173 protein-coding genes, 1 tRNA gene and 1 pseudogene are annotated in these 174,099 nt (G+C 69.4%); 72 read left to right on the top strand and 103 right to left on the bottom strand.

Going from position 1 to position 174,099, the window contains the following annotated elements:
- Positions 1-162: 162 nt before the first annotated feature.
- Entirely contained in the window at positions 163-1,191 is a 1,029-nt protein-coding gene (locus ACAG26_RS05645) for an oxygenase MpaB family protein (RefSeq protein WP_370480380.1), read from the bottom strand.
- A 70-nt stretch (positions 1,192-1,261) separates the two neighbouring features.
- Between ACAG26_RS05645 and ACAG26_RS05640 the strand changes: the two genes are divergently transcribed.
- The 5 genes from ACAG26_RS05640 (at position 1,262) to phoU (ending at position 7,174) form a co-directional block, all read left to right on the top strand.
- Positions 1,262-1,846 (top strand): TetR/AcrR family transcriptional regulator, encoded by a 585-nt coding sequence (locus ACAG26_RS05640; RefSeq protein ID WP_370480379.1) that lies wholly within the window; start codon positions 1,262-1,264, stop codon positions 1,844-1,846.
- A gap of 94 nt (positions 1,847-1,940) precedes the next feature.
- Positions 1,941-2,951 carry an acyl-ACP desaturase gene (locus ACAG26_RS05635; protein ID WP_370480378.1) on the top strand — a complete coding sequence of 337 codons (1,011 nt, stop codon included), beginning with the start codon at positions 1,941-1,943 and terminating at the stop codon, positions 2,949-2,951.
- Positions 2,939-4,102, top strand: a complete 1,164-nt coding sequence (gene dusB / locus ACAG26_RS05630) for a tRNA dihydrouridine synthase DusB (RefSeq protein ID WP_370480400.1) — start codon at positions 2,939-2,941, stop codon at positions 4,100-4,102. Before ACAG26_RS05635 ends, dusB begins: the two co-directional genes overlap by 13 nt.
- A 253-nt stretch (positions 4,103-4,355) precedes the next feature.
- Complete coding sequence (locus tag ACAG26_RS05625) at positions 4,356-6,467, top strand: LCP family protein (protein ID WP_370480377.1); 2,112 nt, start codon at positions 4,356-4,358, stop codon at positions 6,465-6,467.
- Between the two features lie 41 nt (positions 6,468-6,508).
- Entirely contained in the window at positions 6,509-7,174 is a 666-nt protein-coding gene (gene phoU / locus ACAG26_RS05620; RefSeq protein ID WP_370480376.1) for a phosphate signaling complex protein PhoU, read from the top strand.
- Here the strand turns inward: phoU and ACAG26_RS05615 are convergent.
- From ACAG26_RS05615 to ACAG26_RS05585, 7 genes are all read right to left on the bottom strand, one after another.
- On the bottom strand, positions 7,171-8,097 hold the full coding sequence (locus ACAG26_RS05615) for an NADP-dependent oxidoreductase (RefSeq protein WP_370480375.1): 927 nt from the start codon (positions 8,095-8,097) through the stop codon (positions 7,171-7,173). The genes phoU and ACAG26_RS05615 overlap by 4 nt on opposite strands.
- Positions 8,098-8,138: 41 nt before the next feature.
- Positions 8,139-8,915, bottom strand: coding sequence for a phosphate ABC transporter ATP-binding protein PstB (gene pstB, locus ACAG26_RS05610; protein ID WP_370480374.1), 777 nt, complete (start codon positions 8,913-8,915; stop codon positions 8,139-8,141).
- 9 nt (positions 8,916-8,924) lie between these two features.
- Positions 8,925-9,839 carry a phosphate ABC transporter permease PstA gene (pstA, locus tag ACAG26_RS05605; protein ID WP_370480373.1) on the bottom strand — a complete coding sequence of 305 codons (915 nt, stop codon included), beginning with the start codon at positions 9,837-9,839 and terminating at the stop codon, positions 8,925-8,927.
- Positions 9,836-10,759, bottom strand: coding sequence for a phosphate ABC transporter permease subunit PstC (pstC, locus tag ACAG26_RS05600; protein WP_370480399.1), 924 nt, complete (start codon positions 10,757-10,759; stop codon positions 9,836-9,838). Before pstC ends, pstA begins: the two co-directional genes overlap by 4 nt.
- A 115-nt stretch (positions 10,760-10,874) precedes the next feature.
- A complete protein-coding gene (pstS, locus tag ACAG26_RS05595; RefSeq protein ID WP_370480370.1) occupies positions 10,875-11,981 on the bottom strand; it encodes a phosphate ABC transporter substrate-binding protein PstS in 1,107 nt (368 codons plus the stop codon).
- Between the two features lie 91 nt (positions 11,982-12,072).
- Entirely contained in the window at positions 12,073-12,972 is a 900-nt protein-coding gene (gene mshD, locus ACAG26_RS05590; protein ID WP_370480367.1) for a mycothiol synthase, read from the bottom strand.
- Entirely contained in the window at positions 12,969-13,754 is a 786-nt protein-coding gene (locus tag ACAG26_RS05585; protein ID WP_370480364.1) for a winged-helix domain-containing protein, read from the bottom strand. Before ACAG26_RS05585 ends, mshD begins: the two co-directional genes overlap by 4 nt.
- A 134-nt stretch (positions 13,755-13,888) precedes the next feature.
- Between ACAG26_RS05585 and lmeA the strand changes: the two genes are divergently transcribed.
- The 7 genes from lmeA to ACAG26_RS05550 all read left to right on the top strand — a co-directional run bounded on the left by lmeA (position 13,889) and on the right by ACAG26_RS05550 (position 17,744).
- Entirely contained in the window at positions 13,889-14,692 is an 804-nt protein-coding gene (gene lmeA / locus ACAG26_RS05580) for a mannan chain length control protein LmeA (protein ID WP_370480362.1), read from the top strand.
- Between the two features lie 10 nt (positions 14,693-14,702).
- The gene (locus ACAG26_RS05575) at positions 14,703-15,101 is read left to right on the top strand and encodes a thioredoxin family protein (protein WP_370480398.1); all 399 of its coding nucleotides are present in this window, start codon (positions 14,703-14,705) and stop codon (positions 15,099-15,101) included.
- A 5-nt stretch (positions 15,102-15,106) separates the two neighbouring features.
- Positions 15,107-15,220 (top strand): Ms5788A family Cys-rich leader peptide, encoded by a 114-nt coding sequence (locus tag ACAG26_RS05570; protein WP_370480397.1) that lies wholly within the window; start codon positions 15,107-15,109, stop codon positions 15,218-15,220.
- A 99-nt stretch (positions 15,221-15,319) separates the two neighbouring features.
- On the top strand, positions 15,320-15,784 hold the full coding sequence (locus ACAG26_RS05565; RefSeq protein WP_370480359.1) for a DUF4395 domain-containing protein: 465 nt from the start codon (positions 15,320-15,322) through the stop codon (positions 15,782-15,784).
- A 21-nt stretch (positions 15,785-15,805) separates the two neighbouring features.
- The gene (locus ACAG26_RS05560; RefSeq protein ID WP_370480357.1) at positions 15,806-16,639 is read left to right on the top strand and encodes a sulfurtransferase; all 834 of its coding nucleotides are present in this window, start codon (positions 15,806-15,808) and stop codon (positions 16,637-16,639) included.
- Between the two features lie 2 nt (positions 16,640-16,641).
- Positions 16,642-16,944, top strand: coding sequence for a DUF1416 domain-containing protein (locus ACAG26_RS05555; protein WP_071028157.1), 303 nt, complete (start codon positions 16,642-16,644; stop codon positions 16,942-16,944).
- A gap of 191 nt (positions 16,945-17,135) precedes the next feature.
- Positions 17,136-17,744, top strand: a complete 609-nt coding sequence (locus ACAG26_RS05550) for an FABP family protein (protein WP_370480353.1) — start codon at positions 17,136-17,138, stop codon at positions 17,742-17,744.
- A 340-nt stretch (positions 17,745-18,084) separates the two neighbouring features.
- Here ACAG26_RS05550 and ACAG26_RS05545 read toward each other — a convergent pair whose 3' ends face one another.
- Positions 18,085-18,945 carry an aminodeoxychorismate lyase gene (locus tag ACAG26_RS05545; RefSeq protein WP_370480396.1) on the bottom strand — a complete coding sequence of 287 codons (861 nt, stop codon included), beginning with the start codon at positions 18,943-18,945 and terminating at the stop codon, positions 18,085-18,087.
- Between the two features lie 57 nt (positions 18,946-19,002).
- Here ACAG26_RS05545 and ACAG26_RS05540 point away from each other — a divergent pair, with 57 nt between their 5' ends.
- The gene (locus ACAG26_RS05540; protein ID WP_370480351.1) at positions 19,003-20,094 is read left to right on the top strand and encodes a folate-binding protein YgfZ; all 1,092 of its coding nucleotides are present in this window, start codon (positions 19,003-19,005) and stop codon (positions 20,092-20,094) included.
- Positions 20,095-20,240: 146 nt separating this feature from the next.
- Complete coding sequence (locus ACAG26_RS05535) at positions 20,241-20,423, top strand: DUF3073 domain-containing protein (protein WP_370480348.1); 183 nt, start codon at positions 20,241-20,243, stop codon at positions 20,421-20,423.
- 12 nt (positions 20,424-20,435) lie between these two features.
- Here the strand turns inward: ACAG26_RS05535 and purM are convergent, their stop codons facing one another.
- The 10 genes from purM to ACAG26_RS05485 all read right to left on the bottom strand — a co-directional run bounded on the left by purM (position 20,436) and on the right by ACAG26_RS05485 (position 29,464).
- On the bottom strand, positions 20,436-21,524 hold the full coding sequence (purM, locus tag ACAG26_RS05530) for a phosphoribosylformylglycinamidine cyclo-ligase (RefSeq protein WP_370480346.1): 1,089 nt from the start codon (positions 21,522-21,524) through the stop codon (positions 20,436-20,438).
- Between the two features lie 111 nt (positions 21,525-21,635).
- Complete coding sequence (locus tag ACAG26_RS05525; RefSeq protein ID WP_370480344.1) at positions 21,636-22,865, bottom strand: acyl-CoA dehydrogenase family protein; 1,230 nt, start codon at positions 22,863-22,865, stop codon at positions 21,636-21,638.
- Entirely contained in the window at positions 22,862-23,998 is a 1,137-nt protein-coding gene (locus ACAG26_RS05520) for an acyl-CoA dehydrogenase family protein (protein WP_370480395.1), read from the bottom strand. Before ACAG26_RS05520 ends, ACAG26_RS05525 begins: the two co-directional genes overlap by 4 nt.
- Positions 23,998-24,543: a carboxymuconolactone decarboxylase family protein gene (locus tag ACAG26_RS05515; protein WP_370480342.1), complete on the bottom strand. Its 546-nt coding sequence runs from the start codon at positions 24,541-24,543 to the stop codon at positions 23,998-24,000. The genes ACAG26_RS05520 and ACAG26_RS05515 overlap by 1 nt, the downstream gene beginning before the upstream one ends.
- Positions 24,540-25,385 (bottom strand): TauD/TfdA dioxygenase family protein, encoded by an 846-nt coding sequence (locus ACAG26_RS05510; protein WP_370480340.1) that lies wholly within the window; start codon positions 25,383-25,385, stop codon positions 24,540-24,542. Before ACAG26_RS05510 ends, ACAG26_RS05515 begins: the two co-directional genes overlap by 4 nt.
- Positions 25,386-25,401: 16 nt before the next feature.
- Complete coding sequence (locus tag ACAG26_RS05505) at positions 25,402-25,740, bottom strand: hypothetical protein (protein ID WP_370480338.1); 339 nt, start codon at positions 25,738-25,740, stop codon at positions 25,402-25,404.
- Positions 25,740-26,951, bottom strand: a complete 1,212-nt coding sequence (locus tag ACAG26_RS05500; protein ID WP_370480336.1) for an SRPBCC family protein — start codon at positions 26,949-26,951, stop codon at positions 25,740-25,742. Before ACAG26_RS05500 ends, ACAG26_RS05505 begins: the two co-directional genes overlap by 1 nt.
- Positions 26,952-26,964: 13 nt before the next feature.
- Positions 26,965-27,714 carry an SDR family NAD(P)-dependent oxidoreductase gene (locus tag ACAG26_RS05495; protein ID WP_370480333.1) on the bottom strand — a complete coding sequence of 250 codons (750 nt, stop codon included), beginning with the start codon at positions 27,712-27,714 and terminating at the stop codon, positions 26,965-26,967.
- A gap of 17 nt (positions 27,715-27,731) precedes the next feature.
- Entirely contained in the window at positions 27,732-28,793 is a 1,062-nt protein-coding gene (locus tag ACAG26_RS05490; RefSeq protein ID WP_370480331.1) for a 2Fe-2S iron-sulfur cluster-binding protein, read from the bottom strand.
- 68 nt (positions 28,794-28,861) lie between these two features.
- Complete coding sequence (locus ACAG26_RS05485; protein WP_370480329.1) at positions 28,862-29,464, bottom strand: TetR/AcrR family transcriptional regulator; 603 nt, start codon at positions 29,462-29,464, stop codon at positions 28,862-28,864.
- Between the two features lie 141 nt (positions 29,465-29,605).
- Here ACAG26_RS05485 and ACAG26_RS05480 point away from each other — a divergent pair, with 141 nt between their 5' ends.
- Genes ACAG26_RS05480 through ACAG26_RS05470 form a run of 3 tightly spaced genes read left to right on the top strand, consistent with a single transcriptional unit; the run spans position 29,606 to position 33,289 of the window.
- Complete coding sequence (locus tag ACAG26_RS05480) at positions 29,606-30,793, top strand: spirocyclase AveC family protein (protein ID WP_370480327.1); 1,188 nt, start codon at positions 29,606-29,608, stop codon at positions 30,791-30,793.
- Positions 30,780-31,595, top strand: a complete 816-nt coding sequence (locus tag ACAG26_RS05475; RefSeq protein WP_370480325.1) for a CbbQ/NirQ/NorQ/GpvN family protein — start codon at positions 30,780-30,782, stop codon at positions 31,593-31,595. Before ACAG26_RS05480 ends, ACAG26_RS05475 begins: the two co-directional genes overlap by 14 nt.
- On the top strand, positions 31,592-33,289 hold the full coding sequence (locus ACAG26_RS05470) for a nitric oxide reductase activation protein NorD (protein ID WP_370480323.1): 1,698 nt from the start codon (positions 31,592-31,594) through the stop codon (positions 33,287-33,289). The genes ACAG26_RS05475 and ACAG26_RS05470 overlap by 4 nt, the downstream gene beginning before the upstream one ends.
- On the opposite strand, the gene ACAG26_RS05465 is transcribed toward ACAG26_RS05470, so the two are convergent.
- The 4 genes from ACAG26_RS05465 to ACAG26_RS05450 all read right to left on the bottom strand — a co-directional run bounded on the left by ACAG26_RS05465 (position 33,286) and on the right by ACAG26_RS05450 (position 36,643).
- A complete protein-coding gene (locus ACAG26_RS05465; RefSeq protein ID WP_370480321.1) occupies positions 33,286-33,738 on the bottom strand; it encodes a MarR family winged helix-turn-helix transcriptional regulator in 453 nt (150 codons plus the stop codon). The two genes, ACAG26_RS05470 and ACAG26_RS05465, sit on opposite strands and share 4 nt — an antisense overlap.
- 65 nt (positions 33,739-33,803) lie before the next feature.
- On the bottom strand, positions 33,804-35,045 hold the full coding sequence (locus ACAG26_RS05460; RefSeq protein ID WP_370480319.1) for an amidohydrolase family protein: 1,242 nt from the start codon (positions 35,043-35,045) through the stop codon (positions 33,804-33,806).
- On the bottom strand, positions 35,042-35,371 hold the full coding sequence (locus tag ACAG26_RS05455) for a hypothetical protein (RefSeq protein ID WP_370480317.1): 330 nt from the start codon (positions 35,369-35,371) through the stop codon (positions 35,042-35,044). The genes ACAG26_RS05460 and ACAG26_RS05455 overlap by 4 nt, the downstream gene beginning before the upstream one ends.
- Positions 35,372-35,377: 6 nt before the next feature.
- On the bottom strand, positions 35,378-36,643 hold the full coding sequence (locus ACAG26_RS05450; protein WP_370480315.1) for an aromatic ring-hydroxylating dioxygenase subunit alpha: 1,266 nt from the start codon (positions 36,641-36,643) through the stop codon (positions 35,378-35,380).
- 91 nt (positions 36,644-36,734) lie between these two features.
- On the opposite strand from ACAG26_RS05450, the gene ACAG26_RS05445 reads away from it, so the two are divergent.
- Positions 36,735-38,132: an aldehyde dehydrogenase gene (locus ACAG26_RS05445; RefSeq protein WP_370480313.1), complete on the top strand. Its 1,398-nt coding sequence runs from the start codon at positions 36,735-36,737 to the stop codon at positions 38,130-38,132.
- Positions 38,133-38,188: 56 nt separating this feature from the next.
- Here the strand turns inward: ACAG26_RS05445 and purF are convergent, their stop codons facing one another.
- The 6 genes from purF to ACAG26_RS05415 form a co-directional block, all read right to left on the bottom strand.
- The gene (gene purF, locus ACAG26_RS05440) at positions 38,189-39,694 is read right to left on the bottom strand and encodes an amidophosphoribosyltransferase (protein WP_370480311.1); all 1,506 of its coding nucleotides are present in this window, start codon (positions 39,692-39,694) and stop codon (positions 38,189-38,191) included.
- Positions 39,695-39,787: 93 nt separating this feature from the next.
- Positions 39,788-40,180: a sterol carrier family protein gene (locus tag ACAG26_RS05435; protein WP_370480309.1), complete on the bottom strand. Its 393-nt coding sequence runs from the start codon at positions 40,178-40,180 to the stop codon at positions 39,788-39,790.
- Between the two features lies 1 nt (position 40,181).
- Complete coding sequence (locus ACAG26_RS05430; RefSeq protein WP_370480394.1) at positions 40,182-40,799, bottom strand: CPBP family intramembrane glutamic endopeptidase; 618 nt, start codon at positions 40,797-40,799, stop codon at positions 40,182-40,184.
- A 14-nt stretch (positions 40,800-40,813) separates the two neighbouring features.
- Positions 40,814-42,562: an alpha/beta hydrolase gene (locus tag ACAG26_RS05425; protein WP_370480307.1), complete on the bottom strand. Its 1,749-nt coding sequence runs from the start codon at positions 42,560-42,562 to the stop codon at positions 40,814-40,816.
- Positions 42,559-44,853: a phosphoribosylformylglycinamidine synthase subunit PurL gene (gene purL / locus ACAG26_RS05420; protein ID WP_370480305.1), complete on the bottom strand. Its 2,295-nt coding sequence runs from the start codon at positions 44,851-44,853 to the stop codon at positions 42,559-42,561. The genes ACAG26_RS05425 and purL overlap by 4 nt, the downstream gene beginning before the upstream one ends.
- Positions 44,854-44,977: 124 nt before the next feature.
- Positions 44,978-46,231, bottom strand: coding sequence for a M18 family aminopeptidase (locus tag ACAG26_RS05415; protein ID WP_370480303.1), 1,254 nt, complete (start codon positions 46,229-46,231; stop codon positions 44,978-44,980).
- A gap of 49 nt (positions 46,232-46,280) precedes the next feature.
- Here ACAG26_RS05415 and ACAG26_RS05410 point away from each other — a divergent pair, with 49 nt between their 5' ends.
- Both ACAG26_RS05410 and ACAG26_RS05405 read left to right on the top strand, forming a co-directional pair.
- Positions 46,281-47,297 (top strand): Dyp-type peroxidase, encoded by a 1,017-nt coding sequence (locus ACAG26_RS05410; RefSeq protein ID WP_370480301.1) that lies wholly within the window; start codon positions 46,281-46,283, stop codon positions 47,295-47,297.
- Positions 47,294-48,091, top strand: a complete 798-nt coding sequence (locus ACAG26_RS05405; RefSeq protein ID WP_370480298.1) for a family 1 encapsulin nanocompartment shell protein — start codon at positions 47,294-47,296, stop codon at positions 48,089-48,091. The genes ACAG26_RS05410 and ACAG26_RS05405 overlap by 4 nt, the downstream gene beginning before the upstream one ends.
- A gap of 79 nt (positions 48,092-48,170) precedes the next feature.
- On the opposite strand, the gene ACAG26_RS05400 is transcribed toward ACAG26_RS05405, so the two are convergent.
- From ACAG26_RS05400 to ACAG26_RS05385, 4 genes are read right to left on the bottom strand one after another with little or no spacing between them, the layout of a single operon-like run.
- A complete protein-coding gene (locus ACAG26_RS05400) occupies positions 48,171-48,899 on the bottom strand; it encodes a hypothetical protein (RefSeq protein WP_370480296.1) in 729 nt (242 codons plus the stop codon).
- 9 nt (positions 48,900-48,908) lie between these two features.
- Positions 48,909-49,586: a phosphoribosylformylglycinamidine synthase subunit PurQ gene (purQ, locus tag ACAG26_RS05395; protein ID WP_370480294.1), complete on the bottom strand. Its 678-nt coding sequence runs from the start codon at positions 49,584-49,586 to the stop codon at positions 48,909-48,911.
- Complete coding sequence (gene purS, locus ACAG26_RS05390) at positions 49,583-49,822, bottom strand: phosphoribosylformylglycinamidine synthase subunit PurS (protein ID WP_370480292.1); 240 nt, start codon at positions 49,820-49,822, stop codon at positions 49,583-49,585. Before purS ends, purQ begins: the two co-directional genes overlap by 4 nt.
- 59 nt (positions 49,823-49,881) lie before the next feature.
- Positions 49,882-50,547: an ATPase gene (locus ACAG26_RS05385; RefSeq protein WP_370480290.1), complete on the bottom strand. Its 666-nt coding sequence runs from the start codon at positions 50,545-50,547 to the stop codon at positions 49,882-49,884.
- A 29-nt stretch (positions 50,548-50,576) separates the two neighbouring features.
- Here ACAG26_RS05385 and ACAG26_RS05380 point away from each other — a divergent pair, with 29 nt between their 5' ends.
- Complete coding sequence (locus ACAG26_RS05380) at positions 50,577-51,215, top strand: MBL fold metallo-hydrolase (protein WP_370480288.1); 639 nt, start codon at positions 50,577-50,579, stop codon at positions 51,213-51,215.
- A gap of 75 nt (positions 51,216-51,290) precedes the next feature.
- On the opposite strand, the gene ACAG26_RS05375 is transcribed toward ACAG26_RS05380, so the two are convergent.
- Genes ACAG26_RS05375 through ACAG26_RS05355 form a run of 5 tightly spaced genes read right to left on the bottom strand, consistent with a single transcriptional unit; the run spans position 51,291 to position 57,241 of the window.
- Positions 51,291-52,934 (bottom strand): FAD-binding dehydrogenase, encoded by a 1,644-nt coding sequence (locus ACAG26_RS05375; RefSeq protein WP_370480286.1) that lies wholly within the window; start codon positions 52,932-52,934, stop codon positions 51,291-51,293.
- Between the two features lie 25 nt (positions 52,935-52,959).
- Positions 52,960-53,664 carry a DUF2334 domain-containing protein gene (locus ACAG26_RS05370; protein ID WP_370480284.1) on the bottom strand — a complete coding sequence of 235 codons (705 nt, stop codon included), beginning with the start codon at positions 53,662-53,664 and terminating at the stop codon, positions 52,960-52,962.
- A 56-nt stretch (positions 53,665-53,720) separates the two neighbouring features.
- A complete protein-coding gene (locus tag ACAG26_RS05365; RefSeq protein WP_370480282.1) occupies positions 53,721-54,212 on the bottom strand; it encodes a glutathione peroxidase in 492 nt (163 codons plus the stop codon).
- A gap of 9 nt (positions 54,213-54,221) precedes the next feature.
- A complete protein-coding gene (locus tag ACAG26_RS05360) occupies positions 54,222-56,348 on the bottom strand; it encodes a S9 family peptidase (protein ID WP_370480280.1) in 2,127 nt (708 codons plus the stop codon).
- Positions 56,345-57,241, bottom strand: coding sequence for a phosphoribosylaminoimidazolesuccinocarboxamide synthase (locus tag ACAG26_RS05355; protein WP_370480278.1), 897 nt, complete (start codon positions 57,239-57,241; stop codon positions 56,345-56,347). The genes ACAG26_RS05360 and ACAG26_RS05355 overlap by 4 nt, the downstream gene beginning before the upstream one ends.
- 41 nt (positions 57,242-57,282) lie before the next feature.
- Here ACAG26_RS05355 and ACAG26_RS05350 point away from each other — a divergent pair, with 41 nt between their 5' ends.
- Positions 57,283-57,903 (top strand): hypothetical protein, encoded by a 621-nt coding sequence (locus tag ACAG26_RS05350; RefSeq protein WP_370480276.1) that lies wholly within the window; start codon positions 57,283-57,285, stop codon positions 57,901-57,903.
- On the opposite strand, the gene ACAG26_RS05345 is transcribed toward ACAG26_RS05350, so the two are convergent.
- Genes ACAG26_RS05345 through purB form a run of 3 tightly spaced genes read right to left on the bottom strand, consistent with a single transcriptional unit; the run spans position 57,868 to position 61,572 of the window.
- The gene (locus ACAG26_RS05345; RefSeq protein ID WP_370480274.1) at positions 57,868-58,896 is read right to left on the bottom strand and encodes a tellurite resistance/C4-dicarboxylate transporter family protein; all 1,029 of its coding nucleotides are present in this window, start codon (positions 58,894-58,896) and stop codon (positions 57,868-57,870) included. The genes ACAG26_RS05350 and ACAG26_RS05345 overlap by 36 nt on opposite strands.
- On the bottom strand, positions 58,893-60,152 hold the full coding sequence (locus tag ACAG26_RS05340) for a cytochrome P450 (protein WP_370480272.1): 1,260 nt from the start codon (positions 60,150-60,152) through the stop codon (positions 58,893-58,895). The genes ACAG26_RS05345 and ACAG26_RS05340 overlap by 4 nt, the downstream gene beginning before the upstream one ends.
- A gap of 4 nt (positions 60,153-60,156) precedes the next feature.
- Positions 60,157-61,572, bottom strand: coding sequence for an adenylosuccinate lyase (purB, locus tag ACAG26_RS05335; protein WP_370480270.1), 1,416 nt, complete (start codon positions 61,570-61,572; stop codon positions 60,157-60,159).
- A 41-nt stretch (positions 61,573-61,613) separates the two neighbouring features.
- Here purB and ACAG26_RS05330 point away from each other — a divergent pair, with 41 nt between their 5' ends.
- Positions 61,614-62,477 (top strand): DUF429 domain-containing protein, encoded by an 864-nt coding sequence (locus ACAG26_RS05330; RefSeq protein WP_370480268.1) that lies wholly within the window; start codon positions 61,614-61,616, stop codon positions 62,475-62,477.
- Positions 62,478-62,514: 37 nt separating this feature from the next.
- Here ACAG26_RS05330 and ACAG26_RS05325 read toward each other — a convergent pair whose 3' ends face one another.
- A complete protein-coding gene (locus ACAG26_RS05325) occupies positions 62,515-63,135 on the bottom strand; it encodes a TetR/AcrR family transcriptional regulator (RefSeq protein ID WP_370480266.1) in 621 nt (206 codons plus the stop codon).
- 72 nt (positions 63,136-63,207) lie between these two features.
- On the opposite strand from ACAG26_RS05325, the gene ACAG26_RS05320 reads away from it, so the two are divergent.
- Positions 63,208-64,125 (top strand): alpha/beta hydrolase-fold protein, encoded by a 918-nt coding sequence (locus tag ACAG26_RS05320; protein ID WP_370480263.1) that lies wholly within the window; start codon positions 63,208-63,210, stop codon positions 64,123-64,125.
- Positions 64,126-64,217: 92 nt separating this feature from the next.
- Here the strand turns inward: ACAG26_RS05320 and purD are convergent, their stop codons facing one another.
- Entirely contained in the window at positions 64,218-65,486 is a 1,269-nt protein-coding gene (gene purD, locus ACAG26_RS05315; RefSeq protein WP_370480261.1) for a phosphoribosylamine--glycine ligase, read from the bottom strand.
- A 122-nt stretch (positions 65,487-65,608) separates the two neighbouring features.
- On the opposite strand from purD, the gene ACAG26_RS05310 reads away from it, so the two are divergent.
- Positions 65,609-66,844, top strand: a complete 1,236-nt coding sequence (locus ACAG26_RS05310) for a cytochrome P450 (protein WP_370480258.1) — start codon at positions 65,609-65,611, stop codon at positions 66,842-66,844.
- Between the two features lie 3 nt (positions 66,845-66,847).
- Positions 66,848-67,462, top strand: a complete 615-nt coding sequence (locus ACAG26_RS05305) for a TetR/AcrR family transcriptional regulator (protein ID WP_370480255.1) — start codon at positions 66,848-66,850, stop codon at positions 67,460-67,462.
- Here ACAG26_RS05305 and ACAG26_RS05300 read toward each other — a convergent pair.
- From ACAG26_RS05300 to ACAG26_RS05285, 4 genes are all read right to left on the bottom strand, one after another.
- Complete coding sequence (locus ACAG26_RS05300) at positions 67,431-67,868, bottom strand: carboxymuconolactone decarboxylase family protein (protein WP_370480252.1); 438 nt, start codon at positions 67,866-67,868, stop codon at positions 67,431-67,433. The two genes, ACAG26_RS05305 and ACAG26_RS05300, sit on opposite strands and share 32 nt — an antisense overlap.
- A gap of 12 nt (positions 67,869-67,880) precedes the next feature.
- Positions 67,881-68,732: an NAD(P)-dependent oxidoreductase gene (locus ACAG26_RS05295; RefSeq protein ID WP_370480250.1), complete on the bottom strand. Its 852-nt coding sequence runs from the start codon at positions 68,730-68,732 to the stop codon at positions 67,881-67,883.
- Positions 68,729-69,478: an SDR family oxidoreductase gene (locus ACAG26_RS05290; RefSeq protein WP_370480248.1), complete on the bottom strand. Its 750-nt coding sequence runs from the start codon at positions 69,476-69,478 to the stop codon at positions 68,729-68,731. The genes ACAG26_RS05295 and ACAG26_RS05290 overlap by 4 nt, the downstream gene beginning before the upstream one ends.
- Positions 69,479-69,557: 79 nt before the next feature.
- The gene (locus ACAG26_RS05285) at positions 69,558-71,024 is read right to left on the bottom strand and encodes an aldehyde dehydrogenase (protein ID WP_370480246.1); all 1,467 of its coding nucleotides are present in this window, start codon (positions 71,022-71,024) and stop codon (positions 69,558-69,560) included.
- Positions 71,025-71,199: 175 nt separating this feature from the next.
- On the opposite strand from ACAG26_RS05285, the gene ACAG26_RS05280 reads away from it, so the two are divergent.
- The 10 genes from ACAG26_RS05280 (at position 71,200) to ACAG26_RS05235 (ending at position 80,563) form a co-directional block, all read left to right on the top strand.
- A complete protein-coding gene (locus tag ACAG26_RS05280; protein ID WP_370480243.1) occupies positions 71,200-71,802 on the top strand; it encodes a TetR/AcrR family transcriptional regulator in 603 nt (200 codons plus the stop codon).
- The gene (locus ACAG26_RS05275) at positions 71,799-72,995 is read left to right on the top strand and encodes a cytochrome P450 (RefSeq protein ID WP_370480239.1); all 1,197 of its coding nucleotides are present in this window, start codon (positions 71,799-71,801) and stop codon (positions 72,993-72,995) included. Before ACAG26_RS05280 ends, ACAG26_RS05275 begins: the two co-directional genes overlap by 4 nt.
- Entirely contained in the window at positions 72,996-73,814 is an 819-nt protein-coding gene (locus ACAG26_RS05270) for an SDR family oxidoreductase (RefSeq protein WP_370480237.1), read from the top strand.
- A gap of 8 nt (positions 73,815-73,822) precedes the next feature.
- Positions 73,823-75,169, top strand: a complete 1,347-nt coding sequence (locus ACAG26_RS05265; protein ID WP_370480393.1) for a cytochrome P450 — start codon at positions 73,823-73,825, stop codon at positions 75,167-75,169.
- Between the two features lie 14 nt (positions 75,170-75,183).
- Positions 75,184-75,387 (top strand): ferredoxin, encoded by a 204-nt coding sequence (locus ACAG26_RS05260; protein WP_370480234.1) that lies wholly within the window; start codon positions 75,184-75,186, stop codon positions 75,385-75,387.
- Position 75,388: 1 nt separating this feature from the next.
- On the top strand, positions 75,389-75,934 hold the full coding sequence (locus ACAG26_RS05255) for a nuclear transport factor 2 family protein (protein ID WP_370480232.1): 546 nt from the start codon (positions 75,389-75,391) through the stop codon (positions 75,932-75,934).
- A gap of 145 nt (positions 75,935-76,079) precedes the next feature.
- Positions 76,080-77,207: an NDMA-dependent alcohol dehydrogenase gene (locus ACAG26_RS05250; protein ID WP_370480229.1), complete on the top strand. Its 1,128-nt coding sequence runs from the start codon at positions 76,080-76,082 to the stop codon at positions 77,205-77,207.
- Between the two features lie 58 nt (positions 77,208-77,265).
- Positions 77,266-79,275, top strand: coding sequence for an FAD-dependent oxidoreductase (locus tag ACAG26_RS05245; RefSeq protein ID WP_370480227.1), 2,010 nt, complete (start codon positions 77,266-77,268; stop codon positions 79,273-79,275).
- A 20-nt stretch (positions 79,276-79,295) separates the two neighbouring features.
- The gene (locus ACAG26_RS05240; protein ID WP_370480225.1) at positions 79,296-79,709 is read left to right on the top strand and encodes a ketosteroid isomerase family protein; all 414 of its coding nucleotides are present in this window, start codon (positions 79,296-79,298) and stop codon (positions 79,707-79,709) included.
- 26 nt (positions 79,710-79,735) lie between these two features.
- Positions 79,736-80,563 (top strand): SDR family NAD(P)-dependent oxidoreductase, encoded by an 828-nt coding sequence (locus ACAG26_RS05235; RefSeq protein ID WP_370480392.1) that lies wholly within the window; start codon positions 79,736-79,738, stop codon positions 80,561-80,563.
- Positions 80,564-80,577: 14 nt separating this feature from the next.
- Here the strand turns inward: ACAG26_RS05235 and ACAG26_RS05230 are convergent.
- Positions 80,578-82,176 (bottom strand): annotated as a pseudogene (locus ACAG26_RS05230) (FAD-dependent oxidoreductase).
- A 168-nt stretch (positions 82,177-82,344) separates the two neighbouring features.
- Between ACAG26_RS05230 and ACAG26_RS05225 the strand changes: the two are divergent.
- Positions 82,345-82,749, top strand: coding sequence for an HIT family protein (locus ACAG26_RS05225; RefSeq protein WP_370480222.1), 405 nt, complete (start codon positions 82,345-82,347; stop codon positions 82,747-82,749).
- Between the two features lie 9 nt (positions 82,750-82,758).
- Here ACAG26_RS05225 and ACAG26_RS05220 read toward each other — a convergent pair whose 3' ends face one another.
- Both ACAG26_RS05220 and phoP read right to left on the bottom strand, forming a co-directional pair.
- On the bottom strand, positions 82,759-84,192 hold the full coding sequence (locus tag ACAG26_RS05220) for a sensor histidine kinase (protein ID WP_370480220.1): 1,434 nt from the start codon (positions 84,190-84,192) through the stop codon (positions 82,759-82,761).
- Between the two features lie 28 nt (positions 84,193-84,220).
- Positions 84,221-84,940 (bottom strand): two-component system response regulator PhoP, encoded by a 720-nt coding sequence (phoP, locus tag ACAG26_RS05215; RefSeq protein WP_370480218.1) that lies wholly within the window; start codon positions 84,938-84,940, stop codon positions 84,221-84,223.
- A 148-nt stretch (positions 84,941-85,088) separates the two neighbouring features.
- Between phoP and ACAG26_RS05210 the strand changes: the two genes are divergently transcribed.
- Both ACAG26_RS05210 and ACAG26_RS05205 read left to right on the top strand, forming a co-directional pair.
- A complete protein-coding gene (locus ACAG26_RS05210) occupies positions 85,089-85,829 on the top strand; it encodes a hypothetical protein (protein ID WP_370480215.1) in 741 nt (246 codons plus the stop codon).
- Positions 85,830-85,855: 26 nt separating this feature from the next.
- Positions 85,856-85,930: transfer RNA gene (locus tag ACAG26_RS05205), tRNA-Thr, on the top strand.
- 533 nt (positions 85,931-86,463) lie between these two features.
- Here ACAG26_RS05205 and ACAG26_RS05200 read toward each other — a convergent pair.
- From ACAG26_RS05200 to ACAG26_RS05180, 5 genes are all read right to left on the bottom strand, one after another.
- Positions 86,464-87,339 carry a hypothetical protein gene (locus tag ACAG26_RS05200; protein ID WP_370480213.1) on the bottom strand — a complete coding sequence of 292 codons (876 nt, stop codon included), beginning with the start codon at positions 87,337-87,339 and terminating at the stop codon, positions 86,464-86,466.
- Positions 87,336-87,851 (bottom strand): hypothetical protein, encoded by a 516-nt coding sequence (locus tag ACAG26_RS05195; protein ID WP_370480211.1) that lies wholly within the window; start codon positions 87,849-87,851, stop codon positions 87,336-87,338. The genes ACAG26_RS05200 and ACAG26_RS05195 overlap by 4 nt, the downstream gene beginning before the upstream one ends.
- Positions 87,852-88,950: 1,099 nt before the next feature.
- Positions 88,951-89,604 carry a hypothetical protein gene (locus ACAG26_RS05190; RefSeq protein WP_370480208.1) on the bottom strand — a complete coding sequence of 218 codons (654 nt, stop codon included), beginning with the start codon at positions 89,602-89,604 and terminating at the stop codon, positions 88,951-88,953.
- A gap of 11 nt (positions 89,605-89,615) precedes the next feature.
- Complete coding sequence (locus ACAG26_RS05185) at positions 89,616-91,550, bottom strand: protein kinase (RefSeq protein ID WP_370480206.1); 1,935 nt, start codon at positions 91,548-91,550, stop codon at positions 89,616-89,618.
- A 124-nt stretch (positions 91,551-91,674) separates the two neighbouring features.
- Positions 91,675-93,063, bottom strand: a complete 1,389-nt coding sequence (locus ACAG26_RS05180; RefSeq protein WP_370480203.1) for an FAD-binding oxidoreductase — start codon at positions 93,061-93,063, stop codon at positions 91,675-91,677.
- Positions 93,064-93,204: 141 nt separating this feature from the next.
- On the opposite strand from ACAG26_RS05180, the gene ACAG26_RS05175 reads away from it, so the two are divergent.
- Both ACAG26_RS05175 and ACAG26_RS05170 read left to right on the top strand, forming a co-directional pair.
- Complete coding sequence (locus tag ACAG26_RS05175; RefSeq protein WP_370480201.1) at positions 93,205-94,752, top strand: LCP family protein; 1,548 nt, start codon at positions 93,205-93,207, stop codon at positions 94,750-94,752.
- A gap of 59 nt (positions 94,753-94,811) precedes the next feature.
- A complete protein-coding gene (locus tag ACAG26_RS05170; RefSeq protein WP_370480391.1) occupies positions 94,812-95,861 on the top strand; it encodes a sulfite oxidase in 1,050 nt (349 codons plus the stop codon).
- 88 nt (positions 95,862-95,949) lie between these two features.
- Here ACAG26_RS05170 and ACAG26_RS05165 read toward each other — a convergent pair whose 3' ends face one another.
- The 5 genes from ACAG26_RS05165 to ACAG26_RS05145 all read right to left on the bottom strand — a co-directional run bounded on the left by ACAG26_RS05165 (position 95,950) and on the right by ACAG26_RS05145 (position 101,036).
- Complete coding sequence (locus ACAG26_RS05165) at positions 95,950-96,810, bottom strand: alpha/beta fold hydrolase (protein ID WP_370480199.1); 861 nt, start codon at positions 96,808-96,810, stop codon at positions 95,950-95,952.
- Between the two features lie 123 nt (positions 96,811-96,933).
- Positions 96,934-97,692: a glucose 1-dehydrogenase gene (locus ACAG26_RS05160; RefSeq protein WP_370480196.1), complete on the bottom strand. Its 759-nt coding sequence runs from the start codon at positions 97,690-97,692 to the stop codon at positions 96,934-96,936.
- Between the two features lie 4 nt (positions 97,693-97,696).
- On the bottom strand, positions 97,697-98,494 hold the full coding sequence (locus ACAG26_RS05155; protein WP_370480193.1) for an SDR family NAD(P)-dependent oxidoreductase: 798 nt from the start codon (positions 98,492-98,494) through the stop codon (positions 97,697-97,699).
- A complete protein-coding gene (locus ACAG26_RS05150) occupies positions 98,485-99,438 on the bottom strand; it encodes an alpha/beta hydrolase (RefSeq protein ID WP_370480191.1) in 954 nt (317 codons plus the stop codon). The genes ACAG26_RS05155 and ACAG26_RS05150 overlap by 10 nt, the downstream gene beginning before the upstream one ends.
- Positions 99,435-101,036: an AMP-binding protein gene (locus ACAG26_RS05145; RefSeq protein WP_370480189.1), complete on the bottom strand. Its 1,602-nt coding sequence runs from the start codon at positions 101,034-101,036 to the stop codon at positions 99,435-99,437. The genes ACAG26_RS05150 and ACAG26_RS05145 overlap by 4 nt, the downstream gene beginning before the upstream one ends.
- A 124-nt stretch (positions 101,037-101,160) precedes the next feature.
- Here ACAG26_RS05145 and ACAG26_RS05140 point away from each other — a divergent pair, with 124 nt between their 5' ends.
- Positions 101,161-102,573: a wax ester/triacylglycerol synthase family O-acyltransferase gene (locus ACAG26_RS05140; RefSeq protein WP_370480186.1), complete on the top strand. Its 1,413-nt coding sequence runs from the start codon at positions 101,161-101,163 to the stop codon at positions 102,571-102,573.
- Here the strand turns inward: ACAG26_RS05140 and ACAG26_RS05135 are convergent.
- Positions 102,502-103,371, bottom strand: coding sequence for a hypothetical protein (locus ACAG26_RS05135; protein WP_370480183.1), 870 nt, complete (start codon positions 103,369-103,371; stop codon positions 102,502-102,504). The two genes, ACAG26_RS05140 and ACAG26_RS05135, sit on opposite strands and share 72 nt — an antisense overlap.
- A 34-nt stretch (positions 103,372-103,405) precedes the next feature.
- Here ACAG26_RS05135 and ACAG26_RS05130 point away from each other — a divergent pair, with 34 nt between their 5' ends.
- Entirely contained in the window at positions 103,406-104,488 is a 1,083-nt protein-coding gene (locus ACAG26_RS05130) for an acyl-CoA dehydrogenase family protein (protein WP_370480181.1), read from the top strand.
- A 4-nt stretch (positions 104,489-104,492) separates the two neighbouring features.
- Here the strand turns inward: ACAG26_RS05130 and ACAG26_RS05125 are convergent, their stop codons facing one another.
- Positions 104,493-105,326 (bottom strand): IclR family transcriptional regulator, encoded by an 834-nt coding sequence (locus tag ACAG26_RS05125; protein WP_370480178.1) that lies wholly within the window; start codon positions 105,324-105,326, stop codon positions 104,493-104,495.
- Positions 105,327-105,426: 100 nt separating this feature from the next.
- Between ACAG26_RS05125 and ACAG26_RS05120 the strand changes: the two genes are divergently transcribed.
- Complete coding sequence (locus ACAG26_RS05120) at positions 105,427-106,254, top strand: hypothetical protein (protein ID WP_370480176.1); 828 nt, start codon at positions 105,427-105,429, stop codon at positions 106,252-106,254.
- A 19-nt stretch (positions 106,255-106,273) separates the two neighbouring features.
- Here the strand turns inward: ACAG26_RS05120 and ACAG26_RS05115 are convergent, their stop codons facing one another.
- Both ACAG26_RS05115 and ACAG26_RS05110 read right to left on the bottom strand, forming a co-directional pair.
- Complete coding sequence (locus ACAG26_RS05115) at positions 106,274-107,059, bottom strand: SDR family NAD(P)-dependent oxidoreductase (RefSeq protein ID WP_370480173.1); 786 nt, start codon at positions 107,057-107,059, stop codon at positions 106,274-106,276.
- A 22-nt stretch (positions 107,060-107,081) separates the two neighbouring features.
- Positions 107,082-107,852 (bottom strand): glucose 1-dehydrogenase, encoded by a 771-nt coding sequence (locus ACAG26_RS05110; protein WP_370480171.1) that lies wholly within the window; start codon positions 107,850-107,852, stop codon positions 107,082-107,084.
- Between the two features lie 99 nt (positions 107,853-107,951).
- On the opposite strand from ACAG26_RS05110, the gene ACAG26_RS05105 reads away from it, so the two are divergent.
- Positions 107,952-109,568, top strand: a complete 1,617-nt coding sequence (locus tag ACAG26_RS05105) for a flavin-containing monooxygenase (protein WP_370480169.1) — start codon at positions 107,952-107,954, stop codon at positions 109,566-109,568.
- Here ACAG26_RS05105 and ACAG26_RS05100 read toward each other — a convergent pair.
- Positions 109,520-110,383 carry an SDR family oxidoreductase gene (locus ACAG26_RS05100; protein ID WP_370480166.1) on the bottom strand — a complete coding sequence of 288 codons (864 nt, stop codon included), beginning with the start codon at positions 110,381-110,383 and terminating at the stop codon, positions 109,520-109,522. The two genes, ACAG26_RS05105 and ACAG26_RS05100, sit on opposite strands and share 49 nt — an antisense overlap.
- 122 nt (positions 110,384-110,505) lie before the next feature.
- On the opposite strand from ACAG26_RS05100, the gene ACAG26_RS05095 reads away from it, so the two are divergent.
- Positions 110,506-111,690 (top strand): acyl-CoA dehydrogenase family protein, encoded by a 1,185-nt coding sequence (locus tag ACAG26_RS05095; RefSeq protein ID WP_370480164.1) that lies wholly within the window; start codon positions 110,506-110,508, stop codon positions 111,688-111,690.
- 43 nt (positions 111,691-111,733) lie between these two features.
- On the top strand, positions 111,734-112,627 hold the full coding sequence (locus tag ACAG26_RS05090; RefSeq protein WP_370480162.1) for an NAD(P)-dependent oxidoreductase: 894 nt from the start codon (positions 111,734-111,736) through the stop codon (positions 112,625-112,627).
- On the opposite strand, the gene ACAG26_RS05085 is transcribed toward ACAG26_RS05090, so the two are convergent.
- Together ACAG26_RS05085 and ACAG26_RS05080 are read right to left on the bottom strand one after the other, a co-directional pair.
- Positions 112,604-113,437 (bottom strand): SDR family oxidoreductase, encoded by an 834-nt coding sequence (locus ACAG26_RS05085; RefSeq protein ID WP_370480159.1) that lies wholly within the window; start codon positions 113,435-113,437, stop codon positions 112,604-112,606. The genes ACAG26_RS05090 and ACAG26_RS05085 overlap by 24 nt on opposite strands.
- 88 nt (positions 113,438-113,525) lie before the next feature.
- Complete coding sequence (locus ACAG26_RS05080; RefSeq protein ID WP_370480156.1) at positions 113,526-114,446, bottom strand: enoyl-CoA hydratase; 921 nt, start codon at positions 114,444-114,446, stop codon at positions 113,526-113,528.
- 126 nt (positions 114,447-114,572) lie between these two features.
- Between ACAG26_RS05080 and ACAG26_RS05075 the strand changes: the two genes are divergently transcribed.
- Together ACAG26_RS05075 and ACAG26_RS05070 are read left to right on the top strand one after the other, a co-directional pair.
- Complete coding sequence (locus ACAG26_RS05075; protein ID WP_095407126.1) at positions 114,573-114,737, top strand: hypothetical protein; 165 nt, start codon at positions 114,573-114,575, stop codon at positions 114,735-114,737.
- Positions 114,738-116,198, top strand: a complete 1,461-nt coding sequence (locus ACAG26_RS05070; protein ID WP_370480152.1) for a trehalose-6-phosphate synthase — start codon at positions 114,738-114,740, stop codon at positions 116,196-116,198.
- Here the strand turns inward: ACAG26_RS05070 and ACAG26_RS05065 are convergent.
- The 13 genes from ACAG26_RS05065 to ACAG26_RS05005 form a co-directional block, all read right to left on the bottom strand.
- The gene (locus tag ACAG26_RS05065) at positions 116,146-116,661 is read right to left on the bottom strand and encodes a hypothetical protein (protein WP_370480149.1); all 516 of its coding nucleotides are present in this window, start codon (positions 116,659-116,661) and stop codon (positions 116,146-116,148) included. The two genes, ACAG26_RS05070 and ACAG26_RS05065, sit on opposite strands and share 53 nt — an antisense overlap.
- Positions 116,662-116,689: 28 nt before the next feature.
- Positions 116,690-117,184, bottom strand: coding sequence for a mammalian cell entry protein (locus ACAG26_RS05060; RefSeq protein WP_370480147.1), 495 nt, complete (start codon positions 117,182-117,184; stop codon positions 116,690-116,692).
- On the bottom strand, positions 117,184-117,855 hold the full coding sequence (locus tag ACAG26_RS05055; protein WP_370480145.1) for a mammalian cell entry protein: 672 nt from the start codon (positions 117,853-117,855) through the stop codon (positions 117,184-117,186). The genes ACAG26_RS05060 and ACAG26_RS05055 overlap by 1 nt, the downstream gene beginning before the upstream one ends.
- Positions 117,855-119,591, bottom strand: a complete 1,737-nt coding sequence (locus ACAG26_RS05050; protein WP_370480143.1) for an MlaD family protein — start codon at positions 119,589-119,591, stop codon at positions 117,855-117,857. The genes ACAG26_RS05055 and ACAG26_RS05050 overlap by 1 nt, the downstream gene beginning before the upstream one ends.
- Before the next feature lie 5 nt (positions 119,592-119,596).
- Complete coding sequence (locus tag ACAG26_RS05045; RefSeq protein ID WP_370480140.1) at positions 119,597-120,757, bottom strand: MCE family protein; 1,161 nt, start codon at positions 120,755-120,757, stop codon at positions 119,597-119,599.
- Positions 120,754-122,103: an MCE family protein gene (locus ACAG26_RS05040; RefSeq protein WP_370480138.1), complete on the bottom strand. Its 1,350-nt coding sequence runs from the start codon at positions 122,101-122,103 to the stop codon at positions 120,754-120,756. The genes ACAG26_RS05045 and ACAG26_RS05040 overlap by 4 nt, the downstream gene beginning before the upstream one ends.
- A complete protein-coding gene (locus tag ACAG26_RS05035; RefSeq protein ID WP_370480390.1) occupies positions 122,100-123,170 on the bottom strand; it encodes a virulence factor Mce family protein in 1,071 nt (356 codons plus the stop codon). The genes ACAG26_RS05040 and ACAG26_RS05035 overlap by 4 nt, the downstream gene beginning before the upstream one ends.
- Complete coding sequence (locus ACAG26_RS05030; protein ID WP_370480135.1) at positions 123,157-124,194, bottom strand: MCE family protein; 1,038 nt, start codon at positions 124,192-124,194, stop codon at positions 123,157-123,159. Before ACAG26_RS05030 ends, ACAG26_RS05035 begins: the two co-directional genes overlap by 14 nt.
- Positions 124,194-125,393 carry an MCE family protein gene (locus ACAG26_RS05025; protein ID WP_370480133.1) on the bottom strand — a complete coding sequence of 400 codons (1,200 nt, stop codon included), beginning with the start codon at positions 125,391-125,393 and terminating at the stop codon, positions 124,194-124,196. The genes ACAG26_RS05030 and ACAG26_RS05025 overlap by 1 nt, the downstream gene beginning before the upstream one ends.
- A 14-nt stretch (positions 125,394-125,407) precedes the next feature.
- Entirely contained in the window at positions 125,408-126,250 is an 843-nt protein-coding gene (locus ACAG26_RS05020; RefSeq protein WP_370480130.1) for an MlaE family ABC transporter permease, read from the bottom strand.
- Between the two features lie 7 nt (positions 126,251-126,257).
- Complete coding sequence (locus tag ACAG26_RS05015) at positions 126,258-127,022, bottom strand: ABC transporter permease (RefSeq protein WP_071021275.1); 765 nt, start codon at positions 127,020-127,022, stop codon at positions 126,258-126,260.
- A gap of 208 nt (positions 127,023-127,230) precedes the next feature.
- Positions 127,231-128,139, bottom strand: coding sequence for a 3-oxoacyl-ACP reductase (locus ACAG26_RS05010; RefSeq protein WP_370480127.1), 909 nt, complete (start codon positions 128,137-128,139; stop codon positions 127,231-127,233).
- A gap of 15 nt (positions 128,140-128,154) precedes the next feature.
- On the bottom strand, positions 128,155-128,346 hold the full coding sequence (locus tag ACAG26_RS05005) for a ferredoxin (RefSeq protein ID WP_071021281.1): 192 nt from the start codon (positions 128,344-128,346) through the stop codon (positions 128,155-128,157).
- Between the two features lie 149 nt (positions 128,347-128,495).
- On the opposite strand from ACAG26_RS05005, the gene ACAG26_RS05000 reads away from it, so the two are divergent.
- The 6 genes from ACAG26_RS05000 (at position 128,496) to ACAG26_RS04975 (ending at position 134,404) form a co-directional block, all read left to right on the top strand.
- Positions 128,496-129,674, top strand: a complete 1,179-nt coding sequence (locus ACAG26_RS05000; RefSeq protein WP_370480124.1) for an acyl-CoA dehydrogenase family protein — start codon at positions 128,496-128,498, stop codon at positions 129,672-129,674.
- Between the two features lie 21 nt (positions 129,675-129,695).
- Positions 129,696-130,793 (top strand): acyl-CoA dehydrogenase family protein, encoded by a 1,098-nt coding sequence (locus ACAG26_RS04995; protein WP_370480121.1) that lies wholly within the window; start codon positions 129,696-129,698, stop codon positions 130,791-130,793.
- Positions 130,790-132,307, top strand: coding sequence for a long-chain-fatty-acid--CoA ligase FadD17 (gene fadD17 / locus ACAG26_RS04990; RefSeq protein WP_370480119.1), 1,518 nt, complete (start codon positions 130,790-130,792; stop codon positions 132,305-132,307). The genes ACAG26_RS04995 and fadD17 overlap by 4 nt, the downstream gene beginning before the upstream one ends.
- A gap of 205 nt (positions 132,308-132,512) precedes the next feature.
- On the top strand, positions 132,513-132,998 hold the full coding sequence (locus tag ACAG26_RS04985; protein WP_370480117.1) for a hypothetical protein: 486 nt from the start codon (positions 132,513-132,515) through the stop codon (positions 132,996-132,998).
- A 123-nt stretch (positions 132,999-133,121) separates the two neighbouring features.
- Entirely contained in the window at positions 133,122-133,568 is a 447-nt protein-coding gene (locus tag ACAG26_RS04980; RefSeq protein WP_370480114.1) for a 4-oxalocrotonate tautomerase family protein, read from the top strand.
- Between the two features lie 47 nt (positions 133,569-133,615).
- On the top strand, positions 133,616-134,404 hold the full coding sequence (locus tag ACAG26_RS04975; protein WP_370480112.1) for a hypothetical protein: 789 nt from the start codon (positions 133,616-133,618) through the stop codon (positions 134,402-134,404).
- Here the strand turns inward: ACAG26_RS04975 and ACAG26_RS04970 are convergent.
- A complete protein-coding gene (locus tag ACAG26_RS04970) occupies positions 134,401-135,957 on the bottom strand; it encodes an acetolactate synthase large subunit (RefSeq protein WP_370480110.1) in 1,557 nt (518 codons plus the stop codon). The two genes, ACAG26_RS04975 and ACAG26_RS04970, sit on opposite strands and share 4 nt — an antisense overlap.
- Positions 135,958-136,073: 116 nt before the next feature.
- Between ACAG26_RS04970 and ACAG26_RS04965 the strand changes: the two genes are divergently transcribed.
- The 3 genes from ACAG26_RS04965 to ACAG26_RS04955 are packed head-to-tail and all read left to right on the top strand — an operon-like array spanning position 136,074 to position 138,155.
- Positions 136,074-137,627, top strand: a complete 1,554-nt coding sequence (locus ACAG26_RS04965; protein WP_370480107.1) for a succinic semialdehyde dehydrogenase — start codon at positions 136,074-136,076, stop codon at positions 137,625-137,627.
- A 37-nt stretch (positions 137,628-137,664) separates the two neighbouring features.
- Positions 137,665-137,892 (top strand): hypothetical protein, encoded by a 228-nt coding sequence (locus ACAG26_RS04960; protein WP_370480105.1) that lies wholly within the window; start codon positions 137,665-137,667, stop codon positions 137,890-137,892.
- Positions 137,892-138,155 carry a hypothetical protein gene (locus tag ACAG26_RS04955; RefSeq protein ID WP_370480103.1) on the top strand — a complete coding sequence of 88 codons (264 nt, stop codon included), beginning with the start codon at positions 137,892-137,894 and terminating at the stop codon, positions 138,153-138,155. Before ACAG26_RS04960 ends, ACAG26_RS04955 begins: the two co-directional genes overlap by 1 nt.
- Positions 138,156-138,162: 7 nt before the next feature.
- Here the strand turns inward: ACAG26_RS04955 and ACAG26_RS04950 are convergent, their stop codons facing one another.
- The gene (locus ACAG26_RS04950; protein ID WP_370480100.1) at positions 138,163-139,281 is read right to left on the bottom strand and encodes an NAD(P)H-dependent flavin oxidoreductase; all 1,119 of its coding nucleotides are present in this window, start codon (positions 139,279-139,281) and stop codon (positions 138,163-138,165) included.
- On the bottom strand, positions 139,281-140,933 hold the full coding sequence (locus ACAG26_RS04945) for an acyl-CoA synthetase (protein WP_370480097.1): 1,653 nt from the start codon (positions 140,931-140,933) through the stop codon (positions 139,281-139,283). Before ACAG26_RS04945 ends, ACAG26_RS04950 begins: the two co-directional genes overlap by 1 nt.
- Positions 140,934-141,002: 69 nt before the next feature.
- On the opposite strand from ACAG26_RS04945, the gene ACAG26_RS04940 reads away from it, so the two are divergent.
- Positions 141,003-141,791: a crotonase/enoyl-CoA hydratase family protein gene (locus ACAG26_RS04940; RefSeq protein ID WP_370480095.1), complete on the top strand. Its 789-nt coding sequence runs from the start codon at positions 141,003-141,005 to the stop codon at positions 141,789-141,791.
- A 4-nt stretch (positions 141,792-141,795) separates the two neighbouring features.
- Complete coding sequence (locus tag ACAG26_RS04935; protein ID WP_370480093.1) at positions 141,796-142,767, top strand: NAD-dependent epimerase/dehydratase family protein; 972 nt, start codon at positions 141,796-141,798, stop codon at positions 142,765-142,767.
- A gap of 70 nt (positions 142,768-142,837) precedes the next feature.
- On the opposite strand, the gene ACAG26_RS04930 is transcribed toward ACAG26_RS04935, so the two are convergent.
- Genes ACAG26_RS04930 through ACAG26_RS04920 form a run of 3 tightly spaced genes read right to left on the bottom strand, consistent with a single transcriptional unit; the run spans position 142,838 to position 145,856 of the window.
- A complete protein-coding gene (locus ACAG26_RS04930; protein ID WP_370480090.1) occupies positions 142,838-144,043 on the bottom strand; it encodes a cytochrome P450 in 1,206 nt (401 codons plus the stop codon).
- Positions 144,040-144,780, bottom strand: coding sequence for an acetoacetate decarboxylase family protein (locus tag ACAG26_RS04925; protein ID WP_370480088.1), 741 nt, complete (start codon positions 144,778-144,780; stop codon positions 144,040-144,042). Before ACAG26_RS04925 ends, ACAG26_RS04930 begins: the two co-directional genes overlap by 4 nt.
- Positions 144,781-144,824: 44 nt before the next feature.
- A complete protein-coding gene (locus ACAG26_RS04920) occupies positions 144,825-145,856 on the bottom strand; it encodes an LLM class F420-dependent oxidoreductase (protein WP_370480086.1) in 1,032 nt (343 codons plus the stop codon).
- Between the two features lie 58 nt (positions 145,857-145,914).
- Between ACAG26_RS04920 and ACAG26_RS04915 the strand changes: the two genes are divergently transcribed.
- From ACAG26_RS04915 to ACAG26_RS04895, 5 genes are read left to right on the top strand one after another with little or no spacing between them, the layout of a single operon-like run.
- On the top strand, positions 145,915-146,907 hold the full coding sequence (locus tag ACAG26_RS04915; RefSeq protein WP_370480084.1) for a Zn-ribbon domain-containing OB-fold protein: 993 nt from the start codon (positions 145,915-145,917) through the stop codon (positions 146,905-146,907).
- A gap of 8 nt (positions 146,908-146,915) precedes the next feature.
- Positions 146,916-147,983, top strand: coding sequence for a thiolase domain-containing protein (locus ACAG26_RS04910; protein WP_370480082.1), 1,068 nt, complete (start codon positions 146,916-146,918; stop codon positions 147,981-147,983).
- Positions 147,980-149,161 carry a thiolase domain-containing protein gene (locus ACAG26_RS04905; protein ID WP_370480080.1) on the top strand — a complete coding sequence of 394 codons (1,182 nt, stop codon included), beginning with the start codon at positions 147,980-147,982 and terminating at the stop codon, positions 149,159-149,161. Before ACAG26_RS04910 ends, ACAG26_RS04905 begins: the two co-directional genes overlap by 4 nt.
- Positions 149,158-150,042: a TIGR03619 family F420-dependent LLM class oxidoreductase gene (locus ACAG26_RS04900; RefSeq protein WP_370480078.1), complete on the top strand. Its 885-nt coding sequence runs from the start codon at positions 149,158-149,160 to the stop codon at positions 150,040-150,042. Before ACAG26_RS04905 ends, ACAG26_RS04900 begins: the two co-directional genes overlap by 4 nt.
- The gene (locus ACAG26_RS04895; protein WP_370480075.1) at positions 150,039-150,446 is read left to right on the top strand and encodes a nuclear transport factor 2 family protein; all 408 of its coding nucleotides are present in this window, start codon (positions 150,039-150,041) and stop codon (positions 150,444-150,446) included. Before ACAG26_RS04900 ends, ACAG26_RS04895 begins: the two co-directional genes overlap by 4 nt.
- Positions 150,447-150,574: 128 nt before the next feature.
- Here the strand turns inward: ACAG26_RS04895 and ACAG26_RS04890 are convergent, their stop codons facing one another.
- Positions 150,575-151,099 (bottom strand): gamma carbonic anhydrase family protein, encoded by a 525-nt coding sequence (locus tag ACAG26_RS04890; RefSeq protein WP_370480073.1) that lies wholly within the window; start codon positions 151,097-151,099, stop codon positions 150,575-150,577.
- Between the two features lie 113 nt (positions 151,100-151,212).
- Here ACAG26_RS04890 and ACAG26_RS04885 point away from each other — a divergent pair, with 113 nt between their 5' ends.
- Together ACAG26_RS04885 and ACAG26_RS04880 are read left to right on the top strand one after the other, a co-directional pair.
- The gene (locus ACAG26_RS04885) at positions 151,213-152,367 is read left to right on the top strand and encodes a Rieske 2Fe-2S domain-containing protein (RefSeq protein WP_370480070.1); all 1,155 of its coding nucleotides are present in this window, start codon (positions 151,213-151,215) and stop codon (positions 152,365-152,367) included.
- Complete coding sequence (locus ACAG26_RS04880; RefSeq protein WP_370480068.1) at positions 152,364-152,831, top strand: hypothetical protein; 468 nt, start codon at positions 152,364-152,366, stop codon at positions 152,829-152,831. The genes ACAG26_RS04885 and ACAG26_RS04880 overlap by 4 nt, the downstream gene beginning before the upstream one ends.
- 12 nt (positions 152,832-152,843) lie before the next feature.
- On the opposite strand, the gene ACAG26_RS04875 is transcribed toward ACAG26_RS04880, so the two are convergent.
- Genes ACAG26_RS04875 through ACAG26_RS04865 form a run of 3 tightly spaced genes read right to left on the bottom strand, consistent with a single transcriptional unit; the run spans position 152,844 to position 155,904 of the window.
- Entirely contained in the window at positions 152,844-153,992 is a 1,149-nt protein-coding gene (locus ACAG26_RS04875) for a sulfotransferase (protein WP_370480066.1), read from the bottom strand.
- Positions 153,992-154,774 carry an SDR family oxidoreductase gene (locus tag ACAG26_RS04870; RefSeq protein WP_370480063.1) on the bottom strand — a complete coding sequence of 261 codons (783 nt, stop codon included), beginning with the start codon at positions 154,772-154,774 and terminating at the stop codon, positions 153,992-153,994. The genes ACAG26_RS04875 and ACAG26_RS04870 overlap by 1 nt, the downstream gene beginning before the upstream one ends.
- Positions 154,775-154,776: 2 nt before the next feature.
- Positions 154,777-155,904: a hypothetical protein gene (locus ACAG26_RS04865; protein ID WP_370480060.1), complete on the bottom strand. Its 1,128-nt coding sequence runs from the start codon at positions 155,902-155,904 to the stop codon at positions 154,777-154,779.
- A 127-nt stretch (positions 155,905-156,031) separates the two neighbouring features.
- Between ACAG26_RS04865 and ACAG26_RS04860 the strand changes: the two genes are divergently transcribed.
- Positions 156,032-156,946 carry an IclR family transcriptional regulator gene (locus ACAG26_RS04860; protein ID WP_370480057.1) on the top strand — a complete coding sequence of 305 codons (915 nt, stop codon included), beginning with the start codon at positions 156,032-156,034 and terminating at the stop codon, positions 156,944-156,946.
- A gap of 11 nt (positions 156,947-156,957) precedes the next feature.
- On the top strand, positions 156,958-157,893 hold the full coding sequence (locus ACAG26_RS04855; RefSeq protein ID WP_370480054.1) for a TIGR03619 family F420-dependent LLM class oxidoreductase: 936 nt from the start codon (positions 156,958-156,960) through the stop codon (positions 157,891-157,893).
- Here the strand turns inward: ACAG26_RS04855 and ACAG26_RS04850 are convergent, their stop codons facing one another.
- The 4 genes from ACAG26_RS04850 to ACAG26_RS04835 are packed head-to-tail and all read right to left on the bottom strand — an operon-like array spanning position 157,894 to position 161,026.
- Positions 157,894-158,205 (bottom strand): hypothetical protein, encoded by a 312-nt coding sequence (locus ACAG26_RS04850; RefSeq protein WP_370480050.1) that lies wholly within the window; start codon positions 158,203-158,205, stop codon positions 157,894-157,896.
- 58 nt (positions 158,206-158,263) lie between these two features.
- Positions 158,264-159,316 carry a 4-hydroxy-2-oxovalerate aldolase gene (gene dmpG, locus ACAG26_RS04845; RefSeq protein ID WP_370480047.1) on the bottom strand — a complete coding sequence of 351 codons (1,053 nt, stop codon included), beginning with the start codon at positions 159,314-159,316 and terminating at the stop codon, positions 158,264-158,266.
- Complete coding sequence (locus ACAG26_RS04840; RefSeq protein ID WP_370480044.1) at positions 159,313-160,230, bottom strand: acetaldehyde dehydrogenase (acetylating); 918 nt, start codon at positions 160,228-160,230, stop codon at positions 159,313-159,315. Before ACAG26_RS04840 ends, dmpG begins: the two co-directional genes overlap by 4 nt.
- A gap of 10 nt (positions 160,231-160,240) precedes the next feature.
- Positions 160,241-161,026: a 2-keto-4-pentenoate hydratase gene (locus ACAG26_RS04835; RefSeq protein ID WP_370480041.1), complete on the bottom strand. Its 786-nt coding sequence runs from the start codon at positions 161,024-161,026 to the stop codon at positions 160,241-160,243.
- Between the two features lie 72 nt (positions 161,027-161,098).
- Between ACAG26_RS04835 and kstD the strand changes: the two genes are divergently transcribed.
- Complete coding sequence (kstD, locus tag ACAG26_RS04830; RefSeq protein ID WP_370480038.1) at positions 161,099-162,781, top strand: 3-oxosteroid 1-dehydrogenase; 1,683 nt, start codon at positions 161,099-161,101, stop codon at positions 162,779-162,781.
- Between the two features lies 1 nt (position 162,782).
- Positions 162,783-163,643, top strand: a complete 861-nt coding sequence (locus ACAG26_RS04825) for a MaoC/PaaZ C-terminal domain-containing protein (RefSeq protein WP_370480035.1) — start codon at positions 162,783-162,785, stop codon at positions 163,641-163,643.
- On the opposite strand, the gene ACAG26_RS04820 is transcribed toward ACAG26_RS04825, so the two are convergent.
- The 3 genes from ACAG26_RS04820 to ACAG26_RS04810 form a co-directional block, all read right to left on the bottom strand.
- The gene (locus ACAG26_RS04820) at positions 163,640-165,046 is read right to left on the bottom strand and encodes an LLM class flavin-dependent oxidoreductase (protein WP_370480033.1); all 1,407 of its coding nucleotides are present in this window, start codon (positions 165,044-165,046) and stop codon (positions 163,640-163,642) included. The two genes, ACAG26_RS04825 and ACAG26_RS04820, sit on opposite strands and share 4 nt — an antisense overlap.
- Before the next feature lie 70 nt (positions 165,047-165,116).
- Entirely contained in the window at positions 165,117-166,310 is a 1,194-nt protein-coding gene (locus ACAG26_RS04815; RefSeq protein WP_370480030.1) for an acyl-CoA dehydrogenase family protein, read from the bottom strand.
- Positions 166,307-167,527, bottom strand: a complete 1,221-nt coding sequence (locus ACAG26_RS04810; RefSeq protein WP_370480026.1) for an acyl-CoA dehydrogenase family protein — start codon at positions 167,525-167,527, stop codon at positions 166,307-166,309. The genes ACAG26_RS04815 and ACAG26_RS04810 overlap by 4 nt, the downstream gene beginning before the upstream one ends.
- A gap of 243 nt (positions 167,528-167,770) precedes the next feature.
- Between ACAG26_RS04810 and ACAG26_RS04805 the strand changes: the two genes are divergently transcribed.
- The gene (locus ACAG26_RS04805) at positions 167,771-168,091 is read left to right on the top strand and encodes a DUF732 domain-containing protein (protein WP_370480024.1); all 321 of its coding nucleotides are present in this window, start codon (positions 167,771-167,773) and stop codon (positions 168,089-168,091) included.
- Here ACAG26_RS04805 and ACAG26_RS04800 read toward each other — a convergent pair.
- From ACAG26_RS04800 to ACAG26_RS04775, 6 genes are read right to left on the bottom strand one after another with little or no spacing between them, the layout of a single operon-like run.
- Positions 168,088-169,245, bottom strand: coding sequence for a lipid-transfer protein (locus ACAG26_RS04800; protein ID WP_370480022.1), 1,158 nt, complete (start codon positions 169,243-169,245; stop codon positions 168,088-168,090). The two genes, ACAG26_RS04805 and ACAG26_RS04800, sit on opposite strands and share 4 nt — an antisense overlap.
- Positions 169,245-169,646, bottom strand: coding sequence for a MaoC family dehydratase (locus tag ACAG26_RS04795; RefSeq protein WP_370480020.1), 402 nt, complete (start codon positions 169,644-169,646; stop codon positions 169,245-169,247). Before ACAG26_RS04795 ends, ACAG26_RS04800 begins: the two co-directional genes overlap by 1 nt.
- Positions 169,643-170,596, bottom strand: a complete 954-nt coding sequence (locus ACAG26_RS04790; RefSeq protein WP_370480017.1) for a bifunctional MaoC family dehydratase N-terminal/OB-fold nucleic acid binding domain-containing protein — start codon at positions 170,594-170,596, stop codon at positions 169,643-169,645. Before ACAG26_RS04790 ends, ACAG26_RS04795 begins: the two co-directional genes overlap by 4 nt.
- A complete protein-coding gene (fadE29, locus tag ACAG26_RS04785) occupies positions 170,593-171,756 on the bottom strand; it encodes an acyl-CoA dehydrogenase FadE29 (RefSeq protein ID WP_370480015.1) in 1,164 nt (387 codons plus the stop codon). The genes ACAG26_RS04790 and fadE29 overlap by 4 nt, the downstream gene beginning before the upstream one ends.
- The gene (locus tag ACAG26_RS04780; protein ID WP_370480012.1) at positions 171,741-172,754 is read right to left on the bottom strand and encodes an acyl-CoA dehydrogenase family protein; all 1,014 of its coding nucleotides are present in this window, start codon (positions 172,752-172,754) and stop codon (positions 171,741-171,743) included. The genes fadE29 and ACAG26_RS04780 overlap by 16 nt, the downstream gene beginning before the upstream one ends.
- 28 nt (positions 172,755-172,782) lie before the next feature.
- Positions 172,783-174,036, bottom strand: a complete 1,254-nt coding sequence (locus ACAG26_RS04775; RefSeq protein WP_370480010.1) for a cytochrome P450 — start codon at positions 174,034-174,036, stop codon at positions 172,783-172,785.
- Positions 174,037-174,099 lie beyond the last annotated feature (63 nt).

The following is a 174,099-nucleotide window of genomic DNA, read 5'->3' as shown; positions in this document are numbered from 1 at the left end:
CCGAACCCACAACCGGATAACCACGCGGCACAGCAACCTCCAAAACCACTAGACGTTGCACTGACCGTATGAATCCGCCCGAGTGAACCCCTACCTCAGCGCAATCTCGCGGGGATTACCGGCGCAATCTTGCGGGACCGCGAGCCAACCGCGAGCCGGCCGTCACACCTTGGGGCAGTAGTGCTTGGGGCTGTCCCGCTCATCCAGCGGCGGCAGGTTGCGCGCCGGGGTGTGCACCAGTGGGGTGTCGGCGGGGATGCGGCCGGTGGCCCGATCCCATCCGGCGCGGGCCCGCGGATGCTTGCGATACCGCCACGGCACCACGGTGAAGACCAGCCGGACCAGGTCCCCGAACCGGCGATGCAGCCATTCGTCGCGGCGTGACCAGCGGTAGCCCAACAGCTCCCGCACCGGCTGGTCGTAGAGCCCGACGGTGAACCACAAGAAGAACGGCGCCACCAGTTTGCGCTGGGCGGCCCACAGCCGGTCCGGCATCCATTGCGCGAACGGCGGTTTCGGCAAGGTGGACAGATCCAGCACGTCGCGGGTGGCCTGGTTGTCCTCCAGCACCTCCCGGCACATGTGGTCCCAGTAGACCCAGAAGTCCTCCCAGCTCTTGGGCACCGGACGCATGCTCATGCCGTACATCGCATACCAGGTGATGTGTTCGTCGAACAGCTGACGCTTTTGCGCCTCGGTGATCCCGCCGCAGAACCGTTCGGCCACGATCAGCGTGCCGACGAAAAACGTGGCGTGCGCCCAGTAGAAGACGTCGGGGTTCAGCGCGTGGTAGCGCCGGCCCCGGGCGTCGACCCCCTTGATGTCGATGTGGTAGTCGCGCACCTCGGCGCCGGTGGTCGGGGCGCGATCGCCGTCGAAGACCACGCCGCCGATCGGGTACAGCGAGCGCATCAGCCGCGGCCAGCGCTCCCGGAAGAACGTCGAATGCTCCTCGACCGCCGCGCCCAACTGGGGGTGCATGTTCTGCATCGATCCCGCCCACGGGCCCTGCAGCATGCCGCGCCAGTCACCGAAGTACTGCCAGGTCAACGAATCCGGGCCGAGCGGGGCCGGCGGCGCGTCATAGCCGAGCGACGAGACCGGACAGCCCGCCGCCGCCCCGAAAGCAACTGGGTCGGTGACGGTGTCGCGGCTGGTCACCGGGCACGCCTCAGACGTATCTTGAGTCACTGGTGAGGTTTCCTGTCAGTGTCAGATGACTTTGACTACATGCGTTGTCATCACGCAGCCTAGGAGGGATGTGCCGTCCGGTCAACGACGGGGCCGCTGGGCCGGTGTCCCGCTGGAGGATCGTCAGGCGCTACGTCGTGACGAGTTGATCGCCGCCGGCGTCCGGCTGCTCGGCGACGAGCACGGGCCGGCCTTGACCGTTCGGGCGGTGTGCCGCCAGGCCGGGCTCACCGAGCGCTACTTCTACGAAAGCTTCACCGACCGGGACGAGTTCGTCCGCGCCGTCTACGACGACGTGTGCGGTCGCGCGATGTCCACGCTGATGTCGGCGGGCACCCCGCGCGACGCCGTCGAACAATTCGTGGCGCTGATGGTCGACGACCCGGTGCGGGGCCGGGTGCTGCTGCTGGCGCCGGAGGTGGAGCCGGTGCTGACCCGCTCCGGCGCGGAATGGATGCCGAACTTCATCGAGTTGCTGCAGCGCAAGCTGACCCGCATCGGGGACCCGGTGCTGCAAGCCATGGTCGCCACCAGCTTGATCGGCGGGTTGACCGCGCTGTTCACCGCCTACCTCAACGGGCGGCTGACGGCCACCCGGGCGCAGTTCATCGACTACTGCGTGAACATGCTGTTGAGCCGCGTCACAACTTACTAACGGGCGGCGCCAGCGCCGGGCGATAAACTTGATGCTACTGACGTACACAGATATATTGCGTGCAACCGACGGATACAGATAACTGGGAGGGGCCATGTCGGAGAAATTGTCCGACCTGCAGCTGCTGCACGAGCTTGAACCGGTCGTCGAGAAGGGCCTGAACCGCCATTTCTCCGTCTGCAAGGACTGGAACCCGCACGACTACATCCCGTGGTCGGACGGCAAGAACTACTACGCGCTCGGTGGCCAGGACTGGGATCCCGAACAGTCCCAGCTGTCCGAGGTCGCCCAGATCGCGATGCTGCAGAACCTGCTGACCGAGGACAACCTGCCGTCGTATCACCGCGAGATCGCGATGAACTTCCACATGGACGGCCCGTGGGGCACCTGGGTCAACCGCTGGACCGCCGAGGAGAACCGGCACGGCATCGCGCTGCGCGACTACCTGGTCGTCACCCGCGCCATCGACCCGGTGGAGTTGGAGACGCTGCGGCTGGAGACGGTCAACCGCGGCTTCAGCCCGGGCCAAAACCACCAGGTGAAGGACGAGCTGTTCGCCGAAAGCCTGTTTGACTCGGTGATCTACGTCACCTTCCAGGAGCTGGCCACCCGGATCTCGCACCGCAACACCGGCAAGGCCTGCAACGAGACGGTCGCCGACAAGCTGCTGGCCCGGGTCTCCGGCGACGAGAACCTGCACATGATCTTCTACCGCGACATCAGCGAGGCCGGGTTCGAGATCGCCCCCAACCAGGCGATGAACTCGCTGCACCGGGTGCTGCGCAACTTCCAGATGCCCGGATTCGTGGTGCCCGAGTTCCGGCGCAAGGCGGTGACCATCGCCGTCGGCGGCGTCTACGACCCGCGCATCCACCTCGACGACGTGGTGATGCCGGTGCTGAAGAAGTGGCGCATCTTCGAGCGGGAGGACTTCACCGGCAAGGCCGCCGAGCAGCGCGACGACCTGGCCCTGCTGGTGCAGGAACTCGAGGAGGCCTGCGACAAGTTCGCGGTGTCCAAGCAGCGCTATCTGGAGCGCGAGGCCCGCAAGGCCGAGAAGCTGGCCGCCCGCAACAAGAAGGTGCTGGCGTCATCGGCGTCCTAGCCGACCGCTCGCCAGCGTTACGGATCGGCCCCATCCCGCTCGCCAGCCCGGTCGTGCTGGCCCCGATGGCGGGGGTGACCAACGTCGCATTCCGCACGCTGTGCCGTGAGCTGGAACAGGCCCGGGCCGGGACGGTCAGCGGGCTGTACGTCTGCGAGATGGTCACCGCCCGCGCGCTGGTGGAGCGGCATCCGGCCACGCTGCATATGACGACGTTCGCGCCCGAGGAGTCGCCGCGGTCGCTGCAGCTGTACACCGTGGACCCGGACACCACCTACGCCGCGGCGAAGATGATCGCCGACGAGGGCCTGGCCGACCACCTCGACATGAACTTCGGCTGCCCGGTGCCCAAGGTGACCCGGCGCGGCGGCGGGGCGGCGCTGCCCTACAAGCGGCGGCTGTTCGGCCAGATCGTCGCGGCCGCGGTCCGGGCCACCGAGGGCACCGGTATTCCGGTGACGGTCAAGTTCCGGGTCGGCATCGACGACGACCACCACACCCACCTCGACGCCGGGCGCATCGCGGAAGCCGAAGGCGCCGCGGCCGTCGCCCTACACGCCCGCACCGCCGCGCAACGCTACTCCGGCACCGCGGACTGGGAGCAGATCGCCGCACTTAAAGCCCAGGTCACGACGATCCCGGTGTTGGGCAACGGCGATATCTTCGACGCCAGCGACGCGCTGACCATGATGGCGGCCACCGGCTGCGACGGCGTGGTCATCGGCCGCGGCTGCCTGGGCCGGCCCTGGCTGTTCGCCGAGCTGTCGGCCGCGTTCGCCGGCACCGCGCCGCCCACGCCGCCCACCCTCGGCGAGGTCGCCGACATCATCCGCCGGCACGGCGCGCTGCTGGCCGCGCATTTCGGCGAGGACAAGGGCATGCGGGATATCCGCAAACACATCGCCTGGTACCTGCACGGTTTCCCGGCCGGCCCCGAGCTGCGCCGCTCGCTGGCGCTGGTCAAAACGCTCGACGAGCTCGACGCCCTGCTGGGCGGCCTCGACCCGGCGGTGCCGTTCCCGGCGGCGGCGACCGGGCCGCGCGGCCGGCAGGGCTCCCCCGCCGCGGTGACCCTGCCCGAGGGTTGGCTGACCGACCCGGACGACTGCACCGTGCCGGCCGGCGCGGACGTTATGCACTCTGGTGGCTGAACCGAGACAAACTCGGCATCGCGCTGACGGGGGTGGGTTCAGTACGATAGGGAACTTGTTGCATCGGACGGCCGCGGTCCCGCTGTCGGCGCCGCGCGACGAGGATGCACCACCGGCTACATCACATCTTGAATACGAGTACAGCGCGACCCCCACCGGGTAGCGCCAGAAAAGCAGTGCTTGCACCGTTTGCACTGCGGTGACGCACGGGCACCGGCACGTCGGGCACCTTGATTTCGGAGGCCGCGAGGACATGAGTGACGGCGATAACGCCACTCCTGGCCATCCGCGCGCGGGCGACGCCGACGGTGACCACGACCGGCATACCGGAATGCTGTCCGCGTCGCCAGGCGCCGCGCCGTGGGAACGCTGGCAGACCCCGTCCCGCTACACCGTCACCGCCGGGTCCCGCCCCGCGTCGCATCCGCGCACCCGGCGCCCGGCCCGCTCCCCGGTGCGGGCCGCCGCCCGCCCGGCCGCGCCGGAGCCCGCGGCGGGGGCCGGATGTCACGCCACCGGCGGGGTCACCGTCGCCGACCTGATCGCCAAGGTCGGTGACGCCCCCCGAACCGGGCACCACCGCGCCGCCCCGGAAATCGAGCCGCCCGATCCGTGGGCATACCCCGAGCCCGTCGATGCCGCCTACGCCTCGGAGTTGCCGGACCTCGACGGGCTGGCCCACCGCCGGCCGCTGATCCGCGACGAGGCCGACGCCGAACAAACCACGGTGCTGCCGCCGGTATCGAGCCGGGTGCCGCCGGCCCGGGTCGGTGACCTGGCGCCGGTATCGCCGCCCGACGAGAAACCCGCCCCCGGCCGTCGGTCGCTGCTGGTGGCCGGGCGGGTGGCGGCGGCACTGGTCGCGGTGCTCGCGTTGGCGCTGACCGGCGGGGGCTGGCAGTGGAGCACCTCAAAGAACAACCGGCTCAACACGGTCAGCGCGCTGGACCCCGATTCCCGCGACATCGTCGACCCCAACGGCCAGTACGGCGACGAGAATTTCCTCATCGTCGGCGCCGACACCCGCGCCGGCGCGAACAGCGAAATGGGGGCCGGCGACACCGAGGACGCCGGCGGCGCCCGGTCGGACACCATCATGCTGGTCAACATCCCGGCCAACCGGAAACGCGTGGTGGTGGTGTCCTTCCCCCGCGACCTGGCGATCACGCCGCTGAACTGCGATACCTGGGATCCGGAGACGGGCACCTACGGCGCCCTCTACGACGAGGAGACCGGGACCTACCACGACACGGCGTACACCACCACCAAACTGAACTCCACCTACGCATTCGGCGGGCCGAAGTGCCTGGTGAAGGAGATCCAGAAACTGTCCGGGCTGTCCATCAACCGGTTCATGGCCGTCGATTTCGTCGGCTTCACCAAGATGGTGGACACCCTCGGCGGGGTGGAGGTATGCAGCACCACCCCGCTCTACGACGACGAGTTGGGCACCGTGCTCGCCCAGTCCGGGCGCCAGGTCATCGACTCGAGCACCGCCCTCAACTACGTGCGGGCCCGCAACGTGCAAACCGAGTTCAACGGCGACTACGGCCGCATCAAACGCCAGCAGCGGTTCCTGTCGTCGCTGCTGCGGGCGCTGATCTCCAAGGAGACGTTCTTTTCGCTGAGCAAGCTGAACAGCGTCGTCAACATGTTCATTAACGACACCACGGTGGACCACGTCACCACCAAGGATCTGGTCAACCTCGGGCAGTCGCTGCAGGGGCTGTCCGCCGGACACATCACCTTCGTAACGGTGCCGACCGGCGAAACCGACGAGAACGGGGACGAGCCGCCGCGGACCGCCGATATGCGGGCCCTGTTCGACGCCATCATCAACGACGATCCGCTGCCCGGCGAAAACGATCTGAACGCCACCACCACCCCGACGGCCAAGTCCACCACCGCGACCACCGCACCCAGCCCGCCGGCCCAGAGCCAAAGCGAGCAGGTCGACACGGTGACCACCGCCGCGTCCGATGTCACCGTCCAGGTGTCCAATTCCACCGGCCAATCCGGTCTGGCCGCCGACGCCACCTCCGCGCTGCACAAACGCGGCTTCAACGTGATGAGCCCCGACGACTACCCCAACACGGTCAAGACCACCACGGTGTTGTTCTCGCCCGGCAACGAGCAGGCCGCCGCCACCGTGGCCTCGGCGTTAGGCGACGCCCCGATCCAGCGGATCACCGGTAAGGGCCAGGTGGTGCAGGTGGTGCTGGGTCCGGACTTTCGCGCGGTCAGCAGCCCCGCGCCGGAGGGCTCCTCGGTCACCGTGCACCTGACCCGCGCCACCAGCGTCGCCCCCACCGAGCTGCCCGATGACCTGACCGTCACCAACGCCGCCGACACCACCTGCGAGTAGCGTCATCCCGCTTCCGGCGGGGAGAACGTAGTCTTTAAGGCATGCGAACCGCCTATCACGAGCAGCTTTCCGGGCTAACCGAGCAGCTCGGCGAAATGTGTGGCCTGGCCGGGGCCGCCATGGAACGTGCGACTCAGGCCCTGCTGCAGGCCGATCTGGTGCTGGCTGAGCAGGTGATCACCGACCACGAACAGATCGCGGCGATGAGCGCCCGCGCCGAGGAAAGCGCCTTCGTGCTGCTGGCGCTGCAGGCGCCGGTCGCCGGGGACCTGCGGGCGATCGTGGCCGCCATCCAGATGGTGGCCGACATCGACCGGATGGGCGCGTTGGCGCTGCACGTCGCCAAGATCGCCCGGCGGCGGCATCCCCAGCATGTGCTGCCCGAGGAGGTCAACGGGTACTTCGCCGAAATGGGCCGGCTCGCGGTCGAATTGGGCAACAGTGCGCAAGAGGTGCTGTTGTCCCGCGACCCGGAGAAGGCGGCCCGGATCCGCGAGGAAGACGACGCGATGGATGACCTGCACCGGCATCTGTTCAGCGTGCTGATGGACCGGGAGTGGAAGCACGGGGTGGCGGCCGCCGTCGATGTGACGCTGCTGGGCCGGTTCTACGAGCGCTTCGCCGACCACGCCGTCGAGGTGGCGCGCCGCGTCATCTTCCAGGCCACCGGGAAGTTCCCCGAAGAGAACACGCTGCCCGCGCCCTAGGGCCACAGCACGATTTTGCCGCGGGTGTGCCGCTGTTCGAGGACTTGGTAGGCGCGCCGCACGTCGTCGAGTGAGAACGTGTCGGCGATCGGCACCTCCAGGTCGCCGGCGGCGACCAGGTCGGCCAGCTCGGCCAGCACCCGCGCGTCGGCCCCCTCGGCGTTGCCGGCGGTGTTGACCCCGAAGCGTTGTGCCGCCGCGAAATCGATGATGGTGTCGACGCGTTCGGGCGCGACCCCCAGCTCGGTCACCGCCAACTCCACGTAGCCGCCGCCGAAGAAGTCCAAAAACGCGTCGATGCGGCCGTGCGGGGCGGCCGCGGTGAGGCGCTGGGCCAGCCGGTCGCCGTGGTTGACCGGGATGACGCCGTGCCCGGTCAGCCAGTCGTCGTTGCCGGCGCCGGCGACCCCGAGGACGGTGGCCCCGGCCCGGCGGGCCAGCTGCACCGCGATGCTGCCGACACCGCCGGCGGCCGCGGTGACGGCCACGGTGTCGGCCCGGGTCAACGCCACCGCCCGCACCGCGGCGTAGGCGGTGCTGCCGGCCACGAACAGCGATCCGGCGACCTCCCAGGGCACCGCGGCGGGTTTGGCGGTCAGCTGATCGGCGGGCACCGCGACGAATTCGGCGTGGCTGGCCCGGGCGTCGGTGAACCCGAGCACTTCGTCGCCGACCGCGAACTTCTCGACACCGGCACCGAGTTCGGCGACCACCCCGGCCAGGTCGCTGCCCTGCCCGGACGGGAAGGTGGCCGGAAACCGGTCGTGCAGCGCGCCCTTGCGGATCATCGCCTCGCCCGGGTTGATGCCGGCGGCCTTGACCTGCACCACCACCTGCCCGGTACCCGGTGCGGGGCGGGGAACGTCGCGGACCTCGAGCACGTCGATGTCGCCGTAGTGATCGAACTGCACTGCTTTGGTCACGGGGTCTAGGACAACCCCGGCCGCCGCGCTATTCCCCGGTTCTAGCCGAACCGCCCGGAGATGTAGTCCTCGGTTTCCTTGCGGCTCGGGTTGGAGAAGATCTTCTCGGTGCCGTCGATTTCGATCAACCGGCCGGGTTTGCCGACCGACTCCAGGTTGAAGAACGCGGTCTGGTCGCTCACCCGGGCGGCCTGCTGCATGTTGTGGGTGACGATGACGATGGTGTAGTCCTGCTTGAGTTCGGCGATCAGCTCCTCGATGGCCATCGTCGAGATCGGGTCCAGCGCCGAACACGGCTCATCCATCAACAGCACATCGGGCTGCACGGCGATGGCCCGGGCGATGCACAGCCGCTGCTGCTGGCCGCCGGACAGCCCGCCGCCGGGTTTGTCCAGCCGGTCTTTGACCTCGTTCCACAGGTTTGCGCCCTTCAGCGCGTACTCGGCGGTCTCGTCGAGCAGCCGCCGGTTGCGCACCCCCTGCAACTTCAGCCCGGCGACCACGTTGTCGCGAATCGTCATGGTGGGAAACGGGTTCGGCCGCTGGAACACCATCCCGATGGCGCGCCGCACCCCGACCGGGTCGATTCCGGAGGCGTAGATGTCCTCGTCGTCGAGCAGCACCGAGCCGGACACCCGGGCGCCGGGGATCACCTCGTGCATCCGGTTCAGCGTGCGCAGCACCGTGGTCTTGCCGCAGCCCGACGGCCCGATGAACGCGGTCACACTGCGGGGCGGCACCGGCAGCGACACGTCGGCCACCGCGTGAAACGACCCGTAGTAGATGTTGACCTCTTTGAGGTCTAACCGCTTGGCCACCGATAACTCCTAAATCTTCCTCTGAGCAAAGACTCTAGCGACCAGCCTGGCTCCGACATTCAGTATGCCGATCAGCACGATCAGCGTCAGGGCGGCACCCCACAGCCGGTCGGTGGGCACCGGGTTGGCGCCCGCGCCGGCCGACGTCTGGTCATACATCATCCCGGGCAGCGAACCCATGAATCCGGAGAACAGGTTGAAGTTCATCGCCTGGGAGTACCCCACCAGGATCAGCAGCGGCGCGGTCTCCCCCATCACCCGGGCCAGGGCCAGCAGGATGCCGGTGAGGATGCCGGACAGGCCGGTCGGCATCACAATGCGGACAATGGTTTTCCATTTCGAGACGCCCAGCGCGTAGCTGGCCTCGCGCAGGTCCATCGGGACGGTGCGCAGCATCTCCTCGGTGGCCCGCACGATCACCGGCACCATCAGCAACACCAGCGACAACGACACCGCGAACCCGGAGCGCTGCAGGCCCAGGGTGGCCACCCACAGCGCGTAGATGAACAGGGCGGCCACGATGGAAGGCAGCCCGGTCAGGACGTCGACCACGAACGTGGTCAGCTTGGCCAGCCGGCTGCCGCCGCCGTATTCCACCAGGTAGATCGCCACGAAGATCCCCACCGGGATGGCGATGACCGCACACGCCAGCCCCTGCAGCACGGTGCCGACGATCGCGTGGTAGGCACCGCCGCCGGCCAGGTAGGGGGTCATCTGGGCTTGGGAATGGGTCCACCACCCGCTGGCGGCCACGACGCGGAATCCCTTGACCACCACCGCGTACAGCACCCGCACCAGCGGCACCAGGGCGATCACCATCGCCAGGGTCGCCAGCGCGGTCGCGGTGTGGTTGGCCATTCGACGGCGCAGGCTGACGCCCGCGAAACCGCGCGCCTTGACCGGCCGATCCAGCAGCGTGGTCATCGGTACCCCTGGCGGGCGATCGCCGTCCGCGCCAACCCGTTGACCACGAATGTCAACACGAACAGCACCAGCCCGGCCGCGATATAGGCGCCGGCCTTGTACTGGTCGTTGAATTCGGAGGCGGTGGCGGCGATCTTGCTGGCGAAGGTGTCGCCGCCGTCGAACAGCGACCACCCGAACGCTTTCTGGGTGCCGCGCAAGATGATCAGCATCGCGACCGTCTCGCCCAGCGCGCGCCCCAGACCCAGCATGCAGCCGCTGATGTAGCCGGAGCGCCCGAACGGCAACACCGTGGTCTTGACCACTTCCCAGCGGGTGGCGCCCAGCGCCAACGCGGCCTCGATCTGACCGTGCGGGGTCTGGGCGAACACTTCGCGGGTGACCGCGGCGATGATCGGCAGGATCATCACCGCCAGCACGATCCCACCGGTGAAGATGGTGCCGCCGCCGGCCACCGACGCGTTGCCGGTGGCGAACAGGAAGAACCAGCCCAGGTGCTCGTTGAGCCAGGTGGCGACCGGCCGCAGCTGCGGCGCCAACACGTACAGACCGAAGGCACCGTAGATGATCGAGGGCACCCCGGCCAGCAGGTCGACCAAGTAGGCCAGCGGCCCGGCCAACCGCCGCGGCGCGTACTGGGTGAGGTACAGCGCCACCCCCAGCGCGATCGGCATCGCCAGGACCAGTGCGAACAGCGAGACCAGCACCGTCACCTGCAGCAGGTCGGCGATCCCGAAGTGCATCGCCGACGTGTCGGTGGTGACCCATCGACCGCCGTAGGTGAAGAAGTTCTCCCGGTCGCGGGCCAGCGCGGGAATCGCCCGCCACAGCAGAAATCCGCCGATCGCCGCGATCAGGATCACCAGCAGCACCCCGGACCCCTCGGCGAGGACACCGAAGATTTTGTCCCCCAAATGCATCCGTGCGCGGCGGGAAGGCCGCGCCAGCGCGGCGCGCGGCGTCGGGGTGCCGGTCACGACGGTCGCACCGGAATCAGCGCCCTCCCTGTTCATTGCGCACCCTTAGGCAGCTCGGCTAGTCGATGGCGCCGATCGCGGTGATCAGGCGCTCCTTGAACCGTTCCGGCAGCGGGATGTATCCGGCCGCGGCCAACCCGCCCTGGCCGTTGTTGGCGGCCACAGTCAAAAACGACCGGACCGCGGCGGAGGTGTCGGGGGCATACCCCTTGGAACAGACGATTTCGTAGGTCGCCAGGACCAGCGGGTAGGCGCCGGCCGCCTTGGTGCCGTACAGCGAGTTCAGGTCCAGCCGCAGGTCGTTGCTGCCCTCGGTCTCGAACGTGGCGGCTTCGATCGCGGCCCGTGCCGAGCTGTCGGTGAGCGGCACCGCGCCGTTGCCGGAGTCCAGCTCCGCGACCCGCAGGTTGGCCTGGTTGGTGAAGCCCTGCTCGACGTAGCCGATGGCGCCCGGGGTGGTCTGCACGGCCTGCACCACGCCCGCCGACTTGTCCACGCCCTCGCCGACACCGCCGGCGAACTCGCTGCCGGCGCCTTTGGTCCAGGCTTGCGGGGCGGTCGCGGCCAGATACTTCTGGAAGTTGTCGGTGGTGCCCGAGGAGTCCGACCGGTAAATCGGGGTGATCTTGGTGGCGGGCAGGGCGGCGCCGGGGTTCAACGCGGCGATCGCCGGGTCATTCCAGGCGGTGACGGCGCCGCTGAAGATCTTGGCCAGCACGTCGCCGTTGACCACCAGCGCGTCGACGCCGTCGAGGTGGTAGGCCAGCACGATCGGCCCGAACACCAGCGGCAGATGCCACGCCGGGTTGCCGCCGCAGCGTTTGGCCGCCGCCGGCACCTGGTCGGGGGTCAGCGCCGAGTCGGATCCGGCGAAGTCGACGTGGTTGGCGATGAACTGGTCGCGGCCCGCGCCCGAGCCGGTGGGGTTGTAGGCCACGTTTTTGGTGCCGCACGCCTGCGCCCAGGCCTGGTTGAACAACGCGATCGCGTTCTGCTGGGAGGTCGATCCCTCGGCGGTCAGCGCGTTCTTGCCCGCACAGGCGGCCGTGTCGGCCGCCGCCGAGGTGTCGGGTGCCGCGTCGTTGTGGTCGCTGCCGCATCCGCTCAGGCCGAGCGCGGCGATCGTCGTCGCCACCAACGCCGTGCTCACCGTGTTGAGCTTCACCGATTCTCGCTTTCTGCGTTTGCTTAGCTGGTGCGGTAGCGGCTTGCCGAGGCCCTTGGCGATGGTAGCGCGGCCCTTAGACGGTCGTGGTTCACCGGTCGGCGCCGCGGGCCGCGTAGGCGGTGTCGACGCTGTGCACCGCAAAACCCAGCCGCCGATAGGTGCGCACCGCCGCGGTGTTATCCGCCTCGACGTAGAGCATCACCACCGGCCGCTCGGCGTCGGCGAGCCGTCGGGCCAGCCAGGCCACGCCCACCGACGTTAACAGCGCGCCCAGGCCGCGGCCCTGCGCGGCCGGGTCGACGCCCACCACGTACACCTCGCCCAACCCGGGCTCGTCGGGGTGCACCTTGGTCCAGTGGAAGCCCAGCAGCGCGTCGCCTTCGAACGCCAAGAACAGGCCGGCCGGGTCGAACCACGGTTCGGCGCGACGCTCGTCGAGCTGGGTCTGCGTCCAGCCGCCCTGTTCGGGATGCCAGGCGAACGCGGCGTTGTTGACCCGCAGCAGTTCGGCGTCGTCGCCGCTGCCGGCGTAGCTGCGGATCCGCACCCCGTCGGGCAGCTCGGGGTCGGGCACCCCGCGCAGCGAGCGGCGCATCTGCATCAGCTCCCGCACCGGTTGCAGCCCCAGCGCGACCGCCAGCGCCGCGGCCGGCGGCAGCGTGCCGTGCGCCCAGAACTGGGTCCGTCCGGCGGTCCGATCCAGCGCGGCGCGGGCCAGGGCCGCGCCGACGCCGCGGCGGCGGGCCCGCGGATGCACCACCAGTTCGGCCATCGGTGCGTCGGACGCGGCGGACAGGTTGAGGTAGCCGAGCACGGCGTCGTCGGCGCCGGTGACCAGCAGGTGGGCGCCGCGGTGGGCGGTGAGTTCGCGCAGCACCTGCTCGCCGACGGGCGCCACCCCGTCGTGGTCGCGGGCCGCGGCGATCAGGGCGCGGACCTGCTGCTGTTCGTCGGCCGACAGCGCAGCGCGCCAGTCGGGCGCCGTCACTGACTGGCCAGCGGGTTGCTCAGCGGATCGTCCACCGCGTCGGGTTCGGATGGCATCTCCTCGGCGTCGCCGACTTCCTCGTCCTCGTCGGCCTCGGGCACCGGGGCGCGGCCCCGCGCCGGCCGGACCGCCTTGTAGCCGACGTTGCGCACGGTGCCGATCAACGACTCGTATTCGGGACCCAGTTTGGCCCGCAACCGCCGGACGTGGACATCGACGGTGCGGGTGCCGCCGAAGAAGTCATACCCCCACACCTCTTGCAGCAGCTGCGCCCGGGTGAACACCCGACCGACGTGCTGGGCCAGATACTTCAGCAGCTCGAATTCCTTGTAGGTCAGATCCAGCGGCTTGCCGCGCAGCCGCGCGGTGTAGGTGCCTTCGTCGATGACCAACTCGCCGAGGGTGATCTGGCCGGCGCTCTCCTCGGCGACCGGGCCGCCGGCGCGGCCGACCAGCAGCCGCAGCCGGGCGTCCACCTCGGCCGGGCCGGTGCCGGGCAACAGGATCTCGTCGAGCCCCCATTCGGCGCTGACCGCCACTAGGCCGCCCTCGGTGACCACGGCCGCCACCGGCACCGTGGTGCCGGCCGCGCTGAGCAGCCGGCACAGCCCGCGGGCGGCGGCCAGGTCGGTGCGGGCGTCCACGATCGCCACGTCGGCGGACCCGGCCTCCAGCAGTGAGGAAACCTCCGTCGGCGCCGCCCGCACGTGATGCGGCAGCAGCGACAACGCGGGCAGCACCGACTCGGGGTGCGGGTCGGCGGTCAGCAGCAGTAGATCCAAGAAGCCCCTCCAGCCTCGGGGGAAGCTATCTCCCAATATGCACGCGAGAGTCAGTGCCTAAGGTATTTAACGATAGCGTGCGACCTGCTCTTTCGCTGTGCTCAACCCAGCCGCGGACGGCGGTAGGCCAGAATGTGCGGGTGCGCAGAGTGCTGATCGGGGTGGCCGCCGCCCTGGGTGTGGTGCTGCTGGCGGCCGTCGGCGTCGACTTCGGGACGTCGATCTACGCCGAGTACCGGCTGTCGCGGTCGGTGCGTGAGGCGGCGCATCTGGGCTCGGATCCGTTCGTCGCCATCCTGGGTTTTCCGTTTATCCCGCAGGCGGCGCGGGACCACTACGACGAGCTGGAGATCAAGGCCACCGCCGTCGAGCACGCCCGGGTCGACAAGGCGACGCTGGAGGCCACCATGCACTCCATCGACCTGCCCGACGCGTCCTGGCTGGTGGGGCCCCAGGCCACGCTCGTGGTGCGCAAACTGGAGAGCCGGATCATCATCGACTCCGTGCACCTGGGCCGCTACCTGGGCATCCGCGACCTGATGGTGGAGGCGCCGCGGACCGAAACCAACGACGCCACCGGCGGCACCACCGAATCCGGCATCTCCAGCAGCAGCGGGCTGGTGTTCACCGGCACCCCGAGATCGGCGGGATTCGACCACCGGGTCAGCGTCGGCGTGGACCTGTCGATGACCGGCGCGGACAAAACCACCCTGGTGTTCACCCCCACCGAGGTGCTGACCGGGCCCGACACCGCCAACCAGCGGGTGCCCGACGACAAGCGGGACGCGGTGCTGGCCGCGTTCCGCGCCGAACTGCCGGACCAGAAGCTGCCGTTCGGGGTGGCGCCGACCAGCCAGGGCGCCCGCGGCTCGGATGTGATCATCGAAGGCATCACCGAAGGGGTCACCCTGACCCTCGACGAATTCCGGCAGTCGTGATCCGCCGATGATTACCGCGCTGGTCGCGATCGCCGCCGGGTTGGCACTGGCCACGGCGGCGGGCTGGTTGCTGCGCCGCCGTTCCGGGGTGCTGATGCCCACCGACACGGGGCCTGTCCCGGCCGAGCTCGGGTTGTCGACCAGCGGACCCACCGTCGTGCACTTCTCCGCCGCGTGGTGCGGGCCGTGCGCGGCGGTGCGCCGCGTGGTCGACCAGGTGTGCACCGACCTGGACGTCGCCCACGTCGAGATCGACTTGGACGCCGATCCGGGGGCCGCGCGCGCCCTGTCCGTGCTGTCGCTGCCGACCACGTTCATCTTCGATGCGCAGGGGCGTCAACGGTTTCGCACCGCGGGTGTCCCCACCGTGGCTGGCCTGCGGGAGGCGCTGCAGCCGCTGTTGGCTTGACCGGCGTGTCATTAGGTAAGCTGTCCGACGTGTTCGCCCGCCTCGAGCTTGTGCTCACCAAGCGTCGCGCAGTAGATCTGTGCCGCACCGCGGGTTGTTGCTGTTGTTGTTGTAGCTGAGTAGCCGCGTCCTTCCTTCCACGCCGCGCTCGGAGCAGCCCGGACCAGTCACCGTGGCCTGTCTCCATCCCGATCCGTTTTCACAACAGGAGCAGCTCTGTGTCGACCACCACCAGCCACGTAGATGTGCGAGGGCCCCGGTTCGTCGCCTGGGTCACCACCGCGGTGCTGGTGGCTGTCCTGGTCATCGCCGGGTTCAGTGCGCCGGCGGCCGCCGCCGTGCTGGCCGTGCAGGCCGTCGGCTTCGCCATCGGCGCCCTGGCCGGGCCGCGCCGGCAGCCCTACGGTGTGGTGTTCGCCACCGTGGTGGCGCCGCGGCTGGCCCCGGCCACCGAGTTCGAGCCGGTGCCGCCGCTGAAGTTCGCCCAGCTGGTCGGCTTCGTGTTTGCCGCCGCCGGCGTGACCGGCTTCGCCGCCGGCCTGCCGATCCTCGGGGTGGTCGCGACCGCGTTCGCGCTGGCCGCGGCCTTCCTCAATGCGGCCTTCGGCATTTGCCTGGGCTGCCAGCTCTACCCGCTCGTCGTCCATCTGCGGCCCCGCCGCCCCTCCCCGATTTCCACCTGAGCAACCGAAAGGATCCACAACATGGCTCGCTCCGACGTCCTGGTCACCACTGACTGGGCCGAGAGCAATCTCAACGCACCCAATACCGTGTTCGTCGAGGTCGACGAGGATGTCAGCGCCTACGACGGCGGTCACATCCCCGGCGCGGTCAAGCTGGACTGGCGCCAAGACCTGCAGGACGCGGTCCGCCGTGACGTGGTCGACGCCCAGCAGTTCTCCAAGCTGCTGTCCGACCGCGGCATCGCCAACGACGACACCGTGATCCTCTACGGCGGCAACAACAACTGGTTCGCGGCCTACGCGTACTGGTACTTCAAGCTGTACGGCCACGACAAGGTCAAGCTGCTCGACGGCGGCCGCAAGAAGTGGGAGCTGGACGCTCGCCCGCTGTCGACCGACAAGGTCACCCGCCCGGCCACCTCGTACGCCGCCAAGCCGCAGGACGGCAGCATCCGGGCGTTCCGCGACGACGTGCTCGCCGCGATCGGCGCCAAGAACCTGGTCGACGTGCGCTCCCCGGACGAGTTCACCGGCAAGATCCTGGCGCCGGCGCACCTGCCGCAGGAGCAGAGCCAGCGGCGCGGTCACGTGCCCTCCGCGATCAACGTGCCGTGGAGCAAGGCCGCCAATGAGGATGGCACCTTCAAGTCCGACGAGGAGCTGGCCAAGCTGTACGCCGAGGCCGGCCTGGACGGGCAGAAGGAGACCATCGCCTATTGCCGGATCGGCGAGCGCTCGTCGCACACCTGGTTTGTGCTGCAAGAGCTGCTCGGGCACAAGAACGTCAAAAACTATGACGGCAGTTGGATGGAATACGGCTCCCTGGTGGGGGTCCCGATCGAGTTGGGAAGCTGACTATGTGCTCTGCACCTAAACAAGGACAAACGCTGCCGGCCGGCGTCGACCTGGAGAAGGAGACGGTGATCACCGGCCGGGTGGTGGACAGCAACGGCGGCCCGGTGGCCGGGGCGTTCGTGCGCCTGCTGGACTCCTCCGACGAGTTCACCGCCGAGGTGGTGGCCTCGGCGACCGGTGACTTCCGGTTCTTCGCCGCGCCGGGATCGTGGACGGTGCGGGCACTGTCCTCGGCCGGCAACGGTGACGCCGTCGTCGCGCCGTCGGGAGCCGGCATCCACGAGGTCGACGTCAAGGTCGCCTGAGACCGCTTTACCGAGGCTGGGGCACCTCCCGGGTGGGAGGTCCCCAGCCTCGGTGCGTTTTGGGTCCCACCCCGGCCGCACACTAGACTCGTCGCCGTGGTGCTGTTCTTCGAAATCATGCTTGTCGGGGCCGTCGCGGTCATCACCTGGTTCGCGCTGTACGCCTTGTATCGGCTCATCGCCGACGAGTCGTGACCTCCCCAGGCCAGGACAGCCCCGGGCCCGCGGCCCGCAATATCCCGGCCTTCGACGACCTGCCGGCCCCCGCCGACACCGCCAATCTGCGCGAGGGGGCCAACCTGCACGACGCCCTGCTGGCGCTGTTGCCGCTGGTCGGGGTGTGGCGCGGGGAAGGTGAGGGCCGCGGCGAGCACGGCGACTACCGGTTCGGCCAGCAGATCGTGGTGTCCCACGACGGCGGCGACTACCTGAACTGGGAAGCCCGCTCCTGGCGGCTGACCGACACCGGCGAATACCAGCAGCCGGGTCTGCGGGAGACCGGCTTTTGGCGGTTCGTCAACGACCCCGCCGACCCCACCGAGTCGCAAGCCATCGAGCTGCTGTTGGCGCATTCGGAGGGCTACGTCGAGCTGTTCTACGGCCGGCCCCGCAACGCCTCCTCGTGGGAGCTGGTCACCGACGCGCTGGCCCGCAGCAAATCCGGGGTGCTGGTCGGCGGGGCCAAACGGCTCTACGGCATCGTCGAAGGCGGGGATTTGGCCTACGTGGAGGAGCGGGTGGACGCCGACGGCGGGCTGGTGCCGCACCTATCGGCGCGGCTGCAGCGCTTCGCGGGCTAGCTGCTTTTGCCCTATTTTGCCCTGCTTTGCGCCAAGATTGACGCCAGCGCGCGAAACGTCGAGTAAGCACCACGCTGGCGTCGATCTCGGCGCACCCGCGCGAGCTCGTCAACGACCCCAAACATGGCGCGACCCCCGAGCCGTAGTTCCTGGTTGGACAAGACCGGAGGCTCGGGGGTCGGGTGACTGCCGGGAATTCGCCAGCGCGCGCGGGTGATTCCCTGGCGCTGCTTAGCGGGCAGCCACCTCACATGTCCAGAAAGTACTCAATTTCGCGGACCACCTCCTTCCCTGTGTAGAGCCGAACCTACCTGCGCGCCGGCGTGCCGACAACCGAATTTCAGCGATCGCTGGCGATGGCGGCGTCCACCAGGCCGGCGAACTCCGCGGCCAGCGGCGCCGGCGGCAGCGGTCGGCCGTCCAGGGTGTGCACCCGGGCGGCCAGCGTCATACTCGACACCAGCCAGACCCCTTGGGCGGCAACCAGGTCCGCCGGCGTGAGGGCCCGGTAGTCGCAGTCGTAGCCCTTCTCGCGGGCCACCTCGAACAGCGCCTGCTGGGTGGTGCCGCGCAGGATCGGGTACCACGGCGGCGGGGTGAGCAGCGCGGTCTGGCCGTCAACGGCGGTGGCGATCACCACCGTCGAGCGCGGGCCTTCCAGGATGTAGCCGTCGGAGCTGACGAAGATCACATCGCCGGCGCCCTGCGCCGCGGCGTGCCGCAGCGCGGCCATGTTCACCGCATACGACAGGGTTTTGGCGCCGGCCAGCAGCCAGGGCAGCGCGTCGACGCCGGCGGCGGCCAGGCCGCGGTCCAAGGTGATCGCCGCCACCCCGTCGCGGCGGGCGGCCGCGACCCGGTCGGCGACCGGGGTGACCATCACATAGGCGGTGGGCGTCGCCCCGCCTTCGCGGCCCCGGCTAAAGATCAGCCGCATCGCGCCCTCGGCGGCGGTGACCGCGGCCCACGCCTGCTCGGCTGCCGCGATCGCGCGCCGCCACGCCGCCAGGTCCGGTTCGGGCAACGCCATCAGCTTGGCCGAGTGGGCAAGCCGGCCCAGATGCGGCCCCACCAGGCAGGCTCGGCCGTCGCGGACCAGCAGCGTCTCGAAGACGCCGTCACCGCGCAGCACGGCGAGGTCGTCGGCGTGCAGCAGCGGGGCTCCCGCCGGGTGGATTTCGCCGTCCAGGGTCACGATCACACCCGTCTGGCCGTCCATGGACCAAGAGCCTAATGCGGGGGCTCGTAGAGTTGAGCTGTGACCGCTGTTCCCGCGCCCGATCCCGGACCCGACGCCGGCGCTGTCTGGCATTACGGCGACCCGCTGGGTGAGCAGCGGGCCGCCGAAACCGCTGCGGTGCTGGTGGATCGCTCGCACCGGGCGGTGCTCACGCTGACCGGCACCGACCGTCGCACCTGGCTGCACAGCATCTCCAGCCAGCACGTGGCCGAACTACCGGACGGCGCCAGCACCGAAAACCTGTCCCTGGACGGCAAGGGGCATGTCGAGGATCACTGGATCCAGACCGAGCTGGGCGAGGTCAGCTACCTCGACACCGAGCCGTGGCGAGGCGAGCCGCTGCTGGACTACCTGCGCAAGATGGTGTTCTGGTCACAGGTGCGGCCCGAGCCCGCCGAGCTGGCGGTGCTGTCGTTACTCGGTCCGGGCCTGGCCGAGCCGACGGTGCTAGACGCCCTGGGCCTGGACGGCCTGCCCGACGACCGGGCGACGCCGCTGGACGGCGGTGGCCTGGCGCGCCGGGTGCCCGGCACCGCCGCCGGCCCGCCCGAGCTGGACCTGCTGGTGCCGCGCGCCGAGGTCGCCACCTGGCGGCACCGGTTGACCCAGGCCGGGGTGCGCCCGGCCGGGGTGTGGGCGTTTGAGGCGCACCGGGTGGTGGCGCTGCGCCCCCGGCTCGGGGTCGACACCGATGAGCGCACCATCCCGCATGAGGTGGGCTGGATCGGCGGGCCCGGGGCGGGTGCGGTGCACCTGGACAAGGGCTGCTACCGGGGCCAGGAGACCGTCGCCCGGGTGCATAATCTCGGCAAACCGCCCCGCATGCTGGTGTTGCTGCACTTGGACGGCTCGGTGGACCGACCCGTCACCGGTGATCCGGTGCTGGCCGGTGGCCGCGCGGTGGGCCGGCTGGGCACGGTGGTCGATCACGCCGAGCTGGGCCCGGTGGCGCTGGCGCTGCTCAAACGCGGGCTGCCCGCCGACACCCCGCTGACCACCGGCGGGGACGCCGAGGTCGCCGCGGTGATCGACGCCGATTCGCTGCCGGCGGCGGATGTGATCGGCGCCGGACGGGCCGCCGTTGAGCGGCTGCGGGGCGGAACCCGGTGAGCGGGCTGTGACGTCAACCGCAGCGGGTAGGGCGTGGCCGCGCGCGCCGGGGCGGCACGGTAAACTACTCAGCAGGACAATACGACACACAGATCGGGGCCGCCTACTTGTTGGGCCGCTCCGTTATTGCGCGAGGGGGTTCCCCCATGGGCCGCGGCCGGGCTAAGGCGAAGCAGACCAAGGTTGCTCGAGAACTGAAGTACAGCACCCCGCAGACCGATTTTGAGCGGCTTCAGCGCGAGCTGTCCGGGTCGAGCGCCGAGGAAGCCGACCACGACGGCGACGACGACTTTGGGTTCTCGACCGACGAGGACGACTGGCGGCGCTGACGCGGACCCGCTTCAGAACCGCGGGTGCTGTCCCACCAGCTGGGCGCGGGGTGCGTCCTTTCCGCCCTTGTTGACGGTGCCCAGCACCCAGCAGTTGAGGTGCCGGGCGGTCAAGATGGCCAGCGCGCGGTCGGTGTCTTCCGGCGCAACGACGGCGACCATGCCGATGCCCATGTTGAACGTCTTTTCCATCTCGGCGCGGGTGATGCGGCCGCGCTGGGCGATCATCGCGAACACCGGCGCCGGCGTCCAGGTGCCGCGGTCCACCTCGGCGACCAGCCCGTGCGGGATGACGCGCTCCAGGTTCCCGGCCAGCCCGCCGCCGGTGACGTGGCAGAAGGTGCGGACTCGGGTTTCGGCGGCCAGGGCCAGGCAGTCCTTGGCGTAGATGCGGGTCGGCTCCAGCAGCTCCTCACCCAGCGTGCGGCCGAACTCCTCGACGTAGCCGGCCAAGTTCATCCGGTCGATGTCTAACAGCACCGCGCGGGCCAGCGAATAGCCGTTGGAGTGCAGCCCGGAGGAGCCCATCGCGATGATGACGTCGCCGGGTTTGACCCGGTCGGGGCCCAGCACGTCGTCGGCCTCCACGACGCCCACGCCGGTGGCGGATATGTCGTAGTGGTCGGGTTCCATCAGGCCGGGGTGTTCGGCGGTTTCCCCGCCGAGCAGCGCGCAGCCGGCCTGCACGCAGCCGTCGGCGATGCCGGCGACGATCGCGCTGATCCGTTCGGGCACCGTGCGGCCCACGGCGATGTAATCCTGCAAAAACAGCGGCTCGGCCCCGCACACCACCAGGTCGTCGACCACCATCGCCACCAGGTCCAGGCCCACGGTGTCGTGCTTGTCCATCGCCTGGGCGATCGCCAGCTTGGTGCCCACCCCGTCGCTGGAGGCGGCCAGCACCGGTTCCCGATAGTCGCCGCGGAGGGCGAACAGGCCGGCGAAGCCGCCGATGCCGCCCCGCACTTCGGGGCGGGTGGCCTTGGCGGCCAGCGGGGTGATCAACTCGACGGCGCGGTCACCGGCCTCGATGTCGACTCCTGCCGCTGCGTAGGTGATGCCTTGACCCGGGTGTCCTGGGTCTGCTGCGCGATCCGTCATCGCGGTAAAGGCTACCGGTCGGCCGTGACGGGCGGTATCGAACGAGGCCGTCACGCCGCCGGCGGCGCCCGCCGCGCTGATTCCCCAGGTCATCGCCGTCCGGTCCGGTGGTTAGGCGTTGTTGTGGCGGACCTGGTTGAACGGCACCCCGCGATCGGCCGCGTACTCGCGCGGCAGGCCCAGCACCCGCTCCGCGATGACATTGCGGGCCATCTCGTTGCTGCCGCCGCCGAGCGCCACGGTCTGCCGGGACAGGTAGCGCTCCCCGACCTTGAGGAGCTGCCGCTCGTCGTCGACGACGCCGCCGGCAGCGGCGATCTCCAGCGCGGTGTCGACCTCCAGACAGGTCACGTCGGAGTGGAACAACCGGATGATCGATCCCGCGGTCGGCGGCAACGCGCCGGCGGCCATGGCGCCGGAGACCTGGTCGACGAGGCATTCGCGCACCATCCGCCGCGCCAGCACCCGGCCGATCTTGTCCTGGGCCCCCGGGTCGTCGCTCGCACCGACCGCCGCGGCCAGGGTGAGGAATTCGACCGACGAGCTTTCGACGCGTTCGGCCCCGCGGCCGCTGGCGAACTCCGAGCCGTGGCCGACGGCGCGACGTTCGTGGAACAACAGCCGGGACGCGACGTCCCAGCCCTTGTTGACCTCGCCGACCACCGCGTCGTCGCCGACCCGCAGACCGTCGAAGAACTCTTCGCAGAATTCGTTGGAGCCGTCGACCTGTTCGATGCGGCGCAGCGTCACCCCCGGCGCGTCGATCGGCACCACGAACATGGTCAGGCCGTCGTGCTTGGGCACGGTGGGATCGGTGCGTGCCAGCAGCAGCCCGTAATCGGCGGCGAACGCGCTGGTGCTCCACGTCTTGGCGCCGTGGATCACCCAGTCGTCGCCGTCGCGCTCGGCGCGGGTGATCAGCCCGGCCAGGTCGGAGCCGCCGCTGGGCTCCGAGAGCAGTTGCACCAGCACCGTCGCGCCGCGCAGGGCCGCCCCGATGTGGTCGCGTTTCTGCGCCTCGGTGCCGGTGTCCAGCAGCGTCGCGCAGCAGATGGTGAACGTCGGAGTGTTGAGGATCAGCGGCATCTCGTAGCCGGCGGCCTCGGTGTTGAAGGCTTTCTGGTAGGCCACGTCCAGGCCCAGCCCGCCGTACTCGCGCGGAAAGCAGATCCCGGCGAACCCGCCGGCGTGCAGCCGCTGTTGCAGCTCGCGGGCACGCTGCCAGGCGCCGTCGTCGTCGCGGCCGTTGCGCGGCGGGTGGTCCGGGTCCAGCCGCGGCATGTTGGCGGCCAGCCAGGCGCGGGCGCGCGCGGCGAAGTCCGCCACCGACTCGGCGGTCATGCCGCGGGCTCCGTGCTGCTCGCGGCCCGGAAAATGGCTTGGTGATGTTCGTCGGGGGTGCCGAACAGGTTGCGGTACAGGGTGATTCGTCGCAGGTACAGGTGTAGGTCGTGTTCCCAGGTGACGCCGATGCCGCCGTGCAGCTGCACACAGTCCTGCACCAGCGGGCCGGCGTGCTCACCGAGGTAGGACTTGGCGGCGCTGACCCACGGCGCGGCGTCGGCGGCCCGGGCGGCGACCTTGTCGATCGCGCCCGCGGTGATCGCGCGGCACGCCTGCCGCCACATCGTCATGTCGGCGAGCCGGTGTTTGATCGCCTGGTAGGACGCCAGGGACCGACCGAAACTGTACCGCTGGCGGGTCCAGTCCAGGGTCAGGTCCAGCACGGTGTCCAGGATCCCCACGGTCTCGGCGCACATAAGCCCGATGGCGACCTGGGTTTGCCGGTCGATGAGTGCCGGCGTCTGTGCCGCGGTACCCACCGCCCACCCCGGGTCGATCGCCACCGCATCGAATTCGATTCGCGCGCACCGCTTCACCAGGTCAAGGCAGCGTTGCGGTCGCAGCGTCACGCCGGCGGTGTCGGCGGGGACCAAAAACTGCCGCGGGCCGTCGTCGGCCCGGGCGGTGACCAACAGCAGATCGGCCTGCTGCCCGGCTTCGACGCGGTCCTTGACCCCGTCGAGCCGGTAGCCGCCCGCGGTCGCCGTGGCCGTGAGCGTGGGCCGCTGCGGACAAAAGCCGTGGCCGGGCTCGTCGGTGGCCCAGCTGGCCACCCGCTGCCCCGACACCAGGGCCGCGATGGTTTCCGCGTGGGCGTCGCGGTTGTCGGCCTCGGCCAGCCCGGCCAGCACCGTGCTCACCGGATGCAGCGGCCCGGGCGCCACCGTGCGACCGATCTCCTCGGCGACGGCGGCCAGGTCGTGCAGACCGCTGCCGGAAACGCTTCCCCCGCCGAGTTCTTCGGGCACCAACAACGCGGCCCAACCCAGTTCCGCGGCGTCGCGCCACCACTGCGGATCATACGAACGGCCCTGTGCCGCCAACTCGCGTTGCTGGGCCACCGCCGCGTGTTTGTCCAGGAACGCCCGGGCGGTGGAGACAAACAGTGCGGTCTCCGCGGACGAGTCGATCACGGTATTTCCTCCTCGACGCCAAAGGTGTTGACCGCCATCGCCAGCAGGTAGTAGCCACCAATGGTGAACACCAGGTCCATCCGCTGCTCGTCGGTGAAGTGCTCACCGAGCTGCCGCCACACCGGCGGCGAGATGGTGCCGTCATCGGCGAGGTCATCGACCGCGCCCAGCACCGCCCGATCGGCCGGCTCGCGCAGGCTCCCGTCGCGGATCGCCTCGATCTCGGCGGCGGTAAGCCCGGCACGCCGAGCCAGCGGCAGGTGATGCGACCACAGGTAGTCGCAGTCGCGGCGCAGCACCACCCGCAGCAGCGCCACCTCCCGGATCCGCGGCGACAGCGTGGAGCCGGTCAGCAGGTAGGCGTTGAACGGCAGATAGGCGCGGGTCAGGGCGGGGTGGCGCACCAGCGTCGCCAACACGTTCCCGGCGTCGCGGGGGTTGGCCCGCTCGGGCGGTAGCAGGGACCGCAGCGCGTCACGGATGGAGTCGTCCCAGTGCTCGTCGGGCAGCGGCGCCAACCGGCGCGGGTGGCGGGCCGTCACTGAATGGGCTCGTCACCGAGCACCGTGGTGCGCAACATTTCCCGCGGCGACGCCGGGTCATACGGGGCGGCGCGGTGCAGCACACCGCGGTTATCCCAGATGACGGTGTCGCCCACCGACCAGGAGTGACTGTAGATCTTGTCGGCGGTGGTGGCCTGCTCCAGCAGCTCGGCCAGCAGCGCCCGGCCCGCCTCGACATCCATGCCGGCGACATAGTCGGCGGAGGCGCCGAGCACCAGCGATTTGCGGCCGCTGCGGTGCGTCCACACCAGCGGATGCTCATGGGTGGGCCGGGACCGCCACCGCGCCAACTGTTCTGCTGTCGGGTCGGGGTTGACCCGACGCTGGGAGGCCTCCAGCGAGTGCACCACCCGCAGTCCGCCCAGCCGCTGCTTGTCGTCGTCGGACAGCGCGTCGTAGGCGGCGTAGGCACTGGCGAACTCGGTCTCCCCGCCGCGGTCGGCGGGCCGCACCGCGGACAGCACGGTGGCCTTCTGCGGGCACTCGTCCCCGAGCGGTGTGCAGCCATCGATGTGCCACACGAAGGTGGCCCGCAGGTAGGCCGCCGAGGAGTTCTTGGCGGTGTTCAGCGTGATCGGGTAGATGCCCGGCACCGCGTGATGCCCGTCGGAGCTGTGGTCGATCGCCCCTAAGCGGCGGCAGAACGCGACCTGGGCCTGCGGGGTGATCCGCAGACCCCGAAAGACCAAGACCCCGTTGTCCTCAAGGGCGTCGAGCACCGCGGCGACCACTCCGTCGTCGGCGGCCAGCCGGTCCGGGTCGACGCCGAGGACTTCGGCGCCGACCGATGCGGTCAGCTTGTTGATGGTGAGCAGGCTCATGCTGCGTCCTTCCATATCAGGGCACTGGTCCGCCGGTGCGGATCATGACGGCGTCGGCGGCGTCGACCGGGGCGGGTTGATGCATGATCTCCACCGCCATTGCGACCATGATCAGCGAATAGATCAGGTGCAGCAGGTTCAGCGCGTCCTCGGGCAGTTCGTCCAGCGAGAACTTGTCGCAGTAGTCGATCGCCTCCTGTAGCCGGGGGAAGAACGCGTCGTAGAACGTGCGCAGCTCCGGCAGGGTGCTGGCCAGCCGTTGGTTCCAGCGTTCGGTTTCGCTGGGCAGACACCAGGTTTCGGCGAACACTTCCAGTTCGGCGAAGGCGCTGGGCAGGCGGGGCGGGGCCATCATCACACCCCTACCCGCTCACGCTGGTACGCGTCCACCCAGTCGACGACCACCCGGTGCAGGTGCCGGACCAGGATCTCCTGATCGTTGAGCGGGAAGTCGTCGACGATCCCGTACTCCAGGGCGGCCTGGGTGCCGCCGAGCATGCCCGCGTCTTGCAACGCGAACTCCTTGAGGACCACCGCGGCGACTTCGTGTTCGATGCGCTCCCGCACGCTGCGGGCCGGGTGGAAGTAGGTGTAGGCCTCGAACCGGTGGGTGTTGTGGGAGGTGGGCCAGTACCGGTACAGCAGATACCAGCCGCCGTAGATGAGGATTTCGGTGTTCGGGAAGACTTGGAAGTTGCTGATGCCCCACGGTTCGATGCCGCCGGGATTCAGCCCGGCCGGCAGTTCGCCGATGTCGGGGGTTTCCCAGGGGCCGACCAGTCCGCTGCGGGTGGCCCGCTCGATCGGGTACATGTATTCCGGGGGCAGCAGCCAGCGGCGCCGGCCCGCGGTCGACACCAGCCGGTGCGGGCCGTCGAGTTGGAAGTGCCCACAGGTGAAGCCGGCGTTGGGATCGCGCACCGCGGCGGGCACCTGCTGCGAATGCAGCGACGGGACGTGGTAGTACTCCTGGAACGCGTCGGCGAAGATCTTCCAGTTGCTGTTGTTGTGCGCGACCCAGTCGTAGCGTTCGGTCAATTTCCCGAACGGGTAGCCGTCCAGCCCGGTGATCATCGGGCCGAGGAACTCGCGCAGCGACTGCCGCGGTTCGGTGTCGAAGTTGATGAACACGAAGCCGTTCCAGACATCGCAGCACACCGGGATCAGCCCGGCCGGCTCGCCGGAGCCGTCGAGCCCGTAGCGGCGACCGCAGTGCTTGCAGGTGAAGTCCTGCGCGTCGCCGCTGGTCTCCCGATCGGGAAAGTCGTTCCACACCAGCTTGTGTCCGCCGTGGCACGTGTTGTAGAAAGCCCGCAGCTTTTCGTCACGGCCGTTGACCAGCAGCACCGAGGCCCGGGCGACCTCGATCTCCTTGGTCGTGTAGCTGCCGATCTCGGGCAGCTCCTCGATGCGGGCGACGTTGAGCCAGGCACGTTTGAACACCGCCTCGCGTTCGAGTTCGTAGAACTGCGGCGACGTCGAGTCGGCGAACGAGACCGGCCCGGTGCCCAGTTCCGGATAGTGTTCGGTCCACGACCCCTCCGCGGGTCTGCCGGCACGTGTCATGGCAACCTCCCTGTCACATCACCGCTCCGCCGTTGACGCCGAGCACCTGGCCGGTGATGAAACCGGCCTCGGGCGAGCACAAGAACCCGGCCGCCGCGGCGATGTCGGCGCCGGTGCCCAAGTGCCCCACCGGAATGTTGGCGGCGATCTGTTCGTTGGGCGGCAGGTATCCGGCCGCCTGCGATTGGTGCTGCATCGGGGTCTCGATCCCCGACGGTGGAATGTTGTTGACCGTGATGCCGTGCGCGGCGTATTCGCGGGCCAGCGACTTGGTCAGGGTGATCACCGCGCCCTTGGACGCCGCGTAGTGGGCGGCGAACGGGGAGCCGCGCTGGGCGCTGGACGAGGAGATCATCACGATGCGACCCCACCCCGCGGTCACCATGTCCGGCAGCGCGGCCTGACAGCAGTGAAACGTTCCGGTGAGGTTGACGTCGATGATCCGCGCCCACTCGGCCGGGGTGATGTCGGCGAACGCGGAATAGCCGAAAACGCCGGCGCTGGTGACCAGCACGGCGACCGGCCCGAGCTCGCTGCGCACCTTGGCGAACGCCTCGTCGACCGCGGATCGGTCGGTGACGTCGGCGGCGACACCGAGCGCGACGGCACCCGCACTCCGCAGCTCGTCGGCGACCCGTTGCGCGGCGTGCTCATTGACGTCGAGGACGGCGACGTGATGCCCGCGCCGCCCCAGCTCATGGCAGACCGCCTCCCCCATCCCGGACGCCCCGCCGGTGACCACGGCAACCCGGGTCGCGCTCATCGGAAACCCTTTCGCTCTCACTCGTAGACCACGCGCAGCCGAGGGCTGGTGGGCAACGATTGACAGGTCAAAATCCAGCCCTGGCCGATTTCGTCGTCGTCGAGCGCCTGGTTGTTGAGCATCCGCACACTGCCTTCGGTCACCCGGGCCATACATGTCCCGCACGAGCCGACTTCGCAGGAAGAAGGCGCCGACAATCCGGCAAGTCGCGCCGTTTGCAGCACCGTGCTGCCGGCCCGGTAGCCCACCGTGGTGCTGCGCCGGTCCAGCACGATGGTCACCTCGTCGGGCACCGGCGATTCCGCGGCCTCGGGCGCCGGGAGTGGGGCGAGGGTGAAGCGTTCGACATGCACCCGCTCGGCGGGGGCACCGGCGGCCAGCACCGCTGCCTCGACGGTTTCCATAAACTGCGCCGGCCCGCAGATGTAGTAGTCGGCGTCCGCGGCGTCGGTGACGAATCCGGCGACGTCGGCGGGCGTCACCGTCCCGGCGTGCTCGTCGAGGTGGTGGTGCAGCCTGAGCCGCTCGCGATTGGTCTCGGCCAGGTGTTGCAGCGCCTCGCGGAAGATCACCGATTCCCGGCTGCGGTTGGCGTAGAACAGCCGCGCACGGCGCGCCGTGGTGGCCAGCGCGGTGCGGATCAGGGAGTACACCGGGGTGATGCCGCTGCCACCGGCGAAGGCCACCAGTTCCCGCTCGGTACCGGCCAGCACAAACCGGCCTGCTGGGGGCGCGACGCGCAGCTCATCGCCGGCGACCGTGGTGTCGTTGAGCCAATTGGACACCACGCCGTCGCGTTTGACGGTGATGCGGATGTCCTCGCTCACCGCCGGCGACGACGACATGGAGTAACACCGCCGGTAGTCCTCACCGTTGATCCGCACGTGCACGGTCAGGAATTGGCCGGCCTCATAACGGAATCGGTGCGCATGGGCGCGGGGCACCTCCAGCACCAGCGACACCGCATCCCCGGTTTCGCGCACCACGTGTTTGACCCGTACCGACGCCAAGCCCTCCGGGCAGCAGGCGTCGCCGCCGACGGCGGCGCCGGCGGGTTGAAGCTCGGTCGCGGAGTGCATCGCGACCAACAATATCAAGTACTTGTTATAGTTCTCAAGTAGTAGATACACGAGCGGTGTAACCCGGATCAGGGCAGCTTGATGGCCGACACGTACATCTCCACGATCGGCCGGAAGAGATCGACGTCGTCGAGCTGACTGCCCAACACGACCGCGTCGCTGGTGGCGATGAGCACTTGGGCGAACGTCAGCGGCGGGATGAGGAGGGTGCCGCCGAGCCGGTCGACGCCCTCGACGATGAACTTAGCCAGCGCCGCGAGGACGTCGGCCCGCTTGGCGGCCACCCGCTCTCGCGCTTCGGGATTGCGCAGCAGATACAGGGTGAACTCGTGCCCCAGCGCGGCGTGCTCGGCGCCGCGGTCCCGGCTCAGTTGGCGCCACCGCGCCGCGATCTCGTCGAGTTCGCGCGCCCCGACGCGCCGCGCGGCCGACATCACCCCGGCAAAATTGTCGAAATAGCGCCGCCAGTACCGGTCGCTGACCGCCAAGAACAGGTCTTCCTTGGTGGCGAAGTGCTTGTAGATGGCGCCCTTCGTGTACCCGGCGGCATAGGCGATGTCGTCGAGAGTCGCTGTCGTGAATCCCTTTTCGGCGAACACGTCCTCGGCGGCATCCAGCAGAAGCGAGCGGGTGTGCTCCAGGCGTCGCTCCCGCGTCCAACGCTCCACCATGCGGATGATCCTGCCACAGATTCTGAGAATCCTATTGGTTACTGAGATACCGACTGGTATGTTCGGCACGTCTCAAGCCGTTCCCGTCGATCGAGGTAAGTGAGAGATGTTGATGAACCCCACCGTTATTCGGTTCGCGTCATGAACGATTTGTCGAGCAAAAAGAAGGCGCCCGCTAGCACCGAGTCACTCGACGGCGCGGTCGACTTGGGCGCCCAGGGTCAGCCGAAGGCCAGCGCCATCCGGGTCTGGGCAGTCCTCGGCGGCGCGCTGCTGGCCCTGCAGCTGTACGTGTGGATCCGCTGGATCACCGGACCCTATTTCGAGCGGGTCCCCGGCGGGCCAAACGATCCGCCGATGTACATGAAGGTGCCGCTGCTCGCGAACGCCATCGTGCTATGGGTCGGCGCGCCGTTCGCCCTCTGGTACTTCATCATCCGGCCGTGGCGCCGCGAGCGGCGGATCACGCTGGACGGCATGCTGTTGGTGTCGATGGGGCTGATGTTCTTCCAGGACCCGTTGCTGAACTACCTCAACACCTGGTGCACCTACAACACCTGGCTGTTCAACCGGGGTTCCTGGTCCTCGCAGATTCCCGGGTGGGTGTCGCCCGAGGAACCGGGCCACCAGGTGGCCGAACCGCTGCTGACGAACGTGCCGGGCTACGCGTACGGCGTACTGCTGATCACCATCGTCGGATGTTGGGTGATGCGCAAGATCAAGGCGCGCTGGCCCAACATCAGCAATCTGCGGCTGATCGCGGTGACCTACGCCATCTCAGTCGTCTTCGACTTCGTCATGGAGGGCCTGGTGATGCTGCCGATCGGGTTCTACACGTATCCCGGTGCCATCCGATCGGTGTCGATCAATGCCGGCACCTACTACCAGTGGCCGGTCTACGAAGGGCTGATGTGGGGCGGCGTGCAGGCCGCGCTGTGCTGCCTGCGGTACTTCACCGACGATCGCGGCCGCACCGTCGTCGAGCGCGGACTCGACCACGTCCGGGGCGGGGCCGCTAGGCAGCAATTCATCCGGTTGCTGGCGATCTTCGCCGGGGTCAGCGCGTGCTTCTTCGTGTTTTACAACCTTCCCGCGCAATGGATCGGCATGCACGCCGACCCGTGGCCGGAAGACCACCAGAAGCGCTCCTACTTCAACGGCGGCATCTGCGGTGACGGCACCGACACGCCCTGCCCGAATCCGGCGCTGCCGATACCGACCAAACACTCCGGCTACATCAATACCGACGGCGAACTCGTCCTTCCGCCGGGCGTCGAACTACCCAGGACCGTCCCGTTTGAGCCAGAGGAACCACGTGCCGACAAATAGCCACCCCACCGCCGTGCTGCCGGCGTCGCCGTTTTACCGGGGGGTCGGCGATGAGGTGGCGGTGTTTCGGGCGGCGGCCGGTCGCGGGCTGCCGGTGCTGTTGAAGGGCCCCACCGGATGCGGCAAGACGCGCTTCGTGGAGGCCATGGCGCATCAGCTCGGTCGTGATCTGATTACCGTGGCGGGCCACGAGGATATGACCTCGGCGGATCTGGTGGGCCGATTCCTGCTGAAAGGGGGCGAAACCGTCTGGGTGGACGGGCCGTTGACGCGCGCGGTCCGCGAGGGGGCCATCTTCTACCTCGACGAGGTGGTCGAGGCGCGCCAAGATACGACGGTGGTCATCCATCCGCTCGCCGATCACCGCCGTGAGCTGCCGGTCGATCGGCTTGGCACGACATTGCCTGCGGCGCCAGGGTTTCAGCTGGTGATTTCCTACAATCCCGGCTATCAGAGCGTGCTGAAGAACCTCAAGGAGTCGACCCGTCAACGTTTCATCGCCATCGAACTCGGATTCCCGCCAGCCGAGATCGAAACGGAGGTAGTTGCGCACGAGGCCGGCGTCGATGCGGCGACGGCGCGTGCCCTGGTCACGCTCGGTAACACGATCCGCAACCTGGATAACTCACCGCTGCGCGAAGTGTCCTCGACGCGGATGTTGATCCTGGCCGGCGGCCTAGTCGCCGAAGGGCTTCCGCTGCGCAGTGCCGTCCAGTCCGCCATCGTCTCCGCGCTGTCCGACGATGCCGACGTCATCCGCGCGCTCGGGGAACTCGTGGACGCGGTGCTGCCCCGCACGTGACCGCTTCCGACCCCGCTGCCCCCGACCGGTTCCGCTTTCTCGCCAGCTATCTTGCCGGCAGAGCGGTCACCGTTGCGGCGGCCCCGGCGGGCGAGGCCGCGCACACCAACGGCCAGGTCATCTTCGTTTCGGCGGGCGGGTCCGTCGGCGAGCAGCGTCGCGAGATGCTGGTGCAGAGCGCGCTGCTCGGTGCCGGGAGCCTGGATCCGCGACTGGTGAAGGCGTTGCGGGCACGTCCGACGGTGGCGCGCCGCTACCTGGCTCTGGAGGGGCGCCGGGTTCTTGCCGAATTCGCCACCCGTGTTCCGCTGGCCGCCGCGCTGCGCCCCGCGGGGGATCCGAGCACCGCCAGCGCCGCCGAGTCCCTCGACATGGCGAGGAGCCGAACAGAAGTCGCCGCCGCCCCGCGGTGGTTCGGCGTCATCAGACCGTCCCGGCTGCTGGCGTCAGCCGCCGGGCCGGGCACCCCGGCCACCGACAACGAGCTGCGGCTAGCGTTCGACGTCATCGATCTGCCCGAGGCCGACGACGGTGCCGACGACGCCGGTGGGCGGTCCGAGGAAAGCAAGATTCTCAAGCTGTTCGAGAATCCACTGCTCAACTCGCGGGCGTTGTCGGACTTCCTCCGCAAGATGTTCGGCAATTCGCGGTCGCCGGGCGACGACGCCGCCGGCGGCGAGTTGCAGGTTCGCGCCATTCGGCGGGCACACGCCGTCGGGCCGCACGCCCGACCGCTGCCCACGCAGATCCGTTTCAGCGATGACGGCTGGCCCGGTGCGGCGCTGGGCGTCGGCGGCTCGCTGCATCCGGAATGGGATGTCTTTCACCATCGCTATCGCCCCGACTGGTGCCGGGTCATCGATTTCCCGCTGACCGCGGCCGCGGACGTCTCCGCGGCCGGCGTGCTGCACGACGACGTGCTGCGGCGACGGCTGTCCCGCGTCGGCCTGGGTCCCAAGGTTTTCCGCGGCCGCGCCGACGGGGACGAGGTGGACATCGAGGCGCTCATCGATTTGTTCGTCGATCTGCGCTCCGGGTACTCGCCCCCGGAACACGTCTACACCGAACGCCGCAAGCTGGCCCGCAATCTCGGGGTGCTCATCCTGCTGGACGCCTCCGGGTCGGCCACCGATACCGACCCGGAGGGCCTGGCCGTCCACGACCATCAGCGGCGGGCGGCGGCCACGCTGGCCGTCACCCTCGAGGAGCTGGGCGACCGGGTGGCCGTCTACGCATTTCGGTCGCAGGGCCGACACGCGGTCCAGCTGCCCGCGATCAAAACGTTCGGACAACGGTTCGGTGCGGCGGGGCGCGCCCGGCTCAACCAACTGCAACCGGCGAGCTACACCCGGCTCGGCGCCGGTATCCGCGGCGCGGGCGAGATTCTCAAAACCGAGGCGGGCACACCGAATCGGCTGCTGGTCGTGCTGTCCGACGGTTTCCCCTACGACGAGGGCTACGAAGGCCGATACGCGGAAGCCGACGCCGCCAAGGCGCTGGACGAACTGCGCGCGGACGGGGTGGCCTGCCTGTGCCTTGCCATCGGTGCCGCCGCGGAACCCGCGGGGCTGCACCGCGTCTTCGGCTCGGCCAGCTATGCCAGCGCCGCGACGCTGGCCGACTTGAGCCCGCGGATGGATGAGTTGTTTTTGTCCGCCCTGGCCGAACTCGCTGCGCCGAATCCCACCGGTTAGGGCTCCACCCGGTCGGTGAACAGGGTGTGGCCGGTGCCTTGCTCGACGACCCGGCCCAGCAGCGCCCGGAGGGTGGCCTGCTCGTCGTCGGTGAGCACCCCGAACACCTTCGCGTGCGCGGCCAGGGCGTCGGCCAGCACCGCCGAGGTCACCGCCCGTCCCTCCTCGGTGAGGTAGGCCTGCAGGATCCGCCCGTGCCGGGGGTCTTGTTTGCGTTCGACCAGGCCGCGGCGTTCCAGCGCGGTCAGGGCCAGCTGCACGCCCTGGGGGGTGATCAGCAGCCGCCGGGCGAGTTCGGCGCCCGACAGGCCGGGTTCGTTGGCGAGCTGGCGTAACAACCCGATCTGCGCGGTGCTGACGCCGTGCTGACTGATGGCCTCGTTGACGCTGGTCAACGAGAAGTAGAAGGCCTGCTTGAGCAGCCACAGGATGTTGTCGGTGAGTTCCATGCCCTGCTCCCCTCGCGCGTCTTCTGACGGTAGCGCAGCCGGGGCGCCCGGTGCCCGGCCGCGCCTCAGCGGCGTTTATGCACTCGACCGTCTTTCATGACGAACCGCACATCGAGGGTGGTGGCGATGTCCCGGGTCGGGTCGCCGGGCACGGCGATGATGTCGGCGAGGTAGCCCGGCGCCAGGCGGCCCAACTCGTGGTCGGCGTCGATGAGTTCGGCGCTGGTGACGGTGGCGGCCCGCAGCGCCTGCACCGGTGTCATGCCGCGCTGCACCAGCGCGCAGAGTTCCTTGGCGTTTTCGCCGTGCGGGATGGCCGGCGCGTCGGTGCCGCACGCGATGCGTACCCCCGCCGCGATCGCCTTGGGCAGCATCGCTTTCGCCCGGGGGAAGACCTCCGCGGCTTTGGCGCGCAGCTCGGGCGCGATCCGGTCGACGGCCATCGCGTCGGTCAAATAGGTGGTGGACACCAGGAACGTGCCGTGCTCGACCATCATCGCGATGGTGTCGTCGCTGGCCAAAAAACCGTGTTCGATGCAGTCGATACCGGCCCGGATGCAGGCGCGGATCGCGCTGTCGCCGACGGCGTGCGCGGCCACCCGCACCCCGGCGCGGTGGGCCTCATCGGCGATCGCGGCGAATTCGGCATCCGAGTACTGCTGGGCGCCCGGGGCGGTGCTGTGCGACATCACCCCGCCCGACGCCGACACCTTGATCAGCTTCGCGCCGTGGCGGATTTGGTAACGCACGCAGGCGATCACGTCCGGCACCCCGTTGGCGATGCCTTCGGCCACCGACAGCGGCATGATGCCGGGCGCCAACCGCTGGAACACCGTCGGATCCAGGTGGCCGCCGTACGGGGTGACGGCGTGACCCGCCGGGTAGATGCGGGGTCCGGCGTGCCAACCCTCGTCGATGGCACGCTGCAAGGCCACGTCGAGCAGATAGCCGCCGGTCTTGACCATCAGCCCGAGGTTGCGCACGGTGGTGAACCCGGCGTCCAGGGTGGTGCGGGCATTGACCGCGCCCCGCAGGGTGCGGTAGGCCGGGTCGTCCTGCACGCCGTGCATCGGTGTCGGCAGGCCCTCCGGCGAACCCGGGCCGCCGATGAGCAGGTTGAGCTCCATGTCCATCAGGCCCGGCAGCAGCGTCACGTCGCCGAGGTCGATCAGCTCGGCCGAATCCGGAAGGGGCCCTTCCGGGTTGATCGCGCTGATGCGGTTGCCGTCGACGACGATGACCGCCGGCGAGCGCAGTTGGCCGGCATCGACATCGAGCCACCGCGCGGCACGCAGCACCGCGGTCACGGGACCGGCTCAGCGACGCAGTCGAGGGTGGTGGCACCGGAGTCGGGGACCCGCGGCTGCTTCCAGCATTCGACCGGAAACGACACCGTCACCATCGAATACAGCAGGTGCATCAGGTTCAGCACATCGTCGGGCAAATCCTGCAGGCTGAACTTGTCGCAGTAGGCGAGGGCGTCTTCGGCGCGCGCGATAATGGCCTCGTAGAACGTCAGCATCTCGACCATGGAACTGGCCAATCGCTTGGCGTAGCGCTGCGCCTCGGTCGGCAAACACCAGTCGGCGAACCGCTCCAGGTCGGCGAATTCGGGGGGCAGCAGGTTGGTCATCGGCGGTTACACCTTCGCGGTCGCGTGCCGGAAGTCGTCGATCCAGGCGGCGGCTTCCTTGTGAAAGTGGCGGATCAGGATCTCTTGGTCGTTGAGCAGGAATCGATCCACCGCGCGGGTCTCCAGCATGGTCTGGGTGGCCTCCAACGTGTTGGCGTCCTGCAGCCCGTACTCCTTGAACGACACCGCCGCCAACTCTTGGGCGACCCGCTCCCGCGGTGTGCGTGGCTGCGGGAAGTACACGGTGCCCTCGAAGATGTGGGTGTTATACGAGGTGGGCCAGTAATGGTAGGTCAAATACCAGCCCTGCCCCCAGAACAACAGCACAAAGTTGGGGAACAGCTGAAACGAATCCAGCCCCCACGGATCGCAGTTCGCCGGGTTCAGGCCGGCCGGCATCTCGCCCAGATCGGGCTTGTCCCACGGCCCGAACAGTCCGCTGCGACAAATGTCCTCGATGGGCTTGCGCATCTCGGCCGACATCTCCCAGGCCCGCACCCCGGAGGTGCTCACCAGCCGGTGCGGCCCCTCGATGCGGTAGTGCGGCGCCTCGAAGCCGGCTTCGGCGGCGGCCCGCGAGTAGGCGGTCGGCGACTGGTTCGCGTGCAGGATCGGCGCGTGATAGAACTCCTGGAACGCATCCAGATACAGCTTCCAGTTCGCCTTGACCTCCGAGCGGTAACACCACCGCGACGTCATCCGATCGAACGGGTAGCCTTCCAAGTCCGTGATCATCGGCCCGAGGAACTCCCGCAGCGACTGCTCGGGGGTGGCGGCGAAGTTGACGAAGATGAAGCCTTCCCAGACGTCGCAGTGCACGCCCACCAGCCCATAGCGGGTCTTGTCGAGGTCGAAGAATTCGTCCTCTTGCTGCACGAAGGTGAGGTTGCCGTCGAGGTCGTAGCGCCAGGCGTGGTACTTGCAGGTGAACTGACGGCACACCCCGCTGGTTTCCTCCAGCGGCATGTCGTTCCACACCAGCTTGTTTCCCCGATGCCGACAGACGTTGTGGTAGGCCTTGATCTGCCCAGATGCCGTCCGCACCACAATAATTGAGGTGTTGGCGGCCTTCAGCTCCTTGGTGAAGTAGCTCCCTTTGCGTGGAACCTGTTCGACGCGGCCAACATTCAGCCAGGCACGCTTGAAGATCGCCGCCCGCTCCAGCTCGTAGATCTCCGGGCTGATGGAGTCCTCGTAGCACACCGGGTCGGTGCCCAGCTCGGGATAGTGCTGCGTCCAACTGCCCTCGGGCGGTTTAGGAAAACGCGCCATCACCACTCCTGTCGTCGCCGCCGCCGGTAGCGCCGACGGTATATACTCGCCCCCTAGGTGTCAAGTAGTTGATATACTGGGAAGGGGCACGATGCCGACCCTGACGGTCGTTTCGCCGCATACCGAGAAGCCGATCGCCGAAGTGCCGGCGGCCAATCCAGCTCAGGTCGAGGACGCGGTGGCCGCGGCCCGCGCCGCCGGCGATCGCTGGTCGGCGCGCCCGCCCACCGAGCGCATCGCCGCGATGCGCCAGCTCGCCGAGGTGTACGGGCACAACCGGAATCGGATGGCCGAATTGATCTGCGCCGAGATCGGCGCGCCGATCAGTTTCGCGCATCGCGCCCAGGTCGGGTTGCCGGCCGCGATGATGACGGCGTTCTGCGATCTGGCCGAGCAATATCCGTGGCAGGAGACCCGTGCCGGCTTCTTCGGGCCCCCGCTGCACATCCGCAAGGAGCCGGTCGGCGTCGTCGCGGCGATCGTGCCGTGGAACATGCCGCAGTTCCTGATCGTCACCAAGCTGGTGCCGGCGCTGCTGGCCGGCTGCGCGGTGCTGCTCAAACCGGCCCCGGAGTCACCGCTGGACGCGCTGCTGTTGGCCGAACTGCTCGCCGAGATCGACCTTCCCCCAGGGGTGGTCACGGTGCTGCCGGGCGACGCGGCGGTCGGCGCGCAGCTAGCCGGCCACCCCGGCGTGGACAAGGTGTCGTTCACCGGCTCCACCGCGGCGGGGCGCGCGGTGGCCGCCGCCTGCGCCCCCAACCTCACCAAGGTCAGCCTCGAACTCGGCGGCAAGTCGGCCGCGGTCGTGCTCGACGACGCCGACCCGGCGACGGTCGCGGCGGCGGTGCGCTCGGCGAGCCTGTCCAACAGCGGCCAGATCTGCAATGCGTTGACCCGCATCCTGGTTCCGGCTAGCCGCGAGGACGCGTTCGTCGACGCGCTGGCCGCGGAGCTGACGTCGCTGGTGGTGGGCGATCCCGCCGACCCGGCCACCCAGCTCGGCCCGCTGGTGAGCCGGCGTCAGCAGCACCGGGTCCGCGACTACATCCGCGACGGCCAGGCCGCCGGGGCGCGGTTGGTGGTGGGTGGGGCCGAGCCGCCCGACGGCGTCGACACCGGGTGGTATGTCCGGCCCACCTTGTTCTGCGGTGTCGACAACGCGACGCGCATCGCCCGGGAGGAGATCTTCGGGCCGGTGCTGAGCGTCATCGGCTACCGGGACGAGGACGACGCGGTGGCGATCGCCAACGACTCCGATTACGGCCTGGCCGGGTCGGTGTTCACCGCCGACACCGAGCGCGGCCTGGCCGTCGCCACCCGGATCCGGACCGGAACGTTCGGGGTCAACCAGGGCTACCCGATGGATCCGTTCGCGCCGTTCGGCGGGGTCAAGGCCAGCGGGTACGGCCGCGAACTCGGCCGCGAGGGGCTGGAGAGCTACCTGGAGCCCAAGTCCATCGCCGTCGCCACCTCACCCCGACCGTGAACTAGCCGACGCCGCAGCGGCGTGCCGCGTCGCGCGATTCACGCTCGGCGAGGGATTCAGGGCCGGCGCAGCGCGGACGCGTTGTCGTTTTGGGCGTGCAGGGCCGCATTGGCGAGCATGTGTTCGACCACGTTTTTGCCCAACGCGGTCTCCCCCGGCAACTCGATCGGGTAGGCGCCGTCGAAGCAGGCCGCGCACAGCCGGGAGGCGGGTTGTTCGGTGGCGGCGATCATCCCGTGCAGCGAGATGTAGCCCAGCGTGTCGGCGCCGATGGCGTGCCGGACGGCGGCCAGCATTTCGCCTTCGTCTTCGACGGCGTTGGCGATCAGCTCGGCCGGCGACGCGAAGTCGATGCCGTAGAAGCAGGGCCAGCGCACCGGCGGTGAGGCGATGCGCACGTGCACCTCGATCGCGCCGGCCTCCCGCAGCATCCGGACCAGGGCCCGTTGGGTGTTGCCGCGCACGATCGAGTCGTCGACGACGACCAGCCGCTTACCGCGGATCACCTCTTTGAGCGGGTTGAGCTTGAGCCGGATGCCCAGTTGGCGGATGGTTTGCGACGGCTGGATGAAGGTGCGCCCAACGTAGGCGTTTTTCGTCAGGCCCTGCCCGAACGGGATGCCGGATTCCTGGGCGAAGCCGACCGCGGCCGGGGTGCCCGATTCCGGGACCCCGATCACCAGGTCGGCGTCGGCGGGGCATTCCCGGGCCAACCGGCGGCCGATGTCGACCCGGGTGGCATGCACCGACCGGCCGGCGATGGTGCTGTCCGGGCGGGCCAAATACACGTACTCGAACACGCAGCCCTTGGGGGTCGGGTTGGCGAACCGGGTGGAGCGCACCCCGTCGGCGTCGATCGCCAGCAACTCACCGGGCTCGATGTCGCGGACGAAGGAGGCGCCGACGATGTCGAGGGCGGCGGTTTCGGAGGCCACCACCCAGCCGCGGTCCAGCCGGCCCAGCGACAGCGGCCGCACCCCCCACGGGTCGCGGGCGGCGTAGAGGGTGTTTTCGTCCATGAAGGTCAGGCAGAACGCACCGCGCACCCCGGCCAGCAGCTCGACGGCGGCCTGCTCCAGGGTGGCGTCGGCCGAACCGTGGGCCAGCAGCGCACCCAGGATGTCGGAGTCGGTGGTGGCCCCGAACTCGCGGGGGTTGATCAACCCGGCGTCGCGGGCGCGGGCCACCAACTCGGTGGCGTTCACCAGGTTGCCGTTGTGCCCCAGCGCCACCCCGGTGCCCGCGGCGGTGTTGCGGAACACCGGCTGGGCGTTCTCCCACGTGGTGGAGCCGGTGGTGGAGTAGCGGCAATGCCCGATCGCGACGTGGCCGGCCATCGCGGCCAGGGTCTGCTCGTCGAAAACCTGGCTGACCAGCCCCAAATCCTTGAACACCAGCACCTGGGAGCCGTCGGCGACGGCGATGCCGGCGGCTTCTTGGCCGCGGTGCTGCAGCGCGTACAGGCCGTAGTAGGTCAGTTTGGCGACGTCTTCGCCGGGTGCCCAGACCCCGAATACACCGCACTCTTCCCGCGGCGGGTTCTCCACCTGCTGGTCATTCAAAAGGCTGCTCTCCCCCGGGGCGGCGTGGGCGACGCCGTCCAGTCTACGGGCAGGTCACCCCCGGCACAGAATCGCGCGCCGCGCCACGCCCGATTACGTGTCGAGGGTCACCACCGGCAGCCAGCCGGCGACCTCGCCGGCCCGGGCACCGGACGCCCGCAGCGCCCCGGTCGCGGCCGCCTCGGACAGCGTCACCAGCCCGGCGGCCAGCCGCAGCCAGGTGCGGGGATCGGTCTCGACGACGTTGGGGGGTGTGCCGCGGGTGTGCCGCGGCCCCGCGACGCACTGCACCGCCACGAACGGGGGGATGCGCACCTCGACGCTGGCGCCGGGGGCCAGCGCGGCCAGGGTGCGCGCGGTCAACCGGACCGCGGCCGCCAGGTCGGTGCGCTGCGGGGCGGGGCGGGTGTCGTCGCGCACCCAGTCCGCCACCGCGACCACCGCGGCGCGGGTCTGCGCCGGGTCGGGGGCTGTGCGGGCGGCCACGTCATCGCCCCGTTCGCCGCTGCACGGTCAGCGCCGCCACCGCCCCGGCCTCGTTGAGGGCCAGGTGCAGCAGCATCGGCGCCGCCATGCTGCCGGCCCGCTCGGCCAGCCAGCCGAACAGCCACCCGGCGGCCCCGGTGACCAGCACGGTCGGTGCCACCGGCGCGCCGGTGGCGCGGGCGTCGGGGATGTGGGACAGCCCGAACGCGGCGGCCTGCACCACCCGACCCGCGGCGGGCCCGAACGCGTCGGCGGCCAGCCGGCCCAGCGCGGCCCGGAACGCGATCTCTTCGGCCCACACCGTGCCCAGCGGGATCTGCACCGCCAGCCAGTGGGTCGCCGACCCCGGCAGCTCGCGGGCCGCCAGCACCGAGCGCGTCAGCGGCACCGCCGTCGTCGCGGCCACCGCCGCCGTCGCCGCCGCCGCGACCGGCAGCCCCACCCGCAGCCCCCGCCACAGCCGCGGCGGGCGCAAGCCCAGCGGGGCGCGGGCCGCCACCGGCAGCAGCCCGCCCGCGCCGACCTGCAGCAGCATCCGCCACGGCATCGGGATCCGGGGCAGCACGAAACTGCCGCCCACCAGTGACACCGCCAGCGCCACCGGCGGTATGCGAAAAATGGTGCCGCGCATCGCTATTCGGGGTCCAGGGCTTCGCTGTGGTGCAGGGCGGCGCGGATGCGTTCGGTGTCGGCGGCGGTCCAGCCGTCCGGCGGCAGCACCGCCACCCAGCCATCGAGCACCGTGTCGCCGTAGCTGTGGCCGTGCCCGCTGGGCACGCTGAGCGCGTTGGTCAGGTCCGCGGTGACCTGCCAGAACGTCACCACCGGATACCAGCGCATAGACGCCGACCGGTCGCGTCCGGGCGGTTCGACCAACCAGTCCGGCTCGGAGAACAGCAGATCCGGGGACCACCAGATGACCGGGTCGGACGGGTGCTGCAAGAACAGCACCCGGGTGCCCTCCCACGGCGGGGCGGCGGTCTGGGCGACGTCGGCGGCGTCCCGGCCGGTGGAGAACCGGACGGTGCGGCCGTTGTCGTAGCGGGGGTCGGCTTCGGTGCTGCCCGGGTCGCGCCGCACGATCAGCGCATGCCACAGCGGGCTGGTATGCGGCGGTCCCACCCACAGCACCGCATCGAAGCCCATCTTGGCGATGTCGGGCAGCCAGCCGAACGCGCCCTGCCCCGCCATCGACCCCAGGCTTTCGCCGTAGAGCACCAGCTTGGGCCGCTGCCCGGCGGGCAGCCGCTGCCAGCGGTCGTGGATGGTGTCGATCAGCGACCGGCCGGAGTCCAGCGACTTCTGCTGATCGGCCAGAAACGAGATCCAGCTGGGCAGATACGAGTACTGCACCCCGACCGTCGCGGTATCGCCGTTGTAGAGCATCTCCAGCGACCGCGCCGCCACCGGGTTGATCCACCCGGTGCCGGTGGTCGGCACGATCACCAGCAGCTTGCGGTGAAACGCCCCGGTGCGGTCCAGCTCGTGGACGAGCAGCTCCATCCGGTCGGCGTCGGTGTCGGCGCTGTGCAGCCCGGCGTACACCCGGATCGGTTCCTTGGCCGGCTGCCCGGACAGCCGGGTCAGCTCGGCGGCGTGCGGACCGGTGGCCACGAAGTTGCGGCCCTCAAAGCCCAGGCTGTCCCACGGTGCCAACGACGCGGGGCTGCCGGATTTCTCCGGCAGCATCGGCTGGGTCACCCCGGCGCGGGTGGTGGTGTTCTCCGGGGCGAACAAGGCGTTGGCGCCGGTGAAAAACCCGCGGATCAGCACACCATTGATCAACGTGATCAACAGCGCCACCACGATCGCCGTCCCGATGAACAGCGCCGTCTCGTTGTGCAGATGCCAGCGCCGGATCAGCCGGCGGGCCAACAGCTTGATCGCGTCGAGCACGGTGCGGGCCGCGGCCACCAGCAGCGCCGCCACCCCGGTCGCGATGATCAGGGTGCGCAGATAGCCCACCGTCGTCGGGCCGGCCATCCCCATCAGCGCCGACACCTGCCGCTGCCAGGCGGCGGCCGGAATCAGCATCAGCACACACACCGTCGGGGAGAGCACCACCACGGCCGCCTTCAAGCCCAGCAGCACCCGCGGCGGGGGCGGCCACCAGCCGGCGTTGCGCAACACCAGGCGGTGCGCCACGGCGCCGAGCGTCACCCCCAGCCCGTAACCGAACGTGCCGTTGAGCCCGCCAATGAGGCCCTGGAACAACCAATCCCGCGGCAGCAGCGACGGGGTGAGCGACAGGCAGAACAGCAGCGCCGCGAACGCGATCCCGACGAACTTCAGCCGCACCAGGCTCCACGCCCACACCAGTAACGGATGGCGGCCCCGCGGCTCGGCCCGGTCTCCGGGCTCGGCGCGGACCGCGGTGCTCATCCGAACAGTCCGGGCAGCACTCCCTCGTAGGTGCTGCGCAATTCCGCCAACGAGACGCCGAACAGGCCCTGGAACTCCACCGCGTCCGAGCCTTGATCGACGACACCGATGCGGATGGCCGGCAGCCCGCGCGCCTCGCACATGGAGGTAAACCGGCTCTCCTCGGTGCGCGGCACCGCGACCAGCACCCGGCCCGCCGATTCGGCGAACAGCGTCACGAACGGATCGGCGCCCTCGGGAAGCACGATGCGGCAACCGGTTTCGCCGGCCAGCGCGGCTTCCACCACGGCCTGCGCCAGACCGCCCTCGGACAGGTCATGGGCGGCGGAGACCAGGCCGTCGCGGCTGGCCGCGCACAGCACCTCGGCCAGCAGCTTTTCCCGGTCCAGGTCGACTTTCGGCGGCAGCCCGCCGAGGTGGTCGGCGGTCACCTGCGCCCAGATCGAGCCGTCGAATTCGTCGCGGGTCTCGCCCAGCAGCATCAACGTCTCGCCGGGTTCGGTGCCCAGCCCGGTCGGCAGGCGGCGGGCGACATCATCGATCACCCCGAGCACCCCGACCACCGGGGTGGGCAGGATCGCCGTGGACCCGGTCTGGTTGTAGAAGCTGACGTTGCCGCCGGTCACCGGAATCCCCAGCGCCGCACAGCCGTCGGCCAGGCCACGCACCGCCTGCGCGAACTGCCACATCACCCCGGGATCCTCCGGGGACCCGAAGTTGAGGCAGTTGGTGACCGCCACCGGGGTGGCGCCGGTGGCCGCGACGTTGCGGTAGGCCTCGGCCAGCGCCAGCTGGGCGCCGGTGTAGGGGTCCAGCGCGGTGTAGCGGCCCGACGCGTCGGTGGACACCGCGATCCCGCGTCCGGTGGACTCGTCGATGCGCAGCACCCCGCCGTCGGCGTGCTCGGCCAGCACGGTGTTGCCGCGCACGTAGCGGTCGTACTGTTCGGTGATGAACGCGCGGCTGCACAGGTGCGGGCTGGAAAGCAGCGCAAGCAAAGTCGCGCGCAGCTCGGCGCCGGTGACCGGCCGCGGCAGCTTTGTCGAGGTGTCGGCGTTCAGCGCGTCCTGGGTGTCCGGGCGGGTGACCGGGCGCTCATAGACCGGTCCCTGATGGGCCACCGTGCGCGGCGGCACGTCGACGACCGTCTCCCCGTGCCAGCTGATGTGCAGCCGGTCGCCGTCGGTGACCTCCCCGATTACCGTGGCCAGCACGTCCCATTTGCGGCACACCGCCATGAAGGCGTCCACGTTCTCCGGCGCGACCACGGCGCACATGCGTTCCTGCGACTCGCTGGACAGCACCTCGGCGGGGGTCATGTTCGCCGCGCGCAGCGGCACTTTCTCCAGCGCGATCGCCATGCCGCCGTCCCCGGCGGACGCCAACTCCGAGGTGGCGCAGGACAATCCGGCCCCGCCCAGGTCCTGGATGCCGACCACCAGCCCGGCCGCATACAGCTCCAGGCAGCATTCGATGAGCACCTTCTCCATGAACGGGTCACCGACCTGCACCGACGGCAGCTTTTTGCGCCCGGCGCCGGCCTCGTCACCGCCGAAGGTGTCGCTGGCCAGCACCGACACCCCGCCGATGCCGTCCAGCCCGGTGCGCGCCCCGAACAGGATGATCTTGTTGCCGGCGCCGGAGGCGAACGCCAGGTGCAGGTCCTCCTTTTTCAGCACCCCCACGCACAGCGCGTTGACCAACGGGTTGCCCGCGTAGCTGGGATCGAAGACGGTCTCGCCGCCGATGTTGGGCAGCCCCAGCGAGTTGCCGTAGCCGCCGATGCCGCGCACCACCCCGTCGAGCACCCGGCGGGTGTCGGGGGCGTCGGCGGCGCCGAACCGCAGCTGGTCCATCACCGCGACCGGGCGCGCGCCCATCGCCATGATGTCGCGCACGATGCCCCCCACCCCGGTGGCCGCGCCCTGGTACGGCTCGACGTAGGACGGGTGGTTGTGCGACTCCACCTTGAAGGTGACCGCCCAGCCGTCGCCGATGTCGACCACCCCGGCGTTCTCCCCGATCCCGGCCAGCATGGACGCCCGCATCGCCTCGGTGGTGGTTTCGCCGAAGTAGCGCAGGTGCACCTTGGAGGACTTATACGAGCAGTGCTCGCTCCACATCACCGAGTACATCGCCAACTCGGCGTCGGTGGGGCGCCGGCCCAGGATTTCACGAATCCGCTGGTATTCGTCGTCTTTGAGGCCCAGCTCGGCGAACGGCTGCGGATGATCGGGGGTGGCCGCGGCGTGTTCGACGGTATCGATGGCGGGAGTGGGCCCAAGGGTCACGGCCTTGAGTGTAATGGCCGGTACTGGGGCCGCCGTTTGCTCACTCACCCGTCGCCGGCGCGCCGAGATCGACATCAGCGCGGAAAACTGCGAGAAGCGACCACGCTAACGTCAATCTCGGCATCTAGTCCGGCGCCAGGAACGCGGTCAGCGCGGCCGCGTAGGCGGCGACATCGGCCGCGCCCATCAGTTCGCGCGCCGAATGCATGGCCAGCTGGGCGGCGCCGACGTCGACGGTGGGGATGCCGGTGCGCGCCGAGGTCATCGGCCCGATGGTGGACCCGCACGGCAGGTCGGCGCGGTGCTCGTAGCGTTGCAGCGCCACCCCGGCCTGCGCACAGGCCAGCGCGAACACCGCGGCGGTGCGGCCGTCGGTGGCGTAGCGCAGATTGGGTTGCACCTTGAGCACCGGGCCGGCGTTCACCGCGATCGGGTGCCCGGGTTCGTGCCGGTCCGGGTAGTTGGGGTGGGTGGCGTGCGCCATATCCCCCGACGCCACCACCGAGCCGGGCAGCCGGCGCAGGAAGTCCTCCCGGTCGCCGCCGCCGGCCAGCACGATGCGTTCCAGCGTGCTCAGCAGCAGCTCGGACTGAGCGCCGTGATCGGAGGTGGAGCCCACCTCCTCGTGGTCGAACAGCGCCAACACCGGCAGCTGGGGGCCGGGGTCGGCGGCCAGCAACGCTTCTAGCCCGGCGTAGCAGGTGGCCTGGTTGTCCAGCCGGGGCGCGCTGACGAACACGTCGTCGACCCCGGTCAGCGTCGACGGGGCCAGGTCGTGGGTCATCAAATCGAAGCCCAGCACGTCGCCGGGGTCGATGCCGGCCCGCTCGGCGACGTAACCCACAAACGACCCCGGCGCGTCGCCGACGCCCCATACCGCGTTGACGTGCCGCTGCGGGTCCAGCGCCACCGCCTTGCGGTCCTCGGCCAGGTGGATGGCCAGCTGCGGCACCCGCAGGATCGGCTCGTCGACCCGGACCAGCCGGTGGCCGACGCCGGCGCCGTCCCGCACCGACAGCCGCCCGCTGATGCCCAGGTCGCGGTCCAGCCACGAGTTCAGCCAGGCCCCGCCGTAGGGCTGCAGCGCCACCACCTGCCAGCCGGCCACGTCGCGGTCGGGACGCTGTTTGACCCGCAGGTTGGGGCTGTCGGTGTGGCCGCCGACGATCCGGAACGAGCCGCCGCCGGTGGTGCTGTTCCACGCCACCAGCGAGCCGGCCCGCACCGTGAAGAACCGGCCCCCGTCCGGCCACCGGTCGGCCTCGGCGAGCTCGCGGTAGCCGGCGGCGCGCAGCCGCTGCGCGACCGTCGCGCACACGTGGTACGGCGACGGTGACGCGTCGATGAACTCGCACAGACCCGATGCACTCGCAGACATGACCTCATCTTCGATCATCCCGACACCGCCGAACGGTTAGGGTCGGGTGATGCCTGCAACGTCACCGCAACCGGTTTTGGCTCCGTTGACGCCGGCCGCCATCTTTCTGGTGGCCACCATCGACGAGGGCGGCGAGGCGACCGTCAACGAGGCGCTGGCCGATTTGTCCGGGCTGGTGCGCGCCATCGGGTTCCGGGATCCGACCAAACGGCTGTCGCTGGTGACCTCGATCGGCTCGGCCGCCTGGGACCGGTTGTTTTCCGGGCCCCGCCCGGCCGAGCTGCACCCGTTCGTCGAACTCGACGGCCCGCGGCACCGCGCCCCGGCCACCCCCGGCGACCTGTTGTTCCACATCCGCGCCGAGGTGATGGATGTCTGTTTTGAGCTAGCCGGGCGCATCGTCAAGGCGATGGCCGGCGCGATCAGCATCGTCGACGAGGTGCACGGGTTCCGGTTCTTCGACAACCGGGATCTGCTCGGCTTCGTCGACGGCACCGAGAACCCGGACGGTCCGGTGGCCGTGGACTCCACCCAGGTCGGCGACGAAGACCCCGATTTCGCCGGGTCCTGCTACGTGCACGTGCAGAAGTACGTGCACGACATGGCGGCCTGGGAGGCGCTGTCGGTCACCGAGCAGGAGCGGGCGTTCGGCCGCACCAAGCTCGAGGACATCGAAATGCCCGACGAGGACAAGCCGGCCAATTCGCACCTGGCGCTCAACGTGATCGAAGACGCCGACGGCAACGAGCTCAAAATCGTGCGGCACAACATGCCGTTCGGCACGGTGGGCAGCGGCGAATACGGCACCTACTACATCGGCTACTCGCGCACCCCGGCGGTCACCGAACAGATGCTGCGCAACATGTTTTTGGGCGACCCGCCCGGCAACACCGACCGCATCCTGGACTTCTCCACCGCGCTGACCGGCGGGCTGTTCTTCACCCCCACCATCGATTTCCTCGACGACCCGCCGCCGCTGCCGGAGCCGGCCGCGGCGGCCGCGGCACCGCCCACCCCGACCCACGATTCGCTGGCCATCGGCAGCCTGAAAGGAATCCCGCAATGAACAACCTCTACCGCGATCTGGCCCCGGTCACCGATGAGGCGTGGGCCCAAATCGAAGAAGAGGCGTCCCGCACGTTCAAGCGCCACATCGCCGGCCGCCGGGTGGTCGACGTCAGCGAGCCGGGCGGACCGCAGGCCGCCGCGGTGGGCACCGGCCGGCTGATCGACGTGACCGCCCCCACCGACGGCGTCATCGCCCAACTGCGGGCCAGCCAGCCGCTGGTGCGGCTGCGGGTGCCGTTCACACTGTCCCGCTCCGAGATCGACGACGTGGAGCGCGGCGCCCAAGACGCCGACTGGGATCCGGTCAAGGACGCCGCCAAAAAGCTGGCGTTCATCGAGGACCGGGCCATCTTCGAGGGCTACCCGGCCGCCTCCATCCAGGGCATCCGCGCCGCCAGCTCCAACTCCGCGCTGACCCTGCCCGACGACGCCCGCGACATCCCCGACGTGATCAGCCAGGCGCTGTCGGCGCTGCGGCTGGCCGGGGTCGACGGCCCCTACTCGGTGCTGCTGTCCGCCGAGGTCTACACCAAGGTCAGCGAAACCACCCAGCACGGCTACCCGATCCGCGAACACCTGCACCGGCTGGTCGACGGCGACATCATCTGGGCGCCCGCGATCGACGGAGCGTTCGTGCTGACCACCCGGGGCGGCGACTTCGACCTGCAGCTGGGCACCGACGTGACGATCGGGTACCTGTCGCACGACGCCGACAGCGTGCAGCTGTACCTGCAGGAGACCCTGACCTTCCTGTGCTACACCGCCGAAGCCTCCGTCGCGCTGAACTCCTAGCAGCTTCCCCGCGAGCGTGCGTGTCCCCGGCCGACACGCCGCGGTTTTGGCCGGGATTGCGCACGCTCGGCGCCGGGGATTAGACCGCGAACCGCTCGCCGCTCAGCCGGCCGGCGGCCCGACCGTCGGTGAGTTCGCTGCGGTGTTCTGGGTGTTGCCAATAGAACCGGACCATCGCGCGCAGAGCTTGGCCGTTACGCGTAAACGAGTGCGCGGTCAGGTTGGGATATCTCCCGTCCAACATCGCCATGACGATTGCGCTGGGCTGCTGCACGCGGCGGCCGGGCACCTTGTCGGTGATGTCGTCCACGTCGTCCCAGCCACCCTCGACGGCCCGTCCCTGCGCGATCTCGAATCCGCTCGGAGTCAGCCGCAGGTACGTTCCCCGGCTGAACTGCCGCCACAGTGTGGGGATAAACGCCACCGCGCCGAGCCCGAGGATGAGGGCCTCGCCGTTGATCCGTTCATCGGGGTCCACTGGGATGTCTAGTTCCCCGGCCAAAGACAGGATGGCGCCCAGCCCCATCGCGATCGTGACAGCGACCAGCGACACGTTGAGAATCACCGCAGAGATCCGATCCGGTCGGATCGTGGTGCCAGCGTCGTCAAAGGCAACTCGGGGAGTTACCCCGATCAGCGATTTGCTAGTGCTGGCAACCCCGCCGACGCAAAACACGCCGAAGCCGAGCGCAACGACAGCGGTGGGGTATTCGTCACGGGTAACGGCGGTAACGAGCCACACCAAGCACACGATGGCAAAACCACCGAAGAACAGCGACACAAAAACCAGCAGCGCGACGTGCTTCACAGGTGAACGCTAGGCGGCCAGCACGGCGTCCAGCGCGGAGTAGAACAACCCCAGCCCGTCGTCGGACGGGCCGGTCAGCGCCTCGATAGCATGCTCGGGGTGCGGCATCAGCCCGACGACGCGGCCGTTGGCGGAGCTGATGCCGGCGATGTCGCGCAACGAGCCGTTGACGTTGTCGAGGTAGCGGAACACCACCCGCCCCTCGCCCTCCAATTCGTCGAGCACCCGCTCGGACGCCACGTAGCGGCCCTCCCCGGACTTCAGCGGCACCAGCAGGTCCGCGTCCGGCTCGAACCGTGAGGTCCACGCGGTGGCGGTGGACGCCACCCGCAGCCACACGTCGCGGCACACGAAGTGCAGGCCGGCGTTGCGGGTCAACGCGCCGGGCAGCAGGCCGGCTTCGCACAACACCTGAAAGCCGTTGCAAATCCCCAACACCGGCATGCCGCGGCCGGCGGCGGCGATGACTTCGCCCATCACCGGCGCGAATCGCGCGATGGCGCCGGCCCGTAGGTAGTCGCCGTAGGAGAACCCGCCGGGGACCACGACCGCGTCAACGCTTTTGAGGTCGGCGTCGGCGTGCCACAGGCTGACCGGCTCGGCGCCGACGAACCGCACCGCTCGGGCGGCGTCGATGTCGTCGAGGGTGCCGGGGAAAGTGATCACCCCGACCCGGCCGGTGGTCACGGGGTCTCCCGAGTGATGGCCCAGTCTTCGATCACGGTGTTGGCCAACAACGATTCCGCGATTTGCGCGAGTTCGGTGTCGCCGATACTGTCGTCCACTTCGAGTTCAAACCGCTTGCCTTGCCGGACATCCGACACGCCGCCGTGCCCGAGCCGGGCCAGCGCACCAACGATCGCTTGACCTTGCGGGTCAAGGATCTCGGCCTTGGGCATCACGTGCACCACCACCCGGGCCACTGCGGCTCCTCGCTGTCGAGCTGAACGTTCGGCGTAATCCTACGTCGGGGGTCGCCCGGTCAGTGGCAGGAGTCGAGGTAGGCGGTGCACAACGGCTTGACCAGCGCGTCGAGGACCTGGGCGTCGTCGATCACCGGCCACGGCACCTGCGGCGGCGCCGACGACCACAAGGTGAGTTCGCTGATGGTGCTGCTCTGCTGGGCGGCCAGGTAGGTGTGCATGACCACCGGCCCGCTGATCACCGCGGCCAGCCGGTTCGGCTCGTCGGTGGTCAGCGACGGGGACTGTTCCGGCGCGCCGCGTTGGCAGCCGCGCAGCGCGGTACGGGCGGCGTTGAACACCGACGCGGCGAGTTGGCCGGTGCGCCAGGTCTCCCCGCGCCAGTGCAGCACCTGAGCCTGCAACTGCCACTGGCCTTCCGGCTTGTCGAGCACGGCCCGGCTGGCGACGACGTAGTCGCGGGGGTCCTGCGGCACCGGCGCGCTGGCGCACAGTTGCTCGAACCGAAACCGGGGTGTTCCGGTCACCGCGGCGGCCGCCCCGGCCGGCGCCGGCCAGTGGTACACCGCGTTCAGCGGCACCGCGGCCGGGTCGATCCACGCGGAATTGGGGATCTGGTCGCACAGCGTCGGGCAGGTCTGGGGTTCGGCATGCGCGGGTGCCCCGGACACCGGGGCCGTCGCAAACCCCCCGACGATCAGCAGCGTTGCCATGATTACCCGCATACGCACTCCCTCAGCGCACAATCGTAGATATGCAACTGACGCATTTCGGCCATTCCTGTCTGCTCGCTGATTTCCATCACACCACCGTGCTGTTTGATCCGGGTAATTTCTCGCACGGTTTCGAGGGAATCAGCGGCTTGTCGGCGATCCTGATCACCCATCAGCATCCCGATCACGTGGACACCGCCCGGCTGCCCGCGCTGCTTGCGGCCAACCCGGACGCGGCGCTGTACGCCGACCCGCAGACCGCCGCGCAGCTGGGCGCGCCGTGGCAGGCGGTGCAGGTCGGCGACGAGTTCCGGGTCGGCGAGCTGACCGTCCGCGGCGTCGGTGGCCGGCACGCGGTGATCCACCCGGAGATCCCGGTGATCGACAACATCTCGTATCTGGTGGGCGACGACGGGCACCGGGCCCGGTTCATGCATCCCGGCGACGCCCTGTTCGTCCCCGACGAACCGGTGGACGTGCTGGCCACCCCCGCGGCGGCCCCGTGGATGAAGATCGCCGAGGCCGTCGACTATCTGCGCGCGGTGGCACCGACCCGGGCGGTGCCGATCCACCAGGGCATCATCGCCCCCGACGCCCGCGGCATCTACCACGGCCGGCTCGCCGAGATGACCGACACCGAGTTCCAGGTGCTGCCCGAGGAGCGCGCGGTCGCGTTCTGATCCGCGCGCGAACGTGCGCAGATCCGGGGATTTGGCCGGCGTGTCGGCCGGGGACGCGCACGCTCGCGGCAACGGTTAGGCGATGTCGCTGGCCGCGCCGCGCCCGGCGGCCCGACCGGAGAAGATGCAGCCGCCCAGGAAGGTGCCCTCCAGCGCGCGGTAGCCGTGCACCCCGCCGCCGCCGAACCCGGCCACCTCCCCGGCCGCGTACAGCCCGTCGAACGCGCTGCCGTCGGCTTTGCGCACCCGGGAGTCCAGGTCGGTTTCCAGGCCGCCCAACGTCTTCCGGGTCAAGATGTGCAATTTGACCGCGATCAGCGGCCCGGCCTTCGGGTCGGTCAACCGGTGCGGGGCCACCACCCGGCCCAGCCGGTCGCCCAGGTAGGCGCGGGCCCCGCGGATCGCGGTGATCTGCCCGTCCTTGCTGAACCGGTTGGCCACTTCGCGGTCGCGGGCGGTGACCTCGGCCTCCACCGTCGCATAGTCCAGCGGCACCACATCCGGCAGCTGGTTCATGGCGGTGACCAACTCGCGCAACGAGTTCGCGCTGACGAAGTCCACCCCGCGATCCACGAACGCCTGCACCGGGGGCGGCGGCCCGGACTTCGCCCGCGAGGACAGCAGTTGCCGCAGGCTGCGTCCGGTCAGGTCCGGGTTCTGTTCCTGGCCGGACAGCGCGAATTCCTTCTCGATGATCTTCTGGTTGAGCACGAACCAGGTGTAGTCGTGGCCGGATCGGGCGATGTACTCCAACGTGCCCAGGGTGTCGAAACCCGGGTACAGCGGGCCGGGCAACCGTTTGCCGTCGGCGTCCAGCCACAGCGACGACGGACCCGGGATGATGCGGATGCCGTGCTGGGCCCACACCGGGTCGTAGTTGGTGATGCCCTCGGTGTAGTGCCACATCCGGTCCCGGTTGATCACCCGCGCACCAGCGGTTTCGGCGATACCGATCATCCGGCCGTCGACGTGGGCGGGCACCCCGGCGATCAGCTGGTCGGGCACCCGGCCCATCCGCGGCGGCCAGTTCTGCCGCACCAGCTCCAGATTGCCGCCGATGCCGCCGCTGGTCACGATCACCGCGGCGGCGCGGAACTCGAACTGTGCCACCACATTCCGCGTCGACGCCACCCCGCGCGCCGCGGTGGACGGTTCCAGCACACTGCCGCGCACCCCAGTGACCGTGGTGTCCTCGACGATCAGCTCATCGACCCGGTGGCGGTGCGCGAACCGCACCGCCGTGCGACCCCGCAACCGGCGCGCGAAGATCTCCACCAGCGCCGGCCCGGTGCCCCAGGTGATGTGGAACCGGGGCACCGAGTTGCCGTGGCCGCGCGCGTCGTAGCCGCCCCGCTCGGCCCAGCCGACCAGCGGGAAAATCTTCAGCCCGCGGGCCCGCAGCCAGCTGCGTTTCTCCCCGGCGGCGAAGTCGACGTAGGCGTGCGCCCACTGCCGCGGCCAATGGTCCTCGGGCCGGTCGAATCCCGCGGTGCCCAGCCAATCCTGCAAGGCCAGTTCCTGGCTGTCGCGCACGCCGAGGCGGCGTTGTTCGGGGCTGTCGACGAAGAACAGCCCGCCGAACGACCAGAACGCCTGGCCACCGAGGTTGGCGCTGTTCTCCTGGTCGACGATCAGCACCCGCTTACCGCGGTCCACCAGTTCGCAGGCCGCCACCAGGCCGGCTAGGCCCGCCCCGACGACGATGACGTCAGCGTCCATGGCGCTACAGAGTAGCGAGTGCGGGTCAGGCCGCGTCGCGCACCGGACGATCGGACCGCCACGCGTAGACGGTGGGGGTGCACTGGTGCAGCAGCGCCAGGTCCACCGCATCCAGCATCGCCTGCAGCGGCCCGGGCTTGCGCAGGTGACCGGCCGCCACCGCGACCCGCACCAGCCCGCCGCGGCGCGCGGTGCGTTCGGCCGAGCGCACCAGCATCCGGCACCACCAAGGTTCGGTGAGGAAGCCTTCCCCGATCCCGAGCACCCGGCCCCGAACGGTGTCGCCCCGGACCAGGTCGGTGATGCCGTGCAGCCCGGCCAGCAGCCGGAAACCGTTACGCGGCAGGGCCTTCACGGTCCCTGGCGAGACCGCCCAGCCGGGCGCCGCGAACAGCCGGGTGCGCAAACCGAGGTGTTCCAGCACCCGGTCGGCGGCGATCAGCCGCAGGTTGGCCTCGTGGGCGGGCAGCGCGGCGAATTCGCTGCGGCGATGCTTGGTGGCGGCCTCGTCGTAGCCGTGCAGCACGATCGCGTCGCCGCCGGCGCGCCGCTCGGTCAGCCACTGCACGGTGTGCGCGTCCGTGTCCAGCCGGTAGCCGCCCTTGAGCCGGGGCGCGACCAGCAACGACACCGGCACCGCCCGCGAGTCCATTTCCGCGCAGAACGCGGCGACGTCGGCCAGGGTCCGTTCACCGATCCCGGAAACCGAGACGATCAGTTGCCCATTCACGCCACCAGTGTGGCGATCCCAGGTGTCCGGACGGTGTCCGACAGGCGGACGGGCGGCTAATTGGGCAGCACGGCCTCGATCGCGGTGACCACCTCGGGCGCGTCGGGCACCGTGGTCGGCCGGAACCGGTTGACCACCGTCCCACCGGGCGCGATCAGGAACTTCTCGAAGTTCCATTGCACGTCGCCGGCCTGGCCGTCGGCGTCGGGGGTCTGGGTCAGCTCGGCGTACAGCGGGTGCCGGCCGTCGCCGTTGACCTCGGTTTTCGCCAGCAGCGGAAAGGTCACCCCGTAGGTGGTGGAGCAGAACGTCTGGATCTCGTCGGCGGTGCCGGGTTCTTGGCCCAGGAACTGATTGCACGGCACGCCCAGCACGGTCAGCCCGCGTTCGGCGTAATCCCGCGCCAGCTGCTCCAGCGCACCGTATTGCGGGGTCAATCCGCATTTGGAGGCGACGTTGACCACCAGCACGGCCCGGTCGGCATAGTCGGCCAGCGAGGTGGCGCGGCCGTCCAGGGTGGTCAGCGGGATTTCGGTGAGCGAGGTCATGACAGCAGGCTAGCTGCCTGGCCGGGGGCCGTCGTGGTTGCCCTCGGCGGCGGCCAGCAGCCAGGCGAACTGGAACGCGGTCTCCTTCCAGCGCTCGTAGCGGCCGCTGATCCCGCCGTGGCCGGCGCTCATCTGGGTCTTCAGCAGCACCGGGTGCGCGTCGGTTTTGGTGTGCCGCAACGCCGCCACCCATTTCGCCGGCTCGACGTAGTACACCCGGGTGTCGTGCAGGGAGGTCATCGCCAGGATCGGCGGATAGTCCCGCGGCGCGACGTTCTCGTACGGCGAGTACTCCTTCATGTAGAAGTAGACGTCTTTGTCGGCCAACGGGTTTCCCCACTCGTCCCATTCGGTGACGGTCAGCGGCAGCGACGGATCTAAGATGGTGGTCAGCGGGTCGACGAACGGCACCTGGGCCAGGATGCCGGCGAACAGCTCCGGGGCCAGGTTGGCCACCGCCCCCATCAGCAGCCCGCCCGCGCTGCCGCCCAGCGCCACCAACTGCCGGGGCCGGGTGACCCCGGTCTCGATCAAATGCCGTGCCACCGCAACGAAATCGGTGAAGGTGTTCTTCTTGTCCAACAGCTTGCCGCGCTCGTACCACAGCCGGCCCATCTCCCCGCCGCCGCGCACATGCGCGACCACGAACACCATGCCCCGGTCCAGCAGCGACAGCCGGGCGATGGAGAACTGCGGATCCTGACAGATCTCGTAGGCGCCGTAGCCGTACAGCAGGGCCGGCGCCGGGAAGTCCAGGCCCGCCCGGTGCACGATCGACACCGGGATGCGGGTGCCGTCGGCGGCGTAGGCCCAGTCCCGGCGCTCGACGTAGTGCTCGCGCCGGAAGTCCCCCAGCACCGGTTGTTCGCGCAGCAAGGTGCGCTCGCCGGTGGCCAGGTCCAGGTCGTAGATGCGCACCGGGGTGATGAACGACGTCGCGCCGATCCGCAGTTTGGGCGAATCCCAGTTCGGGTTGGCGCCCAACCCAACCGACATCAGCTCCGAATCGAACGAAAGCTCTTGGGGCGCACCGTAGTCACCGCCGGCGTCGATGGGCCACAGCTGGATGCGGGGCAGCGCCTCCCCGCGGTAGCTGACCACCAGGTGCTCCGCGAAGGCGTCCACACCGTCCAGGCGCACCTCGTCGCTGGGCTCGATCAGGGTGCGCAGGGCGGTCGGGTCAGCCACCGGGGCCTCCACCAGGGTGAAGTTCACCGCGCGCTCGTTGTGCAGGATCAAAAACCGGTCTTGGCCGCCGACGACGCCGTGCTCGACCGAGTACTCGATACCCTCACGGCGCGGCCACACCGTGGTGAACTGCGCCTCCGGGTCGCCGGCGTCGCCGTAGCGGACCTCGGAGGTGATCGCCGACCCGGACGCGATCAGCACGTAGGCGTCGCTGCGGGTGCGGCCCACCGACAGCCAGAACCGCTCGTCGGCTTCGTGGTAGACCTGTTCGGCGGGCAGCCCCGCGCCCAGTCGATGCCGCCACACGGTGTCGGGCCGCCACGCCGCGTCGACGGTCAGGTAGTACACCGTGCGGTTGTCGGTGGCCCAGGTCACCCCGGCGGCGATCCCGACGATCTCGTCGGGGTAGCGCTGCCCGGTGCGCAAGTCCTTGAACCGCAGCGTGTAGCGCTCGTCGCCGACCACGTCGACCGAGTACGCCAACACGTTGCCGTCGGGGCTGACACTGGCCGCGCCGAGCGCGAAGAAGTCGTGCCCGTCGGCCTCGACATTCTCGTCGAGCAGCACCTGTTCGCCGGGGATCTCGGTGTGCTCGTCGAGCACCGGCGGATCCCAGCTGTCGGGATCGGCGACCGGGCAACGGCAGTGCACCCCGTACTGTTTGCCCTCGAAGCTGCGGCCGTAATACCACCAGGCGCCGCGTCGGGTCGGCACCGACAGGTCGGTCTCTTTGGTGCGGGCCTTGATTTCGTCGAAAATCTTTTGCCGCAACGGTTCCAGATGCGCGGTCGCCGAATCGGTGTAGGCGTTCTCGGCCTCCAAATGGGCGATCACGTCCGGGTCGGACTTGTCCCGCAACCATTCGTAGGGGTCGACGAACGCGTCGCCGTGATGCGTGCGGGTGCTCGCCACCCGCTTGGCCACGGGTGGGGTAAACAGCTCGGTCATGCGGCCGGACCGATCCAGTCGTCGAAGCGCAGGCCGGAAATCCGTTCGTAGGCCTCGATGTAGCGGCCGCGGGTGGCGTCGATGATGTCCGGCGGCAGCGGTGGCGGCGGTTGCGACCCGGTGCGGTCCCAGCCGGATTCTGCACTGGTCAGCCAATTGCGGACGAATTGTTTGTCGAAGCTGGTCTGCACCACCCCGGCCCGGTAGTCGTGGGCGGGCCAGTACCGCGACGAGTCGGGGGTGAAGATCTCGTCGGCCAGCACCAGATTGCCGTGCGCGTCGATACCGAATTCGAATTTGGTGTCGGCGATGATGATTCCTTTCGTCAACGCATGGTCGGCGGCCTGGATGTAGGTCTGCAGGGTACGGTCACGCAGCTGGTTGGCCCGCACCGCACCCACCTGCTCGATCACCTGGGCGAACGAAATGTTCTCGTCGTGGTCCCCGAGTTCGGCCTTGGTGGCCGGGGTGAACAGCGGGGTGGCGAACTTGCTGGCCTCCACCAGCCCCGGCGGCAACGCGATGCCGCACACCTTCCCGGTCTGCTGGTAGTCGACCAGCCCCGAGCCGGTCAGGTAGCCGCGGGCCACGCATTCCACCGGCAGCATCTGCAGGCGTTTCACCAACAGGGCCCGGCCCAGCACCTCGGCCGGGATGCGCGGGTCGTCGGGCGGGCCGGCCAGGTGGTTGGGGGCCTCGACGAGGTCGAAAAAGAACACGCTCATCGCGGTCAGGATGCGTCCCTTGTCCGGGATCTGGCTGTCCAGGACGTAGTCGTACGCCGAGATCCGGTCGGTGGCGACGAACAGCAGATGCTCGTCGTCGACGCGGTACAGCTCGCGCACTTTGCCGCTGGCCAGATGCTGGTAGTCGGACAGAGCGGGTCGGGCCATCGGGCCAGCCTATCGGTCGGCCATGTGTTGGGATCAAGGCCATGAGTTCACGGTTGCTGCCCTACGCCACCAGCCCCGGCCGGCTGCTGGCCCAGCTGTTCAGTGATGTCGGGGTCGCGGTGTGGAGTTTCGTGTGGCTGCTGGTCGGGCTGGCCGTGCACAGCGCCATCTCCACGATCGCCGCCGTCGGCGGCCAGGTGCAAGGCGGCGCCAACGGGGTCGCGGAGAACCTGAAATCCGCCGGCAGCAGCGCCGATCACATCCCGCTGGTCGGCGACACCATCAGCAAGCCGCTCACCGCGGCCAGCACCGCCGCCCTGGATATCGCCGGTGCCGGGCACACCCTGGACACCACCGCCAGCTGGCTGGCGGTGGTGTTGGCCATCGCGGTGGCCGCTCCCCCGATCGCCGCGGTGGCGGGGCCGTGGCTGGTGCTGCGGCTGCGGTTCTTCCGGCGCAAACGGATGGTGCTGGCGCTGGCCGCCACCCCGGCCGGCGAGCAGCTGCTGGCGCTGCGGGCGCTGACGAACCGGCCGCTGCGCAAACTCGCCGACATCAGCCCCGACCCGGTCGGGGCGTGGCGGCACCAGGATCTGGTCGCCATCCGCGGACTGGCCGGCTTGGAGCTACGGTCGGCCGGCCTGCGGCGGCGGGGCCGGTGAGCTGCGCACCATCACCCGCCGCACCCCCAGCAGCCCGGCGATGACCACGATCAGCCAGGCCGTCATCGCGTTCCAGAAAAACATCAGCGACACCGTCTGCATGGAGCGCACCCCGACCTCGGCCGCCATCCAGTAGGTGGCCACCGAATACATGCCCAGCGGGAACACCAGCGCCCACCACACCCCGGCGAACTGCAGCACCCCGGGCCGCTGATTGACCCGATGCAGCAGGAAGTAGATCAGCGGCGGGATCCACGCCGTGGCCACCACCCAGGTCACCACCGTGACCACCCGGACACCGCCGGCCAACCAGGCCGGCGCCAGCTGGTGAATGTTGTCCCCGGCCAGGGTGGCGATGGCCAGCCCGCCCATCAGGATCCAGGTGTCGGGCTCGAAGCCGTCGCGGTCCTGCCGCTCGTGCACGGTGCGCCACAGGATCAGCCAGGTCATCAGGGCGTAGATGCCCAGCGCCAGCACCCAGATCGGCACGGCCGCCGCCAGCCACCAGCGGTGCCCGGTGTACATCGCCACCTGCGCGGTGACGACCGCCAACCCGGAGGTGCCCACGCTGGCCAGCTCCCACGCGCCGCGGGCATGATCGCGCAGCGCCGTCCAGGTACGCGCCGACATGTTGCGGGCGGTGAGCACCACCAGCACCAGCCAGGCCGACAGCGCCACCGCGCCCAGGATGCGGACCACCACCGGGTGGGAGGCCAGCCGGCTGTCCAGCACCGCGCAGGCGGCGACGAAGGTGAACAACCGCAGCGTGACATCCGGGTCGGTCAGATCCCAGAACACGATCCGGCGTTTGGCGATCGCGGTGAGCACCACCACCGCGACCAGCACCATCAGCCCGGCCGAGGCCAGCACACCGAGCGTGTCGCTGATCCGTCCGTAGTGGTGGTTGCGCGCGGCGATCGACAAGATCCCGGTCGCCATCACCGCGGCGAACACATCCGGGGACGGTTCGACGTCACGCAACCGGACCGTCACGCCGCACCGCGCAGTTCCACCACCAAATGCCGGATGCCGGTGTGCCGGTTGCTGCGGGCCCATTCGACCGGGGCCACCACCGCGACGTCGCCGAACCGGGCCAGCAGTTCCTCGAACAACACCCGCAGCTCCAGCCGGGCCAGGTTGACGCCCAGGCAGTAGTGCACGCCCTGCCCAAACCCCAGGTGTGGGTTGGGTTTGCGGGTGACGTCGAACGCGTCGGCGCGGTCGAACACCGCCGCGTCCCGGTTGGCCGAACCCTCCCACACCAGCACCTTGTGGCCGGCCTCGATGTGTTGGCCGCCGAGGGTGACGGCGCGGGTGGCGGTGCGGCGTTTGGACGGCGACGGCGACGTCCACCGCACCATCTCCTCCACCGCCGTCGGCAGCAACCCCGGGTCGCCGCGCAGCACCCGCAGCTGGTCGGGATGTTCGGCCAGCGCCAACAGCCCGCCGGCGATGGCGTTGCGGGTGGTTTCCGCGCCGGCGCTGAACAACAGGTTGAAGAACAGGTACAGCTCGATATCGGTCAGGTGCGGCGCGTCGGGGTCCTCGAGGGTGGCGTTGGCGACCACCGAGAGCATGTCGTCGGTGGGGGCGGCGCGCTTGGCCGCGATCAGCTCCTGCCCGTAGGCGAAGATCCGGGACCCGGCCTCTTCCACCGACATCCGCGAGACGACGGCCTGCCGCGACCCGCGGAAGTCGAAGCTGGGCTCGATGGCCTCGAACAGCCAGTGCCGGTCGGTTTCGGGAATGCCGAGCAGGATGCAGATCATCTGCATCGGCACCTCGACGGCGATGTCGGTCAGGAAATCAAAGGGCACGCCGGCCGTGACCCCGTCCAGCAGCCGACGGGCCCGGTGCCGCAGGTCGTCTTCGACCCGCCGGATCATCCGGGGCGTCAACCCGGAGCTGACCAGCCGCCGGATCTGGCCGTGCCGCGGGTCGTCCATCATGTTCAGCACCTGCCCGGCGATCGGCAGATCCTGCAGGATGGTGCCGCCGAACGGGCGCCCGCCGCCGGTCACCGAGGAGAACGTCTCCGGGTCGCGCAGCACCAGCAAGGTTTCGGCGTGGGTGGCCACCGACCAGAACCCCTCCCCGTCCGGGGTGTGCTCGGTGGGCGCATGCCAAAACACCGGGGCCTCGCGGCGATGCACCGCGAACAGCTGGTGCGGAAACCCGGCGGCGAAGTTGTCCAGATCGGTGAAGTCGATCTGGTGCAGCAAGCCCGACGGCGCAGCCGAAGCGGTCATGGCGCTACAGGATGGCACCGGGGGTGTACTTGGCCGCGTCCGGGTAGCGGGCCACCAGCGCGTCGACCGCCGCCACCACGCCGTCGACCTGGTCGGCGGCGGCGCCGGTGAACGCCTGCTTGTCGGCCAGCGCGGCGTCGAGCGCCGCCCGGTCCAGCGGCAGCCGCTCGTCGGCGGCCAACCGGTCCAGCAGGTCGGGTTCGGCGCCGCGCTCCCGCATCGCCAACGCCACCGCGACCGCGTGTTCCTTGATCACCTCGTGGGCGGCCTCGCGACCCACCCCGGCGCGCACCGCCGCGATCAGCACCTTGGTGGTGGCCAAAAACGGCAGGTAGCGGTCCAGCTCGCGGCCGATGACGGCCGGGTAGGCGCCGAACTCGTCGAGCACGGTCAGGAACGTCTCGATCTGCCCGTCGACGGCGAAGAACGCGTCGGGCAGCGCCACCCGGCGGATCACCGAGCAGAACACGTCGCCCTCGTTCCACTGGGCGCCGGCCAGTTCGGCGGCCATCGACGCGTAGCCGCGCAGCACCACCTGCAGGCCGTTGACCCGTTCGCAGCTGCGGGTGTTCATCTTGTGCGGCATCGCCGACGAGCCGACTTGGCCCGGCGCGAACCCCTCGGTGACCAGCTCGTGGCCGGCCATCAGCCGGATGGTGTGTGCCAGCGACGACGGGCCGGCGCCCAGCTGCACCAGCGCGGAGAGCACATCGTGGTCCAGCGACCGGGGGTAGACCTGCCCGACGCTGGTCAACACCGTGCTAAAACCCAGGTACCGCGCGATGCGGTGTTCCAGCTCGGCCAGCTTGGCGGGGTCACCCAGCAGGTCGAGCATGTCCTGGGCGGTGCCCATCGGGCCCTTGATGCCGCGCAGCGGGTAGCGGTCGATCAGCTCCCGCAGCCGGGTCAACGCGAGCAGCGTCTCCTGGGCGGCGCTGGCGAACCGCTTGCCCAGCGTGGTGGCCTGGGCGGCGACGTTGTGGCTGCGCCCGGCCATCACCAGGTCGCGGTAGGTCACCGCCCGCTCGGCCAGCCGGGCCGCCACCGCCACCCCGTGGCCAAACACCAGCTCCAACGAGCGGCGGATCTGCAGCTGCTCGACGTTCTCGGTCAGGTCGCGGCTGGTCATCCCCTTGTGGATGTGCTCGTGGCCGGCGCGCGCGTTGAACTCCTCGATGCGGGCCTTCACGTCGTGGCGGGTCACCCGTTCCCGGTCGGCGATCGAGCCCAGGTCGACGTCCTCGAGCACCCGCTCGTAGTCGGTGAGCGCCTGCTCGGGAACCGGGACGCCCAGCTCGGCCTGAGCGCGCAACACCGCCAGCCACAGCCGCCGCTCGGCGACGACCTTGGCCTCCGGTAACCAGATCGCCGCCATCTCGGCGCTGGCGTACCGGGTGGCCAGCACGTTGGGAATCGTCACGAACACGTAGCTTACGGTCGGCGATGCGGCACAGTGGGCGGATGTACTTCGTTGGCCTCGATCTCGCCTGGGGTGAGAAGAACCGCACCGGTGTCGCGGCGGTGGACGCCGACGGCCGGCTGCTGCATGTCAGTAGCGTCCAGGACGACGCGAGCATCGAGGACGCGGTGGCGCCCTTTGTCAGCGGCGACTGCCTGGTGGCCATCGACGCGCCGCTGATCGTGACGAACCCGACCGGGTATCGGCCCTGCGAGCGGGCGCTCAACCGCGACTTCCAGCGCTTCGAGGCCGGCGCGCGGCCGGCCTACACCGGGCGACCGGAGTTCGACGATCCCCGCGGTGCGCGGATCGCGACCGCGCTCACGTTGGACATGAACCCCGCCTCGAGCTCGGCGCGACGGGCGATCGAGGTGTATCCGCATCCGGCCACCGTGGCGTTGTTCGGCCTGCCGCAGACCCTGAAGTACAAGCGCGGCGCCTTCGGGGACCGCCAGCGTGAGCTGCTGCAGTTGATGACGCTGATCGAGGGACTCGACACGGCGACACCGCGGCTGCGGGTGAACCACAACGTGTCGTGGGTGGAGCTGCGCAAGCGGATCGCGGCCGCCACCCGTCCCAGCCAACTCGACCGGGACGAAGACCCCGTCGACGCCGTGCTGTGCGCGTACGTCGCGCTGTTTTCCTATCACCGGCCCGAAGACGTGACCATCTACGGCGACTTCGCGACCGGCTACATCGTCACCCCGACCCTGCCGCCCGATTTGGCGCCCACGCGCGCGCGTCCGGCGGTGCCGCCCGCGGACGCCGACGAGCTGCGGGAGCGCCTCGCGCACGTCGCGGCGCTGCTGGACGCGGCGCAACGGGGGTTGGCCGAGATCCGGCGCCAGCTCGACGGCGAGGGCTAGCGGCTGGGCGAATGTTCTTGCCGCCGTGCAGATCCCATCAGGCCGACACCACGCTGCGGTCGATCGGCGCGAGCACGTCAATCACCCCGATCAACGTCGCCCGCGCCGCCTCCCGCGGGCCTTGGCCGTCGTCGACCAACGCCGCCACCACCGCCCCGTCGACCGCGCAGACCAGCGCGGACAGCAGTTCGGGGCGCACCCGGCGGCCCGACCGCTCGATGGCTTCGACGACGGCCTCGTCGCGTTGATGCAGGATCCGGCGCTGGATGTCGCGCAGCGCGGGCAGCCGGGCGCAGGCGATGTAGCGCTCGTAGCGGGAGATCAGCTGCTCGGTCAGCAGCGAGCCGTGGTCCTCGCCGACCAGCAGATCGACCAGCAGATCGGCCGTGGTCTCGGCGCCGCGGCGGCGCTTGGACAATCCGGCGACCCGGGCCCGCAGTTGGGCCACCTCCAGCATGCCGATGTGGTCGACCGCGCTGGCGATCAGGTCGTCCAGCGAGGAGAAGTAGTAGGTGGTCGACGCCAACGGCAGCCCCGCCCGCCGGGCCACCGCCCGGTGCCGCACCGCCTCGAAGCCACCCTCGCGCAGCAACTCGGCGGCGGCGCTGACCAGCGCATACCGTCGACGTTCACCCTTGGGTGTGACCGCTGCCGTCACGTTTAGTCATGCTGCCAGTCAGGCAGGTGCCGCATTGCCCTTTCGGGCAAACGTCGCACCGGACCGCCGCTTATGATGTCCGGCATGTCTGAGTTGAGCCGACGGGCGGTGCTGCGCCTGGGTGCCAGTGCGGCCGCCGGCGCCGCCGGCGCCTACGCGCTGGGCACCCTGTTCGCGGCCCGACCCTCGCAGGCCGTGCCGGCCGCGCCCCCGGCCCCGGTGCCGCAGCCGCCGTTGGCGCCGCCGCTGCCGCGGGAGCCGGCGCCCGCCCCCGTCGCGGCGCCCACGATGACCACCGGCTCGTTCGTGTCGGCGGCCCGCGGCGGGGTCACCACCAACTGGGCCATCGCCCGCCCGCCGGGCCAGACCGCCGCGCTGCGGCCGCTGATCGCGTTGCACGGCAAGGGCAGTGACGCCTCGACGGTGATGGCCGGCGGGGTCGAGCAGGGCCTGGCGCAGGCGGTCAGCGCCGGCCTGCCGCCGTTCGCGGTGGTCGCCGTCGACGGCGGCGGCAGCTACTGGCACAAGCGGGCCTCCGGGGAGGATTCCGGGGCGATGGTGCTCACCGAACTGATCCCGCTGCTGGCCGATCAGGGGCTGGACACCTCGCGGGTGGCGTTCTTGGGCTGGTCGATGGGCGGCTACGGTGCGCTGCTGCTCGGCGGTCGGCTCGGGCCGGCCCGCACCGCGGCGATCTGCGCGGTCAGCCCGGCGCTGTGGCTGTCGTCGGGCGCGACCGCGCCCGGCGCGTTCGACGGCGCCGACGACTGGTCGGCAAACTCGGTGGTCGGGATGCCGGCGCTGGCGTCGATCCCGATCCGGGTGGACTGCGGGGACAGCGACCCGTTCTACGGGGCGACCAAACAGTTCATCGCGCAGCTGCCCACCCCGCCGGCGGGCGGCTTCTCCCCCGGCGGGCACGACGCGGCGTTCTGGAGTTCGCAGCTGCCCGCCGAGTTGACGTGGGTGGCCCCGCTTTTGACGGCGTAATCACCGCGCCGAGTGGCATTCTCACGACGCATCGTCGGCGTGTCGCGTCGTGAGAGTGCCGCTCGGCGAACACGCGGCGAAGGGGGCGGCCCCTACACCCGGATCTTGCCCTCGGCGGCCGCCAACCCGATGTCGTTGCGGAAGTGGCCGCCCGGCAACCGGATCGATTCCAGCCGGGCATACGCGTCGGTGCGGGCCGCGGTCAGATCCGCGCCGGTGCCCACCACCGACAGCACCCGACCGCCGCTGGACACGATGGCCCCATCGTCGCGGCGGGCCGTGCCGGCATGCAGCACCCCGTCGACGTCGGCGCCGGCGATGACGTCACCGAGCCGCGGCCGGCCCGGATAGTTCTCGGCGGCCAGCACCACGGTCACCGCAGCGCCGTCGCGCCAGCGCAGCGGCCCGAACCCGGCCAGCTCGCCGGTGGCGGCGGCGTGCAGCAGTTGGCCCAGCGGGGAATCCAGCAGCGCCAGCACCGACTGCGTCTCGGGGTCACCGAAGCGGCAGTTGAATTCGACCACCGCCGGCCCGGTCGAGGTGATCGCCAACCCGGCGTACAGCAGGCCGGAAAACGGGCTGCCGCGGCGAACCAGTTCGGCGGCAACCGGTTCGACGACCTCGGCGACGATGCGGGCGGCCAGTTCGTCGGGCAGCCAGGGCAGCGGCGCGTAGGCGCCCATGCCGCCGGTGTTGGGGCCGACATCGCCGTCGCCGACCCGTTTGAAGTCCTGCGCGGCCAGCAGCGGCACCACGGTCTGGCCGTCGACGACGCTGAACAGCGACAGCTCCGGCCCGTCCAAAAAGGACTCCAGCAGCACCGGGTGCCCGCCCTCCAGCAGCCCGGCGGCGTGCGCGCGGGCCGCGGTGCGGTCCGCGGTCACCACCACGCCCTTGCCGGCGGCCAGGCCGTCGTCCTTGACCACCCAGGCCGTCTCGCCGGCGCCCGGACCGAACCGGTCCAGCGCGGCGTCCAGATGCGCGGGGTTGTCGACGATTTCGCTGCGGGCGGTGCGGACCCCGGCGGCGGCCATCACGTCCTTGGCGAACGCCTTGGAGCCCTCGATGCGGGCCGCGTCCTTGCTGGGACCAAAGCAGGCGATCCCGGCCGCGCGCACCGCGTCGCCGACACCGAGCACCAGGGGCACCTCGGGCCCGATCACCACCAGATCGGCGCCGAACTCGCGCGCCACCGCGACGACGGCGTCCCCGGAGCTGATGTCGACGTCGTAGTGGTCGGCGACGGCGCCGGTGCCGGCGTTACCCGGGGCGATCGCCAGCCCCTCGACCTGCGGATCTCGGCGCAGCGCCAACAGCAGCGCATGTTCACGGGCACCGGAACCGATCACCAGGACGCGCACAACCCGTCACCCTAGCGGGCGACGTGCGATCGCCGCCGCTCAGCCGCCCACGGACATACACTTGACAGCCAGGTGTATGGTCGTAGGCGGTTTGTGTCCCACACCACACGGAGGTGGTCGCCTTGACGTCAACGCAGGTCTGTCCGTTCGGTTCCGGCTTCGACTTCACCGACCCGGACGTCTTGCTGCGCGGCATGCCCGTCACCGAGTTCGCCCAGCTGCGCAAGACCGCGCCGGTGTGGTGGAACGAGCAGCCCGCCGGCAGCAACATCTTCGATGACGGCGGCTACTGGGTGATCAGCAAGCACCAGCACATCAAGGACATCTCCCGGGACAACGACGTGTGGTCCACCAACGCCAAGGGCGCGGTGATGCGGCTGCCCGAAGGGGTGACCGCCGAGCAGCTCGAGCTCACCAAGGCGCTGCTGATCAACCACGACCCGCCGGAGCACACCCGGCTGCGCAAGCTGGTGTCGCGGCTGTTCACCCCGCGCTCGGTCGCGGTGCTGGAGGAGAAGCTGGCGTTGGCCGCCCACGACATCGTCGCGGCCGCCGCCGCCAAGGACCGCGGCAACTTCGTGGACGACGTCGCGATGGAGCTGCCGCTGCTGGCCATCGCCGATTTGATCGGGGTGCCCGAGGCCGACCGGGAAAAGCTGTTTCACTGGACGAACTCGATCATGAACACCGACGACCCGGACTTCGACGCCGATCCGACGGTGGCCAACGCCGAGTTGATGGGCTACGCGTACACGATGGCCGAACAGCGCCGCCGCTGCCCGGCCGACGACATCGTCACCCGGCTGGTGCAGGCCGACGTCGACGGCGAGGCGCTGGGCGAAACCGAGTTCGCGTTCTTCGTCATCCTGTTGGCGGTGGCCGGCAACGAGACCACCCGCAACGCGATCACCCACGGCATCAACGCGTTCGCCGAGAACCCCGAGCAGTGGGAGCTGTTCAAGCGGGACCGCCCCGAGACCGCCGTCGACGAGATCGTCCGCTGGGCGACCCCGGTGCACTGTTTCCAGCGCACCGCCAAGGTCGACACCGAGGTCGGCGGGGTGGCGATCGGCGCGGGCCAGCGCGTCGGCCTGTTTTACAGCTCGGCGAACTTCGACGAAGACGTCTTCGACAAGCCGTTCGAGTTCGACATCCTGCGCAACCCCAACCCGCATCTGGCGTTCGGCGGGCAGGGCACCCACTACTGCATCGGCGCCAACCTGGCCCGGATGGAGATCCGGCTGATGTTCAACGAGATCGCCGACCAGATCCCCGACATCACCAAACTGGCCGAGCCGCAACGGCTGCGGTCCGGCTGGATCAACGGGATCAAGGACCTGCACGTGTCCTACCATTAGCCGGTGCGCACCCACGGGTGGGGCGGTGCGGCCCCGGCCACCGACGACGAAGCGGTGGCGCGCATCCTGGCGGCGGCCAGCCAGGTGATCGACGCACGCGGTGCCGAGTTGTCCATCGCCGATGTGGCCCGCACCCTGGGGGTGACCCGCCAGACCGTGTACCGCTACTTCCCCAGCACCGACGCGTTGCTGGTGGCGGCGGCCACAGCGGCGGCGGACGGGTTCTTGGAGCGGTTGGCCGCGCACCTGGCCGGTATCACCGATCCGGCCGACGCGGCCACCGAGGCGATCGCCACCGCCCTGGAATGGTTGCCCGACGACAAACACATCGGCCTGCTGCTGACGCGTGACCGCGACAACGCGTTCACCGCCGACGTCACCTCCGATGTGGCCCTGGGATTCGCCAACTCCATGCTGCGCCGCTTCGACGTCGATTGGGCGGCAGCCGGTTTCCGCGACGACGAGGTGGCCGAACTCGCCGAGCACCTGCTACGGATCATCCAGTCGTTCGTCATCGACCCGGGCCGCCCGCCGCGCCACGGCGCCGAGCTGCGGCGATACCTACGCCGCTGGGTGGGCTCGGCAGTTAGTCCAGGCCCTCGCCGCTGTGCATCCTGACCGCGGCGTCGACGTTGGCCTTCCTGTCCTCGCCGGTGCCCTTGGCCGCGGCCTTCTTGCGTTTGGCCACGACGGCGTCGACCGCACCGTTGAGCGCCGAGCCCAGCGGGAAGCCGAGGTAATGGGTCACGAAGACCGCCATCTCCTTGAGTTCGTCCTCGGTGAGCTCCCCGTTGAGCAGGGCGGCGTTGATCTGGATTTCGGCCAGGTCGCGATTGCCGATCGCGGTCACCGCGGTCAGGGTCATGATGCGCTTGTCGCGCATCGACAATCCCGGGCGGGTCCAGATGCTGCCGAACAGGTGGTCGACGGTCAGGTCGAAGTACGGGTCGCCCTCGATGTTGGGCATCTCCCAGCCGTACACCTCGTTCATCTTCCCCAGGCCTTGGCGGCGCAACTCGTCCATGCTGATCTCCAATCAGTCGTGCGGGACGCCCAGCCCGTCGGCCAGTCGGGCCAGCGCCACCTGCGCCAGCGGCAACTCGACATCGGTGGCCTGTCCCAGCGCCAACGCCAAGCTCAGATCCTTTTCGCCCAAACCGCGGGTGTGGGTGAACGCGTCGTACAACCAGTGTTCGGGGGTCAGCGGCGCCATATCGTCGCGGACCATGATCGCGCCCGGACCGCCGGTGAGCGCGTCGGTGTGCCGCACCACCCGGCCCAGCGCCTGCAGATCCAGCCCGGCCGCCTCGGCCAGCTTCATCGCCTCGCACGCCGCGGCGTAGGAGGTGAACGTCAACATGTTGCGGGCCAACTTCATTCGGGTGCCCGCCCCGGGTTCTCCGGCGTGGATCACCAACGACGCCCAGCACTTGAACGCCGGCTTGATGCGCTGGTAGATGTCCCGGTCGGCGCCGACCATGGTGGCCAGCTCCCCCTTCTCGGCGGCCCCGCCGCCCCCACTGACCGGCGCGTCGACGATGTGGATGCCGTGCGGCTTCAGCGCGTCGGCCAGTTCGACGGCGGTGGTGTCGCTGATCGTGGAATGGATCGCGATGACGGTGTCCGGCTTGGCCGCCGCGGCGAGCTGGCCGACCACGTCGCGCACCTGGGCGTCGTCGAGGACGGTCACGCTGATGATGTCGGCGCCGGCCACCTCGGCGACGCTGCCGGCCGCGGTGGCTCCGGCGTCGGTCAGCGGCGTCATCGCCTCGGCCCGCACGTCGAACACCGTGACCCCGCCCGGCCAGTCCACCAGTCGCTTGGCCATCGGCGCACCCATGTTGCCCAGCCCGATGTAACCCAGCCTCAGCTGCTCAGCAGTGCTCATGACCGGATGATCTGTCCGCCGTCGACGTTGAAAATCTGCCCGGTGATCCACTTGGCCTCATCCGACAGCAAGAACAGGCACATGCCGACCAAGTCCTCCGGGGTTCCCATGCGGGACAGCGGGAGACCCTTGACGATGTCGTCGACGATCTCTTTGGGGGTGGTGGTCCGGTTGGCCTCGGTGTCGATGGGCCCGGGTGCAATCGCGTTGATCCGGATGTTCTGGCCACCCAGTTCCCGGGAGAGTTGCTGGGTCAAACCGTTGATCCCGACCTTGGCCAGCCCGTAGAAGTTGGCGTACAGCCAGGCCGCGGTGGACGATTGGTTGACGATCGCGCCGCCGCCCCGCTTGGCCATCTTCTTGTACACCGCACGGGTGCACCACAACGCCCCGTCGAGGTTGACGCTCATGAATTTTTTGTAGTACTCGGGGTCGACGGTGAGCAGGAAATCCAGCTTCATGCCACCGAAGATCGCGGCGTTGTTGACCAGGTAGTCGATGCCGTCGAACTCCGCCAGCGTCCGGTCGGCCATGGCTTTGGCCGAGTCGGGATCCGACACGTCGACGGGCACCGCCAGCGCGGTACCGCCGTCGGCGACGATCTGTTTGGCCACCCCCTCGGCGGCCTCGGCGTTGATGTCGGCGACCACCACCGCCGCGCCTTCCCGGGCCAGCGCCTCCGCGTAGGCCTGCCCGATGCCGCCCCCGGACCCGGTCACGATCGCGACCTTGCCATCGAATCTCATCACTCACCCTTTCCGTCGAATGGCCAGTTATTGCACAGTTTTCCGCGCAAGGCGTGTCACAACTGGCCACTCGCCCGATCTACACCGCCGTGGCGATGACCTTGGTCTCCAGATATTCTTCGAAGCCCGCCACACCCATCTCCCGGCCGTTGCCGGACTGCTTGTAGCCGCCGAACGGCGCGTCCGCGGAGTACCAGACGCCGCCGTTGACGTTGACGGTGCCGACCCGCAGCCGGGCCGCCACCGCGGCCGCGCGGGCCGGGTCGGCGCCGAACACGGTGCCCGACAGGCCATAGGGCGAGTCGTTGGCGATGCGCACCGCGTCGTCGTCGCCGTCGTGGGCGATGACGGTGAGCACCGGCCCGAAGATTTCCTCCCGGGCCACCCGGGCGTCATTGCCCAGCCCGGCGATCACGGTGGGCTCGATGAAAAAGCCGGTGTCCCGATCGGCGGGCCGCCCGCCGCCGCACGCGAACGAGCCCCCCTCGCTCACCGCGAGATCCAGGTAGCTTTGCACCCGGTCGCGTTGCCGCGCCGAGATCAGCGGTCCGCACACGGTGCCGGGGTCGGTGGGGTCGCCGGGCTTGATCGAGCCCATGGTGGCCGCGGCCGCGGCGACCGCCTCGTCGTAGCGGGCGCGGGGCACCACCAGCCGGGTGGTGACCGCGCAGCCCTGCCCCGCGTGCATGCAGGCGGTGAACGCCGACATCGAGGCCGCCCCGGCCAAATCCGCGTCGTCGAGCACCACGAACGCCGACTTGCCGCCCAGCTCCAAAAACACCCGTTTGATGGTGCCGGCGGCGTCGATGCTGACGCTGCGGCCGGTGGCCGTCGACCCGGTGAACGAAATCATGTCCACCCGAGGGTCTTTGGCCAACAGGGCGCCGACGCTGTGGTCGTCGGAGGTGACCACGTTGACCACGCCGGGCGGGATGTCGGTGTGCTCGGCGATGAGTTGGCCGACCGCGGCCGCACACCACGGCGTATCGGGCGCCGGTTTGAGCACGACGGTGTTGCCGGCGGCCAGCGCCGGACCCAGCTTGGCCAGGTTGATCTGGTGCGGGAAGTTCCACGGGGTGATGGCGCCGACGACGCCGACGGCCTCACGGGCGATGGTGCGCCGGGTGGCGATGCCCATCGGGGAGGCCTGGCCCAAATCCTGGTTCCACGCGTAGGACTCGGCGGTGTCGGCGGCGAACCCGAGGTCGTCGATGGGGCCCTCGAGCTGCGCGCTGGCGGTCAGCATGCGGGGCGCGCCGACCTCGGCAATCGTCAGCTCGCGCAGGTCTTCGACGTGTTCGCGCAACACGTCGCGCAGCTGCCGCACGCAGCGCACCCGCAGCGCGGTGTTGCGCGACCAGTCGGTGTCGTCGAAGGCGCGCCGCGCCGCCTCGATCGCCCGGTCCATGTCGGCGGCGTCGGCGTTGGCCGCCGTCCCGAGCACCTCCTCGGTGGCCGGGTTGATGGTGCCGAAGGTGCCCGCGCTGCCGGACACCATCTTGCCGTCGATGAGCAAGTCGCTGCCGCGATCAGCCAGTAGAGCCATCTGCGCCTCACCTCGTTTTGCTGGACATGTGTCCGACGGAGTTCCGGTTCGAACCATAGCCGGATACCGTCAACGGCCGCAAGGTCCGCCGGCAACCTGGGTAATCACCCAGGTCAGCTGGGATTCCCGTGCGCCGGACTTGCCGGAGCGGACCGCCATCCGATAGCGTGGACACGTGTCCAGTGATGCAGTGGCCGCGGTCACAGCTGACGCCGCGCCGCGGAACCGCCGGCAGGAAGAGACCTTCCGCAAGGTGTTGACCGCCGGGGTGGAGATGCTGCGAGAAACCTCCTACGCCGAGCTGACCGTCCGCGCGGTCGCCGGCCGCGCCAAGGTGGCGCCGGCGACGGCCTACACCTACTTCTCGTCGAAAAACCACCTGATCGCCGAGGTCTACCTGGATCTGGTGCGCCAGGTCCCGTACTTCACCGATGTCAACGACCCGATGCCGACCCGGGTGGACCAGGCGCTGCGCGCCTTGACGTTGGTGGTCGCCGACGAGCCCGAGGTCGCCGCGGCCTGCACCACCGCGCTGCTGGGCGGCGGCGCCGACCCGGCGGTCCGCACGGTGCGTGACCAGATCGGGGCCGAAATCCATCGCCGGATCACCTCGGCGATGGGCCCGGACGCCGATCCGCGCACCGTGTCGGCGTTGGAGATGACGTTTTTCGGGGCGCTGGTCAACGCCGGCAGCGGCGCCTTCACCTACCACCAGATCGCCGACCGGTTGGCCTATGTGGTCGGCCTGATTCTGCAATCCCCCGGAGAGGACCGATGACGACCACCGAGGTGATCCTCGATCCCTACGACTACGACTTCCACGAGGACCCCTACCCGTACTACCGGCGGTTGCGCGACGAGGCGCCGCTGTACCGCAACGACGAGCGCAACTTCTGGGCGCTGTCCCGCCACGGTGACGTGCTGCGCGGCTTTCGCAACAGCACCGCACTGTCCAACAAGTACGGCGTCTCGCTGGATCCGGTGTCGCGCAACGCCGAAGCGCACCGGGTGATGTCGTTTCTGGCGATGGACGACCCCGGACACCTGCGGCTGCGCGCCCTGGTGTCCAAGGGGTTCACCCCGCGGCGCATCCGCGAACTGGAGCCGCGGGTGTTGGAGTTGACGCGCCAGCACCTCGACACCGCGCTGCAAGCCGACAGTTTCGACTTCGTCGCCGAGTTCGCCGGCAAGCTGCCGATGGACGTCATCTCCGAACTGATGGGGGTGCCCGAACCCGACCGCGCCCACATCCGCGAACTGGCCGACGGCGTGATGCACCGCGAAGATGGGCTGGCCGATGTGCCGCAGTCGGCGATGCAGGCCTCCGCCGACCTGATGCTCTACTACATCGACCTGATCAAGAAGTTCAAGAAGTCGCCCGACGACAATTTGACCTCGGCGCTGCTGGAGGCCGAGATCGACGGCGATCGGCTCACCGACGAGGAGATCCTGGGCTTCCTGTTCCTGATGGTGATCGCCGGCAACGAGACCACCACCAAACTGTTGGCCAACGCCGTCTACTGGGGCCACCAGAACCCCGACCAGCTGGCCCCGGTGTACGCCGACCACTCCCGGATCCCGCTGTGGGTGGAGGAGACGCTGCGCTACGACACCTCCAGCCAGATCCTGGCCCGCACGGTCGTGGGTGACCTCACCCTGTATGACACCACCATCCCCGACGGGGATGTGCTGCTGTTGCTGCCCGGCTCGGCTAACCGCGACGACCGGGTGTTCGACGACGCCGACGAGTACCGGATCGGTCGCGAGATCGGTTCCAAACTCGTCAGTTTCGGCAGCGGCGCCCATTTCTGTCTCGGCGCGCACCTGGCCCGTATGGAGGCCCGCGTCGCGCTGACCGAGCTGTTCGAACGAATCCGCGGTTATCAGGTGGACGAGGCCAACGCCGTCCGCGTCCACTCCAGCAATGTCCGCGGATTCGCCTACCTACCGATCACTGTGGAGACCGTATAGATGCCCCGCTTCGAACCCCACCCGGACCGTAGACCCGCGATCGTCGCCGGCGCCTCCTCGGGCATTGGCGCCGCCACCGCGCTGCAGCTCGCCGACCGCGGCTTCCCGGTGGCCCTGGGCGCGCGGCGCGTCGAGAAGTGCCAGGAGCTCGTCGATCAGATCCGCGGCCAGGGCGGTGAGGCGATCGCCCTGCCGCTCGACGTCACCGACACCGACTCGGTGAAAGGCTTCGTGCATCGGGCCACCGAGGAGCTCGGCGACATCGAGCTGCTGGTCGCCGGCGCCGGCGACACGTTCTTCGGTCGGCTGCACGAAATCGACACCGCCACTTTCGAATCGCAGATCCAGATTCACCTGATCGGGGCGAACCGGCTGGCCACCGCGGTGCTGCCGGGCATGGTGCAGCGGCAACGCGGGGACGTGATCTTCGTCGGGTCCGACGTCGCGCTGCGTCAGCGACCGCACATGGGCGCCTACGGCGCCGCCAAGGCCGCACTGGTCGCCATGGTCACCAACCTGCAGATGGAGCTGGAAGGCACCGGGGTCCGGGCCTCGATCGTGCACCCCGGCCCGACGAAGACCGGTATGGGTTGGAGCCTGCCGCCGGAATCGATCGGCCCGATGCTCGAAGACTGGGCGAAGTGGGGGCAGGCGCGGCACAGCTACTTCCTGCGCGCCGCCGACCTGGCGCGCTGCATCGCGTTTGTCGCCGAAACCCCGCGCGGCGGGTTCATCACCAGCATGGAAATCCAGCCCGAGGCGCCGCTGACCGGCGCCGCCAAAGAGCGTCAGCAGCTGAAGTATCCGGAGGAGTCGTGACCAGTCAGGTGAGGGAAGTGCCGCGGGTTTCCGGCGGCGAGGACGAACACGGCCACCTGGAGGAATTCCGCACCGACCCGATCGGGCTGATGCGGCGGGTGCGCACCGAATGCGGTGACGTGGGGTGGTTCCAGCTCGCCGGCAAGCATGTGATCCTGTTGTCGGGGGCCGAGGCCAACGAGTTCTTCTTCCGGTCGGCCGATGAGGATCTGGATCAGGCCGAGGCCTATCCGTTCATGACGCCGATCTTCGGTGAAGGGGTGGTGTTTGACGCCAGCCCGGAGCGACGCAAGGAAATGCTGCACAACGCGGCGCTGCGCGGCGAACAGATGAAGGGCCACGCCGTCACCATCGAGCACGAGGTGCGGCGGATGATCGAGAAGTGGGGCGACACGGGGGAAATCGATCTCCTCGACTTTTTCGCCGAGCTGACCATCTACACCTCGACGGCCTGCCTGATCGGCAAGAAGTTCCGCGAGGAGCTCGACTCCCGGTTCGCCGAGCTGTACCACGATCTGGAACGCGGCACCGACCCGCTGTGCTACGTGGACCCCTACCTGCCGATCGAAAGCTTCCGCCGCCGTGATGCGGCGCGGGAAGGCTTGGTGGCGTTGGTCCAAGAGATCATGACCAACCGGATCGCGCACCCGCCGGCCGATAAGAGCGACCGCGACATGCTCGACGTGCTGGTCTCGATCAAGGACGAGGACGGCAACCCGCGGTTCTCCGCCAGCGAGGTCACCGGCATGTTCATTTCGATGATGTTCGCCGGGCACCACACCAGTTCGGGCACGTCGGCGTGGACGCTGATCGAACTGCTGCGCCACCCCGAGGTGTACGCCGAGGTGACCCGCGAGCTCGACGAGCTGTACGCCGACGGTCAGGAAGTCAGTTTCCATGCGCTGCGCCAGATCCCGAAGCTGGAGAACGTGCTCAAGGAAACCCTGCGGCTGCACCCGCCGCTGATCATCCTGATGCGGGTGGCCAAGGGCGAGTTCGAGGTGTGTGGGCTGCCGATCCACCAGGGCGACCTGGTGGCCGCCTCCCCGGCGATCTCCAACCGGATCCCCGAGGACTTCCCGGACCCGGACGCGTTCGACCCGGACCGCTACGAGAAGCCGCGCCAGGAAGACCTGATCAACCGGTGGACCTGGATCCCGTTCGGCGCCGGCCGGCACCGCTGCGTGGGGGCGGCGTTCGCCACCATGCAGATCAAGGCGATCTTCTCGGTGCTGTTACGCGAGTACGAGTTTGAGATGGCCCAACCGTCGGACAGCTACCGCAACGACCACTCGAAGATGGTCGTCCAGTTGGAGCGGCCGGCGAAAGTCCGGTACCGCAAACGCGCATCGTAAGAGGGTGAACTGCCATGGGCTATCGGATTGAAGCCGACCTGGACCTGTGCCAGGGTCACGCGATGTGCGAGCTGGAGGCACCGGATTATTTCCGGGTGCCCAAACGCGGCCAGGTGGAGATCCTCAACCCCGAGCCGCCGGACGAGGCCCGGCCCGACATTGAGCGGGCCGTCGAGATGTGTCCCACCCAAGCGCTATTCATTCGAGAGGAAGACTGACATGGCATCGTTTCCGCGGGAGCAGCTGGAGGACTGGGTGCAGCGGTGGCTGGAGGCCAACCGGGAAGCCGAACGCACCGGTGACTGGCGCCCGCTCGCCGACTTCTACACCGACGACGCCACCTACGGCTGGAACATCGGGCCCAAGGAGGACGTGATGTGCGTCGGGATCGACGAGATCCGCGACATCGCGCTGGGCCAGGAAATGGAAGGCCTGGAGGGCTGGAAGTACCCGTACCAGAAGGTGATCATCGACGACAAGCAGGGCGAGATCGTCGGCTTCTGGAAGCAGGTCGCCACCGATTCCGACGGCGGCACCCAGGAGGTGTACGGGATCGGCGGCAGCTGGTTCCGGCTGGGCGCCGACGCCAAGATCTGCTGGCAGCGCGACTTCTTCGATTTCGGGCATGTCTCGACGCTGTACCTGGACCTGATCAAGGCGGGCAAGCTGTCGCCGGGTATGCAAAAGCGCATCGAACGCGGCATGTCCGGCGAGAAGGTCCCCGGCTACTTCCCGCTCGGCAAGTCGCCGGTACCGCTTTGGTAGGTCGCGGATATGGCCGAAGTCGCCCGCAACGCCGGCGCGCGCTATAAGCTCCCGCCCAGCATCGCGAAGATGCCATCCGCCGCTTGCCGGCCGGTCACCAAGCTCACCCCCGTAGCCACAGGTAGACGATGAAAGCAGGTTCACGGTGAAGACTAAGGGCGCATTGATCTGGGAGTTCAACCAGCCGTGGTCGATCGAGGAGATCGAGATCGGCGACCCGGTCAAAGACGAAGTCAAAATCCAGATGGAAGCGTCGGGGATGTGCCACTCCGATCACCACCTGGTCACCGGTGGCATCCCGATGGGCGGCTTCCCGGTGCTCGGCGGGCACGAGGGCGCCGGCATCGTCACCGAGGTCGGGCCGGGCGTGGAAGACCTCGCGGTCGGCGACCACGTGGTGTTGTCGTTCATCCCGTCCTGCGGCAAATGCCCGTCCTGTCAGGCCGGGCTGCGCAATCTGTGCGACCTGGGCGCCGGGCTGCTGCTGGGTGCCGCGGTCAGCGACGGCACCTTCCGCATCCAGGCCCGCGGCCAAAACGTGTTCCCGATGACGCTGCTGGGCACCTTCTCGCCGTACATGGTGGTGCACAAGAGTTCGGTGGTGAAGATCGACCCGTCGATCCCGTTCGAGGTGGCCTGCCTGGTGGGCTGCGGCGTGACCACCGGCTACGGGTCGGCGACCCGCACCGCCGACATCCGGCCCGGCGACGATGTCGCGGTGATCGGCATCGGCGGGGTGGGGATGGCGGCGCTGCAGGGCGCGGTCAACGCCGGCGCCCGCCGGGTTTTCGCCGTCGACCCGGTGGAGTGGAAACGCGATCAGGCGCTGAAGTTCGGCGCCACCCACGTCTACCCGGACATCGACGCCGCGCTGATGGGGATCGCCGAGGTCACCGCCGGGTTGATGGCCAAGAAGGTGATCGTCACCGTCGGCGAACTGCACGGCGCCGACGTGGACGCCTACGTGAACCTGACCGCCAAGGGCGGCACCTGCGTGCTCACCGCGATCGGCAGCCTGCTCGACACCCAGGTCAGCCTGAACCTGGCCATGCTGACCCTGATGCAAAAGAACCTGCAGGGCACCATCTTCGGCGGCGGCAACCCGCACTACGACATCCCGCAGCTGCTGTCGATGTACTCCGCCGGCAAACTCAACCTGGACGACATGATCACCCGCCAGTACAAGCTGGAGCAGATCAACGACGGCTACCAGGACATGCTGGACGGCAAAAACATCCGCGGGATCATCCGCTACACCGACGACGATCGCTGACCCCGATGCCGCCGACTGGCCAGTTATGAGCCCGCTTTTCGCGAGAAACGTGCCGTAAGTGGCCGCTCGGCGGGACAACTTCATCCACCTTCTGCAGCCCGGGCGCATCGGTGCCATGACCATCCGCAACCGGCTGGTCATGTCACCGATGGAAACCATGTACGGCACCCCCGACGGACTGCCGTCGCAGCGCACCCGGGACTACTTCGCCGCCCGCGCCCAGGGCGGCGTCGGCCTGATCACGGTGGGCGCCACCGGCATCGACCCGCGGCACCCGGAGACCCCGGGCGGTTTGCACCTGGGCACCGACGACGCGGTGGCCGCCCATCGGACGTTGGTGGAGGCGGTGCACGAGCACGGCGCCAGGATTCAGCCGCAGCTCGTGCACGCCGGACCCGACGGTCTGGGCCCGGAGCTGCATCGGGTGACCTCGTTGGGCCCGTCGGTGATCCCGTCCTACCTCACCGGACGCCCGTCGGCCGAGATCAGCAAAGCACAGCTGATCGAGGTGTTCGACCTGTTCAAGGCGGCGGCGCGGCGGGCCGCCGAAGCCGGCTACGACGGCCTCGAGCTGCACGCCGCGCACGGCTACATGTTCTTGGGGTCGTTCCTGGCCCCGCAGCGCAACCGCCGCACCGACGACTACCGCGGCGACTCGGTGCGCGGCCGGATCCGGGTGGTGCTGGAGGCGCTGGCCGCGATCCGCTCCGAGATCGGCGACGCGCTGCCGATCACGCTGCGCATCTCCGGCTATGAGCGGGTCGCCGGCGGCCGGCCGATCTATGAGACCGCGCAGGTGGCACCGCAACTGGTGGCCGCCGGGGTGGACGCCTTCCATGTCAGCGGCGGCGTGATCGACCGGCTGGTCACCCACATGGTCAACGGCGCCGACGACGGCGACGCCCTCAACGCGGGGGCGGCGGCCGCGGTCAAAGAGGTGGTCGACGTGCCGGTGATCGCGGTCGGTCGCATCCACGACCCGGTGCAAGCCGAGCGGATCCTGGCCGAGCACCGCGCCGACTTCATCGCGATGGGTCGCCCGCTGTTGGCCGATCCCGAGCTGCCGGCCAAACTCGCCGCCGGGCACGGCCACCGGGTGCGCCGCTGCATCTCCTGCGAAAACTGCATCGACGCGATGGAGCAACGGTTTTCGGTGGACTGCGCGGTCAACCCGCGCACCGGTAAGGAACGCGAGCTGGCGGTGCGGCCGGCGCGGCGACGCCACCGGGTCGCGGTGATCGGGGCCGGCCCGGCAGGTCTGGAAGCTGCCCGGGTGGCCGCGGCCCGCGGCCACCGGGTCACCCTGTTCGAACGGGCCGGCCAGCTCGGCGGCGCGCTGCTGTGGGCGTCGGTGCTGCACCCGGAGAACCAGCCGTTCCTGCGGTATCTGCGCGCCGAGATCGCCCGCAGCAGCGTGAAAGTCGTGCTGAACCACACCGTTTGCGTCGACGACCTCACCGCGCTGGCCCCCGACGGGGTCATCGTGGCCACCGGCGGCACCGTGGTGGTGCCGGACATCCCCGGCGCCGACCTGCCGCACGTGCGGACCGGCCCCGGGCTGCGCGGGATGTTCGCCGGGCACCGGCAACGACTGATCCGCCCCACGCTGCTGCGGGCCGCCAGCCGGGCCTGGCTGCCGGTGGGCGACCGGGTCGCCATCATCGGCGGCGACCTGGTGGCCCTGGAACTCGCCGAGTTCCTGGCCCGCCGCGGCCGGCGGGTCGCGATCCTGGAAGCCGGCAAAGACCTCGCCCCGGAGATCGGCAACAAGCGCAAGACCGAACACATGGATCGGCTGGACCGGCTCGGGGTCACCGTGCATGTGCGGGCCCGCGTCGAGCAGATCACCGCCGCGGCCGTGGAATTCACCCCGGCGGGCGGGGCGACTCGGGCGCTGCCGGCCGATAGTGTGGTGGTGGCCGGCGCCCTGCACGCCGACACCACGCTGTTCGACGCCGTGGCGGCGGCGCTGCCCACCGCCCAGGTGTCCGCGGCCGGGGATTGCACCGGCCTCGGGCTGATCCGCAAAGCGACCGAGGACGGCGCCCGCGCCGCCTGCGCGATCTGAGATACCCCAGGAGGAAACCCATGTCCGACGAATCACCGGCGCTGCACGCATCGCAGGCGTCGTGGCGCTGCGTGCAGGCCCACGACCGGGACGGCTGGCTCGCGCTGATGGCCGACGACGTCGTCATCGAAGACCCGATCGGCAAATCGGTCACCAACCCGGACGGCACCGGGGTGCGCGGCAAAGAGGCCGTCGCCGGGTTCTACGACACCAATATTGCGGCCAACCGGCTCACCATCACCTGCGAGGAGACCTTTCCGTCCAGCTCGCCGGCCGAGATCGCGCACATTCTGGTGCTGCACAGCCGCTTTGACGGCGGTGTCACCAGCACGGTGCGCGGCGTGTTCACCTACCGGGTCAACGACGCCGGGCTGATCACCAACATGCGCGGCTACTGGAACCTCGAGGCGATGACGTTCGGCAAGGACGAGTGAGCGCGCTGCTGGCCGACCGCGGTGCGGTGGTGGTCGGCGGGTCGCGCGGTATCGGCGCGGCGGTCGCCGCACTGCTGACCGCCCACGGCGCCGGCGTGGTGATCAACGGACGCGACCCCGACGCGGTCACCGCGGCCGCGCACCGCATCCCCGGCGCCGTCGCACACCCGGGGTCCCCGGCCGAGCCGGCGGTCGCCGACGCATTGATCGACGCGTGCATTGCCGAATTCGGCCGCGTCGACATCCTGGTGAACTGCGCGGGCACCGCCGAACCGCCCGGCTCGTCGATCCTGACCGTCACCAGCGGTCAGTTCCGCGAGCTGCTCGACGCGCACCTGGCCACGGTGTTCGAGACGTGTCGCGCCGCGGCGCCGAAGATGGTGGCTCAGGGCGGCGGTGCGATCGTCAACACCAGCTCGTTCGCGTTCCTCGGCGACTACGGCGGCACCGGGTATCCGGCCGGGAAGGGCGCGGTGAATGGGTTGACGCTGGCGATCGCCGCCGAGTTGAAGGAGCACCGGGTGCGGGCCAATGTGATCTGCCCGGGCGCCAAAACCCGGTTGTCCACCGGGACGGACTACGAACACCACATCGCCGAGCTGAACCGGCGCGGCCTGCTCGACGACGTCAGCATGGCCGGGGCACTGGACGCCGCCGCCCCCGACTACGTCGCGCCGATGTATGCGTATCTGGCCAGCGACCTCGCCGCGCAGGTGACCGGCCGAATCTTTGTCGCCGCGGGGGGATTCGTCGGCGAGTTCTCCCGGCCCGCACCCAGTCTGCTGGCCTACCGGGACCATCACGACTGCCCGCCGTGGTCGGTGCAGGAATTGCACGGGCTGCTCGGCGGCTAGCCCGGACGTGGACCCTACGCCGTCACCGCGCCGAGCACTTCGGCCACGGACACGAATTTCAGTCGGGGCCTGGACAGTTCGGCGCCGCGGCGACGTTCGGCGCGGTCGATGGCCTGCCAGTCCCGCCAGGTCAGTGGGCGGGCGCCGCGCTGGGTCAGCAGCTGCGACAGCTCGGCCGGATCGGGCAGCGCCCGAACCAGCGTGCCGTTGTCGAAGTCGGCGAACAGCGCCGCGACGGTCTGTTCGGCGCAGGTGCGGTTGGTGCCGATCACCCCGCGCGGCCCGCGTTTGATCCAGCCGGTGACGTAGACGCCGGGCACCGGGGCGGCGGCGCCGAGGACCCGTCCGTCGGCGTTGGGCACCACGCCGCGGCCCTCGTCGTGCGGCAGCCCCGGGACGGCGGCGCCGCGATAGCCGATGGAGCGCAACACCAGCGCCGTCTCGATCAGCTCCGGCTCGGCGGCGTCGCCCACCACCCGCAGTCCTTCGACCCGCTCGGCGCCGACGAATTCGCTGGGGGACACCCCAAACCGGAACACGATGCGGCGGTGGCCCGCAGTCGGTGCCCGCTCGGCGTAGTCGCGGGCGATCTCGAGTTTGACGGTGGTTTCGACGTCGTCGTCGGGTCGCGCGGTCAGGTCCGCGCCATCCAGGACGACGTCGACGCCGGGCAGGTGCCCCAGCGCCAGAAACTCCCCGACCGAGAACGCGCTGTCCCGGATGCCGCGCCGCCCCAGAATGACAACCTCGTCAATGCTGCTGTGCGCCAACGCCGTTAACGCGTGTGCGGCGATGTCCGTGGTGGCGAGCGCGTCGGTGCCCATCAGCAACACCCGGGCCACGTCCAGCGCCACGTTGCCGTTGCCCACGATGACGGCCCGCCGCCCCGCCAGGTCGAAGCGGTGGTCGGCGTGATCGGGGTGCCCGTTGTACCAGCCGACGAACTCGGCCGCCGGGTGGCTGCCCGGCAGCGTTTCACCGGGGATGCCGAGGTCGCGGCTGTCGGCGGCGCCCACGGCGTAGATGACCGCGTGGTGGTGGGCCAGCAGCTCGTCGTGGCTGAGCTGCTCCCCGACCTGCACGTTGAGGTAGCAGGTGGCCCGCCCCCCGCCGAAGGCGTGCTCGAAGGCACCGACCACCGACTTGGTGTTCTGGTGGTCGGGCGCCACCCCGGCCCGGATCAGGCCGAACGGTGTCGGCAACCGCTCGAACACGTTGACCTCGACACCGTCGACCGCCACCAGCTCCGCGGCCGCATAGCAGGCGGCTGGCCCGGCGCCCACGATCGCGACGCGCAGCGCCCCCGCCGGCACCGGGGGGTGCGGCCGCGGCGCCGGCACCGCGGCGGGCTGCAGCGGATGCCGCTGAAAGTAGGCGGCGTTGATCTCGGTGAAGCGCGCCAACTGCACCGGCAGGTCGTCCTCGTAATGGATCGCGTCGACCGGGCACTCCTCCATGCAGGCGCCGCAGTCGATGCAGGTCTCCGGGTCGATCTAGAGCTGCTCGGTGGCGGTGAACTCACCGGCCGCGGCGGCGGGCCGGATGCAGTCGACCGGGCAGACCGGGATGCAGCTGCCGTCCTTGCAGCAGTTCTGGGTGATGACGTATGCCACGGCTCATCCTCTCGGCGGACCAGGGTCGTCGCCACTTTACCTGGACAGGTGTCCATCGTGAAAATGCCATGATTGACGCCGTTCCTGGCATGCCGGGGCGTGCATGCCCAGAATGTTCCGGACAGGTGTCCAGTCCGCCGAGCGGCGCAGCCCATATGCTTGGAGCCCATGGCCACCGTCTTCACCAAAATCATCAATCGGGAACTGCCGGGCCGGTTCGTCTACGAGGACGACGACGTCGTCGCGTTTTTGACCATCGAGCCGATGACGCAGGGGCACACCCTGGTGGTGCCGCGCGCCGAGATCGATCAATGGCAAGACGTCGACGGCGCCGCGTTCGCTCGGGTGATGGCGGTGGCGCAGCGGATCGGCAAGGCGGTGTGCCGGGCGTTCGATACCGAGCGGGCCGGGGTCATCATCGCCGGGTTAGAGGTCCCGCACCTGCACGTGCACGTCTTCCCGACCCGCAGCCTGGGCGACTTCGGGTTCGCCAACGTCGACCGCAACCCGTCCCCGGAGTCACTCGACGAGGCGCAGGCCAAGATCACCGCGGCGCTAGCCGAGCTGCCCTGAGCCGGCGGCTCAGTCGATCTCGGCGGGCACGTCGGTGAACCGCGGCAGCGCCACCCGGAACCGGCAGCCCTGTCCGGGCGCGGTGGTGACGCTGACGTTGCCGCCGTGCGCGTGCACCAGCGAGTTGACGATCGACAGCCCCAGCCCGGTGCCGCCGCTGGCCCGCGCCCGGGACGAATCGGTGCGGTAGAACCGCTCGAACACCCGCTGCGCGTCGTGCTCGCTCATCCCCGGGCCCTCGTCGACGACCTCGAGCACGGCGTCGTCGTCGACGGTGCCCACCCGCACCGTGACGTCGGCGGTTTCCGGGGTGTGCTGCAACGCGTTGGCCATCAGGTTGCTCAGCACCTGGCGCAGCCGGGCGTCGTCGCCGAGCACCTCCGGGGTGCCGGGACCGTCGAACACGTCCAACGTGATGGTCCGCGCCGGGGCGATCGCCTGCGCGTCGTGCACGGCGTCGCTGGCCAGCGTCAGCAGGTCCACCTGGTGGCGTTCCAGCGGGCGCTGCGCATCCAACCGGGCCAGCACCAGCAGGTCTTCGACCAGCAGCCCCATCCGGCGGGATTCACTTTCGATCCGCGACATCAGCATCTCCACGTCGCGGGCGGCGCCCTGGCGGTACAGCTCGGCGAAGCCCCGGATGGTGGTCAGCGGGGTGCGCAGCTCGTGGCTGGCGTCGGTGATGAACCGGCGCATCCGCTCCTCGGAATTGCGGGCCTGCTCCGCGGAGGCCTCCGAGGCCGCCACCGCCCGCTGGATCTGCGCCAGCATGCCGTTGAGCGCCGACGACAGCCGGCCCACCTCGGTGCGGGAATCCCGTTCGGGCACACGACGGTCCAGCTGTCCGCCGGCGATCGCGGCGGCGGTCTGTTCGACTTCGACCAGCGGCCGCAGGCTGCGGTGCACCACCGCGTACCCGACGGCGCCGAGCACGATCAGCACCACCGCCGCGATCCCGGCCCGCGACCACTCCAAAAACCGCATGGTGGACTGCACGTCGGATAAATCGATGGCGACGGTGGTCAGCCCGCCGTGCGGGCCGCGCACCGACACCGCGCGCCACTGCACCCCGGAGCCGTCGACCGAGGGCACCGTGGTCGGGGTGGGCCCCACATCGTTGTCGGCGGGCAGCGCGGGTTCGGCGTTTTGATCGTTGACCACCGTCCAGGTGCGCCCGTCGGGGTCGACGTCGCGGACATAGAAGTTCGACGGGGGCCGTCCGGGGTTGGGGTCTTCCAGCGAGTCCGCCTGGACCTGCCGCGGGGCCTGCGCCCAGCCGCGGGAGGCGTCCATCAGCGACTGGTCGATCCGCCTGACCAGGCTGTGCCGCAGGATCGAGGTGACCGCCACCCCCTGCGCCAGCAAGCCGAACGCCACCAGGGCCAGGGTGGCGGCGACCAGGCTCACCCGCAGCGGCAGCGCTCCTCGAGCGTGTGTAACCATCCCCCTATTCTTCGCCACCGGGAGTTGCTCAGCGAGGTTCGCGCAGCACGTAGCCCACCCCGCGCAGGGTGTGCAGCAGCCGCTTCTCGCCGGTGTCGACCTTGCGGCGCAGGTAGGACACGTACGATTCGACGACGTTGACGTCGCCGCCGAAGTCGTAGCGCCACACGTGGTCGAGGATTTTCGGTTTGCTCAACACCGTGCCGGCGTTGATGACGAAGTAGCGCAGCAGGGTGAACTCGGTGGGCGACAGCGACACCGGCTCGCCGGCCTTCCACACCTCGTGGGTGTCCTCGTCGAGTTCGATGTCGGCGAAGGTGAGCCGGGAGTTGCGCGGTTTCTCGCTGCCCTTGCCGGCGCGGCGCAGGATGACCCGCAGCCGCGCCACCACCTCCTCCAGGCTGAACGGTTTGGTGACGTAGTCGTCGCCGCCGAGGGTCAGGCCGGCGATCTTGTCCTGCAGCGAGTCGCGGGCGGTCAAGAACAGGGCGGGCGCGTCGATGCCGTCGGCGCGCAGCCGGCGCAGCACCCCGAACCCGTCCATGCCGGGCATCATCACGTCCAGGATCACCGCGTCCGGGCGGACCTCGCGCGCCCGGTCCAGCGCCGCCGGCCCGTTGGTGGCGGTGTGGACCTCGAAGCCCTGGAATTTCAGGCTCACCGACAGCAGCTCGACGATGTTGGTCTCGTCGTCGACGACGAGCACACGCGCCTCGGGGGTGCCCTCGCGGGCAACGTCGGTTGTCATGCGTTCAATTCCGTCGTACTTGCGTGAACGTAACCTCGACACCTGCTGTGAAGTTGCTGTGAGTCAGGTGCGAGGCGGGGTGATGTCGGCCACGCCGGCTCCAGCGATACCACCGGTCCGGGTACCGGCTCGCCCCTACACTGGCGCCATGGACCTGGGCAAGAACCTGGTGGCCGTGGCCACCGCGCCGGCCCGGATCGGCCTCGCCGCCGCCGACGCCGGGCTCGACGTGGCCACCACCGCGCTGGGGCTGGTCAAGCGCAGCCTGGGCGAGGTGGGCACGCCGACGTCGTCGAATTCTATGGCGCACATGCTGGGCCTGGACGACGCGATCGCCCGGGCCAACCGGCTGGCCCGGCTGATGGACGACGACGCCCCGCTGGGCCGGGCGCTGGCCCCGGACGGCCCGGTGGACCGGCTGCTGCGGCCCGGCGGCCTGGTGGATCAGGTCACCGCACCGGGCGGGCTACTCGACCGCCTCACCGAAGAGGGCGGCGGGCTGCAGCGCGCGCTGCGGCCGGGCGGCCTGGTGGACCAACTGCTGGACGAGGAAGGCCTGATCGAACGGCTGCTCGGCGAGGACGGCCTGGCCGACCGACTGCTGGCCGAGGGCGGCCTGGTCGACAAGCTGACCTCGCGGAACGGCCCGCTGGAGCAACTCACCGACGTCGCCGACGCGCTGGCCCGGCTGGCCCCCGGGATGGAGGCGCTGCAACCGGCCATCGACACCCTGCAAGAGGCCGTCATCGCGCTGACCATGGTGGTCAACCCGCTGAGCAACATCGCCGAACGCATCCCGCGCATGCCGCGGCGCACCACGCGCCGGTCCACGGCGCGCCCGGTGCACTCCCAGCGGGTGATCGACCACGATCTTCCTGAGCAGCCGTGACCCTTTAGGCTGGTCGGGTTCGACCCGCCTCCTTAGCTCAGTGGTAGAGCACTCGCCTTGTAAGCGAGCGGTCGTCAGTTCAATCCTGACAGGGGGCTCCACCGTTCGACCGGCGCAGACATGAATCAATCAACACCCGCGAAATCACGTTCGACGAAGCCTCCGGGTGTCCCAGTTTGCGAAACCTCATGACTCGTTGCCAAGCGGGTCCTAGCGTCCCCGGCTCGCGGACCGGACTTGGAGTTAGGGATTAGGCTTCGGCTTTGTTTTCAAGGCCTCGCGGGCTTGTCGTACAACCTCATTGAGTTGGCACTCATCCTCTTGTTTTCCCATGTATGGCACCGTGACCGCCGGGTAATCAGTCGCCAACCGCAACGCGTCGGCTCTTGCCTTGACACAGTCAGTCGCTGGCGCCGACGCGGCAGGCCAATAATGAGCGACTAAAGGAGTCGTCACACTCGTAATAGCTGTCACCACAACAGCCGCGATGGCGACTTTGTCAATCGCGCGCTTAGTCGGCACCCTGTTGAGGTTGTCGAGACTCTCACGCGGTACCCCAACCGGAAGTGCCCCAGGCTCTTCATTTCCTTCGTCGCTAGTCGAACGCGCGTGCTTAGCCAAGTGACAGCATTCCCTACTTGGCCGGCAAACGCGCTACGAGATCCTCCACGCCGTGACTGGTCAGTGCCAATTTGGCAGCACGATAATATGCATCATACCCATGTGGATATTCGCGTTTAACGCGCTCCGCCTCTGCGATCACTGCTATCCCCAATGTCCGCATTCGCCTGTTGTACTGCCGTCGTACGAAAACGAGGGTTACGACAACCGGAACCAGGATTAGAAATGCATAAGACGTCGCGTCAGTTATCACCGTCACAGCCAAAGTCGCCGCCACTGCCATAAAGCACAGCAAGGGGGCGAGATACCAGCGCACCCGCGACACTCCCACCGACCCCCTCGCTCCTGCAGATTGAGGCTGGTTTGACACTGACCCTCCACTGCGATCGACGTCTGCAACCCCGGCTTGGTCACCGCCGTTGGAAACTTCGAAGCCCGCACAGTCGTTCTCTTCTGCCGGCGATCGCGACACCTCCGCCTCGGACTCTAGAGGCACCGGAGTATCGTCAAGCAAGGCTTTAGATTCTGCCATTAAAACACCCGGGGCGATGATGTCAGCCAAGACAGGACGCCACTTGACGGTAAATGCAGGTGAATGCGTCCCGTAAGTTCTATCTAAAGCTTTGATGATCGCCGACTGCAAAAGTTGCATCCGGTAAGTTACTCCCGCGGCAGGATCAATTAGGTGCCGGTCAATGCCTAGGATAGCTAATTGTCCAGCGATCCGTTCATTCAGTGGATCCGTACGAGCTATCTGGTAGACAAGTCCCAGTTGCCGCGCCCTGAACTCATCCGAAACCGGTGAAAATGACCTCCAAACTGGCCGGACGGGTGCGGCGTCGAAGTAGTGCTCCCCATTCGGATGCCCGGCTGCATTGACAGCTATCATTCCGACTGCTCCTGAGGCTCAAGAACCGCCGCTCCACCCTTTTCAATCAATGCCCGTGCAGCTCCACCCTTTTCTAATGCCCTATCGATCTGCCGTTTTAGCTTCTTGAGGTCAGCGGTATCGAGCGCCAGGTGCAATTCGGCGGGCCAGCGACTATCGCCTGGCTGGTATGTCAGCTGCAGTGTGTGATTGACCATGGCCGACTCAACGATACCGCCGACATCGTCTTCGTCGTCAGCGAATACCGGCCGTATATCCGAGATAATTCTCGAATTAATTAAAATCTTCTCGTACGCATTCCGCAGCTCTAATGCTTTCGCGAATGTCCGAATAGTCGGTGAACCAACTAAGCCGGCAACCTCCACAACAGGTTGTTGTTCTGTAGCCACCGAACGCAGTGACTCTTCGATGTCCTGCGACGTCAGCTTCAGTTGCCTCGCCGCAAGCGAAAGCGATGAGAGGGCTTGCAGCACGCCGTCGGGTCCACGCACGTAAGCGCCGAGAACCTTCACGAGACTCTGATACTCACGATCCGAAGAATCGAGGTCAGATCGTAAGCTCTGGAGCTGCCTGTCCGTCAGGTCAAGGAGCCTGTTGAGCGCTGGAAGATGCCTGTCTGGCACAGATATCTTCGCCACGCAAAGGGCCCCTTACCTAGGTCAAGATCTCAGTAGTTCCTACAGCGTTAGAAATGTCCCAGCCTACACTCCACCGCCTCTGCGGTTTCTCACCCTCTAGCTGCAGCAATCCTACTTCACTTGTAACGCCGTAGCGCTTCAACAGTTCCGCGCGTCAGCCGCCCGCCCCACTAGCCGGCCGCCTCATTGCACGAGCGTCAACCCGAGTGGAACGGGGGAACAACGCCGACACAGCTACAAACGACCTAAGACAACAACCGACCCGTCTTGCCTAGTGGAATACCCACTTGGGCGACTTGGCGGAGTCGTAGGCACCTTGCCTAGCTAGCTAGCTATCGTCGGTTCAATCCTTACAGAAGTTTCCACGATCTCGACCGACATTCGCGCTGGTCAGAGGAGTATGGTCGTCGGACAGTGTCCGCCCTGGCAGTAGACTCTGAGGCAGGCATCGATGGCCAATGCTCGGTAGAAGAACGACGAAAGCTGCGCTCGTCGCGCCTGCCCCGACACGGTGGCATCGACAACGACAATTGGACGGAACTCGACGAGATCATCGATGAGCTGGCTTAACCGATGAAGTGGCCGCTCTGGGAAACACGGCGCCCGAAGTACTGGCACATAGCACGAGTAGAACTCATGTTCGTGGTCTCGACGGATGCCAGTGCGAGTCCTAGTGCTGAAGGACCTCCAGAAGTCCTCGCCGGCCGACCGTGGCGAGCCGCGCGGACCGCCGCTATCTACCCGTCTACGCAAATTACCCGTCGGGCCCAAGAAGGGCTGCCGCGCCGTCTCCGCCGCCGACGGAGATGTGCTGGCCATCGTCGTGGTGGTCGCCGCCCGTTCGGAATCGGAATGCTACGAGTTACCACTGAGCCGGATGCGCCTGCTCGCCGACAGCGATGAGCGGACGGAGATGACGAACATGCTGATGGCGATTATCGGGCGCGGTGACTGGGTGGAGAGCTGCGAATCGCTACCGACGCTGCCCGCGCCCGACCCCCGGCCTGGTCGCCAGCAATTCATCAATCTCTTCCCGGGTCTCGGCCAGGATCTTCCAGCTCAGCTCGCGCAGTTCCGGTTCGGCCGGCGCCAACAGCTCGAACCGTAATCCGCGGGCCCGCTGGATATCCCGCCACACGCGCGGCTGGGTCGGGTACTTGTCCCCGAGCACGTTCGCGCCGCCGTCGCTGGCCAGATAGTCGCCGTCACGCACCAGGTCACCGTCGAGGCAGGTGGACACCGACCGCTGCACGCCGGCGTTGGTCAGCACGCACGCACACATCGGGCACGGCTCGACGGTGCCGTAGACCGAAAGGCCAGCATCCGCCGGCTCCGGCAGCGTGATCGTGTGATCGGGCGCCGCACCGGCCGCGACGCGAAGCACCGCCTGGGTTTCGGCGTGCTCGATCACCGCATTGGGTTGAGCCATCGCATTTTCGCCGTAGAACAAGTCGGCGGTGGACCCGGACCGCACCACCGCGACCGCCCCGATTCCAAAGTTGCCGCCGCGGTAGGCCTGCAGCGCCACGTCGAGGGCGATTCGAGCGTAGTAGCGGTCGGAGCCGGGCGGAAACGCGTCCCGGGTGCGGTCGAGGTAGTCCTGGACACGCGCCGCGATGTCGCTCACCGGTAATCCGTTTAGGTGGTCGGTTCGATCACCGAGACGGTGTCGTCGTGGTTGCCGGTGTAAGCGGTGTGGCTGGCGGGATCGACGGCCACCACGAAGGTGTCCTTGCCGATGGTGATCGTGGCGACCACGGTGTGTTTGACGGTGTCGATCACCGACACCGTGCCCTCGGTTTCGTTGGCGACGTAGGCCAGGTGGGCACCGGAGTCCAGGGCCACCCCGTGCGGGTGTTTGCCAACCGGGATCGTGGCGATCACCGCGTGGCTGGCGAGGTCGATCACCGACACGGTGCCGTCGGATTCGTTGGCCACGTACACGGTGTGGGCGGCGGAGTCCACCGCCAGCCCCCGCGGATCCCCGCCGACCGGGATGGCGGCCGCGATGGTGTGGTCGGTGGTGTTGATCAGCGACACCGTGTTGTCGCTGTTGGCCACATAGGCGGTGTGGCCGGTCGGATCGACCGCCACCCCGAACGGGTTCTTGCCCACCGGGACGGTGGCCACGACGGTGTTGTGCGCGAGGTCGAACACCGACACGTTGTTGTCCCAGCTGTTGGCCACGAAGCCGGTGTGGGTGGTGGGGTCGACGGCCAGCCCCCACGGATTGGTGCCGACCGGGATGGTGGTGGCCAGCGTCCCGCTCGCGGTGTCGATCACCGACACCGAGTCGTCGCGGTTGTTGGCGGTGTAGGCGAGGTGGGTGGTGGGGTCGACCGCCAACCAGACCGGGCCCTTGCCGACTTCGATGGTGGCGGTGACGGTGCGGCTGGCGGCGTCGATCACCGACAGGGTCCCATCGCCGTAATTGGCCGCGTAGACGGTGCCGTTGGTGGGGTCGACGGCCACCCCCTCCGGGCGTTTGCCGACCGGGATGGTGGCGGTGACCCGGGCGACGGCGGCGCTGGGCGAGGCGGTCGGTGCGGAGGCGTCGGCGACCGGGGTTGCCGGGTGGTCGTGGCGGTGGCCGATCCAGTAGGTCAGCGCGGTCGCGGCGACCAGGACGAACACCGCGGCCGCGGCGAGCCAGGCGATCCGGCGGGGCCGCGACGTCGGCGCCGCGGCAGCGGGGTGAATGGCCGGAAAAGTGTCGTGGTGGTGGCCGAGCGCGCGGCGGGCGGCGGCGGCCAACTCGCCGGCGCTGGAGTAGCGCTTGTCGGGGTTTTTGGCCATCCCGCGGGCGATGACGTCGTCGAAGGCGGCCGGAATGCCCGGGCGTTGTTGGCTGGGCCGCGGGATGGCGGTGGTCAGGTGGGCGGCGATCAGCGCCGCCAACTCGCTGGCCGTGTACGGCGGGCCCCCGGTCAGGCACTCGTAGAGCACGCAGGCCAGGGCGTAGACGTCGACGCGGTGGTCGGTGTGCTCATCGGCCAGCCGTTCGGGGGCCATGTAGGCGAAGGTGCCCACGGTGCTGCCGGTGGTGGTGAGTTTGGCGTCGGTGGCCGCGTTGGCCAACCCGAAGTCGGCCAGGCAGGCGAAATCGCCCTCGGTGAGCAGGATGTTGGCGGGTTTGACGTCGCGGTGCGCGATCTGCTCGGCGTGCGCGGCGTCCAGCGCCGACGCGATCTGCCCGACGACCGACACCGCCCGCGCCGGGGACAGCGGCCCCTTTTCATCCAAGACGGTGCGCAGGTCGGTGCCCCGCACCAGCCGCATGTCGATGAACAGCTGGCCCTCGATCTCGCCGTAGTCGTGGATCGGGACCACATGGGGGTCGGTGAGCCGGCCGGCGGTGCTGGCTTCCCGGAACAACCGGGTCCGGAACACCGGGTTGGTCGAACACGACTGCGGCAACAACTTCAACGCCACGGTCCGGCTCTTGTTTGTGTCGAACGCCTCGTACACCAGGCCGAAGCCGCCGCGACCCAGCAGCCGCTTCAGCAGGTAGGGACCGAACTGCGACGCGGCTTGCCACTCCAACGTTGTGCCGCCGACCGGCGGCTCCTTCACCAACACCGCCTCCTGGCGATCGCGGGACCGTTCGCGGTTGGAGTTTAACGCGGCCCGTTTACGCCGGCGCAGTTTGCTGGGCAATTCGGGTAGGAGCCGCCGAGGCGGCGTTGGCTACCCTAGCCTAATCTTCGGCGCCGCCCAGCCAGCTGTGGAAGCGGCCGTCCGGGTCGTAGGCGGCGCGTATCCGCTGCAGCCGGGCCATGTTCTCGGCGGTGGCGAACCGGGCCGGGCGCCGGCCCAGGTTCTCGTCGCACAGGTTGATGCCGCTGGCCAGGTGCGCCATCGCGGCCATCTGGGTCTCCGCCCAGCCGCGGTACCGCTCATCGTCGGCGGGGTCGGCCCAAATCGCGCACAGCGCCAGGTTGATCTCGTCCTCCAGGCCGTACAACGCCTCGCGGCGCGCGGCGGAGCGCCCCCAGTTGTACATCAGCAGATGCGACGGCGGCGGGGGCAGGGTGTCGAGGATGCGGCGCAGGCCCGGCAGCAGCTCCTCGGCCGACGCCGAGGTCCACATGTTGTCGACGGCGTAGCGGTGCCCGCGCGGATAGTCGACGCTGGCCATGGCGTACCACTCGGCCAAGCTGGTTGGCGCATACGGGGTTTGGTCGAGCGCCTGGTCGACGACCGGGCAACTGCCCAGGATCGCCAGGGCCGCTTGGGCTTCGGCTTCCGAGTCGGCGAACACCGGGGCGGCCACCACGATGCTGGGACCCGGGTGGCCGGGGACCGGTGGCCGTCGCGACACGATGAGCTGCAGTTCCACCCGCGCATCGACGTGCGGGCTGATCGTGCGCGCCCAGCCGAACACCTCGTCGGCCGCGTCGACGGGATAGCTGTAGACGCCGCGCCCACAGACCGCCGGGCGCGGGTGCAGCCGCAGGTGAAACGCGGTGACCACGGCGAAGAACCCGGGTCCCGCGCCGCGGGCGGCCCAGTACAGGTCGGCGTGGGTGTCCGGGTCGCAGTAGCGCTGTTGACCGTCGGCGGTGACGACGTCGACGCCGAGCACGCTCTCGCAGGCGGGCCCCAGGACCCGGCCGTTCCAGCCGTAGCCGCCCTGCAGCAGATATCCGCCCAGCGCGACGCCCTCGCAGTGCCCGGTGGGGAAAAACAGCCCGTGCCGCGCGAGTTCGGCGCTGAACTTGCTGCCGGAGGTGCCGGGCCCGACGACCGCGACCCGGCGCTCGGGGTCGATCACGCACCGGTCGAGGCCGCCGACGTCGAGCAGCACACCCCCGTCCCGCAGATGATTGGCCGCCCAGTGATGCCCACCCGAACACACCCCGATCCGGTGGCCGTGGGCGGCGGCGTACCGCACCGCCGACACCACGTCGGCGACGGTGTGCGCACGCACGATGACGTCGGGAAACCGGTCGGGCACCAGACCGTTCCACACCGTGGCGCGGCGGGCCGGCTCGTAACCGGCGGCACCGCAAAAGACGTGCCGTCCAGCCGGGAGTGCCACCTGCTGTCCCCCTTCGTCGACCGGCCCCCATTGCCATGCTCCCATCCGGTGGTCCGCCCGGCCTGACCTTGGGTTTTCTGGCCCCCCAGCAAGCTGCCCCATACTGGACGCCATGCGCCAGCCGTCACCACCGCAAACGTCCGCGGGCGCGCGGGCGGCTGGGTTCCCGACGCGATCGAGGTCGCGGTGGGGGAGCTGAGTTCCCGCGGTCGGCATCGTCGTCGGGCGCCGCGGTCGCGTTCCCGGCTGCGCCGAGGGCTGACCCGCGGTTTCGGGACGCTGGTGTCGCTGGCGGCGGTGCTGCTGACCGGGGGCGGCTACTGGGTCGCGCACGGCGCGCTGGGCGGGATCACCGTCTCGGAAGCCCTGGGCGCCGAGGATCCCCGCTCGGTCGGCGGGGAGATGAACATCCTGCTGATCGGGTTGGACTCCCGCAAAGACCAGGACGGCAACGACCTGCCCCAAGCCATCTTGAACCGGTTGCACGCCGGGGACTCCGACGTCGGGGGCTACAACACCAACACGCTGATCCTGGTCCATGTGGGGGCCGACGACCGGGTGGTCGCCTTCTCCATCCCCCGCGACGACTGGGTGCGGTTCACCGGCGTGCCCGGCTACAACCACATCAAGATCAAGGAAGCGTACGGGCTGACCAAGGCCCACACCGAGGACAAGCTCATCGACCAGGGGGTGACCAGCCAGAAGGAGCTGGAGACCCGAGGCCGTGAGGCGGGTCGAGCGGCCACCCTGCGGGCGGTGCGGAACCTGACCGGGGTGCCGATCGACTACTTCGCCGAGATCAACCTGGCCGGTTTCTACGACCTGACCCAAAGCCTGGGCGGGGTGGAGGTGTGCCTCAAGCACGCCGTCTACGACGAGTACTCCGGCGCCGACTTCCCGGCCGGTCGGCAACGGCTCAACGCCGAACAGGCGCTGGCCTTCGTGCGGCAGCGGCACGGCCTGGACAACGGCGACCTGGACCGCACCCACCGCCAGCAGGCGTTTCTGGTGTCGGTGATGCACCAACTGAAGGATTCGGGCACCTTCACCGACTTGGGCAAGCTCAAACGCCTGATGGCGGTGGCGCGCAAGGACATCGTGTTGTCCGGCGGCTGGGGCGAAGACCAGTTCCAGCGGCTGGAGGCGCTGGCCGGCGGACAGGTCGAATACCGGACCCTGCCGGTGCTGCGCTACGAAACAATCGACGGCCAAGACGTCAACGTCATCGACCCCACCGCCATCAAGGCCGAGGTGGCCGCGGCGTTCGGCACCCCGGTGTCCACCACCACCTCGACCGGCAGCACCAAACCGAACCCGGACACCGTCGTCAACGTGATCAACGCCGGGGACACCAGCGGGCTGGCCGGCAAGGTGGCCCAGGCGCTGGAGGACCGCGGCTACACCACCGGCGAGGTGCGCGACCCCGTCGACGGGGAACCCACCACCACCCGGATCGACTACGGCCCCGGCGCCGACACCGACGCACACGCCCTGTCCGGGCTGCTCGGCATCGACGCCGCCGACCACCCGAACGCGGCGTTGGGTGCCGGGCAGATTCGGGTCACCCTGGGCGGCGACTACTACCCGCCGCCGCTGGACGACGACGACACCACCACCTCGTCGTCGACGACGACGTCGACCACGACCAGTTCCGGCTACACCACCTCCACCGAACCGACCCCGGACCAGGGCAAGCCGATCGAGTCCGGCGGCGGCATCCCCTGCGTGAACTAGCGAACGGCATCCCGACCGTGCGAGCTGACACTGCGAAGACGTGGCGGAAGCGCCGCGACATGATCGTGCGCAGCCGCAGCCCGGTCAACGCCGAACCGCCGGCGTCGGCGCTGGCCGAGGACGACATCACCGCCACCAACGCCTTCTACTGCCGCAACCACGGCGCCATCCCCGACATCGCCGCCACGCGGTGGCGGCTGCGGGTCGACGGCGCCGTCGCGCGGCCGCTGCAGCTGAGCTACCGGCAACTGACCCGCTTCCCCGCGCATGAGGTGGTCGCGACGTTGGCGTGCGCCGGTAACCGGCGCGCCGAGCTGCTCAAGGTGCGCCCGATCCCCGGCAAGGACCCGTGGCAGCAGGGGGCGATCTCCACCGCGGCGTGGCGCGGGGCCCGGCTGGCCGACATCCTGCGCGCGGCCGGTGTCAGCCCCGCCGACGGGCTGCACGTGGCCTTCGACGCCCCCGATGTCGCGCCGGAGGCCCGCCCGGTGCAGACCTACGGTTCCTCAATCCCGTTGGACAAGGCGCTTTCTGCGGACGTGCTGCTGGCCTGGCAGATGAACGGCGAGCCGCTGCCGCGGCTGCACGGTGGGCCGGTGCGGGTGGTGGTGCCCGGGTTCATCGGGGCCCGCAGCGTCAAATGGGTCACCGGCATCACCGTGCAGCCGTTTCCGTCACGGAACTATTTTCAGGCCGTCGACTATCGGCTGCTGCCCGCCGACCCGGACCCGTCCGATGCGGGGATTGCGTTGTCGTCGCTGGCGTTGAGCTGCGGCATCCTGGTTCCCGACGACGGTGCGACGGTGCCGGCCGGGCCGCTGGAGGTGCGCGGCTACGCGATCGCCGACGATTCGCGGCGCATCGCCCGCGTCGAGGTGTCCCTCGACGCCGGGGTGAGCTGGCGGCCCGCCGCGCTGCGGCCCCCGCGCAGCCGGTGGGCGTGGCGGCCCTGGACATGCACCGTGGCGGCGCGCCCCGGCCCGCTGACCGTGCGGGCCCGCGCCTGGGATGACAGCGGCGCCACCCACCCGGAATCCCCTGCCGCGCTGTGGAATCCCGGCGGCTACGCCAACAACGCCTGGCCGCGGGTGGACCTGACGGTCAGCTAGCCTCCTCGGCGAGCGTGCGTGTCCCCGCACGACACGCCGGGCAATTCACCGTGTTTGCGCACGCTCGCGGGCAAGGTGACGCCCGCGGTCAGGGCCGCCGCAGGAAGTCCAGTACCACGGACTGGAATGCGTCCTTGGCCTCGATCATCGTCCAGTGCCCGCAGTTGGGGAATACGTGAAACTCGGCGTTGGGGATGGTGCGCATCGGGATCAGCGCCATGTCCAGCGGGCTGACCCGGTCGTCGCGGCCCCAGGTGATCAACGTCGGCGCTTGCACCCGGTGCATCATCGCCCACGGCGGCGGCCGTTTGGACGCCTGCATCGCCTGCATCATCGCGGCGAACGTCTCCTTGCCGTACATCCGCCGGGCGCTGGCCAGCACCTGCGGATCGGTGGCCAACTGCCAACGCTCTTCGACGATTTCGTCGGTCAACACCGCCGGGTCGTAAACCATCGAGCGCAACCACCACATCAACGCGTCGCGGCTGGGGTTCTCGGTGAATTCCTGCAGCAGCCGGATGCCCTCGGCCGGTCCCGGGGTCAACAGGTTGGTGCCGATGCCGCCGATGGTCACCAGCCGGCGCACCTGCTCGGGCTTCGCGATCGCGTAGTTGATCCCGACGCCGCCGCCCATCGAGTTGCCGACGATGTCAAAGTTGCCCAGGCCCAACGCCTCGGTGAACTTCGCCAGCGCGTCGAACGCGGTGAGCATCGGGTGACCGCCGAAGTCGTCGCTGACCCCGAAGCCGGGGAATTCCAGGATCAGGCAGCGGAAATGCTCGGCGAACGCCGGCAGCACACCCCGGAAGTTGCGCCACCCGGTCACCCCGATCCCGGAGCCGTGCAGCAGCACCAGCGGCGGCCCGTCCCCGGCCTCGTGGTAGCGCAGCACCCCGGATTCGGTGGCGACCTCGCGACGGGTCGCGTCGTGGCTCAACTCTGACGTCATGTGCCCCTACCTACTTCGCCGAGATCGACGTTAGCGCGGAAAAGTACGAGTACCGGACACGTTAACGTCGATCTCGGCGCGCGCGGCCGCCAGGGTGCGCGCGGGGCCACCAGGGTGCGCGCGTCAGGGGGTGGGGGTGGGGATCCGTCCAGCGCTGGCGCCGCCGTCGACGGCCAGCTCGGCCCCGGTGATGTAGGAGGACGCGTCGGAGGCCAGGAAGGCCACCACCTCGGCGACTTCCTGCGGGGTGCCGATCCGGGTGAGCGGCGCCCCGGGATGGCCGCCGGGGCCGCGTTGCACGGGCAGGTGCGCGACCATCGGGGTGTCGATCAGGCCCGGGTGCACCGAGTTGACCCGAATCCCCCACGGCCCCAACTCGATCGCGGCGACCTTGGACATGCCCCGCAGTCCCCATTTCGACGCGCCGTAGCCGCCGTAGCCGGCCAGACCCTGCAGACCGGCCTGCGAGGACACGTTGATGATCGAGCCGCCGCCGGCCGACTTCATCGGCTCCAGCACCGCCTTGGTCCCCAGAAACGGCCCGATCAGGTTGACCCGCAGCATCCGTTCGAACCCGTCGACGCCCTGCTCGGCCAGGGGGTGCACGTGGCAGATCGCGGCGTTGTTGACCAGCACGTCGACCCGGCCGTAAGCAGCAACGGCCATCTCGACCACGCCCGCCCAGCCGTGTTCGTCGCCGACGTCGTGCCGCACGAAACGAGCCCCGAGTTCGGCGGCCACCCGCTCGCCCTCGTCGACCAGCACATCGGTGAGCACCACCCGGGCGCCCAGCGCCGCGAACAGCCGCGCCTCGGCGGCGCCTTGGCCGCGCGCCGCCCCGGTGATGATGGCGACCTTTCCGGTCAGGTCGGCCAGCGCCATGGTTCTAGTCCCCGTCCTGGTCGATGCCGGTCAGCATGATTTCCGAGACCCGGCGCGGGAACTCGGTGAACTTGGCCATCAGCGTGATGCGCCGCGGCAGGATCACGTGGCGCCGGTTGCGTTCGACGGCGTCGGCGATCGCCGCGGCGACGGCGTCGGGCTCCAGCGCCTCCGCGGGCAGCATCCGCCAGCGCAGCGACCGTTCGATGGTGCGCCGGGCCGGGCCGAATTCCCGGATGTGGTCGATCATGTCGGTTTTGACCTCCCCCAGCTGGGCCAGGGTGGTGCCCACCGGCTGGCCGCGCAGCTCGGAGCGGATCCCGGCGGTGAAATGGCTCAGCCCCGCCTTGGAGGCGCCGTACAACGTGACACCCGGCCCGGTCGAGATCGCCCCGAACGACGAGACGTTGACGATGTGGCCGCGGCCCCGCCGCAGCATCCGTGGCATCAGCTGGCGGCACAGCTCCATCGGCGCGGCCAGGTTGACCTGCAACAGGTCCCGCACCTGCGCGGCGCTGGTGTCGGAGAAACGGCCCACCCGGTCGATGCCGGCGTTGTTGATCAATACATCCACCGGGCCGTCGGCCTCCACCCGGTCGACCAGTCCGGTCACCGCGTCGGGGTCGGCCAGGTCGGTGGGATAGGCCCGCCCGTCGAGTTCTTTGGCCAGGATCTCCAGGTCGTCCCGGTTGCGCGCCACCAGCGCGACGGTGGCGCCGCGGGCGGCCAGCGTCTCGGCGAGGCTTTTCCCCAACCCGCGGCTGGCCCCGGTGATCAGCGCCCGGGTTCCGCTTAGCTGCATGGACGTTCTCCTCTCAACGCGTCCCGCAGGACCGCGCACACGTCGTCGCTGGCCTGCCGGGCGGCCGGCAGGTGATCGGCCAGGTTGAAAAAGCCGTGAAAGCCGCGCGCGTAGCGCCGCACGGTGGCCGGGACCCCGGCCGCGCGCAACCGCTGGGCGTACTGCTCGCCTTCTTCGCACAGCGGATCCAGCCCGCCGGTGACGATGTGCGCGGGCGGCAGCCCGGCCATCTCCCCCAGGATCGGTGAGGCCAGCACATTGCCGCGGTCCCCGTCGGGCCCCAGGTATTGCTGGGTGAACCACTGCATGTGTTCGGCGGTGAGCACGCCGCTGGCGGTGTGCGGGCTGCCCGTCGACGTTTTGCGGCGCTGGTCGACGACCGGGTAGATCAGCAGCTGGAATGCGATCGGCGGACCGCCGCGGTCCCGGGCGAGCATCGCCGTCACCGCAGCCAGGTTGCCGCCGGCGCTGTCGCCGGCCACCACCAGCCGGTCCGGGTCGCCACCGAGCTCGCCGACGTGGCCGGCCACCCACTGCACGGCCGCCCAGGCGTCGTCGACCGCGGCCGGAAACGGCGACTCCGGCGCAAGCCGGTAGTCGACCGAGACCACCACCGCTCCGGCGCCGTTGGCCAGCCGGCGGCAGCAGGAGTCGTGCGAATCCAGGTCGCACAGCACGAATCCGCCGCCGTGGAAATAGATCAGCACCGGCAGCGCGCCGCCGTCGGAGCCCAGCGGGACATAGACCCGCACCGGCACGTCCCCGCCGGGACCCGGAATGCGGCGCGGCACCACCTGCTGCACCGCCACCGGCGCGGCGGGCCGGCGGCTGGCCGTCAGGCTGGCCCGGACTTCGGCGGCGTCCCCGTCGCCGGTGAGAATCGACGCAAACGCCGCGCTCATCCGGGCCGCCAACTCCCGCTGCATGGTGTCCAGCTCGCTCATTTCACACCGCCCCCGGTCAGCGCGGCGCGCAGGATCTTGCCGGTCGCGTTGCGCGGCAGCACCGCCACGAACTCGATCTCCCGCGGCACCTTGTGGCGGGCCAGGTTCGCCCGCACATAGTCCCGGAGTTCGTCGGCGCTGACCGCCGCGTCGTCGGCGCGCACCACAGCGGCCTTCAGGCGTTGCCCGAAGTCGGGGTCGGGCACGCCGAACACCGCAACCTCGGCCACCCCGGGATGCCCGCAGAGCAGGTTTTCCACCTCCAGCGGGTACACGTTCTCGCCGCCGGAGATCACCATGTCGTCGTCGCGGCCGTCGACGTAAAGCCGCCCGGTGGCGTCGAAGTGGCCGACGTCGCCGCTGGACAGCAGGCCGTCGATGACTTGTTTGCGCCGGCCGTCGGTGTACCCGGAAAAGCTCACGGTGCTGCCGGCGAAGATGCGTCCCACCGTTCCGGCGGTGGTGATCGGCGCCCCGTCGGCGTCGTAGAGCCGGACCGTGCACCCCACCGGGGGTCGACCGGCGGTGCCGGGATCGTGCGCCAGGTCCTCCGGGGTGGCCACCGTGATCGCGGCCAGCTCGGTGGAGCCGTAGAAGTTGTAGAGCACCGGGCCGAACTCGTCGAGGGCGCGCCGGACCAACTCCGGGGCCAGCGCCGACCCCGACGCGAACACGATCCGCAGCGACGACGTGTCGTAGCGGTCGCGGATCTCCTTGGGCAGCGCCAGGATCCGGTGCAGCATGGTGGGCACCACCACCAGCACGTCGCACCGGTAGGCGGCGACGTTGCGCAGCGTCTGCTCCGGGTCGAATTTGCGCTGCAGCACCAGCCGGTTGCCCAGCGCCAGCGACAACACCGCCTGCCCCAACCCGGTGCCGTGGAACATCGGCGCGGCCAGCAGGCAGGTGTCGTTGCGCCGACGCGGCACCCGGTCGAGCAGCTGCGCGGAGAACAACGGCGACGCCTTGGTGCGCGGCGCCCCCTTGGGGGTGCCGGTGGTGCCGCTGGTGAGCAGGGTCAGCCCGCCCGGCCGGGCGGGGGCGGGCACCGGCGCGCTCGACGCCGCCCGGATCAGCCGGTCCAGCGCGGCGTCGGCGTCGGTGTCGGCGACGAACCGCACCACCTGCGGGTCGACGGCGCCGAGCAGCTCGGTGAATTCGTCGTCGTACACCAGCACGGTGACGTGTTCCCGGGCGGCGACCTCGGCCAGCTGCGGCGCGGCGAACCCGGTGTTCATCAGCAGCAGCTGCGCCCCGACCTTGCCGGCCGCCGCCAGCACGGTGATCAACCCGCGGTGATCGCGGCACAGCACCGCGATCACGTCGGTGGCGCCGATGCCGCGGGCGGTCCAGGCCCGCGCCAGCGCGTTGACCCGGTCGTTGAGGCCGGCGAACGTCAGATCACCGAAGTCGTCGGTGACCGCGACGGCGTCGGGGGTGCGGGCGGCGGCGGCCTCGATGATCCCGGCGAACGCCCCGTACCGCCGGGTCAGCGTCGCGGACCGGATGCCGTCGCGCACGCCCTGGGACAGCCCGGCCGTGCGGAGCACCCGCAGGCTGCGGGCGGTCACGGTCAGGCCGTGGATGAACCGTTTCATGGCGTGCACGGTAGGGCCGGGCACCGAACCCCCGAACCGACATGTCTCACTGGCCGAGACAAGTTGTCGGCCGCCGCACACCGCTGCCGTAGAAGTGATGCATGCCACACAGCAGGGGACGATCATGCGGCGCCTGAAGGGTGAGGACAACAGCTTCCTGGCCTGGGAAAACGCCACCCAACCGCAACACACCATCAAGGTGCTGGTGCTCGACCCGGCGCGGGGGGCGACACCGCTCACGTTCGAGTCGGTGCGGGCCGCCGTGCCCGGCCTCGCCGCCCGCATCGAACCGTTGCAGTGGCAGCTGCTGCTGCCGCGGCTGCGGGTGGGCCGGCCGTGGTGGGCGGCACGGCCACACCTGGACCTCGACTACCACGTGCAGCGGGCCCGCGCCGCCGCCCCGGGCGGGGATCGCGAACTCGCCGCGGCGATCGGCACCATCCTGCGCGACGGCCTGGACCGCACCCGGCCGGCCTGGCAGCTGTGGTACGTCGACGGCCTGGCCGACGGCCGGATCGCGCTGGTGTGGAAGATCCACCACGCGGTGGCCGACGGCACCGCGTCGCTGCACCTGCTGGAGCGGATCTGCAGCGACGAGGACCCCGCCCCGGCGGCGCCCACCGAGCGGCGGCCGGCGCCGTGGCGGTGGTTCCCGCTGGTGGCCCGCCACCAATGGGCGGCGGCCACCAAATTCCCCCGCGTGGTGGCCCGCACCGTGCGGGTTAGCCGCACCATGCTGCGGCGCCGCCGGGCGGGGCTGCCCGGCTACGCGCCCGCGTTCTCCGCGCCGGGCACCCGGTTCAACGCCCCGTTGACCGCCGATCGCCGGTTCGCCTACCGCGGCTGCGATCTGCCCACCATCAAACGGGTCGCCACCGCGTACGGGGTCACCGTCAACGACGTGTTTTTGGCGGTGTGCAGCGGTGCCCTGCGCGAATTCCTGCTCCGGCGCGGCGAACTGGCCGCCGAACCGCTGACCGCGGTGGTGCCGGTGTCGATGCGCCCGCCCGACGGCGACCCGTGGGGGAACCAGGTGGCGCGGTGGAACGTGGCGCTGGCCACCGACATCGCCGATCCGGTGGCGCGGCTGCGCAGCATCGCCGCGGCCACCCGCACCGCCCGCGACGTGCAGGCCGAACGAGACCTGTGGCTGCAGCACGACTGGATGGAGTACTGGCCGCTGTTCTGGTTCTACTCCCGGGCGCTGCCGCTGCTGGGCGAACGGACCAGCCACCGACCGACGTTCAGCCTCATCGCGTCGAACATGCGGGGGCCGCGGCGGCTGTCCTTCGGCGGGGCGCCGGTGGAGGCGTTGATCTCGACGGGCCCGCTGGTGTTCCCGATGGGCCTGAACTTCACCGGCTGGAGCTACGCCGACCAGATGACGATCGGGGTGCTCACCTGCGGTGACCACGTGCCCAACCCGTGGGAGATCGCCGATCACCTGCCGGTGGTACTGGCGCAGTTAGCCGAGCAGACGCAGCGTCAGCCGGCAGCCGGCGTGGACGTCTTGCCAAAAGCGGGTGACCGGGTCTGAGGCGTCCAGCGCATGGCGGCGGCTGCCGCCCAGCAGGTGGTCGGCGGCGCCACGGGCCCGGGTGACGGCCTGCAGCTGGGCGGCGGCCGCGGCGCCCGGGCCCTGGGTCAGCGACGCCGCGATCTGCAGTGCGGCGGCGTCCAGGTCGCAGGCCGCCCGCGCCACCCGGGTGGTGGTCGCCGCGGTGATCTCCTCGCTGCCGTAGGAGGTGGCCAGCCGGTCTCGCACCTGCTCGACGTGCACCCGCCACAGCCCGTCGGCGGCCCCAATCACCGCCGCCGCGGCGCCCGCGCCGACCAGCACCGTCGGCGGCGGGGCGCTGAACAGCCGCCGCTCCTCGACCCGCAGTCCGGCGGCGGTCACCGCGCAGATTCCCGCCGCCGCCAACCCGTGTGCCGCGCTCGGCTCGATCTGGGCGTCGCCGCGGGGCACCAGCACCCGGTAGCGCACCCCGCGGTCGTCGGCGCTCAGCAACAACCAGTCCGCGCGCTCGGCGCCGGTGACCGTCCACCGGCCGCTCAGCTGCCCATCTCGCAACCTTTGCCCGCCCGGTTGATAACCGGCCGCCACCAGGGCGGCGGGGGCGTCGCCCCACACCGCGTCGCCCGCCGCGGCGGGCAGCGCGGCGACCTCGGCGGCGGCGGCGTTGAACATCGCCGCCAGCCACCCCGCCGACCCGTCGGCGCCGGCCAGGGCGCACACCGCGGACACGAACTCCTCGCCGGGCAATCCCCGCCCGCCGTACCGGACCGGCTGCAGCAGCCGCCAATCCGAATCCGGGGTCTGGTGCGCGGCCACACCGAATGGTATCCACGACGCGGAGGGCGATGCGATGAACCACGTGCTGGAGGCGGTGCGCCCGCTGCTGCCCACCATCGCCGCAGCCGCCGCCGACGTCGACCGGCACGGGGCCGTCGACCCCGCGATCATCGCGGGCCTGGCCGACGCCGGGGTGTTCGCGATGCTGCAGCCGAGGGCGTTCGGTGGCGGGCAGGCCGACCCGGACGACTACCTTGCCGTGGTCCGGGACATCGCCGCGGCGTGCACCTCCACCGGCTGGCTGGCCGGCATGTTCGCGGTAAATGCTTGGCACCTGGCGCTTTTCGATCCTCAGGCGCAGCGAGACGTGTGGGCAGCCGACGCGGGCGCGCTGCTGTGCGCGTCCTACGGCCCGACCGGCCGGCTGGAACGCGTCGGCGACGGCTTCCGGCTGTCGGGGCGGTGGAGCCGCTGCGCCGGGGCTCGGCACGCGTCGTGGCTGATCGCCGGCGCCCTCGTCGTCGGCCCCGACGGCGCCGCCGAAGACTTCACCGTGGCGGTGGTGCCCCGCACCGACTACGTCGTCGAACCGGCCTGGAACCCGGTGGGGCTGCGGGCAATCGGCGCCGACGAGGTCGTCGTCGCCGGGGCCACCGTGCCCAGCTACCGCACCTTCGGGTGGGTCAGCGCCGATCAACGCGTGGAATTGGCCCCGCTGTACCGGCTTCCGCAGCCCACCCTGTACACCCACGCCGGAACCATCCCGGTGCTCGGCGCCGCCGTCGGGCTGCTGGCCGGGCGCGCCACCTCGGCCGCCGCGCCGCTGAGCCCGCTCGCGCTAGCCGACGCCGACCTGACCCTGTCGGTACTCCAAATGCGCCGCAACCTAGGCGAACTCATGGACTGCGCGCGCACCGACACCAGCCCGGAGCCGGCGTTGATGCTGCGGGCTCGACGCGATCAGGTGCTGGCCTTTGAGCGGTCCATGAACGCGGTGCGGCTGTTGATCGGCCTCGTCGACGACGACGGCCGGGCCGAACGGGTGTGGCGGGATGTGCAGACCGCGCGCATGCATGTCGCCAACGACGTCGACCGGGTGCTGTCGGTGGTGGGCGAGTTCGCGTTCGGGTTGCCGGTCGACGAGTTCATCTTGTGATCGGTCACACCCAGGCGTCGGAGGACAGGGTGCGCAGCACCCGGGACAGCATGCTGTCGGTGTCGGCGGCGGCTTGCGCGGTGGTGCCGGTGTCGATGCGGCCGAGCTGCTGGGAGACGCGGCCGGCGGCGCGCAGCACGAACGGGGCGGTGCGCTGCAGCCGGGGCATCGGCACCGCACCGGTCAGCGACAAACCGGCGATTTCACCGTCGCCGGTGCGGATCGGCGCCGCGACACTGCACAGGCCGACCGCCAATTCCTCGGTGTCGTAGGCCAGCCCGTGCCGGGACCGGATCCGCGCCAACTCCTGATGCAGCGTCCCCAGGTCGGCGATGGTGGCCCGGGTCCGCTTGCGCAGCGGGTGGGCGACCACCGCGTCCACCTCCTCGGCGGGCAGCTGCGCCAGCATGGCTTTGCCCAGCGCGCTGGCGTGCGCCGGGGTCCGCCCGGCGACCCGGGTCGGCACCAGCGCACCGCTGTCCCCGGCGACCTTGTCGAGGTAGACGACATCACCGCCGAGCAGCACCCCAAGCTGCACCACCAATCCGGTGTCGGCGTGCAGCCGGGCCAGCGTCGCCGAGGCCACCCCGCGCAGCTCGGCGTGATCCACCATCCGGCCCACCGGCAGCGGGGAGGCGGCGATGCAGTAGCCGTCGGGCCGATGTTGCAGCAGCCCAACCGCATACAGCTGTTTGAGGATGCGGTGCACCGACGACCGGGGCAGCCCGGTACGGGACACCACCTGATCGAGGCGCAGCCGTTTGCCGGGGTCGTCGAATAGGTTCATGATCAGCGCGACCCGGGCCACCATCGAGCTGGTGGTGTCGGCAGTCGCCATCGCTGGCCTTTCCCGGTCGAGTTCGCATCGCCACCTCAAACAATCCCACTGAGCGAGATCGGTCGGCAACCCGGTGCCGGTGTCGCCGACGATGAGGGGTATGCCCCCACAGGTGTTCGCCGCGATCGGTGACGGCGCCACGCTGCTGCGGTCGTCGGATCGGCTGGACGCCGCGACGGTGGCGGTGCTGCGCGGCACCGGGGTGGCCCGGATGCTGCAACCGGAGGAATACGGCGGTTTCGCCACCCATCCCGGCGATTTCGCGGAAGCGGTGATGGCGGTCGCCGCCCTGCACGGTCCGGCCGGATGGGTCGCCGGCCTGGTCGGCGTGGCCGGCTGGCAGTTGGCGATGGCACCGCGGCGGGTGCGTGACGAAGTATGGGAGGCCGACGCCGACACCTGGGTGGCCGCGGCGCTAAAGCCGGCGGGGGCGCTGACCGCGGCCGCCGCGGGCTACCGGCTCACCGGGCGCTGGCCGGCCCCGGTCGGGATCGACCACTGCGCCTGGGTACTGCTGGGCGCCCGGCTCGACGGGGGGCCCCGGCGGGTGCACGTGCTGGTGCCGCGCTCGCAGCTGCGGATCGGCGCGGGGTCGTGCGTCGCCGCCGCGGGCACCGCCGTGCCCGGGTATCGGGTGCTGGACTACCACGCCATCGCCAGCGGCGCCGCCGCGGCCGGGCTGCGAAACCCGATCTACCGCATGCCGTTCGGCCTGATCTATCCGCTCGGGGTCACCGCGGCGGTGATCGGCATGGCCGAAGGGGTCGTGGCGCGGTGCCCGCACGACGGCGCGGCCGCCGCGATCCGTGCCGCTCGCGGGGCGCTGCTCGACACCGTCACCGAATCCTTCTTCGCCGCGCTCGATGGACCCCTAGACGCGATTGACTCTGCGCTGAGGGCGGGTTTGTGCGAGAAGATCGCGCCGTAGACGCAGAGTCAATCCCCCACTAGGCGTGGGTGCCGCCGTCGATGCGGATCTCGGTGCCGGTGATGAACGCCCCGTCGTCGGACACCAGCATCGCGACCACCCCGGCGACCGCCGCCGGGGAACCCATCGGGGCGCCGCTGGATTCCAGCGTGGTGGGCAGCAGCGGCGACAGCTTGGCCAGCAGCGACCAGTCGGAGTCCGGCGGCAGGTAGCCGCCGGTGGCGTCGGTGATCCCGGACTTGATGCTGCCCGGTGCCACGCACACCGCCCGCACCCCCTGTTTGCCGTACTCCAGCGCCAGCGCGTGGGTGAAGGACTGGATGCCGCCCTTGCTGGCCGCATAGGCCGCCATGTACGGGTGGGCGAACGTCGCCGACGTCGAGCTGAAGTTGACGATCACGCTGGCCTCGTTGGCCAGCAGCGCCGGCAGCGCCTCCCGCACCACCAGGAAGGTGCCGGTCAGGTTGATGCCGATGATCTGGTTCCACAACTGCAGGCTCATGTCGTGGGTGTGCACCGCGCGCAGGATGCCGGCCGCGTTGACCACCGCGTCCAGCCCGCCCAGCGTCGCGATCGCCGCGGCGACCCCGTCGACCACCGCCCGCTCGTCGGCGATGTCCAGCTCCAGCGTGGTCAGCCGGTCGGCGGCGCCGCCGGCCTGCGCCCGGGTGCTCGCCAAGCCCTCCGCCGCGACGTCGGCGGCGACCACCACGGCGCCCTCCTGCAGCAGCCGCAGCGCGGTGGCCTGCCCAATCCCCGACGCGGCGCCGGTCACCAGGATCCGGCGGCGATCCAGTCGATTCATCCCATTCCCCATCCGGCGGAGCTCACTGTCCCATAACGTATTTCACCGTCGGCCCGGCGGTCCAGCCGCCGTCGACGGCGATCTCGGCGCCGGTCACGTAGCCGGCGTCGTCGGACAGCAAGAAGCCGACCGCGCCGGCGATTTCCTCGGGCGTGCCGACCCGGCCCAGCGGGGTGTTCGGGTAGTTGCCCTCGCCGGGCTGGATGCCGACCTGCGCGGTCATCGGGGTGTACGTCATCCCCGGATGCACCGAGTTGACCCGGATGTGGTCCGGGGCCAGTTCCACCGCCGCGATCTTCGTCAGCCCCCGCACCCCCCATTTCGAGGCGCCGTACCCGGCGGTCAACGCCAGCCCGAACAGCCCAGCCGCCGAGGAGATGTTGACGATCGAGCCGCCGCCGGCCGCCCGCAGCGGCGCGATGACCGCCTGGATGCCGCTGAACACCCCCACCAGGTTGATCTCCAGCACGCTGCGGAACCGCTCGACGGGCTCGTGCTCGACGAACTGGCCGGTCGCCACCCCGGCGTTGTTCACCAGCCCGGTCAGGGTGCCGAACTCGGCCAGCGTGACCTGCACGGCCTCGGCCCACTGCGCGGTGTCGGTGACGTCGAGGTGCACATACCGGGCAGCCGCCCCGAGCTCGCCGGCCAGCCGCCGCCCGTCCTCGTCGAGCAGGTCGGCGAGCATCACCTTCCCGCCGTCGGCGACGATGCGGCGGGCGAACGCCGCCCCCAAGCCGCGGGAACCCCCGGTGACAAGGACAACTTTGCCGGCCAGCCGCTCTGCGCACATGCCCTTAGCCAAACATGCCCCGCCGGCCGCCACCCCGCGACTCCCACTGAGCGAGACAACCGCGGTGCGGGCCCGGCGGCGCCCGTAACGTCGCCGGGCATGAAGACGACCGTCGATGTGGTGGTAGTCGGCGCGGGTTTCGCCGGCCTGTATGCCCTGCACCGGTTGCGGCGCGACGGCCTGAGCGTGCGGGTATTCGAGGCCGCCGACGGGGTCGGCGGCGTGTGGTACTGGAACCGCTACCCCGGGGCGCGCTGCGACGTGGAAAGCGTCGACTACTCGTATTCGTTCGATGAGCAGCTGCAGCAGGACTGGGACTGGAGCGAGAAGTACGCCACCCAGCCGGAGATCCTGCGCTACCTCAACCACGTCGCCGACCGGTTCGATCTGCGCCGCGACATCAGCTTCGGCACCCGGGTGACCGACCTGGTGCTCGACGAGGCCGCGCTGCGCTGGCAGGTGCGCACCGACGCCGGCGATCAGGTGTCGGCCCGGTTCTGTGTGCTGGCCGTCGGCCCGCTGTCGAACGCCAACATCCCGGCCATCGACGGGCTGGACGCGTTCGCCGGCGAGGTTTACCACACCGCCGCCTGGCCGCATGACGGCGTGGATTTCACCGGCAAACACGTCGGGGTGATCGGCACCGGATCCTCTGGCATCCAAGCGATTCCACCCATTGCGCGGCAGGCGGCGCGGCTGTACGTGTTTCAACGCACCGCCAATTACAGCGTGCCGGCCGGCAATGTGCCGCTCGACGACGCCACCCGCCGCGCCCACAAGGCCGGCTACCCCGAGCGCCGCCGGCGGTCGAGGGCCAGCGGTGGCGGTTCCCCGCACCAACCGCATCCCAAGTCCGCGCTGGAGGTCAGCGACGAGGAGCGTCGGGCGGCCTATGAGCAGCGCTGGCAGCTGGGCGGGGTGCTGTTTTCCAAGACGTTTCCCGACCAGATGCTCACCGTGGCGGCCAACGACACCGCCCGGCTGTTCTGGGAGGACAAGGTGCGCGCGATCATCGACGACCCGGCCACCGCCGAGCTGCTGATCCCCCGCGATCACCCGATCGGCGCCAAACGGATCTGCACCGACGACAACTACTACCAGACGTTCAACCGCGACCACGTGGAGTTGGTGAACCTGCGGGCCACCCCGATCCAGCGCATCGACGCCGCCGGGCTGCACACCACCGACAGCCACTACCGGTTGGACGCGCTGGTGTTGGCCACCGGTTTTGACGCGATGACCGGCTCGGTCGCCAAGATCAACATCGTCGGCCGCGGCGGCGCCACGCTCAACGACGCCTGGGCCGGCGGTCCGCTGACCTACCTGGGGTTGGGCGTACCCGGTTTCCCGAACCTGTTCAACATGACCGGCCCGGGCAGCCCGTCGGTGCTGGCCAACATGGTGCTGCATTCCGAGCTGCACGTGGACTGGGTCGCCGACGCCCTCGGATACCTGGCGGCGCACGGCGCGGCCGGGCTGGAGGCCCGGGCCGACGCCGCCGACGACTGGGGCGCCGAATGCACCCGGCGGGCCGCCGACACCCTGATGCCGCAGGCGAATTCGTGGTATCTGGGCGCCAACATCGCCGGCAAGCCGCGGGTGTTCATGCCGTTCGTCGGCGGCTTCGGGGTCTACGGCCAGATCATCGCCGACATCGCCGCCGCCGGCTACAAGGGCTTCGACGTCCTGGAGAACGCCCGCATCCGCAGCAGGTAGCCAAGCAGCCGCCGCGCCGGGACGGCACGGGGCCAGTCGTCGGCACGAAAGTAGGCGTCGCTGCCGCCGTCGACGAACACCACACTGCCGCACAGGAAGTCGGCGGCCTCGGACAGCATGAACAGCATCCAGTCGGCCAGCTGCTCGGGGTCGCCGAAGCCGCCGATCGGCACCGGGAAGGCACGGATCGCCTTGGCCTCCCGCGGTGTCGCCAGTTGCTGCTCCAGCAGCGGCGTCATAATCGCGCCCGGCGCCAGGGCATTGAGGCGAATTCCCGCACCGGCCCACTGGGGGGTCACCGCCTGCCGACGCACCCATCGGGCCACCGCGATTTTCGAACCCGCATAGGCCAGCGACGGGGCGCCCGGTCCGAACAGGCGCAGCGACCGCACCGCCTTCTCGACATCACCGGTCAGCAGGGCGCGCACCGTAGAGCGCGGCACCGCGGGCACCGTGGTGGTGGAGTTGCTGGCGATGACAACGACTTTGGCGGTGCCCGCGGCGGCCAGCGCCGGGCGCCACGTCGTCAGCAGGTCCACCACGCCGCGGTAGTTCACTTGGAAGATCAGCCGGGGCCGGTCGGCGCCCGGGGTGGGCCCCACACCGGCCGCCAGCACCGCGCCATCCAGTCGGCCCGCCGCGGCGGCCAGCACCTGCTCGGCCGCGGTGACGCGGCCCGACGGGGTGGACAGGTCCGCGACGACCTCGGCGTCACGCAAATCGACCCCGATCACGGTGTGGCCGGCGGCCCGCAACTTCGCCGCGGCGGCGCGCCCCATTCCCGATGCCGACCCGGTCACCGCGTACACGCCCACGACACGTCCTCCTGATCCATCGCCACCCGGATTTTTTGGTTCCACTCACCGGGATCGCCGAAACCCTCACTATGACTACCAGCAGACCATCAAGCTGCAGCCCACGACGTAAGGACGACAGTATGACCGAGCGGGTAATCGACCGGCTGATGGCGATCGCCGACCAGTTGCGTGAGCAGGCCGGCGAGGCCGAGAAGATCGGCCGGCTGACCGATCAGACGGTCAAAGCGATGAAGAGCGCGGGCTCGATTCGGCTGCTGCAGTCGGCTAAGCACGGCGGGTATGAGGCCCATCCCCGCGAGTTCGCCGAGACGGTGATGGCCACCGCGGCGCTGGATCCGTCGGCGGGCTGGGTCACCGGGGTGGTCGGCGTGCACCCCTATCAGCTCGCCTACGCCGACCCGCGGGTCGGCGAGGAGGTGTGGGCGGAGGACATCGACACCTGGATGGCCTCGCCGTATGCGCCGCAGGGCGTGGCCCAGCCGGTCGACGGCGGCTACCTGTTCAACGGCCGGTGGCAGTTCAGCTCCGGCACCGACCACTGCGACTGGATCATTCTCGGCGCCATGCTCGGTGACGCCCAGGGCGCACCGCTGATGCCGCCGCAGATGCTGCACATGATCTTGCCGCGCAAGGATTACCAGATCGTCGACGACTCGTGGAATGTGGTCGGGCTTCGGGGCACCGGCTCCAAGGACGTCATCGTCCGCGACGCGTTCGTCCCGACCTACCGGACCATGGATGCGACGAAGGTGATGGACGGCACCGCCCAGCGTGAAGCCGGCATGACCACACCGCTGTACCTGATGCCATGGTCGACGATGTTCCCGCTCGGCATCTCCGCGGCGACGATCGGCATCGCCGAGGGTGCACTGGCCGCCCACCTGGACTATCAGCGGGAACGCGTCGGCGCCACCGGGACCGCGATCAAGGACGACCCCTACGTCATGTACGCCATCGGCGAGGCGGCCGCGGACATCAACGCCGCCCGCCAGGAGCTGCTAGCCAATGTGGACCGCATCTACGACATCGTGGCGGCGGGCAAACAGGTGTCGTTCGCGGACCGCGCGGCCGGTCGCCGGACCCAGGTTCGCGCGGTGTGGCGCGCGGTCTCGGCGGTCGACGAGATCTTCGCCCGGTCGGGCGGCAACGCGGCGCGCATGGACAAACCGCTGCAACGGTACTGGCGCGACGTGCACGTCGGGCACCTGCACGCGATACACGTGCCCGGAACCCTCTACCACGCGTCGGCGCTGAGCTCGTTGGGCATCGATCCGCCCGAGGGCCCGCTGCGGGCGTTGATCTAGCAGACCCGCCCCGGCGCAAGCAGAACACGGCAAGCTGGACGGCATGGACATCGGATTCATCGGCCTGGGCAATATGGGTGCGCCCATGGCCGCCAACCTGCTGCACGCCGGTCACCGCGTCACCGCCTACAACCGTTCGCCGACCAAGGTCGACGCCCTGGCCCGACAGGGCGCCACCGCGGCGCGCACCGTCGCCGAGGCCTGCCGGGGCGACGCGGTGCTGACGATGCTGGCCGACGACGCGGCCGTCGAGCAGGTCGCGCTCGGCGAGCACGGCGTCGTGGCGTCGCTGCCGCCGGGTGCCACCCACATCTCGTGCAGCACGATCAGCGTGGCCCTCGCCCAGCAGCTGGCCGCCGCGCACACCGACGCCGGGCAGCACTACGTGGCCGCACCGGTGTTCGGCCGGCCCGAGGCCGCCGCCGCGGCACAGCTGTTCGTGGTCGCCGCGGGCGCCCCGCCGGTGCTGGAACCGGTGATGCCGCTGTTCGACGCGATCGGTCAACGCACCTTCGTGGTGTCCGAGCAGCCGCACACCGCCAACCTGGTGAAGCTGTCCGGCAACTTCCTGCTCGCCACCGTCATCGAGTCGCTCGGCGAGGCCACCGCGCTGGTGGAAAAGGCGGGGGTGGACCGGCGGGCCTACGTCGACATCCTCACCTCGACGCTGTTTGACGCGCCCGCCTACCACACCTACGGCGGGCTGATCGCCCGCCAGCAATTCCAGCCGGCCGGGTTCGCGGCGACGCTGGGACTCAAGGATGTCCGGTTGGCGTTGGCGGCCGCCGAGGAGTTGCAGGTGCCGCTGCCGCTGGGCAGCCTGCTGCGCGACCGCTTCCTGACCCTGCTGGCCAACGGCGGCGGGCAGCTGGACTGGTCGGCCCTCGCCACGCTGGCCGCCCGGGACGCCGGGTTAGCCGCGCACCACTCCGCGTAACCCGTCGGCCCCGAACACCGGTTCCAGCATCGCGGAGAAGTCCGGGCCGCGGCGCAGCATCTGCCCGCCGTCGACGTTGATGACCTGCCCGGTGATCCAGCTGGACGCGTCGGACAGCAAAAACAGCGCCAGGTTGGCGATGTCGGCGACCTCACCGATCCGGGGCAGCGGGGTGCAGATCCGGTAGTCCTCGCTGAGCTCCGGGGAGTCCATGATCGGGGCCACCAGCTCGGTGCGGGTCAGGCCCGGGCGGATGCTGTTGACCCGCACCCACGAGGCGCCCAGCTCGTCGGCGGCCAGCCGCATCATGTGGTCGACCGCGGATTTGGTCACCCCGTAGGCGCCGAACCAGCGGTGGGTGTTGCTGGCGGCGATCGACGAGATGCCGACGAACGAGCCGCCACCCCCGCGGACCAGTTCGCAGCCGGCGTGCTTGAGCACGTACATGGTGCCGTTGATGTTGAGGTCGACGGTGCGCCGCCAGGCGTTGGAGTCGATTTGGGTGATCGGCCCGATGGTCTCCGAACCGCCCGCGCAGTGCACCACCCCGTGCAGCCGGTCGCGCCAGGCGGTGATCGCGTCGACGGCCGCCGCGGCCTCGTCCTCGTCGGTGACGTCGGCGCGGTGCGCGCGGATCGTGCCGCCGTCGAGGGCTTCGATCTCGCGGGCGGCGGACAGCAGTTTCTCGGCGTTGCGGCCGACGATCATCACGTTGGCGCCGGCTTCCACCAGCGCGGCCGCCACCGCCTTGCCGATGCCGCTACCGCCCCCGGTGACCAGGTAGGTCCGGTCTTCGAACGAAAGCTCCACGGTTACCTCTTACTCTGCTCCGCGAGCAGACGCAAAGTCCCCTGTTTCACCCCGAAATCGGGGGCCTTTGCGTCTGCTCGCGGGTCTGCTAGGGCGTGTCGGGGCGGGCCGGCTGGGCGGGTTTGGCGGTCCGCCAGTCCTCGACGTCGGGCGGCAGGCCCACCGGGAACCGGTTCTCGTTGTGGGCGGCCCAGTGCGCATGCCCGAGCTCGTGGATGTGGAATCCGTGCCGCAGCGCCTCGGTGAAGCCCATCGCGTCGGCGGCGGCGTTGACCGAGTCCTTGATCAGCAGCGCCGCCATGGTGGGCCGTTCGGCGATGCGGCGCGCGAACGCCAGGGTCTTGTCCTCCAGCTCGTCGCGGGGAAAAACCTTGGACACCATGCCCAGTCGGTAGGCGTCCTCGGCGTCGAGGTAATCCCCGGTCAACAGCAGCTCTTTGGCCTTGCGTGGCCCGAATTCCCAAGGATGCGCATAGTATTCGACGCCGGGCATCCCCATCCGCACCCCGACCACGTCGGAGAACTTGGCGTTGTCGGCGGCCACGATCAGGTCGCAGGCCCAGATCAGCATCAGCCCCGCCGAGATCGCGTTGCCCTGCACCGAGGCGATGGTGATCTTGCGCAGGTCACGCCAGCGGCGGGTGTTCTCGAAGTAGAAGTGCCACTCCTGCAGATAGGTCTTCTCCGCGACGCCGTCCCGGGTGGCGCCGTGCGACCGGAACGTCGGATGCTGCGCCGGGCCGGGCTGGCGCTCCAGCAACGCCTCCTCGGAGCCCAGGTCGTGGCCGGCGGAGAAGTTCCTGCCGCGGGCCGCCAGGATCACCACCCGCACCTCGTCGTCGGCCTCGGCGCGGCAAAACGCCTCGTCCAGCTGGACCAGCAGCGTGCGGTTCTGGGCGTTGTGCGCGTCGGGCCGGTTCAACCAGATCCGGGCGATCCGGCCGTCGTCGAGGGTTTCGTATGTCACCAGGTCAGCCGTGCTGCCGCCGGCCTGTTCAGCTGTTGCCATGGGTGTCTACCTCGCTCGGGATCGATCGCATCTGATGTTTGCACATTACGGGCAGCGTGTAACGCCGCCCCCACCCCGGTGCCGCACAACTCGTCGCACCCGCCGCGTTTCGCATAAAGTGAGGTCATGCCTGCTAAATCTGACCCCGCCGAAATCGGCGACGTGGAACCGCTGGCCGACAGCACGGCAAACCAGGCCAGGCGGGTCGTCGCCGCATACGCGACCGACGCCGACGAGTGTCGGGTGTTTCTGTCCATGCTCGGTATTGGACCGTCAAAAAGCGAGACGTAAATGGCCGCCCGTGGCGATTCCGACTTCGTCGTCGTCGCCAACCGGCTGCCCATCGACATGGAGCGGCTGCCCGACGGCACCACGACCTTCAAGCGCAGCCCGGGCGGTCTGGTCACCGCGTTAGAGCCGCTGCTGCGCCGCCGCCGCGGCGCCTGGATCGGCTGGCCGGGCATCGTCGACGGCGACGAAGAACCCATCGTCGACGAGGAGCTGCACCTGTATCCGGTGCGGCTGTCCGCCGACGACGTCGCGCAGTACTACGAAGGGTTCTCCAACGCCACCCTGTGGCCGCTGTACCACGACGTCATCGTCAAACCGATCTACCACCGCGAATGGTGGGACCGCTACGTCGACGTCAACCGCCGCTTCGCCGAGGCCACCTCACGCGCGGCCGCGACCGGCGCGACGGTGTGGGTGCAGGACTACCAGCTGCAGCTGGTGCCGGCGATGCTGCGCGAGCTGCGGCCCGACCTGACCATCGGCTTCTTCCTGCATATCCCGTTCCCGCCGGTGGAGCTGTTTATGCAGCTGCCGTGGCGCACCGAGATCATCGAGGGCCTGCTCGGCGCCGACCTGGTCGGTTTCCACCTGGCCGGCGGGGCGCAGAACTTCCTGTACCTGTCGCGGCGGCTGGTCGGCGCCAACACCTCCCGCGGGCTGGTCGGGGTGCGGTCCCGGTTCGGCGAGGTGGACCTGGGCCAGCGCACCGTGCGGGTGGGCGCCTTCCCGATCTCCATCGACTCCGGCGACCTGGACCGCAAGGCCCGCGGCCGCGGCATTCGGCGGCGCGCCAAGGAGATCCGCGCCGAACTCGGCGACCCGCGCACCATCCTGCTCGGCGTGGACCGGTTGGACTACACCAAGGGCATCGACGTGCGGCTCAAGGCGTTCGCCGAGCTGCTGGCGGCGGGCCGGGTCAAACGGGAGGACACCGTGTTCATCCAGCTGGCCACCCCCAGCCGCGAGCGGGTGGAGAGCTACCAGTTGCTGCGCAACGACATTGAACGCCAGGTCGGCCACATCAACGGCGAATACGGGGAGGTCGGCCACCCGATAGTGGACTACCTGCACCGGCCGATTCCCCGCGACGAGCTGATCGCGTTCTTCGTGGCCGCCGACGTCATGCTGGTCACCCCGCTGCGCGACGGGATGAACCTGGTGGCCAAGGAGTACGTCGCCTGCCGCAGCGACCTGGGCGGCGCACTGGTGTTATCCGAATTCACCGGCGCCGCCGCCGAACTGCGGCAGGCCTATCTGGTCAACCCGCACGACACCGAGGGCGTCAAGGACGGGATCGAAGCGGCGATCAACCAGACCACCGAGGAGGGCCGACGCCGGATGCGCGCGCTGCGCCGCCAGGTGCTGGCCCACGACGTGGACCGCTGGGCGCGATCCTTTTTGGACGCGCTCAGGAACACAAATGCTGCGGATTATCCTGACAGTTCAGCGGGTAGCGAATGACCGGGTTGGGCAGCGGCCCAACGAAAGTCAACGTGAACGGGTGTCTGGCGATGGCCGGCGCCGCGCCGCACGCCTGGCTGTGCGATGAACTGTAGGTCCCGTTGAGCGCGTCGTCGAAGGAATAGGTCTCCACCGTCGGGGCGGTGGAGCCGTCCGGGCAGGTGAAGCCGTTGACTTTGTTCGCCGAATACGTCCACCGCCCACCCACCAGCTGGAACGCCCCGGTGTTGGCGGCGGTGCTGCTGACCTGCAGCTTGCAGCCCACCGGAAGCTCCAGCGGCACCCGCGCATCCCCGACGACCGGGACGCACAGCGGGGTGATCGTCCAGGTTTGCGGCGGCACCCCGTCCTGGGTGTAGGTGTAGATACCTTCGATCACCGCGTCGGCCGCGGCCGGGCCGGCAGCTGTGACCGCCGCGCCGGTGAGGACGACGGCGGTGGCCAGTCCGGCAGCCAGCTTCACGATGGTCCTCCCGTCACCTCGACCGAGCCTAGATCGGTTTGATGTCGTTGATCAGCCATTTGCCGCCGACCTTTTGGTAGTCCACCCGCAACCGGCTGCCGTCGTACAGCGGCTGCTTGGATTTGTCACTGACGGTGCGGTTCATGTACACCATCACCGAACCCGAGGTGCGCTGCGCGGCAAGGATTCCGACGCCGACCACGCTGACCTGGCTGACCACCTGGCGCTGGCGGGCCTGCGGAATGATGTCCTTGGTCGCGCGTTCCTCGAACTCGCGGCGAAACGCCGGGGTGAGCAGCGGGTAGGCCTCGGTCAGGCTGCGTTCCACGGTCTGATAGTCGTAGCCGAACACCTTCGGGATCTCGTCGGCGGCCAGCGGGGCCAACGCCGCACGGGTCAGCTGGGCGCCGTGGCGCTCCACCCGATTCCAGTACAGCCAGCCGCCGGCGCCGGACAGCCCGACAAAGGCGCCCGCCAGCACCACCGCAACCAGCCCCAACAGCGGCTCACCCCAACGCCGCATCAATTACCGCCGTTGGGGTACTTCAGGTCGTAGGCGGTCATGTTGCCCGCCTCGTCTTCGTGCACGATCACCCGCAGCCGGTAGGGCTGCGACGGGCTGTTGACGCCGTCGAGGTCGGTGACGGTGACCCGCGCCGACACCAGCACCGAGCCGTTGCCGCCGACCTCGTCGACCCCTTCCAACGCCGCGCCGTTGATCACGGTCTCGGAGCTGGCGTTGGTCTCGCGGAACAGGGCCTTGAGGTTATCGACGTTGCCGGGCTGGCTCATCATGTCGTGCAGCGGGCCGCTGGTGCCGTTGACGAACCGCTGCACGCTTTGGTCGATGCTGTCCTGGGTGTAGCTGAACATATTGACCACGGTCTGTTGGGCGGTGTCGACGAACCGTTGGTTGCGTTGCGCGACCGTGTCGGCGTCGCGCTGCTGCACCGCCATGACGGTGACCAACGAGCCCACCACCGCGATCGCCACCGCGGCGGCGGCCACCGCGATCACCCCGACCAGCCGCCGGTGCGCCGGCCGCCGCGGCGGCGGTCCGGCGGGGCGGATCCGCCGGGTGGTCGCCGCGGCGGGCGGGGTCACCGTTGCCGTGCCGGTGGCGGGGGCGCCGGCGGGGCCGGCCGCCCGGGAGGCGCGCCGGCGCACGGGCCGCGTCGACAGTGTTTCGGTCACTACGCCTGCCTTGGATCGAGCATCAGATCTACCCAGTTTTCCGCGGGCCGCTGCTGCGGGTCGCCGGGCCCGTACACGCCCGTCCCGCCCGCCGGGTCCACGAACGTGCCGGTGCGCTGATCGTAGGTGGTGTACGCCGCGCCGCTGGCCTCGGGTGGCGGCGGCCCGGGCAGCGGCGCCTGCTCGGGCGGCGGCTGCCGGCCGTACGGCGGCAGCCCGCCGTTGCCGCCCGGCGAGGTCGGCATGTTCTGGTCCGGCGGGGCATAGTACGGCCACGGCGCGGGCGGCGGCCCAGGCGCGTTGGGCGGCACCGGCAGCGGGAACGGCGGGTTGGGCGCCGGACCCGGACCGGCCGGCACCCCCGGCGGCAGCTGCACCACCGGCGGGCCGGGGTCGTAGTCCGCTTCCGGCGGAATGTAGGGGAACTTGTTCATCGGCTCGGTCATCCGCGGGTCCTGCACCGGGGTGCTGCCGTACGGGATGGGCGGCCCGCGCCACGGGTTGCTGCCGATCGGCACGTAGCCCTGCGGATCCCGGCACAGCTGCACGGTGGGGGCGCGTTTACCCGGGAACTCCATGCACGGGTAGTTGCGGGCGCCGCGGACCACGGCGGAATCGTTTTGCGCGGTCTTGCAGTACAAGTCGGACGGCAGTTCGCGCAGCGTCTCATCGGCGGGGGTGCGCATCTCGGTGAACGGGATGAAGCCCACCGAGCATGGCGGCGGGTCACCCAGGTCGACCTTGAAGTCCAGCTTGCCGCCCTCGTCCATCGGCGCGCCGCCGGCCACCGTGAGCAGCGCCGCGATCAGGGCGGGAAAGATCACCAGCGCCTGCTCGATGGATTTGTGATAGATGACGCCGACCCGGCCCAGGTTGGCCAGGTTGGCCGCCAGCACCGGGAACGACGGTCGGATGCCGCTGAACGCGGTGTCGGCCTCGTCCAGGACGCCGGGGGCGGTGTGCAGCGTCGACCGGAATTGTGGGTCGGCGTGGGCCATCTCGGTGGTGACCCGGGCCAGCCCGTCGGCCAGCGACTTGATGTCGTCGCCGCTGCGCTGCTGCGCGTCCAGCAGCGGGCCGATCTGGTCGATCAGCGCGCTGGTCTGCCCGTAGTCGGCGTTGGCCTCGTCGACCAGCAGCCGCGACGACTGGATCAGCCGGGCCAGCTCCGGCCCGGATCCGTTGAACGCGTTGAACGTTTCCCGCAGCAGATCCTTGAGCCGGGTGTTGGCCACGCTATTGACCAACGTCTCGGCCTGGTGCAGCAGCCCGGCGATGTCCTGGCCGATCGCGGTGCGGTCCTGACCGATCCGCGCGCCGTCGCGCAACTTGCCGGCCGCAGCGGCGTGGGGGGCGGAGGCCGCCGGCGGGTCGTCACCCGCCGGGTCGTCGCCCGGCGGGACCAGGTCGATGTACTGCTCCCCGACGGCCGACACGCTTTTGACGGTGGCGGTCACGTTGTCCGGGATCGGGGTCCCGCTGTTGAGCCGCATCTCCGCGTCGACGCCGTGGCCGTTGAGGTGCACCGCTTGCACCCGGCCCACCGTCACCCCGCGGTAGGTGACGTTGGCGTTCTGGTAGATGCCGCCGCCGGCCTTGAAGTCCGCGGTGACGTGGTAGGACCCCAACCCCAACGCGGTGGGCAGGTGCAGGTAGAACAGCGTGATCGCGCCCACCGAGATCACCGTGACGAGGGCGAAGATGGACAGTTGGATGCGGGCGAGACGGTCCAGCATGAGCGTTACCTCCCCTGTCCCGCGGCCGTGCCCGGCGGGATCTTGAACGGGTCGGCGGCCTGCCCGGACAGGTTGGCCATCTGACCGATCAAAAAGTCCGGCGGGTTGAGGATCTCGTCCATGTGCTGCATGTTCGGGTCGAATGCGCCGGTGGTGAACACGGTTTCACCGAGCCGGCGCAGGGTCAGGTCGAAGGTGACGAACACGTTGAGGAAGTCGCCGCGCACCGCGTTTTTGATGTATTTGCCGACGAACGGGAAGGTCGTGATCAGCGGCAGCGCCGACACCAGATCGTTGGCGTGGTCGGCGAACGCCTTGATGACCGGGTAGAGGTCTTTGAAATCGGCGGCGAAGTCGTCCTTGGTCTGCGCGAGGACCCGCGACGCCACGGTCGCCAGGCTGCCCAACGCCGCGAACGCGTCGACGATGTTGGTGCGGTTGTCGTTGAGCACCTTCAGCGCGCCGGGCAGCGACTCGAGTGTGGCCCCGAGGCGTTCAGCGTTGCGGGCCAACACTTCTGCGGCGCGGTTCAACCCGTCGGCGGTGGCGATGATGTCGGCGGTCTGCCGGTCCAGCGAGCCGGTCAACTCGGCCAGCCGCGGGATCAGGCCGGCGAAGCTGCCGGCCCGGTTGGCCACCGCGGCGTAGGCCTCGTCGGTGATGTCCTGCAACGCACCGAGGTTCCCCTTGTTGACCACCACGCCCAGCGACGACAGCACTTCCTCGGTGGTGGGGTAGCGGCCGGTGCGAGCCACCGGGATCGTGGCCCCGTTGCCGAGCCGGCCGCTGGCCGGCTGGTCCTGCGGTGCGGCCAGCTCAACGTGCTGGGACCCCAGCAGTGAGGTCTGCGCGACGCGCGCGGTGGCGTTGGCCGGCAACCGCACGTTGGGGTCCAACGCCAGCTGGACCGCGGCGTAGAAGGTGCCGTCCGGGCGCTGCACCGCGTCGATACCCGAGACGCTGCCGACGGTGACGTCGTCGACCATCACCGGCGAGTTCTGCGGCAGGGTCGCCACATCGGGCAGTTCCACGGTCACGGTGTAGGAGCCTTTGCCGTGCCCGGCGGTGCCGGGCATGTTCAGCGAGTTCAGGCCGCCGAACTGGCAGCCCGCCAGCAGCACGGTTCCCGCGCCGATCGCGCCGGCCCGCAACGCGATCCGCCTCATCGGCCACCCCCCTGCGCCTGCGGCGCCGCCGGGGCGGGGCCGGGCGGTCGGCCGAGCTGGCCGGGGGCCGGCGGCGGCAGGAACAACGCCGCCACATCGTCGGGGTTCGGTGGGGTCACCCCGGGGGCCGGCTGCCACTGCAGATACGGCAGCGGAGTCTGCGCCTTGGCCTCGGTTTCCGGGGTGTCGTAGATGATCTGGCCCTTATACGCGGTGATGCTGTTGACCGGGTGGAACAGCAGCGGCGGGAAATTCATCGCCCAGCGCCGCATCACCGGCCCCATCCGTTCCTTGCAGATCTCGGCCCGTTTGAAGTTGTCCGGGTTAGAGCCGACATCGAAAGTGCCGCCGCAGATGAACTGCACCGGGTTGCCGAAGTCGGGCAGCGACAGCACCCCGGACACGGTGCCCTGCGCGGGCTCGTAGATGTTGTAGAAGTTGGCCAGACCGTTGGGTGTCACGTGCAGCACCTGCTCGAGGTCGTCGTGCTGATCGGACAGGATCTTGGTGAAATCGGCCAGCTTGTTGACCTGCGCGACCAACACGTCGTTGTTGTCGTGCAGGAAGTCACGCACGTCGGACAACGCCTGGTTCAGCGTGCCCAAGGTGGTGTCCAACCCGGTCGACGCGTCGGCCAGCACCTGCGACACCGAAGCGACATGGTCGGAGAACTGCACGATCTGTTCGTTGCTCGACGACAACGCATCCACCAGCACCTGCAGGTTCTTCACGGTCCCGAACAGGTCGGTGCGCGAATCGCCGAGCCGACCGGCGGTCGCCGACAGTTCGCGCAACGCGTTCCGGAAGGAGTCGCCGTTGCCGTCGAAGGTGTCGGCGGCCTGGTTGACGAACCCGCTCAGCGGCCCCTGCAGATCGGCGCCCTGCGGGCCCAGCTTCGCGCTGAGCTGGGTCAGCTGGTCTTTGACCTCATCCCATTCCACCGGAACCCCGGTGCGGTCCAGCCCGATCGAGGCGTGGTCGGCCAGGGTGGGCCCACCGGTGTAGGCCGGCGTGAATTGGATGTAGCGGGCCGACACGATGTTGGGGGCCACGATGATTGCGCCCGCGTCGGCCGGCAGCGGCACATCGCGGCGCACCGTCATGGTGATCTTGACGTCGGTGGCGCGGGGTTCGATGGCGTCGATGCGGCCGACCGGCACCCCCACCACCCGGACCTCGTCGCCGGGATACAGCCCCACCGCCGAGGTGAAGTACCCGGTGACCTGGTACCCGGTGCGGGACGGCCAGATGACGTACACACCGGCCGCGACCAGCGCGGCCAGCGCCACCGCCAGGGTCCGCCGCAACGCCCGGTGCCGGGTGCGGAACACGGAGAAGACGGTCATGGTGACTTCGGCCTAATGATCAGGCGCTCGGCGATGTAGCCGCGCAGCATGTCGGCCAGGCTGTCCGGCAGCTTGCCGGGCTGGAAGTAGGAGTCCAGCAGCACTTCGGCCATGGTGGCCGGCGGCAGCCCGTACAGGTTGATCTGGAAGCCGGGCGCCGAACCGACCACCTCACCCAGGGCGGTGGCGTAGCCGGGCAGCCGTTTCAGCGCGCCGCTGATCCGCTCCCGGCGGTCAATGAGGTTGTCCAGCACCGAGTTCAGCTTGGTCAGGGCCGGACCGATCTCCCGGCGGTTGTCCGCGACGAGCCCGGACAGCTGGGTTGACACGTCGTCGATGCCGCCGATCAGGCTGCTCAGCGCCTGCCGGCGTTGATCCAGCGCGGCGAACAGCTGGTTGCCGTCGACCACCAGCTGGTTGACCTGGTTGGCCCGTCGGTTGAGCACTGCGGTGACCGATTTGGCGTGCGCGAGCAGTTCCTGCAAGGCCTGGTCGCGGCGGTTGATGCTGCGCGACAGCGCGGCCACACCGTCGAGCGCACCGCGCAGCTGCGGGGTGGCGTCGCGCAGCGAGTCGGTGAGCGTGGTCAACGCCAACTCCAGCTGCGGCTTGTCCAGGGCGCTGGCGTTGCCGCCGAGGTCTTGCAGCGCGTTGTTCAGGGTGTAGGGCGTGGTGGTCCGGGCCAACGGGATGTCGGTCGCCGAGCCCGACCCGCCCGGGGTGATCGCCAGCGATTTCTCCCCCAGCACGGTGTCGGTCCGGATCGCGGCCAGCGACTGGTCACCGACCCGGATGGTGCGGTTGACGGTGAAGGTCACCTTGGCGCTGGCCCCGGCCAACGACACCGATTTCACCGCCCCGACCCGGATGCCGGAGACGGTGACGTCGTTGCCGGGAATGACGCCGCCGGCGTCGCCGAAGTACGCGTGGTAGGTCTTGCCCTGCGGCCAAAACGGCAGGCTGGTGTAGCCGAACGCCACCAGCACCAGGCAGGCCACCAGGACGATGCCGAAGATGCCGGTGCGGACCGCGGGGTCAAGAGGCTTGGCGTGGTTAGTCCTTGACAGGAGAACACCTCCCCTTGGACGGGTCGGCAGGGCCGCCGAACGGGATCAAAATGTCGCTGCCGGCCGGCCCGTTGATCTTGATCCGGATCGAGCAGTAGTAGATGTTGAAGAATGACCCGTAGGCGCCAAGAGCGTTGAGCCGCAGGTAGTTCTCCTCCAGCGGGTCGATGACCTCGTTGACTTCCTTTTGCCGCGAGTCCAATTCGGTCGCCACCGGCCGGACGTTTTCCAGCACCCCCTGCAGCGGGCGCCGCGACTTCTGCAACATGTCGGTCAGGTCGGTTTCGGCCGACGCCAGCGGGCCGATCGCCCCGGCGATGGGATCGCGGCCCTGCGCCAGCCCGCTGATCAGCTGCTGCAGCTGGTCGACGCTGGCGTCGAACTGCGCGCCCTTGGCGTCGATGGTGCCCAGCACGGTGTTGAGGTTGGTGATGACGTCGCCGATCAACTGGTCACGGGCCGCCAGGTTCTGGGTGAATGCGCTGGTGGACGACAGCATCTCCGACAGCGCGCCGCCCTGGCCCTGCAGCAGCTCGACGATCGCGCCGCTGACCTGGTTGACCTTGTTGCCGTCCAGGCCCTTGAGCACCGGACGCAGCCCGCCCAGCAGCGCGTCGAGATCCAGCGCCGGCTGGGTGTGCTCGCGGTTGATGGTGCCACCCGGGGGCAGCTTGCGCAGGTCGCCCGGGCCGGACGCGATCTCCAAATACCGGTCGCCGACCAGGTTTTCGTAGCGCACCAACGCCCGTGTCGAGGTGTACAGCTGGTAGCGCTTGTTGACGTCGAAGGTGACGTTGACGCTGTTATCGGGGGTCAGCTCCACCGATTTCACGGTGCCCACCGGGATCCCGGCGATCCGCACGTCTTGGCCGGCCTTCAGCCGGGAGGCGGTCACGAAGTTGGCGTGGTAGGTGTGGGCGGCGGCGAACCGGAACTCCCCGAACACCACGACCAGGCCGGCCGCCACCACCAGCATGACGGCGGTGAACACGCCGACCTTGATCAGGGTGTTGCGCCCGCCCATCAGTACTCGTCCCGTTCGGCAAAGGCACCGTTGAACAGGAACTGCACCGTCGACGGGGCGTCGAACTGCACCTCGGTGTTGGGCTGGAAGGGGACATAGGCGTTGTCGGTGACCAGGAACGGCGCCCGGTACCAGGACCCGCCGAATTGCTTGCTGGGGATGTCGGGAAGGCCGCGGCAGTTCGGTCCGCCCGACGCGTTGACGATCGGCAGGCTCTCCGGGTAGGTGTAGGCCGGCGCCCCCGGAATGAAGTTCGACGAGACGAACAGGCCCGGTTTGGTGCCACCGATCACCGGCCCGAAGGTTTGCGCGGCCGACACCATCGCCTTGAGTAAACAGCCGTACTCCGGTGAGTAGTCGGCCAGCACCTTGGCCGGTGCCCGGAACCGCTGGATCGCGGCGATGTAGTCGTCGGCGGCCGGGGCCAAGGTGTCGTAGCCGTTGTGCGCCAAGCCGGTCGCGGCGAGCAGCGTCGCGTTCAGATCGTCGCGTTCGTCGACGAGGGCCTTGCTGATGGTGGGCGCGTTGTCGATGATCCGGGACAGGTCCGGGGCCGCGGCGGCGTAGATGTCGCCCACCGCCGCCGCCTTGGTGAAGTCGGAGTGCAGGGTGGGCAGCTTGGGGTTCAGCTGCATCAGGTAGCTGTTCAGCCCGGCCAGGGTCGCACCCAAATCGTCGCCGTGGCCGCGCATCCCTTCGGCCAGCGCGCTCAGCGTGCCGTTCAGGTGCACCGGGTCGACCTTGTCCAGCACGTTAGTCAGGGTTTGAAACAGGGTGTTGACTTCCAGCTGCACCGAGGAGGCCGCCACCTGGGCGCCGCCGTGCAGCGACTTGCCCGACGGCTGGTCGGGCGGCACGAACTCCACCGACTTGGCACCGAAGATGGTGTTGCCGGCGATCCGCACGATGGCGTTGTCGGGGATGTAGTGCAACTCCTTGGTGTCGATGGCCAGGGTCAGCTTGGCTTGTTCACCTTGGTAGTCGATCGATTTGACCTTGCCGACCTGGATGCCGAGGTATTTGACCTTGGCGTCGCGTTCCATCACCAGGCCGGCGCGCGGTGAGGTCACCGTCACCGGTTTGGCCGAGGTGAAGGCCGCGGTGTAGGCCAGGTAGGTGAACACCGCCGCGGCCACGATCAAGCTCGCCAGCACGGCGGCGGCGATCCTGACATGGGTGCGCTTCGCGTCGGTCTCCATCGTGCCTGCCCGCGCTACCCGGAGAGGTTGAAATTGCCGGACCCGCCGTAGACGGCGAGCGAGATGAACAAGGTGATGACGACGACCACCACCAGCGAGGTGCGCACCGACTGGCCGACCGCGATGCCCACCCCGACCGGGCCGCCGGCCGCGTTGTAGCCGTAATAGGTGTGCACCAGCATCACCGCGATCGACATCACGATCGCCTGCAGGAACGACCACAGCAGGTCGGTGGGGATCAGGAAGGTGTCGAAGTAATGGTCGTAGAGGCCCGCGGACTGCCCGTTGATGAACACGGTGGTGAACCGGGCCGCGAAGAACGCGGCCAGCACCGACAGCGAGTACAGCGGGATGATCCCGATCAGCCCGGCGATCAGCCGGGTCGACACCAGGTAGGACACCGAGTGCACCGCCATCACTTCGACGGCGTCGATCTCCTCGGCGACCCGCATGGCCCCGAGTTGGGCGGTCGCCCCGGCGCCGATGGTGGCGGCCAACGCGATGCCGGCGATCACCGGGGCGACGATGCGCACGTTGAGGAACGCTGAGAGGAACCCGGTCAACGCTTCGATACCGATGTTGCCCAGCGACGAGTAGCCCTGCACGGCGATCACCCCGCCGGAGGCCAGGGTCAAGAAGGTGGCCACGCCGACCGTGCCGCCGATCATCACCAGCGCGCCGGTGCCCATCGTCATCTCGGCGATCAGCCGCACCGTTTCCCGGCGGTAGCGGGTGAGCGCGTTGGGGATGTAGCGCATCGACTGCCCGTAGAACAGGGCTTGTTCGCCGAAGCTGTCGACGGCCCGGGGCACCCCGCGGAACAGGCGACGGAACCGCAGCGTCGCGTCGTAGCTCATCGGCGGCTCACCGTACCAACACCCGCACGCCGATCGCGGTCATGATGACGTTGATCACGAACAAACAGATGAACGCGTAGACGACGGTCTCGTTGACGGCGTTGCCGACCCCCTTGGGGCCGCCCTTGACGGTCAGGCCGCGGTAGCAGCCGACCAGCCCGGCGACGGTGCCGAACAGCAACGCCTTGATCTCGGCCAGCACCAGCTCGCCCAGGCCGGTCAGCACGGTCAGCCCGTTGATGAACGAACCCGGGTTGACCCCCTGCAAAAACACCGAGAACACGTAGCCGCCGGTCAGGCCGATCGCGCACACCAACCCGTTGAGCAGCAGCGCGGTGAAGGTGGACGCCAGCACCCGTGGCACGACCAGCCGCTGGATGGGGTCGATGCCCAGCACCCGCATCGCGTCGATTTCTTCGCGGATGGTGCGGGCCCCCAGGTCGGCGCAGATGGCGGTGGCCCCGGCGCCGGCCACCACCAGCACCGTCACCACCGGACCCAGCTGGGTGATGGTGCCGAACGCGGTTCCGGCGCCGGACAAGTCGGCGGCACCGATCTCCCGCAACAGGATGTTGAGGGTGAACGCCACCAGCACGGTAAACGGGATCGCGACCAACAGCGTCGGCACCAGCGACACCCGCGCGATCATCCAGGTCTGGTCGAGAAATTCGCGGAATTGGAACGGCCGCCGGAAGATACCGCGGAGGGTCTCCAAGGACATCTCGACGAATCCGCCCACGGCCCGCGCTGGAACCGTGAGCTGCTCAATCAACCTCGGTTCCCTTCTCGGTGTTGCGCTGGAACTCAGCCTTAGCGAAACCCGTACTGTCCCACGGGTGTGACGCCCGTCTCCGTGAGCCGGCTCATCGTAACTAGAACACGTTCGCAGTGTCAAAGAACTGCGAAAATGGACAAAACATCACCGTTTGTCCAGGTCAGACCCGGTTGTGACGCAGGTCATGATGAAACAAGTTCTAGTGTTAGGTCTCCATCAGCCCGGTCGCCGAGAACCCGAGCGCCGGATCCCGGTCGGCGAAGTAGCCGTGCAGGGTGGTGGACAGCTCGGCCGGATCCCACGCCGGGGCGTCGGTGGCGAACTGGTGTTCCACGGTGGGCGCCGCCACCAGGGTGACCTGCGGGCCGTAGACGATGAACAGCTGACCGTTGACCGGCGCGGCGGCCGGGGAGGCCAGGAACGACACCAGGGTGACCACGTGCTCCGGGGACAGCGGGTCGATGTCGGTGTCGCCGGGGGCGTCGCCGAACACGTCGGCGGTCATCGCGGTGCGCGCCCGCGGCGCGATCGCGTTGGCGCACACCCCGTAGCGGCCCAGCGCCCGCGACGCCGACAGCGTCAACGCGGTGATGCCGGCCTTGGCCGCCCCGTAGTTGGCCTGGCCCACCGGCCCCACCAGCCCGGCCTCCGACGAGGTGTTGATGATCCGCCCGTAAACCGACCCGTCGCCCGCTTTGGCCTTGGACCGCCAGTACACGGCGGCGTTGCGGGTCAGCAGGAAATGGCCGCGCAGGTGCACGGCGATGACCGCGTCCCATTCGTCGTCGGACATGTTGAACAGCATCCGGTCGCGGGTGATGCCGGCGTTGTTGACCACGATGCTCAGCCCGCCCAGCCCGTCGGCCGTGCTGACCAGTTCGTCGGCGGTGGTGCGCTGGCTGATGTCGCCGGCCACCGCGACGCCCTTGGCGCCCGCGGCGGCGATTTCGTCGAGCACGTCGGAGGCGTCCAGGGCCTTGGCGATGTCGTTGACGACGACGGTGGCGCCGGAGCGGGCCAGTCCGATGGCCTCGGCGCGGCCCAGTCCCGCGGCCGCACCGGTCACCACCGCGACCTTGCCGGACAGATCGGTCGCGTTGCTGTTCTCAGTCATGTTTTACGAATACCTCTAGTCTTTGCGGATCAGGGCGGCCCGGGGACATTCGTCGACGGCCTGCTGGGCGTGGGCTTCCTTGTCGGCCGGGATCGGCGCGACCTTGACGACGGCGTAGTCGTTGTCGTCGAGTTCGAACAGGTCCGGGTCGATTCCCACACACACGGCGTTACCCTCACACCGGTCGAGGTCCACTTCCACTCGCATAACAACCTCCTTGCGTCGAGGGGTTTAGACGGCCGGTCGGATGACCACCACAATACGAGCAGCGGTGCCACCGGAACCGTCGGCCTGGACCCACAGACTAGAACGTGTTACAAGAGATGGCGAATGGGTAGCCGAGGAGGATGACGCGAATGCGGATCAGTTACACCCCTGAGCAGGAGGAGCTGCGTCGCGAACTGCGGTCGTACTTCACTGCGCTCATGACACCGGAGCGGCGGGAAGCGCTGAGTTCCACCCAGGGCGAATACGGCACCGGCAACGTCTACCGGGAGACCGTCGCGCAGATGGGTCACGACGGTTGGCTGACGCTGAGCTGGCCGAAGGAGTACGGCGGGCAGGCGCGCTCGGCGATGGATCAGCTGATCTTCACCGACGAGGCCGCGATCGCCGGAGCCCCGGTGCCGTTTTTGACCATCAACAGCGTCGCGCCGACCATCATGGCGTTCGGCACCGAAGAGCAGAAGAAGTTCTACCTGCCCCAGATCGCCTCCGGTGAGCTGCACTTTTCGATCGGATACTCCGAGCCCGGCGCCGGCACCGACCTGGCCGCGCTGCGCACCACCGCGGTGCGCGACGGCGACGACTACGTGGTCAACGGCCAGAAGATGTGGACGTCGCTGATCCAGTACGCCGACTACGTCTGGCTGGCGGTGCGCACCAACCCGGAAGCCAAGAAGCACCGCGGCATTTCGATGCTGATCGTGCCGACCACCGCGGAAGGTTTCTCCTGGACGGCGGTGCACACCATGGCCGGCCCGGACACCAGCGCCACCTACTACCAAGATGTGCGGGTGCCGGTGACCAACCTGGTCGGCGAGGAGAACGCCGGCTGGAAACTGGTCACCAACCAGCTCAACCACGAGCGGGTGGCGCTGGTGTCGGCGCAGCCGATCTTCGTGGCGCTCGACCAGGTCCGCGAGTGGGCGCAAAACACCAAGAACGCCCGCGGCGCCCGGATCATCGACTCCGAATGGGTGCAGCTCAACCTGGCCCGGGTGCACGCCAAGGCCGAGGTGCTCAAGCTGATCAACTGGGAGCTGGCGTCCGCGTCCGACGCCGCCCCGTCGCCGGCGGACGCCTCGGCGGCCAAGGTGTTCGGCACCGAGCTGGCCACCGAGGCCTACCGGCTGCTGATGGAGGTGTTGGGCACCGCGGCCACGCTGCGGCAGGACTCGCCGGGCGCGCTGCTGCGCGGCCGGGTGGAGCGGATGCACCGGGCGTGTTTGATCCTGACCTTCGGCGGCGGCACCAATGAGGTGCAGCGCGACATCATCTCCATGGTGGCCCTGGGCCTACCCCGTAGCCGCTGACCTGACTGACAAGGACTTTTCATGGACTTCACCAACACCGAAGCGGCGCAGGACCTGTCCGGTCTGGTCGGCACCATCGTCGACGCGGTGTGCACCGCCGAGCACCAGCGCGAGCTGGACGGGCTCGAGCAGCGCTTCGACCAGCAGCTGTGGCGCAAGCTGATCGACGCCGACATTCTGTCCACCGCGGCACCGGAGTCGCTGGGCGGCGGCGGTTTTGGCGTGCTGGAGCAGACCGCGGTGCTGACCGCGCTGGGCCGCCAACTGGCCGCGGTGCCGTATCTGGATTCGGTGGTGCTGGCCGCCGGTGCGCTGGCCCGCTTCGGGTCCCCCGAGTTGCAGCAGGGCTGGGGCGCGGCGGCGGTGGCCGGCGAGAAGATCCTCGCCGTCGCGCTGGACGGCGAGATGGGCCAGGGCCCGGTGCAGGCCACCGAGTCCGGTGACGGCTACCGGCTCACCGGCACCCGCACCCAGGTCGGCTACGCACCGCTGGCCGACGCATTCCTGGTGCCCGCCGACACCGGGTCGGGCACCGCGGTGTTCCTGGTGGCCGCCGACGACCCGGGTGTCACGGTGACCGCGCTGGAGACCACCGGGCTGGGCAGCGTCGGGCATCTGGAGTTGGCCGGGGTGCCGCTGGACGGCGCCCGGCGGGTCGGCGGCGACGACGCCGTCGGTTGGACGACGACGCTGAGCACGTTGGGCCGCAGCGCGTTTCAACTCGGCGTGCTGGAGCGGGGGCTGGCGATGACCGCCGAATACGCTCGGGAACGGGAGCAGTTCGACCGGCCGATCGGCAGCTTCCAGGCGGTGGCGCAGCGGCTGGCCGACGGCTACATCGACATCAAGGGACTGCGGCTGACCCTCACCCAGGCGGCCTGGCGGGTGTCGGAGGATTTGCCGGCCGACACCGAGGTGGCCACCGCCGCGTTCTGGGCCGCCGACGCCGGGCACCGGGTCGCGCACACCATCGTGCACGTGCACGGCGGCGTCGGCATCGACGTCGACCATCCGGTGCACCGCTACTTTTTGGCGGCCAAGCAGACCGAGTTCGCCGTGGGCGGCGCCACCGGGGCGCTGCTGGCGATCGGCCGCGAATTGGCCGACACCCCGGCTTGACGGTCGTTGTGCCCGAGCTTCCCACCGTCACGCAGCTGCTGGCCCCGCTGACCGAGGTCGACGACCGGGGCGTCTACTTCGAGGACGCCTTCACCGGCTGGCGGGACCACCTGCGGCAGGCCGCGGTGATCGCGGCGGCGCTGCGGGCCCGGCTGAACCCCGACCGCCCCCCGCATGTCGGGGTGCTGCTGGAAAACACGCCGTTCTTCTCCGCGCTGCTGGCCGCGGCCGGGCTGTACGGCATCGTGCCGGTGGGCCTCAACCCGGTGCGCCGCGGTCCCGCGCTGGCCCGCGACATCGACCGCGCCGACTGCCAAGTGGTGCTGGCCGACGCGACATCGGCGGCGACACTGGGCGAGATCGCGCACATCAACGTCGACTCCGCGGCCTGGGCCGACGAGCTGGCCGGGCACGCCGACGCCGCCCCGCCGGTGGTGCCCGCCGCGCCCGACGACCTATTCATGCTGATCTTCACCTCGGGCACCAGCGGGGAACCGAAGGCGGTCAAGTGCAGCCACGGCAAGGTCGCGATCGCCGGGGTGACGATGACGCAGCGGTTCGACCTGGGCGCCGACGACGTCTGCTACGTGTCGATGCCGCTGTTCCACTCCAATGCGGTGCTGGTGGGCTGGGCGGTCGCGCTGGCGTGCGGTGGCTCGATGGTGTTGCGCCGCAAGTTCTCCGCGTCCGGCTTCCTGCCCGATATTCGCCGCTACCGGGCGACCTACGCCAACTACGTCGGCAAACCGTTGTCGTACGTGCTGGCCACCCCCGAGCACCCCGATGATGCGGACAATCCGCTGAAAGCGGTGTACGGCAACGAAGGTGCGGCCGCCGACGTGGAACGCTTCGCCCGCCGGTTCGGCTGCGTGGCGATGGACGGCTACGGGTCCACCGAGGGCGGGGTGGCGATCAGCCACACCCCCGACACCCCGGCCGGGGCGCTGGGGCCGCTGCCCGAGGGCATCGCCATCCTGGACGTCGACACCGGCGAACCCTGCCCCGCCGGGGTGGTCGGCGAGCTGGTCAACGTTGCCGGCGCCGGGCGGTTCGAGGGCTACTACAACGACCCGGCCGCCGAGGCCGAGCGGATGGCCGGCGGGGTGTATCACAGCGGCGATCTGGCCTACCGCGACGACGCCGGGTACGTGTATTTCGCCGGTCGGCTGGGCGACTGGATGCGGGTGGACGGCGAGAACCTCGGCACCGCGCCCATCGAGCGGGTGTTGTTGCGGCACACCGCCGTCACCGAAGTCGCGGTGTATCCCATCCCGGACCCGGCGGTGGGCGATCAGGTGATGGCCGCGCTGGTGTTAGCCGACGGGGCCGCCGCGTTCTCTGTCGACGAGTTCCGCGGGTTTCTGGCCGCGCAGCCCGACCTGGGGCCCAAGCAGTGGCCGTCGTTCGTGCGGGTGGCCGCCGCGCTGCCACGCACCGAAACCTTCAAGGTGCTCAAACGCACGTTGGCGGCCGAGGGCACCGACTGCGCCGATCCGGTGTTTCGGATCCGCTGACTCGGCCCCATTCACAACTTTCGCACCACCAGCGCCTCCGGCCACCGGAAGAGGAGCATGACCCTCTTCCGAAATGCGATAGCGCGGGTGGTATCGGGTGTTCCCGGAAGTGAGGGCAGCCGCGAACGCTCCCCGTGGTGTTGACCGGGTGCGTTCGTCGTCTGGCGCGGCCAGATCCGCAACCGATTAGTTCTACGGTGTCGTCATGACAGAACAGTCACCCCCGATCACGGAGGCACACTATCCCGCGCCGCTGCTCCGTCTGGTCAACCCCATCGTGCGCTTGCTGTTGCGCACGTCCTTCAAGGGCGCGGCGCGCAAGCAACTGATGGTGTTGACCTTCACAGGACGAAAGACAGGCAGGCAGTATTCGATCCCGTTTAGTGCCCACCGGGTCGACAATGATCTCTACGCACTGACCAACGCGCAGTGGAAGCACAACTTCCGTGGAGGCGCGTCCGCTCAGGTCCTCCACGCTGGGAAGACGACCACAATGCACGGTGAGCTAATCGAAGATCGTGCCATCGTCGCGGACCTCTACCGTCGCTCCTTAGAGTCCTACGGCGACAAATTTCCGCAACGCACAATGGGACTGAAGTTCCGTGACCGGCAGTTACCGGCGCTCGAGGATTTCACCGACGCGGTCGGTCGGCTCAATCTGGCTGCCATCCGGTTGACTCCCGGTGTCTGAAGCGGGTCGCGGAGCCGATCGGGCACATCCGGCGTGATGTGACGCGGTGTTACGGCTGACACCGCCTTGATCCTTCGTGACGACGCGGTTGACCAGTGATCTAGTCGTTGTTGGATGGAAGGCATGCCATACCTGCGTCTGACTAGCCCGCCAATTGATGCCGAGCACCGCCGCCGCCTCGCCGCCGAACTGACCGACCTGATCGTGGGGCTGCTGACCCCGCCGCCGAACCGCGGTCGCCCGACCGCAGCGGACATGCGAGCCCGGACAACTGTCCAATTCACCCCGTACGATCCGGACGCGTTTGCCATCGGGGGAGCCATGATGGCGGACAGCGGCGCGCGGGATGTCACAGTGGAATTCAGCGACTGGGGGTTGTCGCTGCGCCGGCAGAAAGTCATCGCCCGCGAGCTGACTGACGTATTGGCCCGGCTGCTCGATGTCGAGGACATAGACGCGGTCAATGTGCGGTTCCACCGTTACCGGCCCCGTGATTTCGCCGTCGGCGGCGTGCTGCTGGCCCAGCGGATACCCGTCGTCGCCCGAGTCGCCAAGCTGCTCGCCAGGTAGGACATGGTGGACCCACCGCCGTTTTAGGGGCCGTGTTCAATAGGGGGATGCCGGCTGACCGTCGACGGTGGCTCGCCATCACAACCGCGGTACTTCTGCTCATCGCGGGGTGCTCCGGCGGCACGGCCCGTGACCCCCTGGCAGGCAGCTTTGCTGAACTGGCCGAAGCCATCCCGGCCACCATCGGTATCGCGTTCGCCCCGGTCGGCGAAAACACCGTCTCACCGCTCGGCGCCTGGTCGAAAGATGTCGCGTGGTCAACGATCAAGGTGCCGTTGGCCCTCGCCGCGTTGCGGGCCGACCGCGCCGCCGCGCAGCCGTTGGCGGTCAAGGCGATCACCGAATCCGACAACGCCGCCGCCGAGCAGCTGTGGTCACAACTGGGCCCGCCGGATCAAGCCGCCCACCGGGTGCAGGACATCCTCCGGGAGACCGGCGATAGCACCACGGTCGTCGAATCCCGCCGGCTGCGGCCCCCGTTCACCGCATTCGGCCAGACGCAGTGGACCCTGGCGCTGCAGGCGCAGTTCGCCGCACACCTGCCCTGCCTGCCCGATGCGGGCCCCGTCGTCGACCTGATGCGCCACCTGATCCCCGAGCAGCGTTGGGGGCTGGCCAGCGGCGGCGACCCGGCCAAGGGCGGCTGGGGGCCCGGCCAGGCCAGCGGGTATCTGGTGCGCCAATTCGGTGTCGTGCCCACCGAAACCGGGCAGGTGGGGGTGGCGTTGGCGGCCGACGCGGCCAGCTACGAGGCGGGCACCGACGCCCTGAACCGGATGGCGCGCTGGGTCACCGCGCACAAGGCCGAGTTGCCGACCGGCCGCTGCGCCGGTTAGCCCAGCAGCGACGGCACCACCGCCTCGATCAGGTGCGGTCCCGGCGTGGCGACGGCGTCGCGCAGCGCATCAGCGAAGTCCTCGGCGGTGCTCGCCGAGCGCGCCGGCACCCCCATGCCCGCGGCGATCTTCACGAAATCCAGACTCGGCCGCGACAAGTCGAGCAGGTCGGCCGCTTTGGGTCCGGGCGCGGCCTCCGCGCCGACGCGCTGCAGCTCGACCCGCAGAATGTCGTAGGCGTTATTGCGGTAGATCACCACGGTGACGTCGAGGTTCTCCCGGGCCAGGGTCCACAGCGCGGAAATCGTGTACATCGCCGACCCGTCGGATTCCAGGCACAGCACCGGCCGATCGGGCGCGGCGACGGCGGCGCCGATCGCGGTGGGGATGCCGTAGCCGATCGCGCCGCCGGTCAGCGACAACCAGTCGTGGGCCGGCGCGCCGGCGGTGGCGGCGGCCAGCGGCAGCCCCGAGGTGTTGGATTCGTCGACGACGATCGCGTGCTCGGGCAGCAGCGCACCGATCACCGCGGCCACCGACACCGAGGTCAGCGGCCCGGTCGGCAGCTCCGGTCGGGAGGCCGCCGCGACGGGCGCGTCGGTGTCCGGCGCCACCACCTCGGCCAACGCGGCCAGCGCGCCGGCCGCACCGGCGGAGTTGGCCAGCAGGTGCACCTGGCAGCCGTCGGGCACCAGGCTGCTGGGCTTGTCCGGGTAGGCGAAGAACGACACCGGCGATTTCGCCCCGGCCAGCACCAGGTGCTGGGCGCCGGCCAACTGGGCGGCGGCGGCCTCGGCGAAGTAGCCGAGCCGGTCCACGGCGGGCACGCCGGCGCCGCGGGCCAGCCGGGTCGGGAACGTTTCGGCGTACCACCGGGCGCCGCTGGCCTGCGCGATCCGGGCGGCCGCCGTCAGCGCGGGACCGCGGGTCGCCGGCCCGCCGACCAGGATCACGGTGGGCTCCCCGGACCGCAGCACCTTGGCCACCTGCGCGACGGCGTCGGTGTCCACCTCGGCGTCGGCCGGTGCCGGCTCGGCGGCGGTGACGGCCGCGGCGCCGGCGGTCCAGGACACGTCGGCGGGCAGGATCAGCGTCGCGACGCAGGCGCCGGCCCGGCTGGCGGCGATGGCCTCGGCGGTGTCGGCCGCCACCTCGGCGGTGGCCCCGGAGCGGCGCACCCAGCCGGACACGCTGCCCGCCACCGCGTCGATATCGGATTCCAGCGGGGCGTCGTATTTCTTGTGGTAAGTGGCGTGGTCGCCGACGACGACCACCATCGGCACCCCGGCCCGGCGGGCGTTGTGCAGGTTGGCCAGCCCGTTGCCCAGCCCCGGCCCCAGATGCAGCAACACCGCCGCGGGCCGCCCGGCGATGCGCGCGTAGCCGTCGGCGGCGCCGGTGGCCACCCCCTCGAACAGGGTCAGCACCCCCCGCATCGCCGGCACCGTGTCCAGGGCGGCCACGAAATGCATCTCCGAGGTGCCGGGGTTGGCGAAGCAGACGTCGACGCCGTGGTCGACCAGGGTGTGGATGAGCGCTTGGGCACCGTTCATTTGCGCTACTCCTCCTCGTCGCCGGCGTTCACACCCGCCGACTGTAGACCAGCCCAAACCGGCCGAGTAGGTTGGCGGATAACCGCTTAGTTACTCACCAGTAGGGAGTGCCCATCATGCCCGCTCCGTCCGCTGCGGACTTCGCCCGACTGCGTCAGCTGGTCGCCATCGACGATGTCGACGCGCGCCAGACGCGGACGATCGATGAGGTGTTCACCGGCAAGGAGCTGACCACCATCCCGGTCGGCACCGCCGACGACGTCACCGCCGCATTCGCCAAAGCCCGCGCCGCGCAGGCCGACTGGGCCCAGCGGCCGGTCAAGGAGCGCGCCGCGATCATCGGACGGTACCGCGACCTGGTGGCGGCCAACCGGGACTTCCTGATGGACGTCGCGCAGGCCGAGACCGGTAAGGCCCGCTCGGCCGCGCAGGAAGAGATCGTCGACATCATGCTCAACGCGCGCTACTACGCGCGCGAGGCCGCCAAACTGCTGGCCCCCCAGCGGGTGCAGGGGCTGCTGCCCGGGTTCGTCAAGACCATGGTGATCCGGCACCCCAAGGGGGTCGTCGGGGTCATCTCGCCGTGGAACTACCCGATGACCCTGTCGATTTCGGATTCCATCCCGGCGCTGCTGGCCGGTAACGCGGTGGTGATCAAACCGGACAGCCAAACGCCGTACTGCACCCTGGCCAACGCCGAACTGCTGTACCAGGCGGGGCTGCCGCGCGAGCTGTTCGCGGTGGTGCCCGGCCCGGGGTCGGTGGTCGGCACCGCGATCGTGAACAACTGCGACTACCTGATGTTCACCGGGTCCACCGCCACCGGCCGCGCGCTGGCCGAACAGTGCGGCCGCCGGCTGATCGGGTTCTCCGCGGAGTTGGGCGGCAAGAACCCGATGATCGTGACCAAGGGCGTGAACCTGCCCGAGGTCACCAAGGCCGCGACCCGCGCCTGCTTCTCCAACGCCGGGCAGCTGTGCATCTCCATCGAACGCATCTACGTCGAGCGGGACATCGCGCAGGAGTTCACCGCCGCATTCGCCGAGCGGGTGCGCAATATGAAGCTGTCGGCCGCCTACGACTTCTCCGCGGACATGGGCAGCCTGATCTCCGAGGACCAGATCAAGACGGTATCCGGTCATGTCGATGACGCCAAGGCCAAGGGCGCCACGGTGGTCGCCGGCGGCAACGCCCGCCCCGACATCGGCCCGTTGTTTTTCGAGCCGACGGTGCTGGCCGACGTCACCGACGAGATGGAATGCGGACGCAACGAGACCTTCGGGCCGGTGGTGTCGATCTACCCGGTGGACAGCGTGGAGGAGGCCATCGCCAAGGCCAACGACACCGAATACGGCCTGAACGCCAGCGTGTGGGCCGCCACCAAGGCCGAGGGCGAGGCGATCGCCGCGCGGGTCCGGGCCGGGACGGTCAACGTCGATGAGGGCTACGCGCTGACGTTCGGCAGCACCGCCGCACCGATGGGCGGCATGAAGGCCTCCGGGGTGGGCCGCCGGCACGGCGCCGAGGGCCTGCTGAAATACACCGAGTCACAGACGGTGTCGACCGCTCGGGTGCTGAACCTGGATCCGCCGCTGGGGATTTCGAACACGTTCTGGCAGAAGTCGCTGACCCCGATGATCCGGGCGATCCAAAAGCTACCCGGGCGCTAACTTTCCCATTATGGGAATGTGGGCGTAACCTGGCGGTATGGCGACAACGGTGGAAACCGACGATCGAAGTCGGGTTGTGCTCCCGGGACACCCCAACCGGCGGTTCGTCGTCCGCGAGAACGCCGACGGCAGCATCTTGCTCCAACCAGCGCGCGTGGTGACCGAGGCGCAACACGAGTACGACAGCGACCCCGAGTTGCGCGAGTTGCTGGCCCGGGCCACCGCATCGCCGACGGTTCGTCGGGCGCGTCAGCGCAGAAGTTAGTGACCGTCGAAGGCGACTACTCGGCGGTGGCTAACGCCCAACTCGACGCGCTGGAGTCCGGTCCCGACGTCGATCTCTACAACGCGGTCCTCGACGCCTGTGAGCTGATCTTCCGCATGCCCGGGCAGGCGCACGCGCTGTCCAGTGCAATCACCACCAAAGACGGTATCCGCATGCGGCTTCCGGTCCCTGGGCATCCGCCCGACAAAGTGTTCTGGTCGACCGAGGGCCCGCGCATCGAAGCCGTGTTCCCGCACCCGTAGCGATCGGTTAGCTGTCCCGGACGTCGTCGAGTCGGCGGCTGGCGGCGTCGAACCCGGACACCAACTCGGCGATGATGTCGGCGACCGGTCGGATCTGGTTCATCCGCCCCACGATCTGACCGACCGGCATCGCCACCGCGGTCGGGTCGGTCGAGCGGCTCATCCGCTGATGAGCCTCGCCGACCAGAATGTTTTGCAGCGGCATCGGCAGCGGTTCGGGGGCGTCCGGGGCGTCCCAGGCGTCGGTCCAGCGGCTCTTGAGCAGCCGGGCGGGTTTGCCGGAGTAGATGCGGCGGCGCACCGTATCGCTGGAGGTCGCACCCAGCAGCGCCTGCTGGATCACCGACACCCCGGACTCGCGGGCGCCCAGGTCGTATTCGGCGGCGGTGAGGAACGCCGAGCCCATCCACACCCCGGACGCGCCCAGCGCCAACGCCGCGGCCACCTGCCGGCCGGTGCCGATCCCGCCGGCGGCCAGCACCGGCGCCCGGCCGTCCAGCGCGTCAACGATTTCCGGCCACAGCACCATGGACCCTATCTCACCGGTGTGCCCGCCGGCCTCGTAGCCCTGCGCGACCACGATGTCGACCCCGTTGTCGACGTGGCGCAGCGCGTGTTTGGCCGACCCGGCCAGCGCGGCCACCGGCACCCCGGCCGCATGCGCCTGGGCGATCACGTCGGTCGGCGGGGAACCCAGCGCGTTGGCGATCAGCTTGATCGGGTGGCGCAGCGCGACCTCGACATGCGAGCGCGCCACCGAATGCAGCCAGCCCAGCACCCCGGCGGATTTCTGCTCGTCGGCCGGCAGCGGCGGCACCCCCAGGTCGGCCAGCGTCTTGTCGACGAAGGCGCGGTGCGCCGCCGGGATCAGCTTGTCCAGGTCCGGCGCCGCCCCTTCGGTGGGCACCTTGGCCGGCATGACGATGTCGACGCCGTAGGGTTTGCCGTCGGTGTTGGCGTCCATCCAGCTCAGCACGGCCTCGAGGTCGTCGGCCTCGTTGAACCGCACGCAGCCCAGCACTCCCAGCCCGCCGGCGCGGCTGACCGCCGCGGCCACCTTCTCCGACGGGGTGAAGACGAAGATCGGGTAGTCGATACCGAAGCGGTCGCACAGATCGGTGCGCACTACCTGCCTGCCCCCACGTGGTTGGCGTGCACCTCGTCGGCGGGCCGCGCCTCGGTCTGCTCCTTGGCCCAGCGGTAGTCGGGTTTGCCGGCCGGTGAGCGTTTCACCTCGTCGACGAACCACAGGCTGCGCGGCACCTTGTAGCCGGCGATCTCGGAACGCACGAAGCTGTCCAACTCGGCCAGCGCCGGGCGGGCCCCCGGGCGGGGTTGCACGACGGCGGCGACGTGCTGGCCGTAGCGCGGGTCGGGCACCCCCACCACCAGCGCGTCGAACACGTCGGGGTGGCCCTTGAGGGCGGCCTCGACCTCCTCGGGGTAGATCTTCTCGCCGCCGGAGTTGATCGACACCGACCCGCGGCCCAGCATGGTGACGGTGCCGTCGGCTTCGACCTGCGCGTAGTCACCGGGGATGGCGTAGCGCACCCCGTTGATGGTGCGGAACGTTTCGGCGGTCTTCTTCTCGTCCTTGTAGTAGCCGACCGGGATGTGCCCGCGTTTGGCGATGATGCCGCGCACCCCCGAGCCGGGCTGAACCTCGTTGCCGTCCTCGTCGAGCACCACGGTGGTTTTGTCGATGGTCACCCGCGGACCGCCGCTGTGCGCCTCACCCTTGGCGACGATGCTGGTACCGCCGAACCCGGTCTCGGAAGAGCCGATGGAGTCGGTGATGACCCGGTTGGGCAGCAACTCCAGCAGCCGTTCCTTGATGCTGTGGCTGAACAGGGCCGCGGTGGACGCCAGCAAGAACAGCGACGACAGGTCGTAGTCGTGGCCGGCTTCCTGGGCGGCCAGCAGCGCGTCGAGCAGCGGGCGGGCCATCGCGTCGCCGGTGAAGAACAGCAGGTTGACCTTGTGGTCGTGGATGGTGCGCCACGCCGCGTCGGCGTCGAATTCCGGTGCCAGCACCACGGTTTGGCCGGAGAACAGCGACATCCAGGTCGCCGACTGGGTGGCGCCGTGGATCATCGGCGGGATCGGGTAGCGGATCATCGGCGGGTTGGCGGCGGCCTGGGTGGCCAGGTCGTACTCGCCTTCAATGGGCTGACCGGTGGCGAAGTCGGTGCCGCCGAACAGCACCCGGTAGATGTCCTCGTGGCGCCACATCACGCCCTTGGGGAATCCGGTGGTGCCGCCGGTGTAGAGCAGGTAGATGTCGTCGGCGCTGCGCTCCCCGAAGTCGCGTTCGGGGGAGCCCTGCGCCAGCGCGGCCTCGAACTCCACCCCGCCGTAGCGGCCGAAGTCCGCATCGGAGCCGTCCTCGACCACCAGCACGGTCTTGACGGCGGGGGTGTCGGGCAGCACGTTGGCGACCCGGTCGGCGTATTGGCGCTCGTGCACCAGCGCCACCATGTCGGAGTTGTCGAACAGGTAGCGCAGTTCACCCTCGACGTAGCGGAAGTTGACGTTGACCAGGATGGCGCCGGCCTTGACGATGCCGAGCATCGCGACGACGATCTCGTTGCGGTTTCGGCAGTACAGGCCGACTTTGTCGTCCTTTTTCACCCCCTGAGCGATCAGGTAGTGCGCCAAGCGGTTGGCCTTCTCCTCCAGTTGGGCGTAGGTCAACTGCTGGTCGCCACAGATCAGGGCGACGCGGTCGGGCACGGCGTCAATGGCATGTTCGGCAAGGTCGGCGATGTTCAGAGCCACGGACCCAAACTAGAACGTGTTACATTTCGACACAAGTCTGTTGGCCCTCCCGCGGAAAGGCGGTTATCGGTGAGCGACCCCCATGCGCTGGTTGAGCAGCGCGGACACACCCTGATCGTGACGCTGAACCGGCCCGAGGCGCGCAACGCGCTGTCCTCCGAGATGCTCTCGATCATGGTCGACGCGTGGGACCGGGTCGACAACGACGACGACATCCGGTCCTGCATCCTCACCGGCGCCGGCGGCTACTTCTGCGCGGGCATGGACCTCAAGGCGGCCACCGCCAAGCCGCCGGGCGACTCGTTCGCCGACGGCAGCTACGACCCGTCGCGGATCGACGCGCTACTCAAGGGCCGCCGGCTGACCAAGCCGCTGATCGCCGCGGTCGAGGGCCCGGCCATCGCCGGCGGCACCGAGATCCTGCAGGGCACCGACATCCGCATCGCCGGCGAAAGCGCCAAGTTCGGCATCTCCGAGGCGCGCTGGAGCCTGTACCCGATGGGCGGCTCGGCGGTGCGGCTGGTCCGCCAGATCCCCTACACGGTGGCCTGCGATCTGCTGCTGACCGGCCGGCACATCAAGGCCGCCGAGGCTAAAGAGATCGGGTTGATCGGCTACGTGGTGCCCGACGGTTCCGCGCTGGACAAGGCGCTGGAGATCGCCGAGATGATCAACAACAACGGGCCGCTGGCCGTGCAGGCGATGCTGCGCACCATCCACGAGACCGAGGGCCTGCACGAAAACGACGCGTTCAAGATCGACACCCAGATCGGGATCAAGGTGTTCTTGAGCGAGGACGCCAAGGAGGGGCCGCGCGCGTTCGCCGAGAAGCGCGCACCCCAGTTCAAGAACCGCTGACCCGGTGCGCGTCGCGGTCACCGGGGGCACCGGCTATCTGGGCGCCCACACGGTTCGGGCGCTGCTGGGCGCCGGGCATGCGGTGCGACTGTTGGTGGCACCCGGGTGCGCCGACGAGCCGGTGATCGGCCGGCTCGGGGAACTCGGCGCGTTGAGCACCCTGGACGGCGATATCCGCAACGCCGACACCGTGGCCGCGCTGCTCGACGACTGCGACGCCGTGTTGCACGCCGCGGGGGTGGTGGGCACCGACAGCCGCCGCGAGCAGTTGATGTGGGAGGTCAACGCCCACGCCACCGAGGCGATCCTGACCCGCGCCGTGGAAGCGGGCCTGGATCCGGTGGTGTCGGTGAGCAGCTACAGCGCATTGTTCCCGCCCCCGGACGGGGTGATCGGGCCCGACTCCCCCACCGTGGCGGGCCGCAGCGCCTACGCCCGCACCAAGGCCTACGCCGATAAGGTGGCGCGCCGACTGCAGGATGCGGGCGCCCCGGTGGTGGTCACCTACCCGTCCAGCGTGGTCGGCCCGGCGTTTGGGACAGCCCCCGGGGTGACCGAACAGGGCTGGGCGCCGATCGTGCGGTACCGGGTGGCGCCGCGGCTGCGCGGCGGGATGCAGATGGTCGACGTGCGCGACGTGGCCGACGTGCATGCGGCGCTGCTGCGGCCCGGACGCGGTCCGCGCCGCTACGTGTGCGGCGGGCGGCTGCTGAGCTTCGAGGAGATGATCGCGGCGCTGGAGACCGGCATCGGGCGGCCGATCCGGCGGATCCCGGTCGCGCCGAGCGTGTTTCGCGGCCTCGGCCGGGCCGCCGACGCGGTGGGCCGGTTCCTGCCGCTCGGCGACGGCCTCAGCTACGAGGCGGCGCTGCTGTTGACCGCGGCCACCCCCACCGACGACAGCCGCACCCTCGACGAACTCGGGGTGGCCTGGCGGTCCCCGGTCGAGGCGATCATCGAGTCCGTGCGGGTCTAGCTCCCGCGAGCAGACGCAAAAGCCCCTTGCAACCACCGAAGTTGGGGGCTTTTGCGTCTGCTCGGCGCAACTAGCGCAGCACCGGGGCGGTGGGGGTGAACACCACCGGCATCGCTTCGGGGCCGCTGACGAAGTTGGCCGGCCGCAGCGGGACCGCGTCCTGCCCGGCCAGCCGCAGATCGGGCAGCCGCTGCAGCACCCGGGCGGTCATCATGCTCAGTTCCAGCCGGGCCAGCTGGTTGCCCAGGCAAAAATGGGTGCCGAAACCGAACGCCACGTGGCTGTTGGGGTCCCGGTCGATGCGGAAGTTCTCCGGATCACCGAACACCGATTCGTCGAAGTTGGCCGATTCGAACAGCAGCATCATCTTCTCGCCCTCCTTGAGTTCCGTGCCGTGGAACTCGGTGTCGGCGGTCAGCGTGCGGCACATGTTCTTCACCGGCGACGTCCAGCGCAGCATCTCCTCGATCGCACCGGGTAACAGCGACGGGTCGGCGACCAGCCGGTCCCACTGGTCGCGGTGCCGCAGCAGCTGCTCGGTGCCGCCGCTCAGGGTGTGCCGGGTGGTCTCGTCGCCGCCGATCAGGATCAGCAGCGTCTCGAAGACGATCTCGTCGTCCGACATCCGCTGCCCGTCGACCTCGGCGTTGACCAGGATGGAGAACAGATCGTCGGTGGGTTCGCGGCGGCGCTGGGTGATCACGTCCTTGGTGAACTCGGTGTAGGCGGCGAACGCGGCCATCACCGCCTGAAACTGCGGCGACGTCGGGTCGAAGTGGGAGCTCAGGCCGGCCACCAGGTCGTCGGACCACTTCAGCAGCATGCCGCGGTCCTCGGGTAACACCCCGAGCATGTCGCCGATCACCGCCATCGGCAGCGGGGCGGCGATGTCGCGGACGAAGTCGCATTCGCCACGCTCGCACACCGCGTCGATCAGGGTGTCGCACAGCGCGGCGAGTGCCGGCTCCCGGTCCTTGACCCGTTTGCGGGTGAACCCGGCGTTGACCAGCTTGCGGCGCAACAGATGCGCGGGATCGTCCATGTCGATCATGTACGGCATCCCGGGCTGGTCCGGGCGGATGCCGCCGGTGGAGGAGAACAGTTCGGGACGGCGTTCGGCGTCGATCACCGCCTGGTAGGTCGCCGCGGCGGCCAGGCCGTTGCGGTCCCGGAACACCGGCTGGTTGGCCCGCATCCAGCGGTACGCGTCGCGGGCGCCGCCGTCGGCGTAGAAGGTGCCGTCGGTGAGGTCGACGTCGAGGGCCGTGGTGGTCATCGGGCCGCCTCGATCTCGTGCGCGTCGCCGAAGGTCATCTGCACATTGGCCGACGACTGGCTGGCCAACGCCCGTTTCGGCAGCCCGAGCGCGGCCAGCTCCTGGGCGTAGGGGTGGTCGCCGAGCCGCAGCCGCGCCCCACCCAGCCGCACCCGCATCCCGTAATTACGCATCTCCCACGGGATTTCGCGGGTCACGCCGTCGCTGTGGCTGTAGGTGGTCAACACCTGCGGTCGCGACGTCAGCGCCGACGGGATCGGCAGGCCCGCACCGAATTCGATGCCGGCCACCAGCTGGCCGTCGACGGTGACGTCGAAGTCGAACCGCGGCGTCTCGCGCACCGTGAAATCCGCCATCACCTTGGGGAAGCCCCAGATCCGCCGCCCGGCTTCCAGGGTGAAGCTCTGATTGACCGGCAAATGGTGGATGAAGGCGGCCGCCGAGCCCAGCGCCCGCGGCCCGCGCGCGGTGGACCCGGGCGGGTTGACCATGACCGCGGTGCCGAATTCGTGATACTGCCCGAGGTCGCCGTCGAGGTAGCGGACCAGCATCAGCATCGTCATCGCCCGACCGGGCCGATATTCGCACACCGACAACCCGCTGTAGTCGATGAGCCGCTGCGCCGCGGTCGCGGGCACCGAGAACATCGCGACGTGGGTGTCGGCCTGGCGGATGCGCACCGGCATGGTCAGCACGGTGCCGGCGATTGTGTGCTGGGACAGGTTTCCGGCAGTCATACCGCCAATTTAGAACGTGTTCTAATCCGGCGGTAGCGCTTTGGTCAGATCAGGGTGGCCAGCTCCTGAATCTGCGCGGCGCTGCGGGCCGACACCACCATCATCGTCACCCCGGCGGCTTCCCACACCGTGATCTGCTTGCGCACGTAGTCGATGTCGCCGACGATCACCGCGTCGTCGACCAGCTCGTCGGGGATGACCGTGGCGGCCTCGTCCTTGCGGCCCGAGCGGAACAGCGCGGTGACGTCGTCGACCACCTCCGCGTAGCCCATCCGCCGGTACACGTCGGCGTGGAAGTTGGTGTCCTCGGCACCCATCCCGCCCATGTACAGCGCCAGGAACGGTTTGATGCCGGCGAACGCGGCGGGACGGTCGTCGGTGATCACGACCTGCGCGGTCGCGCAGATCTCGAAGTCCTCCCGGCTGCGTCGCGCGCCGGGCCGGGCGAAGCCCTCGTCGAGCCATGCGTTGTAGGTGTCGGCCATCCGCGGGGTGTAGAAGATCGGCAGCCAGCCGTCGCAGATCTCGGCGGCCAGCGCGACGTTCTTGGGGCCCTCCGCGCCGAGCATCACCGGGATGTCGGCGCGGCGCGGGTGGGTGATCGGCTTGAGGGCCTTGCCCAGCCCGGTGGTGCCCTCCCCGGTCAGCGGCAGCGGATAGTGCGGGCCGGCGCTGATGACCGGGGCCTCGCGCGCCCACACCTGGCGCAGGATGTCGATGTATTCGCGGGTGCGGGCCAGCGGCTTGGGGAAACGCTGCCCGTACCAGCCCTCGACGACCTGCGGGCCGGACACCCCCAGGCCGAGGATGTGCCGGCCACCGGACAGGTGATCGAGCGTCAGCGCGGCCATCGCCGCCGCGGTCGGGGTGCGCGCCGACAGCTGCACCACCGAGGTGCCCAGCCGCACCCGGCTGGTGGCCGAACCCCACCAGGCCAGCGGGGTGTAGGCGTCCGACCCCCACGCCTCGGCGGTGAAGACGGCGTCGAAGCCGGCCGCCTCGGCCGCCGCGACCAGTTCGGCGGCGTTTTCCGGGGGCTGCGCGCCCCAATAACCCAGCTGGAGTCCAAGCTTCATGCGATCGCCTTCCGGCCCGTTCTTGAAACCATTGTTAGAACCTGTTCTACTCGATGCTGTGACTGCCAGCCAAAGCCACCCAACGCTGATGGGCCAGCATGAGCCGCCCCTGTCCGCGCCGCTGCAGATGTCCTTCGACTACACCCGTTCGGTCGGCCCCACGCTCGGTGCGTTCTTCACCGCCTTGCGTGAGCGCCGCGTCGTCGGGGTGCGTGGTTCCGATGGTCGGGTCCATGTCCCGCCCGTCGAATACGACCCGGTCAGCTATGCACAGCTGACCGAGATGGTACCGGTGAGCAGTGTGGGCACCGTGACGTCCTGGAGTTGGCAGGCCACGCCGCTAGCGGGCCAGCCGCTGGACCGCCCGTTCGCCTGGGCGCTGATCACCCTGGACGGCGCGGACACCCCGATCCTGCACGCCGTCGATGCCGGTGAGCCGGCCGCGATTGCCGCCGGCACCCGGGTGCACGTGCACTGGGCGGACGAGCCGGTCGGCGCGATCACCGATATCGCCTACTTCGCGCTCGGGGACAACGCCGAGCCGGTTCCCGACAGCAGCGATGACCGGGATCCGGTGACCATGGTGGTCACCCCGATCAACCTGGAGATCCAGCACAGCGCCTCGCAGCCGGAGAGCGCCTACCTGCGGGCGCTGCAGAACGGCAAGCTACTCGGGGCGCGGACCGGCACCGACGGCAAGCTGTACTTCCCGCCGAAAGAGGCCGACCCGGCGACCGGTTTGGTGCTCGACAATTTCGTCGAGCTGCCGGACAAGGGCACGGTGACGACGTTCGCGATCATCAACATCCCGTTCGCCGGTCAGCGCATCAAACCGCCGTATGTGGCGGCCTATGTGCTGCTCGACGGCGCCGACATCCCGTTCTTGCACCTGGTGTCCGACATCGACGCCCATGAGGTCCGGATGGGGATGCGCGTGCAAGCCGTGTGGAAGCCGCAGGAGGAGTGGGGCCTGGGCATCGACAACATCGAGTACTTCCGGCCCAGCGGCGAACCGGACGCCGACTACGACACCTACAAGCACCACCTGTGAGGGGCAGCATGACCGAACGCGAGGTCGCGGTGGTGGGGTTCGCCCACGCCCCGCACGTCCGCCGCACCGACGGCACCACCAACGGCGTCGAGATGCTGATGCCGTGTTTTGCCCAGCTGTATTCCGAGCTGGGTCTCACCCAGACCGATATCGGCTTCTGGTGTTCGGGATCCTCGGACTACCTGGCCGGCCGGGCGTTTTCGTTCATCTCGGCGATCGACTCGATTGGCGCGGTGCCGCCGATCAACGAGTCGCATGTGGAGATGGACGGGGCCTGGGCGCTGTATGAGGCCTACATCAAGGTGTTGACCGGCGAGGTCGACACCGCGCTGGCCTACGGGTTCGGCAAGTCCTCGGCCGGGGTGCTGCGCCGGGTGCTGGCGTTGCAGACCGACCCGTACACCGTCGCGCCGCTGTGGCCGGACTCGGTGTCGATCGCCGGGCTGCAGGCCCGCCTCGGGCTGGACGCGGGCACGTGGACCGCCGAGCAGATGGCCCAGGTCGCGGTGGAGTCGTTCGCCCGCGCGGACCGGGTGGACTCGGAGAAGCCGGCCAAGAGCATCGACGAGCTGTTGGGCCGGCCGTACTTCGCCGACCCGCTGCGCCGCCACGACATCGCACCGATCACCGACGGGGCGGCCGCGATCGTGATCGCGGCCGGCGACAAGGCCCGCGAGCTGTGCGAAAACCCGGCCTGGATCACCGGTTTCGAGCACCGCATCGAGTCCGGCGCGCTGGGCGCGCGCGATTTGACCCACTCGCCGTCGACGACGGCGTCGGCGCGGTCGGCGACCGGGGAGGCCGCGGCGGCGGTCGAGGTCGCCGAGATCCACGCCCCGTTCACCCATCAGCAGCTGATCCTCACCGAGGCGATGGGGCTGCCGTCGTCGGCGCGGGTCAACCCGTCCGGCGGGGCGCTGGCGGCCAACCCGATGTTCGTCGCCGGGCTGGAACGGATCGGGTTCGCCGCCCAGCACATCTTCAACGGGACCGCGCAGCGGGTGCTGGCGCACGCCACCAGCGGGCCTGCGCTGCAACAGAACCTGGTGGCCGTCATGGAGGGTCGGGACAAGTGACCAAACAACGGGCCGCGGTGCTGGGCACCGGCCAGACCAAGTACGTCGCCAAGCGGCAGGACGTGTCGATGAACGGCCTGGTGCGCGAGGCCATCGACCGGGCGCTGGCCGACTCCGGATCCACATTCGACGACATCGACGCCGTGGTGGTCGGCAAGGCACCCGACTTCTTCGAGGGCGTCATGATGCCGGAGCTGTTCATGGCCGACGCCGTGGGCGCCACCGGCAAGCCGCTGATCCGGGTGCACACCGCCGGGTCGGTGGGCGGCTCCACCGGGGTGGTGGCCGCCAGCCTGGTGCAGTCCGGTAAGTACCGCCGGGTGCTGGCGATGGCCTGGGAGAAGCAGTCCGAATCCAACGCCATGTGGGCGCTGTCGATTCCGGTGCCGTTCACCAAGCCGGTCGGCGCCGGCGCCGGCGGCTACTTCGCGCCGCACGTGCGGGCCTACATCCGCCGCGCCAACGCCCCCACCCACATCGGCGCGATGGTGGCGGTCAAGGACCGGCTCAACGGCGCCAAAAACCCGCTGGCCCACCTGCACCAGCCGGACATCACGCTGGAGAAGGTGATGGCCTCGCAGATGCTGTGGGACCCGATCCGGTTCGACGAAACCTGCCCGTCCTCCGACGGCGCCTGCGCGCTGGTGATCGGCAACGAGGAGACCGCCGACGCCCGGGTGGCCGACGGACATCCGGTGGCCTGGATTCATGCCACCGCGCTGCGCACCGAGCCGCTGGCCTACTCCGGGCGCGATCAGGTCAACCCGCAGGCCGGCCGGGACGCCGCGGCCGCGCTGTGGAAGGCGGCCGGCATCACCAGCCCGATCGACGAGATCGACGCGGCCGAGATCTACGTGCCGTTCTCCTGGTTCGAGCCGATGTGGCTGGAGAACCTCGGGTTCGCGCCCGAGGGCGAGGGCTGGAAGCTCACCGAGGCCGGCGAAACCGCGATCGGGGGCCGGCTGCCGGTCAACGCCTCCGGCGGGGTGCTGTCCAGCAACCCGATCGGCGCGTCGGGCATGATCCGGTTCGCCGAGGCCGCGATCCAGGTGATGGGCAAGGGCGGCGACCACCAGGTGCCGGGTGCGCGCAAGGCGCTGGGCCACGCCTACGGCGGCGGCTCGCAGTACTACTCGATGTGGGTGGTCGGCGCCGACAAGCCCGCGGGCACGTCGTGAAATACACCTGCAGCATCGCGATGGGGCCCATCGACCAGCTGGTCGAGCTGGCCCGCACCGCCGAAGAGGTCGGATTCGACGCGATCGCGCTGCCGGATTCGCTGTTCTACATGGAAAAAGCCGCCGCGGACTACCCGTACACCCCGGACGGCTCGCGGATGTGGGACGAGAACACGCCGTGGGTGGATCCGCTGATCGCCGCCGCGGCGATGGGCGCGGTGACCTCCACGCTGCGGTTCTACACCAACGTGATGAAGCTGGGCTCGCGTAATCCGCTGCTGCTGGCCCGCCAGGTCGGCTCGGTGGCCAACCTGACCGGCGACCGGTTCGGCTTCGGGGTCGGGATCGGGTGGGCACCCGAGGAATTCGAATGGTGCGGGGTGCCGTATGCGCGCCGCGGCGCCCGGGTGGACGAGATGATCGAGGTGATCAAACTCGTGCTGGCCGGCGGCATGGTCGAATTCCACGGCGAATTCTTCGATTTCGACCGGCTGCAGATGAGCCCGGCGCCGTCGCGCCCGGTCCCGTTCTACGTCGGCGGGCACACCGAGGTGGCACTGCGGCGTGCCGCCCGGGTCGGCGACGGCTGGACCAGCGCGATGATGACCTGCGAGCAGCTGGGCCAGACCATCGAGAAGTTGAATGCGTTGCGCGCCGAATTCGGTCGCGCCGAGCAGCCGTTCGAGTATCAGGCGGTGTGCATCGACAAGTTCGGGGTGGACGGCCACCGCGAGCTGGCCGCCGCCGGGGTCACCGACAACATCGTCATCCCGTGGATGTTCGACGGTTTGGGCTTCGACGCGCCGCTGGCCGCCAAACAGGATTCGCTGAAACGCTTCGCCGACACCTATATCCACTCCGGATGGCAGGACCAATCATGACCGAACACCCCGCCCAGGCGGCCGGCCGTCGCTCCCGTGAGGCCGTGGCCGCCCGCGACAAGGACGCCTGGCTGGCGATCTTCGCCGATGACGCGATCGTGCAGGACCCGATCGGGCCGTCGCACTTCGACCCCGAGGGCAAGGGACATCGCGGCCGCGACGAGATCTCGGCGTTCTGGGACAAGGCCATCGCCCCCACCGACAAGATCGAGTTCAACTTCGTCGACAGCTTCCGCTGCGGGGACGAGGAAGCCAACGTCGGCAACATCGTCATCACCATGGGCGGCCACCAAATCACCACCGACGGCGTGTTCACTTACCGGGTCAACGACGCCGGCCAGCTGGTGGCGCTGCGCGCGTACTGGGAGTTGGACCGCGCCGCGGCGACCGCCCGCAAGCTGTAAAGCGCCTGGCCCCGTCGAGCCGCTGGGCCCATCGAGCCGCTGGGCCCGTCGAGATCGACGTTACCGCGGCGTCTTCTCGCACTTTTGCGCGCCAACGTCGATCTCGGCGCAAACAGGCGACGCGGGAATCAGAGCGGTTCCAGGCCGGCGCGGTAGCGCTGGGCCAGCTCCTGGTAGGCCTTCGGGTTGACGTTGACCCACATTTCGGCGCCGGTGCCGGCGATCGGGCCCTTGACGGTGGCCGGTGCCCCGGTCACCAGCACCTCGTCGGGAACCTTGGTGCCGCCGACCACCAGCGACCCGGCGGCGACCATCGCCCGTGACCCGATCACCGCACCGTCGAGCACGGTGGCGTGGTTGGCGATCAACGCCTCGGCGCCGACGTGCACGCCATGGATGACGCACATATGCGCCACCGTCGCGCCCGGTCCGATGTCGACCGGGATGCCCGGCGGCGCGTGCAGCACCGAGCCGTCCTGCACGTTGGCGCCCTCGCGCACCACGATGGGGGCGTAGTCGGCGCGCAGCACGGTGTTGAACCACACCGACGCGCCGGCCTCGACGGTGACGTCGCCGATCAGGGTCGCGGTGGGAGCGACGAACGCGGTGGGGTCGATGCGCGGCGATCGGCCTTCAAAGGAAAACAGCGGCATCGTTCAGATATACCGCAGCGTGGGTACACAAGCTTACGAGCAGCCGTTATTGCGCAATCCGACGAAAAAACTGTAACGTGTTCTAGTTAGAAGCTACGGAACTGGGAGGCGTGATGGCGACCGAGACGGCCGGTATTCGCGAGATCGACACCGGCACCCTGCCTGACAGGTACGCCCGGGGGTGGCACTGCTTGGGCCCGGTACAGGACTTCCTGGACGGCCAGCCGCACGGCATCGAGATTTTCGGCACCCATCTCGTGGTCTTCGCGGATTCGCAGGGCGAGGTGAAGATCCTGGACGGCTACTGCCGGCACATGGGCGGCAACCTGGCGCAGGGCACCATCAAGGGCGACGAGATCGCCTGTCCGTTCCACGACTGGCGCTGGGGCGGTGATGGCAAGTGCAAGCTGGTGCCCTACGCCAAGCGCACCCCGCGGCTGGCCCGCACCCGCGCCTGGACCACCGATGTGCGCGGCGGGCTGCTGTTCGTCTGGCACGACCACGAGGGCAACCCGCCGCCGGAGGAGGTCCGGATCCCGGAGATCCCGGAATGGTCCAGCGGGGAGTGGACCGAATGGCGGTGGAACAGCATGGAGATCGATTCCAACTGCCGCGACATCATCGACAACGTCACCGATATGGCGCACTTCTTCTACATCCACTACGGGCTGCCCACCTATTTCAAGAACGTGTTCGAAGGCCACATCGCCTCGCAGTACCTGCACAACGTCGGCCGCCCGGACGTCAACGACATGGGCACCACCTACGGTGAGGCGCACCTGGATTCGGAGGCCAGCTACTTCGGCCCGTCGTTCATGATCAACTGGCTGCACAACAGCTACGGCGGATTCAAGGCCGAGTCGATCCTGATCAACTGCCACTACCCGGTGAACCAGGAGAAGTTCGTCCTGCAGTGGGGGGTGATCGTGGAAAAGCCCAAGGGCATGGACGACGCAACCACCGAGAAGCTCGCGGCGGCGATGACCGACGGCGTCAGCAAGGGCTTCCTGCAGGACGTCGAGATCTGGAAGCACAAGACCCGCATCGACAATCCGCTGCTGGTCGAGGAGGACGGCGCGGTCTACCAGATGCGCCGGTGGTATCAGCAGTTCTACGTCGATGTCGCCGATGTCACCCCGGAGATGACCGACCGCTTCGAAATCGAGGTGGACACCACGGTGGCCAACGAGAAATGGCACGTGGAGGTCGAGGAGAACCTCAAACGCCAGGCCGCCGAGAAAGAGAAGGCCGAACAGGGCTCGGCATGACCGACCCCGGGCCGCAGCCGCCGCCAGACGTCGATCTGCTGGCTCGGTCCATGCTGTCCCTGCACGGCCCGCACGACGACCACGACCACCCGCCGTCCGACGACGCCGGCGTCGGCCGGTGGGCGAAGGCCCCGGATTTCGCCAACGATCCGGCGCGGGCCGCCGAGGTGGCCGCCGCCACTCGCGCCGACCGCGAACGCTACCTGACCGCGGGACTGGTGCCGGTGGACTGCCGGTTCTGCCACGCCACCGTCGCCGTCAAGAAGCTGGGGCCCGGACACACTGCAGTGCAGTGGAACTCCGAGGCCACCGGGCGCTGCGCATATTTCGCCGAGCTGCGCGCCACCGGCGAGCACAGCGGCCGGGCTCGGTCCTGCCCGAAACTCGCCGACAGCATCAAACACGCGGTCGCCGAGGGCTGCCTCGAAGAGGTGTCCAGCGCCCCGGCCCCCGGCGACGGCTGAGCGTCCCGCGGGTCACAGCCCGGCGAAGCGCTCCTTGACCGCGTCGCTGGTCAGCCCGTAATCACCCAGCGAATAGGTGTGTTTGGGCGCCCGCGGGCCCTGTTTGCTCGCGGCGTGGCTGGCCTGCATCGCCGCTCGGGCCGCCTCGGTGAGCGGCAAGCCGAAGTGGCGGTAGATGGACTCCACGGTCGCCAGCGGATCGGCGACGAAGTCGGCGTAGTCGACGTCGCAGAACTGCGCCGGGTTGTGGTTGGCGCGTTCGGCGGTGAACCGCCGCAGCCCCCGCGACCAGGTCTGGATGGCGTCCTCGCCGATCTGCGCCCCGACAAAGCTGTTCGACCAGCCCGCGGTGGTGTGCTGGGCCAGCGAGCACATCGACGCCATGATGGTCTCGGCCGGGCGGTGGCACTGCACGACGAGCGCGTCGGGATAGGTGGCCATCAGCGCGTCCAGCGCGAACAGGTGGCTGGGGTTCTTGAGCACCCAACGCTTCTCGGCGTCGTGCAGGCCGATCAGCTGCAGGTTGCGGCGGTGCCGCCGATACGACGGTCCCCAGTCCTGCTCCGACAGCCACTGCGCGTAGCTGGGCAGATGCGCCAGCGTCTCATAGGACACCGAATGCAGCGACTGGCGCAGCAGCTGCCAGCACTCCTCCAGCTCGTCGGCGGTCATGAAGTGCAAACCGGTGTAGCCGGGGTTTTCGTCGTGGTGCTGGCTGAACTGGGCCTGCAGCTGCTGGAACACCGGGTCGGTGTCCCAGGTGTCCCGCGGCGGGCGCGGCTGCGGGTATTCGGCCAGCCACATCTGCAAACCCTGGTGGGCGGGGTCGGCGCCGAGCAGCCGATGCAACGCGGTGGTGCCGGTGCGCGGCAACCCGGTCACAAAGATCGGCCGCTCGATGACGACGTCGGCGTGCTCGGGGTGTTGCTGCCAGGCGGCCTGCGACAGCAGCCGGGCCACCAGCGCACCGCGCAGAAAGAACCGGTTCATCTTGCTGCCCAACGGCGTCAGGTCGGCCTCCCGCTGGTAGGAGTCCAGCAGCACCGCCAGGGCTTCGCGGTAGTTGTCGTCGTCGGCCCCGAAATCGTCGAGCCCGACGAACTTGCTGGCCGAGGCGTGCAGGTCCTCGACGGTGCCGACATCGGTGCGTTCTGCGGCCATCAAGATTTGTACTCCCCGCAGTTGACGTCGAGGGTCTGACCGGTGATGCCGCTGGCCAAGTCGCTGGCCAAAAACAGGATCGCCGAGGCGACCTCGTCCTCGGTGGGCAGCCGCTTGAGGTCGGAGTTGGCGGCGGTGGCGTCATAGATCGCCTCCACCGTGGTGCCGTACTTGCCGGCCTGATGCTCGAAGTAGCTTTTCAGGGTGTCGCCCCAGATGTAGCCGGGCGCAACGGAGTTGACCCGGATTCCGTCGCTGCCGAGTTCGCTGGCCAGCGACTGTGACATCGCCAGCAGTGCCGACTTGGCCATCTTGTAGGCGCCGTACTTGGGCTGCGAATGCCGGATCACCATCGAGTTGACGTTGACCACCGCACCGTTGGTCTCCGCCAGGGCCGGGGTGAAGCCCTGGATGAGCCGCAGCGCACCCAGCACGCTGAGCTCGATCGCGTCCCGGATGTGTTGAAAACTGGTGCCGGCCAACGGTTTCATCGACGGTACCCGGAAGGCGTTGTTGATCAGCACATCGACCTTGCCGTAGGCGGCCAGGGACTCGCTCACCAGGTTGGTCACCTGCGCCTCGTCGGTGATGTCGGTGGACACCGCCACCGCGCGCCGGCCACTGTCGGCAACCCGTTTGGCCACGTCGTCGAGTCGCTCCGCGGTGCGCGCGGCCAGCACCAGATCGGCGCCCGCCGCCGCGCAGCGCTGCGCCAGCGTGGTACCCAGTGCGGGACCCACACCGCTGATCACCACGACCTTGCCGTCCAGCATTCCGGCCATCACTACCCCAGCATTCTGTTCGCAATTTGGATCTGGCGAGTCGCGATGCGCTGCCGCCAGTCGTCGTCGGAGATCTTGTTGTGCTCGAAATACGGCAGCGCGGCCGGCACCGCGTCGACGTCGACGAGGTCCACGGTGGGGCCGTCGGCCTCGGTGAGCGCCCGCGACACCCGCTGCCAGCGGAACTGCAGGAAACCGCGCCGATGCCCCAGTGTCTCCACCCAGTTGGTGACACCCGGATTCGCCTCGGACACCACGATGCGGATTTTGCCGTCCGGGTCGACTTGGGCTTGGGTGCCGTTCAGCGAGGTCTGGTGGTTGATGTAGTCCAGCGAGATGTACCACAGGCTGCCCAGCTGGAACCCGAGGTAGGGCGCGTCGGTGACCGGCAGCGTGATGACCAGCGCCTGGTCGGGCCGCAACTCGAAATGCCCGGCCGACGAGTACTGGGTGGCTAGCCCGCCGGGGGTCAGCCGCGGCGCCACCATGGTGTTGACCGGGATGTTGAGGTAGAACCACTGCGGAAACGCCAGCCAGGTCTTGATCCGCTGCACCAGTTGCTTTCCCGCGATGGCGTACCGCTTTTCGATGAGCTGGCGGCTCAGCGGCGGCGGCGCGGTGCCCGCCGTGTCGGTCCGCGCGATGGCTAGGGTGCCCCGCCGTGCCGACCAGTCGTTGTACACCTCCCGGATCACCAGCTGTCCGTTGCTGTCCGGCCGCACCCGCCATTCGAAGCTGCCGTCGGTGGCGATGTCGAGTTCGCGGTCGTCGAACGCGGCCTGGCTGACCGGCACGTTGTCGTCGGTGTACTCGCCACCGAGCAGTTGGAAGCTCAAATCGGTGGTGGTGCCGCGTGTCCCGGTCACCACGTATTCGTGCCCGCCGGTCACTCGGGTGCCGAAGTACAGGGTGTCCGGGTTGTCCAGGCCCATCTTGGTGAACGGCCCGGTCCCCGATTGCAGGAACGGGTGGTCGCGGTCGTAGTCGAAGGCCAGGTGGGTGCACGCCGCGATGCCGCCGGCCAGGTACTGCAGGCCTTCGAGCAGGTCGGCCTCGGTCTCGATGTGCGGGGCGTCGGCCACCAGTCTCTCGGCCTCGGCGATCGCCTCGGCCAGCGGTTGGGTAAACATCGACCGTCCTTAGTGGTTCAATAATGAACCGTAGCGGTAGAGATTCTGAAAGAAGACTAGAACGGGTTCTAGTTTGAGTCAACGGCCGCGTCGGTACATATCTGAATCGCTACGTTAGTATTTTGGAATGCCACCGGGTGAATCGTCGGGACGGGCCTCCCCACCCACCAGCCGCGTGGTCGCCATCTTGGACTTTTTGGCACAGCATCCGCACGACCAGTTCGGCCTGTCCGAACTGGCCCGGCGGCTGGACCTGAGCAAGCCGACCTGCCTGGGGATCGTGACCACGCTGACCGACGCCGGCTACTTGGTCCGCGACCCCCAAGACAAGACCTACCGGCTGGGGCCGGCGCTGATCGGGTTGGGGCACACCGCCCAGGAGTCGATGCGGGTCAGCCCGGCCGCCCGCGAGGAGCTGCGGCGGCTGTCGGCGGCGTTCACCACCACCGCGGCGCTGGCGGCGGTCATCGATGACCGGATCACCCTGCTGGAACTGGTCGCCCCGCCGGGGGCCAAACCGGGGGTGCGGGTCGGGCAGAGCTACCCGTTCGCGCCGCCGGTGGGGCTGATGTTCGTGCTGTGGGACGACGAGGCGTTGCGCGGATGGCTGGCCCGCGAACCGACCATCCCGCTGCGCACCGACAGCCAACGGCTCGACCGCGTCGTCGCCGAATGCCGGGCGCACGGCTACCTGGTCGAACGGCTCACCCCCGGCGGGCGCCGGCTGTATGCGCTGATGGCCGGCATGTCGTCCACGCTGCCCCAGGAGTTGCAGGCGCTGCTCGGCGAACTGGTCGCCGATATCGGGGAGCGGGTCTACCTGCGCGGTGAGGCCGGCACCTCCGGGCGGCAGCGGCACGACATCAGCGTGATCGCGGCGCCGGTCTACGACCACCACCAGCGTCAGGCGATGGTGGTGTCCCTGCAGATCGGCCAGGCGTTGACCGACGCCGAGATCACCAAATGGGCCCGCGGCCTGACCGCGGCCGCCGACGCGGTCACCGCCCAGTTGGGCGGATCCAAACCGGTTTTCGACGCGTAGAAGGAAACGTCATGTCGCTCTCGCCGCAGCTCTCGCTGCAGTTGCGCACGTTCACCGACGACCCCGACCACGACTGGGGTTCGACCCTCGCCTTGGGGCAGGCGATGGACGCCGCCGGGGTGGACCGCGTCGTCGTGTCCGATCACATCGCATTCGGCGAGAACCCCGAGGCCTACGGTGATCCGGTGCTCGGCGGGATCGCCGGCGGCCGGCAACCCACCGGACCGGACGGTCAGTGGCTGGAACCGCTGATCGTGCTCACCGCGCTGGCGGCGCGGACCAGCCGCATCCGGCTCGGCACCGCGGTGCTGCTGGCGGCGTTGCGCCGCCCGGCGGTGCTGGCCAAGCAGGTGGCGACCTTGGACGTGTTGTCCGGCGGCCGGGTCGATCTCGGGGTGGGGGTGGGCTGGCAGCGCGAGGAGTACGAGGCGGCGGGTGTGCCGTTCGCGCGCCGCGGCCGGCTGCTCGATCACACCCTGGCGGTGTGCGACGCGCTGTGGACCCAGCAGCGCAGCAGCTACCGCTCACCGGAGCTGTCGTTCGAGCACATCCATCAGATGCCGAAACCGGTGCAGGCCGGTGGGGTGCCGATCTGGGTGAGCGGCACGGTCAACGACGCCGTCGCCCGCCGGTTGCGCCGCTTCGGGCGGGGTTGGATCCCGTGGGGGCCGGCCATCGCCGATCCGGCCGGGGCGATCCCGGCCATGAAGGACAAGATCGCCGACCTGGGCGGCGATCCCACCGAGCTGCAGGTGCTCGGTCACGCCACCACGGTGAAACGAACCGACGGTTCCGTCGACCTCGAGGCGACGGTGGCGTCGGCGCCGCCGTTGATCGCCGCCGGGGTGACCGATGTGCGGGTCACCCTGTCGCTGCCCCGCGACGCCGACCGGGCGACCGATCTGCTCACCGAACTCGTTGCCGCGTTCCGGGCGGCTACCCGCTGATCAGGGCACGCACTGCTGCGACAGATCGATCAGATGCTGCCGCACGTCCGGATGGCGGTTCAGGTAGTCGATGACGTTGCCGTTGCCGCCCTCGGCCTGCGACTTGGCCTGCAGCTCCCGGTGCAGGTCAGGATGCCGCTGCAGGTAGTCATCGATGGAATTGCCGACGGTCTGATCGCACGGGGGATCCGCGTAGGCCGGGCCCGCCAACGGAAGCGCGATCACCGTCGCGGCGGTCGCACTCAGGAACCCGCCGGCGAGCAGGCCGTACAGCCCGCGGCGACGACGGCCGGCTGTCTTGGATGTGCTCATGCCGGCCAGGTTACTCGCGCTACCTTTGCGTGCGGTGTGCGTGGCGTCGCCCGCCCGGTCACCCCGAGGCGGCGGCACCTTGCTCGCGTTGGATCTCCAGCGCGATGTCGATGAGCTGGTCCTCTTGCCCGCCGATGAGTTTGCGCTGCCCGGCGCGGTGCAGCAGCTCATGCGGGGGCACCCCGTAGCGCTCGCCCTGGCGCACCGCGTGCTTGAGGAAGCTGGAGTACACCCCGGAGTAGCCCATCACCAGCGCGTTGCGGTCCAGCACGCATTCGGCCGGCATCGCCGGGCGCACCACGTCCTCGGCGGCGTCGGCGATGTCGAAGAAGTCGATGCCGGTCTTGACGCCGATCTTGTCGAACACCCCGATCAGCGCCTCGACCGGCGCGTTGCCGGCCCCGGCCCCGAACCGGCGCACCGAGCCGTCGATCTGCTTGGCGCCCGCGCGCACCGCCTCCACGCTGTTGGCCACCCCCAAACCGAGGTTTTCATGCCCGTGGAAACCGACCTGGGCGTCGTCGCCGAGTTCGGCGACCAACGCCGCCACCCGGTCGCGCACCCCTTCGAGCACCAGCGCCCCGGCCGAGTCGACCACGTAGACGCACTGACAACCCGCATCGGCCATGATCCGGGCCTGGGCGGCGAGCTTTTCCGGGGAGATGGTGTGCGCCATCATCAAAAACCCGACGGTTTCCAGACCCAACTCGCGGGCCAGCCCGAAGTGCTGCCGCGACACGTCGGCCTCGGTGCAGTGGGTGGCGATCCGGCAGATCGAGCCGCCGTTGGCCTGGGCCTCCTTGATGTCCTCCTTGGTGCCCACCCCCGGCAGCATCAAAAACGCGATCTTGGCGTCGTTGGCCGTCGCGGCGGCCAGCTTGATCAGCTCCTGCTCGGGGGTTTTGGAGAACCCGTAGTTAAAGCTCGACCCGCCCAGCCCGTCGCCGTGGGTCACCTCGATCACCGGCACCCCGGCGGCGTCGATCGCCGCAACGATGGCGCCGACCTCCTCTTTGGTGAACTGGTGGCGTTTGTGGTGGCTGCCGTCGCGCAGGCTGGTGTCGGTGATGCGTACATCCCACACCGGGTTGAAGAAAACGTCGGTGCTCATCGGGTGCCTCCTGCGGTGGCCGCCAGTGATTCTTTGGCGATTTCCTCGCCGACCTTGGTCGCGGCGGCGGTCATGATGTCCAGGTTGCCCGCGTACGGCGGCAGGTAATCCCCGGCCCCCTCCACCTCGACGAACGTGGTGACCAGGGCCTGCCCGCCGGAGTTGATCGACGGGTCGTCGAACTGCGGTTCGTTGAGCAGCCGATACCCCGGCACGTAGGTCTGCACCTCGGCCACCACGTCGTGAATGGACTGCGCGATGGCGTCACGGTCGGCGTCCTCGGGGATCGCGCAAAAGATGGTGTCGCGCATGATCATCGGCGGGTCGGCCGGGTTGAGGATGATGATCGCCTTGCCCCGCTTGGCGCCGCCGATGGTCTGCACCCCGGCCGAGGTGGTCTTGGTGAACTCGTCGATGTTGGCGCGGGTGCCCGGCCCGGCACTCACACTGGCCACACTGGCCACGATCTCGGCATACGGCACCTCCACCACCCGGGACACCGCGTACACGATCGGGATGGTGGCCTGCCCGCCGCAGGTGATCATGTTGACGTTGGGGGCGTCCAGGTGCTCACGCAGGTTGGCCGGCGGGATCACCGCGGGGCCGACGGCGGCCGGGGTCAAGTCGATGGCCCGAATCCCGGCCTCGGCGTAGCGCGGGGCGGCGTCGCGGTGCACGTAGGCGCTGGTGGCCTCGAACAGCAGGTCGGGTTTCTCGTCTTGCGCCAACAGCCAGTCCACCCCCTCGTGGGTGGTCTCCAACCCCAGCTTGCGGGCCCGGGCCAGCCCCTCGGACTCCGGGTCGATTCCGACCATCCAGCGCGGCTCCAACCAGTCCGACCGCAGCAGCTTGTACAGCAGATCGGTACTGATATTGCCGGATCCGACGATCGCGACCGACGCTTTAGCAGGCATTAACGCTCCTCTACTCGAAAACCAGCCGGACCGAACCCAATCCGGTGAAGTCGGCGACAAAGTCATCCCCGGGCCGGGCGTCGATCGCTCGGGTGCACGAACCGGGCAACACGATGTCGCCGGCCTTCAGCCGCACCCCGAAGCTTTCCACCTTGCGCGCCAGCCACGCGACCGCGGTCACCGGGTTGCCCAGCACCGCGTCGCTGCGGCCCTTGGCCACCACTTCCCCGCCGCGGGTCAACACCGCGTCGATGCTGGTGATGTCGATGTCGGCCGGCGCCACCCGGGCCCGCCCCAGCACAAACCCGGCCGAGGAGGCGTTGTCGGCGATGGTGTCGCACAGCTTGATCTGCCAGTCGGTGATCCGGGTGTCGATCAGCTCGATCGACGGCACGAACGCGGCGGTGGCGGCCAGCACGTCGTCCTCGGTGCAACCGGCCCCCGGCAGGTCGTCGGCCAGAATGAAGCCGACCTCGACCTCGACGCGCGGGGCCAGGTATTTCGACGTGTCGACCGGGGTGTGCTCGAAGACTTCCATCTCGTCGAGCAGGTGCCCGTAATCCGGCTCGTCGACCCCCATCATCTGCTGCATGGCCAGCGACGACAACCCGACTTTGTGTCCGACCACCCGGGCCCCTTCGGCGACCCGCTGCCGGATGTTGATCAACTGGATCTCGTAGGCGTCGACCACGTCGATGTCCGGATATGCCGTCGTCAACGGCGCGATCGGGACTTGGCTGCGCTCGGCCTGGGCCAGGTCGGCGGCCAGCTCGTCACGGATCTGGACGGTGAGCATTTCGCAAAGTCCCCTCATCGTTGTGACCGGGCAACTAGCGCCCGGACGGGGCAATTCTATAACGTGTTCTACATGACAGGTCAGGAGTACGACGTCGTGGTGGTCGGCAGCGGCGGCGCGGGCATGGTCGCCGCCCTCACCGCCGCTCACCAGGGTCTCTCAACAGTAGTCGTCGAGAAGGCCGCCCACTATGGCGGCTCCACCGCCCGCTCGGGCGGTGGCGTGTGGATCCCGAACAACGAGGTGCTGCAGCGCGACGGGGTCCGCGACACCGCCGACGCCGCCCGCACCTATCTGCACGCGATCGTCGGCGACGTGGTTCCGGCCGAGAAGATCGACACCTACCTGCAGCGCGGTCCCGAGATGTTGTCGTTCGTGCTCAAGCATTCGCCGCTGAAGATGTGCTGGGTGCCCGGCTACGCCGACTACTACCCGGAGACCCCGGGCGGCAAGCCGACCGGACGCTCGATCGAGCCGAAGCCGTTCAACGCCAAAAAGCTTGGCGCCGACCTGGCGGGCCTGGAGCCGGCGTACGGCAAGGTGCCGCTCAATGTCGTGGTGATGCAGCAGGATTACGTCCGGCTCAACCAGCTCAAACGGCATCCGCGCGGGGTGCTGCGCAGCCTGAAGGTCGGGGTGCGCACCATGTGGGCGCAGGCCACCGGCAAAAACCTGGTCGGGATGGGTCGGGCCCTGATCGCGCCGCTGCGCATCGGCCTGCGCGAGGCCGGGGTGCCGGTGCGGCTGAACACCGCGCTGACCGACCTGTACGTCGAGGACGGGGTGGTGCGCGGGGTGTATGTCCGTGACACGACCGGCTCGGAATCGGCCGAGCCGGAACTGATTCGGGCCCGGCGGGGGGTGATCCTGGCCAGCGGCGGCTTCGAACACAACGAGCAGATGCGGGTGAAGTACCAGCGCGCCCCGATCACCACCGAGTGGACGGTCGGCGCCAAGGCCAACACCGGCGAGGGCATCCTGGCCGGTGAGAAGCTCGGCGCCGCGCTGGACATCATGGAAGACGCCTGGTGGGGGCCGACGGTGCCGCTGCCGGGTGCGCCGTGGTTCGCGCTGTCCGAACGCAACTCGCCGGGCTCGATCATCGTCAACATGTCCGGTAAGCGCTTCATGAACGAGTCGATGCCCTACGTCGAGGCGTGCCACCACATGTACGGCGGCCAGTACGGGCAGGGCCCGGGCCCCGGCGAGAACATCCCGGCCTGGCTGGTGTTCGACCAGCGCTACCGGGACCGTTACATCTTCGCCGGATTGCAGCCCGGGCAACGTTTCCCGAAGAAGTGGCTGGAGTCGGAGGTCATCGTCGCCGCCGACACCCTCGAAGAACTGGCCGCCAAGACCGGGGTGCCCGCCGAGGCGTTCGTGGACACCGTGAACCGCTTCAACGGCTTTGCCCGCAGCGGCGTCGACGAGGACTTCCACCGCGGTGAAAGCGCCTACGACCGCTACTACGGGGACCCGACCAACAAGCCGAACCCCAACCTCGGCGAGATCAGCCAGGGACCGTTCTACGCCGCCAAGATGGTGCCCGGCGACCTGGGCACCAAGGGCGGCATCCGCACCGATGTGCACGGCCGGGCGCTGCGCGACGACGACAGCATCATCGAGGGCCTGTACGCGGCCGGCAATGTCAGCGCCCCGGTGATGGGCCACACCTATCCCGGCCCGGGCGGCACCATCGGACCGGCGATGACGTTCGGTTACCTGTCGGCACTGCATCTCGCGGGAAAGGCCTGATATGCCAATCGATCTCGATGTCGCGCTGGGCGCGGAGCTGGAGCCGATCGAATTCTCGTGGACCAGCAGCGATATCCAGCTCTACCACCTCGGGTTGGGGGCCGGCGCGGACCCGATGAGCCCGCGGGAACTGCGCTACTTGGTCGACAACACCCCGCAGGTGCTGCCGACGTTCGGCAACGTCGCGGCCAGCTTCCACATGACCGAGCCGCCCACGGTGCAGTTTCCGGGGATCGACATCGAGCTGAGCAAGGTGCTGCACGCCAGTGAGGGCATCTCCGCGCCGGCACCGCTGCCGCCGTCGGGCTCGGCGACCGCCGTCACCCGGTTCACCGACATCTGGGATAAGGGCAAGGCCGCGGTGATCTGGTCGGAGACCACCGCGACCGCCCCGGACGGCACCGTGCTGTGGACGCAGAAGCGGTCGATCTTCGCCCGCGGCGAAGGCGGATTCGGCGGCGAGCGGGGCCCGTCAACGTCGGTGGCCGCGCCGGACCGGGCCCCGGACTTCGAGGTGGACATCCCGGTGCTGCCGCAGCAGGCGCTGCTGTACCGGCTGTGCGGGGACCGCAACCCGCTGCACAGCGATCCGAAGTTCGCCGCCGCCGCCGGCTTTGACCGCCCGATCCTGCACGGCCTGTGCACCTACGGCATGACCTGCAAGGCGATCGTCGACACCCTGCTCGACGGGGACGCCGCCGCGGTGGGCTCCTACGGCGCCCGGTTCGCCGGTGTGGTGTTTCCGGGTGAGACGCTGCGGGCCGCGATCTGGAAGGACGACGGCCGCTTCGTGGCCACCGTGGTGGCGCCGGCCCGCGACAATGCGGCGGTGCTGACCGGGGTGGAGTTGGTGCCCGCCTAACTTCCCCGCACCGGCTGGGGGATGGTGGAGTTGCGGCCGCCCACGCGGTAACTGGCGCCGCGGTGGGCGTCGGGCAGCCGGTCGCCGCGGCCCAGCAGCTTGTGGCGCAGCGTGCCCGGCGTGTATGCGGATTGGTAGGCGCCGCGGTCGGTCAGGACCGGCACCACGTAGTCGATGAAATCGGCGAATGTTTGGGGGGTGACGGCGTAGGCGAGGTTGAAGCCGTCCACATCGGTTTCCTCGACCCACTCCTGCAGGGTGTCGGCGACGGTGACGCCGCCGCCGACGATCAGCGGGCCCATGCCCCCGATTTTGCCCCACTCGGCGATGTCGCGCACCGACCACGCGCGCCCCGACGGGTCGGCCTGCTGGAACGCGGCCACCGCGGACAGGATCGCGTTGGAGTCGACGTTGCCGATCGGTTCGTCCAGTCCGTAGCGCGACAGATCCACCCCCATCCAGCCGGACATGAACACCAGTGCCCCCTCGGCGTCGCCGTAGGACAGGTATTCGGCGTGTTTGGCGTGGGCGGCGGCGTCGTCGGCGGCGGTGATGACGGTGGTCAGGTTGAAGATCCGCGCCCCGTACGGGTCGCGGCCGGCCAACTCCAGTTCCCGACGGATCGTCGCCACGGTGTCCCGCAGCACCGCTTTCGTCGGCGCCGCCGTGAAAATGGCTTCGGCGTTCTCGGCGGCGAACCGGACCCCGCGCGGCGATGACCCCGCCTGGTAGATCACCGGTGTGCGTTGCGGTGACGGCTCGACCAGGTGCACACCGGGCACCTGGAAATGCGGCCCGTGGTGCCCGATGTGGTGCACCCGGGCCGGATCCGTGAACACCCCGCGGGTGCGGTCGCGCACCACCGCGTCGTCCTCCCACGACCCTTCCCACAGCTTGTAGAGCACCTCCAGGTACTCGTCGGCGTGGTCGTAGCGCCGGTCGTGGGCGACGTGATCGGGCTGGCCCATATTGCGTGCCGCGGCCGGCAGGTAACCGGTCACCACGTTCCACCCGATGCGGCCGTTGGTGAGGTGGTCCAGCGTCGACATCCGGCGGGCGAACGGATACGGGTGCTCGAAGCCGGTGCCGGCGGTGATCCCGAAGCCCAGGTGCTCGGTCACCAACGCCATCGCCGACACGGCCAGCAGCGGATCGCCCACCGGGATCTGCGCGGCGTGGCGGATCGCGGCGTCGTCGCTGGCGCCGTAGATGTCGTAGGTGCCGATCACATCGGCGATGAACAATCCGTCAAACCGACCGCGTTCCAACAACTTTGCCAGTTCGGTCCAATAGGACAGATCGTTGTAGCGCCACGACTGGTCGTCGGGGTGCCGCCACAGCCCCGGGGACTGGTGCGCCACGCAGGTCATGTCGAAGGCGTTGATACGAATTACGCGGGTCATCGCACCCAGCGTGGTGGCGCGGCGGCGGAACGTCACCGGTTTGTGTCAGCCGGATTCCTTTCGCACTGCGTCAAATCTGGGGGTGGTTGGGCGGTGCGGTACCGGTGAGTTCCCACGCCCCGACGTGGTGGTATTTCCAGTCCACCGGATCGTGCACGCTATGCGTGCGGGCATTGCGCCAGTGCCGGTCCAGGTCGAAGCGTCGGTCGGTGCCGCTGGCCCCGGTCAGGGCGAACACCTGACTGGCCACGTCGACGGCCACCTCGCTGGCGAAGGCCTTCGCTTGCGCGACCGCGACCGATCCGCGCGCCGCGGCCGCCGCGTCGCCGGGATCAAGCCCGAGGTCGTCGAGCACGTCGGCGGCCCAACGCAACAGCTGGATCGCCGCCCGCACCCGGGTGGACAGCTGCCCGAAGCGCAGCACGGTATGCGGATCGTCGCCGGCAGTGCTGGCCCGCCCGGAGCGGACCGCTTCGAAAAACGGCCGGCTCCGGGTGCGCACGAACTCGCCGGCGTCGGCCAGGGCCCCCTCGGCGATGCCCACCTCGATCGCGGTGTGGACCAGCTGGGCCCGGGCACCGAGCAGTTGCGGGCCGGTGAAGGCCGACCAGTACGGCACCACCAGCGCGGCGTCGACGGCAACCCCGTCGAAGGTGGTGGTGCCGCTGACCGTGGCCCGCTGCCCCATCGCGGCCCAGTCCTCGTCGATGCTGACACCCGGGGCGTCGCGTTCCACGAAGGCCAGCACCAGCCGCTCGTCGGGGTCCAACGCGCTGGCCGCTAGCCACCGCGAGGTGATGGCGCCGGTGCAGTAGTACTTGACTCCCTCCAGCCGGTAGCCGGAGTCCCCCTGCAGCAGGCGGGTTTTCAGGTCCTGGGCGTGCTGGCCGCCGCGTTCGGCCAGCACCGGCGCGATGCGGCCGCCCTCGACCACCGTGGGCAGGATCCGGCCCCGCTGATATGGCGTGCCCAGCAGCGCCAAGATGTCGACGGCCAGGAAGTGGCCCTGCGGGGTCTGGGCCAGCGCCGGGTCGGCGGCGGCGATCAGCCGGATCACCTCCGCCAGCGTGGCAGGCCCGAGCCCGGCACCACCGTGCGCCACCGGCAGCGTGATCGCCGGCAGACCGGAGCGGTCGAACTCGAGCAGCTCGGTACGCGGAACAGCACCGGTCCGGTCTCGGTCGGGCGCGCCGGGCCGCACGGCGTCGGCGAAGGCATTGGCCGCGGCGACCGCCTCGCCGTGGCTGCTACACCGGGGGCTCATCGGTACAGCGAGAACTCGGGGCGCCGACGGTTCAGCGTCCAATCCCCGACCTCCCGCGCCTTGTAGGCCACCGGGTCGTGCAAGGTGTGGGTCCGCAGGTTGCGCCAATGCCGGTCGAACCCGTAGCCGCTGGATGTGGCTCGGGCGCCCTGGATCTCGAAGAGCCGGCTCACCGTCTCCAGGCCGACCTTGGTGGCGAGGTATTTGGCCTCGTAGACGGCCACCGCGGCTTCGGCCCGCTGGTCCTCGGTCAGCGAGGCGCCGACGGCCAACGCGGCCTGCAGCGCGTCGCCGGCCCGGTCGGCCAGCAGGGCCGCGGCCCGCACCTGGCTGACCAACTCGCCGACGGTGTGCAGGATGTACGGGTCATCGGTGGCCCGCTCGACACCCGAGCTCTCCCACGGCGCGGCGTTGGCGCGGGTCCACTCCAGCGCCTCGGCCAGCGCACCCTCGGCGGTGCCCACGTAGAAGTTGACGAATGCCAGCTGCCAGTGCGGGGTGACCAGCGTTTGGTAGGGGGTGGGGACGTCGGTGAAGGGCCCCGCACCGAGTATCTCGTCGTGCTCGATGCGGGCATCGACGACGCGGACACCGCCCGAGTCGGTGAGGCGCTGGCCGATGTTGTCCCAGTCGTCGAGGAAGGTGAAACCCTGTCGGCCGCCGCGCACGTCGAGGGATAAAAAGACCGGTGCACCGTCCAGAGTCGCGGTGACCGAGAGTTGATCGCCGGTGCTGGCGCCGCTGGCGAAGGTGCGGCTGCCGTTGAGGCGGAACCCGTCGCCGTCCCGCACCAGGACCAAATCCGAGCCGCCGCGCGGGTTTTGGATCCCGCCCCAGAACAGCTTCTCGGCGCCGTTGCGACGGGATTGGGCGTCGGCCTGTGCCGGGGTGCCGAATAACGGGGCGACCCGGGTTTGGGCGAAGTGGCACCCGATCAGGTGGGCGATCGACGTGTCGCCCCGAGCGATCCGGCGGGCCACCTGGACCGCCTGGGCGTAGTTGAATCCCGAGCCGCCGTATTCCACCGGTTCTTGCAGCTGCAGTAGATCATTGCGCCGCAGCAGCTCGATTTCCGCACGGGGCGTGGCGTTGGCCCTATCCCGCTGCGCGGCGGTGGAGCGCAGCTCGTCGGCCACCCGGTCGGCAACCGCGAACACGTTAGCGACGACATCCGCCGAAGCGCCGGTGGCCGCAGAGGTGGTGGTGATGGCAGACATGGGACTACTCCAAGGATCGGCGGTCGGGCCACTGATGACGACCCAGTACAACGCGGCAACAGGGCCGGTACAAGGCGGCAGCTGCGGCCGGCAACCCCTGCCACGCCTGCCTACCATTGCGTTGGCGGCCCATCCCAATAAATTTCAACTTGAACCGAAGGGCGGTGACGGCCTGGGCCTCACCGCCAGCCCGGGCGCGGCGATATCCTGGGGTCGTTCCACGCTGCAACGGCGGGAGGACCCGTGCGACTGCTATTAGCGCTGGCTAGCGTATTTGTCGCGATCGGCCTGGCCGGGACCGCACATGGCGATCCGGACACCGACGCGGCGTTCCTGGCTTCCCTGCAGGCCGCGGGCATCACCTACACCAATGCCGATCGGGTCGTCACCAGCGCCAAAACGGTGTGCCGGTTGATCACCGACGGTCAGCCGGCGCCAGAGGTCCTGGCGATCCTGCGGGCCCGCAACCCTGAGCTCACACACGATCACGCGGCCCGGTTCGTCGGGATCGCGGTGCGGTCATACTGCCCGGACCAGATGGTGCCCAACACCTCCAGCGGCTAGCCCAGGATCAGGCCGGAGGTCGGCACGCCGGTGCCGGCGGTGACCAGCACATGCTCGACGCCGTCAACCTGGTTGACCGAGGTGCCGCGCAACTGCCGCACCCCTTCGGCGATGCCGTTCATGCCGTGGATGTAGGCCTCCCCGAGCTGGCCGCCGTGGGTGTTGATCGGCAGCCGGCCGCCGAGCTCGATCGCCCCGCCGGCGATGAAGTCTTTGGCTTCGCCCTTGCCGCAGAAACCCAGCTCCTCCAACTGGATCAGCGTGTACGGGGTGAAGTGATCGTAGAGCACCGCGGTTTGGATGTCGGTCGGCGCCAGGCCGGACTGCTCCCACAGTTGGCGGCCCACCAGGCCCATCTCGGGCAGGCCGAGCTCCTCGCGGTAATACGAGTACATGGTGAACTGGTCGGCGCCCGAACCCTGGGCGGCCGCCTCGATGATCGCCGGCCGGTGCTTGAGGTCGCGGGCCCGCTCCGGGGTGGTGACCACGATCGCCACCCCGCCGTCGGTCTCCTGGCAGCAGTCCAGCAGCCGCAGCGGATCGGCGATCATCCGCGAGTTCTGGTGATCCTCGAGGGTGATCGGCTTGCCGTAGAAATGGGCCTTGGGGTTGGTGGCCGCGTGTTTGCGGTCGGCGACCGACACCGCGCCGAAATCCGCGCTGGTGGCGCCGTATTCGTGCATGTAGCGCTGGGCAATCATCGCCACCGACGCGGCCGGGGTGCTCAACCCGTGCGGGTAGGACCAGCTGTATTCCACACCGCGCGAATCGGCGTTGACGGTCAGGCCGGTCATCACCTGACCGAACCGGAACTCCGAGCGCTCATTGAAGGCCCGGTAGGCCACCACGACGTCGGCCACCCCGGTGGCCACCGCCAGCGCCGCCTGCTGCACGGTCGCCGCGGCGGCGCCACCGCCGTAGCCGATCTGGGAAAAGAACTTCAGCTCCCCGATCCCGGTGGAGCGCGCGACGGCGGTCTCCAGGTTGGAGTCCATCGTGAAGGTGACCAGGCCGTCGACATCGGCGGGGCTCAGTCCGGCGTCGTCGAGGGCGTCGAGCACCGCCTCGGCGGCCAGCCGCAGCTCGCTGCGGCCGGAGTCCTTGGAGAAATCGGTGGCACCGATCCCGGCGATCGCGGCTTTACCGGACAGCATCACGCCTCCCCGATCGTCAGTGTGGCCGTGGCGATGACATGGTCGCCCAGGCTGTTGCTGCCCACCACTTTCACCGTGATCAGCCCGTCGTCGATGCCGGTGACCTCGCCGGTGAAGGTCACCGTGTCGTAGGCATACCACGGCACCCCCAACCGCAGCCCGATCGAACGGATCCGCGCGGTGGGGCCGGCCCAGTCGGTGAGGTAGCGCTGCACCAGGCCGGTGTCGGTGAGGATGTTGACGAAGATGTCCTTGGATCCCTTGGCCTGCGCCTTATCCCGGTCGTGGTGCACGTCCTGGTAGTCGCGGGTGGCGATCGCGGTGGACACGATGAACGTGGGGTCGCCGTACAGCTTGAGTTCGGGCAGCTTGGTGCCCACCGCAACCGTAGGCGCGCTCATGCGTCTTTCTCCCAGGCGTAGAGGGTCCAGGCCGGCCCGACGTCGCTGGCCGGGAAGTCGAGGTAGGTTGCGCGGACCGGCATTCCGATCTGCACCGCGGCCGGGTCGACACCACGGAGCTCACCGAGCATGCGCACCCCTTCGTCGAGTTCGACCAGCGCGATCACGAACGGCAGGCTGCGGCCGGGCACCTTGGGGGCGTGGTGCACCACGTAGGAAAACACCGTGCCGGTGCCGGCGGCCACCACATAGTCGACCGGCGCGGATTTGTCGGCCCACACCGCGGGCACCGGCGGATGGACCAGGGAGCCGTCCGGGCGGCGCTGGATGCGCAGCTCGTGGGCGGCGACCCCGTCCCAGAAGAACTGGGTGTCCCGCGACCACGCCGGGCGCATCATCTTGTCCGGGTCGAGGTCCTCGGGTGCCGGCGCCGCGGCGGACTGCCGATCGGCCGGGATGAACTTCATGATGCGCCACATCATTTCGGCGACATCCTCGTCGCCGACCTGCCAGGCGATGCGCTGGTTGATGAAGTAGCCCTCACCCAGCGCGGTCTGTTTGGGGCCGACGATGTCGGTGATCTCCGCGGTGACGCTGACCTCTTCGCCGGGCCGCAGGTAGCGGTGGTAGGTCTGCTCGCAGTTGGTCGCGACCACACCGACATATCCGGCGTTGTCGAACAGCTCGATGATCTTGCCCAGCGGGTCGTCGTCGGGACGCACCCCGCCCAGCCCCATCATGGTCCACACCTGGATCATCGCCGGCGGGGCGACGATGCCCGGATGCCCGGCGGCCCGCGCGGCCGCCTCGTCGACGTAGATCGGGTTGGTGTCCCCGATGGCGTCGACCCAGTGGTGGATCATCGCCTGGTTCACCGGATCCCGACCCATCCGCGGCTTGCTGGGGCCGGTGGATTTCAGCTTTTCGATGCCGGCGGCCAGGTCGCTCATCGCGGCACCCTCGGCACCCGCAGCCCCGACGCGGCGATCATTTCGCGCATCACCTCGTTGACGCCGCCACCGAAGGTAATCACCAGGTTGCGTTTGGTCTGGCTGTCCAACCAGGACATCAGCTCGGCGGTGTCCTCGTCGGCGGGGTTGCCGTACTTGCCGACGATCTCTTCGGCCAACCGGCCGGCCCGCTGAATCCGTTCGGTGCCGAACACTTTGGTGGCGGCGGCGTCGGCGACATCGATGGTCTCGCCGGCCGCGGCCACCTGCCAGTTCAACAGCTCGTTGATCCGCCAGGTGGCGTGCAGCTCCCCGAGCGCGCGTTTGACGTCATCCTGCTCGATCGGCGTCACCCCGTTAGCGCCCGGTTTGGCCGCCCACGCCCGCACCCGGTCGTAGATGCCGCCGAACCGGCCGGCCGGCCCGAGCATCACCCGCTCGTTGTTGAGCTGGGTGGTGATCAGCCGCCAGCCGCCGTTCTCCTCGCCGACCAGCATGTCGGCGGGAACCCGGACGTCGTTGTAGTAGGTGGCGTTGGTGTGGTGCGCGCCGTCGGACAGGATCATCGGCGTCCACGAGTAGCCCGGATCCTTGGTGTCCACGATCAGGATCGAAATCCCCTTGTGCTTAACCGCGGTCGGGTCGGTGCGGCACGCCAGCCAGATGTAGTCCGCGTCGTGGGCGCCGGTGGTGAACACCTTCTGCCCGTTGACGATGTACTCGTCGCCGTGCCGGACCGCGGTGGTGCGCAGCGACGCCAGGTCGGTGCCGGCCTCCGGTTCGGTGTAGCCGATCGCGAAGTGCACCTCCCCGGCCAGGATCGCGGGCAGGAACTTCTTTTTCTGCGCCTCGCTGCCGTACACCTGCAGCGTCGGGCCGACGGTCTGCAGGGTGACCGCCGGCAGCGGCACGTCGGCGCGTTGGGCCTCGTTAACGAAGATCTGCTGTTCGATCGGGCCGAAACCCAGCCCGCCGAACTCCTTGGGCCAGCCCACCCCGAGCTTGCCGTCGGCACCCATCCGCTTGATCACCGCGCGGTAGGCCGCATTGTGCCGGTCGGACTGCATCGCCTTGGCCTCGTCCGAGGAGATCAGATTGGCGAAATACTCCCGCAGTTCGGCTTGCAACGCCCGCTGCTCGGGCGTCAGATCGACGTACATTGCGCTCCCACCAGGTCGAGACGATGCGACGGGCCACCCAGCAGCCGGGTCAGGTCCTTGATCGAGGAGAAATACCGGTCCATCGGGTAGTCGATGTCCATGCCCATCCCGCCGTGCAGGTGATGGCAGATCTGCATCACCGGCGGCGCCTGCGAGGTGACCCAGTACCCGAGGACGTCGAGGTCGTCGGCGGCGTCGCGGCCCTGGGAGAGCAGCCAGCTCACCGAGGTCGCCGCCAGGGTGATGGTCCGCGACGCGATGTACACCTCGGCGAGCTGCGCGGCGACGGTCTGGAAGGTGGACAGCGGCCTGCCGAACTGCTCGCGGCTGCCGACATAGTCGGCGGTCAACCGCAGCGCGCCCGCGACCAGGCCGGACACGAAGGCGCCGACCGCGGCGAGCGCGAGCTGGTTGACCCGATGCGCGGTAGCGCCCTCCAGCACCCCGTCGACCTGCGCATCGGTGAACACCACCACGTACTCGTCGGAGCCGTTGGACGTCGGCGTCTTGGTCAGCTGCACCCCGTCGACGGTGGGGGAGATTACCGCGACCCCGCTGTCGGCGGTGACCAACAGCCAGTCCGCCTGCTCGGCGTACGGGACCGCGATCTTGGTGCCGGACAGCCGGTTTCCGGTCAATGTGGTCGCCGGCCGCTCCGGCAGCGGGGCACCTGGCTCGCTCAGCGCCGCGGTCAGCACCGTCCCCTTGGCCACCCCGGCCAGATAGCGGTCCTGCTGCGCGTCGGAGGCCAGCTCCAGCAGCGGCAGCACCCCAAACCCCAGTGTGGCCAGCGCGGGGCTGATGGTGCCGCGCCGACCGATTTCGGTGAGCGCGGTCGCCACCTCGGACAGGCCGACGCCGTCGCCGCCGAGGCGTTCCGGCACCGGCAGCGCGGTCACCCCGCCGGCAACCAGGGCGTCCCAGCTGTTATCCCGGTCCAGCACCGAGGTGACGACGTCGGCGACAGCCTGTTGCGCTGGGTCTGGATTGAAATCCACCCGTCTGCTCCTTGATTCGCTGTGTCGCTCAGTGGGCGACGGGGCACTTGCCGGTGTAGTCGACCTGCCAGTGCTTGATGCCGTTGAGCCATCCCGACCGGAGCCGCTCCGCCTGGGCCAGCGGGGTCAGGTCGGGCATGTGGTCGGCGACCGCGTTGAAGATCAGGTTGATCGTCATCCGGGCCAGGTGGGTGCCGATGCAGTAGTGCGCGCCGGTCCCGCCGAACCCGACGTGCGGGTTGGGGTCGCGCAGGATGTTGAAGGTGAACGGGTCGTCGAACACCTCCTCGTCGAAGTTGGCGGAGCGGTAGAACATCACCACCCGCTGCCCCTTCTTGATCTGCACACCGGACAGCTCGTAGTCCTCCAGCGCGGTGCGCTGGAAACAGCTGACCGGGGTCGCCCACCGGACGATCTCATCGGCGGCCGTCTCGGGGCGCTCTTTTTTGAACAGCTCCCACTGGTCCGGGTTGTCCGCGAACGCCATCATGCCGTGGGTGATCGAGTTGCGGCTGGTTTCGTTGCCGGCCACCGCCAGCATCACCACGAAGAAGCCGAACTCGTCGTCGGAGAGCTTCTCCCCGTCGATGTCGGCGTTGATCAGCGTGGTGACGATGTCCTCGCCGGGGTTCTCGGCCTTGGCGGCGGCCAACTGCATGGCGTAGGTGATCAGTTCGACCGACGAGGCCTGCGGATCGATGTCGGCGTATTCGGGGTCGTCGCTGCCGGTCATCTCGTTGGACCAGCGGAACAGCTTGTCCCGGTCTTCCTGCGGCACCCCGAGCAATGCGGCGATGGCCTGCAGCGGCAACTCGCACGACACTTGCTCGACGAAATCCCCGTAGTCGTTCGCCGCCGCCGTTTTGACGATCTTTTGCGCCCGCTCGTTGAGCTCCTCGCGCAGCCGTTCGATGGCCCGCGGGGTGAAGCCGCGGGAGATGATGCGGCGCAGCCGGGTGTGGTGCGGCGCGTCCATGTTGAGCATCACGAACCGCTGGACTTCGATGTTCTCCCGGCTGATGTCGTTGTTGAACTGCGGGATCACACCGTTTTCGTAGCTGGAGAAGACATCGCTGCGCAGCGAGACCTCTTTGACGTCCTTGTGTTTGGTGATCGCCCAGTACCCGCCGTCATGGAAGCCGCCCCCGGTACCGGGGGCCTGCTCGATCCAGTGGATCGGCGCCGCGCGGCGCAGCTCGGCGAACTCCTCGACCGGGATACCCCGGACATTGACGTCGGGGTTGAGGAAGTCGAACCCTGCGGGAAGGTTAGGGGAAGGCATGCATCTACTCCTGCCGAATACAACGTGTTCTAGTGCCAGTAAAGCATGGCTGAACCGCAGACA

This window comes from Mycobacterium sp. pUA109 (assembly GCF_041287095.1).
GTDB lineage: Bacteria > Actinomycetota > Actinomycetes > Mycobacteriales > Mycobacteriaceae > Mycobacterium.
The sequence above is the reverse complement of the archived record's forward strand: the minus strand, read 5'-3'. Positions and strand labels throughout refer to the sequence as shown.

Coding starts and splice junctions, on each gene's coding strand:
- ACAG26_RS05635 (WP_370480378.1), top strand. CDS start 1,941: ATGTCGGAGAAATTGTCCGACCTGCAGCTGCTGCACGAGCTTGAACCG.
- ACAG26_RS05625 (WP_370480377.1), top strand. CDS start 4,356: ATGAGTGACGGCGATAACGCCACTCCTGGCCATCCGCGCGCGGGCGAC.
- phoU (WP_370480376.1), top strand. CDS start 6,509: ATGCGAACCGCCTATCACGAGCAGCTTTCCGGGCTAACCGAGCAGCTC.
- pstA (WP_370480373.1), bottom strand. CDS start 9,839: ATGACCACGCTGCTGGATCGGCCGGTCAAGGCGCGCGGTTTCGCGGGC.
- pstC (WP_370480399.1), bottom strand. CDS start 10,759: ATGCATTTGGGGGACAAAATCTTCGGTGTCCTCGCCGAGGGGTCCGGG.
- ACAG26_RS05560 (WP_370480357.1), top strand. CDS start 15,806: ATGGCTCGCTCCGACGTCCTGGTCACCACTGACTGGGCCGAGAGCAAT.
- ACAG26_RS05555 (WP_071028157.1), top strand. CDS start 16,642: ATGTGCTCTGCACCTAAACAAGGACAAACGCTGCCGGCCGGCGTCGAC.
- ACAG26_RS05535 (WP_370480348.1), top strand. CDS start 20,241: ATGGGCCGCGGCCGGGCTAAGGCGAAGCAGACCAAGGTTGCTCGAGAA.
- purM (WP_370480346.1), bottom strand. CDS start 21,524: ATGACGGATCGCGCAGCAGACCCAGGACACCCGGGTCAAGGCATCACC.
- ACAG26_RS05525 (WP_370480344.1), bottom strand. CDS start 22,865: ATGACCGCCGAGTCGGTGGCGGACTTCGCCGCGCGCGCCCGCGCCTGG.
- ACAG26_RS05510 (WP_370480340.1), bottom strand. CDS start 25,385: ATGAGCCTGCTCACCATCAACAAGCTGACCGCATCGGTCGGCGCCGAA.
- ACAG26_RS05505 (WP_370480338.1), bottom strand. CDS start 25,740: ATGATGGCCCCGCCCCGCCTGCCCAGCGCCTTCGCCGAACTGGAAGTG.
- ACAG26_RS05500 (WP_370480336.1), bottom strand. CDS start 26,951: ATGACACGTGCCGGCAGACCCGCGGAGGGGTCGTGGACCGAACACTAT.
- ACAG26_RS05495 (WP_370480333.1), bottom strand. CDS start 27,714: ATGAGCGCGACCCGGGTTGCCGTGGTCACCGGCGGGGCGTCCGGGATG.
- ACAG26_RS05490 (WP_370480331.1), bottom strand. CDS start 28,793: ATGCACTCCGCGACCGAGCTTCAACCCGCCGGCGCCGCCGTCGGCGGC.
- ACAG26_RS05485 (WP_370480329.1), bottom strand. CDS start 29,464: ATGGTGGAGCGTTGGACGCGGGAGCGACGCCTGGAGCACACCCGCTCG.
- ACAG26_RS05480 (WP_370480327.1), top strand. CDS start 29,606: ATGAACGATTTGTCGAGCAAAAAGAAGGCGCCCGCTAGCACCGAGTCA.
- ACAG26_RS05465 (WP_370480321.1), bottom strand. CDS start 33,738: ATGGAACTCACCGACAACATCCTGTGGCTGCTCAAGCAGGCCTTCTAC.
- ACAG26_RS05455 (WP_370480317.1), bottom strand. CDS start 35,371: ATGACCAACCTGCTGCCCCCCGAATTCGCCGACCTGGAGCGGTTCGCC.
- ACAG26_RS05450 (WP_370480315.1), bottom strand. CDS start 36,643: ATGGCGCGTTTTCCTAAACCGCCCGAGGGCAGTTGGACGCAGCACTAT.
- ACAG26_RS05445 (WP_370480313.1), top strand. CDS start 36,735: ATGCCGACCCTGACGGTCGTTTCGCCGCATACCGAGAAGCCGATCGCC.
- ACAG26_RS05425 (WP_370480307.1), bottom strand. CDS start 42,562: ATGAGCACCGCGGTCCGCGCCGAGCCCGGAGACCGGGCCGAGCCGCGG.
- ACAG26_RS05415 (WP_370480303.1), bottom strand. CDS start 46,231: ATGTCTGCGAGTGCATCGGGTCTGTGCGAGTTCATCGACGCGTCACCG.
- ACAG26_RS05410 (WP_370480301.1), top strand. CDS start 46,281: ATGCCTGCAACGTCACCGCAACCGGTTTTGGCTCCGTTGACGCCGGCC.
- ACAG26_RS05405 (WP_370480298.1), top strand. CDS start 47,294: ATGAACAACCTCTACCGCGATCTGGCCCCGGTCACCGATGAGGCGTGG.
- ACAG26_RS05385 (WP_370480290.1), bottom strand. CDS start 50,547: ATGCGGGTAATCATGGCAACGCTGCTGATCGTCGGGGGGTTTGCGACG.
- ACAG26_RS05380 (WP_370480288.1), top strand. CDS start 50,577: ATGCAACTGACGCATTTCGGCCATTCCTGTCTGCTCGCTGATTTCCAT.
- ACAG26_RS05375 (WP_370480286.1), bottom strand. CDS start 52,934: ATGGACGCTGACGTCATCGTCGTCGGGGCGGGCCTAGCCGGCCTGGTG.
- ACAG26_RS05365 (WP_370480282.1), bottom strand. CDS start 54,212: ATGACCTCGCTCACCGAAATCCCGCTGACCACCCTGGACGGCCGCGCC.
- ACAG26_RS05360 (WP_370480280.1), bottom strand. CDS start 56,348: ATGACCGAGCTGTTTACCCCACCCGTGGCCAAGCGGGTGGCGAGCACC.
- ACAG26_RS05355 (WP_370480278.1), bottom strand. CDS start 57,241: ATGGCCCGACCCGCTCTGTCCGACTACCAGCATCTGGCCAGCGGCAAA.
- ACAG26_RS05350 (WP_370480276.1), top strand. CDS start 57,283: ATGAGTTCACGGTTGCTGCCCTACGCCACCAGCCCCGGCCGGCTGCTG.
- ACAG26_RS05340 (WP_370480272.1), bottom strand. CDS start 60,152: ATGACCGCTTCGGCTGCGCCGTCGGGCTTGCTGCACCAGATCGACTTC.
- ACAG26_RS05330 (WP_370480268.1), top strand. CDS start 61,614: ATGTACTTCGTTGGCCTCGATCTCGCCTGGGGTGAGAAGAACCGCACC.
- ACAG26_RS05320 (WP_370480263.1), top strand. CDS start 63,208: ATGATGTCCGGCATGTCTGAGTTGAGCCGACGGGCGGTGCTGCGCCTG.
- ACAG26_RS05300 (WP_370480252.1), bottom strand. CDS start 67,868: ATGGACGAGTTGCGCCGCCAAGGCCTGGGGAAGATGAACGAGGTGTAC.
- ACAG26_RS05295 (WP_370480250.1), bottom strand. CDS start 68,732: ATGAGCACTGCTGAGCAGCTGAGGCTGGGTTACATCGGGCTGGGCAAC.
- ACAG26_RS05290 (WP_370480248.1), bottom strand. CDS start 69,478: ATGAGATTCGATGGCAAGGTCGCGATCGTGACCGGGTCCGGGGGCGGC.
- ACAG26_RS05285 (WP_370480246.1), bottom strand. CDS start 71,024: ATGGCTCTACTGGCTGATCGCGGCAGCGACTTGCTCATCGACGGCAAG.
- ACAG26_RS05275 (WP_370480239.1), top strand. CDS start 71,799: ATGACGACCACCGAGGTGATCCTCGATCCCTACGACTACGACTTCCAC.
- ACAG26_RS05270 (WP_370480237.1), top strand. CDS start 72,996: ATGCCCCGCTTCGAACCCCACCCGGACCGTAGACCCGCGATCGTCGCC.
- ACAG26_RS05260 (WP_370480234.1), top strand. CDS start 75,184: ATGGGCTATCGGATTGAAGCCGACCTGGACCTGTGCCAGGGTCACGCG.
- ACAG26_RS05255 (WP_370480232.1), top strand. CDS start 75,389: ATGGCATCGTTTCCGCGGGAGCAGCTGGAGGACTGGGTGCAGCGGTGG.
- ACAG26_RS05240 (WP_370480225.1), top strand. CDS start 79,296: ATGTCCGACGAATCACCGGCGCTGCACGCATCGCAGGCGTCGTGGCGC.
- ACAG26_RS05225 (WP_370480222.1), top strand. CDS start 82,345: ATGGCCACCGTCTTCACCAAAATCATCAATCGGGAACTGCCGGGCCGG.
- ACAG26_RS05220 (WP_370480220.1), bottom strand. CDS start 84,192: ATGGTTACACACGCTCGAGGAGCGCTGCCGCTGCGGGTGAGCCTGGTC.
- phoP (WP_370480218.1), bottom strand. CDS start 84,940: ATGACAACCGACGTTGCCCGCGAGGGCACCCCCGAGGCGCGTGTGCTC.
- ACAG26_RS05210 (WP_370480215.1), top strand. CDS start 85,089: ATGGACCTGGGCAAGAACCTGGTGGCCGTGGCCACCGCGCCGGCCCGG.
- ACAG26_RS05200 (WP_370480213.1), bottom strand. CDS start 87,339: ATGATAGCTGTCAATGCAGCCGGGCATCCGAATGGGGAGCACTACTTC.
- ACAG26_RS05180 (WP_370480203.1), bottom strand. CDS start 93,063: ATGGGAGCATGGCAATGGGGGCCGGTCGACGAAGGGGGACAGCAGGTG.
- ACAG26_RS05170 (WP_370480391.1), top strand. CDS start 94,812: ATGATCGTGCGCAGCCGCAGCCCGGTCAACGCCGAACCGCCGGCGTCG.
- ACAG26_RS05165 (WP_370480199.1), bottom strand. CDS start 96,810: ATGACGTCAGAGTTGAGCCACGACGCGACCCGTCGCGAGGTCGCCACC.
- ACAG26_RS05160 (WP_370480196.1), bottom strand. CDS start 97,692: ATGGCGCTGGCCGACCTGACCGGAAAGGTCGCCATCATCACCGGGGCG.
- ACAG26_RS05155 (WP_370480193.1), bottom strand. CDS start 98,494: ATGCAGCTAAGCGGAACCCGGGCGCTGATCACCGGGGCCAGCCGCGGG.
- ACAG26_RS05150 (WP_370480191.1), bottom strand. CDS start 99,438: ATGAGCGAGCTGGACACCATGCAGCGGGAGTTGGCGGCCCGGATGAGC.
- ACAG26_RS05145 (WP_370480189.1), bottom strand. CDS start 101,036: ATGAAACGGTTCATCCACGGCCTGACCGTGACCGCCCGCAGCCTGCGG.
- ACAG26_RS05140 (WP_370480186.1), top strand. CDS start 101,161: ATGCGGCGCCTGAAGGGTGAGGACAACAGCTTCCTGGCCTGGGAAAAC.
- ACAG26_RS05130 (WP_370480181.1), top strand. CDS start 103,406: ATGAACCACGTGCTGGAGGCGGTGCGCCCGCTGCTGCCCACCATCGCC.
- ACAG26_RS05125 (WP_370480178.1), bottom strand. CDS start 105,326: ATGGCGACTGCCGACACCACCAGCTCGATGGTGGCCCGGGTCGCGCTG.
- ACAG26_RS05120 (WP_370480176.1), top strand. CDS start 105,427: ATGCCCCCACAGGTGTTCGCCGCGATCGGTGACGGCGCCACGCTGCTG.
- ACAG26_RS05115 (WP_370480173.1), bottom strand. CDS start 107,059: ATGAATCGACTGGATCGCCGCCGGATCCTGGTGACCGGCGCCGCGTCG.
- ACAG26_RS05110 (WP_370480171.1), bottom strand. CDS start 107,852: ATGTGCGCAGAGCGGCTGGCCGGCAAAGTTGTCCTTGTCACCGGGGGT.
- ACAG26_RS05105 (WP_370480169.1), top strand. CDS start 107,952: ATGAAGACGACCGTCGATGTGGTGGTAGTCGGCGCGGGTTTCGCCGGC.
- ACAG26_RS05095 (WP_370480164.1), top strand. CDS start 110,506: ATGACCGAGCGGGTAATCGACCGGCTGATGGCGATCGCCGACCAGTTG.
- ACAG26_RS05090 (WP_370480162.1), top strand. CDS start 111,734: ATGGACATCGGATTCATCGGCCTGGGCAATATGGGTGCGCCCATGGCC.
- ACAG26_RS05080 (WP_370480156.1), bottom strand. CDS start 114,446: ATGGCAACAGCTGAACAGGCCGGCGGCAGCACGGCTGACCTGGTGACA.
- ACAG26_RS05075 (WP_095407126.1), top strand. CDS start 114,573: ATGCCTGCTAAATCTGACCCCGCCGAAATCGGCGACGTGGAACCGCTG.
- ACAG26_RS05070 (WP_370480152.1), top strand. CDS start 114,738: ATGGCCGCCCGTGGCGATTCCGACTTCGTCGTCGTCGCCAACCGGCTG.
- ACAG26_RS05060 (WP_370480147.1), bottom strand. CDS start 117,184: ATGCGGCGTTGGGGTGAGCCGCTGTTGGGGCTGGTTGCGGTGGTGCTG.
- ACAG26_RS05050 (WP_370480143.1), bottom strand. CDS start 119,591: ATGCTGGACCGTCTCGCCCGCATCCAACTGTCCATCTTCGCCCTCGTC.
- ACAG26_RS05045 (WP_370480140.1), bottom strand. CDS start 120,757: ATGAGGCGGATCGCGTTGCGGGCCGGCGCGATCGGCGCGGGAACCGTG.
- ACAG26_RS05040 (WP_370480138.1), bottom strand. CDS start 122,103: ATGACCGTCTTCTCCGTGTTCCGCACCCGGCACCGGGCGTTGCGGCGG.
- ACAG26_RS05030 (WP_370480135.1), bottom strand. CDS start 124,194: ATGGGCGGGCGCAACACCCTGATCAAGGTCGGCGTGTTCACCGCCGTC.
- ACAG26_RS05025 (WP_370480133.1), bottom strand. CDS start 125,393: ATGGAGACCGACGCGAAGCGCACCCATGTCAGGATCGCCGCCGCCGTG.
- ACAG26_RS05020 (WP_370480130.1), bottom strand. CDS start 126,250: ATGAGCTACGACGCGACGCTGCGGTTCCGTCGCCTGTTCCGCGGGGTG.
- ACAG26_RS05010 (WP_370480127.1), bottom strand. CDS start 128,139: ATGACTGAGAACAGCAACGCGACCGATCTGTCCGGCAAGGTCGCGGTG.
- ACAG26_RS05005 (WP_071021281.1), bottom strand. CDS start 128,346: ATGCGAGTGGAAGTGGACCTCGACCGGTGTGAGGGTAACGCCGTGTGT.
- ACAG26_RS05000 (WP_370480124.1), top strand. CDS start 128,496: ATGCGGATCAGTTACACCCCTGAGCAGGAGGAGCTGCGTCGCGAACTG.
- ACAG26_RS04995 (WP_370480121.1), top strand. CDS start 129,696: ATGGACTTCACCAACACCGAAGCGGCGCAGGACCTGTCCGGTCTGGTC.
- ACAG26_RS04985 (WP_370480117.1), top strand. CDS start 132,513: ATGACAGAACAGTCACCCCCGATCACGGAGGCACACTATCCCGCGCCG.
- ACAG26_RS04980 (WP_370480114.1), top strand. CDS start 133,122: ATGCCATACCTGCGTCTGACTAGCCCGCCAATTGATGCCGAGCACCGC.
- ACAG26_RS04975 (WP_370480112.1), top strand. CDS start 133,616: ATGCCGGCTGACCGTCGACGGTGGCTCGCCATCACAACCGCGGTACTT.
- ACAG26_RS04970 (WP_370480110.1), bottom strand. CDS start 135,957: ATGAACGGTGCCCAAGCGCTCATCCACACCCTGGTCGACCACGGCGTC.
- ACAG26_RS04965 (WP_370480107.1), top strand. CDS start 136,074: ATGCCCGCTCCGTCCGCTGCGGACTTCGCCCGACTGCGTCAGCTGGTC.
- ACAG26_RS04960 (WP_370480105.1), top strand. CDS start 137,665: ATGGCGACAACGGTGGAAACCGACGATCGAAGTCGGGTTGTGCTCCCG.
- ACAG26_RS04930 (WP_370480090.1), bottom strand. CDS start 144,043: ATGACCACCACGGCCCTCGACGTCGACCTCACCGACGGCACCTTCTAC.
- ACAG26_RS04925 (WP_370480088.1), bottom strand. CDS start 144,780: ATGACTGCCGGAAACCTGTCCCAGCACACAATCGCCGGCACCGTGCTG.
- ACAG26_RS04920 (WP_370480086.1), bottom strand. CDS start 145,856: ATGAAGCTTGGACTCCAGCTGGGTTATTGGGGCGCGCAGCCCCCGGAA.
- ACAG26_RS04910 (WP_370480082.1), top strand. CDS start 146,916: ATGACCGAACGCGAGGTCGCGGTGGTGGGGTTCGCCCACGCCCCGCAC.
- ACAG26_RS04895 (WP_370480075.1), top strand. CDS start 150,039: ATGACCGAACACCCCGCCCAGGCGGCCGGCCGTCGCTCCCGTGAGGCC.
- ACAG26_RS04890 (WP_370480073.1), bottom strand. CDS start 151,099: ATGCCGCTGTTTTCCTTTGAAGGCCGATCGCCGCGCATCGACCCCACC.
- ACAG26_RS04885 (WP_370480070.1), top strand. CDS start 151,213: ATGGCGACCGAGACGGCCGGTATTCGCGAGATCGACACCGGCACCCTG.
- ACAG26_RS04880 (WP_370480068.1), top strand. CDS start 152,364: ATGACCGACCCCGGGCCGCAGCCGCCGCCAGACGTCGATCTGCTGGCT.
- ACAG26_RS04875 (WP_370480066.1), bottom strand. CDS start 153,992: ATGGCCGCAGAACGCACCGATGTCGGCACCGTCGAGGACCTGCACGCC.
- ACAG26_RS04870 (WP_370480063.1), bottom strand. CDS start 154,774: ATGGCCGGAATGCTGGACGGCAAGGTCGTGGTGATCAGCGGTGTGGGT.
- ACAG26_RS04865 (WP_370480060.1), bottom strand. CDS start 155,904: ATGTTTACCCAACCGCTGGCCGAGGCGATCGCCGAGGCCGAGAGACTG.
- ACAG26_RS04860 (WP_370480057.1), top strand. CDS start 156,032: ATGCCACCGGGTGAATCGTCGGGACGGGCCTCCCCACCCACCAGCCGC.
- ACAG26_RS04855 (WP_370480054.1), top strand. CDS start 156,958: ATGTCGCTCTCGCCGCAGCTCTCGCTGCAGTTGCGCACGTTCACCGAC.
- ACAG26_RS04850 (WP_370480050.1), bottom strand. CDS start 158,205: ATGAGCACATCCAAGACAGCCGGCCGTCGTCGCCGCGGGCTGTACGGC.
- dmpG (WP_370480047.1), bottom strand. CDS start 159,316: ATGAGCACCGACGTTTTCTTCAACCCGGTGTGGGATGTACGCATCACC.
- ACAG26_RS04840 (WP_370480044.1), bottom strand. CDS start 160,230: ATGCCTGCTAAAGCGTCGGTCGCGATCGTCGGATCCGGCAATATCAGT.
- ACAG26_RS04835 (WP_370480041.1), bottom strand. CDS start 161,026: ATGCTCACCGTCCAGATCCGTGACGAGCTGGCCGCCGACCTGGCCCAG.
- kstD (WP_370480038.1), top strand. CDS start 161,099: ATGACAGGTCAGGAGTACGACGTCGTGGTGGTCGGCAGCGGCGGCGCG.
- ACAG26_RS04825 (WP_370480035.1), top strand. CDS start 162,783: ATGCCAATCGATCTCGATGTCGCGCTGGGCGCGGAGCTGGAGCCGATC.
- ACAG26_RS04820 (WP_370480033.1), bottom strand. CDS start 165,046: ATGACCCGCGTAATTCGTATCAACGCCTTCGACATGACCTGCGTGGCG.
- ACAG26_RS04815 (WP_370480030.1), bottom strand. CDS start 166,310: ATGAGCCCCCGGTGTAGCAGCCACGGCGAGGCGGTCGCCGCGGCCAAT.
- ACAG26_RS04810 (WP_370480026.1), bottom strand. CDS start 167,527: ATGTCTGCCATCACCACCACCTCTGCGGCCACCGGCGCTTCGGCGGAT.
- ACAG26_RS04800 (WP_370480022.1), bottom strand. CDS start 169,245: ATGCTGTCCGGTAAAGCCGCGATCGCCGGGATCGGTGCCACCGATTTC.
- ACAG26_RS04795 (WP_370480020.1), bottom strand. CDS start 169,646: ATGAGCGCGCCTACGGTTGCGGTGGGCACCAAGCTGCCCGAACTCAAG.
- ACAG26_RS04790 (WP_370480017.1), bottom strand. CDS start 170,596: ATGAGCGACCTGGCCGCCGGCATCGAAAAGCTGAAATCCACCGGCCCC.
- fadE29 (WP_370480015.1), bottom strand. CDS start 171,756: ATGTACGTCGATCTGACGCCCGAGCAGCGGGCGTTGCAAGCCGAACTG.
- ACAG26_RS04775 (WP_370480010.1), bottom strand. CDS start 174,036: ATGCCTTCCCCTAACCTTCCCGCAGGGTTCGACTTCCTCAACCCCGAC.